Source organism: Streptomyces sp. LE64, from assembly GCF_052606915.1.
Window position 1 is genome coordinate 4,734,090 of sequence record NZ_CP199708.1, and the last position, 230,686, is coordinate 4,964,775.

General features: G+C 72.9%; 193 protein-coding genes, 5 tRNA genes, 1 pseudogene and 4 riboswitches (1 of these 203 running past the window's edge). Of the genes and pseudogenes, 123 read left to right on the forward strand and 76 right to left on the reverse strand.

All coding sequences use genetic code 11. The features are described 5' to 3' along the window. Together ACSMX9_RS21455 and pta are read right to left on the reverse strand one after the other, a co-directional pair. A protein-coding gene (locus ACSMX9_RS21455; protein WP_445396119.1) for an acetate kinase crosses the window boundary here: on the reverse strand, positions 1-39 show its start. The gene continues 1,218 nt to the left of window position 1, outside the view; 39 of the gene's 1,257 nt are visible here — the first part of the coding sequence; it begins with the start codon at positions 37-39; its stop codon lies off the left edge, out of view. Between the two features lie 11 nt (positions 40-50). Further along, positions 51-2,165 (reverse strand): phosphate acetyltransferase, encoded by a 2,115-nt coding sequence (gene pta, locus ACSMX9_RS21460; protein ID WP_445396121.1) that lies wholly within the window; start codon positions 2,163-2,165, stop codon positions 51-53. Between the two features lie 376 nt (positions 2,166-2,541). Here pta and ACSMX9_RS21465 point away from each other — a divergent pair, with 376 nt between their 5' ends. The 3 genes from ACSMX9_RS21465 (at position 2,542) to ACSMX9_RS21475 (ending at position 5,157) form a co-directional block, all read left to right on the forward strand. Then, the gene (locus tag ACSMX9_RS21465; protein WP_351241248.1) at positions 2,542-3,567 is read left to right on the forward strand and encodes a 6-phosphofructokinase; all 1,026 of its coding nucleotides are present in this window, start codon (positions 2,542-2,544) and stop codon (positions 3,565-3,567) included. A gap of 149 nt (positions 3,568-3,716) precedes the next feature. Beyond that, positions 3,717-4,283: a carboxymuconolactone decarboxylase family protein gene (locus ACSMX9_RS21470; protein WP_445396123.1), complete on the forward strand. Its 567-nt coding sequence runs from the start codon at positions 3,717-3,719 to the stop codon at positions 4,281-4,283. A gap of 7 nt (positions 4,284-4,290) precedes the next feature. Beyond that, positions 4,291-5,157: an RNA polymerase sigma-70 factor gene (locus ACSMX9_RS21475; RefSeq protein WP_445396124.1), complete on the forward strand. Its 867-nt coding sequence runs from the start codon at positions 4,291-4,293 to the stop codon at positions 5,155-5,157. Between the two features lie 63 nt (positions 5,158-5,220). Here ACSMX9_RS21475 and ACSMX9_RS21480 read toward each other — a convergent pair whose 3' ends face one another. Beyond that, positions 5,221-6,651, reverse strand: coding sequence for a cation:dicarboxylate symporter family transporter (locus ACSMX9_RS21480; RefSeq protein ID WP_445396126.1), 1,431 nt, complete (start codon positions 6,649-6,651; stop codon positions 5,221-5,223). A gap of 243 nt (positions 6,652-6,894) precedes the next feature. Here ACSMX9_RS21480 and ACSMX9_RS21485 point away from each other — a divergent pair, with 243 nt between their 5' ends. From ACSMX9_RS21485 to ACSMX9_RS21500, 4 genes are all read left to right on the forward strand, one after another. Beyond that, positions 6,895-8,586: a sensor histidine kinase gene (locus ACSMX9_RS21485; RefSeq protein ID WP_445396128.1), complete on the forward strand. Its 1,692-nt coding sequence runs from the start codon at positions 6,895-6,897 to the stop codon at positions 8,584-8,586. A 56-nt stretch (positions 8,587-8,642) separates the two neighbouring features. Next, positions 8,643-9,260, forward strand: coding sequence for a response regulator (locus ACSMX9_RS21490; protein WP_445403055.1), 618 nt, complete (start codon positions 8,643-8,645; stop codon positions 9,258-9,260). A 69-nt stretch (positions 9,261-9,329) separates the two neighbouring features. Further along, a complete protein-coding gene (locus ACSMX9_RS21495; RefSeq protein WP_445396130.1) occupies positions 9,330-9,791 on the forward strand; it encodes a MerR family transcriptional regulator in 462 nt (153 codons plus the stop codon). Continuing rightward, positions 9,788-10,120, forward strand: a complete 333-nt coding sequence (locus tag ACSMX9_RS21500; protein ID WP_445396132.1) for a thioredoxin family protein — start codon at positions 9,788-9,790, stop codon at positions 10,118-10,120. The genes ACSMX9_RS21495 and ACSMX9_RS21500 overlap by 4 nt, the downstream gene beginning before the upstream one ends. Before the next feature lie 175 nt (positions 10,121-10,295). Here the strand turns inward: ACSMX9_RS21500 and ACSMX9_RS21505 are convergent, their stop codons facing one another. Beyond that, entirely contained in the window at positions 10,296-10,637 is a 342-nt protein-coding gene (locus tag ACSMX9_RS21505; RefSeq protein WP_445396134.1) for a hypothetical protein, read from the reverse strand. 631 nt (positions 10,638-11,268) lie between these two features. Between ACSMX9_RS21505 and ACSMX9_RS21510 the strand changes: the two genes are divergently transcribed. The 3 genes from ACSMX9_RS21510 to ACSMX9_RS21520 all read left to right on the forward strand — a co-directional run bounded on the left by ACSMX9_RS21510 (position 11,269) and on the right by ACSMX9_RS21520 (position 15,970). Beyond that, complete coding sequence (locus tag ACSMX9_RS21510; RefSeq protein WP_445396136.1) at positions 11,269-12,060, forward strand: VOC family protein; 792 nt, start codon at positions 11,269-11,271, stop codon at positions 12,058-12,060. A gap of 125 nt (positions 12,061-12,185) precedes the next feature. After that, positions 12,186-13,433, forward strand: coding sequence for a serine hydrolase domain-containing protein (locus tag ACSMX9_RS21515; RefSeq protein ID WP_445396138.1), 1,248 nt, complete (start codon positions 12,186-12,188; stop codon positions 13,431-13,433). A gap of 269 nt (positions 13,434-13,702) precedes the next feature. Beyond that, positions 13,703-15,970 (forward strand): HelD family protein, encoded by a 2,268-nt coding sequence (locus tag ACSMX9_RS21520; protein ID WP_445396140.1) that lies wholly within the window; start codon positions 13,703-13,705, stop codon positions 15,968-15,970. 160 nt (positions 15,971-16,130) lie between these two features. Here the strand turns inward: ACSMX9_RS21520 and ACSMX9_RS21525 are convergent, their stop codons facing one another. Both ACSMX9_RS21525 and ACSMX9_RS21530 read right to left on the reverse strand, forming a co-directional pair. After that, entirely contained in the window at positions 16,131-17,003 is an 873-nt protein-coding gene (locus ACSMX9_RS21525) for a phosphotransferase enzyme family protein (RefSeq protein WP_445396142.1), read from the reverse strand. Between the two features lie 115 nt (positions 17,004-17,118). Then, positions 17,119-18,258: a hypothetical protein gene (locus ACSMX9_RS21530; RefSeq protein ID WP_445396144.1), complete on the reverse strand. Its 1,140-nt coding sequence runs from the start codon at positions 18,256-18,258 to the stop codon at positions 17,119-17,121. 157 nt (positions 18,259-18,415) lie between these two features. Between ACSMX9_RS21530 and ACSMX9_RS21535 the strand changes: the two genes are divergently transcribed. Further along, complete coding sequence (locus ACSMX9_RS21535; protein ID WP_445396146.1) at positions 18,416-19,153, forward strand: hypothetical protein; 738 nt, start codon at positions 18,416-18,418, stop codon at positions 19,151-19,153. A gap of 50 nt (positions 19,154-19,203) precedes the next feature. Here ACSMX9_RS21535 and glgB read toward each other — a convergent pair whose 3' ends face one another. The 6 genes from glgB to ACSMX9_RS21565 form a co-directional block, all read right to left on the reverse strand. Further along, entirely contained in the window at positions 19,204-21,711 is a 2,508-nt protein-coding gene (gene glgB, locus ACSMX9_RS21540) for a 1,4-alpha-glucan branching enzyme (protein ID WP_445396148.1), read from the reverse strand. Positions 21,712-21,788: 77 nt separating this feature from the next. Continuing rightward, entirely contained in the window at positions 21,789-23,234 is a 1,446-nt protein-coding gene (locus ACSMX9_RS21545; RefSeq protein WP_445396150.1) for a maltokinase N-terminal cap-like domain-containing protein, read from the reverse strand. A gap of 115 nt (positions 23,235-23,349) precedes the next feature. Then, entirely contained in the window at positions 23,350-25,104 is a 1,755-nt protein-coding gene (gene treS, locus ACSMX9_RS21550; RefSeq protein ID WP_445396152.1) for a maltose alpha-D-glucosyltransferase, read from the reverse strand. Continuing rightward, positions 25,101-27,113, reverse strand: coding sequence for an alpha-1,4-glucan--maltose-1-phosphate maltosyltransferase (locus tag ACSMX9_RS21555; protein ID WP_445396154.1), 2,013 nt, complete (start codon positions 27,111-27,113; stop codon positions 25,101-25,103). The genes treS and ACSMX9_RS21555 overlap by 4 nt, the downstream gene beginning before the upstream one ends. A gap of 304 nt (positions 27,114-27,417) precedes the next feature. Continuing rightward, the gene (locus tag ACSMX9_RS21560; protein WP_445396155.1) at positions 27,418-28,383 is read right to left on the reverse strand and encodes an electron transfer flavoprotein subunit alpha/FixB family protein; all 966 of its coding nucleotides are present in this window, start codon (positions 28,381-28,383) and stop codon (positions 27,418-27,420) included. A 158-nt stretch (positions 28,384-28,541) separates the two neighbouring features. Beyond that, positions 28,542-29,330 carry an electron transfer flavoprotein subunit beta/FixA family protein gene (locus tag ACSMX9_RS21565; protein ID WP_445403056.1) on the reverse strand — a complete coding sequence of 263 codons (789 nt, stop codon included), beginning with the start codon at positions 29,328-29,330 and terminating at the stop codon, positions 28,542-28,544. A 173-nt stretch (positions 29,331-29,503) separates the two neighbouring features. On the opposite strand from ACSMX9_RS21565, the gene ACSMX9_RS21570 reads away from it, so the two are divergent. The 3 genes from ACSMX9_RS21570 to glgP all read left to right on the forward strand — a co-directional run bounded on the left by ACSMX9_RS21570 (position 29,504) and on the right by glgP (position 33,630). Next, positions 29,504-30,229: a TetR family transcriptional regulator gene (locus ACSMX9_RS21570; protein WP_445403057.1), complete on the forward strand. Its 726-nt coding sequence runs from the start codon at positions 29,504-29,506 to the stop codon at positions 30,227-30,229. Between the two features lie 193 nt (positions 30,230-30,422). Further along, positions 30,423-30,812 (forward strand): Zn-ribbon domain-containing OB-fold protein, encoded by a 390-nt coding sequence (locus ACSMX9_RS21575; RefSeq protein WP_445396157.1) that lies wholly within the window; start codon positions 30,423-30,425, stop codon positions 30,810-30,812. A gap of 196 nt (positions 30,813-31,008) precedes the next feature. Next, positions 31,009-33,630, forward strand: coding sequence for an alpha-glucan family phosphorylase (gene glgP, locus ACSMX9_RS21580; RefSeq protein WP_445396159.1), 2,622 nt, complete (start codon positions 31,009-31,011; stop codon positions 33,628-33,630). Between the two features lie 125 nt (positions 33,631-33,755). On the opposite strand, the gene ACSMX9_RS21585 is transcribed toward glgP, so the two are convergent. From ACSMX9_RS21585 to ACSMX9_RS21595, 3 genes are all read right to left on the reverse strand, one after another. Then, complete coding sequence (locus tag ACSMX9_RS21585; RefSeq protein ID WP_445396161.1) at positions 33,756-35,819, reverse strand: M4 family metallopeptidase; 2,064 nt, start codon at positions 35,817-35,819, stop codon at positions 33,756-33,758. A gap of 494 nt (positions 35,820-36,313) precedes the next feature. Beyond that, positions 36,314-38,185 (reverse strand): ABC transporter ATP-binding protein, encoded by a 1,872-nt coding sequence (locus ACSMX9_RS21590; protein ID WP_445396163.1) that lies wholly within the window; start codon positions 38,183-38,185, stop codon positions 36,314-36,316. After that, positions 38,182-40,041 (reverse strand): ABC transporter ATP-binding protein, encoded by a 1,860-nt coding sequence (locus ACSMX9_RS21595; protein WP_445396165.1) that lies wholly within the window; start codon positions 40,039-40,041, stop codon positions 38,182-38,184. The genes ACSMX9_RS21590 and ACSMX9_RS21595 overlap by 4 nt, the downstream gene beginning before the upstream one ends. Before the next feature lie 832 nt (positions 40,042-40,873). Between ACSMX9_RS21595 and ACSMX9_RS21600 the strand changes: the two genes are divergently transcribed. From ACSMX9_RS21600 to ACSMX9_RS21620, 5 genes are all read left to right on the forward strand, one after another. Next, complete coding sequence (locus ACSMX9_RS21600; protein WP_445396167.1) at positions 40,874-42,100, forward strand: Ig-like domain-containing protein; 1,227 nt, start codon at positions 40,874-40,876, stop codon at positions 42,098-42,100. 206 nt (positions 42,101-42,306) lie between these two features. Continuing rightward, complete coding sequence (locus tag ACSMX9_RS21605) at positions 42,307-43,077, forward strand: enoyl-CoA hydratase/isomerase family protein (protein WP_445396169.1); 771 nt, start codon at positions 42,307-42,309, stop codon at positions 43,075-43,077. 330 nt (positions 43,078-43,407) lie between these two features. After that, positions 43,408-43,911: an ATP-binding protein gene (locus tag ACSMX9_RS21610; RefSeq protein ID WP_445396171.1), complete on the forward strand. Its 504-nt coding sequence runs from the start codon at positions 43,408-43,410 to the stop codon at positions 43,909-43,911. Positions 43,912-44,380: 469 nt separating this feature from the next. Continuing rightward, positions 44,381-44,593 (forward strand): EF-hand domain-containing protein, encoded by a 213-nt coding sequence (locus ACSMX9_RS21615; protein WP_351239961.1) that lies wholly within the window; start codon positions 44,381-44,383, stop codon positions 44,591-44,593. A gap of 114 nt (positions 44,594-44,707) precedes the next feature. Then, positions 44,708-45,448: an NADPH-dependent F420 reductase gene (locus tag ACSMX9_RS21620; RefSeq protein WP_445396172.1), complete on the forward strand. Its 741-nt coding sequence runs from the start codon at positions 44,708-44,710 to the stop codon at positions 45,446-45,448. A 67-nt stretch (positions 45,449-45,515) separates the two neighbouring features. Here the strand turns inward: ACSMX9_RS21620 and ACSMX9_RS21625 are convergent, their stop codons facing one another. From ACSMX9_RS21625 to ACSMX9_RS21645, 5 genes are all read right to left on the reverse strand, one after another. Continuing rightward, a complete protein-coding gene (locus ACSMX9_RS21625) occupies positions 45,516-46,070 on the reverse strand; it encodes a GH25 family lysozyme (RefSeq protein ID WP_445396174.1) in 555 nt (184 codons plus the stop codon). A 201-nt stretch (positions 46,071-46,271) separates the two neighbouring features. Beyond that, the gene (locus ACSMX9_RS21630) at positions 46,272-47,414 is read right to left on the reverse strand and encodes an Acg family FMN-binding oxidoreductase (RefSeq protein ID WP_445396176.1); all 1,143 of its coding nucleotides are present in this window, start codon (positions 47,412-47,414) and stop codon (positions 46,272-46,274) included. A gap of 239 nt (positions 47,415-47,653) precedes the next feature. Continuing rightward, positions 47,654-48,844, reverse strand: a complete 1,191-nt coding sequence (locus tag ACSMX9_RS21635; RefSeq protein WP_445396178.1) for a TerD family protein — start codon at positions 48,842-48,844, stop codon at positions 47,654-47,656. Positions 48,845-48,901: 57 nt separating this feature from the next. Further along, complete coding sequence (locus ACSMX9_RS21640; protein WP_445396180.1) at positions 48,902-52,621, reverse strand: CHAT domain-containing protein; 3,720 nt, start codon at positions 52,619-52,621, stop codon at positions 48,902-48,904. Between the two features lie 54 nt (positions 52,622-52,675). After that, complete coding sequence (locus ACSMX9_RS21645; protein ID WP_445396182.1) at positions 52,676-53,662, reverse strand: hypothetical protein; 987 nt, start codon at positions 53,660-53,662, stop codon at positions 52,676-52,678. Positions 53,663-53,940: 278 nt separating this feature from the next. Between ACSMX9_RS21645 and ACSMX9_RS21650 the strand changes: the two genes are divergently transcribed. Next, complete coding sequence (locus ACSMX9_RS21650) at positions 53,941-55,767, forward strand: caspase family protein (RefSeq protein WP_445396184.1); 1,827 nt, start codon at positions 53,941-53,943, stop codon at positions 55,765-55,767. Between the two features lie 18 nt (positions 55,768-55,785). Here ACSMX9_RS21650 and ACSMX9_RS21655 read toward each other — a convergent pair whose 3' ends face one another. The 12 genes from ACSMX9_RS21655 to ACSMX9_RS21710 form a co-directional block, all read right to left on the reverse strand. Next, complete coding sequence (locus ACSMX9_RS21655) at positions 55,786-56,448, reverse strand: RES family NAD+ phosphorylase (protein ID WP_445396186.1); 663 nt, start codon at positions 56,446-56,448, stop codon at positions 55,786-55,788. A 1-nt stretch (position 56,449) separates the two neighbouring features. Continuing rightward, the gene (locus tag ACSMX9_RS21660) at positions 56,450-57,109 is read right to left on the reverse strand and encodes a hypothetical protein (protein WP_445396188.1); all 660 of its coding nucleotides are present in this window, start codon (positions 57,107-57,109) and stop codon (positions 56,450-56,452) included. Beyond that, entirely contained in the window at positions 57,106-58,263 is a 1,158-nt protein-coding gene (locus ACSMX9_RS21665; RefSeq protein WP_445396190.1) for a hypothetical protein, read from the reverse strand. Before ACSMX9_RS21665 ends, ACSMX9_RS21660 begins: the two co-directional genes overlap by 4 nt. Positions 58,264-58,554: 291 nt before the next feature. Next, a complete protein-coding gene (locus ACSMX9_RS21670; protein ID WP_445396192.1) occupies positions 58,555-59,439 on the reverse strand; it encodes a 2-hydroxy-3-oxopropionate reductase in 885 nt (294 codons plus the stop codon). 178 nt (positions 59,440-59,617) lie between these two features. Beyond that, positions 59,618-60,439: a PAS domain-containing protein gene (locus ACSMX9_RS21675; RefSeq protein WP_445396194.1), complete on the reverse strand. Its 822-nt coding sequence runs from the start codon at positions 60,437-60,439 to the stop codon at positions 59,618-59,620. A gap of 22 nt (positions 60,440-60,461) precedes the next feature. After that, positions 60,462-61,202 carry an SDR family NAD(P)-dependent oxidoreductase gene (locus tag ACSMX9_RS21680; RefSeq protein ID WP_445396196.1) on the reverse strand — a complete coding sequence of 247 codons (741 nt, stop codon included), beginning with the start codon at positions 61,200-61,202 and terminating at the stop codon, positions 60,462-60,464. Next, entirely contained in the window at positions 61,202-61,438 is a 237-nt protein-coding gene (locus tag ACSMX9_RS21685) for an acyl carrier protein (protein ID WP_445396198.1), read from the reverse strand. The genes ACSMX9_RS21680 and ACSMX9_RS21685 overlap by 1 nt, the downstream gene beginning before the upstream one ends. A gap of 15 nt (positions 61,439-61,453) precedes the next feature. Next, positions 61,454-62,611, reverse strand: coding sequence for a cytochrome P450 (locus ACSMX9_RS21690; RefSeq protein ID WP_445396200.1), 1,158 nt, complete (start codon positions 62,609-62,611; stop codon positions 61,454-61,456). Continuing rightward, positions 62,599-63,036, reverse strand: a complete 438-nt coding sequence (locus ACSMX9_RS21695) for a hypothetical protein (RefSeq protein ID WP_445396202.1) — start codon at positions 63,034-63,036, stop codon at positions 62,599-62,601. Before ACSMX9_RS21695 ends, ACSMX9_RS21690 begins: the two co-directional genes overlap by 13 nt. 59 nt (positions 63,037-63,095) lie before the next feature. Continuing rightward, a complete protein-coding gene (locus ACSMX9_RS21700; RefSeq protein WP_445396204.1) occupies positions 63,096-64,637 on the reverse strand; it encodes an amino acid adenylation domain-containing protein in 1,542 nt (513 codons plus the stop codon). Between the two features lie 35 nt (positions 64,638-64,672). Next, positions 64,673-65,056 carry a cupin domain-containing protein gene (locus ACSMX9_RS21705; RefSeq protein WP_351239930.1) on the reverse strand — a complete coding sequence of 128 codons (384 nt, stop codon included), beginning with the start codon at positions 65,054-65,056 and terminating at the stop codon, positions 64,673-64,675. 196 nt (positions 65,057-65,252) lie between these two features. Further along, positions 65,253-66,479, reverse strand: a complete 1,227-nt coding sequence (locus ACSMX9_RS21710; RefSeq protein WP_445396206.1) for an MFS transporter — start codon at positions 66,477-66,479, stop codon at positions 65,253-65,255. Between the two features lie 259 nt (positions 66,480-66,738). Here ACSMX9_RS21710 and ACSMX9_RS21715 point away from each other — a divergent pair, with 259 nt between their 5' ends. After that, positions 66,739-67,590 (forward strand): hypothetical protein, encoded by an 852-nt coding sequence (locus ACSMX9_RS21715; protein WP_445396208.1) that lies wholly within the window; start codon positions 66,739-66,741, stop codon positions 67,588-67,590. A gap of 56 nt (positions 67,591-67,646) precedes the next feature. Here the strand turns inward: ACSMX9_RS21715 and ACSMX9_RS21720 are convergent, their stop codons facing one another. Together ACSMX9_RS21720 and leuA are read right to left on the reverse strand one after the other, a co-directional pair. After that, a complete protein-coding gene (locus ACSMX9_RS21720; RefSeq protein WP_445396210.1) occupies positions 67,647-68,456 on the reverse strand; it encodes an ABC transporter ATP-binding protein in 810 nt (269 codons plus the stop codon). Then, positions 68,453-70,252 (reverse strand): 2-isopropylmalate synthase, encoded by a 1,800-nt coding sequence (leuA, locus tag ACSMX9_RS21725; RefSeq protein WP_445396212.1) that lies wholly within the window; start codon positions 70,250-70,252, stop codon positions 68,453-68,455. Before leuA ends, ACSMX9_RS21720 begins: the two co-directional genes overlap by 4 nt. A 184-nt stretch (positions 70,253-70,436) precedes the next feature. On the opposite strand from leuA, the gene ACSMX9_RS21730 reads away from it, so the two are divergent. Both ACSMX9_RS21730 and metE read left to right on the forward strand, forming a co-directional pair. Next, positions 70,437-71,126 carry a FadR/GntR family transcriptional regulator gene (locus ACSMX9_RS21730; protein WP_445396214.1) on the forward strand — a complete coding sequence of 230 codons (690 nt, stop codon included), beginning with the start codon at positions 70,437-70,439 and terminating at the stop codon, positions 71,124-71,126. 107 nt (positions 71,127-71,233) lie between these two features. Beyond that, a riboswitch (cobalamin riboswitch) is annotated at positions 71,234-71,431 on the forward strand. A 181-nt stretch (positions 71,432-71,612) separates the two neighbouring features. Then, the gene (gene metE, locus ACSMX9_RS21735) at positions 71,613-73,931 is read left to right on the forward strand and encodes a 5-methyltetrahydropteroyltriglutamate--homocysteine S-methyltransferase (protein ID WP_445396216.1); all 2,319 of its coding nucleotides are present in this window, start codon (positions 71,613-71,615) and stop codon (positions 73,929-73,931) included. Positions 73,932-74,012: 81 nt separating this feature from the next. Here metE and ACSMX9_RS21740 read toward each other — a convergent pair whose 3' ends face one another. From ACSMX9_RS21740 to ACSMX9_RS21755, 4 genes are all read right to left on the reverse strand, one after another. Beyond that, on the reverse strand, positions 74,013-75,080 hold the full coding sequence (locus ACSMX9_RS21740) for an enoyl-CoA hydratase/isomerase family protein (protein WP_445396218.1): 1,068 nt from the start codon (positions 75,078-75,080) through the stop codon (positions 74,013-74,015). Beyond that, on the reverse strand, positions 75,077-76,225 hold the full coding sequence (locus ACSMX9_RS21745; protein ID WP_445396219.1) for an acyl-CoA dehydrogenase family protein: 1,149 nt from the start codon (positions 76,223-76,225) through the stop codon (positions 75,077-75,079). The genes ACSMX9_RS21740 and ACSMX9_RS21745 overlap by 4 nt, the downstream gene beginning before the upstream one ends. 6 nt (positions 76,226-76,231) lie before the next feature. Beyond that, positions 76,232-76,495, reverse strand: coding sequence for a hypothetical protein (locus ACSMX9_RS21750; protein WP_445396221.1), 264 nt, complete (start codon positions 76,493-76,495; stop codon positions 76,232-76,234). A 177-nt stretch (positions 76,496-76,672) separates the two neighbouring features. Next, positions 76,673-76,846: riboswitch (cobalamin riboswitch) on the reverse strand. A gap of 146 nt (positions 76,847-76,992) precedes the next feature. Next, entirely contained in the window at positions 76,993-77,214 is a 222-nt protein-coding gene (locus ACSMX9_RS21755; protein WP_445396223.1) for a hypothetical protein, read from the reverse strand. 483 nt (positions 77,215-77,697) lie between these two features. On the opposite strand from ACSMX9_RS21755, the gene ACSMX9_RS21760 reads away from it, so the two are divergent. The 5 genes from ACSMX9_RS21760 to ACSMX9_RS21780 are packed head-to-tail and all read left to right on the forward strand — an operon-like array spanning position 77,698 to position 84,486. After that, complete coding sequence (locus tag ACSMX9_RS21760) at positions 77,698-78,330, forward strand: hypothetical protein (RefSeq protein WP_445396225.1); 633 nt, start codon at positions 77,698-77,700, stop codon at positions 78,328-78,330. Beyond that, entirely contained in the window at positions 78,327-78,986 is a 660-nt protein-coding gene (locus ACSMX9_RS21765) for a hypothetical protein (RefSeq protein WP_445396227.1), read from the forward strand. Before ACSMX9_RS21760 ends, ACSMX9_RS21765 begins: the two co-directional genes overlap by 4 nt. Further along, a complete protein-coding gene (locus tag ACSMX9_RS21770; RefSeq protein ID WP_445396229.1) occupies positions 78,986-83,635 on the forward strand; it encodes a putative T7SS-secreted protein in 4,650 nt (1,549 codons plus the stop codon). Before ACSMX9_RS21765 ends, ACSMX9_RS21770 begins: the two co-directional genes overlap by 1 nt. Beyond that, on the forward strand, positions 83,625-84,137 hold the full coding sequence (locus tag ACSMX9_RS21775; RefSeq protein ID WP_445396231.1) for an Imm50 family immunity protein: 513 nt from the start codon (positions 83,625-83,627) through the stop codon (positions 84,135-84,137). The genes ACSMX9_RS21770 and ACSMX9_RS21775 overlap by 11 nt, the downstream gene beginning before the upstream one ends. Then, positions 84,124-84,486 (forward strand): Imm50 family immunity protein, encoded by a 363-nt coding sequence (locus ACSMX9_RS21780; RefSeq protein ID WP_445396233.1) that lies wholly within the window; start codon positions 84,124-84,126, stop codon positions 84,484-84,486. Before ACSMX9_RS21775 ends, ACSMX9_RS21780 begins: the two co-directional genes overlap by 14 nt. Positions 84,487-84,907: 421 nt before the next feature. Here the strand turns inward: ACSMX9_RS21780 and ACSMX9_RS21785 are convergent. The 5 genes and pseudogenes from ACSMX9_RS21785 to gcvT form a co-directional block, all read right to left on the reverse strand. Then, positions 84,908-85,045, reverse strand: a pseudogene (locus ACSMX9_RS21785) (transposase); the annotation flags it as partial. A 5-nt stretch (positions 85,046-85,050) separates the two neighbouring features. Continuing rightward, positions 85,051-86,418, reverse strand: a complete 1,368-nt coding sequence (locus ACSMX9_RS21790; RefSeq protein ID WP_445396235.1) for an L-serine ammonia-lyase — start codon at positions 86,416-86,418, stop codon at positions 85,051-85,053. A gap of 251 nt (positions 86,419-86,669) precedes the next feature. Next, complete coding sequence (gene glyA, locus ACSMX9_RS21795; protein ID WP_445396237.1) at positions 86,670-87,938, reverse strand: serine hydroxymethyltransferase; 1,269 nt, start codon at positions 87,936-87,938, stop codon at positions 86,670-86,672. 21 nt (positions 87,939-87,959) lie between these two features. Further along, positions 87,960-88,340 (reverse strand): glycine cleavage system protein GcvH, encoded by a 381-nt coding sequence (gene gcvH, locus ACSMX9_RS21800; protein WP_445396239.1) that lies wholly within the window; start codon positions 88,338-88,340, stop codon positions 87,960-87,962. 173 nt (positions 88,341-88,513) lie between these two features. Continuing rightward, positions 88,514-89,629, reverse strand: a complete 1,116-nt coding sequence (gcvT, locus tag ACSMX9_RS21805) for a glycine cleavage system aminomethyltransferase GcvT (protein WP_445396241.1) — start codon at positions 89,627-89,629, stop codon at positions 88,514-88,516. Positions 89,630-89,661: 32 nt separating this feature from the next. Then, positions 89,662-89,782, reverse strand: a riboswitch (glycine riboswitch). Continuing rightward, positions 89,783-89,876: riboswitch (glycine riboswitch) on the reverse strand. 209 nt (positions 89,877-90,085) lie between these two features. On the opposite strand from gcvT, the gene ACSMX9_RS21810 reads away from it, so the two are divergent. The 11 genes from ACSMX9_RS21810 (at position 90,086) to ACSMX9_RS21860 (ending at position 101,865) form a co-directional block, all read left to right on the forward strand. Next, entirely contained in the window at positions 90,086-90,805 is a 720-nt protein-coding gene (locus ACSMX9_RS21810; protein ID WP_445396243.1) for an AAA family ATPase, read from the forward strand. Between the two features lie 104 nt (positions 90,806-90,909). Next, on the forward strand, positions 90,910-91,692 hold the full coding sequence (locus tag ACSMX9_RS21815) for an enhanced serine sensitivity protein SseB (protein ID WP_445396245.1): 783 nt from the start codon (positions 90,910-90,912) through the stop codon (positions 91,690-91,692). Between the two features lie 180 nt (positions 91,693-91,872). After that, positions 91,873-92,652 (forward strand): enhanced serine sensitivity protein SseB C-terminal domain-containing protein, encoded by a 780-nt coding sequence (locus ACSMX9_RS21820; protein WP_445396247.1) that lies wholly within the window; start codon positions 91,873-91,875, stop codon positions 92,650-92,652. Positions 92,653-93,030: 378 nt separating this feature from the next. Then, on the forward strand, positions 93,031-94,032 hold the full coding sequence (locus tag ACSMX9_RS21825) for an ABC transporter permease (protein WP_445396249.1): 1,002 nt from the start codon (positions 93,031-93,033) through the stop codon (positions 94,030-94,032). Positions 94,033-94,091: 59 nt separating this feature from the next. Continuing rightward, a complete protein-coding gene (locus ACSMX9_RS21830; RefSeq protein WP_445396251.1) occupies positions 94,092-95,879 on the forward strand; it encodes an ABC transporter substrate-binding protein in 1,788 nt (595 codons plus the stop codon). A gap of 116 nt (positions 95,880-95,995) precedes the next feature. Continuing rightward, the gene (locus tag ACSMX9_RS21835; RefSeq protein ID WP_445396253.1) at positions 95,996-96,994 is read left to right on the forward strand and encodes an ABC transporter permease; all 999 of its coding nucleotides are present in this window, start codon (positions 95,996-95,998) and stop codon (positions 96,992-96,994) included. Then, positions 96,991-98,067 (forward strand): ABC transporter ATP-binding protein, encoded by a 1,077-nt coding sequence (locus ACSMX9_RS21840; protein WP_351239779.1) that lies wholly within the window; start codon positions 96,991-96,993, stop codon positions 98,065-98,067. The genes ACSMX9_RS21835 and ACSMX9_RS21840 overlap by 4 nt, the downstream gene beginning before the upstream one ends. A 104-nt stretch (positions 98,068-98,171) precedes the next feature. Further along, complete coding sequence (locus ACSMX9_RS21845) at positions 98,172-99,254, forward strand: ABC transporter ATP-binding protein (protein WP_445403058.1); 1,083 nt, start codon at positions 98,172-98,174, stop codon at positions 99,252-99,254. A gap of 123 nt (positions 99,255-99,377) precedes the next feature. Next, entirely contained in the window at positions 99,378-100,040 is a 663-nt protein-coding gene (locus ACSMX9_RS21850) for a trimeric intracellular cation channel family protein (RefSeq protein WP_445396255.1), read from the forward strand. Positions 100,041-100,149: 109 nt separating this feature from the next. After that, the gene (locus ACSMX9_RS21855) at positions 100,150-101,313 is read left to right on the forward strand and encodes a cysteine desulfurase family protein (RefSeq protein WP_351239773.1); all 1,164 of its coding nucleotides are present in this window, start codon (positions 100,150-100,152) and stop codon (positions 101,311-101,313) included. Positions 101,314-101,391: 78 nt separating this feature from the next. Then, complete coding sequence (locus tag ACSMX9_RS21860; protein WP_445396257.1) at positions 101,392-101,865, forward strand: hypothetical protein; 474 nt, start codon at positions 101,392-101,394, stop codon at positions 101,863-101,865. A gap of 15 nt (positions 101,866-101,880) precedes the next feature. Here ACSMX9_RS21860 and ACSMX9_RS21865 read toward each other — a convergent pair whose 3' ends face one another. Together ACSMX9_RS21865 and ACSMX9_RS21870 are read right to left on the reverse strand one after the other, a co-directional pair. After that, positions 101,881-102,681: a GNAT family N-acetyltransferase gene (locus ACSMX9_RS21865; protein ID WP_445396259.1), complete on the reverse strand. Its 801-nt coding sequence runs from the start codon at positions 102,679-102,681 to the stop codon at positions 101,881-101,883. Between the two features lie 99 nt (positions 102,682-102,780). Further along, positions 102,781-103,500 (reverse strand): N-acetylmuramoyl-L-alanine amidase, encoded by a 720-nt coding sequence (locus ACSMX9_RS21870; RefSeq protein WP_445396261.1) that lies wholly within the window; start codon positions 103,498-103,500, stop codon positions 102,781-102,783. 60 nt (positions 103,501-103,560) lie between these two features. Here ACSMX9_RS21870 and mnmA point away from each other — a divergent pair, with 60 nt between their 5' ends. The 10 genes from mnmA (at position 103,561) to ACSMX9_RS21920 (ending at position 115,335) form a co-directional block, all read left to right on the forward strand. Beyond that, entirely contained in the window at positions 103,561-104,682 is a 1,122-nt protein-coding gene (gene mnmA / locus ACSMX9_RS21875; RefSeq protein WP_351239765.1) for a tRNA 2-thiouridine(34) synthase MnmA, read from the forward strand. Positions 104,683-104,727: 45 nt separating this feature from the next. After that, positions 104,728-105,267, forward strand: a complete 540-nt coding sequence (locus ACSMX9_RS21880; RefSeq protein WP_351239763.1) for an LOG family protein — start codon at positions 104,728-104,730, stop codon at positions 105,265-105,267. Between the two features lie 67 nt (positions 105,268-105,334). After that, a complete protein-coding gene (locus tag ACSMX9_RS21885; protein WP_351239761.1) occupies positions 105,335-106,036 on the forward strand; it encodes an SDR family oxidoreductase in 702 nt (233 codons plus the stop codon). A 121-nt stretch (positions 106,037-106,157) separates the two neighbouring features. Continuing rightward, on the forward strand, positions 106,158-107,153 hold the full coding sequence (locus ACSMX9_RS21890; protein WP_445403059.1) for a methionine synthase: 996 nt from the start codon (positions 106,158-106,160) through the stop codon (positions 107,151-107,153). A gap of 17 nt (positions 107,154-107,170) precedes the next feature. Next, positions 107,171-109,363, forward strand: coding sequence for an NAD-dependent DNA ligase LigA (gene ligA, locus ACSMX9_RS21895; RefSeq protein ID WP_445403060.1), 2,193 nt, complete (start codon positions 107,171-107,173; stop codon positions 109,361-109,363). 259 nt (positions 109,364-109,622) lie between these two features. Then, positions 109,623-111,845 (forward strand): putative bifunctional diguanylate cyclase/phosphodiesterase, encoded by a 2,223-nt coding sequence (locus ACSMX9_RS21900; RefSeq protein ID WP_445396263.1) that lies wholly within the window; start codon positions 109,623-109,625, stop codon positions 111,843-111,845. Between the two features lie 355 nt (positions 111,846-112,200). Next, the gene (locus tag ACSMX9_RS21905; RefSeq protein ID WP_366113812.1) at positions 112,201-112,608 is read left to right on the forward strand and encodes a hypothetical protein; all 408 of its coding nucleotides are present in this window, start codon (positions 112,201-112,203) and stop codon (positions 112,606-112,608) included. Between the two features lie 32 nt (positions 112,609-112,640). Then, positions 112,641-113,435, forward strand: coding sequence for an ATP-binding cassette domain-containing protein (locus ACSMX9_RS21910; protein WP_445396265.1), 795 nt, complete (start codon positions 112,641-112,643; stop codon positions 113,433-113,435). Further along, entirely contained in the window at positions 113,432-114,727 is a 1,296-nt protein-coding gene (locus ACSMX9_RS21915) for a hypothetical protein (protein WP_445396267.1), read from the forward strand. Before ACSMX9_RS21910 ends, ACSMX9_RS21915 begins: the two co-directional genes overlap by 4 nt. Continuing rightward, entirely contained in the window at positions 114,724-115,335 is a 612-nt protein-coding gene (locus tag ACSMX9_RS21920; protein ID WP_445396269.1) for a hypothetical protein, read from the forward strand. The genes ACSMX9_RS21915 and ACSMX9_RS21920 overlap by 4 nt, the downstream gene beginning before the upstream one ends. A 16-nt stretch (positions 115,336-115,351) precedes the next feature. On the opposite strand, the gene ACSMX9_RS21925 is transcribed toward ACSMX9_RS21920, so the two are convergent. Next, entirely contained in the window at positions 115,352-115,957 is a 606-nt protein-coding gene (locus tag ACSMX9_RS21925) for a GNAT family N-acetyltransferase (RefSeq protein WP_445396271.1), read from the reverse strand. 276 nt (positions 115,958-116,233) lie between these two features. On the opposite strand from ACSMX9_RS21925, the gene gatC reads away from it, so the two are divergent. From gatC to ACSMX9_RS21965, 8 genes are all read left to right on the forward strand, one after another. Then, on the forward strand, positions 116,234-116,530 hold the full coding sequence (gene gatC, locus ACSMX9_RS21930; protein WP_023538474.1) for an Asp-tRNA(Asn)/Glu-tRNA(Gln) amidotransferase subunit GatC: 297 nt from the start codon (positions 116,234-116,236) through the stop codon (positions 116,528-116,530). 5 nt (positions 116,531-116,535) lie between these two features. Continuing rightward, entirely contained in the window at positions 116,536-118,038 is a 1,503-nt protein-coding gene (gene gatA / locus ACSMX9_RS21935; RefSeq protein ID WP_445396273.1) for an Asp-tRNA(Asn)/Glu-tRNA(Gln) amidotransferase subunit GatA, read from the forward strand. Between the two features lie 56 nt (positions 118,039-118,094). Then, a complete protein-coding gene (locus ACSMX9_RS21940; RefSeq protein ID WP_445403061.1) occupies positions 118,095-118,274 on the forward strand; it encodes a hypothetical protein in 180 nt (59 codons plus the stop codon). 14 nt (positions 118,275-118,288) lie between these two features. Continuing rightward, entirely contained in the window at positions 118,289-119,800 is a 1,512-nt protein-coding gene (gene gatB / locus ACSMX9_RS21945) for an Asp-tRNA(Asn)/Glu-tRNA(Gln) amidotransferase subunit GatB (protein ID WP_445396274.1), read from the forward strand. 363 nt (positions 119,801-120,163) lie between these two features. Continuing rightward, positions 120,164-122,407, forward strand: a complete 2,244-nt coding sequence (locus ACSMX9_RS21950) for an MMPL family transporter (protein WP_445396276.1) — start codon at positions 120,164-120,166, stop codon at positions 122,405-122,407. Between the two features lie 43 nt (positions 122,408-122,450). Beyond that, positions 122,451-123,011, forward strand: a complete 561-nt coding sequence (locus tag ACSMX9_RS21955; protein WP_366113801.1) for a GNAT family N-acetyltransferase — start codon at positions 122,451-122,453, stop codon at positions 123,009-123,011. A gap of 169 nt (positions 123,012-123,180) precedes the next feature. Continuing rightward, positions 123,181-123,369 (forward strand): hypothetical protein, encoded by a 189-nt coding sequence (locus ACSMX9_RS21960; RefSeq protein WP_445396278.1) that lies wholly within the window; start codon positions 123,181-123,183, stop codon positions 123,367-123,369. 185 nt (positions 123,370-123,554) lie between these two features. Continuing rightward, positions 123,555-126,680 (forward strand): helix-turn-helix transcriptional regulator, encoded by a 3,126-nt coding sequence (locus ACSMX9_RS21965; protein WP_445396280.1) that lies wholly within the window; start codon positions 123,555-123,557, stop codon positions 126,678-126,680. 34 nt (positions 126,681-126,714) lie between these two features. On the opposite strand, the gene ACSMX9_RS21970 is transcribed toward ACSMX9_RS21965, so the two are convergent. Together ACSMX9_RS21970 and ACSMX9_RS21975 are read right to left on the reverse strand one after the other, a co-directional pair. Further along, complete coding sequence (locus tag ACSMX9_RS21970) at positions 126,715-127,854, reverse strand: PQQ-dependent sugar dehydrogenase (RefSeq protein WP_445403062.1); 1,140 nt, start codon at positions 127,852-127,854, stop codon at positions 126,715-126,717. A gap of 122 nt (positions 127,855-127,976) precedes the next feature. Further along, positions 127,977-128,987 carry an aldo/keto reductase gene (locus ACSMX9_RS21975; RefSeq protein WP_445396282.1) on the reverse strand — a complete coding sequence of 337 codons (1,011 nt, stop codon included), beginning with the start codon at positions 128,985-128,987 and terminating at the stop codon, positions 127,977-127,979. 166 nt (positions 128,988-129,153) lie between these two features. Here ACSMX9_RS21975 and ACSMX9_RS21980 point away from each other — a divergent pair, with 166 nt between their 5' ends. The 6 genes from ACSMX9_RS21980 (at position 129,154) to serA (ending at position 139,758) form a co-directional block, all read left to right on the forward strand. Further along, entirely contained in the window at positions 129,154-130,146 is a 993-nt protein-coding gene (locus ACSMX9_RS21980) for a 2-hydroxyacid dehydrogenase (protein ID WP_445396284.1), read from the forward strand. Between the two features lie 448 nt (positions 130,147-130,594). Further along, complete coding sequence (locus tag ACSMX9_RS21985) at positions 130,595-133,753, forward strand: putative bifunctional diguanylate cyclase/phosphodiesterase (RefSeq protein ID WP_445396286.1); 3,159 nt, start codon at positions 130,595-130,597, stop codon at positions 133,751-133,753. A gap of 243 nt (positions 133,754-133,996) precedes the next feature. Then, entirely contained in the window at positions 133,997-135,868 is a 1,872-nt protein-coding gene (locus ACSMX9_RS21990) for an acetolactate synthase large subunit (protein WP_445396288.1), read from the forward strand. 39 nt (positions 135,869-135,907) lie between these two features. Continuing rightward, the gene (gene ilvN, locus ACSMX9_RS21995) at positions 135,908-136,432 is read left to right on the forward strand and encodes an acetolactate synthase small subunit (protein WP_351239728.1); all 525 of its coding nucleotides are present in this window, start codon (positions 135,908-135,910) and stop codon (positions 136,430-136,432) included. Positions 136,433-136,669: 237 nt separating this feature from the next. Beyond that, entirely contained in the window at positions 136,670-137,668 is a 999-nt protein-coding gene (ilvC, locus tag ACSMX9_RS22000; RefSeq protein ID WP_445396290.1) for a ketol-acid reductoisomerase, read from the forward strand. Between the two features lie 485 nt (positions 137,669-138,153). Further along, positions 138,154-139,758: a phosphoglycerate dehydrogenase gene (gene serA / locus ACSMX9_RS22005; RefSeq protein ID WP_445396292.1), complete on the forward strand. Its 1,605-nt coding sequence runs from the start codon at positions 138,154-138,156 to the stop codon at positions 139,756-139,758. A 75-nt stretch (positions 139,759-139,833) separates the two neighbouring features. Here serA and ACSMX9_RS22010 read toward each other — a convergent pair whose 3' ends face one another. Beyond that, complete coding sequence (locus ACSMX9_RS22010) at positions 139,834-141,384, reverse strand: MFS transporter (protein ID WP_445396294.1); 1,551 nt, start codon at positions 141,382-141,384, stop codon at positions 139,834-139,836. A 94-nt stretch (positions 141,385-141,478) separates the two neighbouring features. Between ACSMX9_RS22010 and ACSMX9_RS22015 the strand changes: the two genes are divergently transcribed. Continuing rightward, positions 141,479-142,063, forward strand: a complete 585-nt coding sequence (locus ACSMX9_RS22015) for a TetR/AcrR family transcriptional regulator (protein WP_445396296.1) — start codon at positions 141,479-141,481, stop codon at positions 142,061-142,063. 85 nt (positions 142,064-142,148) lie between these two features. On the opposite strand, the gene ACSMX9_RS22020 is transcribed toward ACSMX9_RS22015, so the two are convergent. Then, positions 142,149-143,345: a PucR family transcriptional regulator gene (locus ACSMX9_RS22020; protein ID WP_445396298.1), complete on the reverse strand. Its 1,197-nt coding sequence runs from the start codon at positions 143,343-143,345 to the stop codon at positions 142,149-142,151. Between the two features lie 193 nt (positions 143,346-143,538). Between ACSMX9_RS22020 and ACSMX9_RS22025 the strand changes: the two genes are divergently transcribed. Both ACSMX9_RS22025 and pruA read left to right on the forward strand, forming a co-directional pair. After that, complete coding sequence (locus tag ACSMX9_RS22025) at positions 143,539-144,465, forward strand: proline dehydrogenase family protein (protein ID WP_445396299.1); 927 nt, start codon at positions 143,539-143,541, stop codon at positions 144,463-144,465. A 44-nt stretch (positions 144,466-144,509) separates the two neighbouring features. Next, the gene (gene pruA, locus ACSMX9_RS22030) at positions 144,510-146,141 is read left to right on the forward strand and encodes an L-glutamate gamma-semialdehyde dehydrogenase (RefSeq protein WP_445396301.1); all 1,632 of its coding nucleotides are present in this window, start codon (positions 144,510-144,512) and stop codon (positions 146,139-146,141) included. A 184-nt stretch (positions 146,142-146,325) separates the two neighbouring features. Here the strand turns inward: pruA and ACSMX9_RS22035 are convergent, their stop codons facing one another. Next, positions 146,326-147,027: a nitroreductase family protein gene (locus ACSMX9_RS22035; RefSeq protein WP_445396303.1), complete on the reverse strand. Its 702-nt coding sequence runs from the start codon at positions 147,025-147,027 to the stop codon at positions 146,326-146,328. Positions 147,028-147,160: 133 nt separating this feature from the next. Here ACSMX9_RS22035 and ACSMX9_RS22040 point away from each other — a divergent pair, with 133 nt between their 5' ends. Continuing rightward, entirely contained in the window at positions 147,161-147,730 is a 570-nt protein-coding gene (locus ACSMX9_RS22040; RefSeq protein ID WP_445396305.1) for a GNAT family N-acetyltransferase, read from the forward strand. A gap of 45 nt (positions 147,731-147,775) precedes the next feature. Here the strand turns inward: ACSMX9_RS22040 and ACSMX9_RS22045 are convergent, their stop codons facing one another. From ACSMX9_RS22045 to ACSMX9_RS22060, 4 genes are read right to left on the reverse strand one after another with little or no spacing between them, the layout of a single operon-like run. Continuing rightward, entirely contained in the window at positions 147,776-148,975 is a 1,200-nt protein-coding gene (locus ACSMX9_RS22045; protein WP_445396307.1) for an ABC transporter permease, read from the reverse strand. Continuing rightward, positions 148,972-149,670: an ABC transporter ATP-binding protein gene (locus ACSMX9_RS22050; protein ID WP_445396309.1), complete on the reverse strand. Its 699-nt coding sequence runs from the start codon at positions 149,668-149,670 to the stop codon at positions 148,972-148,974. Before ACSMX9_RS22050 ends, ACSMX9_RS22045 begins: the two co-directional genes overlap by 4 nt. Then, the gene (locus ACSMX9_RS22055) at positions 149,667-150,746 is read right to left on the reverse strand and encodes a peptidoglycan-binding protein (protein ID WP_445396311.1); all 1,080 of its coding nucleotides are present in this window, start codon (positions 150,744-150,746) and stop codon (positions 149,667-149,669) included. The genes ACSMX9_RS22050 and ACSMX9_RS22055 overlap by 4 nt, the downstream gene beginning before the upstream one ends. Beyond that, a complete protein-coding gene (locus tag ACSMX9_RS22060) occupies positions 150,743-151,375 on the reverse strand; it encodes a hypothetical protein (RefSeq protein ID WP_445403063.1) in 633 nt (210 codons plus the stop codon). Before ACSMX9_RS22060 ends, ACSMX9_RS22055 begins: the two co-directional genes overlap by 4 nt. A gap of 143 nt (positions 151,376-151,518) precedes the next feature. Between ACSMX9_RS22060 and ACSMX9_RS22065 the strand changes: the two genes are divergently transcribed. The 9 genes from ACSMX9_RS22065 (at position 151,519) to ACSMX9_RS22105 (ending at position 161,520) form a co-directional block, all read left to right on the forward strand. Beyond that, positions 151,519-152,214 carry a response regulator transcription factor gene (locus tag ACSMX9_RS22065; RefSeq protein ID WP_351239698.1) on the forward strand — a complete coding sequence of 232 codons (696 nt, stop codon included), beginning with the start codon at positions 151,519-151,521 and terminating at the stop codon, positions 152,212-152,214. Further along, positions 152,211-153,689, forward strand: coding sequence for an ATP-binding protein (locus ACSMX9_RS22070; RefSeq protein ID WP_445396313.1), 1,479 nt, complete (start codon positions 152,211-152,213; stop codon positions 153,687-153,689). Before ACSMX9_RS22065 ends, ACSMX9_RS22070 begins: the two co-directional genes overlap by 4 nt. Continuing rightward, positions 153,686-154,195, forward strand: coding sequence for a GerMN domain-containing protein (locus ACSMX9_RS22075; protein WP_445396315.1), 510 nt, complete (start codon positions 153,686-153,688; stop codon positions 154,193-154,195). Before ACSMX9_RS22070 ends, ACSMX9_RS22075 begins: the two co-directional genes overlap by 4 nt. Positions 154,196-154,498: 303 nt before the next feature. Further along, positions 154,499-154,624 (forward strand): hypothetical protein, encoded by a 126-nt coding sequence (locus tag ACSMX9_RS22080; protein WP_351239692.1) that lies wholly within the window; start codon positions 154,499-154,501, stop codon positions 154,622-154,624. Positions 154,625-154,699: 75 nt separating this feature from the next. Then, positions 154,700-155,740 carry a 3-isopropylmalate dehydrogenase gene (locus ACSMX9_RS22085; RefSeq protein WP_445396317.1) on the forward strand — a complete coding sequence of 347 codons (1,041 nt, stop codon included), beginning with the start codon at positions 154,700-154,702 and terminating at the stop codon, positions 155,738-155,740. A gap of 308 nt (positions 155,741-156,048) precedes the next feature. Next, the gene (locus ACSMX9_RS22090) at positions 156,049-157,134 is read left to right on the forward strand and encodes a branched-chain amino acid aminotransferase (RefSeq protein ID WP_445396319.1); all 1,086 of its coding nucleotides are present in this window, start codon (positions 156,049-156,051) and stop codon (positions 157,132-157,134) included. Positions 157,135-157,307: 173 nt separating this feature from the next. Continuing rightward, positions 157,308-158,135: a hypothetical protein gene (locus tag ACSMX9_RS22095; protein ID WP_445396321.1), complete on the forward strand. Its 828-nt coding sequence runs from the start codon at positions 157,308-157,310 to the stop codon at positions 158,133-158,135. A 341-nt stretch (positions 158,136-158,476) separates the two neighbouring features. Beyond that, positions 158,477-160,078, forward strand: a complete 1,602-nt coding sequence (gene cimA, locus ACSMX9_RS22100) for a citramalate synthase (RefSeq protein WP_445396323.1) — start codon at positions 158,477-158,479, stop codon at positions 160,076-160,078. 47 nt (positions 160,079-160,125) lie between these two features. After that, positions 160,126-161,520 carry a hypothetical protein gene (locus ACSMX9_RS22105; RefSeq protein WP_445396325.1) on the forward strand — a complete coding sequence of 465 codons (1,395 nt, stop codon included), beginning with the start codon at positions 160,126-160,128 and terminating at the stop codon, positions 161,518-161,520. Between the two features lie 124 nt (positions 161,521-161,644). On the opposite strand, the gene ACSMX9_RS22110 is transcribed toward ACSMX9_RS22105, so the two are convergent. Next, the gene (locus ACSMX9_RS22110) at positions 161,645-162,247 is read right to left on the reverse strand and encodes a YceI family protein (protein WP_445396327.1); all 603 of its coding nucleotides are present in this window, start codon (positions 162,245-162,247) and stop codon (positions 161,645-161,647) included. Between the two features lie 198 nt (positions 162,248-162,445). On the opposite strand from ACSMX9_RS22110, the gene ACSMX9_RS22115 reads away from it, so the two are divergent. From ACSMX9_RS22115 to ACSMX9_RS22125, 3 genes are all read left to right on the forward strand, one after another. Next, positions 162,446-164,806: a polysaccharide lyase 8 family protein gene (locus ACSMX9_RS22115; protein WP_445396329.1), complete on the forward strand. Its 2,361-nt coding sequence runs from the start codon at positions 162,446-162,448 to the stop codon at positions 164,804-164,806. A gap of 141 nt (positions 164,807-164,947) precedes the next feature. Continuing rightward, on the forward strand, positions 164,948-166,567 hold the full coding sequence (locus tag ACSMX9_RS22120) for an acyl-CoA carboxylase subunit beta (protein WP_366113772.1): 1,620 nt from the start codon (positions 164,948-164,950) through the stop codon (positions 166,565-166,567). A 46-nt stretch (positions 166,568-166,613) separates the two neighbouring features. Next, positions 166,614-166,826: an acyl-CoA carboxylase epsilon subunit gene (locus ACSMX9_RS22125; protein WP_351239674.1), complete on the forward strand. Its 213-nt coding sequence runs from the start codon at positions 166,614-166,616 to the stop codon at positions 166,824-166,826. Between the two features lie 74 nt (positions 166,827-166,900). Here the strand turns inward: ACSMX9_RS22125 and ACSMX9_RS22130 are convergent, their stop codons facing one another. The 9 genes from ACSMX9_RS22130 to ACSMX9_RS22170 form a co-directional block, all read right to left on the reverse strand. Continuing rightward, positions 166,901-167,428: a DinB family protein gene (locus tag ACSMX9_RS22130; protein WP_445396331.1), complete on the reverse strand. Its 528-nt coding sequence runs from the start codon at positions 167,426-167,428 to the stop codon at positions 166,901-166,903. A gap of 109 nt (positions 167,429-167,537) precedes the next feature. Then, the gene (locus ACSMX9_RS22135) at positions 167,538-168,119 is read right to left on the reverse strand and encodes a GTP-binding protein (protein WP_282693957.1); all 582 of its coding nucleotides are present in this window, start codon (positions 168,117-168,119) and stop codon (positions 167,538-167,540) included. Next, positions 168,100-168,705 carry a DUF742 domain-containing protein gene (locus ACSMX9_RS22140; protein WP_445396333.1) on the reverse strand — a complete coding sequence of 202 codons (606 nt, stop codon included), beginning with the start codon at positions 168,703-168,705 and terminating at the stop codon, positions 168,100-168,102. Before ACSMX9_RS22140 ends, ACSMX9_RS22135 begins: the two co-directional genes overlap by 20 nt. A 154-nt stretch (positions 168,706-168,859) precedes the next feature. Continuing rightward, positions 168,860-169,273, reverse strand: a complete 414-nt coding sequence (locus tag ACSMX9_RS22145; RefSeq protein WP_351249765.1) for a roadblock/LC7 domain-containing protein — start codon at positions 169,271-169,273, stop codon at positions 168,860-168,862. Between the two features lie 10 nt (positions 169,274-169,283). After that, positions 169,284-172,538, reverse strand: coding sequence for a nitrate- and nitrite sensing domain-containing protein (locus ACSMX9_RS22150; protein ID WP_445396335.1), 3,255 nt, complete (start codon positions 172,536-172,538; stop codon positions 169,284-169,286). Positions 172,539-172,903: 365 nt separating this feature from the next. Further along, positions 172,904-173,482: a GTP-binding protein gene (locus tag ACSMX9_RS22155; RefSeq protein WP_445396336.1), complete on the reverse strand. Its 579-nt coding sequence runs from the start codon at positions 173,480-173,482 to the stop codon at positions 172,904-172,906. Beyond that, positions 173,463-173,873, reverse strand: coding sequence for a DUF742 domain-containing protein (locus ACSMX9_RS22160; RefSeq protein WP_351247679.1), 411 nt, complete (start codon positions 173,871-173,873; stop codon positions 173,463-173,465). Before ACSMX9_RS22160 ends, ACSMX9_RS22155 begins: the two co-directional genes overlap by 20 nt. A gap of 151 nt (positions 173,874-174,024) precedes the next feature. Continuing rightward, entirely contained in the window at positions 174,025-174,438 is a 414-nt protein-coding gene (locus ACSMX9_RS22165; protein WP_399340850.1) for a roadblock/LC7 domain-containing protein, read from the reverse strand. 10 nt (positions 174,439-174,448) lie between these two features. Then, the gene (locus ACSMX9_RS22170; RefSeq protein ID WP_445396338.1) at positions 174,449-178,570 is read right to left on the reverse strand and encodes a nitrate- and nitrite sensing domain-containing protein; all 4,122 of its coding nucleotides are present in this window, start codon (positions 178,568-178,570) and stop codon (positions 174,449-174,451) included. A 606-nt stretch (positions 178,571-179,176) separates the two neighbouring features. Here ACSMX9_RS22170 and ACSMX9_RS22175 point away from each other — a divergent pair. From ACSMX9_RS22175 to ACSMX9_RS22215, 9 genes are all read left to right on the forward strand, one after another. Beyond that, positions 179,177-179,359 (forward strand): hypothetical protein, encoded by a 183-nt coding sequence (locus tag ACSMX9_RS22175; protein ID WP_351247683.1) that lies wholly within the window; start codon positions 179,177-179,179, stop codon positions 179,357-179,359. 169 nt (positions 179,360-179,528) lie between these two features. Then, positions 179,529-180,326 (forward strand): fumarylacetoacetate hydrolase family protein, encoded by a 798-nt coding sequence (locus ACSMX9_RS22180; RefSeq protein ID WP_366116529.1) that lies wholly within the window; start codon positions 179,529-179,531, stop codon positions 180,324-180,326. Continuing rightward, complete coding sequence (gene gltX, locus ACSMX9_RS22185; protein WP_445396340.1) at positions 180,319-181,794, forward strand: glutamate--tRNA ligase; 1,476 nt, start codon at positions 180,319-180,321, stop codon at positions 181,792-181,794. Before ACSMX9_RS22180 ends, gltX begins: the two co-directional genes overlap by 8 nt. Before the next feature lie 16 nt (positions 181,795-181,810). After that, positions 181,811-182,533: an HAD family hydrolase gene (locus ACSMX9_RS22190; RefSeq protein ID WP_366116531.1), complete on the forward strand. Its 723-nt coding sequence runs from the start codon at positions 181,811-181,813 to the stop codon at positions 182,531-182,533. An 88-nt stretch (positions 182,534-182,621) separates the two neighbouring features. Then, a tRNA-Gln gene (locus ACSMX9_RS22195) sits at positions 182,622-182,693 on the forward strand. 21 nt (positions 182,694-182,714) lie between these two features. Next, positions 182,715-182,787 (forward strand) — tRNA-Glu (locus ACSMX9_RS22200). Between the two features lie 86 nt (positions 182,788-182,873). Continuing rightward, positions 182,874-182,946 (forward strand) — tRNA-Glu (locus ACSMX9_RS22205). 31 nt (positions 182,947-182,977) lie between these two features. Then, a tRNA-Gln gene (locus ACSMX9_RS22210) sits at positions 182,978-183,049 on the forward strand. A 21-nt stretch (positions 183,050-183,070) separates the two neighbouring features. After that, positions 183,071-183,143: transfer RNA gene (locus ACSMX9_RS22215), tRNA-Glu, on the forward strand. Between the two features lie 103 nt (positions 183,144-183,246). On the opposite strand, the gene ACSMX9_RS22220 is transcribed toward ACSMX9_RS22215, so the two are convergent. Then, the gene (locus tag ACSMX9_RS22220) at positions 183,247-183,924 is read right to left on the reverse strand and encodes a MerR family transcriptional regulator (RefSeq protein WP_445396342.1); all 678 of its coding nucleotides are present in this window, start codon (positions 183,922-183,924) and stop codon (positions 183,247-183,249) included. A gap of 78 nt (positions 183,925-184,002) precedes the next feature. Here ACSMX9_RS22220 and ACSMX9_RS22225 point away from each other — a divergent pair, with 78 nt between their 5' ends. Continuing rightward, on the forward strand, positions 184,003-184,488 hold the full coding sequence (locus ACSMX9_RS22225; protein WP_445396344.1) for a DUF4188 domain-containing protein: 486 nt from the start codon (positions 184,003-184,005) through the stop codon (positions 184,486-184,488). Between the two features lie 44 nt (positions 184,489-184,532). Here the strand turns inward: ACSMX9_RS22225 and ndgR are convergent, their stop codons facing one another. After that, the gene (gene ndgR / locus ACSMX9_RS22230) at positions 184,533-185,249 is read right to left on the reverse strand and encodes an IclR family transcriptional regulator NdgR (RefSeq protein ID WP_010984119.1); all 717 of its coding nucleotides are present in this window, start codon (positions 185,247-185,249) and stop codon (positions 184,533-184,535) included. A gap of 185 nt (positions 185,250-185,434) precedes the next feature. Here ndgR and leuC point away from each other — a divergent pair, with 185 nt between their 5' ends. The 4 genes from leuC to ACSMX9_RS22250 all read left to right on the forward strand — a co-directional run bounded on the left by leuC (position 185,435) and on the right by ACSMX9_RS22250 (position 188,869). Beyond that, positions 185,435-186,865 carry a 3-isopropylmalate dehydratase large subunit gene (leuC, locus tag ACSMX9_RS22235; protein WP_445396346.1) on the forward strand — a complete coding sequence of 477 codons (1,431 nt, stop codon included), beginning with the start codon at positions 185,435-185,437 and terminating at the stop codon, positions 186,863-186,865. 5 nt (positions 186,866-186,870) lie between these two features. Then, positions 186,871-187,464, forward strand: coding sequence for a 3-isopropylmalate dehydratase small subunit (gene leuD / locus ACSMX9_RS22240; protein ID WP_445396348.1), 594 nt, complete (start codon positions 186,871-186,873; stop codon positions 187,462-187,464). 337 nt (positions 187,465-187,801) lie between these two features. After that, positions 187,802-188,029, forward strand: a complete 228-nt coding sequence (locus ACSMX9_RS22245) for a hypothetical protein (protein ID WP_351247697.1) — start codon at positions 187,802-187,804, stop codon at positions 188,027-188,029. A 168-nt stretch (positions 188,030-188,197) separates the two neighbouring features. Then, a complete protein-coding gene (locus ACSMX9_RS22250) occupies positions 188,198-188,869 on the forward strand; it encodes an HU family DNA-binding protein (RefSeq protein ID WP_445396350.1) in 672 nt (223 codons plus the stop codon). 84 nt (positions 188,870-188,953) lie between these two features. Here ACSMX9_RS22250 and ACSMX9_RS22255 read toward each other — a convergent pair whose 3' ends face one another. Beyond that, on the reverse strand, positions 188,954-189,157 hold the full coding sequence (locus ACSMX9_RS22255) for a hypothetical protein (protein WP_351247701.1): 204 nt from the start codon (positions 189,155-189,157) through the stop codon (positions 188,954-188,956). Between the two features lie 9 nt (positions 189,158-189,166). Continuing rightward, positions 189,167-189,832, reverse strand: a complete 666-nt coding sequence (gene cofC / locus ACSMX9_RS22260; RefSeq protein WP_445403064.1) for a 2-phospho-L-lactate guanylyltransferase — start codon at positions 189,830-189,832, stop codon at positions 189,167-189,169. Positions 189,833-190,045: 213 nt separating this feature from the next. Between cofC and ACSMX9_RS22265 the strand changes: the two genes are divergently transcribed. From ACSMX9_RS22265 to ACSMX9_RS22275, 3 genes are all read left to right on the forward strand, one after another. Continuing rightward, positions 190,046-190,822: a lysophospholipid acyltransferase family protein gene (locus ACSMX9_RS22265; protein WP_445396352.1), complete on the forward strand. Its 777-nt coding sequence runs from the start codon at positions 190,046-190,048 to the stop codon at positions 190,820-190,822. Then, positions 190,819-191,829 (forward strand): NAD(P)H-dependent glycerol-3-phosphate dehydrogenase, encoded by a 1,011-nt coding sequence (locus ACSMX9_RS22270; protein WP_351247705.1) that lies wholly within the window; start codon positions 190,819-190,821, stop codon positions 191,827-191,829. The genes ACSMX9_RS22265 and ACSMX9_RS22270 overlap by 4 nt, the downstream gene beginning before the upstream one ends. Positions 191,830-191,922: 93 nt before the next feature. Further along, entirely contained in the window at positions 191,923-193,074 is a 1,152-nt protein-coding gene (locus tag ACSMX9_RS22275) for a D-alanine--D-alanine ligase family protein (protein WP_445396354.1), read from the forward strand. 15 nt (positions 193,075-193,089) lie between these two features. Here the strand turns inward: ACSMX9_RS22275 and ACSMX9_RS22280 are convergent, their stop codons facing one another. Together ACSMX9_RS22280 and ACSMX9_RS22285 are read right to left on the reverse strand one after the other, a co-directional pair. Next, entirely contained in the window at positions 193,090-193,596 is a 507-nt protein-coding gene (locus tag ACSMX9_RS22280; protein ID WP_445396356.1) for a DUF3515 domain-containing protein, read from the reverse strand. 19 nt (positions 193,597-193,615) lie between these two features. Beyond that, positions 193,616-193,849: an Lrp/AsnC family transcriptional regulator gene (locus tag ACSMX9_RS22285; protein WP_351247709.1), complete on the reverse strand. Its 234-nt coding sequence runs from the start codon at positions 193,847-193,849 to the stop codon at positions 193,616-193,618. A gap of 254 nt (positions 193,850-194,103) precedes the next feature. Here ACSMX9_RS22285 and ACSMX9_RS22290 point away from each other — a divergent pair, with 254 nt between their 5' ends. Next, a complete protein-coding gene (locus tag ACSMX9_RS22290) occupies positions 194,104-195,069 on the forward strand; it encodes a thiamine-phosphate kinase (protein WP_351247711.1) in 966 nt (321 codons plus the stop codon). Between the two features lie 70 nt (positions 195,070-195,139). Then, a complete protein-coding gene (gene thiD / locus ACSMX9_RS22295; protein ID WP_445396358.1) occupies positions 195,140-195,985 on the forward strand; it encodes a bifunctional hydroxymethylpyrimidine kinase/phosphomethylpyrimidine kinase in 846 nt (281 codons plus the stop codon). A 117-nt stretch (positions 195,986-196,102) separates the two neighbouring features. Here the strand turns inward: thiD and rpmB are convergent, their stop codons facing one another. Further along, positions 196,103-196,288, reverse strand: coding sequence for a 50S ribosomal protein L28 (gene rpmB, locus ACSMX9_RS22300; RefSeq protein WP_003957616.1), 186 nt, complete (start codon positions 196,286-196,288; stop codon positions 196,103-196,105). Positions 196,289-196,543: 255 nt separating this feature from the next. Between rpmB and ACSMX9_RS22305 the strand changes: the two genes are divergently transcribed. The 9 genes from ACSMX9_RS22305 to mutM all read left to right on the forward strand — a co-directional run bounded on the left by ACSMX9_RS22305 (position 196,544) and on the right by mutM (position 205,831). Continuing rightward, the gene (locus tag ACSMX9_RS22305; protein WP_445396360.1) at positions 196,544-198,238 is read left to right on the forward strand and encodes a DAK2 domain-containing protein; all 1,695 of its coding nucleotides are present in this window, start codon (positions 196,544-196,546) and stop codon (positions 198,236-198,238) included. Positions 198,239-198,337: 99 nt separating this feature from the next. Then, positions 198,338-200,575, forward strand: coding sequence for an ATP-dependent DNA helicase RecG (gene recG / locus ACSMX9_RS22310; RefSeq protein ID WP_445396362.1), 2,238 nt, complete (start codon positions 198,338-198,340; stop codon positions 200,573-200,575). Positions 200,576-200,685: 110 nt separating this feature from the next. Then, complete coding sequence (gene rsmD / locus ACSMX9_RS22315) at positions 200,686-201,288, forward strand: 16S rRNA (guanine(966)-N(2))-methyltransferase RsmD (RefSeq protein WP_445396364.1); 603 nt, start codon at positions 200,686-200,688, stop codon at positions 201,286-201,288. 26 nt (positions 201,289-201,314) lie between these two features. Further along, on the forward strand, positions 201,315-201,797 hold the full coding sequence (gene coaD / locus ACSMX9_RS22320) for a pantetheine-phosphate adenylyltransferase (RefSeq protein WP_366116541.1): 483 nt from the start codon (positions 201,315-201,317) through the stop codon (positions 201,795-201,797). 129 nt (positions 201,798-201,926) lie between these two features. Beyond that, a complete protein-coding gene (locus ACSMX9_RS22325) occupies positions 201,927-203,042 on the forward strand; it encodes a cell division initiation protein (RefSeq protein WP_366116542.1) in 1,116 nt (371 codons plus the stop codon). Positions 203,043-203,216: 174 nt separating this feature from the next. After that, positions 203,217-203,867: a YceD family protein gene (locus ACSMX9_RS22330; protein WP_445396366.1), complete on the forward strand. Its 651-nt coding sequence runs from the start codon at positions 203,217-203,219 to the stop codon at positions 203,865-203,867. A 2-nt stretch (positions 203,868-203,869) separates the two neighbouring features. Further along, complete coding sequence (rpmF, locus tag ACSMX9_RS22335) at positions 203,870-204,043, forward strand: 50S ribosomal protein L32 (RefSeq protein WP_006139588.1); 174 nt, start codon at positions 203,870-203,872, stop codon at positions 204,041-204,043. Between the two features lie 19 nt (positions 204,044-204,062). Continuing rightward, positions 204,063-204,872: a ribonuclease III gene (gene rnc / locus ACSMX9_RS22340; RefSeq protein WP_351247727.1), complete on the forward strand. Its 810-nt coding sequence runs from the start codon at positions 204,063-204,065 to the stop codon at positions 204,870-204,872. Positions 204,873-204,955: 83 nt separating this feature from the next. After that, the gene (mutM, locus tag ACSMX9_RS22345; RefSeq protein WP_445396368.1) at positions 204,956-205,831 is read left to right on the forward strand and encodes a bifunctional DNA-formamidopyrimidine glycosylase/DNA-(apurinic or apyrimidinic site) lyase; all 876 of its coding nucleotides are present in this window, start codon (positions 204,956-204,958) and stop codon (positions 205,829-205,831) included. Positions 205,832-205,845: 14 nt separating this feature from the next. Here mutM and ACSMX9_RS22350 read toward each other — a convergent pair whose 3' ends face one another. Then, the gene (locus ACSMX9_RS22350; protein WP_445396370.1) at positions 205,846-206,979 is read right to left on the reverse strand and encodes an IS630 family transposase; all 1,134 of its coding nucleotides are present in this window, start codon (positions 206,977-206,979) and stop codon (positions 205,846-205,848) included. A gap of 83 nt (positions 206,980-207,062) precedes the next feature. After that, a complete protein-coding gene (locus ACSMX9_RS22355) occupies positions 207,063-208,379 on the reverse strand; it encodes a CAP domain-containing protein (protein WP_445396372.1) in 1,317 nt (438 codons plus the stop codon). A 135-nt stretch (positions 208,380-208,514) separates the two neighbouring features. Between ACSMX9_RS22355 and ACSMX9_RS22360 the strand changes: the two genes are divergently transcribed. From ACSMX9_RS22360 to ACSMX9_RS22375, 4 genes are all read left to right on the forward strand, one after another. After that, entirely contained in the window at positions 208,515-208,796 is a 282-nt protein-coding gene (locus ACSMX9_RS22360; RefSeq protein WP_445396374.1) for an acylphosphatase, read from the forward strand. A 380-nt stretch (positions 208,797-209,176) separates the two neighbouring features. Continuing rightward, positions 209,177-209,386, forward strand: coding sequence for a hypothetical protein (locus ACSMX9_RS22365; RefSeq protein ID WP_389894231.1), 210 nt, complete (start codon positions 209,177-209,179; stop codon positions 209,384-209,386). Positions 209,387-209,677: 291 nt separating this feature from the next. Then, positions 209,678-213,253: a chromosome segregation protein SMC gene (smc, locus tag ACSMX9_RS22370; RefSeq protein WP_445396376.1), complete on the forward strand. Its 3,576-nt coding sequence runs from the start codon at positions 209,678-209,680 to the stop codon at positions 213,251-213,253. A gap of 192 nt (positions 213,254-213,445) precedes the next feature. Further along, positions 213,446-214,858, forward strand: a complete 1,413-nt coding sequence (locus tag ACSMX9_RS22375; protein WP_445396378.1) for a sugar porter family MFS transporter — start codon at positions 213,446-213,448, stop codon at positions 214,856-214,858. 33 nt (positions 214,859-214,891) lie between these two features. Here the strand turns inward: ACSMX9_RS22375 and ACSMX9_RS22380 are convergent, their stop codons facing one another. After that, on the reverse strand, positions 214,892-216,127 hold the full coding sequence (locus ACSMX9_RS22380) for a GNAT family N-acetyltransferase (protein ID WP_445396380.1): 1,236 nt from the start codon (positions 216,125-216,127) through the stop codon (positions 214,892-214,894). Positions 216,128-216,257: 130 nt separating this feature from the next. Here ACSMX9_RS22380 and ftsY point away from each other — a divergent pair, with 130 nt between their 5' ends. After that, positions 216,258-217,466, forward strand: a complete 1,209-nt coding sequence (gene ftsY, locus ACSMX9_RS22385) for a signal recognition particle-docking protein FtsY (RefSeq protein WP_445396382.1) — start codon at positions 216,258-216,260, stop codon at positions 217,464-217,466. 114 nt (positions 217,467-217,580) lie between these two features. Here the strand turns inward: ftsY and ACSMX9_RS22390 are convergent, their stop codons facing one another. After that, positions 217,581-218,267: a bifunctional DNA primase/polymerase gene (locus tag ACSMX9_RS22390; protein WP_445396384.1), complete on the reverse strand. Its 687-nt coding sequence runs from the start codon at positions 218,265-218,267 to the stop codon at positions 217,581-217,583. Positions 218,268-218,739: 472 nt separating this feature from the next. Here ACSMX9_RS22390 and nsdA point away from each other — a divergent pair, with 472 nt between their 5' ends. The 11 genes from nsdA (at position 218,740) to rplS (ending at position 230,662) form a co-directional block, all read left to right on the forward strand. Then, positions 218,740-220,212 (forward strand): transcriptional repressor NsdA, encoded by a 1,473-nt coding sequence (gene nsdA / locus ACSMX9_RS22395; RefSeq protein ID WP_351248890.1) that lies wholly within the window; start codon positions 218,740-218,742, stop codon positions 220,210-220,212. 243 nt (positions 220,213-220,455) lie between these two features. Then, entirely contained in the window at positions 220,456-221,811 is a 1,356-nt protein-coding gene (locus ACSMX9_RS22400; protein ID WP_445396386.1) for an ammonium transporter, read from the forward strand. Beyond that, complete coding sequence (locus ACSMX9_RS22405) at positions 221,808-222,146, forward strand: P-II family nitrogen regulator (RefSeq protein WP_445396388.1); 339 nt, start codon at positions 221,808-221,810, stop codon at positions 222,144-222,146. The genes ACSMX9_RS22400 and ACSMX9_RS22405 overlap by 4 nt, the downstream gene beginning before the upstream one ends. Before the next feature lie 64 nt (positions 222,147-222,210). Continuing rightward, entirely contained in the window at positions 222,211-224,697 is a 2,487-nt protein-coding gene (locus ACSMX9_RS22410) for a [protein-PII] uridylyltransferase (RefSeq protein ID WP_445403065.1), read from the forward strand. A 91-nt stretch (positions 224,698-224,788) separates the two neighbouring features. Continuing rightward, positions 224,789-226,330: a signal recognition particle protein gene (gene ffh, locus ACSMX9_RS22415; RefSeq protein WP_351248873.1), complete on the forward strand. Its 1,542-nt coding sequence runs from the start codon at positions 224,789-224,791 to the stop codon at positions 226,328-226,330. Between the two features lie 427 nt (positions 226,331-226,757). Then, a complete protein-coding gene (locus ACSMX9_RS22420) occupies positions 226,758-227,354 on the forward strand; it encodes a hypothetical protein (protein ID WP_445396390.1) in 597 nt (198 codons plus the stop codon). Positions 227,355-227,925: 571 nt separating this feature from the next. Continuing rightward, positions 227,926-228,354, forward strand: a complete 429-nt coding sequence (gene rpsP, locus ACSMX9_RS22425) for a 30S ribosomal protein S16 (RefSeq protein WP_445396392.1) — start codon at positions 227,926-227,928, stop codon at positions 228,352-228,354. A 4-nt stretch (positions 228,355-228,358) separates the two neighbouring features. Next, positions 228,359-228,595 (forward strand): RNA-binding protein, encoded by a 237-nt coding sequence (locus ACSMX9_RS22430; RefSeq protein WP_040247777.1) that lies wholly within the window; start codon positions 228,359-228,361, stop codon positions 228,593-228,595. A 181-nt stretch (positions 228,596-228,776) separates the two neighbouring features. Further along, positions 228,777-229,355, forward strand: coding sequence for a ribosome maturation factor RimM (gene rimM / locus ACSMX9_RS22435; protein ID WP_445396394.1), 579 nt, complete (start codon positions 228,777-228,779; stop codon positions 229,353-229,355). Continuing rightward, positions 229,355-230,176: a tRNA (guanosine(37)-N1)-methyltransferase TrmD gene (gene trmD / locus ACSMX9_RS22440; protein ID WP_445396396.1), complete on the forward strand. Its 822-nt coding sequence runs from the start codon at positions 229,355-229,357 to the stop codon at positions 230,174-230,176. The genes rimM and trmD overlap by 1 nt, the downstream gene beginning before the upstream one ends. 135 nt (positions 230,177-230,311) lie before the next feature. After that, positions 230,312-230,662: a 50S ribosomal protein L19 gene (rplS, locus tag ACSMX9_RS22445; RefSeq protein ID WP_351248863.1), complete on the forward strand. Its 351-nt coding sequence runs from the start codon at positions 230,312-230,314 to the stop codon at positions 230,660-230,662. The last annotated feature ends 24 nt before the right edge of the window (positions 230,663-230,686 follow it).

Sequence of the window (230,686 nt, forward strand, 5' to 3'; positions counted from 1 at the left end):
GGATCGGGTGCCTTCTGCTGCGGGGACGGTCGGGTGCATGCGCGGGGGCCTCACTCGGCGGCCGCGGCCGGCGCGGCGGCCTTCGGCAGTCGGGTGGCGCCGCCCTGGGCCTGGATGGCCGTGATGGCCACGGTGTTGACGATGTCCTGGACCAGGGCGCCGCGCGACAGGTCGTTCACCGGCTTGCGCAGCCCCTGGAGGACCGGGCCCACCGCGATGGCCCCGGCCGAGCGCTGCACGGCCTTGTAGGTGTTGTTGCCGGTGTTGAGGTCGGGGAAGACCAGCACGCTCGCCTGGCCCGCCACCGGCGAACCCGGCAGCTTGGTCGCCGCCACCGAGGGCTCGACGGCCGCGTCGTACTGGATCGGGCCCTCGATCCGCAGGTCGGGCCGGCGCTCGCGGACCAGTGCGGTCGCCTCGCGCACCTTGTCCACGTCGGCGCCCGAGCCGGAGGTGCCCGTCGAGTACGAGAGCATCGCGATCCGCGGGTCCACCCCGAACTGCCCGGCCGTCGCCGCCGACTGGATGGCGATGTCCGCCAGCTGTTCGGCGTCCGGGTCCGGGTTGACCGCGCAGTCCCCGTACACGAGGACCTCGTCGGCCAGGCACATGAAGAACACCGAGGACACGATCTTCGCGCCCGGACTGGTCTTGATGATCTCGAACGCGGGCCGGATGGTCGCCGCCGTCGAGTGCACCGAGCCGGACACCATCCCGTCGGCCAGCCCCTCCTGCACCATCAGGGTGCCGAAGTAGTTCACGTCGGCGACCACGTCGTAGGCCAACTCCACGCTCACCCCGCGGTGCGCCCGCAGCTCGGCGTAGCGGGCCGCGAACCGGTCCCGCAGTTCGGAGGTCTGCGGGTCGATCAGGTCGGCGTCGGCGAGGTCCACGCCCAGGTCGGCGGCCTTCTTGCGGATCGCCTCCACGTCGCCGAGCAAGGTCAGGTCGCACACCCCGCGCCGCAGCAGCACGTCCGCCGCCCGCAGCACGCGCTCCTCCAGGCCCTCCGGCAGCACCACCCGGCGCCGGTCGGAGCGCGCCTGCTCCAGCAGCTTGTGCTCGAACATCATCGGCGTGACCCGGGTGCTGCTCGGCGCGGACACCCGGGTCATCAGCTCGGTGGTGTCCACGTACCGCTCGAACAGGCCGAGCGCGGTCTCCGCCTTGCGCGGGGTGACCGCGCTGAGCTTGCCCTCCAGGCCGAACAGTTCGGCCGCGGTGGGGAAGCTGGTGCCGGGGACGGAGATCACCGGGGTGCCCGGGGCCAGCCGGGAGGCGAGGGCGAGGACCTGCTCCGGGGGGCGTTCGCCGAGGGTCAGCAGCACGCCCGCGATCGGCGGGGCGCCGGAGCTGTGCGCGGCCAGCGAGCCGACCAGCAGGTCCGCGCGGTCCCCGGGGGTGACCACCAGGCACCCCGGGGTCAGGGCGGCCAGGAAGTTCGGCAGCATGGCCCCGCCGAAGACGAAGTCCAGGGCGTCCCGGGCCAGACCCGAGTCATCCCCCAGCAGAATCGTTCCTCCTAGGGCTGCGGTCACCTGGGCCACGGTCGGCGCCGACAGCGCGGGCTCGTCGGGCAGCACCCAGCAGGGCACCGACAACCGGGACTCCAGCCGCTCCTGGACCACGTCCCGGTCCCCCGGGTCGACCCGGTTCACCACCAGCGCCAACACGTCGCAGCCCAGCGCCTCGTAGGCCCGGTGCGCATTGCGGGCCTCGGCGCGCACCGACTCCGCGCTCTGGCCCCGGCCGCCCACCACCGGCAGCACCGAGGCGCCGAACTCGTTGGCGAGCCGGGCGTTCAGCGCCAGCTCGTCGGGGAGTTGGGTGGCGGCGAAGTCGGTACCGAGCACCAGCACGACCTCGTACTCCGCGGCCACCCGGCGGAACCGCGCCACCATCCGGGACACCAGCTCGTCGGTGCCCTGTTCGGCCTGGATCGTGGACGCCTCGTGGTAGTCCATCCCGTACGCGGTCGCCGGGTCCTGGGAGAGCCGGTAGCGGGCGCGCAACAGGTCGTAGAGGCGGTCCGGGCCGTCGTGGACGAGGGGACGGAAGACGCCCACCCGGTCGACCTGCCGGGTCAGGAGTTCCATCACTCCCAGTTCGACGACCTGCCGCCCGTCACCCCGGTCGATCCCGGTCACGTACACGCTGCGCGTCACGCGCGTCCTCCGTTTCCTCGCCGTGCCGGCTCTCGCATGCGGACGACTCGTGATCGTCCGGGCACGGTCGCAGATGGTGCAGATGGTTCACGTCCCCTCTTGACAATACCCGTGCGCGTCGTTTAAGTGCCCGCCGGATGTGCGGGCCCCGCGCCCCCTCGTCCGGCGGGGGCGCCAACCCGTCGACGTACGTGGGCGCGAGCTGACGGATGTGACCACAGTGGCCCCGGATGCTCCTGGTTGCGTCCCCGATATCACGGGCGTGGTCCGGACCAATGTGGTGGGAGTGGCCACGGGAGGGGTGCCCGGTGTGCCACCGTGGAACAATCAGGGCGGGCTCACACCGGACCAAGCAGCGAGCAGGAGACAGAGCACGATGCGCATCGGAGTACTCACGGCGGGCGGCGACTGCCCCGGTCTGAACGCGGTGATCCGTTCGGTCGTGCACCGGGCCGTCACCCACCACGGGGACGAGGTCATCGGTTTCGAGGACGGGTACGCCGGCCTCCTCGACGGGCGCTACCGGCCCCTCGACCTCAACGCCGTCAGCGGCATCCTGGCGCGCGGCGGCACCATCCTCGGCTCCTCCCGGTTGGAGCGCGACCGCTTCCGCGCGGCCTGCGAGAACATCCGAGCCCTGGCCACCGAGATCGGCTTCGACGTCCTCATCCCCATCGGCGGCGAGGGCACCCTGACCGCCGCCCGGATGCTCGCCGACGCCGGTCTCCCGGTGGTCGGCGTGCCCAAGACGATCGACAACGACATCTCCTCCACCGACCGCACCTTCGGCTTCGACACCGCGGTCGGCGTCGCCACCGAGGCCATGGACCGCCTCAAGACCACCGCCGAGTCACACCAACGGGTGATGGTGGTGGAGGTCATGGGCCGGCACGCGGGCTGGATCGCCCTGGAGTCCGGCATGGCCGCCGGCGCCCACGGCATCTGCCTGCCGGAGCGCCCCTTCGACCCGGCCGACCTGGTCGCGATGGTCGAGGACCGGTTCGCCCGGGGCAAGAAGTTCGCCGTGGTCTGCGTGGCCGAGGGCGCCCACCCCGTCGAGGGCACCATGGACTACCAGAAGGGCGAGATCGACCAGTTCGGACACGAGCGGTTCCAGGGCATCGGCACCGCCCTCGCCTACGAACTCCAGCAGCGCCTGGGCAAGGAGGCCAAGCCGGTCATCCTGGGCCACGTGCAGCGCGGCGGCACCCCCACCGCCTACGACCGGGTGCTGGCCACCCGGTTCGGCTGGCACGCGGTGGAGGCCGCCCACCGGGGCGAGTCCGGCAAGATGACCGCCCTGCGCGGCACGGACGTCGTGATGGTCCCCCTCGCCGACGCCGTCACCGAACTCAAGACGGTCCCCAAGGACCGCATCGACGAGGCCGAGTCCGTCTTCTGACCGGACCGCCACCCCGCACTCCCCGGCCCCGCCGCTCCGCACCACGGAGCGGCGGGGCCCCGTCGTCGGCCCGCCGGTGACGGCGGACGTCACATCCGCGGCCCCGCCGGTGTCTCCATGGCACAGCGCTCCACACACCGGAGGACACCATGGCACCACGCATCCCCCAGACCGAACTGACCGCGGAACTCACCGATGACCTGCTCGCCCGGTTCGGGGTGGTCCCCGAGCCCCTCGGGGTGCTGTTCCACAACCCCGAGGTCGCCCGGACCTCGCTGGTGATCGGCGAGGCGATCGGCGGGTGGGACACCGCGGACGAGAGCCTCAAGGCGTTCGCGCACCTGGCCGTCGCGGCCCACGTCGGCTGCGGCTTCTGCCTCGACCTCGGCTACTTCCAGGCGGTGCACAGGAACCTGGACCCCGCCAAGGCCAGCCAGGTCCCGCGGTGGCGGGAGTCCGAGGTCTTCACCCCGCTGGAACGGGACGTGATGGAGTACGCCGAAGCCGTCACCGACACCCCGCCGACCGTCACCGACGAGCTGGCCGGGGGGCTGCTCGACCGGATCGGCCCGGCCGCGATGGTCGAACTCACCGGATACATCGCGTTCGCCAACTTCGCCGCGCGGAGCAACCTCGCGCTCGGCATCGAGGCGCAGGGCTTCTCCGCATCCTGCGAGGTCCCGCTGGCCGCGCGCCCCGACACCGCCGGGCGGTGACCGCGCCGTGACCGACGACCCGTTCGTCGTCCACCGCCGGCTGCTGTTCACGGTCGCCTACGAGATGCTCGGCTCGGCGGCCGATGCGGAGGACGTGCTCCAGGAGTCCTGGCTGCGCTGGGCCGACGTCGACCGGACCAAGGTGGCCGACCCGCGCGCGTACCTGGTGCGGACCGTGACCCGGCAGTCCCTCAACCGACTGCGGACCCTGGCCCGCAGCCGTGAGGAGTACGTGGGCGAGTGGCTCCCCGAGCCGCTGTTGACCAGCCCGGACGTGGCCGAGGACGTGGAGCTCGCGGAGAGCGTCTCGATGGCGGTGCTGACCGTCCTGGAGACCCTCGGACCGACCGAACGGGCGGTGTTCGTGCTCCGCGAGGTCTTCGACCTGCCGTACGGGGAGATCGCCGAGGCGACCGGGAAGTCCCCGGCCGCCGTCCGGCAGATCGCCCACCGGGCCCGCTCCCACGTGGCGGCCCGCCGGCCCCGGGTCCCGGTGAGCGCGGCCGAACAACGGGCCGTGGTGGAACGGTTCCTGACCGCCCTGCGCACCGGGCGGGTGCAGGAACTGATGGCGGTCATGGCGCCCGACGTGGTCCTGGTCGCCGACGGGGGCGGGGTGGTGCGCGCCGCCCGGGCCCCGCTGCACGGCGCCGACCCGGTGGCGAAGCTGCTGGCCCGTGCGCACCTGGCGGTCGCGGACCTGGTGACCAGGACGGTGTGGCTCAACGGCGCGCCGGCGGGCCTGGTCGAGGTCGACGGGGAGCCGACCGCGGTCAGCCTGGTGGTGGACGGCGGCCGGATCACCCGGATCTACGTGGTGCGCAATCCGGGGAAGCTGACCCGGCTGCACGCCCCGGTCGACCTCGCCCGGTAGGAACGGCCGGCGGCCCTTGGGGACACCGGACGGTGTCCCCAAGGGCCGCACGCGCTACCGGCGTCAGGCGTCCACGGTCGCCTTCCCGCCTCCGCGGGCCGAGGGCACCTCCGTGCCGTCCTCGCCGTCGTCGGCGCGGTCGGCGGGCGCCCCGTGACCGTCGTCCAGCAGCGTCCGCTCGTCGAACGGCAACTCCCCGGCGAGGACCCGGCCGACCCGCTCCCGGTCGACCTCCTTGGTCCACACGCCGATCAGCAGGGTGGCCACCGCATTCCCGGCGAAGTTGGTCAGCGCACGGGCCTCGCTCATGAACCGGTCGATGCCGATGATCAGGCCCACCCCGTCGACCAGCGCCGGCTTGTGCGACTGGAGGCCGCTGGCGAGCACCGCGATCCCGGAACCGGAGACGCCCGCCGCGCCCTTGGAGGCCACCATCATGAACAGCAGCAGCCCGATCTGCTGCCCGATGCCCATCGGCTCGCCCATCGCGTCGGCGATGAACAGCGAGGCCATCGTCAGGTAGATCATCGTGCCGTCGAGGTTGAACGAGTAACCGGTGGGCACCGTGATGCCCACGACGGGGCGGCTGACCCCCAGGTGCTCCATCTTGGCGATGAGCCGCGGCAGCGCCGACTCCGAGGAGGAGGTGGAGAGGATCAGCAGGAACTCGCGGCCCAGGTAGCGGAAGAGGTGGAAGACGTTGACCCCCGCGACCAGCCGGGTCAGCAGGCCCAGCACGATCGCCACGAAGAGCGCGCAGGTCACGTAGAAGCCGAGCATGATCGTGGCGAGCGCCTTCAGCGCGTCCACCCCGGTCTCGCCGATCACCGCGGCGATCGCGCCGAAGGCGCCCACCGGAGCCGCCCACATGATCATCGCGAGGACCCGGAACACCAGCCGCTGGATGTGCTCGATGCCGCGCAGCACCGGCTCGCCGGGACGGCCCATGGCCTGGAGCGCGAAGCCCACCAGCAGGGCGACCAGCAGCGTCTGGAGGACCTCGCCCTCGGTGAACGCGGACACCATGGTCGCCGGGATGATGCCGAGCACGAAGTCCACCAGGCCGGTGCTGGCCTTCTCGGCGGCGGCGTGGCCGACCTCCTTGTCGGAGTCGGTGAGGTCCATGCCGGTGCCCGGGTCCAGCAGGTTGCCCACCAGCAGGCCGATCGCCAGGGCGGCGAACGACATCACCATGAAGTAGCCGAGGGCGAGGCCGCCGACCTTGCCGATCTTGGCGGCCTTGCGGACCGACCCCACGCCGAGCACGATCGTGCAGAAGATGATCGGCGAGATCATCATCTTGATCAGCGCGACGAACCCGGTGCCGAGCGGCTTCAGTTCCTTGGCCACGTCCGGGACGGCGAAGCCCACGGCGATGCCGAGGACCACGGCCGCGATCACGGCGATGTACAGGTAGTGGGTGCGGTCCCGTCTGACGGGCGGCGCGGTGGCAGGGGCGGCAGGGGTGCCGGGGGTGCCAGGAGTGGTGGTCACGGGATGCCTTCCTCGACAACAAACGGCTTCGTCGAACGGCCCGGGCCCTGCGGGAGGCCCGGCGCCGAGGGCCGCGAGGTACGTGGGGGACACCTCGCGGAGGGGGACGCGCAGTGCGTGCGGCTCACGTTCTGGGCGGCGGAATCCCGGTGAATATCTCCCAGCATGTGAGGGGGGTCACGCTTGCGTTCATTGAGTTCACGCGGCCCGGACCCCCGGCGCCGAGGAGGCAGACTGGAAGGCATGCCCCTCGCCCGCACCGCACGCCCCCGCGAGCCCGCTGTCCGTCCGCCTCGGCTCTCCCGGGTGCCCCGCCCCCGCAGCCTGGCCGGCCAGCTCTTCGCGATGCAGGTCGTGCTGGTCGCGGCCGTCGTCGCGGGGTGCGCGCTGTTCACCTACGTCGGCGACGGACAGCAGGCCGAGGAGTCCGCCCGCCGGCAGGCGGAGGCGGCGGCGCGGGCGGTGGCCGTCTCGCCGTCCGTGCGGGAGGCGGTGCGGGCCGCCGACCCCAGCGGCACGCTCCAGCCCTACGCGGCGCGCGTGCAGCGGGACACCGGCGTCGACTTCGTGACCATCATGGATCCCGACGGCATCCGGTGGACCCACCCCGACGCCCGGCGCATCGGCGAACGCTTCCTCGGCCACACCGGCCCCGCCCTGCGCGGGGAGACCTTCGCCGAGACCTACACCGGCACCCTGGGCGCCTCCGTCCGGGTGGTCACCCCGGTCCGCGCCGGCCCGTCCGGCGGCCCGGTGGTCGCACTGGTCAGCGCGGGCATCACGGTGGACCGGATCAGCGCCCGGGTCCGGGACCAGGTGGTGGTCCTCCTCGCGGTCGCGGCCGGCGCACTGGCCCTCGGCGGCCTGGGCACCCACGTCATCAACGCCCGGCTGCGCCGCAGCACGCACGGCATGAACGCCACCGAACTGAGCCGGATGCACGACTACCACCAGGCCGCCCTGCACGCGGTGCGCGAGGGACTGCTGATGCTGGACGGGCGGCGCAGGATCGCCCTGCTCAACGACGGCGCCCGCGCCCTGCTCGACATCGACGGGGACGCCGTCGGCCGCTCGGTCGCCGACCTGGGGCTGCCGCCCCCGCTGACCGGTGCCCTGCTGTCCGCCGAGCCCCGGGTGGACGAGGTGCACCTCAGCGCCAGCCGGGTCCTGGTCGTCAACACCCAGCCGGTGTCCAGCGGGGAGCGCCGCGGCACCGTGGTGACCCTGCGCGACCACACCGAACTCCAGTCCCTGACCGGCGAACTCGACTCCGAGCGCGGCTTCACCCAGGCCCTGCGCGCCCAGGCCCACGAGGCGGCCAACCGGCTGCACACCGTCGTCTCGCTGATCGAACTCGGCCGGGTCGAGGACGCCGTCGCCTTCGCCACCGCCGAACTCGAACTCGCCCAGGCGCTGACCGACCGGATCGTCGCGGCGGTCGGCGAGCCCGTCCTCGCGGCGCTGCTGCTGGGCAAGGCCGCGCAGGCCAACGAGCGCGGCATCGAGTTGGAGGTGTCCGAAGAGAGCAGCCTCGACGACGGGGTGCTGCCGCGCTGGTTGCCCTCCCGGGACCTGGTCACCGTGCTCGGCAACCTCATCGACAACGCGATGGACGCCGCCCAACTCGCCACCGGACCCGCCCGGGTGACCGTCACCGCCCGGACCGATCGGGGCCGACTGCTGCTGCGGGTGTCCGACTCGGGCGACGGAGTGGACCCGGCGCACGGCGAGGCCATCTTCGACCGGGGCTGGACCACCAAGTCCGCCTCCGGCCGGGGGATCGGCCTGGCCTTGGTCCGGCAGACCGTGCACCGCTACGGCGGCACCCTCACGGTCGGCCGACCCCCCTCGGGCGGGGCCGAGTTCACCGTGGCCCTGCCGCTCGGCCCCCGTGGCACCGCCCCCGCCGTGGGGAGAAGGGAGACGGTCCGGTGACCGACATCAGGGTCCTCGTGGTGGAGGACGACCCGGTCGCCGCCGACGCCCACCTGATGTACGTGCGCCGGGTGCCCGGCTTCACCGCGGTCGGGGCGGTGCACACCGCCGCGGACGCCCGCCGGGCACTGGAACGGCACCCGGTCGACCTGCTGCTGCTCGACCTGTACCTGCCGGACGGCCACGGCCTCGCCCTGGCCCGTTCGCTGCGGGCGGCCGGGCAGCAGACCGACGTCATCGCGGTGACCTCGGCGCGGGACCTCGCCGTCGTCCGTGAAGGCGTCTCGCTCGGGGTGGTCCAGTACGTGCTGAAGCCCTTCACCTTCGCCACCCTGCGGGACCGGCTGGTCCGGTACGCGCAGTTCCGCACCGCCGCCGGCGAGGCCAGCGGGCAGGAGGAGGTGGACCGGGCGCTGGCCGCGCTGCGGGCGCCGGCGCCCGCGGAGCTGCCCAAGGGCCTGAGCGCCCCCACCCTGGAGCGGGTGGTGCGCGGTCTGCGCGCGGCACCGGACGGGGTCACCGCCGCGAGCGCCGCCGAAGCGGTGGGCATCTCCCGGATCACCGCCCGCCGCTACCTGGAGCACCTGGCCGCCACCGGACTGGCGGTCCGCAGCCCGGTGTACGGACAGGTCGGCCGCCCGGAGCTGAACTACCGCTGGGCGGGCGGGAGGTGAACCCCGCCGGTCGCACGGGCCGTCCGGCGGCTTGCCCTGACGCCGACGTCAGGGGCTAGCGTCGCGGACATGCGCATCGGCGAACTCGCGGCCCGGGCCGGTACGACGCCCCGGGCCCTGCGGTACTACGAGAGCCGCGGACTGCTGTCCGCGCGGCGCGGGGAGAACGGCCACCGCGTCTACGACGAGGACGACCTGCGGCTGCTGCGGCAGATCCGCACGCTCCAGGACTCGGGCTTCGACCTGGAGGAGACCCGTCCGTTCGTGGAGTGCCTGCGGGCCGGTCACCCCGAGGGCGACACCTGCCCGGACTCGTTGGCCGGGTACCGCCGCAAGCTCACCGAGATCGACGCCCTGCTGGCCGAGTTGACGGTGGTCAGGGCACGGCTGGGCGAGCAGCTCGCGCGGGCCGAACGGGCCCGCGACGCGTTGGCGGCCGCCGCGCTGGTTCCGGGTGGGCCGGAACCCCTGTGCGCCGTGTTCCCCGCCCACGGGGCGGGCACGGACCGGACGGAGGAGGAACCGCAGTGATCAGGACCGAAGGACTGACCGAGGTCACGGACGCCGACTTCGCGGAGGTGGTGCTGGGCGCCGACCGCCCGGTGCTGGTGGAGTTCACCGCCGACTGGTGCCCCCCGTGCCGCCAGATCGCCCCGGTGCTCGCCGCGGTCGCCGCCGAGGAGGCGGACCGGCTGGGCGTCGTCCAAGTCGACGTGGACGCCAACCCGCTGACCACCGCCCGGTACGGGGTGCTGTCGATGCCGACGCTGACCGTGTTCCGCGCCGGCGAGCCGGTGTGGTCGGTGGTGGGCGCCCGCTCCCAGCGACGGCTGCTGGAGGAACTGGCCGAGGTGCTCTGAGCGAGAGCCGCGCGCACGGCGCACGCGGGTCAGCCCCCAGGGGGCCATCGGTCCGGACGCGATGCCGGCCCCGGTGTGCTCGACGCGTCCCGAGCACGCGCGATCACACCGGGGCCGTCCTCGGTGCGGTACCGGTACGCGGGGCCGGGCGGCCCTCACCGTACGGCCGGGGTCGTCATCCCCGCTGGGTCCAGGCGTCGGTCGGCCCGTGCAGCCCCTGCGGGTGGCAGACCTGGTTCGAGGTCTGGCCGTTGGGGCGCCACGGGCCCGTGACGGTGAAGACGCTGCCGCTGTTCGTACGGCACTTGACGACGACGCGGTGCCGCTCGCCGCTGGGCAGGCCCGTGCACTTGGACGATCCGCCGTAGCCGTGCACCCAGGCCCGACAGTCGACGGCGGTGGTGCCGTAGCCGCCGCTCGGCGCGGCGGGAGCGGCGGTCGCGGGGGCGGCGGAGACGAGGGCGCCGAGGCCGATCAGGGCGGTGGTGATGACGGAGGCGCTCTTGAGTGCGGGCATGACTCTCCTTCAGTAGGCGTGGTGCCGGCTGGTACGGAGGCCGGGACGACGAGCGGAGCGGGCGGTGCACCTCCGGTGCGCGGCCGATCCGGTGGGCGTCCCGACGCCACGGACCGGATTCTGCACCGGCCCCACGCACGCTGTCCCGCCCCCGGGTGGTGATCGAGCCGCCCTTGACGTCCCGGGATCCGGTGGCACACCCGGATGTCGAAGGTCCGGATCCGCTTGATGTGGAAGGAATGCCGTACTCCATCCGTCCGTAGTGGATTTTCTTCGGCTCCAGCGGAGCTGTCCGGATGTTTTTGCGGCGGGGGGAGAGGATTTCCGTGGGGGCCGGAGGGAAATCCCCTTCGCCATGTTCGACCCGAAACGACTCCTCGGCCCCTCGGACACCACCGGCCCCTGACGATCCGGCAGCCCCCGTCCCCGACCGGCAGGACGCCACCCGTTCCACGGGGCCCGTCGTCAGTGGCGCCCGGCAGGCCGGGGCACGAGGACCGCGCAGGACCACACGGTGGCGTTCCTCCGCCCTCGGAAGGACAAGCACCCTGGACCGTGCCAGAGTGAGGAGCGGGGGCTGACCGCGGCACGGACCGTGCCGCGCACTTCCGTGTTCTGGAGGGCCCGGACCATGCCCGAGATCAACGAACCGTACGCCCCCGGCACCCCGTGCTGGGTCGACCTGATGGCGCAGGACCAGGCCGCCGCGATGGAGTTCTACGGTCGCCTCTTCGGCTGGGGCGGCGAGGTGGGCCCGCCGGAGTTCGGCGGCTACGCGGTGATGGAGAAGAACGGCCTGCCGGTCGCCGGGATCGGTGCGGCCATGGCCCCCGAGGGCCACCCCGAGCCCCCGCATGCCTGGACGACGTACCTGTCGAGCGACGACGCCGACGAGACCGCCGCCCGGATCACCGGAGCGGGGGGCGCACTGCTGCTCGGGCCGGACGGTGTGGGCACCCTGGGGCGGATGCTGCTGGCCTCCGACTCGACGGGCGCCGTGTTCGGGGTCTGGGGCCACAAGGACTTCTTCGGCGCGCGTCTGGTCAACGAGCCCGGATCGGTGATCTGGTGCGACTGCAACACCCGTGACCTCCCGGCCGCCGCCGCCTTCTACCGGGCCGCGCTGGGCCTGGAGAGCCGACAGGTCAAGGAGGCGCCGGGCCCCTACCTGGGGCTGTACACGGCGGCCGACCCGAACCGTCCGGTGGGCGGCGTGGGCGACATGTCCGAGCGGTTCCCGCCGGAGGTGCCCGCGCACTGGATGACGACGTTCGCGGTGGCCGACATCGCCGCGACGGTGGCCACCCACACCGCCGGCGGCGGCACGGTCGTCCAAGAGCCGGTGGACACCCCCTGGGGCGAGTCGGCCGGGTTGGTCGACCCCTGGGGCGCCCACTTCGGGGTGATGCAGCCCGCCGGCTGACCCGCCCGGCCGCTCGGGCCGGAGTCGGCCGGAAAGCGCTCAACCCCCGAGCACCGTTCAACCTCCGTCCGTCCATGGGGCGTCACTCCCTGCGCATCGAGGAAACCCATGGACGGAGCGACAGAGTGCACACACGACGACGGACGCGGAGGGCCCTGGTCGCCCTCGGGCTGGTGACCGCGACCCTGACCGGGACCGTGGGGGCCGCCCAGGCCGGCCCCGCGGACCCCGGCACCGAGCGGCGGCCGGGCGGGCACGCGGTGACCCAGCGGGCGATGGACTCGCTGGTCGCAGGCGGCGTGCCCGGCATCACCGGGCAGGCACGGGACGAGCGGGGCACCTGGACGGGCACCTCGGGCATCGGGAACCTGAAGACCGGAGCCCCGCGGGGCGCCGAGGACCGGTTCCGGATCGCCAGCGTCACCAAGACCTTCGTCGCCACCGTGCTCCTCCAGATGGAGTCCGAAGGGCGGCTCGACCTGGACGACACCGTGGACCGGCACCTGCCGGGGCTGGTGCGGGGCAACGGCCACGACGGCCGGCTGATGACGGTGCGGCAACTGCTCAACCACACCAGCGGGGTCTTCAACTACGACGAGGACCCCGCGTACGCGCAGAAGTACCACTACGTGCCCGGTTTCCTCAAGCACCGGTACGACACCCGGACGCCCGAGGAAGCGGTGCGGGTGGCCCTGCGGCACGCCCCCCACCACCAGCCCGGCCGGGGGTGGCACTACTCCAACACCAACTACGTCCTCGCCGGACTGATCATCGAGAAGGTCGGCGGGCGCACCTACGAGCGCGAGGTCCGCGACCGGATCGTCAAGCCGCTGGGGTTGAAGCAGACCACCCTGCCCGGCAACAGCAGCCGCATGCCGCAGCCGAGCAGCCGGGCGTACTCGAAGATGTCCCCGGACCCGGCGGCCACCCGGATCTACGACGTGACGCTGAACAACGCCTCCCAGTCGTGGGCGGACGGCGACATCATCTCCACGGCCGCCGACCTGAACCGCTTCTTCGGCGCGCTGCTGGGCGGGAGGCTCCTGCCGCCGGCGCAACTCGCGGCCATGAAGACCACCGTCCCGGTGGAGGGGTCCTTCCCGGGAACGGGTTACGGACTGGGTCTCATCCGCTCGACGACGAGCTGCGGCACGAAGCTGTGGGGGCACGGCGGCGGCTGGTACGGCTCCCTCACCGGCGTGTACAGCACGGAGGACGGCCGGCACGGCCTCGCCTACAACCTGAACGGGGACTGGTACCGGGGCCAGGAGAACGCGATCTCCGAGGCCGAGTTCTGCGGGGTCGAACCGACCCCGGCGGCGGGCGAGGCGGACGCCTCGGCGAAGGTGCTCAGGGCGCCGGAGAACCGCTGACGCCCCGTGCCCCCGCCCACCGCGGGCGGGGGCACGGTTCCGTCGCGACTGCGAGAATTCCCCCACGAGAAAACCCCCCGAGGAATTGACCTACGGGGGGTTTCCTGACGTATATTCGATGGTTCGCGACTTCAAGGAAAAAGGGTCGCGAAGAGGTCCACTGGTCAAAGCGTATACGGGTGGGAGCGGCATTGTCAAGCAACGGAATTCCGGACGGGGTACGTCAAACGGAATCGGGCGAAAGGAAACGCGAAACGGATAACGCGCCCATGGATCGGGAACTGCGGGCGGAACAGCAATTCGTCGACGGGCTGCACGCCCGGGTCGACGCGTTGCGCGGCCGGGCCGCCGACTCCGTGGCGGGGGCCCTCGCCCCCGTGGGCAACGGCTACCAGGCGCGGCTGGAGCGGGACGTTCTCGTCCGGGAACGCGGCAGCCGGCTGGCCGCGCTCGACGCCGTCGAGGGCTCCCTCTGCTTCGGCCGCATCGACCTCGCCTCCGGCGCCAGCCACCACATCGGCCGCATCGGCATCCGCGACGAGCACCCGGAGACCGGCGAACTCCTCCCCGTCCTCGTCGACTGGCGGGCCCCGGTCGCCCGACCGTTCTACCTCGCCACCGGCCACACCCCGCTCGGCCTGCGCCGACGCCGCCACCTCAGCTGCGAGGGCCGCACCGTCACCGCCCTGCACGACGAGGTCCTCGACCTCGACGACGCCGCCCGCACCGGCCACGAGGACCCCACCGGGGACGCCGTGCTGCTCGCCGCCCTGAACACCGCCCGCACCGGGCGCATGGGCGACATCGTCCGCACCATCCAGGCCGAACAGGACCGGGTGATCCGCGCCCCGCACCGCGGGGTCCTGGTCATCGAGGGCGGCCCCGGCACCGGGAAGACCGCCGTCGCCCTGCACCGCGCCGCCTACCTGCTGTACGAGCACCGGGAACTCCTCGCCCGGCGGGCGGTGCTGATCGTCGGCCCCAACCCGGCGTTCCTCCGCTACATCGGCGAGGTCCTGCCGTCCCTCGGGGAGACCGGCGTCCTCCTCGCGACCCTCGGCGAGCTGTACCCCGGCGTCCACGCCACCGGCACCGACACCCCGCGCGCGGCCGAGGTCAAGGGCCGCCCCGAGATGGCGCAGGCGCTCGCCGCGGTGCTCGCCGACCGGCAGGCGCTGCCCGACCCGGTCCGCCCCGTCGAACACGACCGGGACGTGCTCCCCCTCGACGCCGACCTGGTCCGCGTCGCCCGGGACCGCACCCGCGCCCTGGGCCTCCCGCACAACGTGGCGCGCGAACACTTCGCCGGCCACATCGTCAACACCCTGACCGACATGGTCGCCGAACGCATCGGCACCGACCCCTACGACGGCACCAACCTGCTCGACCCCTCCGACCTGACCCAGATCCGCGACGAGGTCGGCGCCAACCCCGAGGTGCACGCCGTGGTCGAGGAACTGTGGCCGCTGCTCACCCCCGAGCGCCTGATCGCCGACTTCCTCGCCGACCCCACCCACCTCGCCCCCGAGGACGCCGCCGCCGTCCGTCGCGCCCCCGGCGCCGCCTGGACGCCCGCCGACGTGCCGCTGCTGGACGAGGCCGCCGAACTCCTCGGCGAGGACGACCGGGCGGCCCGCGCCGCCGCCGAGCGCGAACGCCGCGAACGCGTCGCCTTCGCCCAGGGCGTCCTGGACGTGGCCTACGCCTCCCGCACCTACGAGTTCGAGGACGTCGACGACGAGGACTCCGAGGTCCTCGGCGCCCAGGACATCATCGACGCGGAGCGGATGGCCGAACGCCACGAGGAGGCCGACCACCGCACCGCTGCCGAACGCGCCGCGGCCGACCGTACCTGGGCCTTCGGGCACATCATCGTCGACGAGGCGCAGGAACTCTCGGCGATGGCCTGGCGCCTGCTGATGCGCCGCTCGCCCACCCGCTCCATGACCCTGGTCGGCGACCCGGCGCAGACCGCCGAGGAGGGCGGCGTGGGTTCCTGGGAACGCGCCCTCGCCCCGTACGTGCAGGACCGCTGGGAGCACACCGTCCTCGGCGTCAACTACCGCACCCCCGCCGAGATCATGGACGTGGCGGCGGAGGTCCTGCGCGCCGCACGCCCCGGCTTCGAGCCCCCGAAGTCGATCCGCTCCACCGGCACCCGGCCCCGGGTGCACCGGACCACCCCGGCCGGGCTGCCGGCCGCGGTGGGCGCCGCCGTGCGCGAGGCCCTGCCCGCCGAGGGCCGCCTCGCGGTCATCGCCCCCCGCGCCCTCCACGAGGCACTGGCCCCGGAACTCCCCGGGGTCACCGCCGGCGCCGAACCCGACCTGACCCGCCGGGTCGTCCTGCTGGACCCCCGCCAGTCCAAGGGCCTGGAGTTCGACACGGTGCTGGTGGTCGAACCCGGCACGTACCGCACCAGCGACCTGTACGTGGCCATGACCCGCGCCACCCAGTCCCTGGCCCTCGTCCACACCGGCGGACACGCACTGCCGTGGCTGGTGGACGACCCGGAGAAGGGTGCCGCGGTGAGGTGACCCGGGGAGGACCACCCGTGGTGGGGCGGCCGGGCACCCGGCCGCCCCCGCCGGGTCCCTCCCCCGTCCCGCAGGTGCACGCCCTCGACGGTGCCCCGGATCGCGCCGCCCCCGCCGCGGCGGAGGGGAACTCGGCGGGCGGGCCGAAGACCGACGGCCGTCACGACGGGAGACCGTCCAGCCGCCGGGTGACCGCGTCGAGCGTCGGCCAAGGAGGCCCCTCTCGGAGCAAGCGCAGGAGTTCCTCTCCGAACCGCCTCCCGTGCGGAAACTGGTCGCCGAGCTCCCAACGCCAGGCGGCGACCATCGCGATGACGAGCTGCCGGCACTCGTCCAGCAGCCCCCGGTCAAGGCTGGGATAGCGCTCGCAGACCGCCTCGGGAACATGGGCGAGGTCGAACTCGACGGGTCCGCGGCAGCAGGTTTCGAGGTCGATGAAGAGCGGGCCGTCCTCCGCGCTGAGCACATTGCCCGGGTGGGGTTCGCCGTGGAGCAACTGCTCCGCGGCGCCCCGGTCGTCCACCGCTCGTCGCAGGCTCGCGAGCCTGCCGCCGAGGAGCACGCGGTCCGCGTCGGCGAGCCCCGGCGAGCGATCCCGGTCGGCGACGACCTCCTCCGCCTCCGTGATCCTGTCCGTGAACCTCGGGCTCGGCACCTCGACCCTGCGCATGCCGGCGTGCAGCCGCTCCAGCGCCCGGGCGTAGTCGAGCGGTGCGGTGCGGGGCGTCACGGGCTCGTGGTAGGTCCACAGCGTGACGGCGAAGCCGTCGCGCGGGTACACGCGCGGGTCGGCCCGCGGCTCCAGGCGACGCACCGGACATCCTGCCTCGGCGAGCCTCCGGGCGAGATCGACTTCGAACCGTGCGGCCTCTTGTCCCGCCGGGGCGACCCGGGCGAGGACGTCGCACGGCGTCAGCCGCAGTGCCAGCTTGTTCGAGTTGTGGAGAACGATCGCACCGTCGGCCGGTAGGCCGAGGGAGGCAGCGACCGACCTCGCGGCCGGGATCGCACGGGCGACGTCGGTCATCTCCATCCACGGATCCTCACACGGATGACGTGACGTGCCACCACCGCCCGGCTCGGCGGACCGGATTCGCCCACGGCGTCGAGTCCCGCCGGGGCCGTCGTTCCCCGAACCGGCCCGGAGCTCACAGCTCCAGGCCGAGCACCCGGGCGACCTCCTCGTCGCCGGCGCCGGGCACGTCGAGGTCCCCCGTGACGTGCAGGTCCAGGTGGGCGAAGTTCGGAGCCAGCGCGGCCAGCGCGTCGAGCGGGGCGCCCTCGCACTCCTCCTCCTCGACGACCAGGTGCCGGATCGCCAGCTCCGTCAACTGGGGCAGGACGGGGGAGTCCGCGAGGGCGCACAGCACGTCGAACGGGGAGGCGTCGAAGTCGGCCCTGGACAGGTCGAGTTCCCTGAGGCCGGGAAGCGACTCCACGGTCAACTCGTCCAGTTGCTCCACGGGACAGCAGACGCCGAAGACGTCACCCTCCATGCTGACCTCCAGCGACACCAACCCGGGGAGGTCGCCGAGACCGAAGGTGGAGCCGTCGGAGATCACGGGACCCCGGGCCCGCAGCCGGGTCAGTCGCTCGTGGTCCACGGAGTGGAACAGGAAGGGGCCTTCGAGGTCCAGCGTCCGCAGCCCGGGCAGCGCGCCCCACATGTCGGTCTGGACGAACCCCTTGTCGTGGTGGTCCAGGGGTTCGATCCGGCCGCCGGTCGAGGTCCGGCTCGGCTCGTACAGGTGCGTGTACCCGTAGCCGAAGGCCAGCCGCTCCAGCCGCGGCCGGCTGCGGCTCGCCAGTGAGGCCGCGGCCTGCTCGGCCGCGTGGTGGTAGTCGGTGAGGCGGATTTCGAGGGTGCGCAGCCGCCCGGCGGCGGGGTGGGAGAGGACGGCGTCGATCAGCGCGCCCTCCCACTGCTCGGGGTCGGCCGGGTCGACGGCCACGGTGTGCGGCAGCTCCGCGCGGAGCCGTTGGACGAGGGCCCCGCGCTGCGGCCGGGTCTCCGCGGCGAGGCGGAAGCGCGCCGTGTCGAGGAATCCGCGGGACCAGGTGAAGCGCCAGGAGCCGTCCTCCCGCAGCCCGTCGAGGCCGAGGTGGTGCTCGACCTCCGCGTAGGCCGCGGCCAGCCGGGCCGGGTCGCCGCCCTCGACCTCGACGCGGTGTTCCTGTCGGAGGGCCTCGCCGCGGAGGTCACCCGCGGCCGTCAGCAGGTCCGCGTGGCCGAGCCACGCCTGCCAGGCATCGTCTTCCGGAGCGTTGGCCGCGGTGAAGGAGTGCATCTCGTCGTCCCCCAGGTCGTGCAGGTCCGCGCACGGTCGGTACCCGAACGCGCGGTCGTGAGAGGCACTCTAGGCGTGGGCTCCGACAACGGGCCCCGGCGCCGGGGGCACCGAAAACCCGAGCACCTGGTGTCCGGGCGACGTAGGCTCCGGCGTTGTGGATCTGCGAGCCTTCGCCTTCGACGACCGGCCCGATCTGCACGCCCAGGCGGAAGCGGTCTTCACCGCGGGCTGGCCCGAGTTCGTCTTCCACGATCCGGTCGCCGACCGGCACATGGACCGGGTCCGGCAGTGGTTCGGGGAGTGGAACCTCCTGTTGGTCGACGGTGCGGACCGGATCGTGGCCGGCGGGTGGGGTGTGCCGGTGCGGTGGGACGGGACGCCCGATGACCTGCCCGGCGGCTATGACGACGCGTTGGTGCGGGCGGTCGGGCTCCACGAGGCCGGCGGCCGGGCCGACACCCTGGTCATCGCCGCCGCCCAGGTCCGGGAGGAGTGCCAGAGGCGCGGCCTGGCCACCGAGGTGCTCGGGCGGCTCGTCTCGGTCGGACAACGAGCCGGCCTGGTAAGGGTGATCGCCCCCGTGCGGCCGACCCTCAAGGCGCGCTACCCGCTGACCCCCATGGCCGACTTCGTGCGCTGGACGCGGGCGGACGGTGCTCCGCTGGACCCGTGGCTGCGGACGCACCACCGGATGGGGGCGCGGGTGCTGTGCGCGGCCGAGCGGTCCATGGTCCTGGAGGGCTCGGTCGCCGAGTGGGAGGGGTGGGTCGGCCTCGACCTGCCGGCCTCCGGCAGATACGTGGTGCCGGGGGCCCTCGCGCCCCTCACGGTCGACCGCGCGGCGGACCGGGGGGAGTTGGTGGAGCCGAACGTCTGGGTCCGGCACCGCTGAACGGCCGCCCTGCCCGACCGGGCAACGGGGCGGGGCGGCGGCCCGGGTGTTCAGACCGTCGGTCGGAGCCAGACGGTGGCCAGCGGCGGCAGGGTCAGCACGACGCTGGTGGCCCGGCCGTGTGCGGGTACGGGCTCGGGGCGGACGGGGGAGGGGTTGCCGACGCCGCTGCCGCCGTAGCGCTCGGCGTCGGTGTTGAGGGCCTCCTGCCAGGCGGGCACCGAGTCCGGCACGCCGAGGCGGTAGTCCCGGCGGACGACGGGGGAGAAGTGGGAGACCGCGAGCAGCGGGGCGCCGTCCGCGTCGAAGCGGAGGAAGGCGAAGACGTTGTCCTCGGCGGCGTCCCCCGCCACCCAGGCGAAGCCCGCGGGGTCGGTGTCCCGCTGCCACAGGGCGGGGGCGTCGCGGTACGCCCGGTTCAGCTCCCGCACCAGGTCGCGCACGCCCCGGTGGTCGGGTTCGGCGGCGTAGGAGGGGTCGAGCAGCCACCAGTCCGGGCCGTGCGCCTCCGACCACTCGGCGCCCTGGGCGAACTCCTGGCCCATGAAGAGGAGCTGTTTGCCGGGGTGGGCCCACATGAAGCCCAGGTAGGCGCGGTGCCCGGCGCGCTGCTGCCACCAGTCGCCGGGCATCTTGGACACCAACGCCCGCTTGCCGTGCACGACTTCGTCGTGGGAGATCGGCAGCACGTAGTTCTCGCTGTACGCGTACACCATGGAGAACGTCATCTCGTGGTGGTGGTACTTGCGGTGCACCGGCTCGTGGGCGACGTAGCCGAGCGAGTCGTGCATCCACCCCATGTTCCACTTCAGCCCGAAGCCGAGGCCGCCGAAGCCGCCCGCGCCCACCCGGTCGGTGGGCCGGGTGACCCCGTCCCAGGCGGTGGACTCCTCGGCGATGGTGACGACCCCGGGCACCCGCCGGTACACGGTCGCGTTGAGTTCCTGGAGGAAGGCCACCGCGTCCAGGTTCTCCCGGCCGCCGTACTGGTTGGGCGTCCACCGGCCGTACTCGCGGGAGTAGTCGAGGTAGAGCATGGAGGCGACGGCGTCCACCCGCAGTCCGTCGATGTGGAACTCCTCGCACCAGTAGACGGCGTTGGCGACGAGGAAGTTGCGCACCTCGCGGCGGCCGTAGTCGAACTCCAGGGTGCCCCAGTCGGGGTGGGCGGCCCGGTCCGGGTCGGGGTGCTCGTACAGGGGGCGCCCGTCGAACTCGGCGAGCGCCCAGGCGTCCCGCGGGAAGTGGGCGGGCACCCAGTCCATGAGCACCCCGATGCCCGCCCGGTGCAGTGCGTCGACGAGGTGCTTGAAGTCGTCGGGGGAGCCCATCCGGGAGGTCGGGGCGTAGAATCCGGTCACCTGGTAGCCCCAGGAACCGCCGAAGGGGTGCTCGGCCATCGGCATCAGTTCCACGTGGGTGAAGCCGAGTTCGCCGACGTACGCGGGGAGCTGGTCCGCGAGTTGACGGTACGTCAGGCCGGGTCGCCAGGACGGCAGGTGCACCTCGTACACCGAGAACGGCGCCTCGTGGACGGGGCGCTCGCCGCGACGGGCCAGCCAGTCGGCGTCCTGCCACCGGTACCGGGAGACGTGCACCACCGAGGCGGTCGCCGGGGGCACCTCGGCGTGCCGGGCCATCGGGTCGGCCCGCTGGGTCAGCGAACCGTCCGGCCGGGCGATCTCGTACTTGTACAGCTCGCCTTCGCCGACGCCAGGCACGAAGAGTTCCCACACTCCGCTGGAGCCCAGCGAACGCATCGGGTGCGCGGTGCCGCTCCAGCCGTTGAACGAGGCGGTGATCCGCACCCCGCGCGCGTGCGGCGCCCACACGGCGAACCGGGTGCCGGTCACCCCCCGGTGGGTCAGCACCCGGGACCCCAGCGCCGTCCACAGCTCCTCGTGGCGGCCCTCGGCGATCAGGTGCAGGTCGAACTCGCCGAGCGAGGGCAACAGGGAGTACGGGTCGACCGTTGCCACCTCGGCGTCCTGGTAGACGATCCGCAACCGGTACTCCGGAACCCCGGGCAGCGGGAGCAGCGCGCTGTGGAACCCGTCGCCGTCGTCGTGGAGCGGGAAGGACTGGCCGTCCGCCGTCTCCACGCTCACCCCGAGGGCGTACGGCCGCAGCACCCGTACCGCGAGGCCGTCGGCCCGCGGGTGGGCGCCGAGCACCGCGTGCGGATCGTGGTGGGTGCCGGCCAGCAACCGCTCCCGGTCCGCCGCCGGTACGGGTGCGGCCGTGGCCGGGGGTGGAGCGGCGGGGCGTTCGGGGGCGGTCGGCGGCAGCGGATCGACGGCGGGTGCGGGCGGGGGGACCGCGGGAGCCTTCCGGTTCCGCCCCCGGGCCCGTCCGGGCGCCCCCGCCGCCGTAACGGCCGGGCCCTCGGCGGTCGGGGAAGCCTTGGCCGCCTTGGGGCCCTTGACCGCCTTGGGCGCCCGGACGGCGCTCCGGGCGGCCCGCGCCGGGGCGCTGCGCGCCGTGGGACGCGCGGCCGGTGCCGCCGCCCGTGGGGTGGGCGGGGCGTCGGGCGGCTCGCTGGCGGGACGACGGGTCACGGGGTGCCTCCTCGGCGGTGCCGGGTCGTGGGGGGTGGGGGAGGGGCGGGGCCTCACGCGTCGAAGTGCGGTGGGGCTCAGGGCTCGGGGGCGCGGATCTCGTGGAGGAGGGCACCGGCGGGGCGGGCGAGCCGCTGCACCGCGGCCAGCGGGACGGGCAGCCAGTCGGGCCGGTGCCGCGCCTCGTACAGCACCTCGTACACGGCCTTGTCCGTCTCGTACGCCCGCAGCAGCACCGGTTCCTGCCGTGGGTCCCGGCCGGAGACCCGGGCGTACCCGGCGCAGTAGGCGGCCCGGCAGGCGTCGGACCAGTCGGGGGACCAGGGGCGGTGCTGCCGGGCGGCGTAGTCGAAGGAGCGCAGCATCCCCGCGACGTCGCGGACCGCGGGCTGGGGCAGTCGTCGTTCGGTGAGCGGGCGGGCCGGTTCGCCCTCGAAGTCGATGAGCGACCACTCGCCGTCCGGGCCGCGCAGGCACTGGCCGAGGTGCAGGTCCCCGTGGACCCGCTGTGCGGTCCAGGTGCGCTCGCTGTCCGCGCCGAGGCGGGCGAGGGCGTCGAAGGAGGTGCGCAGCCCCCGGGCGTAGGGGCGCAGGGCCGGTACGGCCCGGGCGGTGTCGTCGAGCCGGTCGGCCATGCCGCGGGCCAGCGCCTCGATCTGCGGACGGCCCAGGGTGACCGGGGGCAGGGCACGGGCGAGCGCCCCGTGAACCTCTGCGGTGGCCCGGCCCAGCGCGCTGGCCTCAGCGGTGAAGTCCTCGCCCCGGGCGAGGGAGCCGAGCGCCGTTCCCCAGCCGTCGCGGGCCTCGGGGAGGAAGGGTTGCAGGACGCCCAGGACCAGGGCCCCGTCCTGCTGGGGAGCCGCGCCGCCCTCGTCGGGGTCGGCCAGGAACCAGGCGACGGGCGGGGGCACCCGGCCGCAGCCCTCGGCGGCGAGGGCCAGCGGCAGTTCCAGGTCGGGGTGGGTGCCGGGCAGGACGCGGCGGAACAGCTTGAGGATGAGCGCGTCCCCGTACACCAGCGAGGAGTTCGACTGTTCGACCCCGAGCACCCGGGGCACCAGGGCGGACGGGATCTCGGCCCGGGGGGTCCGCTCGAAGCGCAGCGCGCCGACCCGGGCCCGCATCCGCAGCGCCTCCAGCAGGAGTTCGGCCAGCCGCGGGTCGTACAGCGCCTCGTACACCGCGGCGCCGCGCAGCGGGCCGGTTTCGGGGCGGCCGATCAGGGCGGGGGCGAGCCGGGGCGGCAGCGCCGGCCGGACGCCGACCAGGAGTTGGTAGCAGTCGGCGGTGGGCCCGGTGGGGGAGGTCTGCTCGGCGCGGACCAGCAGGTGCAGCAGCCGGGGGGCGCTGCCCGGCGGGAGCAGCTCGGTCGCCGAGACCAGGGTGAAGCCGTGCACGGGATGTCCCTTGCCCGCGAACCACCGCTGCCGGGGCAGCCAGGTCCGCAGCAGCGGGGCCAGTGATTCGATCAGCTCGGGGCGGGCGAGGGGCGTCCGGTCCGCCCGGGTGGCGGCCTCCGACATGGCGTCGCTCCTTTCTGGCAGGTGCGGGCGGGGCGCTGACGACGTCGCCGGTCGGACGACCGGCGACGTCGTCGGGTTCGGGGGCGGACGTCCGGGGTCGGGCCGCTCGATCCGGTCAGCCGGTCGGGGGCCCTGGTTCGGCGGTGGCGCCGGGGCGCCCCTGGGCGAGCCGGAACCAGTAGAAGCCGTGGCCCGCGAGGGTCAGCAGGTAGGGCAGTTCGCCGATCGCGGGGAACCGCACCCCGCCGATCAGTTCCACCGGGTGGCGTCCGCGGTGGCGCCGCAGGTCCAGTTCGGTCGGCTGGGCGAACCGGGAGAAGTTGTGCACGCACAGCACCAGGTCGTCCCCGCTGCCGTCCGGGCCGGGCGGCGCCTCGCGCAGGAAGGCGAGGACCGCCGGGTTGGAGGAGGGCAGCTCGGTGTACGAGCCGAGGCCGAAGGCCGGGTTCTGCTTGCGGATCTCGATCATCCGCCGGGTCCAGTGCAGCAGCGAGGACGGCGAGGACATCGAGGCCTCGACGTTGGCGACCTGGTACCCGTAGACCGGGTCCATGATCGTCGGCAGGTAGAGCCGTCCCGGGTCGCAGGAGGAGAAGCCCGCGTTGCGGTCCGGGGTCCACTGCATGGGGGTGCGCACCGCGTCCCGGTCGCCCAACCAGATGTTGTCGCCCATGCCGATCTCGTCCCCGTAGTACAGGATCGGCGAGCCGGGCAGGGACAGCAGCAGGGCGGTGAAGAGTTCGATCTGGTTGCGGTCGTTGTCCAGCAGCGGGGCCAGCCGGCGGCGGATGCCGATGTTGGCCCGCATCCGCGGGTCCTTGGCGTACTCCGCGTACATGTAGTCGCGCTCTTCGTCGGTGACCATCTCCAGGGTCAACTCGTCGTGGTTGCGCAGGAAGATGCCCCACTGGCAGCCGGACGGGATCTGCGGGGTCTTCGCCAGGATTTCGGAGACCGGGTGGCGGGACTCGCGGCGCACCGCCATGAAGATGCGCGGCATCACCGGGAAGTGGAAGGCCATGTGGCACTCGTCGCCGCCGCGGGCGTAGTCGCCGAAGTAGTCGACGACGTCCTCCGGCCACTGGTTGGCCTCCGCGAGCAGTACGGTGTCCGGGTAGTGGGCGTCGATCTCGGCGCGGACCCGCTTGAGCATCGCGTGCGTCGCGGGCAGGTTCTCGCAGTTGGTGCCCTCTTCGGCGTAGAGGTACGGCACGGCGTCGAGCCGGAAGCCGTCGATGCCGAGGTCCAGCCAGAACTTCAGCGCCGCGATGACCTCCTCCTGCACGGCCGGGTTCTCGTAGTTCAGGTCCGGCTGGTGCGAGAAGAAGCGGTGCCAGTAGTACTGCCCCCGCACCGGGTCGAAGGTCCAGTTGGACGCCTCGGTGTCGACGAAGATGATCCGGGCGTCCCGGTACTGCTTGTCGTCGTCTGCCCAGACGTAGTAATCGCCGTACGGGCCTTCGGGGTTGGCCCGGGACTCCTGGAACCACGGGTGCTGGTCGCTGGTGTGGTTCATCACGAAGTCGATGATCACGCGCATGCCGCGCTGGTGGGCGGCGTCCACGAACTCCACGAAGTCGGCGAGGTCGCCGAACTCGGGGAGCACGGCGGTGTAGTCCGACACGTCGTAACCGCCGTCGCGCAGCGGTGAGGTGAAGAACGGCGGCAGCCACAGGCAGTCCACCCCCAGCCACTGGAGGTAGTCCAGCCTGGCGGTCAGCCCCTTCAGGTCGCCGACGCCGTCCCCGTTGCTGTCCTGGAACGAGCGGACGAGGACCTCGTAGAAGACGGCCCGTTTGAACCACTCGGGGTCACGGTCCTTGGCCGGGGTGTCTTCGAACGTGTCGGGAACGGGTTCATTGACGATCATCGTGTGGGTGACCCTCCGGTCGGTGAGGACGATCGCAGGAGCGTGAGGACGTGTGCGGGCGCCCGGCTCGGGTCGAGGCGCACGTAGTTGGCCCTGCCCCAGCGGTAGGTCTCTCCGGTGAGTTCGTCGCGCACCGGTACGGACTCATGCCAACCGAGTCCGAGTTGCGGCATGTCCAACGACACCGTGGTCTCCTGGGTGTGGTGCGGGTCCAGGTTCACGATCACCAGGACCGTGTTCGTTCCGCCCTCGCTCTCGGCGGTCTTCGAGTACGCGATGATCGTGTCCCGATCCGTGTGGTGGAAGCACAGATCGCGCAACTGCTGGAGGGCGGGGCTGCGTCTGCGGATGCGGTTCAGAGCGGTGATCAAGGGCGCGATGCTGAGCCCGGCGCGCTCCGCCGCCTCCCAGTCGCGGGGGCGCAACTCGTACTTCTCGGAGTGCAGGTACTCTTCGCTGCCCGGGCGCAACGGGGTGTTCTCGCACAGTTCGTAACCGCTGTACACCCCCCAGGAGGGGGAGAGCGTGGCCGCGAGCACGGCCCGCACCTCGAACGCGGCACGACCGCCGTGCTGGAGGTACTCGGGCAGGATGTCCGGCGTGTTGACGAAGAGGTTCGGCCGCATCACCGCAGCCGACTCACCGGCCAACTCCGTCAGGTATTCGGTCAGTTCGCGCTTGGAATTACGCCAGGTGAAGTACGTGTACGACTGCTGGAACCCGACGGCCGCGAGGGTCCGCATCATCGCGGGACGGGTGAACGCCTCGGCCAGGAAGATGACGTCCGGATCGGACGAGTTGACCTCCGCGATGACGCGTTCCCAGAAGACCACCGGCTTGGTGTGCGGATTGTCCACCCGGAAGATCCGCACCCCGTGGGCCATCCAGAACCGCAACAGCCGCACGGTCTCCCGGACCAACCCGTCCATGTCCCGGTCGAACGCGATCGGGTAGATGTCCTGGTACTTCTTCGGCGGGTTCTCCGCGTACGCGATCGTCCCGTCCGCCCGGCCGTGGAACCACTCGGGGTGCTCCGTCACCCAGGGGTGGTCGGGAGAGCACTGGAGGGCGAAGTCGAGCGCCACCTCCAGCCGCAGCGACCGCGCCCGGTCCACGAACGCGTCGAAGTCGTCGAGGGTGCCGAGGTCGGGGTGGACGGCGTCGTGCCCGCCCGCCGGGGAGCCGATCGCCCAGGGCACCCCCACGTCGTGGGGGCCGGCCGAGAGGCCGTTGTCGGGCCCCTTGCGGTGGGTGCTGCCGATCGGGTGGACCGGCGGCAGGTACACCACGTCGAAGCCCATCGCGGCGACGGCCGGCAGGCGTTCGGCGGCGGTCCGGAAGGTCCCGCTCACCGGGGGCCCGCCGGGGACGACCACGGCCCCCTCGGAGCGCGGGAAGAGTTCGTACCAGGACCCGAAGAGCGCACGCCGCCGCTCCACCAGCAGCGGGGCGGCCTCCGACACCGTCAACAGGTCGCGCAGCGGGTGGCGGTCCAGCACCGCGGTGACCTCCGGGGCCAGCGCGGCGGCGAGGCGCCGGGCCGCCGGTCGGCCCCGGTCCCGCAGCGCGTCCACGGCGCCGAGCACCGCCTCCCGCCGACCCTTCGACTTGGGCACCCCCTTCGCCGCCCGCTCGTACAGCCGGGCCCCCTCCGCCAGGACGAGTTCGGTGTCCAGGCCCGCCGGGACCTTGATCCGGGCGTGCCGGCGCCAGGTCTCCAGGGGGTCGCTCCACGCCTCGACCGCGAACGTCCACCGGCCCTCCGCGGTCGGGGTGACGGCGGCGCCCCAGCGGTCGGTGCCCGGTGCGAGTTCGCGCATCGGTGTCCATGCGCCCGTCCTGCCGTCCGGGTCGGTGAGGACCACCCCTGCGGCGACGGCCTCGTGTCCCTCGCGGAACACGGTCGCGCTGACCTGGAAGGACTCGTTCACCACCGCCTTCGCCGGTCGACGCCCGTGGTCGACCAGGGGGCGGAGATCAAGGACGGGAATGCGGCCGATCGGCGACATCACGGCATCACCTTGGGGACTCTGTGCGGCGGATGACTAAAATTTATGTGGCTTTTGTTCTCTTTCTACCGGTGGTGGGGGTGGTGGACCGTGCGCGGGACAGGTCGTCCCTGCCCGGCGGTCGTGCAGTTCACTCGATCGGACGTGCGAAGGGGTGCGGTGCCCGGTCGGTGGTGGGGCGGGCGCGGCACGGCAAAGGGGCGGGGTCCGCGTGACCGTGGTGGTCGCGCGGACCCCGCCCCTGGGGGTGTCTGCTTCCCGGCGCCGTGCCGTGCCTGCCGCCCCGGTGCGGGAGCGGGGGTGGTTAGCCCTTGCGTCGGGTGATCTCTTCGGTGAGTTGGGGCAGGACGGTGAAGAGGTCACCGACGACTCCGTAGTCAACGAGGTCGAAGATGGGCGCTTCGGGGTCCTTGTTGACGGCCACGATGGTCTTCGAGGTCTGCATGCCGGCCCGGTGCTGGATCGCTCCGGAGATACCACAGGCCACGTACAACTGCGGCGAGACGCTCTTGCCCGTCTGCCCGACCTGGCTCGCATGCGGATACCACCCCGCATCCACCGCCGCCCGCGACGCCCCCACCGCACCACCCAACGCGTCCGCCAACGCCTCCACCACCGCGAACCCCTCCGCACCATTCACCCCACGACCACCCGACACCACCACCGACGCCTCCCCCAACTCCGGACGCCCCGACACCTCCCGCACCTCCCGCGACACCACCCGACCCACCACACCCGGATCCGACCACACCACCTCCAACTCCTCCACCACCCCCGCAGCCGGCGCCACCTCCACCACCCCCGCACCCGACTTCACCGTCAACACCGACACCCCACCCACCACCCGCGACCGCACCACAAACGCCCCACCCAACACCGACTGCACCGCCACCGGCACCCCACCCTCACCCACCACCACATCCACCGCATCCGTCACCACACCCGACCCACACCGCAACGCCACCCGCGCCGCCACCTCACCATTCTCCCCCGACGACGCCAACAACACCCCCACCGGACCCACCACCCCCACCGCCGCCACCAACACATCCACCTTCGGCACCACCAACAACCCCTCACCCACCGACCCCTCCACCACCAACACCCTCACCGCACCATGCTCACCCAACAACCCCGCCACCCCACGCGCCCCCTCACCCACCACCACCGCCACCGGATCACCCAACCCCCGCGCCACCCCCAACAACTCCAACGACGAACGCCGCACCACACCATCCACCAACTCCACCCACACCAAAACAGAACCCATCACACACTCCCTTACCGACATGAAACGAAACGACAGAGACAGAACACAGAAAGACGCCAGAAATCAGAACGCCAGAAGCCCGCAAGCCCAGAAGCCCAGAAGCCCAGAAGCCCAGAAGCCCAGAAGCCCGGAAGCCGGGAAGCCCGGAACGAATGCCCCTACAACAACTTCCGCTCCGCCAAGAACTCCGCGATCCGCCCCCCACCCTCACCCGCGTCCTCCACCACCGTCCCCGCCACCCGCGCCGGACGCTCCACCACCTCATCCACCACCGTCAACGCACCCACCGAACCCACCAACGACCCATCCACCCCCAACTCCCCAAGCCCCCACACCTCCACCGGCTTCTTCTTCGCCGCCATGATCCCCTTGAACGACGGATACCTCACCTCACCCGACTGATCCGTCACCGACACCACCGCCGGCAACCCCGCCTCCACCACCAACGACGCCACCCCATCATCCCGACGACCCCGCACCACACCACCCACCACCGACACCTCCGACAACAACGACACCTGAGCCACCCCCAACCGCTCCGCCAACAACGCCGGCAACACCCCCATCCCCCCATCCGTCGACGCCATCCCACACACCACCACATCAAAACCCACCCGACGCACCGCCTCCGCCACCACCAACGACGTCCCCATCACATCCGACCCCACCACCCCCTCGTCCACCACATGCACCCCACGATCCACCCCCATCGACAACGCCTTCCGCACCGCATCCCGCGCACCCTCAGGACCCACCGACACCACCACCACCTCACCCCCACCCTCAAACCCCTCCACCAACCGCAACCCCTGCTCCACCGCATACTCATCCAACTCCGACAACACCCCATCCACCCCCTCACGATCCACCCGACCATCCCCCAAAAACCCCCGCTCACCCGCAACATCCGGCACCCACTTCACACACACCACAACCCTCAAACCCATGACAACTCTCCTCACTCTGTGATGATCCGTATCCTCGACAGTATGGTACTGGGTACCCTCTGTAAAGGTACCCAGTGCCAAAAGAGGGTCCTCGGTGTTACGTTCCCGGTATGACCGCAGTGAGAGACACCGCCGTGGAGACGTCCGGCGCCGGGCGCGAGGGGAAGATCCCGATGCGCGAGGCGCTCGCCGAGGCGGCTTTCCAACTCTTCCTGGAGCGGGGCTTCGAGCAGACCACGGTGGACGACATCGTGGCCCGCGCCGGGGTGGGGCGCCGATCGTTCTTCCGCTACTTCCCCTCCAAGGAGGACGCGGTCTTCCCCGACCACGAGCGGTGCCTGGCGGACATGCGGGCCTTCCTGGCCTCCCACCCCGACGGGGACCCGGTGGGCAGGGTCTGCGACGCGGCGCGCCTGGTGCTGGGCCTGTACGCGGCCAATCCCGAGTTCTCCGTGCAGCGCTACCGCCTCACCCGTGAGGTGCCCGGGTTGCGGACGTACGAACTGTCCGTCGTCCGCCGCTACGAGGCGATGCTCGCCGAGTACCTGCGGGGGCGCTTCGGGGCCTCCCGGGACGGGGCGCTGCGGGCGGAGATGATCGCCGCGGCGGTGGTCGCCGCGCACAACAACGGCCTGCGGACCTGGCTGCGCGCGGGTGGCGCGGGCGACCCGAACGTCGAGGTCGACCACGCCCTGGAGCTGGTGCTGAGGGTGTGGAACGGCTCGGGCGAACTGGCGGGATACGCCGCGCCCGCCCCGGCGGCCCCGGCCGACGCCGCCGCTGCGGCCGCCCGGCCCGAGGCCGCCGAGGGCGAGGACGTGGTGGTGGTCATCGCCAAGCGCGGCGCTCCCCTGTGGCGGGTGGTGCAGCAGGTGGAGACGGCCCTCGACGAGGACTGAGACGGCGCAAGGGGCTGCGGGAGGGGTCGGGAGGACCGGCCGGGCGGGACGGTGGCCGGACGCCCGGGGTGGTGTGTCGGTAAATGCCGACACTCAGTGCCTAGCCGATTCGGCACTCAGTGTCATATGGTCCGATTCATCACCGTGAGTCGATGCGTCCTCGCGAGTCGAGCGCAAGGGGGAGCGATCCACCATGTCCCGATCCGGAACCGAGACCACCTCCGTCACCACCGAGGAGACCCGCCTCGTCTACCAGCGCTGCCGCTGGTGCGGCACCCCGTCCTTCCGGCGGTTGCTCTGCCCGATCTGCTCCTCCAGCGACCTGAGACCCGAGCACAGCACCGGCGAAGGCGTGGTGGTCCGCTCCGCCGTCGTCCACCGGTACACCCGGCTGGCCCGCAACGAGTCGCTGGTCCGCTTCCCCGAGGGGTTCATGTTCCGCTGCCGGGTCGTCGGGGTGGAGCCGCACCTGGTGTGGGTGGGCGCACGGGTCAGGTACGCCGCCGACGCGGCCGTCGACCAGGCCTCGGGCGAGGTCGTCGTCGAGCTGTGCGACCCGGCGCTCCGCCTCGACCGGCACTGACGCCTCCCGGAGACCGGACGGGGCCGGACGTGTGACCTCCGGACGGGCCCCTGTGCGCCGTGGCCGGTGCGGCGCGTGCGTCGATACGGTCGAAGCCGTCGATACCCGACGTACGACGACGTACCGCAGACGTACGACGAGCCGGCGGCAGGCAGCGCGGCGGCTCCCCTCCCGCGCCCCCTGCGAAGGTGGAAACGTGAAGGCCATCCGTCGCCTCACCGTCCGACCCGTGCTCCCCGGCCCGCTGGCACCGCTCAACGACCTGGCCCGCAACCTGCGGTGGTCCTGGCACGAGGACACCCGCGAGCTGTTCCGCGCCCTGGACCCCGACCGCTGGGAGGAGGTCGGCGGCGATCCGGTGCGGCTGCTCGGCACCGTCACCGCGGAACGGCTCACCGCCCTCGCCGCCGACCCCGCCTTCCTGGACCGGCTGGCCGCCTGCGCCGCCGACCTGCGCGAGTACACCGAAGGGGACCGCTGGTACCAGCACCGACGCGGGGGCCCGCGACCCGCGGCCGTCGCGTACTTCTCGCCCGAGTTCGGCATCACCGCCGCCCTGCCCCAGTACTCCGGCGGCCTCGGCATCCTCGCCGGCGACCACCTGAAGGCCGCCAGCGACCTCGGGGTCCCCCTCGTCGGCGTGGGCCTGCTCTACCGGCACGGCTACTTCCGGCAGAGCCTCTCCGCCGAGGGCTGGCAGCAGGAGCACTACCCGGTGCTCGACCCGGACGAACTGCCCCTGGTGCCGCTCGCCGAGCCGGACGGCACCCCCGTCCGGATCGCGCTCGCCCTGCCCGGCGGCGGCACCCTGGCGGCGCGGGTCCGGGTGGCCCGGGTCGGGCGGGTGCCGCTGCTGCTGCTCGACTCCGACGTGGAGGAGAACGACGCCGCCGGGCGGGACGTGACCGACCGGCTCTACGGCGGCGGCAGCGAACACCGGCTGCTCCAGGAGATGCTGCTCGGCATCGGCGGGGTCCGTGCGGTGCGCGCGTACTGCCGGCTCACCGGACACCCGGAACCCGAGGTGTTCCACACCAACGAGGGGCACGCGGGCTTCCTCGGCGTGGAGCGCATCCGCGAGCACGTGGCCCGCGGACTCGACTTCGGGGCGGCGGTGGAGGCGGTGCGGGCCGGCACCGTCTTCACCACCCACACCCCCGTGCCGGCCGGGATCGACCGCTTCGACCGGGACCTGGTCGCCCGGTACTTCGGGCCCGACGCCGAACTCCCCGGCATCGACGCCGAGGAGGTGCTCCGCCTGGGCCGGGAGCCCGGGGCCGCGGGAGCGCCGGGGGTGTTCAACATGGCCGTCATGGGACTGCGGCTCGCCCAGCGGGCCAACGGCGTCTCGGCGCTGCACGGGCGGGTCAGCCGGGAGATGTTCGCCTCCCTGTGGCCCGGCTTCGACGCCGGGGAAGTGCCCCTGACCTCCGTCACCAACGGGGTGCACGCACCGACCTGGGTGGCGCCGGAGGTGGTGCGGCTGGGCGCCCGGCGGCTCGGTACGCACCGGGTGGAGGACGCGCTCCCCACCGCGGACGGCACCCGCTGGGACGCCCTCGCCCAGGTCCCCGACCCGGAGCTGTGGCGGCTGCGGCGCACCCTGCGGGAACGGCTCGTGGGCGAGGTGCGGGCCCGGCTGCGCCGCTCGTGGCGGCAGCGCGGGGCCGCCGAGGCCGAACTGGGCTGGATCGACTCCGTGTTCGACCCGGAGGTGCTGACCATCGGCTTCGCCCGGCGGGTGCCCTCGTACAAGCGGCTCACCCTGATGCTGCGCGACCCCGAGCGGCTGACCGCGCTGCTGCTGCACCCTGAGCGGCCCGTGCAACTCGTGGTCGCGGGGAAGGCGCACCCCGCCGACGACGGGGGCAAGCGGCTCGTCCAGGAGCTGGTCCGGTTCACCGACGCGGCCCGGGTCCGGCACCGGATCGTGTTCCTGCCCGACTACGACATGAGCATGGCGCAGCAGCTCTACCCGGGCTGTGACGTGTGGTTGAACAATCCGCTGCGCCCGCTGGAGGCGTGCGGTACCTCGGGGATGAAGGCGGCCCTGAACGGGGGGCTGAACCTGTCGGTGCGCGACGGCTGGTGGGACGAGTGGTACGACCCCGACTTCGGTTGGGCCCTCCCCACCGCGGACGGCGACGCCACCGACCCGGAGCGGCGGGACGACCTGGAGTCGCAGGCCCTGTACGACCTGTTGGAACGGCGGATCACCCGCTGCTTCTACGAGCGGGGCGCCGACGGGCTGCCCGAGCGGTGGATCGCGATGGTCCGACAGACGCTCACCCGGCTGGGGCCGAAGGTGCTGGCCGGACGGATGGTCCGCGAGTACGTGGAGCGGCTGTACGGGCCGGCCGCCGCGGCGCACCGGGCGTTGACCGACCCGGCGGCCCGGGAGCTGGCCGGCTGGAAGGCGCGGGTGCGCGACGGCTGGGAGCGGGTGTCCGTCGACCACGTGGAGGCGGTGGGCCCGGCGGTGGAACCGGAGTTGGGGGCGGTGGTGCCGCTGCGGGTACGGGTCGGGCTCGGCGAGCTGACCCCCGGGGACGTCGAGGTGCAGGCGGTGGCCGGGCGGGTGGATCCGCAGGACCTGATCGAGGGCGGGGAACGGGTCGTGCTGAAGCCGGTGGGCGGCGCGGACCTGGACGGTTGCTGGGCGTACGAGGGGCACCTGGTCCTCGACCGCACGGGCCCCTTCGGCTACACCGTGCGGGTCCTGCCGGCGCATCCGCTGCTGGGCACGGCGGCGGAGCTGGGGCTGGTCGCGGTGCCGACGGGTTCCACCGGCCCGGAGGCGGGCGTGGTGCTGCGCTGAGCGCGCGAAGCGGCTCCCCCGCCCCGGTACGGGCGGGGGAGCCGCGGGGCCGTCGCGGTCCGGTCGCGACGGCCGGGGCCGTACGGTCCCGATCGGGCGCGGCGGCCGGATCGGGACCGAGGACCCTAGGGGAAGGTCAGTTTCCAGCTGTTGATGTAGCCGGTGTCCTGGGCGGCGACGTCCTGGACCCGCAGCTTCCAGACGCCGTTGGCCACCTCCGAGGAGGCGTCGACGGTGTACGTGGTGTTCACGTTGTCCGCCGAGTCGCCGCTGCTGGAGTTCTTCAGCCGGTAGGCCGTGCCGTCCGGGGCCAGCAGGTCGACCACCAGGTCACCGCGCCAGGTGTGCACGATGTCCACGCCCACGGCCAGGTTGTTCGGGGCGTTGCCGGTGCGGCCGGTGACGGTGACCGAGGAGGTCACGGCCGCGCCGCGGTCCGGCACGGGCACGTCGGTGGTGTTCTCGAAGACCGTGCCCGTCGGGGGCTCCCCGCCCGGGCGGCTGCCGACCGCGACGCCGGCCCAGGCGTCCTGGACGGCCTTGTACTCCGGGCTGGTGGTGCCGTACAACTCGCCGGCCACGGCGAGGGTCCCGGTGCGGGCGCCCGCGTAGTTGGTGGAGGAGGTGAACTTGGTGGTCAGCGCGCGGAACCAGATCAGCGCGGCCTTCTCCCGGCCGATCCCGGTCACCGGCAGTCCGTCCGCGGTCGGGGAGTCGTAGGGGACCCCGTTCACGGTCTTGGCGCCGCTGCCCTCGGAGAGCAGGTAGAACCAGTGGTTCGCGGGGCCGGAGGAGTAGTGCACGTCGACCGAGCCGATGCCCGCGTACCAGGAGTCCTTGGAGGAGCCGTCGCGGCTCGGGCGGTCCATGTACCGCAGCGGGGCGCCGGTGCCCCGGATGTCTATCTTCTCGCCGATCAGGTAGTCGCCCGGGTCGGCGGGGTTGTTGGCGTAGAACTCGACGGCCGCCGCCAGGATGTCGGAGGTGGCCTCGTTGAGCCCGCCGGACTCGCCGCTGTAGACCAGGCCGGCCGTGTTCGAGGTGAGGCCGTGGGTCATCTCGTGCGCGGCCACGTCGAGCGAGGTCAGCGGCTTCTGGTTGTTGGCCCCGTCGCCGTAGGTCATGCAGAAGCAGGAGTCCGACCAGAAGGCGTTGACGTAGTTGTTGCCGTAGTGGACGCGCGAGTAGGCGCCGACCCCGTCGCCGCGGATGCCGTTGCGCCCGTAGACCTCCTTGAAGTAGTCCCAGGTCTCGGCGGCGCCGTAGGCGGCGTCGGCGCCCGCGGTCCCCTGGTTGGCGGGCGTGCCGTCGCCCCAGACGTCGGTGGTCTGGGAGAACAGGGTGCCGGTGCCGGTGGTGCCCCGGTTGAGGTTGTACGTGCGGTGGTTGCCGCGGGTCGCGTCGGTCAGCGTGTAGTTCCCGCCGGACTGGGTGCTGCCGAGGGCGACCTGACCGCTGTACTGGGTGTGACCGGTGCCGTTCTGGACGGCCTGCCACTCGTACAGCTTCTCGCCGGTGGTCGCGTCGGTGACGACGTGCAGTTCGTTGGGGGTGCCGTCGTGCTGGAAGCCGCCGACCACGGTCTCGAAGGCGAGGACCGGCGTGCCGGACCCCATCCACACCACCGTGCGGGGGGCCCGCTCGGGCGCGGTTTTCTTCGAGCCCTCGGCCGCCGCCTCCCGCAGCGCCTGCCGCTCCGCGACGGCGGGCTTCACCCGGGGGGCGGTGGAGACGTCCTTCAGTTCGGCGCGCGACGCCCTGGAGACGCCCTGGGTGGCGCCGGAGGCGGCACTGTCCACGACCAGGTCGCCGCCGAGCACGGGCAGTCCGTCGTAGGTGCGCTCGTAGCGGGTGTGCGTGGAGCCGTCGCGGTCCTTGAGCACATCGCGGACGAGGAGCTTCTCCTTGGCGCCGAGGCCCAGCTCCCTGGCCGTGCCGGCCGCCCCGGCCTGGGCCGTGCGGATCAGCGCGGCCCGCGCGGCGGGGGACAGGTCGGCCGGCAGGGAACCGGGGTCCGCCTTGGTCGGGGCGGCGGGTGCGCGCCCTTCGGGGGCGGCGGTGGCGGCGCCCGGTTGGACGGCGACGGCCAGCAGCGCGGCGACGGCGGCGAGGGCCCCGCCGGCGGCAGCCCGGCGGCGGCGCGTGGGGGGTGTGACGGAGGAGCGTCTCAACACGGACTCCTTCTGCATGGCCGCCGGGGTGCGCGGCCGCGGAACCGGACGGCGGACGACCGTCCGGGCAGGTCGGGGCGGAACCAGGTGCGGTCCCCGGACGGGGACGGGGGTGCGCGTGCGGCGGGTGGGGGGACACGAGCGGTGGCGCGGGGTGCGGTCGGGGCGTCGGGGCGGGGAGGTCCGCGGGCGGCTGCCGGGACCGTGTGGCCCGTCGGGGTGGGAACCGAGGGAAGACTGGCACTCCGGCGGGTCACTTGTCAGGAGCGCGTCATAACCTTGGCGGGAATCGTTCCGTTGCGCGGAGCGGTGTGTCCGGTGAGCGGAGAGGGAGGCCATCGTTCCCGGTAACGGCCGTGCCGGGTGGGGGCCCCGGGGCGCCGGTCGGGTGGTGGTGGACCCCGCTCCCGAGTCGGGGGCGGCCCGCCGGGCCTGGCCGAAATCCGTTGGCCGGCGGGCATGGGAAAGGGGCGGGCCCCCGTTGGTCCGCCCCTCCCGTGCAGTGCGCCGACTCAGCCCACCAGGCTCTCCCGCCAGGCCCGGTGCAGTCCCGCGAACGAGCCGCTGCCACCGATCAGCTCGGCGGGCGAACCGTCCTCGATCACCGTGCCCCGTTCCATCACCAGGACCCGGTCGGCCACCTCCACCGTCGACAGCCGGTGGGCGATCACCACGGCGGTGCGGCCGCGCAGCACGGTGTCCATCGCCCGCTGCACCGCCCGCTCGCCGGGGACGTCCAGGGAACTCGTGGCCTCGTCCAGGATCAGCACCCCGGGGTCGGCGAGCAGGGCCCGGGCGAAGGCCACCAACTGGCGCTGGCCCGCGGAGATCCGGCTGCCGCGCTTGCGCACGTCCGTGTCGTAGCCGTCCGGCAGTGCGGTGATGAAGTCGTGCGCGCCGATCTCCTTCGCGGCCCGCTCGATCTCCTCCCGGGTGGCGTCGGGACGCCCGATGGCGATGTTCTCGGCCACCGTCCCGGAGAACAGGAACGCCTCCTGGGTGACCATCACCACTCCCCGCCGCAGCTCCGGGAAGGAGAGGTGCCGCAGGTCCACGCCGTCCAGCAGGACCCGGCCCTCGGTCGGGTCGTAGAACCGGGCCAACAGCTTGGCCAGGGTGGACTTGCCGGCACCGGTCGTGCCGACCACGGCCACCGTCTGACCCGCCGGCACGCGCAGGTCGAAGCGGGGCAGCACCTCCCCGCCGGTGCGGTACGCGAAGCGCACCCCCTCGAAGACGACCTCGCGGCCGGGCAGGTCGCTCCCGCGGGCGGGCAGCTCGCGGGGCTCGGTCGGCTCCGGCACCGTGGGCCGCTGGTGGAGCAGTCCCGCGATCTTGCGCAGCGAGGCGGCGGCCGACTCGTAGGAGTTGAGGAACATCCCCAGTCGGTCGATCGGGTCGTACAGCCGCCGGATGTAGAGCACCGCGGCGGCCAGGACGCCCAGTTCCAGGGTGTCGCCGGCGACCCGGTAGGCACCCCACAGCACCATGCCGGCCACCGCGGTGTTCGCGATCAGCCGGGAGGCCACCACGTACCGGGCCATCTCCAGCAGCGAGTCGCCGTTGGCCCGCTCGTGACGTCCGTTGAGCTCCGCGAACCGCTCGTCGTTGGCCTTCTCGCGCCGGAAGGCCCGCACCGGGCGGATGCCGTTGAGCGTCTCGCCGAACTTCACGATCACCCCGGCGATCGCCGTGGACCGCTCGTCGAACACCAGGGCCGCCCGCCGCCGGTACACCCGCACCGCGAGGTACAGCGGCAGGAAGGACAGCACGGCCACCGAACCCATCGCCAGGTCCAGCCAGAGCAGCATCACCGTGATGTAGGTCGAGGCGACCACCACCCCGACGAGCTCCATCAACCCCTCTTCCAGGAGCTCCCGCAGGGACTCCACGTCCGAGGTCGACCGGGAGATCAGCCGGCCCGAGGTGTAGCGGTCGTGGAAGTCGACGCTCAGGTCCTGGCCCTGGCGGAAGATCCGGCCGCGCAGGTCCACCAGCACGGCCTGGTTGACCTTGGCGGAGAACTGGATGAACCCGTACTCCATGACCGCGCCGAGCGCCGCCGCCAACAGGTAGGCGACCGCGACGGCGAGCAGCGGCCCGTGGTCGCTGTCCCGGAAGGCGGGCACCGCACGGTCGATCGCGTACGCCACCAGCAGCGGTCCGGCCTGCACCGCCGCCTGTTGGAGCAGCAGGCACAGCAGCGCCAGGGCCGCGGGGCGGCCGTGCGGGGAGAGCAGGGAGCGCAGCAGGGACCCGGTGGCGCCCCGGGGGGCCGGCAGGTCGTCCCGGTCGAACGGGTCGCCCGGGGCGTCCGGCCCGCCGGGGAGGTCCTCGGCCCGCGCACCGTCCGCGGGCCGGAGCTGTTCGCTGATCGTGGTCATCGGGTGGCGTCTCCCTCGGGCCCCTGCGGGCGGTCGTCGCCGGACATCAGGTGGCGGTACTCAGCGCTCTCGCGCAACAGTTCGTGGTGGGTGCCCACGGCGGCGATGCGTCCCCCGGACAGCAGCGCCACCCGGTCCGCGAGCAGCACGGTGGACGGGCGGTGGGCGACGACCAGGGCCGTGGTCTGGGCGAGGACCTCGCGCAGCGCCGCTTCCACGGCGGCCTCGGTGTGCACGTCCAGGGCGGACAGCGGGTCGTCGAGCACCAGGAACCGGGGGTCGCCGACCACCGCGCGGGCCAGGGCCAGCCGCTGGCGCTGACCGCCGGAGAGGCTGAGACCCTGCTCGCCGACCTCGGTGTCCGCACCGTCGGGCAGGTGGTGCACGAAGCCGGCCTGGGCGATGTCGAGGGCGCGGTCCAGGGCCGGATCGGGGCGGTCCGCCCCTCCGGCCGCCCCGCCCGCGCCCATGCGGACGTTCTCCGCGACGGAGGTGGAGAACAGCGTCGGCTCCTCGAAGGCCACCGACACCAGGCCGCGCAGTTCCGAACGGTCCATGGCGGTGACGTCCCGGCCGTCCAGGGTGATCCGCCCGCCGCTGACCTCGTGGAGCCGCGGCACCAGCGCGGTCAGTGCGGTCTTGCCGCTGCCGGTGGCGCCGACCAGGGCCATCGTCTCGCCGCGGCGGACGTGCAGGTCCACCCCGTCCAGGACGGGACGGGAACCGGGGGGCGCGTCGGGGAAGCGGAAGGTGACGTCCTCGAACCGCAGTCCGTCCTCGCCGTCCGCGGGCCGTGCGGCCTCGGCCGTGTCGGTGGCGCCGGGCTCCTCCTCGGGGGCGTCCATCGCCTCGAAGAACCGCCGGGTGGCCGAGGCGGCCTCCTGGCTCATGGCGATCAGGTAGCCCAGGGACTCCACGGGCCAGCGCAGTGCGAGCGCCGTCGACAGGAAGGCGACCAGGGTGCCCGCGGACAGCGCCCCGTCCGCGACCTGGACGGTGCCGATCACCAGGGCCGAGCCCAGCGCCAGTTCGGGGAAGAAGGTCAGGGCGGTCAGCAGGGTGGCCAGCAGCCGGGCCTTCAGCAGTTCCGTGCCGCGCAGCTTCTCGCTCAGTTCGCGGAAGATCCGCGCCTGGCTCCGGTGCCGACCGAAGCCCTTGATGACCCGGATGCCGAGGACGCTCTCCTCGACCACCGTCGCCAGGTCCCCCACCTGGTCCTGGGCGCGTCGGGTCGCCGCCGAGTAGCGGCCCTCGAAGCGGTAGCAGATGTAGATCATGGGGAGGACGGGCAGCAGCAGCACCAGGCCGAGGGTCCACTCCTGGGCGAGCAGCACCGCGAAGCCGGCGACGATGGTGACGCCGTTGACCACCAGGAACGTCAGCGGGAAGGCGAGGAACATCCGGATGACGGCCAGGTCGGTGGTGCCCCGGGACAGCAGCTGACCGGTGGCCCAGTGGTCGTGGAAGGCCACCGGCACCCGCTGGAGGTGGCGGTACAGGTCGGCCCGCATCGCGGCCTCGACCCGGGCCAGCGGCCGGGCCACCAGCCAGCGGCGGAAGCCGAAGAGCACCGCCTCCACCACGCCGAGGGCCAGCAGGAGGGCGGCGCCGATCCAGACGCCGCGCTGGTCCCGCTCCGTGATGGGCCCGTCCACCAGCCACTTGAGGACGAAAGGGAAGACCAGGGACAGACAGGACGCGACGATCGCCACGACCGCGGCGGAGAACCAGCGTCCGCGCACTGGGCGGACGTAGGGCCACAGCCGCATGAGGGTGGGTACGGCACGGGGGGCGCCGACCGGTGTCGGCGCAGGCGTTTCCACCGGCGCCAAGGCCGGTGCTTCTATGGTGGGCATCGAAACCGACCCTACGTGTCGGATTCCTCCCGGCCCAGTGAGTTGTGGCTCACCCCGCCTCCCCGCCGGACCCCGGTCCGCCCTGGGCGTTTCCGCGCCGTGACGCGGCCGGGGCCGTCGAGTACGGGTCCCCTCGCGGTGGTACGACCCGGTTCGAACGGTTGCCCGGGGCGGTGGCCCGGGCGTCCGCTTGTCCGTGAGGGGAGGGCGGGAAACCGGCGGCGAGCGCTGTTTCGGGGGTTCCGGCGGCCCCGGGCGCGGCTTCCGGATGACCGGTTCCGCGGGGGCCGGTCATCCGACTCCGCACCGACTTCCGGGGGTGCCGGGCGTCCGTTCCGATGGGCGGGGGTGATCCTTCGAACGGCCCGGTCCGTTCCCGACCGTCACCGCATGGCGAGGGGCCGTTCGACGGCGTCGGGATGCCGGGGGATTCCGTCAGTTGCAGTAGGGCGGAGTACTGCCCGGGCATCAGCCGGACATGCGCATGCGTCCGGCGTTCCTGGAGAGCCGTGACCAGCTCCGGTGCTCCGCTTCGGGAGCAACCCCGCTCCGGCCTGCGGAAGTGTCCGTCAGATCCGCCTCATCACCGCCGCCGAGCCTCTGCTGGGCCTCTGGTTCATGCCCCGGTAGTACGACGTTCACACTTTCCGGGGATTCGCTGTCGCCCGTGACCGCAGGGCGTCCAGAGCCCGTGGAGCCCGTGCGCAGGGCCCGCTGGACGTGTCCGGACGGGGTGCCGGGCCGCGGCCCGGACCGTCCGGGTACCGCCGTCCGGCCCACCGCGCGGTTCGCACGCACGTTTCCCTCGGCCGGCCCGGTCGTTGGGCGGGACGTGATCCGACGACACGCCCTCCCCGGCCGGCGACGCGGCTCAACCCCCCGCGCACGGACGACGCCCGCCGTCCTTGCCGCCCTCTCCCTGCTCACCGGCGCGGTCGCCTGCGGGCCCGAAGGGCTCGCCGGCAGGCCCCGCGCACCCCGGGACGCGGTCCGGGTGGAGCCCGCCGACGCCCGCCGGGAGGTGGCGGTCGACGCCCCGCTGTCGGTGCGGGTGCCCGGCGGCCGGCTGGAGTCGGTGCGGGTGGTCAGGACCCGGGGCGCCGCCGAGGCGCCGGTGGCGGGACGGATCTCCGCGGACGGAATGAGCTGGCGCCCCGTCGAACGCGGCCTCGCCCCGGCCGCGGAGTACCGGGTCGACGCGGTCGCCCTCGACGGCCACGGGCGCCGGATCGCCCGCCGCACCACCTTCCGCACCCGGGTGCCCGACGAACGGTTCCTCGCCTACTCCGCCCCCGAGCACCGGGCCACCGTGGGCACCGGGATGATCGTCTCCCTGGAGTTCAACCGGAAGGTCACCGACCGGGCGGCGGTGGAACGCGCGGTCGAGGTCACCACCGTCCCCCGGGTGGAGGTGGTCGGCCACTGGTTCGGCGGCGAGCGGCTGGACCTGAGGCCCGAGCGGTACTGGAAGCCCGGCACCGAGGTCACCGTGCGGCTGCGGCTGCGGGACGTCCGGGCCGCGCCCGGGGTGCACGGACTCCAGGACCGCACGTTCGCCTTCACCGTGGGCAGGGAGCAGACCAGCGTCGTCGACGCCGTCGCCCACACCATGGAGGTCCGGCGCGACGGGGAGCGGCTCGCCACCCTCCCGATCACCGCGGGCACCGACGAGTCCCCCACCTACAACGGGAAGATGGTGGTCACCGAGATGTTCGAGACCACCCGGATGGACGGCCGCTCGGTCGGCTTCGACGGCGAGTACGACATCCCGGACGTGCCGCACGCCATCCGGTTGACCTCCTCCGGCACCTTCCTGCACGGCAACTACTGGGCGGGCGACGCCTTCGGCGAGCGCAACGTGAGCCACGGGTGCGTGGGCCTGCGGGACGTGAAGGGCGGCAGCTCCCTCGCCCCGGCGGGTTGGTTCTTCGACCGCACCCTCATCGGCGACGTGGTGGAGGTGCGCCGCAGCGACGACCGGACGGTGGCCGCGGACAACGGCCTCGGCGGCTGGAACCTCGACTGGAAGGACTGGCGCGCCGGCTCCGCGCTGGGCTGATTCCGGAAGCTGTGCGCCCCCGTGTGACTGCGGCCACGGGCCTTCGGCACCCCGGTCGGCGAACCGGAACCCGGGACGAGCGGACCCGGCCCGACCGGCCTCGACGGCTGCAACCCGCCCTGGTCCCGGTGGTGATCCAGGGCCTTCGCGGACGGCGGACGACCGCACCCGGGACCCCGGGGTGAACGGTCGCTAACCTGCTGCCCATGACTACTGTGCATCTCGAAGTCGCCGACGGCGTCGGCACCCTCCGCCTCGACCGGCCCCCGATGAACGCCCTCGACATCGCGACCCAGGACCGGCTCAAGGAGTTGGCCGAGGAGGCCGCCCGCCGGGACGACGTGCGGGCGGTCGTCCTCTACGGCGGCGAGAAGGCGTTCGCCGCCGGCGCCGACATCAAGGAAATGCGGGCCATGGACCACACGGCGATGATCCACCGGTCCGGTGCGCTCCAGGAGTCGTTCACCGCCGTCGCACGGATCCCCAAGCCGGTGGTGGCCGCCGTCACCGGCTACGCCCTCGGCGGCGGGTGCGAACTCGCCCTCTGCGCGGACTTCCGGATCGCGGGGGAGAACGCGAAGCTCGGCCAACCGGAGATCCTGCTCGGACTGATCCCGGGGGCGGGCGGCACCCAGCGACTCGCCCGGTTGGTGGGTCCGTCGAAGGCGAAGGACCTCATCTTCACCGGTCGACAGGTGCGCGCCGACGAGGCGTTGGCGCTCGGGCTGGTGGACCGGGTGGTGCCCGCGGAGGAGGTGTACGCGCAGGCGCACGCCTGGGCCGCCCGGCTGGCCCGCGGCCCGGCGCTCGCGCTGCGCGCGGCCAAGGAGTGCGTGGACGCCGGTCTGGAGACGGACCTCACGACCGGACTCGCCCTCGAACGCACCTGGTTCGCGGGGCTGTTCGCCACGGAGGACCGGACGCGGGGCATGGAGAGCTTCGTCGCGGACGGGCCCGGCAAGGCGGTGTTCCGCTGAGCGTTCGGCAACCGTTCCCCTGACTTTCCGGTCGTGTTCCGCTCGCGTTCGCCCGCGCATCCCCTCGTACGGGCGAAAACCGGATACCGGGTGCCGTCGCCGTACTCCGATGGTGCGCTGGGTGACGCGGGAAGGGTGCCCCGGGCGGTTGGAGCTGACCGTCCGGGGCGCACGCCGGGGCGTTCGGGGTCGCCGCAGGTCAGACGATCGGCCGGAACGGGGAACCGGGATTGGCCCATACCAAAGAGTCCTTCCGGAAGCGACGGTTCCGACCGGTCGATTCCCGGGGAACGGCCCCGGACCCGCCGTCGGGCGGCCATGATGGGGCACATGGCGGGGCTGGAGGGCATCGAACAGCCGGGACGGCACGGGGGGGCGACCACGGCACGGTGGTCACCCGCGGTTCCCGACGAAGAGGCTTTGCGCGCACTGGAGTTGTGGGGAAACCCGGCCGAGTGCGAAGTCTGGTTCACCTCCCGCCCGCGGTCCGCCGCGCGCGCCCGACGGGTGGCCCAGATGGTGGTGCTCCACCAGTGGGGGCTCTCGGAGAACTTAACCGAGGACACCGTGCTGTTGGTGTCCGAACTGGTCGGCAACGCGGTGCGTCACACGGGTGCCCGGAACTTCGGTCTGCGCATGGCGCGGCGGCGCGGCTGGCTCCGGGTGGAAGTGCGGGACCCCTCGCGGGCGTTGCCCTGTCGGATGCCGGTGGGGGAGTGGGACGTGTCCGGGCGCGGGCTCTTCCTGGTGGACAAGTTGGCCGACCGCTGGGGCGTGGACCTGCTGGCCCGGGGGAAGACGACCTGGTTCGAGATGCGGGTGGCGGATCGCTGACGCCCCGTCCGTCGGGATGCACGAAGGCCCCCGACGTGGCCGTGGTGCGGCGCTGCGGGGGCCGTGCGGTGCGTCGGAGGTCCTGGGGGGTGTGGTCCCCGACGGGTGGAGCGACCGCGGCCCGGGTCAAGGGGGGTCGTGGCTCCGACTATGGCAGACCGGATCGAGGAACCCAAAACGGCAATTCATGTCAAGCGCATGCATTTCCTGACAAAACGGATATGAATCATTGGTGAGATGGGCCACGTGCCTGGTAAATGCTGGATTGCCGGGAGTTGAACGAGGTAATCGCGAGGGCTGGCAGGGGGTGGCGAATGATCGTCCGTGGCGTCGGGAAGGGGGCGCGGGACCTCGTGGTCGAGGGGTGCGGCCGGTGCGGGGCCGGGGGCGAGGGGCGTGGTGGTCGGGGGATCGGGGCGGGCCGTTAATCTGGCCTGGTCAAGCAGGACGAAACGAATGGGGTGGACCGGTGGCGGACATCGAGGCAGCGCGCAAGGCGTTCGAGCGGTTCGACGCGGACGGCGACGGCTTCATCACGGCGGCCGAGTACAAGACCGCGATGGCCCAGCTGGGCGACTGGAACGTCACGGAGTCCGTGGCCGAGGCGGTCATCGGCGCACGGGACACCAACAGGGACAAGCTGCTCTCCTTCGACGAGTTCTGGGCCCACCTCAGCAAGTAGGCCCCCTCGCCGATCCCGGGGTCGCCGCGCGGCGACCCCGGGATCGGTCGTCCTGCGGGGCGTGCGGAGCGGCCCGGTGCACGGAAGGGCGCGGAAGGGTTCCGTCGGACGGGAATGCCGCGACGGGAAGCGGAGGTTGCCTCCGGTGCACTGCTCATTCCGTACGAGGGGGCTTCCATGAGGATCGGCATCATCGGCACCGGGAACATCGGCGGCAATCTCGCCCGCCGGCTGACCGCGGCGGGACACACCGTCAGCATCGCCAACTCCCGTGGCCCGCACACCCTGGAGGAGTTGGCCGAGGAGACCGGGGCGGTGCCGACCACGGTGTCGGAGGCCGCCCGCGGCGCGGAGGTGGTCGTGGTGACCGTCCCGCTGAAGGCCGTACCGGAGCTGCCGGCCGACCTGTTCGCGCAGACGGCCGCGGGCGCGGTCGTCATCGAGACCCACAACTACTATCCGCGCGAACGGGACGGCCTGATCGCCGAGATCGAGGACGGGCTGCCGGAGAGCCGTTGGGTGGAGCGTCACTTGGGCCGTCCCGTCGTCAAGGCGTTCAACGGCACCTACGCCGAGGACATCACCGCCCGCGCGCGGCCCGCGGGGGACCCCGACCGGATGGCGGTCCCGGTGGCCGGTGACGACGAGGCCGCCAAGCGCGTGGTGCGGTACCTGATCGACGAGATCGGCTTCGACACGGTGGACGCCGGCGGGCTGGACGAGTCCTGGCGTCAGCAGCCCGACACCCCGGTCTACGGGCTCCGCGCCGGGGTCGAGGCGGTGACCCGGGCGCTGGCGGAGGCGTCCCCGGAGCGCTCCGAGGCGTTCCGGGCGCCGCGCGGGCAGGAGGAGTAGCCCCGTGGCCCCGCCGGTTCCCCGACGTACGGGGAGCCGGCGGGGCGGTGGTCGTCCGGCGGTGCCCTCAGGCGGTGTTGGCCCAACAGCGCAGTTCGGCTTCGGAGGTGAAGTCTCCGAGGTTCTTGTCCAGGGGGTCGTCCGTGTACTGGTGGAACGTCCACTTCGCCTTGATGCGCGGCTTGCCGGCGGTGGTGTAGTCGGCGATCCAGAGCCCGTCCCCGGCGTACGACGTGGTGTCGTAGTTGAGCCAGAAGTCCCGGTTGCAGTAGAGCAGCACCCGGTGGGTGGGCCGCAGCCGCTTGACCTCCTTGATGAAGGCGTCCTTCTCGGCGTTGCTGGCCCGGGTGTTGTCGCTGGTCCACTCCCAGTCGGCGGCCAGCAGGTCCGTCTCCCGGGAGGCGCACTCCTCCACGAAGTACGCGGCCTGCGCCTTGATGTTCCCCGGCCACAGGAAGTGGTAGAAGCCCACCACGCACCCCGCGTCCCTGGCCTGCCTGGCCTGCACGGCCTGGCGGGGGTTCACGTACGACCGGCCCTCGGTCGCCTTCACGATGACGAAGGACAGCCCGCCGGTGTCGAACGACGACTGATAGGAACTCACATCGATGCCACGGATCATGTTCGTCCTCCCCGGACCGGGGTCGTTCGGACCGGTCCGGTCTTCAGCGTGCCCGTCCCGTGCGCCGGGCGCGGACGGTCCCGTGGCAGGCCACCCGAAACGGTGAATTCGCCCGAACGAGCCACATTTTCCCCGGATGTGGTAACCCACTCCCGAGCCGGGCGGTCGGGCCGGAACGCCCGCTGCCCGGCCCGATCGGGCTCAGGCCGGATCCGCCGCCGGGCGTCCGGGGGCGCCGCTGAACGTCAACACATCGCCCACCGGGCGTCGGGGCGCGGCCGGACCCGGCTCGCCGTAGCCGAACCGGATGACCATCTGGACGTGGCTCATCGCGGACAGGGGGTCCCGGACCGCCCAGCGCAGTTCGTCCCACTCCAGGGCCTCGGAGGCGAGCGAGGTGACCAGACCGTCCAGGGTGGCCTCCAGGAGCACCCGCTCCAGTGCCTGGCCGGCGTGCAGCCAGTCGATGGGGGAGTCGCCGTGGGTGCCGAGCAGCGCCAGCCGCGGGGTCCGCTCGAACTCGGCGGCCTCCCCGGGGTGCTGGGCCTCCTGCGGCGTCCCGCGGCCGGCCGCGAAGTCCCGGACCGGGGCGTAGCCGGTGCGCGCCCGGGGACCGAAGGCGGCGGTCGGGATGCCGTCGACCGCCCGGTCGTCCCCGGTCCAGGAGGCCAACTCGGCGCGCAACGCCGCATCGGACAAGGTGCGTTGCTCGGCCTCCCGGCCGAGTTCCAGCACCGTGTCGCGGTGGAAGTCGTCGGGGAACGCCAACCGGGCCCCCTCGACCAGCGCGGCCCGGCGCAGGGTTCCGAGCAACTGCTCGTCGATGGGTTCGTCGCTGAAGGGCGTCCGGGTGGTGCGCCGGCGCCGGAGCGCGGGATGCAGATCGGCCAACTCGTCGTAGGCGTCGGCGGTGCCGTCGTAGGGCTGGCCGGAGCGGCGGTAGGTCGCCGTGGTCTTGTGGTAGGGCTGCCGGGTGGCCTCGTACAGGGCCCGTCCGCCGTCCAGCGTGACCTCGGCGAGGGCGTAGGGGTCGCGGCGGTCCGGGAGGAGCCGGGTGACCGGCTTCCAGCCCGCGTGCGCCGCCGCCACCCGCAGGTTGAACAGGGCGGCACCGCAGCCCAGGTAGGTGGCCCGGCCCTCGGGGTCGGAGAGGGCGAGGCGGCGATCGGGGTCGGCCCGGAGCTGGAAGACCCCGCGGGACCGGTCGAAGCGGAACAGCCAGGGTTGGGCGTTGTGCATCGAGGGTGCGGTGATCGCGTCCGCGACCAGGGCCTCCACCGCTTCTCGGGTGGCGGTGGGGGGTGCCGTGAGCGTGTCCGTGTGTGGGGCGGCAGGAGTGTTCACCGTGACCGCGGCCTCCTCGGGGATTACCCGGTTCTGCGGGTTGTGGGGCGTGGGGAACTACGTCGGGCCCCGGGACGTCGAGCGACCGGACCCGCTCCTTCCAGGTTCCTCCCGACCGGCTCGGAGCGCGAGAGGCGAAGGTCCCGGCTCTTTTTCAACCCCCATGAAGGGTAAAAAACGGTAAAGATTCCCTGAGGGTACGAAAACGATCGAACGTGAGCGGTACAGGCTGCTCGGGGTCACCCTTCGACGGGAAGGGTCTTGAACTCGACCGGACCGGTCCCCATCCGGAACGTGCGGTGGGAGTACAGGGTCGGCCGCGCCTCGACGTGCCGCCCGCTGTACTGCTCCACGTGCTCGATCCGCACCCCCTCCGGCACGGTGAAGTCGATCAGGGCGACGGCCACCCAGTAGGCGTGCGCCCGGGTGCTGAACAGCGGAGCCGTGACCGTGGAGCCGGTCGGGTCGGTGACGGTCACGCGTGCCCCGTAGGAGCGGAACGAGCCCACTCCGTTCTCGACCGCGCTGTAGGCGCAGAGCAGGACGTAGCCCTGGAGGTCCGGCCGGGTGATGGTGACGGTCTCCCGGCCCGGTTCCCGTGCGTCGCCGTCCAGGGCGATGAACGGGGGCTCGGTGAGCGAACCGGGCATCCGGTAGTACACGGCCAGATCGGACGCCCGCGCCCGCTGGCCCCGCCCGGTGACCTGGTGCCGCGGCACGGAGAGGGCGTACAGGTCGAGGTCCGCGCCGGCGCTGCGCCGCCGCGCGCTCCCGCCGTCCCACTCCAGGGCGGCGGTGACCGTCCCCCCGGGGTCGTCCCCGCGCAACGGGAGGGTGCCCGAGCCGGACTTGGCGAGGACCACGTGGCGGGGCGGCTCCCCCGCCGGCCCGGCGGGGGAGGCCACCGGGCGCGCCGGGGGGCCGGCGGGACCCGGGTCGTCGACGACCACGCCGAAGTCGGTGGCCAGCCCGGCCAGCCCGGTGGCCCACCCCTGCCCCACCGCACGCACCTTCCACGCCCCCGCCCGCCGGTAGACCTCCACCAACAGGGCCGCCGTCTCCCCGCCGGTCAGCGGCGGCGGCTCGAAGACGAGGCGCGCCCCACCGCACTCGACCTCCGCCCGCGGCATCGCCCCGGCGCAGAAGGAGGCCGCACCGCCCGCCTCCCGGTCGAGCGCGGCGACCAGGGCGATGCGTTCGACGTCCGCCGGGACCTCGGAGAGGTCCGCGGTGATCGTCCGGCCCGTCAACTCCACCCCGCTCTGCGCCGGATGGTGGAAGAAGACGAGGTCCTCGTCGCTGCGCACCCGGCCGTCGAACCCGAGCAGCACGGCGCACACGTCGATCGGCACCCCTTCCGCGACGAGGTGGACCCGGCACAGGGGGGACGGCAGGGGGGCGTTGGCGCCCTTGGTGAGCGTGGTGTTCAAGGTGACCTCTCGTGTCGTGACGAGGACGGCACCGGTTCGACGGCCCGCCCCCGTTGGTCAGCGGCCGGTGGCGAGGAAGCCCGCCCAGGCGCTCAGGTCGTCGGGGACGATGCGCGGTACCAGTCGGGCCAACTCCGGTGGCGCGTGCGGGGGCAGCACCCGGGTCGGGGCGAGCATCCACCGCTGCGCCGACCGCAGCGCCTCGGCCGGTTCCCGCCCCTCCGCACGCAGGTAGTGGTGGGTCATGAACATCAGCAGGGAGGTGGCCGCGTCCGGCACCCGCCACAGGGAGCCGACCACCGACCGGGCGCCGGTCGTGAGGAACGCCGTGGCCAGGGTGTACGCCTCGTTGCTGCCGCGCCCCGACACATGGCTGCGGCAGGCGGCCAGCAGTACCAGGGCGGGGCCGGCGTCCAGGGCGCCGTCCGCCGCCTCCGTCAGGTCCTCGGCCGACAGGGTGCCCCCGTCGAGCAGCAGGGCGGCGCTGTGCCGCACGCCCTCGACCACCGTCGCATGGCAGGCCAGGTGCAGGGTGCCGCCCCGACCGGCGCCTGACCGGAGCCAGTCGAGCACCTCCGCGGGGGTTCCCCGGCCGGTGCCGGGGCCCCCGGCCCGCCCGAGGAAGACGGCCCGCGGGTAGTAGGCCGCGCGCACCAGGGCCGCCTCCCGGCCCGCGTACGGCAGGTCCCCGGTCGGATCGCCGACCACCAGGGCCGCATCGGCGGGCGGGCCCGCCGGGCGCCCCGCGACCTCGCACAGCAGACGGGCCGAGGCGCTGTAGGTGAACTGGGCCCCTTCCAGGGCGTACCGGCGCCCGCCTCCGGAGCCCGGGCGCCAGGCGGCGTGCCACGGCACGTGCGACAGGTCGCCCATCGGCGTCAGCACCAGCCGGGGCTCCCGCCCCGCCGGCACCTCCCGCCCCAGTGCCGCGAGCACCGGGGCGACGGCCGCGTCCCAGGCCCAGGCGCACACCCGGTCCAACCGCTGGGCCAGCGGGCGGCGCCGGCCCCCGGGCCCGGCGCCCAGGTCGCGCGGCGCGGCCGAGCCGGGCCGTCCGCCGGCGTCGAGCCCGTCGAGTGCCGCCACCGGGTCGAAGCCGCCGAGTCCCCGCCCCGCCGACCCCGGTGCGGCACGGGCGGGGGCCCCGCCCCGGCCCGTCAGGTACTGGCGCAGGGGCTCCGCCGCCTCGTGCAGGCCGGGCAGCGGCGCCACGACGATCCGGCCGTCCGGCAGCACCGCGACCGCGGCCCCGGTCGCCGAAGCGGCGGACGGCCCCCTGGGCGCGGCGAGGAGGTACACCAGGGCATCGCGCCCGAGGTCCCCGAGCGCCGCGGCGATCCGCGGCACCCCGGGCGGGGAGAGCAGCCGGTCCGCTCCGTCGCCGTCCAGGGCGGACAGCGCCTCCAGCACCTCCCGGCGCAGGGCGCTGGGCGGCGTGCCGGCGGCCAGCGCCCGCGACCAGCGGGCGGCCAGGGCCCCGTGCCCGGCCGCGGAGAGCCGTCCCGGCACGGTCCGGGCGGTCGTCGCCGCGTGCAGCACCAGGCCGCGGCAGGCGTCCAGGGCGGCCACCGCCTCGGCCGGAACCCCGTCGGCCAGGCACCAGCGCGCCACGGTCAGCGCGCTGCCGGTCGCCTCGGCGGCCTCGACCGCCGCCTCGGCGGTGCCGGACTGCAACAGCACCGCGTACGCCGTGGACCGCAGCGCCCCGGCGGCGATCCGCCGGCTCTCCGCGCGGTCGGCGGCGTCCCCGCGCAGGCGCAGGGCCGCGGCGAGCAGGAACCCGACCTTCGCCCGCAGGGGGTGCTCCGGCCCGTGGGTCTCCCGGTGGGTCCCGGTCAACAGCTCGATCGCTCCGTCGAGCCGTCCGCGCCGGTGCCGGGGACGGCCCAGCACCGCCTCCGCGCAGCCCAGGAAGCCCAACAGGGCACCCGTCAGCAGCCAGTTCTGGTCACCGGGTGCCGACGCCCGCCGGGCGGCGCGCAGCAGCACCCCGGCCCCGCGCAGTGCCGTGCGGTCACCCGGCGGACGCCCGGCGCTGGTCAGCCAGGAGGTGCCGACCGCGGCGAGCAGCGGGGCGCGGAGCAGGGGCGGCGTCCCCTCGGTCGTGCGGACCAACTCGGCGGCGGTAGCGGGGTCCATCGGGGCGGACGCGGCCGACGGGCTTGCGGTGAGCAGCGCCACCGAGGCGTCCAGGGCGGTCCGTACCGGGTGGTCGGCAGCGAGGCCGAGGTCCTCCCAGCGCACCGCGGCGATCGCCGCGGTGCGCGCCTCGGGGGACGCGCCCGGGGCCAGCGGGCGCAACAGCGACAGGGCGCTGCGCAGCAGTGCGGGGTCCGGCAGTCCCTCGCGGTCGGCGGGGGGCGCCGCCTCCGCGTGGTCCGCCCACTCGGCCAGGGCGCGCAGCCCGGCGGCGACCTCGTCCTGTCCGCCGTTGAGGCAGCCGTTCAACAGGGTGAGGACCGTCTGTAGACCGGCCAGGGCCCGGGCGCCCGCCGGCTGTGTGCCCTCCGGGTACAGGCCCCGGCGCGCGGCGTCCGCGGCCCGGGCCGCCGCGTCCTGGAGCGGGCCGGTGCGCATCGCCCCGTAGTGGGCCAGGGCGACGCTCCTCGCCAGCTCCGCGGTCGGGCGGTCCGCGCCGTCCGTCCGGTCGCACGCCGCCAGCAGGGCGTCCAACCGTTCCCCGGCCAACGCCGTCCGGTCGGGGTCGAGGTCGGGCGAGTACCGCAGCAGGAACATCGCGTGCGCCAGGTGGTGCGGGTCCCGGTCGGCGCCCTCCTGCCAGCGCCGGTAGGACGCGGTCACCTCCGGGACGGGTCCCAGCAGCAGGTCCACGCTGCGGGGCCAGTGCCGCGGTTCGGCCGAGACGGTGGTGCCCCGGGTGGCCGTCGCGCGGAAGCCGGCCGCCGCGGCATCGGTGGTGTCCCCGCCGCCGGCGAGCAGCCGGGCCCGTGCGACGGACCGCAGCAGGTGCGCGGAGAGCACCGGGTCCGGGGCCGTGGTGAGGTCGAGCACGCCGGCCGCGCACCGGGCGGCGGCCAGGAGTTCGGTCGGCTGGTGGGGCGCGCGGTCCAGCAACCCCGCCGCCAGCTTCAGCCGGGCGAGGTGGACGGGGGAGGGGTCGACGCCCCGGTCGCGGAGCGCCCCCTCCAACCGGCGGACGGTCCGCTCCTGTTCCCCGGCGTCGCCGCCGGGCGCCGGGTGGTCCACGAGGAAGCAGACCAGCGTCACCAGGTCCCGGGGGTCCGCCGCCGCGAGGTTCTCCGGGGCGGCGACGAACGCCCGGAGCCGTCCGAGCTCCGCCTCGTCGGCCGGTCGGGCCCCCTCGCGGCACCGGCGCAGGACGGTCGCCCGCGTCCGCAGCCGTACGGAGTGACGGGCCCACTCCTCGTCCCCGGGCGGCGCCGATGCCTCCTCGACCTCGGCCAGCAGCACGTCGACGCGGTCCGGGACGGCCTCCGGGCCCGGCTCCTCGCTCAGCAGCAGCTCCGCCAGGGTGAGGAGCCCGTCCGGCCGCAGGGGGAGGGCGGGGCCGCCCGGGGCGAGAGCGCGCTCCAGCGCGGCACGCGCCAACGCCCGGTCGTAGTCCGCTTGTTCGGGGTCCTCCTCGGCGGCCAGCCGCTCCCGGCAGAGCAGCCCCAACTCCAGCCAGTGCGCCCGGGCCGTCGCCTCCTCTACGGACCGCTGCGCCCGGGTCAGCAGCAGGTCGCGCTCCCACCGCGAGGCGTCGTGGGCGGCCCGCGGGGGCGGCGGCAGCGGGGGCGGGCCGTGCTCGGTCACGAGGGTGTCCCTGGGAGAGTGCCGGTCGGGGTGGATCGCGGACGCCGCGGGCCGTCAGGCCCGGAGCACCACGCCGTGCCGGTCGGTCAGCCGGTGCACCTCCCACCAGGCCACGGCGGTGACCGAGAGGGGCCCGCCGAGCAGGAACAGCAGGGCGAGCGGCAGCGGGCCGGGCGGGAGTCCGGACAGCGCGGCGCCGATCGGGACGAACTCCCACACCAGCAGGGTGGTCAACAGGGCGGGCAGCGCCTGGTGGACGCCACCGGTGCCGAACCCGCTGCGCACGACCACCACGGAGGCGAAGAACGCGAAGGCCAGGGACCACAGCAGCGCGGCCACGCCGGTCAGCCCGACCAGGAAGCCCAGCAGGGCGTTGTCCCCGGTCGCCTCAGCGAGGGCGGAGAACCCGAACACGAGCAGCGGCACCGCGGAGAGGGCGCCGACGTACTGGGCGAAGGTGACCAGCGGGGTGCGCAGTTGGCTCCGCATGCGGGCGTACTCGCCCTCCGAGGCCCATCTCATCAACAGGTACACCAGGAGCGGCGCGGTGACCACCAGCAGCCAGGGCGCGACCAGCAGCCGCGCGGCACCGCCCGCCACCACCTCCTCGTAGTCCTGCTGGGAGCCGTAGGAGAACAGGAAGAGGGAGGAGGCGAGCACGGCGAGCACCGCCCGAAGCCGCTTCACCCGCGCCAGCGGGACGTCGTCGACCGGCCGGTGGGCGTGGGTGAACACGGCGTGCGCCCGGTTCCGCGCCGAGCTGACCAGGGCGTACGAGGTGAGCATCGGGATGCCCAGCGGGACCAGCAGCACGAACGCACTGACACAGCCGGGGACGCGCTGGAACAACTCCCGCACCGAACGCCACTCGCGGTACGGGGGCGCGGGCTCCGGCACGGCGCCGGGCCCCCACCCCTCGCCGGGGACCGGGGCCGGCCCGCCCCAGCCGGGGGGCGGCGGACCCGCCGTCCCGCCGCCCTGGAACGGGCCGGCACCGGGCGGGCCGTAGGGGTTGCCGGACGGTGGGTTCGTACTGGTCATCGTGGCCTCCCAGCGCACCGCCCCGCGACGGGGCGGGCGATGCGGTCGGTACGGGCCGCCCCGGGCGTCCGGGCAGGGGCGCACGGTGGTGCAGGGGGCGGGGCGGTGCGCGACGGAGCACGGCACGGTCTATGGCGCGTTCCGTGCGGTGCGGTGCGACTGCCGCCCCCCAGTGAACCCCAACACGGCGACGGAATAAGCCATTTCTTCGTACCTAACCGGAGGGTGACCCGGATTCGCCCTGCATGTGCCCAAGGCCCGCTGTCAGGCTCGTTCCCATGCAGAAGGTCAACTGCCTCTTCGTGGGGATCGACGCCTACGCCATCCAGCCACTGCGCGGCTGCCGCAACGACATCGCCGCGGCGGAGCGCTGGGTGCGCTCCCTCCCCGACACCCGGGTCGACGTCCGGGTGTTGGCCGATTCCGAGGCCCGGTTGGACGCGGTCGTCGAGGCGATCGACACGCACCTCGGGGCCAGCGGCCCCGGGGACACCGCCCTCCTGTGGTTCAGCGGCCACGGCTCGCGCCGGGCGTGCACGGACGGGCGGGAGGCCACCGGCATGGCCCAGGCCCTGGTCTGCCACGACAGCCAGGGCACGGACGCGGCGGCGCTGACCGACGACGTCCTCGGTGACCTCCTCGACGGGATCGCCGCGACCGGGGCGCACGTGGTCGCCGTCCTCGACTGCTGCTACTCGGGGGGCGCCACCCGGGAGGAGGACCAGGGGGTCCGCAGCGTCCCCTGGCAGCCCTCCTGGGACCGCCGGGCCGAGCGCGGTGCCGGCGCGTCCACGGCGGGGCCCGCCGCCGGTCCCCGCCGCCACGTGCTGCTGGCGGCCAGCCGGCTCGACGAACCCGCCTACGAGACCGGGACCGACCCCGTGCACGGCGTCTTCAGCAGGGCGCTGCTGGACGCCCTCGCCGACCTGGGGCCGGGAGCCTCCTGCCGGGAGGTGCTCGACCTCGCCGCGGTCCGGGCGGACGACGGCACCGGACGGCAGCACCCCACCCTGCACGGGGTGGGCGACCAGGGGTTCCTGAACGGCCGCAGCACGCCCGTCTCCCGGTTCCGCCTGCGCCGCGAACACGGCTGCTGGACGGTCAACTGCGGTGCGGTGCACGGACTGCGCGCCGCCGGCGGCGAGTTCACCGCACGGCTGGCGTCCGGCCGGACGGGCACCGCCGTGGTGCGGGAGGTGTTCGCCGAACGGTCGACGGTCGAGCCCCTGGGCGACCTCGCCGAAGCCCTGGACCCCCGCGGCACCACCCCGGTGGTGCCCTCCGCGCTGGCCTTCCCGCCGGCCGCGGTCACCGTCACCGGCGACCGCGCGTGGGCCGACCCGCTCGCCGCCGCCGTGGCGGCCCACCCCCTGCTCGCCACCAGCGGCGGCGGCACCCCGCTCGGGGTCGAGCTCCACCGGGGCACCGCACGCATCCACGACGAGGTCCGCACGCTGCCCCCGCAGCCGCTCCGGGACGCCGACGACCTGGCCGAGGTCATCGCCTCGCTGGCCCACCTGGCCCAGTGGCACCGGGTGCGCGACCTCACCAACCCCGACCCCTCGCTGTCGGGACTGGTCCACCTCACCGTCGAACCGCTCCGGGGCGGCCGGCGCGAGAGCGTGCTGGGCGAGTCGATCCACGAGTACACGGCCGACGGGCGTCCCCCGCAGGTCCGCATCACCCTGCACAACCGGTCCGACCGCACGCTGTGGTGCACCCTGCTCGACCTGACCGACAGCCACGGCATCGCGCACGAACTGTACGAGGGCGACTTCATCCGCCCCCAGGGCACGGCGCAGGCACTGCGGGGCGACCCGGTCTGGCTCTACCTGCCCGAGAACCGTCCGGTGCGACCCGGCGCCCAGGTCCGGGACTGGCTCAAACTCATCGTGGCGGAGAACGAGTTCGCCCTGGAGCCCCTGCTGCTGCCCCCGCTCGCGCCCGGTGGCGCCCGCGGCAACCGCCCGGCCCCCGAGCCCCTGCTGCGCGTCGCCGCCCGCGACGCCGGGCGCGACGCCGGTCGGCCCGTCACCGATCCGGGCGACTGGGGCACCGCCGACCTCGCCCTGCGCACCGTGGTGCCCGAGCCGCTCGGGTGGTGAGCCGGCCCCAGCGCCGGGTCAGGCCGGGGCGGGGGCCACCCGGGCCCCGTAGCCCAGGAGGACCTGGTTCAGCCACCGCTCGCCCCGCGGCGACGCGAAATCGATCGGCGGCGTCGGGGCCGGCTCCAACACCCCCTTCGGACAGCGGTCCTCGAACAGCACGGCCACCCGGTCGGCGGGCTCCCGCTTCGAGGGCCACACGAAGCCCTGCGCCCAGGGCGCGGCCCGCTCGCGTATCCAACGCGCCCAGTCCCGGGTCTGCGGGTACTCCGGGTGCTCCGCGTGGATCAGCCACGAGTCCTGCCCCACCGCGGCGAGGTCGCCGCCCGACATCAGCGACACCACCTCGACGTCCGTGGACAACCGCAGGACGGAGAGGCTGCGCCGGGCCACCGCGACCCGCGGCACCAGACGGAGCCCGCCGTCGGGCGCGAAGGGCAGCGACCTCAGCAGCACCTCGCTCACCGCGGAGCCCACGCCGAAACCGGCGTACAGGAACCCGAAGGGCGCGCGGGGCGTGCCGTCGAACCGGCCGCCCCCGTACAGCTCCTGCGCCGGGACCGGGTTGAACGCCGAGGCGGACCGGTGGGAGGCGTGCACCCGGTACACCAGGGTGCCGGCGGGCAGGGTCGCCCGGTGCGGAACGCCCGGCGGGGCGGCGGGCGGCGGCTGGTTGGGCACCTCAGTCCTCCTCCGCCCCGCCCGCGGCGGCGGCCGCCGCCCACAGCGCGGCCTCCCGACCGGTTCCCAACAGCGCCGCGGGCGGTTCCCCCCACCACGGGTGCTCCGAGAGCCACCAGTCGGCGGAGCCCCACGGGTCCTCGGCCGCCCCCAGGAGCCCGTTCACCCGGACCACGAGCTCCCGGGGCACGCCCCCGGCGGTGAACTGGAACGCCGGGTAGCGACGCCGTCCGCGGGCGTCCGACAGGGCGATCAGCAGCCCGTGGGCCGGGTCCGCTCCGCCCGCGGCCACCTGCTGGGCGGACAGCGAGGGGGCGCTCAACAGCCGTTCGCGGACCGGCCCGAGGAGCGGTCCCACCATCGGGTTGCCGTCGACGACCAGCATGCACAGGTCCAGGGCGTCGAAGCCGGCGGCCACCGCGTCCGGCGGCCCGGAGAGCCGGGAGGGGTCCGGGTCCGGACGCAGCCGGGCCGCCTCCTCCTCGGGCAGGGCGGCCAGCACCAACCGGACGGCCCGCTCGGCCAACTCCTCCCGTGCGGCGCCCTCGGTCCGCAAGCCGGCCAGGAGCACGCCGAGTTCCCGCCGCACCGACGGGGGGAGCCGGTGCGCCAGCAGCTGCCAGCGGGCGGCGAACGAGCCCAGCAGTTCCCAGGAGCTCACGGTGCCGCCTCCCGCACCACCCGGTCGCAGCCGGAGACGCCCCGCCCCTCGGCGTCCGCCACCAGCCGACCGCCCAGCACCTGCAACACCGTCGCCGCGACCGCCGGCCGACGCATCACGAGGTGCACCTCGCGGCCCGTCGCGGCGGCGCGGGCCAGGGTCGGCCACAGGGCGCTCGCGCTCTCCCGCGCCGGCAGCCCGCCCCGCCCGGCCCCCAGCAGGCTGAAGCAGAGCGAGCGCAGCGACGGTTCGAACGAAGGGGCTTCGCGGTCCATCAGGTCGAGGGCAGCGGCGGCGGCGGCGACCACGTCCCGCGGCAGGACGTCGTAGTCGTTGGAACCGGTGCGGGGGATGGCCACCGCCGCGTGGTAGATCCGACGCACGCCCTGTCGGCCCAGGGCACCCGGCTCGGTGGGGACGACCGTCCCCGGATCGACCGGGTGGGTCAGGCCGTGCCGCCGCCGCCAGGCGGTCAGGCCCTCCTGGACCGCGTCCCGCAGCACGGTGCCCGCCGGGTCCCGCACGGCGGCGGCGCGCCGCAGGGCGGCCGACACCGAGCCCTTGTACACGGCGGGCAGCTCCAGATGGGTGTTGGTCGGGGCCACCAACACGTCCACCCCGCGGACCAGTTCCACCGGATGGACGTGCAGCAGCACCCGCGCCCGGTGCCCGCCTCCGCGCAGCTCGACCCACTGGTGCTGGAGGTCCGGCGCCGGCAGCGCGGCGGCCCGCTCGTCGCCGCGGCTCCGGCCGTCCGCCCCGTGTCCGGCGAGCCAACACACCCGCTCCGCCACCTGGCCGAGGACCACCAACTCCTGGAACTTGCGGAACCGTTCGGTGCTCACCCCGTAGACCCGGGCGGCCAGCCGCCGCCGATCGGCGGCCGGCCGGCCCCGCAGGGCCGGCCGGATGCCCAGCGAACACTCGGCGGCCTCCCGCAGATCGCCCTCGCCGAGCAGTTCCACGGCGGTCCGCAGCACTCCCTCGACGGCCAACGGCCAGGCCACCGGGTCGCGTTCCGAGGCGCCGACCGCGGCGCGGCGCAGCATCGGGACCTCCAGTTCGCGCAACCGGGTCAGCCCCTCGCGGCGCACCGTTCTGATTTCGGCCAGCATTGACGCCGGGTCGAGGGACTCCTCGATCGCCCATCGCATGTCCCCATCGTGGCACGGCGGTTGGGGGAACGCGACGGGCTTGCGGTTCCCGACCGAGCCGCCCCGCCCCCGCGGCGCCGGCCGGAGGGCGGTGCCGCGGGCGGCACGGATGCCCGGGAGCGGCGGGGGCGACACCCGGGGCGGACACCGGTTCACCGGTGGCCCTGAGGTCGCTTTCACGCCAGGACGATCCTCGTGCGTCCGTGCGTGCGTTAGGGAAGGGAGCTCTGCACCTAGGGCGGTGAGTGCCCTCGGGGCGGCCGCGCGCTGCCGTCCTCCCGGGCGGCGCCCTCAGGGACGGTGGTGACCGCTGAGGAGTTCGACCCCGCGCAGCAGCGCGGAGTGGTCGAGGGCCGCGTCTCCGCGCGCCACGGCGGACGCCAGGAGCTGCGCGGTGACCCCTCCGAGGGGGAGGGCCGCGCCGAGGGCGCGGGCCGTGTCGAGGACGATGCCCATGTCCTTGTGGTGCAGCCCCAGGGCGAAGCTGGGCGTGTAGTCGCGGTGCAGGAAGTTGTCCTTCTTGCGGGTGAGGACGTTGGACCCGGCGAGACCGCCGCTCAACACGTCGAGCGCGGCTTCGAGGTCCACCCCCGACTTCTCCAGGAACACCACGGCCTCCGCGCACGCCTGCATGGTGACCGCGAGGACGAGTTGGTTGGCGGCCTTCACCGTCTGGCCGAGACCGTGGGCGCCACAGTGCGTGACGGTCCTGCCGAGGGCTTCGAAGACCGGCTTGGCCTCCTCGAAGTCGTCGGCCTCCCCGCCGACCATGATCGACAGGGTGCCTGCGACGGCCCCGGCCTCGCCACCCGCGACCGGAGCGTCCAGAACGCGGACCCGCCGTTCGGCCGCGGTGCCGGCCAGCCTGATCGAACTCCGCGGAGCGATGGTGGACATGTCGATCAGCAGGGCCCCGGGCCGGGCGTTGGCCAGTATCCCCTCGGGGCCGTAGGCGACCTCCTCGACCTCGGGGGCGTCCGGGAGCATGGTGATCACCACATCGGCCCCGCGGACCGCCTCGCCCACCGTCGCGGCGGTCCGGCCGCCCGCCGCGAGCAGGGGCCCAGCCTTGCCGGCGCTGCGGTTCCAGCCGCGCACGGTGTGGCCGGACGCGCAGAGGTTGACGGCCATGGGGCTGCCCATGGTGCCGAGGCCGAGGAAGCCGATCGTCTTCACGGCGGAGCTCCTTCGCGGGTGGTGACGGAGGGGGAGCACGGACGGGCCCGGCGAGGCGTGCTCGCCGGGCCCGGCGTGGTGGTCGCCCCGCCCCGCCCCGGGGGAGCGGGGCGGGGCGGGCAGGACCGACGGCACCGGTGGCCGCCGGTCCGGAACGCGACCCGTGGCGCTTCGCGCCTCAGAAGTTGAGGTCCAGCGCCTTGACCTTGTCCCGCTTGCGGTCCGGGTGGCTGTCGGGGAACACGAAGCAGCGGGTGTTCCGGAGCTTGTTGTCCTCGACCTTGGCCGTGGAGAAGATCACCACCGGCACGCGGGCCCCCTTGTTGAGGAAGTCGGCGCGGAAGTCGATGATCGGCGCGTCCTCGCCCCAGCGGCCCAGGAAGTCCTCGACCACGTCCTGGTCGGCGTAGATGCGGCGGATGTGGTGCCCGACGTAGGAGTCCGGCTGCTCGCTCGCCCCGACGATGGCGATGTCCTTCCAGTTCGCGTGGGCGACCGTGCCGTCCTCCTCGATCAGGTGGATGGCGACCGGGCAGTGGTCGTAGTACGCCCGGATCAGCTCGACCGCCTCCTCACCGACCGGCAGGTAGGACTCCTTGGGCTGGTCCACCTGCCGGATCCACGCCTGCGCGGTCGAGGAACCCTCCCCCGCCGTGGGCGAGGGCGTCGGGTGCGTGGTGATCGGCCGCAGGGCCCAGAAGCCGTGGGTGGCGCCGTTGACCTCGCCGAAACCGAGGTTGGCGTACCCGGCAGCGAAGTCGGGGTGCGCGAAGGCGACCTCGCGGTTCTCCACCGGCGCCCCGGCCGTCAGGAGCGCGTCGTGGTCGTCGACGCCCAGGACGCCGGCGAGCGGGGTGCCGACCGCGGCACCGTTCCCCAGGAGTTCCGTGGCGGCCTTGTTGGCCAGCACCACGGCGCCCGAGGCGTCAGTGACCAGCATGCCGGGAGAGGCCCAGTTGAAGAGGTCGAGGAGCTGTACGGAAGAAGGGTAGCTGGACATGGTCTGCCTGCCTTTCTCGCGGTTACAGAACCTTGCGGCTGTAGTTGAAGATCTGACCGGTGGGTCCGTTCGACGGGAACTCGGCGATGGTGACGATCCACTCCGCCACGGTGCGCGGAGACTTGAGCCAGTCCGTCTTGAACCCCGCGTTGACGGCGCGGATGAGCTGCTCGTTGACCTCGCCGTCCAGCCCGGCCATGGTCATGGCGGTCGCCACGGGGCCGGGACGCACTTCGTTCGCCACGACGCCCCGGTCGGCGAACTCGACCGAGCACGCCCGCATCAGGGTGGTCATCGCGGCCTTGCTGGCGGCGTACGCCCAGCGTTCCGGCCGGTAGCCGTTGGCCAGGCTGGCCCCGACGAACGTCAGCGAGCCGCCACCGCCCGCCCCGAGCGACGGCGCTGTCGCCTGGACCAGGTTGAGGGCCGTGTGGACGTTGGACTCGTAGGCGTCGGCCGCCACCCGCCACTCGACCTTGACGAGGTCGGCCGGATCGGGCGAGGCGCCCGCGTTGAGCACCACGGCGTCGATCCCGTTCCCGGTGGTGCCGGCCACGGACCCGAGCGCGGCCCGCACGGCATCGGCGTCGCGCAGGTCGGCGACGAGGTCGAGGTACCGGTCCTGCTCCGCGAGGGCCGGATTGCCCCGGCGGGACAGACCGACGACGGTGTACTCACGGCGGAGGAACTCCGCGGCCACCGCCGCCCCGATCCCGGACGAGGTGCCGGAGACCACGGCCACCCGGGTGGCTCCCGCGCCCATCAGCCGGCCTGGAAGACGGCCGTGTCGATGGCCGTGAGCGTGCGCATCGACTCGATGTTGATCACGTCCGGTTCCAGCTTCTGCCCGTGGAGGCGTTCTATCTCGATCACCATCTGGACGAACTGGAGACTGGTCACCGTGCCGGACTGGATCAGATCGGTGTCGTCCTGGATGTCGAGCGGCTCCTCGTGCAGGTCGCCGAGCCACTTGCGCAGCATGACAATCTTGCTTTCCACAGTGCCCTCTTCCCGTTACCTGGTCAGGAACTCGACGGAGAAATCGGTGGGGTGGGAGAACGACTGGCTCTCCATGCCGAGCCGGTCACGAGTGATCACCACGTCCGAGCAACGCCGGACGACCTCTTCGACGAGCAGGGAGAACTCCGCCTTCGCGAGCATCGCCCCCGGGCAGGCGTGCGCCCCCACGGCGAAGGGGACGGACCCCTTCCTGCTCCGGTCGACCTGGAAGCGGTCGGGGTGCTCGAAGACCCTCGGGTCGCGGTTGGCGCCCGCCACCGAGGCCAGCACCGCCGAATGCCGCGGCACCGGCACGCCCTGCACCGTCAGGTCCTCGCTCGCGAACCGGACGACCGTCTGCACGGGCGGGTAGAGCCGGAGGGTCTCCTCGATGTAGTCGTCCCGGGCCGCCTCGTCGTGCAGTTCGTCCAGACCGAAGACGCCGCGCCCCATGCAGTACACGAGGGAGGTGATGAACGCGCTGCTCGTCTCGGTGCCGGCCAGGAAGAACAGCAGGGCCGTCGAGCGCACCTCGCCGTCGGTCAGCGAGATGCCCTTGCGGTCCCGGGTCCGCTCGATCGTCGCCAACAGGGACCGGGGGCCCGCGGACCCCGCCACCCGCTGCTCCTCGACCAGTTGCAGCAACTCGGCGACGTTGGCGTGCGTCTGGGCGGTCTCCTGAGTGGGGTAGTCGAGGAGCCGGGCCAGCGGGCGGGTCAGCTGGTGGAACCGCTCCTCCAGGGAGGTGTCGATGCCGAGGATCGTGCACACGATGCCGTATGGCACCCGGTGGGCGAAGGTGCGGTGGAAGTCGGCGGTCTCGACGCCCGCGATGCCGTCGACCAGTTCGCGGATCAGGCCGGGCATCAGGGCGCGCTTGTACTCCTCGATGCGTCCCGCGGAGAGGATCGGTGCCAGGAGCGCACGGAACGCCCGGTGGCTCGGTCCGTCGGCGTCGAGGACGTTGGGACCGAAGGCGCGTGCGCTGGCCTTGAGCGGGTGCTCGGCCACGATCGCGGGGTGGGCGAGGGCCTCCTGCACGGCCGCGTTGCCCGTGACGGCGAACAGCCCGTCGTCCAACCGGTGCACGTCGGTGCCGCTCGGCAACAGCCGGTACCAGTACGGCTGTGACAGCAGGCGCGCCGGGGCGGCCGCCGCCGCTACCGCGGACATGTCGCCCGCCCCCCGACGCCCAGCCCGGCGATGCCCGTCACCAACCGCATCGCGGTGTGCCATTCGGCGGGGGAGAGCCCCAGGGGGCCCGGTGGAACGTAGCGGGCGGTCAGTGCCCCGACCTGACCGTCGCGCCCGTGGACCGGGCAGTGAAAAAACGTTTCCCCTTCGGTCTCGTCGGGCGGTGCGGAGGAGGTGGTGGCCGCGCCGAGTGTCAGGTCCCCGAGGCGGACGGCCACGTCCGGGGCGAAGTTCCGCCGGATGAGTTCGAAGGCGAGCCGCAGGCGCTCGTCCGGGTCGTCCTCGGTCGCGTACCGGTCGAGGAGGGCGTTCGCCGCCTCCAGGACCCGCTCGATCCGCCGCTTGCTCTGGATGGCTTCGAGCGCAACGGAGAATCTCTCTTCCGTGACGTTCTGTGTGCTCAATGTGATTCCTTTGCTGTGCGCAGTTTCTGGCACGTGCGATGAGGGAATCCGAGCGGGTCTCAGGAACTGTAGCCGAAACGAGCAGAGAGCTCCCGCTTGTTTATCTTGGTGTTTTCCAGGAGCGGCATCGAGGAAACGAAATGAACCTTGGCAGGCACCATGTAGGCGGGCAGCGTTTCCCTCAGCCGCTCCCGCGCTTCCCGTTCGGTGATGACCTCTGCCGGCTTTTCGGCGAACAGAATGATGCGCGGCGTTCCGCTGCGATCGGGAATGGGGAGGGCGACCGATCGCGCACTGCCCAGGGCGTGGATCGCCGACTCGATCTCGGCCGGCTCGATCCGGTGCCCGGAGATCTTTATCTGGGTGTCCTTGCGTCCCGCGAAGTGCAGGACGCCGGAGTCGTCGAGTCGGCCCAGGTCGCCGGTCAGGTAGACCGGGACCTCTTCCGGGTCCGCCCCGGTGGTCGAGACGTTCCGGAAGGCGGCGGAGGTCTGCGCCGGTGCGTTCAGGTATCCGAGGGCGAGCCCCGAACCGCCGATCGCGATCTCGCCCGTCTCGCCCCGCGGGACCGTGGTGCCGTCCCGCACGACGTGCAGTTCGGTGCCGGGCACGGGCAGCCCGGCCGGGATGCCGGACGCCCGCTGCGTGTCGTCCTCGGTGATGCGGTGGACCGTGGCGAACACGCAGGACTCGACGGGGCCGTAGCCGTTGTACAACTCGATGTCCGGGTGGGCGTCGAGGAACTTGCGGCAACTCGCCGGAGACGGCCGGTCCCCGCCCAGGAGCACCGCACGCAGACCGCGCAGGCAGTCGATGTCCCCGCCCGCGATCACGTCGAAGAGCGAGGGCGTGAGGAAGAGGTGGGTGGCGCCCGCGTCGCGGACGTACGTGCGGATCGCGGGCGGGAGCAGGAGGTCGTCCTGGTGCGTGACGGCGGTTCCGCCGTTCAGCAACATGCTCCACAGCTCCAGGGTGAAGGCGTCCCAGGCGACCGCCGCCGCGTGGATCATCACCGGACGTTCGCCGAAGTCCATGAAGCCGTGCGGGGTGAACAGCCTGGTGGTGGCCCGGTGCGGGGACATGACGGCCTTGGGGCTGCCGGTGCTGCCCGAGGTCCAGAAGAGCGTGGCGCAGGAGTCCGGCGACACCTCGGGCAGGTCCACCGGCCTGGTGCCCGAGGCCGTCCCGCGCAGCGCGTCGAAGGTGGTGTGGTCGATGCCGGCCCCGTCGAGGAGGGCGGCGCCCGAGGCGTCCGTGAGCACGACCGGGGACCGCATGTCGTGCAGGAGCCGGGCGGTGCGGGACGCCGGCCACCGCGCGTCCAGGACGCCGTACGCGCCGCCGGCCATGAGGATGCCGAGGAGCGCTGCGGCCAGCTCCGGCGACCTGCGGGCCACGACGGGAACGATGCTGCCGGGCCGTACGCCGAGTCCGACCAGGTGGCCGGCGATCCTCCGGGACTCGGCGGCGAGCTCCGCGTAGGTCACCGTCCGGTCGGAGGAGACGACGGCGGCGCGGTCCGGGAACTCCCGTGCGACGTTTCCGAACGCGTCGTGGACGGTGGTCTCCGGAGTTCCCCTTCCGTACACACTGCTCTGCACGATCCGTCCCCCAGTGGTCGCTGACGATCGACGGGTCATTCCGACGGGTTCTCGTCGAACACCATGGACGACGGGACGAGGGAACCGGGTGCGAGGTCGAGCCGCGGGGGAGCGGAGAACTCCAGGAGGACGGCCCCCTCCGCTCCGACGAAGGTGGCCGTGTGGCGCTTCCGGGCCGGGATGTAGGCCACGTCGCCGGCGTTGAGCTCGTACTCCGTCCCCTCGCAGACGAAGCGGATGGATCCCTCGGTGACCACGACCCACTGTTCGTTCTCGTGCCAGTGCGGCGGGAGGTTCAGGTCTCCGGACTGGTCGGCGACGACCTTCAGGCAGGACATCTCCTGGCCGAAGGTGAATCGTCTCGACAGTGCGATCCCTTCTGCCTTCAGCTCTTCGTGCTCATCCCAGTCGATCTTCATTCGGACTCCCGTTTTCTTCGACGCGCGGATTACATGCATCGGACCTTATGGGTCTGTGTGCAATTGCTTTGGTCGAGCTTTTTCGGGTCCGTGATGAACGGTACGTAGTGGTGGTGCCGACTTCAATAGCCATCTCATATTCTGGGCAAGAGTTGACGGCTCAATCATTATTTCTCTTGAGAGATGGCCGAGATTCTCATTGCCTGCCGATATTTTCTTTCTCGGTCAACTCCGACGACAGCGGGGGAGGCGAGTCCAGTACGCGGTCGGGGAGCCTGAGCGACAGGAGGACGGGCACGGCGAAGATGAGGAGCAGGGCGGAGAAGGCGGACCTCAGGCCGCTGGAATCGGCCAACCAGCCGAATGCGGGGGAACACAGGCCGCCCGCCGCCATCGCCAACCCCAGGGTCAGGCCGCTGGCCGTGCCGGGGCGGTGCGGGAGGTAGTCCTGCGCGAGGGTGACCTGGGCGGCGAAGGGGAGGAACATCGCTGCGCCGAAGAGCGTGGCGCTCAGCACCAGGACCGGGTACGTCGGCGCCCAGGCGATGCCGAACAGGGCCGGGAGCGCCGTCAGGTAGCCGAGCCGCACCGAGGTCATCCGTCCGTACCGGTCGCCCACCCAACCGCCCAGCAGGGTGCCCACGGCCCCGGCCGCGGTGTAGGCGGTCAGCACGGCGGCGCCCGCTGCCGCGGACCCGCCCAGGTCGCGTTGGGCGTACAGGGACACCAGTGTGGTGACGGTCACGAAGGGGACGGACCAGCCGATGATGACGACCACCAGGCGGCCGAAGGCGGACCAGTCGTCGGTCCGCGGTGCGCCGTCGGCCGCGGACTTCGCCGACGCGACGGCGGTCAGTGCGGGCGCCTCGGTGTGGCCGTGCCGCCGCATCCACGGCCCCTTGAGGGCCCACAGCACCGCCATGACCAGTGCGGGGGCCGCCAGGAGGTAGCTGCCGTCGAAGCCTGCCGAGCCGATCACCAGCGTGACCAACGGGGGTGCGAGGGCCCCGCCGACCGTCCCGCCGACGGAGAAGACGCTCATCGCCTTCTGGGAGGAGCCCCCGGCGGCGCGCGCCTGGCTCGTGGCGGGCGGGTGGTAGGCCGCGATGCCGATGCCGGCCAGCGCCACGCAGATCCAGGTGATCAGGTAGCTCTGCGCCAGACCGGCCGCGGCCACCCCCAGGCCGGCGGTGGTGAACCCGGCCGGCACCAGCCAACTCCGCGGTTTCCGGTCGGAGAGGACGCCGAACAGGGGCTGGAACAGGCTGGAGAGCCCGCTCGACGCGAAGGCCAGACCGGACACCGCGGCATAGCTGTAGTGGCGCTCGGACATCAGGAACGGCAGCAGCGCGGGGATCGCGCCCTGGTACAGGTCGTTGACCGCATGGGTGCCGGTCAGGAAGCCGAGTTGTCCCTTTTTCATGAAAAGTCTGTTCCGTTCGGAGGTGGCGAGATCGAAAACCACTCAGGTGCTCAGGTCCTCAGAGGTGTTACTTTAGCGAGTGCCGCGGAGCACGGAAAGTCCGCACCGACAAGGGGTGTTGGGTTCCACGCACGCATGACGCGCCCCTGTCCGTCGCCACCCGAACGAGTGATCGCGGCCTGACCCGTCAGGCGATCCGCCCCACTGCCGCCGACGGGTCTTCCCCACCCGAAGAGGCATCACCCCCGAGGAGTTGCTGATGAGCATCACGACCGGCGTCCGGGTGTCAGAAGGGCTTGTCGCACTGGAGGAGGAGCCGACACGACTCGCCGAGACGCTGGACCGCATCCACGTCCGATGGGCCCGAGGAGCGGGCGCGGTCCCCCTGACCGTTCCGCCGCTGTTGCCGGTCACCGACCTGTCCGTGCTCGACGTCTACCGGAACTTCCCCCACCTCGCCCTCGTCTCCTCCGCCCTGGATACCGCCGGGAACGACCGGATCGAACGGGAGGCCGCATCGGGCGCCTTCCCTCCGGCCTCGCTCGGTCCGGCGGACCTGGCCCTCCCGTCCAGCGCCTGTTACGGGGTGTACCTCCACTACCGGAACCGGCAGCTGTCCCGGGAGGTCGAGTTGGTGACCCTGCAAGGACAGTGCTTCCGCAACGAGAGCCACTACGACGGGATACGACGTCTGAAGGCGTTCCGGATGCGCGAGGTGGTGGCGTTGGGGACCCCGGAACGCGCCGCGGCCCACCTCGACCACTCGGCGTGGTTCCTGGACGCGCTGGCCGGTGAGATCGGTCTGCCGCTGGAACGCCGCGTGGCCTCGGACCCCTTCCACGACCGGGCCGGCGCGCGCGCCGCCTTCCAGCAGATCGTTCCGGTCAAGCACGAGTACGTCTACAAGGACCTGGCGATCGCCTCCGTGAACACCCACCACACCTTCTTCGGCGAACGCTGCGCCATCTCGTTGGCCGGCGGGGGCCCGGTCTCCACCAGTTGCGTCGGCTTCGGCGTCGAGCGGTGGTTGCACGCCCTCGCGGACCACTTCGAGGGGGACTGGGAACGGGCCCGCGGGGCCGTCGAACGGGCCGCGGAACAGCTGACCTGAGCGGACCGGTCGCGGTCGGTGCACCCCGGAGTGCGGGCGCCGACCGCGACCCGGCATCAGTCGGCGGGCGGTCCGACCGAACGCCTCGCCCGCACGTTCCACCGGCCGTCGACGCGGGTGAGCCGGACGGGGTGGTCGAAGCACGCGCTCACCCGGTCGCTGGTCAGGACCTCGTCGGCGGTGCCGGAGGCGAGGCAGCGCCCGTCGCGCAGCAGCATCACATGGGTCGTGCCCGGGGGGAGCTCCTCCAGGTGGTGGGTGACCAGGACGGAGGCGAGTTCCGGGTGGGCGCGTTGCAGCGTGTCGAGCCGGTCGATGAGTTGCTCCCGGCCGGCGACGTCCAGACCGGTGGCGGGCTCGTCGAGCAGCAGCAGCCGGGGACTGGGCATCAGCGCCCGGGCGATCAGCGTGCGCCCGCGCTCCCCCTGCGACAGGGTCGGCCAGCGTGCGCCGACCCGGTCGGCGAGCCCGAGCAGGTCGATCAGCCGGTCGGCCGTCGTCCTCTGCGCGGGCGTCGGCTCCCAACGCGGCACCCGCTCGGTGGTGTTGGTCAGCCCGGTCAGCACCACGTCGCGGACCCGCAGGGGCGAGCGCAGGTCGTGGCGCGGGTTGACGTGGCCGACCAGGGAACGGAGCTGGCGCAGGTCCACCCGCCCCAACCGGTGGCCGAGCACCTCGACGGTGCCGCGGGTCGGATGGGTGAGCGCACCGAGGAGGCTGAGCAGGGTGGTCTTGCCGGCGCCGTTGGACCCGAGCAGTGCCCAGTGCTCGCCGGCCCGCACCGTCAGCGACATCTCGCGCAGGATGGGGTTGCCGTCGCGGACGACCTCCGCGTCCTGCACCCGGAGTACGGGGAGCGCGTTCACGAGTCGGGGTGTCCCACCCGGTTGACGGCGGCCATCACGGCGTGGACCGAGGCGGTCAGGACCGAGGTGTCCCAGCCGGCGCCCCAGCGGGTGACGCCGTTGACGCGGCACTCGACGTAGGCGACGGCAGGGCTGTCCGGGCCGCTGGTGGTGGAGTGCTCGCTGTAGCCGAGCACGTCGATGTCGATGCCCAGGGTGCGCAGGGCGTCCGCGAGGGCGGCCAGCGGCCCGTTGCCGGTGCCCCGGCAGGTCCGCTCCGCACCGTCCACGTGCAGGACGCCGGTGAGGTGGTGCTCGCCCGGGCGGGGTTCCGTGGCGCTCCAGGAGTCCAGGCGGACCGGCCCGTCGAGGGCCGGGGAGAGGTAGGTGGTGCGGAAGAGCTCGAACAGTTCCTTGGGGGAGAGCTCCTGACCGGTGGTGTCGGTGGTGCGCTGCACGGCGCGGGAGAAGTCGGGGCGCATCGCCTGGGGCAGGTCCAGGCCGTGGTGGGTGCGCAGCAGGTGGGCGATGCCCCCCTTGCCGGACTGGGAGTTGATGCGGATGACGGCCTCGTAGGTGCGGCCGATGTCCGCCGGGTCGATGGGCAGGTAGGGCACTGACCACGGGGCCAGTTCCACGGGCAGGCCCGCCTCGGCAGCCTGCTTGGCGTGGTGGGTCAGGCCCTTGGAGATCGCGTCCTGATGGGTGCCGGAGAAGGCCGTGTGCACCAGGTCGCCGCCGTAGGGGTGGCGGGGGTGCACCGGCAGCCGGTTGCAGTGCTCCACCACCTCGCGCACGGCGTCGATGTCGGAGAGGTCGACCATCGGGTTGACGCCCTGAGCGTGCAGGTTCAGGGCGAGGGTGACCAGGTCGACGTTGCCGGTGCGTTCCCCGTTGCCGAACAGGCAGCCCTCCACGCGCTGGGCGCCCGCCAGGACGGCGAGTTCGGCGCAGGCCACGCCGGTGCCGCGGTCGTTGTGCGGGTGGACGGAGAGGATCACGGACTCGCGGCGCGCCAGGTGGCGGTGCATGTACTCGATCTGGTCCGCGTACACGTTGGGGGTGGCGATCTCCACCGTCGCCGGCAGGTTGTGGACCACCGGCCGGTCGGGGCTGGCCTCCCACAGTTCGGTGAGGCCGTTGCACACCTCCAGGACGAAGTCCGGTTCGGTGAGGTTGAAGACCTCGGGGGAGAACTCGAAGCGGATGTCGGCGCCGGGGCGGGCCTCGGCACCGCGCAGGACGTGGGTGGCGGCGTCCCGGATCAGTCGGTGCACCTCGTCCCGGGAGCGGCCCAGGACGACGTTGCGCCAGGTGGGTGCGGTGGCGGTGTAGAGGTGCACGAGGGTGCGGGGCAGACCGACGACGGAGGCCAGGGTCCGGTCGATCAGATCGGCGCGGGCCGCGGTGAACACGGAGACCGTCACGTCGTCGGGGACCGCACCGCTCTCGGCCAGGTGCCGTACGAAGTCGAAGTCGGTCTGACTGGCGGACGGGTAGCCGACCTCGATCTCCTTGAAGCCCATGGTGACCAGGAGGTCGAAGAACCGGCGCTTGCGCGCGGTGTCCATGGGCTCGGCGAGCGCCTGGTTGCCGTCGCGCAGGTCGACCGGCACCCACAGGGGGGCCCGTTCGAGGTTCCGGGACGGCCAGGTGCGGTCCGTCAGGGGGAGGGCGACCCGTTCCTGCACGGGCAGGTAGCGCTGGTGGGGCATGGCGCTCGGGCGCTGGGGGTTCCAGCGCGGAGCGTCCGCCGGAAGGTCGCCGGAGGGGGTGCGCAGGGTGGGGAACGTCGTGCCGGAGAAGGGGAATTCCATGATGCGGGAGCTTCTTTCGGTCGGTCACCACACGACCGGCGCAGCCCGGCACCCGCTGCGGGGTGCCGGTCGCTTCAGACCCCGCAGCGGCAACCGAGGAGGAGCCCGTGCTGCAGCATGCGGGTACAGTAACGACAACTCAGCTCCTCAGACAACTCAAGGGGTGCGGGAAGGTGAATTTCACATGTCACTAGGTGCTTTGCGGCCGTCACCCTTGGTCGAGCAGGCCACGGACCATCTGCGCGAGCAGATCACCGACGGCGAATGGGGCGTGGGGACGAAGCTGCCCGGTGAGAGCACCCTGGCCAAGTCGCTGGGGGTGGGGCGCTCGACCGTCCGGGAGGCGCTGCGGGCCCTGGCCGGTGCCGGGCTGGTGCAGGCGCGTCAGGGGGCGGGCGTCTTCGTGATCGCCACCGAGCCCAGGGAGAACTGGTCCGCCCAGCTCCGGCAGGCGGCCATCACCGACGTCTACGAGGTCCGGATGCTCATCGAGGTCGAAGCGGCGCAGTTGGCCGCGCGACGCCGGACCGACCACGACGTGGTGGCCCTGCTCGACGTCCTGGCCAAGCGTCGCGAGGCGGCGCAGCAGGGCAACGCCGAGTTCGTCGTGGCGGACATCGCCCTGCACCGAGCGGTGGTCGCCGCGGCGCACAACCCGGTGCTCACCGGCCTGTTCACCGAGTTCATACCCGTACTGCAACAGCGGTTGCTGGACCTGGTGGAGCTGTTCAACCTGCGCTTCGACGACCCGAACCACGGCGAGGAGGGGCACGCCGCACTGGTGGAGGCCGTCGTGCAGGGGGACCCCGAGGCGGCCGGGCAGGCACTGCGCGACGAACTCGAACGGACCTTGGAGCTGTTGCGCTCGCTCTGATCCGCCGCCGTGCGCCCCGCTCCCGCGGCGTGTGGTCCGCATCACCACGCGGGATGCCGGCCGGTCGGTTCGCCCCATGGTCGCGCCCCGTAGGCTGACCCGCAGCAGTCGGTTCGCCCCGCCCGCCAGGCGGGGTGTCGCAAGAGGGAACCCGGTGGGAATCCGGGACTGCCCCGCAGCGGTGAGTGGGAACGACCGCCGTCATACGCACTGGGTCCGAGGTACCGGACCTGGGAAGCGACGGCCAGTAGGTGTCCGCCGGAAGGTTCCGGCGGGCGCGCCCGCGAGTCCGAAGACCTGCCGACCGCCCGCGCGCGGACCGTTCCGCGCGTGGACATCCCGGTGACCTCGAGGGCGGGTCGGCGCACACACCAGACGGAACGGCCGTGCTCCTGCGCACGGGTCGTCGCCGTCCGGTTCGTCGTTCCTTCGCGTTCTCGTCCCGTCCCCGGGACCCCAGGGATCCATCTCGCGAAGGAGATCTCCGTGACAGCGAACTCCGCAGCCGCGGCAGCACGGGCCACCGTGTACGGCTACCCCCGCCAGGGCCAGCACCGGGAACTGAAGAAGGCGATCGAGGGGCACTGGAAGGGTCGGGTCACCGCCGACTCGCTCCGTGCCACCGCCGCCGAACTGCGCGCCGCACACTGGCGCGCCCTGGCCGCCGCCGGCATCGACGAGGTCCCCACCGGGGACTTCTCGTACTACGACCACGTCCTCGACACCACCGTCATGGTGGGTGCGATCCCCGAGCGGCACCGCGCCGCCGTCGACGCCGATCCGCTCGGCGGCTACTTCGCGATGGCCCGCGGCACCCAGGACGTGGCGCCGCTGGAGATGACCAAGTGGTTCGACACCAACTACCACTACCTGGTCCCCGAACTCGGACCCGACACGGTCTTCACGGCGAACCCGGCCCAGCAGGTCGCCGAGTTGAAGGAGGCCCTCGCCCTGGGCCTGACGGCCCGGCCGGTCCTGGTCGGCCCGATCACCTACCTGCTCCTGGCCAAGCCGGCCCCCGACGTGGCCGGCGACTTCGACCCGTTGACCCTGCTGGACCGTCTCCTGCCGGTGTACGCCGAGGTCCTCGCCGACCTGCGGGCGGCCGGCGCGCAGTGGGTGCAGGTGGACGAGCCCGCCCTGGTCCAGGACCGCACCCCGGCCCAACTCGACGCCGCCGCCCGCGCCTACCGCGACCTCGGCGCCCTCACCGACCGCCCGAAGCTGCTGGTGGCCTCGTACTTCGACCGGCTCGGCGAAGCGCTGCCCGTGCTGGCCAAGGCACCCGTGGACGGCCTGGCCCTGGACTTCACCGAGGCCGCGTCCGCCAACCTGGACGCCCTGGCAGCGGTCGGCGGACTCCCCGGCAAGCGCTTGGTGGCCGGAGTCGTCAACGGCCGCAACATCTGGATCAACGACCTGGAGAAGTCCCTCGCCACCCTCGGCACCCTGCTGGGTCTCGCCGACCGGGTCGACGTCGCGGCCTCCTGCTCCCTGATGCACGTGCCGCTCGACACCTCCGTCGAACGCGACATCGACCCGCAGATCCTGCGCTGGCTGGCCTTCGCCCGGCAGAAGACCGCCGAGATCGTCACCCTCGCCCGGGGGCTCAGCCGGGGCACCGCCGCCATCGAGGGCGAACTCTCGACCAACCGGGCCGCCCTCGCCTCCCGGGCCGCCTCGCCCATCACCCGCGACCCCGCGGTGCGCGCCCGCGCCGAGGCCGTCACCGACGCCGACGCCCGCCGCTCCCAGCCGTACGCCGAACGCGCCGCGGCCCAGCGCGCCCGCCTCGGGCTGCCGCTGCTGCCCACCACCACCATCGGCTCCTTCCCCCAGACCACCGAACTGCGCACCGCCCGCGCCGACCTGCGCGCCGGTCGCATCGACACGGCCGGCTACGAGGAGCGGATCAAGGCGGAGATCCAGGAGGTCGTCTCCTTCCAGGAGAAGACCGGGATCGACGTCCTGGTGCACGGCGAGCCCGAGCGCAACGACATGGTGCAGTACTTCGCCGAGCAGCTCACCGGCTACCTCGCCACCCAGCACGGATGGGTCCAGTCCTACGGCACCCGCTACGTCCGCCCGCCGATCCTCGCCGGGGACATCTCCCGCCCCGAGCCGATGACGGTCCGCTGGACGTCCTACGCCCAGTCGCTGAGCGACCGCCCGGTCAAGGGCATGCTCACCGGTCCCGTCACCATGCTCGCCTGGTCCTTCGTCCGCGACGACCAGCCCCTCGGCGGCACCGCCCGCCAGGTCGCCCTCGCCCTGCGCGACGAGGTGAACGACCTGGAAGCCGCCGGCACCGCCGTCATCCAGGTCGACGAACCCGCGCTGCGCGAGACGCTGCCGCTGCGGGCCGCCGACCACGGGGCGTACCTGGCGTGGGCCACCGAGGCGTTCCGGCTCAGCACCGCCGGCGTGGCCCCCGGCACCCAGATCCACACCCACATGTGCTACGCCGAGTTCGGCGACATCGTCCAGGCCATCGACGACCTCGACGCCGACGTCATCAGCCTCGAAGCCGCCCGCTCCCACATGCAGGTCGCCCGCGAACTCGCGGCCCACGGCTATCCGCGCGAAGCCGGCCCGGGCGTCTACGACATCCACTCCCCCCGGGTGCCGAGCGCGGAGGAAGCAGCCGAGCTGCTGCGCACCGGCCTGGAGGCGATCCCCGCGGAGCGGCTCTGGGTCAACCCCGACTGCGGTCTGAAGACCCGCGGCTGGCCCGAGACGCGTGCCTCGCTGGAGAACCTGGTCACCGCGGCCCGCACCGTCCGGGGCGAACTGCCCTCCGTCTGACCTCCGGTCCTGCGGGGCCGGGACGCTTCGGCGCCCCGGCCCCGCCCGTGCGTCGGCCTCCGGGGGCCAGGACGGTCCGGCTCACCAGGGCGCCTCCTCGGTGGTGCGGGGCCGGTCGGCGAGACCGAGTTCCCGCTCGCCGAGCGGGGCGAAGAAACCCTCCACATCCGCTTCGGCGACTTCCGCGAGGGTCGCCGGCGACCAGCGGGGCTCGCGGTCCTTGTCGACGATTTGGGCACGGATGCCCTCCACCAGGTCGGGGTGGCGCAGGCAGGCGCAGGAGACGCGGTACTCCTGGTCGAGGACCCGCTCCAGCGGTCCGAGCCGGCGGACGCGGCGCAGCGCGGCGAGGGTGACCTTGAGGGCGGTCGGGGACTTGGCGAGCAGGGTCCCGGCTGTCTCCTCGGCGACGGGGCGGCCCCGGGCGAGGAGGCGTCGGAGGATCTCCTCGACGGTGTCCGCGCGGTAGCAGTCGTCGATCCACTCCCGTTGCTCGGCCAGTTCTCCCGGCAAAGGGGCCTGGACGTGACGCGCGAGGGCCTCGTGCACCGGCAGCCGGGCGAGGTCGTCGATGAGGGGGCGGAGCGAGGCTGAGGGCACGTAGTGGTCGGCGAGACCGCACAGCAGGGCGTCCGCGGCGCCGATCCGCGCGCCGGTCAGGGCGAGGTGGGTGCCGAGTTCTCCGGGGGCGAGGGCGAGCAGGCGGGTGCCGCCGACATCGGGGACGAACCCGATGCCGGTCTCGGGCATGGCGATGTCGGAACGCTCGGTGACGACCCGGACGCTGCCGTGCGCGGAGACGCCAACGCCGCCGCCCATGACGAGGCCGTCCATGACGGCGACGTACGGCTTCGGGTAGCGGGCGATCCGGGCGTTGAGGCGGTACTCGTCGCGCCAGAAGGCGGCCGAGGCGGTTCCGTCGCCGTCGCGGGCGTCGTCGTGGATGGCGCGGATGTCGCCACCCGCGCAGAGACCGCGCTCCCCGGCGCCGGTGATGACGACCGTCTCCACGGCGGGGTCGCGCTCCCATTCCGTGAGCGCCCCGTCGATGCGGAGCACCATCCCGTGGGTGAGGGAGTTCAACGCCCGGGGGCGGTTGAGGGTGATGTGGGCGGCACGGCCCCGCGTGTGGAACAGGACGTCGCTCATCCGAACGCCTCCGTCATCCCCCGGGCCACGATGACGCGCATGATCTCGTTGGTTCCTTCCAGGATCTGGTGGACCCGCAGGTCACGGACGATCTTCTCGATGCCGTACTCGTTGAGGTAGCCGTACCCACCGTGGAGCTGGAGCGCACGGTCGGCGACCGAGTAGCCGGTGTCGGTGGCGAACCGCTTCGCCATCGCGCACAGGTAGGGCGCCTGCGGATCGCCCCGGTCGAGTGCCTGTGCGGCCTGTTGGACCAGGGCCCAGGCCGCGGTGAGTTCGGTCGCCATGTCGGCGAGCCGGAAGCGCAGGGCCTGGGCGTCGAGGAGGCGCTGGCCGAACGCCTCGCGGTCGGCGAGGTGGGCGAGGCTGCGGTCGAGGGCGCTGCGGGCCCCGCCCAGGGAACAGGCGGCGATGCCGAGACGGCCGCTGTCGAGCCCGTGCAGGGCGATCCGGAAGCCCTGTCCCTCACGGCCGAGGAGTCGGTCGGCCGGCAGACGGACCCCGTTCAGGACCACCTGACGGGTCGGCTGGGCGTTCCAGCCCATCTTCCGTTCGGGCCGCCCGAAGGAGAGGTTCGGGTCGTCCCGGTCGACGACGAACGCGGACACCCCGTCGGCGCCCGCGCCGCCGGTGCGGGCCAGCACGACGTACAACCGGGAGGCCCCCGCACCGGAGACGAACTGCTTGACGCCGGTGAGGACCCAGCCGTCACCGTCCCGTACGGCGCGGGTCGTCAGGGCCGCCGCGTCGGAACCCGCGCCCGGTTCGGCGAGACAGTAGCTGGCGAGGTCGTCCATGGTGCACAGGCGCGGCAACCACCGCTCGCGTTGGGAGTCGTCGGCGTAGTGGTCGATCATCCAGGCGGCCATGTTGTGGATGGAGAGGTAGCCAGCGATGGACGGGCAGCCGGAGGCGAGCGTCTCGAACACGAGGACCCCGTCGGACCGGTTGAGACCGGAGCCGCCGGACTCCTCGCGGACGTAGATGCCGCCCAGGCCCAGTGCGGCCGCCTTGCGCAGCACGTCCACCGGGAAGTGCTCGTCGCGGTCCCACTCCAGGGCGCGGGGCGCGAGGTGCTCCCGGGTGAAGTCGAGGGTGGCCTCGACGAGGGCTTGCTGGTCCTCGTTGAGCAGGGCGCTGGTCACGGCCGCTCAACCCGCCGTGGGAATCGTGGAGCCCGCGCCTTCGCACAGCCCGGCCGGCCGGCGGGAACGGACGGCGTCCGGACCGTACCGGTCGCGATGGCCGGAGTCGGACCCCTTCCCGGCACCGGAGGGGTGGTGGGCGAACGGCACCGGGACGGGCACGTCGAGGCCGTGGACCTCGCCGTGGGCCTCCGCGGCACCCGGGGTGCGCTCGTCGCCGACGAAGGGCGTCCACGCGCGCAGGGCGGTGCGTTCGTGCTCTCGGACCATGACTACCTGCTCTCGTCAGGAGGGATCCGGGGATGGCGCGCACCAGGCCCGCACCCGGGCGGGCGCGACGAGGGCCGGGGCGCGGGATCGCGGATGGCCGGAATCCGTCAGAGCGCGGGTTCAGCGGAGTCGGGGGTGCGCAACGGTGCCATGCGTGTCAGCTCCATCCTCGTGGACAACACGGAACGTCCCGCGGCCGGTATCCTGACTCCCGGATCAGCGCACGCCGTCCGCCTTCCCGACGTCCAACTCGTCAGTGGCGTCCTGCTCGACGACGCGCTCCCCGGTCACAGTGGCGGGACCGTGCCGGAATCGCACCGGCTTCCCTGCACCGCGGGCCTTGCCTCCCGATTTTATCGTCGTCCGCCCCGGCGAATCCACTGGACGTGACCCCGGATCGGGTCACACGGGGCTCCGGGCCGACTTGTGCGCCGTGCGGGCGGGTGAGGCCCTGACCGCGCCGAGGGACGCGGAAGGGCCGGTCCGGGTCCGGGCCGTCAGCACTCGATGATGTTCACCGCGAGCCCGCCCCGGGCGGTCTCCTTGTACTTGACGTTCGTCGCGGCCACCATGGTGATCATGCTCCTGAGGTGCGGTTTCAGGGCGAGACCGGTGGCCCAATCGGCAGCCAGGGACTTTTCAGGGACTTTGTGCCCGGCGTCGGCGAGCCCCGCCTCCAACTGCACGCTGGCGTACGCGTGCCGCAGGACGTGGAACATGTCCGCGCGCGAAGACGCGTGACGTGGTGACTCTTTAGGCTTTGTTGCCTGACGTGAGAACGGCCTTCGCCTGATCCTGTGCCCCGTCTCGGCGAAACCCGACCAGCACCAAGGCCGGAGTGAATCAGTCTGCGTTTGCCGAGCTGTCAAACTTCCGAGCCCGCCACGAGGGCCCGGAGTTCGGCAAGAAGCTCTCGCTGGACGAGCTCCGCGACAGCCTGGTCGAGCAGCCATTGCTGTCCTCGCCGCATTGGCCTGCGCGACCCGGAAGCCGTGGAGGCCGCCCCTCGCATCCTCGCTCCGGAGCCCCCGGACGAATCTGGTCGGCGGCTGGCGCGGCGTGTGCTGTTCCTGGTGGGTGACGTCGCATCGGTGCCGGGTGTGGTGGTGACTTTTCGGGTGGGTGTCGGGCTCGGGTTCCGTGACATGGGTGTGTCGTAGGCGTGTTGTGGTTCGGGAGGTGGGGTGCGCCATGATGTCTGGATGACTGAGCACGGGGGTGCGGTGGATCAGCCGCGGGAAACGCCGAGGTCTCGTCTCGCCGACTACGTGGAGATGAGTGGTCCGGTTCGATCGGTGTCGTCGCCCGACGTTGGGCGGGACGTCGAGGGCGGAGTGGGTGAACCGGCGTCGCCCGTGCGGGAAGAGCCCGGTGCGCAGGCGGATGATCCTGGCATGGTGGTTGATGATGCCGGTGCCTTGCTCGTTGCCTCCGAAGTGGTGGCCCGTAAGCGGGAGTTTGCCCGGCTCCTGGGTGGGTTCCGGCGGACGGCGGTCCTGGTCCCGTTGGGCGGGGAACCGGGTCCGGGTGAGGAACGAGGGCTGCTGACGGCGGACTTCAACGGCATCAGGTTCATCCTGGCCTTCTCCGACGAACAGGCCCTGGCCCGGTACGCCCGGGCCCGCGGCGAGTTCGCCCGCGAGTGGACGTACCGCACGATTCTGGGTGCGCGGCTGCTGGATGTCGCGGTGCCCGCGATGGGTGTGCCGTGCGGGGTGGTCCTGGATTGTGCGGACGGGACGGACGGGATGGTGTTCCCGCCGGTCAGGGGCATCGTGCCGGACCCGGTAGCGGTCGACCGTGAGGTGACCGTCGAGGAGGGGGCCGGGCGATGAGCGGCGGTGGCAAGGATCTGAAGGCCGACGGTCTCGCGCTGATCGCGAAGGGGCTGACCGAGGCGCTGGCCGAGTTGAAGGAGCTCGGCATGGTCGGCGAGGCCAGCGCAGGGCGCGGCTTCGGAGACATCGCGCTGTCCGGCCTTGAACTCGGCCACGAGGGCCTGACCGGTGACTTCACGTCGTTCTGTGAACGCTGGGAGTGGGGGGTTCGCTCGTTGGTGAACGAGGGCAACGCCTTCGCGTTCAAGACGGGCATGTCTGCGGGCACGTACTACGAGACCGAGCAGTACGTCGAGGGCAGCCTCAAGGTCGTGACGAACTCGCTGATCGGCAATCCGTACGCCTCCGAGGAAGAAGTCACCCGGCAGGGCTGGGGCGACATCGCCACCTCCGGCGCCTTCGGCGGTGTGGACTACAGCAAGGAGTCCTTCGACCAGGCGCTGGCCAACAGCGAGCAGGGCTGGAAGGACGCGGGCCGGGACGTGATGACCTCCCGCACAGTCGGCCCGATGGGCCTCAACCCGGAGAACCTCCACGGCGCCGCGGGCATGTCGGACGCGGAGTACGACAGGTGGCTCGACTCCACCTTCGGCCCCTCCGCCGAGGAACGCGCGCAGGCCCCCGAACAACAGCACGGCGGGAGTGCGGGCTGATGGGTATCGGCGATCTGGTCAACGCGGGCCTCGGCAAGCTTGAGGACGGCGTCGACGCGGGCAAGAAGCTGGTCGGCGAGGGCGTCGACTGGACCACCAACAAGGTCGGCGACGGCCTCGACTACGTCGGCGCGCACGGCGCCGCGGACACGGTCGAGGACTGGGGCGACGAGGTCGCCTCCGACCTCGGTGCCACGCCCGGCGAGCAGCAGCTCGGCCAGACCGAGGAGGCGAACGAGCTCGTCCACGGCAAGCCGGACAAGATCCGCGCGTCCGCGAAGCACCTCAAGGACTTCCACACGGCGTTCGACCAGGTCGCTTCCGGTATGCGCAAGGTCGACTCCTCCGGCTGGGCCGGTGAGGGCGGCGACGCGTTCCGCAAGAAGTTCGGCGTCCACCCCGCCAAGTGGGCCCAGGCCGCCAACGCCTGCGAGAAGGCGAGCGGCGCCCTGGAAGCGTACGCCGACACGGTCACGTGGGCGCAGGGCAAGGCGAAGGAGGCCGTCGAACTCTACAAGAAGGGCAAGAAGGCCTCGGACGACGCGGTCGACGCGTACAACAAGAGGGTCGACGCCTACAACGCGAAGATCAAGGCGAACGAGGACCCCGGCCCCCGGCCCGAGCCGTTCCACGACCCCGGCAAGGCCGACATCAACAAGGCCCACGAGACGCTCGCCGAAGCCCGCAAACAGCGCAACACCGCCGCCAGCGAAGCCCAGGGCAAGGTGAAGGCGGCCCTCGCCCACGCCCCAGCCGAACCGCCGCCACTCGACCGCCTCGGCAACAACATCATCGACGGCTACCAGGCATACAACACCGAACTCACCCATGTGGTCGGCGGCGCACTCAAGGGCACGGCCGGCCTGGTCAACTTCGCCCGCGGCCTCAACCCCACCGACCCCTACAACCTCACCCACCCCGCCGCCTACCTGCAGAACGTCTCCATGACGCTCTCCGGCCTCGTCTCCACCGCCGCCCACCCCGAACGCATCCTCACCACCGTCGTCGACGGCTTCAAGAAGGACCCCTCCGAGTTCACCGGCCGCCTCATCCCCGAACTCATCGGCACGAAAGGCGCCGGGCTCACACGCAGCGGAATACGGGCAGCAACCCCAAAAGACGCGAACACCGCACGCGAGACGACAACGAAGGAACCACGCCACGAGAACCCACGCGAGAAGGTCGAGAAAGACCCCAGCGACCCGGTCGACCTCGTCACCGGCACGATGTACCTGCCACAAACCGACATCACCCTGCCCGGCACGCTCCCCCTGGCCTTCACCCGCCGCCTCGAATCAGGCTCACGACTCGGCCACTGGTTCGGCCCCTCCTGGACCTCAACCCTCGACCAACGCCTGGAGATCGACACCGAAGGCGTCATCCTCGTCACCGAGGACGGCCTCCTCCTCACCTACCCCCACCCCGCCCCCGGCGTCCCCACCCTCCCCACACACGGCCCCCGCCGCTGGCCCCTGAACCGCGTCGACGAGGGCTACACGATCACCGACCCCCACACCAGCCGCACCTGGCACTTCACCGACCGCAGCGAACAACTGGCCGCCCTGGAACAGATCGACGACCGCAACGGCAACTGGATCACCTTCGAGCACACCCCCGAAGGAACCCCCCTCGCCATCACCTCCTCCGGCGGCTACCGCCTCACCCTCACCATCGAAGACGACCGCGTCACCACCCTGTCCCTGGCCGGCGCAGCCCCCGACGGCACCGACCAAGAGATCAAACGCTACGCCTACTCCGAGACCGGCCACCTGACCCAGGTCTTCAACTCCTCCGGCCTACCACTGACGTTCACCTACGACGACCACAGCCGCGTCACGTCCTGGACCGACAGCAACGACCACTCGTACACCTACGAGTACGACGACCAAGACCGCTGCACCGCCGAGGGCGGCGAAGCCGGCCACATGACGCTCCGCCTCACATACGACGACGTGGACCCGGAGACCGGCCACCGCATCACGACCACGACCACCAACGAGGGCCACACCCGCCGCTACTACATCGACGAGCACCGGCATGTCGTAGCTGAGACCGACCAGATGGGCCATACCGTCCGCTTCACGAGGGACCGGTTCGGACGGGTGCTGACCCGTACCGATCCGCTGGGGCACATCACCACCTGCCGGTACGACGACATGGGCAACGTCGTCTCGGTGACGCGTGCCGACGGCCGCGAGGTCACGGCCGAGCACGGCGACTTCAATCGCCTCACCCGTATCCGTGGCACGGACGGCAACACCACCCGCCACACCTACGAAGAGCGTGGCAACCGCCTCACCAGCACCACCCCGGCAGGCCATACCACCCACTTCACGCACGACGAAGCGGGCCGCCTCACCTCCGTCACGGACCCCCTTGGCCATGTCACGACCGTCCGCTGCGACCGCGCAGGCCTGCCGGTCGAGATCACCGACCCGCTCGGCGCCATCACCCGCTACGAGCGCGACGCCTTCGGCCGCCCGACGACGATGACCGATCCCACCGGCCTGACCACTAACCTGGAGTGGACCGTCGAAGGCCAACTCGCCCGCCGCACCGCACCCGACGGCACCAGCGAGACCTGGACCTACGACGGCGAAGGCAACTGCACCACCCACACCGACCCCCTCGGCGGCACCACCCACTTCGAGTACACCCACTTCGACCTCCTCACCGCACGCACCACTCCCGACGGCGCCCGCCACGAGTTCACCCACGACGCCGAACTCCGCCTCACCCGCGTCACCAACCCCCAGGGCCTCACCTGGGACTACACCTACGACCCGGCCGGACGCCTCACATCCGAGAGCGACTTCGACGACCGCACCCTCACCTACGCCCACGATGCAGCAGACCGTCTTGTCTCCCGCACGAACGCACTCGACGAGACGACGACCTTCGAGCGCGACCCGTTGGGACGTCCCACCCGCAAGGACGCCGCCGGTCATATCACGACGTTCGCCTACGACCTCACCGATCAGCTGGCCGAGGCGATGGGTCCTGACGGCATCCGACTGACGATCCTGCGGGATCAGTACGGCCGCGTCCGCAGCGAGACCGTCGACGGCCGCGTCCTCACCTACACCCTGGACGAATTGGGCCGCCGCACCGGCCGAACCACCCCTACCGGTGCCCGCACCACCTGGTCGTACGACGCCGCAGGCCGCCGCACGAACCTGGTCGTCTCCGGCCGTCCCATCGACATCACTTACGACCACGCCGGCCGCGAACTCACCCGAGGAATCGGCAACTTCCTCACCCTCACCAACACCTACGACCCGATGGGCCGCCTGACCACCCAGACAGCGACCACAGACGGCGAGACCCTCCAACGCCGGGCCTACACCTACCGAGCCGACGGCAACCTCACCGCCCTCGACGACCACCTCGACGGCCCCCGCACCTTCACCCTCGACCCCGCAGGCCGCGTCACCGCCGTCCACGCGGGCAACTGGTCGGAGACCTACGCTTACGACGCGGCAGGCAATCAGGCAGCAGCCTCCTGGCCGGCCACCCACCCGGGCTACGAAGCCACCGGCGACCGCACCTACACCGGCACCCGCCTCACCCGCGCCGGCGGAGTCCGCTACGAACACGACGCCCTCGGCCGCGTCACCCTCCGCCAGAAAACCCGCCTCTCCCGCAAACCCGACACCTGGCACTACCAGTGGGACCCGGAGGACCGCCTCACCCAGGTCACTACCCCCGACGGCACCGTATGGCGCTACACCTACGACCCACTCGGCCGCCGCACAGCCAAACTCCGCATGGCCTCAGACGGCACGTCGGTCAGTGAGTGCACCACCTTCACCTGGGACGGCCGAACTCTGTGCGAGCAGACACAGGCCCCGACGGGCGTACCGAACTCGATCACCCTCACCTGGGAACACCGCGGCCTGCAACCGATCACCCAGACCGAACGCATCACCGCCGCCGCCCCCCAGACGGAGATCGACTCCCGCTTCTTCGCCATCGTCACCGACCTCGTCGGCACCCCACGCGAACTCATCGACGAACAAGGTGAAATCGCCTGGCGCACGCGCATGACACTCTGGGGCACAACAAGCTGGAACACCAGCGCCATCACCTACACGCCGCTGCGCTTCCCCGGCCAGTACTTCGACCCCGAGACGGGTCTTCACTACAACTACTTCCGGCACTACGACCCGGAGACGGCCCGCTATCTCAGCACGGACCCGCTCGGCCTTGCTCCCGCGCCCAACGCCGCGACGTACGTCGCCACCCCGAGCACCTCATGCGACCCGCTGGGCCTGGCCCCGGACGACTACCTTCGGGACAAACCGGTCGGCCGGGATCTGGAGGGCGCGAAACGGGATGCCCTTCGAGACGCTGGCATCCCAGAGGGAACTCCACCTCTCGATGTCAGAACGCATGTCCCCGCCACCACTCCGGAATGGCAGGGTGGAAAGCAGTTGCTGGACGAGAACCACCAGCCGATCTACTATCGCGAGGAGGTATACGAACATCCCAATGGAAATGACCTCATCGTTTATCAGGACCACTGGTTCGGCCACCAGAAGCCGGGGGAGCCCGGATATCAGCCCGCGCATGTCCATGTGCGCCCATTCGAGAACACCCGGAACGGCCAGGTCCCCGGGTGCGAGGAACACTATTACTATGACCGCTAGGCTCTCGCCCCGAAACAGCGAGGTTCTCGCCCCGCTCTACGGCCCGGCCCACCTGGACTTGAGTTCCGTCAGACTCCGGTCCGTCCATCTCGACTGGCACGGCCCCACCGTGACGCTGCGGTTGGACCTGCCCGCTCCACCCTTGCCGCCGCCGGAGGAATGGGCAACCGCAAGCGTCGACACGGTGCAGGGGCAGCTCCAGTTCCTCGCTGTGGAGGGTCTGGAACTGGACGCCTGGGTGCCCGGACTGCTCGTGTCTTTCGAACTGGCAGTCCTCAGTGAGAACAGGCACAGGATCAGCGTCGTGGTGTCGCACGGAAGGAAGTCCGACTTCCTCCGCTTCACCTGCAGTACCGATGTGCTCGTCGGCCACATCAGCGGATTCCGGGTCGGCTCGGAAGGCACGGACAGCGGGCCTCACCACTTCCTCAACAGACTTGACGCCAAGCTCCACACCACTGTTCCCGACCCGAGCGAGAAGACCTTCTATGAACGCCTCTGAGGGTGCTGCCGAGAGCAGCCCAGAGCTGTCGGTGCTGTGCGCGCATGACGTCCTGAGCAACAGCGACCTCTTCTACGTGCACTTCGACGAGCGAGGCTGCTCCGTCACCCTCGGGTTCTCTCGTGTGCACGGCAACGAGGGCGTCGAATTCTTTCTGCGCTTCCATGAGGTACGGGATGTGCGCGTGCGGGGTTGGGGTGCCCCAGGGCAGAAGGACGTCCACGTCGAAAGAGCGACCGATGGCACAGTCCAGGTGTCCGCTTCCTCCGAGGGATCGTCGTTGCGGTTCCGCGCCGCCGGCGCCACTCTGTCAAGGACACGTAATTTCCTCGCGGCACGCAGCAGTTGAGCGGTACCCTCACCGACGGACCACCAACGACTATCGCGAGACGTCCTGACAGAGGGCGGGCACGCCGAGTACCGGCTGGCCTCCGCTCGTGCGCCGATGCCGACGTGCTGTGCATCGTGGTGATCTACCTGTTCGAACGCTACGGGGGCTCGCCCCGGAACGGTGTCGCTCAGACCCTCGACACCCCCGCAACGACGGCCTGCCGCCCCTGATCAGCGCCCTCGCTGCCGGGCAGTGCGCGACGCCGACGGCACCGCGACCGCGCACCCCCCGTTTGCTTCGCCCATCGAGACTCCCTCGGCCGGCTTGAACGCCGACAGAATCGGGAACGACGACGCCTCCGAGAACGGGCACAACGACCAGGAGGCCTGATGGCCGCCCTACTGAGGTTGAACTCGTGATGTTGCTGGATTGTTCGGGCGGGTCTGATGGTCGGGCCGGTCTCGGCGAGACAGCCGTCTATGAGGTCGCTGTGGGACTGGATGTGTCGTGGACCGTGTCTGATGTGCTGGACGAGGTGTTCGGGAGTGCTGAAGGCGACGTTGGAGAGCCAGCCGCGCACCCTCAGCACTCGATGATGTTCACCGCGAGCCCGCCCCGGGCCGTCTCCTTGTACTTGACGGACATGTCCGCCCCGGTCTCCTTCATGGTCTTGATGACCTTGTCCAGGGACACCAGGTGGCTGCCGTCGCCGCGCATGGCCATCCGGGCGGCGGTCACCGCCTTCACCCCGGCCATGCCGTTGCGTTCGATGCACGGGATCTGGACCAGCCCGCCGACCGGGTCGCAGGTGAGGCCCAGGTTGTGCTCCATGCCGATCTCGGCGGCGTTCTCGACCTGTTCGGGGGAGCCGCCCAGCACCTCGGCCAGGGCACCGGCCGCCATGGAGCAGGCCGAACCGACCTCGCCCTGGCAGCCGACCTCGGCGCCGGAGATGGAGGCGTTCTCCTTGAACAGCAGCCCGATGGCCCCGGCGGCCAACAGGAAGCGGACCACGCCCTCGTCGTCCGCGCCGGGGACGAAGTTCATGTAGTAGTGCAGCACCGCGGGAATGATCCCGGCGGCCCCGTTGGTGGGGGCGGTGACGACCCGGCCGCCGGCCGCGTTCTCCTCGTTCACCGCCATCGCGTACAGGGTCACCCACTCCATGGCGTGGGCCGCGGGGTCGCCCTCGGCGCGCAGCTGGCGCGCCGAGGCGGGGGCGCGGCGACGCACCTTCAGCCCGCCGGGGAGGATGCCCTCCTGGTTCATGCCCCGGGACACGCAGCTCTGCATGACGCGCCAGATGTCCAGCAGTCCGGCGCGGATCTCCTCCTCGGTGCGCCGCGCCTTCTCGTTCTCCAGCATCATCGAGGAGATCGACAGTCCCGACTCGCGGGCCATCCGCAGCAGCTCGTCGCCGGTGCGGAAGGGGTAGGCCAGGGGAGTGTCGTCGAGTTTGATGCGGTCCGCGCCGACGGCGTCCTCGTCCACCACGAAGCCGCCGCCGACCGAGTAGTAGGTCTTCTCCAGGACGGGCGCGCCCTCGGCGTCGTACGCGGCCAGGGTCATCCCGTTGGCGTGGTAGGGCAGGGCCTGGCGGCGGTGCAGGACGAGGTCCTCGTCGAAGGAGAACGGGATCTCGTGGGCGCCCAGCAGGCTGATCCGGCCGTCGGTCCTGATCCGTGCCACCCGCTGGTCGGCGTGCTCGACGTCCACCGTGCGCGGGGACTCGCCCTCCAGCCCGAGCAGCACCGCCTTGGGGGTGCCGTGCCCGTGGCCGGTGGCGCCGAGGGAGCCGTACAGTTCCGCGCGCACCGCGGCGGTGTGGGCGAGGAGGCCGTCGTTCTTGAGCCGGCGGGCGAACATCCGGGCCGCGCGCATCGGGCCCACGGTGTGGGAGCTGGACGGGCCGATGCCGATCGAGAACAGGTCGAAGACCGAGATGGCCACGGAAGACTCCTCGCTGACGGTCGGCGGACGTCGTTGTCCGCCGGGTGGTGCGGGCCGACCGGCACGGGGTGGGGCCGGGCGGGTTGGTGCGGGGGACCGGGTGGGTCCCCGGGACGGGGTGCGCCGGGACGGGGTGGGCCCCGGGGCCGAGCAGGCTTGATGGATCGTTTCTTCAAGTGTCGCCCGGGCGGGCGTCGGGGTGGGGACGGTGCGGCCCCGGTCGAGCCGGACCGGGGCCGCACCGCGGGGGACTACAGCCCCGGGTACAGCGGGTGCTTGTCGGCCAGGGCGGTGACCCGGGCCTTCAGCGCCGCGGCGACCGTCTCGTCGTACGAGGGCTTCAGCGTCTCGGCGATCACGTCGGCGACCTCGCGGAAGTCCTCGGCGGTGAAGCCGCGGGTGGCGAGCGCCGGGGTGCCGATCCGTAGGCCGGAGGTGACCATCGGGGGCCGCGGGTCGTTCGGGACGGCGTTGCGGTTGACGGTGATGCCGACCTCGTGGAGGCGGTCCTCGGCCTGCTGGCCGTCCAGCTCGGACTCGCGCAGGTCGACCAGGACGAGGTGCACGTCCGTGCCGCCGGACAGCACGTTCACGCCGGCCGCGCGGGCGTCCTCGCCCACCAGGCGCTCGGCCAGGATGCGGGCGCCCTCCAGGGTGCGCTGCTGGCGCTCCTTGAACTCCTCCGAGGCGGCGACCTTGAAGGCGACGGCCTTGGCGGCGACCACGTGCTCCAGCGGACCGCCCTGCTGGCCCGGGAAGACCGCGGAGTTGATCTTCTTGGCCAGCTCCTGGGTGGAGAGGATCACCCCGCCGCGCGGACCGCCGAGGGTCTTGTGCGTGGTGGTGGTGACGACATGGGCGTGCGGCACCGGGTTGGGGTGCAGTCCGGCCGCGACCAGGCCCGCGAAGTGCGCCATGTCGACCATCAGGTAGGCGCCGACCTCCTCCGCGATGCGGCGGAAGGCGGCGAAGTCGAGCTGGCGCGGGTAGGCGGACCAGCCCGCGACGATCAGCTTCGGCTTGGACTCCTTGGCGAGCCGCTCGACCTCGGCCATGTCGACCTGGCCGGTGGCGTCGTCCACGTGGTAGGCGACCACGTTGTAGAGCTTGCCGGAGAAGTTGATCTTCATGCCGTGGGTCAGGTGCCCGCCGTGGGCGAGGTTCAGACCCATGATCGTGTCGCCCGGCTTGAGCAGCGCGAACATCGCCGCCGCGTTGGCCTGGGCACCGGAGTGCGGCTGCACGTTGGCGTGCTCGGCGCCGAACAGCTCCTTGATCCGGTCGATCGCGATCTGCTCGACCACGTCGACGTGCTCACAGCCGCCGTAGTAGCGGCGGCCCGGGTAGCCCTCCGCGTACTTGTTGGTGAGCACCGAGCCCTGGGCCTCCATGACGGCGACCGGGGCGAAGTTCTCCGACGCGATCATTTCCAGGGTCGACTGCTGGCGGCGCAGTTCGGCGTCGACGGCGGCGGCGACGTCCGGGTCCAGCTCGTGCAGAGGCGTGTTCAGAAGCGACATCAGATGATCCCTAGTTGTGGGTCAGCCCGCGGAAAAGGCGGTGTAGTCGTCGGCGGTGAGCAGGTCCTCCGGCTCGGCCGCGACCCGCACCTTGAACAACCAGCCGCCCTCGAAGGGCGCGGAGTTCACCAGGGACGGGTCGTCCACCACGTCCTGGTTGGACTCCGTGACCTCGCCGGTCACCGGGGAGTACAGGTCGCTGACCGACTTCGTCGACTCCAGCTCGCCGCAGGTCTCGCCCGCGGTCACCTGCTGGCCCACCTCGGGGAGCTGGGCGTAGACGACGTCACCGAGCGCACCGGCGGCGAACTCGGTGATGCCGACCGTGGCCACGCCTTCGCCGTCGGGGGCCGACAGCCACTCGTGCTCCTTGCTGTAGCGAAGCTGCTGGGGGTTGCTCATGGTGGGAATTCTCCTGTACGCGGGGGAGTGCTGAGGAACGGGATGTCTGGCATGTGAGACGAGCGCCGGGATGCGCGTCCCGGCGCACGGGCGGCGAACGTCATGTACCGCGCGGGGACCCGGTGGAACCGGAGCGCGGTGCATCCGGGCGGGCCCGGTGGTGCGCGCGGAAACTACTTCCGGCGGCGGTAGAAGGGCAGTGCCACCACCCGGTACGGCTCGTGCGTACCGCGGATGTCCACCCCGACCCCGGCGGTGCCCGGCTCGGCGTGCGCGGCGTCGACGTACGCCATGGCGATCGGCTGGCCGAGGGTGGGGGAGGGCGCGCCCGAGGTGACCTCGCCGATCACCGTGCCGTCCGCGACCACCGCGAACCCGGCGCGCGGTACCCGCCGGCCCTCGGCGACCAGGCCGACCAGCTTGCGCGGGGGGTTCGCCGCGGCCTTCTCGGCGGCGGCCTCCAGCGCCGCCCGGCCGACGAAGTCGCCCTCCTTCTCGAACTTCACCACCCGGCCGAGACCCGCGTCGAAGGGGGTCAGCCCGGTGGTCAGCTCGTGCCCGTACAGCGGCATGCCCGCCTCCAGGCGCAGGGTGTCCCGGCAGGACAGTCCGCAGGGCACCAGCCCGACCGGGGCGCCCGCCTTGGTGAGCGCCCGCCACACGCCCTCCGCGTGCTCGGGAGCGACGAAGAGTTCGAAGCCGTCCTCCCCGGTGTAGCCGGTGCGGGCGATCAGCGCGGGGACCCCGGCGACCGTGCCGGGCAGCCCGGCGTAGTACTTCAACCCGTCCAGGTCGGCGTCCGTGACGGCGGCCAGGACGCCCGGCGCCTCGGGGCCCTGCACCGCGATCAGCGCGTAGGCGTCCCGGTCGTCGCGGACCTCCGCGTCGAAGCCCGCGGCCCGCTCGCGCAGCGCGTCCAGCACCGTCTGGGCGTTGCCGGCGTTGGCGACCACCAGGTACTCCGTCTCCCCGGTGCGGTAGACGATCAGGTCGTCCAGGATGCCGCCGTCCTCGCGGCAGATCATCGTGTACCGGGCGCGCCCCGTGGCGACGGTGCCGAGGTTGCCGACCAGCGCGTGGTCCAGCAGGTCCACCGCCTGCGTGCCGGTGACGGTGATCTCCCCCATGTGGGAGAGGTCGAACAGCCCGGCGCGGGTGCGCACGGCGTGGTGCTCGTCCCGTTCGCTGCCGTAGCGCAGGGGCATGTCCCAGCCCGCGAAGTCGGTCATGGTGGCACCGAGCGATCGGTGCAGCGCGTCCAGCGCGGTACGGCGGGGGGCGGTGCTCATGAAGGTGCTCCCAGGGCATGACGGCGAGATGGTCCTCCCCATCTGTCATCGGACCTGAGAGGTTCGCCGGGAGCCACGCCGCTGGGCGGCGGTCCGGTTTGCACCTTGGGTGGGACCGCGCGTACGACGTCGCGGTCCGCTTTTCAGATGTGCCTCGCCCGCGCGGTATCTGGGCCTGAGAGATTCAAGGGAGGGACTTGCTCCTTCGGCGCCCCGGTACGGCCGGGGGCTCTCCCGCGCGGGTTCAAGCGGCCGGTATGCAGTTGGCGGGCACATCATTGCACGCCCGCGCCGCCTTGGGCAGGGCGGCGTCCCCCCGACCCCGCGGCATCGGCCCGGGGCAGTTCCCGTCACGGGCCCGTGGCCGTATCCGTACGCGATCCGGACCCGCGAAATTACCCGCTCTTTACACTCTACGGGGAAGGCTCACGTGACGGACTGGAGGGGACGATCACGGTGAACACGACGAGGGGGTACGCGAGCGCCGCTGGCGTGGCGCTGCCCGAGCAGGCGGGTGCCGCCGCCGCGCGGGCGCGCGCGGAGCGGGCCGCCGCGGTGGTCCGGGACCTACGGGACCGGGCCGGCCGCGGGCCGCACGCGCTCCGGTTCGCCCCCGGTGACCTGGTGGTGGTGTCCGGGCTGCCGGGCAGCGGCAAGTCCACGCTGATGTCGCGCACGGTCCGCGACACCTCGGTCAGCCTCGTCCGCGCCGCCCTCGCGACCCCCGTCGCCCCGGCCCGGCGCATCGACTCCCAGGACACCCGCGACCGCTGGGCCCGCCGGATGCCCGCCGCCCTGCCGTACGCCCTGTACCGGCCGCTGGTGCGGGTCGCGCACTTCGCCGGCTTGCGGCGGGCGCTGCGCTCCGGGGAGAGCGTGGTGGTCCACGACTGCGGCACCCAGGCGTGGGTGCGCCGCTGGCTGGCCCGCGAGGCCCGGGCCCGCGGCACCCGACTGCACCTGCTGCTGCTCGACGTGGCGCCGGACACCGCCCTCGACGGGCAGCGCCAGCGGGGCCGGGGTGTGTCCCGGTACGCCTTCGCCCGCCACCGGCGGGCGATCGGCCGGCTGGTGGGGGACGCGCAGCGCGGGGTGCTGCCGGCCGGCTGCTCCTCCGCGGTGCTGCTCGACCGGGCGGCGGGCGGGGCGCTGCGGTCCATCCGCTTCGACGCGTAGGCCCGGACGGCAGCGCCGCCCGGCCCGAACGGGCGCCGGACGCCCGGAGCTTCGCGTTAGGGTGCCTGGCGCAGACGCAGCGCGGCACGAGCAGGTGGTTGACGATGGAGATTCCGGCCCAGACGCCCCAGCCCCCCACGGTCCCGGGTCCGCCCGGGGCCTGGCCGGTGAACGAGTTGGAGGAGGTGCTCGCCGCCTCCGTGGGGGTGCCCGGGGCCGCCCCGCGGATCGTCGAGGTGCTCGGCCGCAGCCGGATCTGGGTGCCGCTGCCGGCCGGCGGGGACGCCACCAGCACCACCCTGGACCTGCCCACCGTGGAGGTCGACGGCCAGGCATACGTGCCGGTCTTCACCTCCGCCGAGCAGTTCCGCCAGGTGGTGGGCGACCGGATGGGCGGCACCGTGGCGCCCGCCGTCGAGTTCGCCCGCGGACTGCCGCCCCAACTCGGCCTGGTCCTCAACCCGGACGGCACGGTGGGCGTTCCGCTGCCGCCGCCGGCCGTCGCGGAGCTGTGCCGCGCCGGTCGCACCGCCCTGGACGGCCCCACCAGCGGCGGTCGGGTCCGGCTCTTCCCGCCCGACTGGAAGGAGGACCCGATGGACTTCCTCGCCGCCGCCGGGGAGGAGTTCGCCGCGGTGGGCACGGTCACCACCGCCCGCCGCTGCCTGGCCAGCGTGGAGGGCGGCGCCCCGAGCCTGTTCATCGGGGTGGAACTCGACCAGTGCGAGGGCTCGGCCCGGGAACTGCCGTTGGACGCGCTGGGACGTGCGCTCGGACGGGTGCCCGTCGCCTGGGGGGTCAACCTGATCCTGCTGGACGTGGCGCGGGACCCGGTGGCCGACTGGATGCGCGAGCAGCTCCGCCCCTTCTACGTGCGGGAGCCCTGAGTGCGCCCGATACCACCAGCTGTGACGGACCTGGGACCGAGGCGTCGGCCGCGCCGGGGCGGCGCCGCTTAAGCTGGGTGGCACGGCCGGGCGGGGCCGTACGACCTGCCGGGCCGCGGTGGGCGTGTCGGGTTCGGAACCGCGCCGTGCTGTTCCGACGGGTCGAAGGGGCGGTCAAGGGTGAGTGCGTCGGGCACGGCTGCGGCCGGGCGGATCGAGCACATGCTGCGCCAGGTGACGCCCGGGCGCTACGACGCGTACGAGGCACTGCTGCACGCCCTCGCCGACCCCGCCGGCCGGGTCCGGATGCTGCTGTGGCACGGCCGGCCCGGAGCGCCGGACGCCCAGTACGGCAACATGGAACTCGACGGCCTGGGCTACGCGCCCTGCGTGACCTCGGCCCAGGAACTCTCCGCGAGCGGATGGAACCGCTCCTACGAGGTGGCTCCCGTCGCCGAGGTGGCCCGGGCGCTCTACCCCGACCGGTACGGCCTGTGGCTCAACCCGCACGCCAGCGGCGGCGGGGTCGGCGTCCCGTGGGCGGACCTGCGGCGGATCGCCCTGGGCCTGGACCGGCATCCGGCCGGGCCGCTGCGGATCGGCGAACCCGCCATCGAGATCCCGCAGTTCTACGCGGTGCTGGGGCAGAACGCGCACCGCACCCCCGCCGTCCGCTCGCTGCGCCGCGCCTGGGTGCAGCCGGCGCTCGGCGCCCCGTACCTGGCGATCGGGCTGGACGTGTACGACACGGGGCCGCAGTCCGTCGACGCGGTGCGGTTGATGATGCAGCAGTCGATCGGCGCGGTGCCCGAGGGGCTGGCCGTGTCCACCGTGGCGCTCGGCGACGCCTACGACCCCGTCGCGCTGTGGTTGGGTGCGAACGCCCGCCCGTTCTACGACCGCGAATCCCATGTCGCTCCCGTCTCGCCTACCGCCGGGTACGGTTACCCGCCGCGATAGTGGGCGCCTCGACCCGTTCTGTCAACCAGCGACCGGGGTGGGCGAGTTGTCCTTTTCCTGCCCTCTCTGTCGGTCTCGCCGAGAAGATGCCCGGAATCTACGCGCGTTTGGCCGAAAACCTCAAGGTGCCCCCGTCCGGGCTGCGTTACGCGCCGTTCGGATAACGGATCCCCCCTGGCTGCATCACGGTTGCGCATCCATTCAGGATCAGGTCTGGCTACGGATCGCAGCCGGGATGAAGACTCCCGCACCAGAGGTCGCGCGGTCCCGCCCCCGGTGGGAGCGTCGAGGACCTCGGGCACGACGGATCGGCCCGGTCGCCCTCGGCGACAACTGCGGGACGGTCACCGCCGGTTGAGAAGAGGGGTCCTTGTCACGATGACGGCACCATTGCACGAGCCGACCGCGGACGCGGCCCCGCCGGCTGCGGAGGAGGCAGCCGCGGTCGCCGGGAAGGCGGTGCAGGGGCGCTCGCTGGGGCGCATCGCCTGGGAGCGCTTGAAACGCGACAAACTCGCCCTGCTCGGGGGCGCCGTGGTGCTGCTCCTGGTGCTGGTGGCGATTCTCGCGCCGCTGATCACCAAGGTGTACGGCGAGGATCCGAACACCTACCACGAGGACCTGATCGACCCGTTGATGTCCACGCCGATCGGTTCGCTCGGCGGGATCAGCGGGGACCACTGGTTCGGGGTGGAGCCGGTCAAGGGGCGCGACATCTTCGCCCGGATCGTGCACGGCGCCCGGGTGTCGCTGCTGGTCGGTTTCGCCTCGGCGCTGGTCGCCGTGGTGATCGGCACCGTGCTCGGGGTGCTGGCCGGCTACTTCGGGGGCTGGCTCGACGCGCTGATCAGCCGTGTCATGGACCTGTTGCTTTCGTTCCCGCAGCTGCTGTTCATCATCGCCCTGGTCTCCGTGATGCCCAACCAGTTGCTGGGACTCACCGGCACCGGGGTCCGCATCCTGGTGATGATCCTGGTGATCGGCTTCTTCGGTTGGCCCTACGTGGGCAGGGTGGTGCGCGGGCAGACCCTCTCCTTGCGCGAACGCGAGTACGTGGAGGCGGCCCGCAGCCTCGGCGCCGGCAGGTTCTACATCCTGTTCAAGGAACTGCTGCCCAACCTGGTCGCCCCGATCATCGTGTACATGACGATGATGATCCCCACCAACATCCTCACCGAGGCGGCGCTCAGCTTCCTGGGGGTGGGCGTCAAACCGCCCACCTCCTCGTGGGGGGACATGCTCTCGTCCGCGGTGGCCTACTACCAGGCCGATCCGATGTACATGGTCATCCCCGGTCTGGCGATCTTCATCACCGTCCTTTCGTTCAACCTCTTCGGCGACGGCGTGCGGGACGCGCTCGACCCGAAGGGGACCCGCTGAACTGCCGTACCCCAAGGGCCCGTCGACGGCGGGCGACACTCACACGGAGGAACGACATCGTGACCACTCACAGCACCAGAGGACGGCGCAAGCGGATCGCGGCGGCGACGGCGGTGGTGGCGGCGCTGCTGGCCACGGCTGCCTGCGGCGGCGGAGGCGACGACGACGGCGGCGGCAAGGACAAGGGCAAGGCCGCGGGCTTCGACGCGGCCAACAACAAGGTCGCCAACGCCTCCACCAAGAAGGGCGGCACGCTCAAGTTCGCGGGGGCCCAGGACGCCGACTCGTGGGACACCACCCGTGCCTACTACGGCTTCGCGTGGAACTTCCAGCGGTACTACTCCCGCCAGCTGGTCACCGGGAAGACCGAGCCCGGCAAGAGCGGGACCGAGTTGACCCCGGACCTCGCGACCGCGCGGGCCCAGATCAGCGACGACGGCAAGACCTACACGTACACCCTGCGGGACGGCATCACCTGGGAGGACGGCAAGCCGATCACCTCCAAGGACGTCAAGTACGGCATCCAGCGGGTGTGGGCCCAGGAGGTGCTGGCCGGCGGGCCGATCTACCTGAAGGACGTCCTCGACCCCAAGGGCGAGTACCCGGGCCCGTACAAGGACAAGGCGAAGGACAAGCTGGGCCTGAAGGCGATCGAGACGCCGGACGACAAGACCATCGTCTTCAAGCTCCCCGAGGCGAACAGCGACTTCGAGGAGATGCTCGCGCTGACCTCCGCCTCCCCGGTCCGCCAGGACAAGGACACCAAGTCCAAGTACCAGCTGCGGCCGTTCTCCTCGGGTCCGTACAAGTTCGAGTCGTACACGCCGAAGAAGGAACTGGTCCTCGTCCGCAACACCGAGTGGAAGCAGTCCTCGGACCCGGTGCGCAAGGCGCTGCCGGACAAGATCACGGTGAACTTCTTCTCCAACGCCGACGAGATGGACAACCGCATCCTCGCCGGTGACTACCACCTGGACATCAACCAGACCGGTCTCTCCCCGCAGGGCCGCATCAAGGCCCTCAACGAGCACAAGAGCAACCTGGACAACCCGGTCTCCGGCTTCATCCGCTACGCGGTCTTCCCGCAGACGGTCGCGCCGTTCGACAACATCGAGTGCCGCAAGGCCGTCATCTACGGCGCCGACCACAAGTCCCTCCAGACCGCCCGCGGCGGCCCGATGGCCGGCGGCGACATCGGCACCAACATGCTGCCGCCCGCCGTCCCCGGCTCCGAGGGCCAGAAGTACGACCCGTACGGCCTCGCCAAGAACGACGGCAAGCCGGACGTGGCCAAGGCCAAGGAAGCCCTGGAGAAGTGCGGCAAGCCGAACGGGTTCACCACCACCGTCGCGGTCCGCAACAACAAGCCGGCCGAGGTGGCCACCGCCGAGTCGCTCCAGGCATCGCTGAAGAAGATCGGCATCACCGTCGAGATCGACAAGTACGACGGCTCGCAGACCTCCGGCATCATCGGCAACCCGAAGATCGTCAAGGACAAGAACTACGGCATCATCATCATGGGTTGGGGCCCCGACTTCCCCTCCGTGCAGGGCTACGGCCAGCCGCTGTGGGACAGCAAGTACATCCTCGACAGCGGCAACAACAACTTCGCCATGATCAAGGACAAGGCGATCGACGCCAACTTCGACAAGTTCGTCACCGAACTGGACAGCGCGAAGAAGGAGCAGATCGCCACCGAGATCAACCACCAGGTGATGGAGGGCGCCTACTACCTGCCCTTCGTCTTCGAGAAGTTCATCAACTTCCGCTCGTCCGAGCTGACCAACGTCTACACCACGGACGCCTACAGCGGTCAGTACGACTTCGTCAGCCTGGGCCTGAAGTAACCACCACCCCGGCACACCCGCCGTACGGCACGAAAGGCAGGTGAAGGCCGGAGCGGTCGGGCCGTGGACCGTCGGAGCGATCCGGCGGCCCACGGCCCCCGCCGGGCCGAAGCGCTGTGCTCGCATACCTCATCAGGCGGCTGCTGGCCGCCGCAGTGATGCTGGTGGTCATCATCGTGGTGGTCTTCGGCATCTTCTTCCTCATCCCCAAGTGGGCGGGCATCGACCCGGCCACGATGTACGTGGGCAAGCAGTCCGACGCCGCGGCCGTGGAGGCCGTGCGGGAGAAGCTCAAGCTGGGCGATCCGATCCACGCGCAGGTCCTGGAGTTCTTCAAGGGGCTGTTCGTCGGACGCACCTACGCCGCGGGCGGCGAGGTCACCAACTGCTCGGCCCCCTGCTTCGGCTACTCCTTCCGCAGCGAGCAGGCCATCTGGCCGGTGCTCACCGACCGGCTCCCGGTGACCCTGACGCTGGCCCTCGGCGCGGCGCTGCTCTGGTTGCTCTTCGGGGTCGCCGCCGGCGTGCTGTCGGCGCTCAAGCGGGGCACCCTGTGGGACCGCTCGGCGATGGTCGTGGCCCTCTCCGGGGTCTCCCTGCCGATCTACTTCACCGCGCTGCTCTCGCTGGCCGTCTTCGACTACGGACTCGGCTGGATCGACGGCCAGTACCAGGAGATCGGCGACGGCCTCGGCGGCTGGTTCCAGGGCATGCTGCTGCCCTGGGTGACCCTGTCCTTCCTGTACGCGGCGATGTACGCGCGGATCACCCGGGCCACCATGCTGGAGGTGCTCGGCGAGGACTACATCCGCACCGCACGGGCCAAGGGCCTCACCGAACCCGTGGTCATCGGCAAGCACGCCATGCGCTCCACGATGACCCCGATCCTCACCATGCTCGGCATGGACCTCGGCGCCCTGATCGGCGGCGCCATCCTCACCGAGACCGCCTTCAACCTGCCGGGCCTCGGCCAGGCGGTGCTCTCCGCGATCAACGAACGCGACCTGCCGATCATCCTCGGCGTCACGCTGATCACCTCGCTCGCGGTGATCGTCGCCAACCTCGCCGTGGACTTCCTGTACGCCGCGATCGACCCCCGAGTGAGGCTCGCATGACCGCACCCCGCACCACCGGGTCGGCCCCCGCCACGCCCACCGCCTTCCTCGACGTGCGCGACCTCAAGGTGCACTTCCCCACCGACGACGGCCTGGTCAAGTCGGTCGACGGGCTCAGCTTCACCCTGGAGAAGGGCAAGACCCTCGGCATCGTGGGGGAGTCGGGCTCCGGCAAGTCCGTGACCTCGCTCGGCATCATGGGCCTGCACACCACCGGCCAGTACGGCAAGCGCCGGCCCCGGCTCTCCGGGGAGATCTGGCTCGACGGACAAGAGCTGCTGTCCGCCGCCCCGGACCGGGTGCGCCGACTGCGCGGGCGCGAGATGGCGATGATCTTCCAGGACCCGCTGTCCGCGCTGCACCCCTACTACACCATCGGCCGGCAGATCGTGGAGGCGTACCGCGTCCACCACGACGTCGACAAGAAGACCGCCCGCAAGCGCGCGGTCGAGATGCTCGACCGGGTCGGCATCCCCCAGCCCGACAAGCGGGTCGACAACTACCCGCACGAGTTCTCCGGCGGCATGCGCCAACGCGCGATGATCGCCATGGCCCTGGTCAACAACCCCGAACTGCTCATCGCGGACGAGCCGACGACCGCCCTCGACGTGACCGTCCAGGCGCAGATCCTCGACCTGATCCGCGACCTCCAGAAGGAGTTCGGGTCCGCGGTCATCGTCATCACCCACGACCTGGGCGTGGTGGCCGAACTCGCGGACGACCTGCTGGTCATGTACGGCGGCCGGTGCGTGGAACGCGGCCCCGCCGAGAAGGTGTTCACCGCCCCCCGCCACCCCTACACCTGGGGCCTGCTGGGCTCCATGCCCCGCCTGGACCGGGAGGAGAGCGAGCGCCTCATCCCGGTCAAGGGCTCCCCGCCGTCGCTGATCAACCTCCCCGACGGGTGCGCCTTCCACCCGCGCTGCCCCTACGCGGACCTGCCGAAGGACAACGTGACCCGCACCGTGCGCCCCGAGCTCACCGAGGTCGGCGGCGCGCACTGGGCGGCCTGCCACCTGCCGCAGGCGCAGCGGGAACGGATCTGGACCGAAGAGATTGCGCCGAAGCTGTGAGCGAGGACACCACCGTGACGAGCGACGAAGAGGGCCCCGCACCGGTACCCACCCCGCGCTCCGGGGGCGCCACCGTCCCCGCGCAGCAGGCCGCGCCCGGCGAGGTGCTGCTGAAGGTGAGCGGCCTCCAGAAGCACTTCCCGATCCGCAAGGGGCTGCTCCAGCGCCATACCGGGGCCGTGAAGGCGGTCGACGGGCTGGACTTCGAGGTGCGCGCGGGGGAGACCCTGGGGGTCGTCGGCGAGTCCGGCTGCGGCAAGTCGACCATGGGCCGGCTGATCACCCGGCTCCTCGAACCCACCGCGGGGACCGTGGAGTTCGCCGGACACGACATCACCCACCTCGGGGTCGCGGGGATGCGTCCGCTGCGCCGGGACATCCAGATGATCTTCCAGGACCCGTACTCCTCGCTGAACCCGCGGCACACCATCGGCACCATCGTGAGCGCCCCCTTCCGGCTCCAGGGCGTCACCCCCGAGGGCGGCACCAAGAAGGAGGTGCAACGCCTCCTCGAAGTGGTCGGACTCAACCCCGAGCACTACAACCGCTACCCCCACGAGTTCTCCGGCGGCCAGCGCCAGCGCATCGGCATCGCCCGCGCCCTGGCGCTCAAACCGAAGCTGGTCGTCGCCGACGAGCCGGTGTCGGCCCTGGACGTCTCCATCCAGGCGCAGGTGGTCAACCTGCTGGACGACCTCCAGACCGAACTGGGCCTCACCTACGTGATCATCGCGCACGACCTGTCGGTGGTGCGTCACGTGTCGGACCGCATCGCGGTGATGTACCTGGGCAAGATCGTCGAACTGGCCGACCGGAGGTCCCTGTACTCCTCGCCCCTGCACCCCTACACCAAGGCCCTGATGTCGGCGGTGCCCATCCCCGACCCGCGGCGGCGCACCGCCAAGAGCGAACGCATCCTGCTCAAGGGGGACGTCCCCTCCCCGATCTCCCCGCCCAGCGGGTGCCGCTTCCACACCCGGTGCTGGAAGGCGACCGAGGTCTGCGCCACCCGGGAGCCGGCGTTCACCGAGCTGAAGCCGCAGCAGTTCGTCGCCTGTCACCACCCGGAGAACGCCCCGGACCAGGAGCCCCGGGACACCGTGCGGCTCGCGGCGGCGGCCGACGCGGTGCAGGTGGTCACCCTCGGCGAGGACGCCCCCGCCGAGGGGAGCGGGACCGGGGACTGACCCGGTGCGGGCGGGCCGTCCGGCGGCCCGCCCGCACCCGCCGGACGGCCCCGCCCCGGACGCACCGGGCGGTACCCGGACGTCCTGGACGGATCGGCGTCCGGTACGGGGGAAAATGGGGCGGTGCTCCATGATCTGTTCAGTCCCTCCGTCCAGCACGCGCTGGACCTCGCCGGCATCTTCGTCTTCGCGATCTCCGGCGCCCTGCTGGCCGTCCGGAAGAACTTCGACGTCTTCGGCATCGTCGTGCTCGCCGAGGTCACCGCGCTCGGCGGCGGCCTCTTCCGGGACCTGGTCATCGGCGCGGTCCCGCCGGCCGCCTTCACCGACCTCGGCTACTTCCTGACCCCCCTGGTGGCCGCGGCCCTGGTGTTCTTCCTGCACCCGGAGGTCGAGCGCATCCAGACCGGGGTGAACGTCTTCGACGCGGCGGGTCTCGGCCTCTTCTGCGTCACCGGCACCACCAAGGCGTACGAGTACGGGCTCGGCCTCACCGCGTCCGCCGTGCTGGGCGTGGCGACTGCGGTCGGCGGCGGCGTGCTGCGGGACGTCGTCGCCAACGAGGTGCCCTCCCTGGTCCGCTGGGACCGCGACCTGTACGCCGTCCCCGCGATCGTCGGCGCCGCGATCGTGGCGTTCTGCCTCAAGTACGAGGCCCTGACCGGGCTGACCAGTGCGCTCGCCGTCGTCACCGCCTTCGCGCTACGGCTGCTGGCGATGCGCTACCACTGGCGGGCGCCGCGTGCCTGGAACCGCCGCTCCACGGCGGTGGAGGCCACCGAGTAGCACCCGGTGCGGGGGCGCCCGGGACGGACCCCGGGCGCGCGCCGGGGGTGCGGAACGGGCCAGGGTCGGGGCGGCACCCCCGAACCGGGCTCGTAGAATCGTCCCCACCATGGCCTACCTCGACCACGCCGCGACCACTCCGATGCTGCCGGAGGCGATCGAGGCGATGACCGCCCAGCTGACCGTCACCGGAAACGCCTCCTCGCTGCACGCCGCCGGCCGCCGGGCCCGGCGCACCGTCGAGGAAGCCCGCGAGACCCTCGCCGCCCAGCTCGGCGCCCGACCCAGCGAGGTGGTCTTCACCTCCGGCGGCACCGAGGCCGACAACCTCGCCGTCAAGGGGCTGTACTGGTCCCGCCGCGACGCCGACCCGGCCCGGGTCCGCGTCCTGGCCAGCCCCGTCGAGCACCACGCCGTCCTGGACGCCGTGCACTGGCTCGGCGAGCACGAGGGCGCCACCGTCGAGTACCTGCCCGTCGACGGGTACGGCCGGGTCGATCCGGAGGACCTGCGCGCCGCGCTCGTCCGCAACCCGGCCGACGTGGCGCTGGTGACCGTGATGTGGGCCAACAACGAGATCGGCACCGTCCAGCCGGTGCGGGAACTGGCCGCGGTGGCGGCCGAGTTCGGGGTGCCGATGCACGCCGACGCGGTCCAGGCCGTCGGACAGCTCCCCGTCGACTTCGCGGCGAGCGGGCTCGCCGCGCTGACCGTCTCCGGCCACAAGATCGGCGGCCCGTACGGGATCGGCGCCCTGCTGCTCGGCCGGACCTGGACGCCGGTGCCCGTGCTGCACGGCGGCGGCCAGGAACGGCACGTGCGCTCCGGCACCCTGGACGCCCCCGCGATCGTGTCCTTCTCGGTCGCCGCCCGCATCGCCGCCGAACGACAGCCCCGGTTCGCCCGGGAGGTCGGCGCCCTGCGCGACGCACTGGTCCGCGCGGTGCGGGAGGCGGTGCCCGACGCCGTCCTCGGCGGCGACCCGGTGGACCGGCTGCCCGCCAACGCCCACTTCGCCTTCCCCGGCTGCGAGGGCGACTCGCTGCTGCTGCTGCTCGACGCCCAGGGCATCGAGTGCTCCACCGGCTCCGCCTGCACCGCGGGCATCGCCCAGCCCAGCCACGTCCTGCTCGCCACCGGTACCGATCCGGACCTGGCCCGCGGCACCCTGCGCTTCTCCCTCGGGCACACCTCCACCCCCGAGGACGTGGCGGCCGTGGCCCGGGCCATCGGCCCGGCCGTGACCCGGGCCCGCAGCGCCGGCCTGACCTGACGGCCCCTCCGCGTCCCCGCCGCACGGGCGCCGGCCCCGGCCCGGTCCGGCGCCGGCGCCCGTGCTTGGATACGGCGCATGGACGACTCCCCCCGGCTGTGGATCACCCCGTTCGCCCCGCTCGACGCCGAACGCCCGGAGGTGCTCCTCGCCCTGGACCGCACCTCCACCGACCCGGGCGAGCAGACGGCCTGCGCCCTCCTCGACCGGGGGCACGAGGGCGAGGAGGGCGTCTTCTACCTGCTGGCCGAAGACCTCTCGGCCCGCTACGCACGCACCCGCGGACGGCTCGACGTCACCCTGCTGACCGGCCGGGACCGCCCGGTCCGCGACCTCTCCGCCCTGGAGCCCGACCCCCTGGACCCGACCCGGGCCGTCCTGTTGCGCCGGTCGGTCGCCACCGACTTCCAGCCGGCCGAGGACGAGGGCGAACCGCAGCCCGTGCTGCTGGTCGACCACGTCGACCCGGTGGGTTCCCCGGCGGACCTGGCCGCCCTGTTCACCCGGGGCGAGGCGGGCGTCGCCGTGGTGCGCGCCGTGCACCACCCGTAGCGCCGACCGGGCCGCTCAGTCCCCGAGGGCGTAGAAGCGGATCGGCGAGTTCGGGGCCAGCCCGATCCGCCGGTACACCGGGGCGCCCGCCTCCGTCGCGTGCAGCACCGCCCTGGTCAGACCGGTCGCCCGGGACGCCTCGTACAGCGCCTTGCGGGTGACCGCCTCGCCGTAGCCCCGGCGCTGCCACCGCGGGTCCGTGGCCACCAGCGCCACGAACAGCCGACCCGCCTCCTCCACCGCGCCGGCGCAGGCCACCGGCTCCCCCTCGCGCAGCGCCAGGTAGGCGTACGCCCCCTCCGTCCACAGGGCGGACCCGTGGAGGCCGTCGCGCACCTCCTGCGACGGGAACCCGTAGGCCCGGGCGTTGAGGTCCGCGTACGCCGCCAACTGCTCCTCGGTGCGCACCCGGGCGAAGGTCAGGTCGGGGTGGGCAGGCTCGGGCAGCGGCAGCACGTCACCGGCCATGCCCGCCCCGGAGAAGGCGTGCCGCAGCCCCGCCCGCTCCGCCGCCGGCTCCAGCGCGGCGCGGGCCGGCCCGTCGAGCAGGTGCTCGAACAGCCAGAGGAAGCCCGGGCGCCGCTTCGTCCGCATGACCGCGGCGGCCCCTTCCAGGCGCCGGGCGAGGAGTTCGGCGTCCGCGCCCCGCTCGGTGAGGGCGACGCAGTTCCAGAAGGGGAACCCGGATTCGGCCCAGCGGACGGCGAGACCCGGCAGGTCGCGCACGTCAGCCGCCGCGTCCCGGTCGAGCACCGCCCGCCGCCAGACCGCGGCGAGTTGCTCCGACGATTCGACGGACTGGGCGTGAAGGTCCAAGGCGACTCCCGTGGTGGTCGGTGGAACGTGTCGTCGACCGGTCAACGACGCGGCCCGGCCCGGGGGACCGGCCCGGGGCGGGCCCGGTTCCCGGTCGGCTCACTCCGCGGCGCGGGCGGCCGGCGAGGACGGAGGGGCCGTGGGCGCGGACTCCAGCCGCTCCACCTCGGCCCGCACCAGCGGCACGTACCGCTCCCAGTCCCAGTGCGGCCCGGGATCGGTGTGGGTGGCACCGGGCACCTCCACGTGCCCGATCACGTGCTCGCGGTCCGGCGGTATGTCGTACCGGACGCAGATCCGCGCCGCCAACCGGGCCGAGGCGGCGTACATGGGGCCCGTGAACGACGAGGGGCGGTCCACCCAGCCCTCGTGCTCGATGCCCACGCTGCGCTGGTTGTAGTCGCGGTTGCCCGCGTGGTACGCCACGTCCAACTCCCGGATCATCTGCGTGACGTGCCCGTCCTTGCGCACGACGTAGTGCGCCGCGGCCCCGTGCCCCGGGTCCTGGAACGCCCGCACCGCACTGTCGAAGCCGCCCTGCGTGACGTGGACGACCACCCGGTCGATCCGGAAGTCGTCGGGGCGGTCGGCCCGCCGCCAGTTCGCCGCGGACGCCGCCACCCAGCGGGCGCCCGTGAAGTCCACCTCGCCCGCCACCCGGGGCCGGGACACCCCCGGGGCGCGCCACCACAGCCGCGACCACTCGTCCCGGAAGCCGACGCCCGCCCCGACCACGGCGAGCCCGCCGCCGACCAGCAGCCCGCGCCGCCCGATCCGCGGCCCCTGCCCCGGTGCCCGCCGCTCTCTCTTTTCCGCCACGGGAACCACAACGCACACCCGCGGGCTTCGGTTCCCCGGGCCCCGTACCCTGGAGGGGTTATGACTGAGACCCCGCAGCGCCCCCTCCGTGTCCTGGCCGCCATGTCCGGCGGCGTGGACTCCGCCGTCGCCGCCGCCCGCGCGGTGGAAGCCGGGCACGAGGTGACCGGCGTGCACCTCGCGCTCTCCGCGAACCCGCAGTCGTTCCGCACCGGTGCGCGGGGCTGCTGCACCATCGAGGACTCCCGCGACGCCCGGCGCGCCGCCGACGTGATCGGCATCCCCTTCTACGTCTGGGACCTCGCCGACCGCTTCCGCGAGGACGTGGTGGAGGACTTCGTCGCGGAGTACGAGGCCGGCCGCACCCCCAACCCCTGTCTGCGCTGCAACGAGAAGATCAAGTTCGCCGCGCTGCTGGACAAGGCGCTCGCGCTCGGCTTCGACGCGGTGTGCACGGGCCACTACGCCCGGGTGGTCACCCTGGCGGACGGCGCCCGGGAGCTGCACCGGGCCACCGACGAGGCCAAGGACCAGTCGTACGTCCTCGGGGTGCTCGACGCGCGGCAGCTCGCGCACGCGCTGTTCCCGCTCGGGGACACCGAGACCACCAAGGACGAGATCCGGGCCGAGGCCGAGCGCCGCGGCCTCGCCGTGGCGAAGAAGCCCGACAGCCACGACATCTGCTTCATCGCGGACGGGGACACCCAGGGCTTCCTCGCCGCCCGCCTCGGCACGGCGGAGGGCGACATCGTCGACGAGTCCGGGACGAAGATCGGCACCCACGACGGCGCCTACGGCTACACCATCGGCCAGCGCAAGGGCCTGCGCATCGGCCGCCCCGCCGCGGACGGCAAGCCCCGCTACGTCCTGGACATCTCCCCGGTCACCAACACCGTCACGGTCGGCCCGGCCGCCGCCCTCGACGTCACCGCCCTGACCGCGGTGCGGCCCCGCTGGTGCGGCACCGCGCCCAGCGGTCCCGCCGGCTACACCGCGCAGCTGCGGGCCCACGGCGGCGAGTGCGCGGTGACGGCCGAGGCCGTCGACGGGGAGCTGCGGGTCCGCTTCGCCGAGCCGGTGCGCGGGGTCGCGCCGGGCCAGGCGATCGTCCTCTACGACGGCACCCGGGTGGTCGGCTCCGCGACCATCGCCACCACCGAGCGGGCCGCCGTCCACGCCTGACCGGCACCCTGTCGAAGGCGTGGCGACGGCCCGTACGGTGGGCCCATGAACATCTGCGTCTTCCTCTCCGCGGCCGACCTCGACGAGAAGTACACCGGTCCCGCCCGGCAGTTCGCCGAACTCCTCGGGCGGGGCGGGCACACCCTGGTGTGGGGCGGCTCGGACAAGGGCCTGATGAAGGTCGTCGCCGACGGGGTGCAGCGGGCGGGCGGCCGACTGCTGGGGGTCTCGGTGGAGTTCCTCGCCGAGTTCACCCGCCCCGGTGCCGACGAGATGGTCATCGCGCCCGACCTCGCCGCCCGCAAGGCCACCCTGCTGGAGAAGGCGGACGGCATCGTGGTCCTGGTCGGCGGGGTGGGCACCCTGGACGAGGCCACCGACATCCTGGAACTGCGCAAGCACGGGCACCACGCCAAGCCCGTCGTGGTCCTCAACACGGCCGGCTTCTACGACGGTCTGCGGGAGCAGTTCCGGCGCATGGACGAAGAGGGCTTCCTCCCGCTGCCGCTGACCGAGCTGGTGTTCTTCGCGGAGGAGCCGGTGGGCGCGCTGGCCCACCTGGAGGAGTCCTTCGGCACCCGCTGACCGCACCGGGCGACCGGCGGCGGTCCGTCCCGGCGGGCGGCCCGAGCGGTACGGGCCGGGTGCGACGATGGGGCCCATGGCAATTCACGTGATCACCGGGGCCGGCTCCGGCATCGGCGAGGCCGTGGCGCGGCGGCTGCACGCCCGCGGCGACGACCTCGTCCTCCTCGCCCGCGACGCGGGCCGGGCCAAGGAGCTCGCCGCCCGGTTCCCCGGCTCCCGCACCCTCGTCGGCGACCTCGCCGACCCGGAGAAGCTGTCCTGGGCCTTCTCGCACCAGACGCTGCCCGACCGGGTCGACTCGCTCATCCACAGCGCCGGGGTCATCGACCTCGGCCCGGTGGGCGAACTGACCCCCAAGACCTGGCGCCACCAGCTCAACGTCAACCTGATCGCGCCCGCCGAGCTGACCCGGCACTTCCTGCCCCAGCTCCGGGTCACCCAGGGGCACGTGCTCTTCGTCAACTCCGGCTCGGGGCTGCGGGCCCGCGCCGACTGGTCGGCGTACGCCGCCTCCAAGCACGGGCTGCGCGCCCTCGCCGACGCCCTGCGCGAGGAGGAGCAGGCGGGCGGGGTCCGGGTGACCTCCGTCTACCCGGGCCGCACCGCCAGCGCCATGCAGGCCAAGGTGCACCAGCAGGAAGGCCGGGAGTACGACCCGGCCCGCTGGAGCGACCCGGAGACCGTCGCCACCACCGTGCTCACCGCCCTGGACCTGCCCCGGGACTCGGAGATCAACGACCTCTCGGTGCGTCCCGCCGTCCGCTGAGGCCGCCGGCCGCCCGGGTCCGGCCGCCCGGGTCCGGGCGGTCTCGTAGGCTTCCGGGGTGAGCAACCACGACAACCCGGCGACCACGGCGGCCCCGTCCCACGCGGCGGACCCGAAGGCCCTGCTGCCCAGCCCGGCCAGCGGCGTCGGCTCGATGCCCGGCGAGGACGCCCTGGAGGCCGTCAAGACCGTCGTCGGCACCTTCGGCGACGGCCAGGGCACCCCCCACCTCCCGGAACTGCCGGCCCGCGGGCCCGGCGCTGACATGATCGGCCGCACCGCAGGGCTCCTCGTCGACCTGTACGCCCGGGTGGAGCCCAGCGGTTGGCGCATCGGCGACCGGCCCGGCCGGGACACCCGCCGCGCCCACGCCTGGCTCCGCCAGGACCTCGACGCCCTGGAGGAGCACACCCAGGGGTACGAGGGGCCGCTGAAGCTCCAGGTGGTGGGCCCGTGGACGCTCGCCGCGGCGCTGGAGCTGCGCGGCGGCGAGGTGGCCCTGTCCGACCCGGGGGCCTGCCGCGACCTCGCCGGATCGCTCGCCGAGGGCGTGCGCACCCACCTCGCCGAGGTCGCCCGCCGGGTGCCCGGCGCCCGGCTGGTCCTCCAGTACGACGAGCCCTCGCTCACCGCGGTGCTCCGCGGGCGGATCCGGACCGCGAGCGGCTACCGCACCCACCGGGCGGTGGACCGGCAGGCCGTGGAGGGGGTGCTCCGCGAGCTGTTCGCCGTCCACGACGGGCCCGTCGTGGTGCACTCCTGCGCCCCTGACGTGCCCTTCGCGCTGCTGCGCCGGGCCGGCGCCGACGCCGTCTCCTTCGACCTCTCCCTGCTCACCGAACGTGACGACGAGGTGATCGGCGAGGCCGTCGAGTCCGGTACCAAGCTCTTCGTCGGTGTCGTGCCCGGCACCGACGCCCCGTTGTCAGACCCGGCCGGTAGCGTCGGGGGCGTCAGGACGTTGTGGCGCAGGTTGGGGCTGAGTCCGGGGCTGTTGAGTGACGTGGTCACGCTCACCCCGGCCTGTGGTCTCGCCGGCGCCTCGCCGGAGTACTCCCGGCGGGCGCTGGCCCACTGCGTCCGGGCGGCGACGTCCCTCGCGGACGACCCAGAGTGACCAACGGGAGGACCGACGTGGTCGGCGAAGAGCACGAAGAGAACGGACCGCTGACCGCCGGGGTGCGGGAGCGGCACGCGCGGCTGGCCGAGGAGGTGGAGGAGCACCGCTTCCGGTACTACGTGAAGGACCAGCCGGTCGTCAGCGACGCCGAGTTCGACCGGCTGATGCGGGAGCTGGAGCTGCTGGAGGAGGAGCACCCCGAGCTGCGCACCCCCGACTCGCCCACCCAGCGGGTCGCCGTCGCCTACCAGACGGACCTGGCCGAGGTGGAGCACCTGGAGCGGATGCTCTCCCTGGACAACGCCTTCGACGACGAGCAGTTGTCCGCCTGGGCGGAGCGCATCGCCCGGGACGTGGGCACCACCGACTACCACTACCTGTGCGAGCTGAAGGTCGACGGCCTGGCCGTCAACCTCACCTACGAGAACGGCGTCCTCACCCGCGCCGCCACCCGCGGCGACGGCCGCACCGGCGAGGACATCACCCCCAACGTGCGCACCATCGCCGAGATCCCGCACCGCCTGCACGGCGAGGACGTACCGGCCCTGGTGGAGGTCCGCGGCGAGGTGTACTTCCCGATGGCCGCCTTCGAGGAGTTGAACGAGCGCCGGGTGGCGGCGGGCGAGAAGCCCTACGCCAACCCCCGCAACTCCGCCTCGGGGTCGCTGCGCCAGAAGGACCCCAGGATCACCGCGACCCTTCCGCTGCACATGGTGGTGCACGGCATCGGGGCCCGCGAGGGGCTGGAGATCGGCCGGCTCTCCGAGGCGTACGAACGGCTCCGCGCCTGGGGGCTGCCCACCGCCCGGCACACCAGGGTCGTCGACTCGATCGAGGGCGTGCGGGAGTTCATCGCCCACTACGGGGTCAACCGGCACTCCATGGAGCACGAGATCGACGGCGTGGTCGTCAAGCTCGACGAGATCCCCCTCCAGGGCCGGCTCGGCTCCACCTCCCGCGCACCCCGTTGGGCCATCGCCTGGAAGTACCCGCCGGAGGAGGTCAACACCAAGCTGATCAACATCCGGGTCGGCATCGGCCGCACCGGCCGGGCCACCCCCTACGCCCAGGTGGAGCCGGTGGTGGTGGCGGGTTCGGAGGTCGAGTTCGCGACCCTCCACAACCAGGAGGTCGTCAAGGCGAAGGACGTCCGGGTCGGCGACACGGTGGTGCTGCGCAAGGCCGGGGACGTGATCCCGGAGATCCTCAGCCACGTCCCCGAGCTGCGCGACCCCGAGGCGCCGCCCTTCGAGATGCCCACCGAGTGCCCCGAGTGCGGCACCCCGTTGAAGGCGATGAAGGAGGGCGACATCGACCTCCGCTGCCCGAACGCGGCGGGCTGCCCGGCCCAGCTGCGGGAGCGGCTGTTCTACCTCGCGGGCCGCAAGTCGCTGGACATCGACCACTTCGGCTACGTGACGGCCGCCGCCCTCACCCAGCCCCTGGAGCCGGCCGAGCCCCCGCTCGGGGACGAGGGCGACCTCTTCGACCTGACGATCGAGCAGTTGCTGCCCATCAAGGCGTACGTCCTCGACCCGGACAGCGGGCTGCCCAAGCGCGATCCGGAGACGGGCGAGGAGAAGGTCGTCACCGTCTTCGCCAACCAGGAGGGCGAGCCCAAGAAGAACGCCCTGGCGATGCTGGAGAGCATCAAGGCGGCCAAGGAGCGCCCGCTCGCCCGCTTCCTGACCGGCCTGTCGATCCGGCACGTCGGCCCGGTGGCGGCGGCCGAGCTGGCCCGTGAGTTCCGGTCCGTGGACCGGCTCGCCGAGGCCACCGAGGAGCAGCTGAAGGCCACCGACGGGGTCGCGGGCACCACGGCCGCCGCCGTCCGGGAGTGGTTCGCCGAGGAGTGGCACCAGGAGATCGTGCGCAAGTGGAAGGCCGCCGGCGCCCGAATGGAGGACAGCTCGGCGGGAGAGGACGAGGGACCCCGTCCACTGGCGGGCCTGACCGTCGTGGTGACCGGCACCCTGGCCCGCCACACGCGTGACGGCGCCAAGGAGGCCCTTCAGCGGCTCGGCGCCAAAGTGACCGGATCAGTCTCTAAAAAGACCGCGTTTGTCGTCGTGGGCGATAACCCGGGATCGAAGTTCGATAAGGCAATGCAACTAAAAGTGCCGGTCCTGAACGAGGAAGGCTTTGCCGTCCTTCTGGAGCAGGGCCCGGACGCGGCCCGGGAAGCAGCTCTCCCCGTCGAGGAGTAGACCAAGAACAGCCAATGCCGTGTCCCTCGCACGGCCCCGTGTGGACACCCGTTCGGCGCATATCAGATGGTTAGGGTTGGCCCGGTCGCATTCGGGCAACCGCCGCCGACGGCTGCCCCTCGACGGGGTCGGCAGCCTACTGTTGGCAGAAGCGCCTGCCGTGCCCCGCTGCGTGGCGGGTCATCAGACGCGGATGCCGACGGTCGTGCACGGCGGGCCGAGGCGACGCGCGAGCACCGCCGGCTGTGAGAGGGACGGAATGGAATCGAGCGAGAGGGCCGCCCCGGACGCGGGCGTGCGCGCCCGCCGCATCCCGCGCGCCTGGCTCACCGGCCGCCGGACGCCGCACCGGGCCGACGACCGCACCGGCCGGCCGGGCGAACTCCCCCCGCACGACCTCCGCCCCCACCCCCAGGCCACCGACCAGGGGGCGGCGCGCGGCGCCTGGCCGGTCCTCGCCCGCACCGTGGTCGCGGTCGCCGCCGTCGTCCTGGGCCTCGGCGCCTGGAGCGCGATCAGCGGCAACCGCGCCCTGTTCCCCTCCGGCACCGCCGGCTGGTCGCTGGCCCTGCTCACCGGTCTCACCGTGGGCCACCTGGTCGCCCTCGGCCGCGGTCGCTGGTGGGGCGCCACCGGCTCCGGCTCCGCCCTCACCCTCGCCGTGCTGCTGCTGTACGGGTGGATCCCCGCCGGCATGGTCAGCCTCACCGTCGTGGTGCTCGTCGGCGTGGCCCGTTGGGGACGCTGGCGCCAGGGATTACTGCACGGTGCCGTAGACGTCCTGGGCATCGGCGCGGGCGCCCTGTTGCTCGCCGCCTGCGGGGTGGTCCCCACCGTGGAGCAGCCCTGGCACCCCGACTCCTGGGACTTCTCCACGATCCCCGAGGTCGTCCTCGCCGCCGCGGCCTACCTCACCGTCACCCGGCTGTTGCTCTGGTACCTCCACACCCCCAATCCGGCGGGCCTGCCGACCGTCGCCCGCACCGCCCTGGCGCGGCAGTCCCTGGTCGGCGCGGCACTGCTCGGCATAGCCCCGCTGATCTGCGTGGTGGCGGTGGCGATGCCGGTGTTGCTGCCGCTGTTCGTGGTGCCCCTGGTCGCCCTGGACTCCACCCTGTGGATCGCCCGGGCCCGCGCCGAGGAACAGCTCCGCGACCCCCTCACCAAGCTGCCCAACCGTCAGTGGCTGCTGGAACGCACCTGGGCCGCCATCGACGAGGCCGACCGCATCGACGCGCGGTCCGCACTGATGCTGATCGACCTGGACCGGTTCCGTTCGGTCAATGACACGCTCGGTCATCTGGCGGGTGACCGCTTGCTCCTCCAGATCGCCGACCGCCTCCGGCTCGCCCTGCCCCGCGGAGCCGAGGCGGCCCGCCTCGGCGGCGACGAGTTCGCCGTCCTGCTGCCGGCCGTCGAGTCCGTCACCTCCGCCACCCGCGTCGCCCGCTCCGTGGTCACCGCCCTCGGATCGCCCCTCGACCTCGACGGCCTCACCCTCGTCCTGGAGGCCAGCGCCGGGCTCGCCATCTTCCCCGAGCACGCCGACGACGCGGAGGGACTGCTGCGCCGCGCCGACGTCGCCATGTACCAGGCCAAGCGGGACCGCACCGGCGTGGAGGTCTACGAACCCAAGCGGGACTCCAACACCCCCGACCGGCTCGGCCTCCTCGGAGACCTGCGCCGCGCCCTCGACACCGGAGACGTCCAGCTCCACTACCAGCCCAAGGTCCGCTTCGACGGCCAGGTCGCCGGCCTGGAGGCGCTGGTCCGCTGGGTGCACCCGGAGCGCGGCCGGGTCCCCCCGGACGAGTTCATCGCCATCGCCGAGTCCTCCGGCCTGATGCCCCACCTCACCGAGTACGTCCTGGAGACCGCCCTGGCCCAGGTCGCCCGCTGGCGCGCCCAGGGCCTCACGGTCCCCGTCGCGGTCAACGTCTCGCCCCGTGACGTCCACACCCCCGGCTTCGCCGGCGCCGTCGCCGGCCGCCTCGCCCGCCACGGGGTGCCCGCCGGCGCCCTCCAACTGGAGATCACCGAGCACGTCCTCCTCGAAGACCCGCAGCGCGCCGCCGACACCCTCGCCGGACTCGCCGGGCACGGGGTGAAGATGTCCCTGGACGACTTCGGCACCGGCTACTCCTCCCTGGTCCACCTCCGTCGGCTCCCCGTCAGCGAGTTGAAGATCGACCGTTCCTTCGTGGCTCGCCTCGCGGTCGACACCGAGGACGCCGAGATCGTGCGCTGCACCGTCGACCTCGCCCACTCCCTGGGCCTGCTGGTCGTCGCCGAGGGCGTGGAGGACGACGAGACCTGGGAGCGCCTGCGGGACCTCGGTTGCGACGCGGTGCAGGGCTGGCTGGTCGCGGCCGCGATGCCGCCGGAGGAGGCCACCGCCTGGCTGCTGGCCCGTGGCGCCCGCGGCTGGCAGCGCCCCCGTGCCGCCGCCCCCGCCCCCCTTCCGGCCGTCGAGACGGACTGAACCGCCCGGGTCGGGTGCCGGCGTTCCCCCCGGCCCCGTACGCGCTTCAGCGTCCCTCCCGGCGGGACCCGCCCCTTGGCAAGTGGGTTTACGGCGCTCGCACCCGTGAGACTCGGCCACATCGTGCCGGGGCGGCCCGTCCCGGAACGGAACGTTCCCACAGTGAGGGCAAGGGCAGCGGGCCCCTGGCGCCCCAGATGTAGTTGGGTGTCACAACCACCTCTTCAAGCCATTCAGTGACACGTGTGACTTCCGTCTCTCCGGGGCGGGTTGGGCCCGACCTACGATGAGCGCGACTCGTGTGAATCTCGAATACGAGGTCAATTCACGGAAAAGCAATGATGGGGGAAACATCATGTTGCTCACGCCCCGCCGCATAGCGGCGACCACTCTCGCCGCCGTGCTGGCACTTCCCGTCGGAATCGCCGCCGCCGGTGAAATCAGCGGCAGCCGGCTCCCGTTCTCGATCGCGACCTCCGGAAGCCAGGAGGACGGCAACCGTTGGAGCGGACCCGGATCCAACCGCGTCCGTGCCTGCGGCGACGTTCCGACGTCGGACCTGAAGACGTTCAGCGCCTACGTCTACCAGGACCGGTCGCTCCTGCCCGACCCGCAGATCGCATCGACCTCGCGGAACTACTCCAGTGGGTACGGTTGTGGTGCCTACAAGAGCACCAGCACCGGCAACAAGTACTACACCAAGGCCACCTGGGCGGGCGTGCCCGGCAGCCGTGCCTACGGTTTCGTGGCCGCCGAGAACTAAAAAACCAGGAAAAAGTGACCGTCGACAGTGACATGACCACGACCGGTGTGACGCCGGTCGCGTCCGTCGAGGGCGCCACGGTCCGCTACCGGACCGTGGTCGCCCTCGACGGCGTCCACGCCGAGTTCCGCTCCGGCACCACCGCCCTGCTCGGGCCGAACGGAGCGGGCAAGACCACCCTGCTCTCCCTGCTGAGCACGGCACGCCGCCCCGACGAGGGCACCGTGACCCTGCTCGGCGAGCCGGTGCGGGGCCGGGCCGGCGTCCGCGCCGTGCGGGAACGGGTCGGCGTGCTGCCCCAATCCTTCGGCTACTACCCGCGCTTCACGCTCCGGGAGTTCGTGGAGTACGCGGCATGGCTGCGCAAGGTGCCCGCCGGGCAACGGCGCGACCGGGTCCGCGAAGCCCTGCACCTGGTGGAGTTGGAGAAGTACGCGGACCGGCGCATGTCCGCGCTCTCCGGCGGCATGCTCCGCCGGGCGGGCATCGCCCAGGCCGTCGTCAACCGTCCGGACCTCGTCCTGCTGGACGAACCCACGGTGGGTCTGGACCCCGCCCAGCGGGTCGGGTTCCGCACCCTCATCAAGGACTTGGGGGAACGGTCCGCCGTGGTGCTGAGCACCCACCTCGCCGAGGACGTCGCCCACGTCTGCGAACGGATCCACGTCCTCCTGGAGGGCCGGGCCCGCTTCAGCGGGACCGCCGCCGAACTCTGCGGACGGGCCCCGGGGCACGACGGGACGGCACTGGACGGCCCGGCGGTGGAGGCGGGTTACCTGGCCGTGGTCGGTCAGGGCACCGGCGAACAGGGGAGCGAACGACCGTGACGCGTGTGCTGTGGCACGAGATGCGACGGGGCGAGGCGGGCAAGGCGGCCGCCCTGTGCGCGGCCGCCGGTCTCTGGTACCTGCTCTCCGGCGACCCGCAGACCAACGACTGGGCGGGCTGGTGGAACCAGACGAGCCTGGTCGTCCACGTCTTCGGCGTGATCGTCATGGGCTCCCTGATGGCCGCCGCCGCTGCCTGGAGCGCCAGCCGCGCCCAGCGCACCCGGGCGCACCTCTGGGCGGACACCACCCCCCGCGGCGGCTGGTCGCAGGCGCTGCTGGTGGGCGCCGCCGCATGGCTGTGGGCGCTGCTGGTCACCGCCCTGCTGGCGGCCGTCGCCTTCCACCGCACGGCCCAGATCAGCGAGGTCACCCGGCCGGCATGGACGCCCCTGCTGCTGACCCTGGCGGTGATCGCGGTGCAGATCGCGGTCGGCGTCGCCGCCGGCGCCCTGCTGCCGTCCCGGATCATCGCCCCGGCCGTCGGTGCCTTCTGGTACCTGGTGTTCCTGCTGACCGCCTTCGCACCCGAACTGCCGCTGGTCCGGCTGCTGCCGGCGATCGACAGCCACTGGGACGTCGCCCACCAACCGAACACCGTGCGCCTGCTCCTCGCGACCGCCTGGTGCGCCGCGGCGGCGCTCGCCGTACTGGCCCTGCCCGCCCTGGCGCGCCGCACGGCCCCGTCCCCCGGCCCGCTGGTCGCGGTACCGGTCGCGGTGGCGGTGCTGGCCGCCGGCACCCTGCTGTTCCTGCGACCCGCCCCCCACTCCTTCTGGGCGGTCCCCGCGCCGCAGCCGGCGGAACCCGTCTGCGTCACCGAGGGCCGCACCGAGACGTGCCTGTGGCCCGACAACCGGCACCTGCTGCCCCAGGCCCGCACCGCGACCCGCACCGTCGACGAGGCCCTCGGCGACCTCCCCGGGTTCCGCCGCGCCTTCCACGAGGTCGGCTTGGCCCCGCGGGGCGCCGGCAGCGCGGAACTCCCCGTCGCCCGGCCGGCGGTGGACGCGCGGACCCTCACCGAGTCGCTGCTCGTCGCCGCGCTGCCGCAGCCGCCGCAGGGCTGCGGGCCGCACCTGCTGGACGAGGCCGGCGGCATGCCCGACGCCTACCTCCTGGAGGCGGCCGTCCAGAGCCGGGCGAAGATGCCCCCGGCGTACTACGGGGAGGACTTCGGCGCCGCCCTGGGCCGGGTGCTGGAGGCGCCGGCCGCCGACCGGGACCGCTGGCTCGGTGCCGCCGCGCACGCCGTCGGCTCCTGCCGTCCCGTCCCCCCGCTGCCCCGGTGAACCCCGCCGTCGCCTTCGCGCGCAATCGCGAACTGCCGCGCGCCGCGCTCGTCGCGCTGGTCCTCGCGGTGGCCGCCTCGGCGCTCACCGAGTCCCGGGTGGGCTTCCCCGACGTCCGCTACCTGGTCGACTACAGCGTTCCGGTGGCCGCGCTGGTGCCCGTCGCCCACGCCGTGGTGCTGGCCACCACCCTCCACTCGCCGATGGCCGACCTGGAGCGGCACGCGGCCCAGCCGATGACCCTGTACCGCCGGCTGCACGTGGTGGCCCTGACCCTGTTCGCCCTCCTCCTGGCCGCGCTGCCGCTGGCCTTCGGCCTGCCCACGGAGGTCTTCACCACCTCGGCCCGCAACGCCGTGGGCCACCTCGGCCTCGCGGTGATCAGCGCCCGGTTCTTCGGCAACGGCATGGCCTGGCTGCTCCCGCTGGGCACCTTCGGTCCGACGCTGCTGCTGGGCGTCCGTGCGGACAACACCCCCGAGTGGTGGGCCTGGGCCATCCACGGCCCGTCCGCCGGCGGGGCCGCCGCGGTCGCGGCCGTGCTCTGGCTGGTGGCCCTCCTGCTGCCCGCCGGGCCGCCCCGGGCCGAGGAGCGGGGCGCGGTCTGAGGGCGGGCGGGGCCCGTCAGCGGTCGGCCGGCGGTCGCGGCGCGCGCCACATCGACCACAGCACCGGCCCGCCACCGGGGAGCGGCACCTCCTCCCTGACGGCGAAGCCGAAGTGCTCGTAGACCGGGATGTTGGACTCCTTGGAGGACTCCAGGTACACGGGGTGCCCGGTCGCGTCCGCCTTCGCCAACCCGGAGCGCAGCAGCGCGCCCCCCTGGCCCAGACCGCGGACCGCGGGGTCGGCGCCGATCACGGCGAGGGACCAGTGCGGCTCCCGGGGCGTGTGCGCGGCGGCCGTCTCCACGGCTTCGCGGAACGCTCCGGCCCGGTCGCCGAGAATTCCCAACAGGGTTCCGACGGTCTCCGGGTCGGGAACGGCCCGCGCCCGCTCCGGCGGCATCCAGAAGGCGGCCGCCCCGCCGGTGCGTTCACACACGCCGTCGGGGAGGTACTGACGGGTGAAGAGCACCGTGAAGTACTCCACGAGGGACGCTTCCCGCGAGGACGCCTCGGGGAAGAACCAGCCCATCATGGGGTCGTCGTGGAAGGCCCGCGCCAGGGCCCGGCTGATCGGCCCCGCGTCCTGGCCGGTGGCGGCGTCGGGGGCGTGCGTCGTCGACATGGGTGCATTCTGCATCCACGGGTCTCGGTCAGGCTCCCGGGGGCCCGGCAGGAGCCGCCGGCCGTCCGTCCGGCGCTCGTCGTGCTCCTGCCCGGTGAACGGGCGCGCCTGCACACCGTGCGGAAGGAGGACGGCGAGCCCGTCCGGCTCGGCGACCCGCGGGAGCTCCGCCACCCCGGGCGGTGAGCTCCCGTGCGGGCGGGGGTTTCGCGGGGACGGGGTCGGGCCCCATAGGATTGGGCCAAAACCCATTACTCACCCCTAGAGGATCGCCGCATGCCTGGCATCACGCGCGAGGAGGTCGCCCACCTCGCCCGGCTGGCACGCCTGGAGCTGAAGAGCGAAGAACTCGACCACTTCGCCGGTCAGCTCGACGACATCATCGGCGCGGTCGCCCGCGTCGCCGAGGTCGCCGACCAGGACGTCCCGCCGACCTCCCACCCGCTGCCGCTGACGAACGTCATGCGCGCGGACGAGGTCCGACCGTCGCTCACCCCCGAGCAGGCGCTGTCCGGCGCCCCCGCCCAGGAGCAGCAGCGTTTCAAGGTCCCGCAGATCCTGGGGGAGGACTGACCGCCATGGCCGACCCGAACAGCATCATCAGGCTGACCGCCGCCGAGACGGCGGCGCGCATCGCCTCTGGCGAGCTGACCGCCGTCGAGGTGACCGAGGCCCACCTGGCCCGGATCGAGGCCGTCGACGAGAAGGTCCACGCGTTCCTGTACGTGGACCGCGAGGGCGCCCTCGCCCAGGCCCGCGCGGTGGACGCCAAGCGCGCCGCCGGCGAGGAACTGGGGCCGCTCGCGGGCGTGCCGCTGGCGCTGAAGGACATCTTCACCACCCGGGGCGTGCCGACCACGGTCGGCTCCAAGATCCTCGAAGGGTGGATCCCGCCCTACGACGCGACCCTCACCAAGAAGCTGAAGGACGCGGACGTCGTCATCCTCGGCAAGACCAACATGGACGAGTTCGCCATGGGGTCCTCCACCGAGAACAGCGCCTACGGGCCGACCGGCAACCCGTGGGACCTGACCCGCATCCCGGGCGGCTCCGGCGGCGGCTCCTCCGCGGCCCTCGCCTCCTACCAGGCGCCGCTGGCGATCGGCACCGACACCGGCGGCTCCATCCGCCAGCCCGCGGCCGTCACCGGCACCGTCGGCGTCAAGCCGACGTACGGCGGGGTGTCCCGCTACGGCATGGTCGCGTTCTCCAGCTCCCTGGACCAGGGCGGCCCCTGCGCCCGCACGGTCCTCGACGCGGCCCTGCTGCACGAGGTCATCGGCGGCCACGACCCGCTGGACTCCACCTCCATCGACGCCCCGGTCCCGCCGGTGGTCGAGGCCGCCCGCAACGGTTCGGTGGCGGGCATGCGGGTCGGCGTGGTGAAGCAGTTCCGCGGCGAGGGCTACCAGGCCGGCGTCGTGCAGCGCTTCGACGAGTCGGTGGAACTGCTCAAGGAACTGGGCGCCGAGATCGTCGAGTTGGACTGCCCGTCCTTCGACCTGGCGCTGTCGGCGTACTACCTGATCGCGCCCTCCGAGTGCTCCAGCAACCTGGCCCGCTTCGACGCCATGCGCTACGGCCTGCGGGTCGGCGACGACGGCAACCACTCCGCCGAGGAGGTCACCGCGCTCACCCGCGAGGCGGGCTTCGGCGACGAGGTGAAGCGGCGCATCATGCTCGGCACCTACGCGCTCAGCTCCGGCTACTACGACGCGTACTACGGCAGCGCCCAGAAGGTCCGCACGCTGATCACCCGGGACTTCGAGAAGGCGTTCGAGCAGGTGGACGTGATCGTGTCGCCGACGACGCCGACGACCGCCTTCCCGATCGGGGAGCGCGCCGACGACCCGATGGCGATGTACCTCGCCGACCTGTGCACCATCCCGACCAACCTGGCCGGCAACGCGGCCATGTCGCTGCCCTGCGGCCTCGCCCCGGAGGACGGCCTCCCGGTCGGCCTCCAGATCATCGCCCCGGCGATGCAGGACGACCGCCTCTACAAGGTCGGTGCCGCCGTCGAGGCCGCCTTCGTGCAACGCTGGGGTCACCCGCTGCTTGAGGAGGCACCGTCACTGTGAGCGCACTGTCCAAGGCCAAGGGCTTCAAGAAGTCCAAGTCCGGCACCTACCTGTCCATGGCCACCACGGCGTTCGGCGCGGTGAGCATCGTCAAGCAGGCCCGCAAGGCCCGCACCGAGCACGACACGCTGCGGCTGGTCGACGCCGCCGTGTCCGCCGCCGCCATCGTCACCGGACTGGCGATCCTCTACCGGGAGCTGAAGCGCCTCGGTGACGACGACGTCCTGCTGGGCTGAGAGGGAAGTTCCACGTGACTGTCACGACCGACCTGGTGTCGTACGAGGACGCGCTCGCGTCGTACGACCCCGTCATGGGCCTGGAGGTCCATGTCGAGCTGGGCACCAGGACCAAGATGTTCTGCGGCTGCTCCACGGAGCTGGGCGCGGAGCCCAACACGCAGACCTGCCCCACCTGCCTCGGCCTGCCGGGCTCCCTCCCGGTCGTCAACGCGACCGGCGTCGAGTCCGCGATCAAGATCGGTCTCGCGCTGCACTGCGAGATCGCCGAGTGGTGCCGCTTCGCCCGGAAGAACTACTTCTATCCGGACATGCCGAAGAACTTCCAGACCTCCCAGTACGACGAGCCCATCGCCTTCGACGGCTACCTGGACGTCCAGCTGGAGGACGGCGAGGTCTTCCGCGTGGAGATCGAACGCGCCCACATGGAGGAGGACACCGGCAAGTCGACGCACGTCGGCGGTGCCACCGGCCGTATCCACGGCGCCTCGCACTCGCTGCTCGACTACAACCGCGCGGGCATCCCCCTCATCGAGATCGTCACCAAGCCGATCGTCGGCGCGGGCGAGCGGGCCCCCGAGGTCGCCAAGGCGTACGTCGCCGAGCTGCGCGAGCTGATCCGGGCCCTCGGCGTCTCCGAGGCCCGGATGGAGATGGGCCAGATGCGCTGCGACGTGAACCTGTCGCTGCGCCCGCACGGCCGGGAGAAGTTCGGCACCCGCAGCGAGACCAAGAACGTGAACTCGCTGCGGTCCGTGGAGCGGGCCGCCCGCTTCGAGATCCAGCGGCACGCGGCGGTCCTGAACGAGGGCGGCGCCATCGTCCAGGAGACCCGCCACTTCCACGAGGACACCGGCTCCACGACCTCCGGCCGGGTCAAGGAGGAGGCCGAGGACTACCGGTACTTCCCGGAGCCCGACCTGGTGCCCGTGGCCCCCGCCCGGGCGTGGGTCGAAGAGCTGCGCGGCACCCTGCCCGAGCTGCCCCGGGTGCGCCGCAACCGACTGCGCGAGGAGTGGGGCGTCTCCGAGCACGACATGCAGTCCATCCTCAACGCGGGCGCCGTCGACCCGATCGCCGCCACCATCGAGGCCGGGGCCGACTCGGCCGCCGCCCGCAAGTGGTGGATGGGCGAGCTGGCCCGCAGCGCCAACGAGTCCGGGCAGGCCCTGGACGAGCTGCCGATCACTCCGGCGCAGGTCGCCCGGGTGGCGGAGCTGGTCGCGGGCGGTGACCTCAACGACAAGCTGGCCCGGCAGGTCATCGAGGGCGTCCTCGCCGGCGAGGGCACCCCGGACGAGGTCGTGGAGAAGCGGGGCCTGAAGGTCGTCTCCGACGACGGCGCGCTCACCGCGGCCGTGTCGGACGCCATCGCCCAGAACCCCGGCATCGCGGAGAAGATCCGCGGCGGCAAGGTCCAGGCGGCGGGAGCCCTGGTGGGGGCCGTCATGAAGGCGACCCGCGGCCAGGCGGACGCCGCCCGGGTCAAGGAGCTGATCCTCGCCCAGCTGGGCGTGGAGGGCTGACGCAGGCGACGAGGGCGGTCCCGGGGTTCCCGGGGCCGCCCTCCGGCGCGTCCGCAAGCGTCCCGAGCCCGGCCCCACCGGTTCTGTGAGGAGAACCACGAACCGGTCCAACGATCACCCGATCCTGCGAGAGTGGCAGCGGTTCATCCGTGTCGTCCGGGGCGTGCGCGGTCATCCGTGCAGGCGCGTCCCGGGCGCGGGTCACCCGCGTGCGCCCGCGCCGACACGCCGTTCTCGCGCTCTTCCCGGCGGCTCCGGAGCGCCCGCGGACCCCCGTGGGCGCTCCGGGCCCTGCCGCGCGCCCCCACCGGGGCACCGGCTCCGCCCGCGGAAGACCCGCCCCAGCACCCCGGGAGCCCCACGGTGGCAGCACTCGCACGATGGTGCGTCCGGCACCGCCTCCTGGCGGTCCTGCTCTGGCTGCTCACCCTCGGCGCCACCGCGACCGCGGCGGCCCTGGCCGGCTCCGCGTACTCCACCGACTACGAGGTGCCCGGCACCGAATCGGGTCGGGCCACCGAACTGCTCGCCCGGGGCTTCCCCGGCGTCGTCGGCGACGGCGGCACCATCGTCTGGCACACCGAGAACGGCACCGTGCGCGCCGCCGACGTGGAACGGACCATGACGCGGACCCTGGACGAGGTCGCCGAGCTGCCGGCCGTCGCCGTCGTCGCCGGCCCCTACGGCGAGGGGCCCGCGCAGGCCGACCGGATCAGCGCGGACGGCCGCACCGCCTACGCCACCGTCACCTTCGACCGCCCCGTGGGCGACCTCACCGCGGCCGACGCCCGCTCCGTCGTCGACACCGCCGCGCGGGCTGCCGGTGACGGCCTGCGCGTCGAGCTCGGCGGCAGCGCCGTCGCCCTCACCGAACCCCGCGGCGGCCTCCTCGCCGAGACCGTGGGCGTCGCCGTCGCGGCCGTGGTGCTGTTCCTGGTCTTCGGCTCCCTCGCCGCCTCCCTGCTGCCGATAGCGACCGCCCTGGTCAGCGTCGGCACCGCCTACGCGGGGACCGTGCTGCTCGGGCACGCCATGACCGTCGCCGACTTCGCCCCGATGCTCGGCATGCTCATCGGCCTCGGCGTCGGCATCGACTACGCGCTGTTCGTCGTCACCCGGCACCGGCAGGGACTGCGCCGCGGCCTCCCGGTCGGGAAGGCCGTCGAGGAGGCCGTCGCCACCACCGGGCGCGCCGTCGTCTTCGCCGGCGCCACCGTCTGCATCGCCCTGCTCGGCATGCTCGTCCTGCGACTCGGGTTCCTCGACGGGGTCGCCATCGCCGCCTCCCTGACCGTCGTCCTCACCGTCGCTGCCTCCGTCACCCTGCTGCCCGCCCTGCTGTCCTGGATCGGCCCGCGCGCCCTCGGCCGGCGGGAGCGCCGCCGACTCGCCGAGCAAGGACCCGAACCGGAGACGGGCACGCCCCCGCAGGGGCTCGCCGCCCGCTGGGCCGCCTTCGTGGAACGGCACCCCAAGAAGCTGGGCGTCCTCGCCCTCGCCGCCGTCACGGTGCTCGCCCTGCCCACCCTCTCGCTCCACCTCGGCACCTCCGACCAGGGCAACAACCCGGAGTCCGCCACCACCCGCCAGGCGTACGACCTGCTCGCGGAGGGCTTCGGTGCCGGCGTCAACGGCTCGCTCACCCTGGTCGGCGAGGTGCACGGGGCGGCGGACCGGGCCGCCCTGGCGGAACTCGCCGAGGCCGTGCGGGGCACCGAGGACGTGGCTTCGGTCAGCCCCGTCACCTACGCCCCCGACGGGGACACCGCCCTGCTCACCGTCGTCCCCGAGTCCGCCCCCCAGTCCGAGCGGACCAGCGACCTGGTGGACCGGCTGCGCACCGAGGTGCTGCCGCGCGCGGAGCAGGGCACCGCCCTCGACCTGCACGTCGGCGGGGTCACCGCCGGCTACGACGACTTCGCCGCGCTCATCGTCGGCAAGCTGCCCCTGTTCGTCGGGGTCGTCGTCGCCCTGGGCTGCGTGCTGCTCCTGCTGGCCTTCCGCTCGATCGGCATCCCGCTCAAGGCCGCCGCCATGAACGTGCTCGCCGTCGCCGGGGCCTTCGGGGTCGTCGTCGCGGTGTTCCAGTGGGGGTGGGGGAGCGACCTCCTCGGTCTCGGCCGGGCCGGCCCCATCGAACCCTTCCTGCCCGTGATCATGGTGTCGGTGCTCTTCGGGCTCTCCATGGACTACCAGGTCTTCCTGGTCAGCCGGATGTACGAGGAGTGGTTGGCCACCCGGGACAACCGACGGGCCGTCCGGGTCGGCCTCGCCGAGACCAGCCGGGTGATCAACTCTGCCGCGGTCATCATGATCGCCGTCTTCCTGGCGTTCGTCCTCACCGGCGACCGGGTCATCGCCATGTTCGGCATCGCCCTGGCCGCCGCCGTCGCCCTCGACGCGTTCGTGCTGCGCACCCTCCTGGTACCGGCCCTGATGCACCTGCTCGGCAGCGCCAACTGGTGGCTGCCCCGCTCCCTGGACCGGCTCCTCCCCCGGATCAGCATCGAGCGGCCCCGGCAACCCGTCGCCCCGGGCGACGGACGTGCGAGGATTCCGGGGCGGCGCGGGGAGTGCCGGTCCGCCCGGGCCGGGGCGGACGCCTGACCAGCGGCGCCGCACCACCCGCACCACGACGAGGGGAAGCACCGTGTACGCGAGGGAACTGGACGGGAACGGGGCACGACTGCGTCCCCTGGAGCCCTGGCACGCCGAGGAGTTCCTGACCCACCTCGACCGGGGGCGCGACTTCATCGGGCAGTACATCGCCTTCGGTGCCGGGGTCCACGACACCGACGCCGCCCGGGCCCTGCTCCGCTCGTACGCGGACAAGCGCGCGGCCGACAGCGGCAGCCTGCACGGCATCTGGATCGACGACGCCCTCGTCGGAGGGCTGCTCTTCCGGACCTTCGACGCGACCACCGGCAACTGCGAGATCGGCTGCTGGCTGGAGCCCGCCGCCACCGGACGCGGCCTGGTCACCCGGGGCGCCCGCGCCCTGCTCGACTGGGCCTTCGAGGAGCGCGGCATGCACCGCGCGGAATGGGTCACGGCCGCCGCCAACGAGCCGAGCCGCCGGGTCGCCCAGCGGCTCGGCATGCACCGCGACGGAGTCCTCCGCGAGAGCTACCCCTACCGGGGGGTGCGCCACGACATGGAGGTGTGGTCCGTGCTGGCTCCGGAGTGGCGCGCGGCCCGGGGGAACGGCTAGCGACCGCCGCCCCGTACCCGCCACCTCATCCGCCACGGGCAGGCTCCCGCGGGGGCCTAAGGCACCCGGGGCGCCCAGGATGCGGCATCTTCCCGATGCGCGGGCCCCTCGCTTACGGCGACGGTGGAAGTGCGCCAAGAGGTGTCACCACCGACCGAGGGGGAACCCGATGTTCGCTTACGAACTGCACCAGTTGAGGGCCGCCGAACTCCACCAGGAGGCCGCCCGCCGGCGCCTCCTCCACCAGGTGCGCCGCCCGGAACGGGAGGGCGAGGCCCTGGACGGCGCCGATCCGGGCACGCCGGAACGGCCCCGGCCCCCGGAGTCGCGGACCGAGAACTACGCCCGCGCCGCATGACCGTCGGCGTCCCCGCGCCGGACCCCCGTGGGCAGCGCGGGGACGCCGGCCCGGTGCCCTCCGGGGCGCCGCGCACCCCAGTGCCCCCGCCGGGCCCCGCCGACCGGCCCACCGGTCCCCCCGGCCCCCGCCCGCCCCGTGGACCTGCGGAGATATCCACTGGGGGAGTTCCTGGCCGCTGTGCGATGCTCGGCGGCGTGGAGTCCCGATCCGTCAGCCCCGTGTTCATCGGCCGCACCGCCGAACTGGCGGTGCTGCACCAAGCGCTCGGCCGCGCGGCTCGGGGGGAGCCGCAAGCGCTCCTGCTCGGTGGCGAGGCCGGCGTCGGAAAGACGCGTCTCATCGAGGAGTTCGCCCGCTCGGCCCTCACCCGGGAGGCCGTCGTCGCCATCGGCGGTTGCGTGGAGATCGGGGCGGACGGCCTGCCCTTCGCGCCCTTCTCCACCGCCCTCCGGGCCCTGCGCCTGCTGCTCCCCGGGGAACTCGCGGCTGCCGCCGCCGGCCAGGAGGAGGAACTCGCCCGACTGCTGCCGGAGTTGGGCGGCCCGGTCGGCGGCAGCAGCCACAACGAGGAGGCCATGGCCCGCCTCTTCGAACTGACCGTTCGCCTCCTGGAACGGCTCGCCCACGACCGGACCCTCCTGCTGGTCCTGGAGGACCTGCACTGGGCCGACGCCTCCACCCGGCACCTGCTCACCTATCTGTTCCGCGCCCTGCGCCGCGGCCGGATCGTCGTCCTCGCCAGCTACCGCGCCGACGACATCCACCGACGCCACCCGCTGCGCCCCCTGCTGGCCGAACTCGACCGGCTGCGCAGCGTCCGCCGCGTGGAACTCCACCGATTCAACCGGATCGAGGTGGGCGCGCAGATGGCCGGAATCCTCGCCACGCAGCCCGACCCCGCCCTCGTCGACGAGGTCTTCGCCCGCTCGGACGGCAACGCCTTCTTCGTCGAGGAACTCGCCGCCGCTGCGGGGGAGGACCGCTGCCCGCCGCTGTCCGACTCGCTGCGCGACCTCCTCCTGGTCCGCGTCGAACGCCTCCCCGACCCCGCCCAACACGTGGTCAGGGCGGTCGCCGAGGGCGGTTCCACGGTGGGGCACGCCCTGCTCGCCGCGGTCGCCGGGCTCGCCGAGGACGGGCTCATCGAGGCACTGCGCGCCGCGGTCGGAGCCAGCGTCCTCCAGCCCACCGCGGAGGGCGACGGCTACCGGTTCCGGCACTCCCTGGTCCGCGAAGCGGTCAGCGACGACCTGCTGCCCGGGGAACGCTCCCGCCTCAACCGCCGTTACGCCGAGGCCCTGGAAGCCGAGCCGACCCTGGTGCCCGCCGACGAGCGCGCCACCCGACTGGCCAGCTACTGGTACCACGCGCACGACCCCGCCAAGGCGCTCCCCGCCGTGCTGGGCGCCTCCGCTGAGGCCCGCGACCGGTACGCCTACGCCGAGCAACTGAGCCTGCTGGAACGGGCGATGCAGCTGTGGGACGCCGCCCCCGAAACGGTGCGGGCCCGGCTCTGCGCGGGCGACTACATCGGCCAGTTCCTGCCCTACGAGGGAATGCCCGCAGCCACTCCCCTCACCTTCCACGACGTCCTGGCCGAAGCCGCCGTCGCCGGGCGCCTCTGCGGGGAACGCGTCCGGGCCCTGAAGATCACCAAGCGGGCCCTGCGGTCCTTGGAGGAGGCCCCCGACCCGCTGCGCGCCGCCTGGTTCTGGGTGCAGCGGTCGATGCTGGTCCAGGCACTCGCCCGCGGTGACGGCTGGCAGGAACTCGCCACCGCCCAGGACCTGGTGCGGGGGCTGCCGCCGTCCCCGGTGCATGCCGAGGTCCTCGCCCGGGTGGCCAACTGGTCGATGATCCACCGGCCCGGCCCGGACAGCTTCACCGCCGCGGAGCGCGCCGTCGAGTACGCGCGCATGGTGGGCGCCGCGGAGATCGAGCAGAACGCCCGGCTCACGCTCAGCAGTCTCATGGTCGACGCCGGCGACGCGGAGGCGGGCCTCGCCCAGATGTACCGGATCAAGGAGAACGCGCTGGGGCTCGGCCTGAGCGGCTCCGGCCGCGTGTACGTGAACCTCCCCCACTCGCTCGAAGCGCTGGGGCGCTCCCGCGAGGCCGTCGCCCTGTTGCACGAGGGCGTCGACCACGCCCGCCACTACGGCCTGCGCGAGACGCAGGCGTGGATCTGGGGCAACCTCGCCGACTCGCTCTACAGCCTCGGACGCTGGGACGAGGCAGTCCGGGCCGTCGCCCACGCCGAGCACCCCGGCCACGGCTCCAAGCCCCGCGGCGCCGCCGCCGTGATCGCCGGCCACCTCGCCCTGGCCCGCGGGGACACCGGGGGGACCGCCCGGCACCTGGCCGAGGCCCGCCGCCACTACGGCAGCCACGACCCCGTGCCCCAGCAGGCCATCCCCCTAGCCCGGCTCGCCCTCGGCGTCGCCGCCGGCGAGGGCCGGATCCTGGACGCCCGGGCGGAGTTCGCCGCCGCCCTCGCCGCGGGCTTCCCGCCCGGCACCCAGCGCTACGTCTGGCCGCTGCTGGTCGCCGCCGCCACCCTGGAGACCGAGGCGCGCGGGCTGCCGATCGCCGCCCCCGGCCGGGCCGTCGCCCTCGCCACCCTCCGCACCGCCGTGAAGTCCGTGGCCACGGGCGCCCCCGTGTGGCACGCGCACGCGTTGTGGGTCCGTGCCGAGATGCGCCGCGCCGAGCACCTCTCGACCTGCGCTGACTGGTACGCGGTCGTCGACGCCTTCACCCCCCTGGAACGCCCCTACGACCTCGCCCGGGTCCGCTACCGGCTGGCCGAGGCACTGCTCGCGGAGCCCACTGCGGGCGCCGCCGCGCGTCGCGGCCCGTCCGCCGGAGGGGGGAGCCCGCCGACGCCCCCGGCCACCGCGGTGGGCGAGGACGCACCCGACGGCCGGGCCCGGGCGGCGGAACTGCTCCGGCAGACCGCAGCCCTGGCCCGACACCTGGGCGCCGCCCCCCTCGGCGAGGCCGTGACCGCGCTCGCCGGGCGCGCTCGGCTCGCCCTCGCCCGCCCCGGCGCGCCCGCCCCCACCGACGACCCGTTGGCCCCCTACGGGCTCACTCCGCGCGAGCGGGAGGTCCTGGGCCTGGTCGCCGCGGGGCGCAGCAACCGCCAGATCGCGGAGGAACTGTTCATCTCGCCCAAGACGGCGAGCGTCCACGTCTCCCACATCCTCCCCAAGCTCGGGGTGTCCGGTCGGGGCGAGGCCGCAGCCCTGGTGCACCGGCTGCGACTGCTCGCCCCGGATCCGCCGTCCGCGCGGGCGCAGCCGTAGCGTCCCGCCCCGGCGGCCCCCCGGCCACCCCGCGTCACTCCACCTCCAGCTCCACCATGCGGTCGTCGCCCCGGCCGGGTGTTCCCCGGCCGTCGGTCTCGCTGCTGGTGAGCAGCAGGGTGTTGCCGCCCACCGCCACCACCGTGCGCAGCCGTCCGTACTCGCCGCGCAGGAACTCCTCCGGCTCCGGGGCGCCCTCCACGCCCCGGACGGGCACCCGCCACAGGCGCTCGCCGCGCAGCCCCGCCAGCCAGATCGAGCCCGCCGCGTAGGCGATCCCGCTGGGGGAGGCGTCCGAGGTGCGCCACTGGGCGACCGGGTCGTGGAAGTCGCCGCCGGAGCCCTTGCCCTCAGCCTCGGGCCAGCCGTAGTTGTCACCGGCCACGATGTGGTTCAGCTCGTCCCAGGTGTCCTGCCCGAACTCCGAGGCCCACAGCCGTCCCTCCTCGTCCCAGGCCAGTCCCTGGACGTTGCGGTGGCCGTAGGAGTAGACGTACGAATCCTCCCCGAAGGGGTTCCCGGGCGCCGGTTCACCGGTCGGGGTCATCCGCAGGACCTTCCCGGCGAGGGACTCCTTGTCCTGGGCCAGCCCGGTGTCACCGATCTCGCCCGTTCCGGCGTACAACATCCCGTCCGGGCCGAAGGCGATGCGCCCGCCGTTGTGGATCGTGCCCTTGGGGATGCCCCGCAGCACCGTGCTCGGCGCGCCGAGCTGCGCGCCGGTGGGCTTGTCCTCCTCGTACCGCATCCGGGCGATGCGGTTGTCCGAGGCGGTGGTGAAGTACGCGTAGACCATCCGGTCGGAGTCGAAGGCGGGGGAGAGGGCGATGCCGAGGAGCCCGCCCTCCCCGGCCGCCGCCACCCCGGGAACCGCGCCCAGCTCCACCCGCTGGCCGGTCCGGCCGTCGATCCGGCTGACGGTGCCCTCGTTACGGGAGGAGACCAGCAGGTCGCCGTCGGGCAGCGACACCAGCCCCCAGGGCGAGTCGAGCCCCTCGGCCACGGTGCGGACCGCCTCCACCGAGCCCTTCGCGGGGGCGGCCGCGGCGGTGCGGCCGGGGGAGGGGGCGGCGGGGGAGGCCGATCCGCTCCCCCGGTCGGCGGGCGGGGCCTCCTCCCCGGAGGAGCATCCGGAGAGGAGCACGAGCACGGCCGCGGTGAGGGCGGCCGTCATGGTTGGACGTGACACGATCGCGGTCCCTTCGACGGGGCGGGTTCACCTTGAGTACCCCGCCGGGCGCCGGAAGGTTCCCGCCGGCGCGGAACGCGCCCCGCGCGCCGACGCGGACGGGCGTCCTACTCCCGGGGCTCCCAGGACTCCCGGACCGGCGGCAGGGCGGCGATCTCCGCCCGGTCGGAGTCCGTGAGCCGCAACGCGGCGGCCCGGGAGTTCTCCACCACCCAGCGGGCCCGTTTGGCCCCGGGCACCGCGATCACGTGCCGGCCCCGCTCCAGCACCCAGGCCAGCGCCACCTGGGCGGGGGTGGCGTCCGGCCCGTGCCGCCGGGCGACCCGGCGCAATCCCGCCACGATCGACTGGTTGGCGGCCATCACCTCGGCGGTGAACCGGGGGTGCCGGGCCCGGGCGTCGTCGGGTTCGAAGCCCTGCCCCGGGGTGAGGGTGCCCGTCAGGTACCCGCTGCCGAGGGGCATCGCCGCGAGGAGGCCCACCCCGCGCGCCTCGCACCAAGGCAGGAGCACCTCCAGGGCCTCCGGGGACCACACCGACAGCTCCGCCTCGACCGCGGCCACCGGGAAGACCTGCTGCATCCGTTCCAGCCGGCGGACCGTCACCTCGTGGGGGCGGCGCCCGCCCGAGCGGCGGGATGCCCGGCCGCCCAGGGCGCAGACCCCGAGGGCCCGCACCTTGCCCGCACCCACCAACTCGGCCATCGCGCCCCAGGTCTCCTCGACCGGAACCTCCGGATCCGCCCGGTGCAACTGGTACAGGTCGATCACATCGGTCTGGAGCCGGCGCAGGGAGGCGTCGCAGGCCCGCTTCACGTAGCTCGGCCGGCCGTTGGCGACGATGTGCTGATCCCCCACCAACAGCCCGCACTTGGTGGTGACGAGGGCCTCGCCCCGGCGCTCCCTGAGGACCCGTCCGAGCAACAGCTCGTTGGTGAACGGCCCGTACATGTCGGCGGTGTCGAGCAGCGTGCACCCCCGGTCCAGGGCCGCGTGCACGGTGCGCAGGGATTCGTCGCCACGCCGTCGGGAGGCGGAGTACGCCCAACTCATCGGCATGCAGCCGAGTCCCACCGCGCCTGCTTCGAGTGCCGTCGCGCCGATCGTCCTGCGCTCCACCTCGCCGTACCCTCCCCGTGCCGTTCGAGCGGCCCCCAAACTAACCGCTGGTGAACGTCCTCCGTGCCCGGGTCGCCGACCCGTGCGGCGGCGGGCGCACGGCGGGGGCGCAGCCGCCGGCGCAGGCGGGCCGACGGGGAGTGCCGGCAGCGCATAGCCTCGGGGCATGACCGGTGACGTATGGCTCGCGCTGCCGCCCGAGGAGATCGCGGGTCTCCCCACAGGGCTGGACTACCACTTCTACGACGGCGGGGAGGACGGCACGCAGCCGTACCCCGCCGACCCGGCCCGGTGCGCCTTCTTCACCGTGCCCTACCTGAAGCAGTCGTCCGTGAAGGTGGGCGCCCTGCCCCTGATGCCCCGGCTGGAGGTGGTCCAGACGCTCACCGCCGGGGTGGACGACGTGCTGCCCGCGGTGGACGCGCTGCCCGCCGGGGTCCGGCTGTGCAACGCGCGCGGGGTGCACGACGCCAGTACCGCCGAACTGGCCCTCGCCCTGGTCCTCGCCGCCCTGCGCGGCATCCCCGACCACGTGCGCGACCAGGACCGCGGCCACTGGCGCCCGGGCTTCCGCCCCGCCCTCGCCGACCGGTCGGTCCTCATCGTGGGGTACGGGTCGATCGGCGCGGCGATCGAGGACCGACTGCAACCGTTCGAGGTCGGGGAGGTCACCCGGGTCGCCCGCCGGGCGAGGCCCGCCCCGCACGGCCCCGTGCACGCCCTGGCTGACCTGCCCGCGCTGCTGCCGGCCGCCGACGTGGTGGTGCTCGCCACCCCGCTCACCGACGCCACCCGGCACCTCGTCGACGCCGGGTTCCTGGCCCGGATGAAGGACGGGGCGCTGTTGGTGAACATCGCGCGCGGGGCGGTCGTGGACACCGGGGCGCTCCTCGCGGAGCTGACCGGGAACCCGGGGCGGTTGACCGCCGCCCTCGACGTCACCGACCCCGAACCGCTCCCCGCAGGGCATCCGTTGTGGCACGCCCCGGGGGTGCTGATCAGCCCGCACGCGGGGGGTCCCTCCAGCGCGTTCCGCCCCCGCGCGGAGCGCCTGCTGGTCGAGCAACTCACCCGGTACGCCGCGGGGGAGCCGTTGGCGAACGTGGTCCGGGTGACGGGCCGACAGCCCGGCGCGCAGGGAGCGTCAGCAGCGCACTGAAGTGCACCGGGCACCCTCGTGGCGGTCGTGCGCCGTCGTCCCACGCCGTGCGCGACCCTTGGTACTTCGCGCCCGGGGCGGGCCGGCTGTCGGAAGCGCCCGACTTCCCCGGGCTGGTCGGGCACCCGAAAGGTCACTCGTAGTCACGGAGAGTAGAGAGGCTATGTCCCTGAGTGACCAGTTTGGTGTATCGTCGCCGCTAGGGGCTGCGCCACGCAGTGTGTGGCGCGGGGGACGGGACAGCGGAACGCGAGGGGGGCTGATCGTTGGTGCACGGCCTGTGGAACGACCATCCGACACTCAGGGGTACCAGACGCCGACCCGGGCGCGCACCCGCTCGGTGCCGTCGCCCGGATCATGAGGGCGGACGCGGCGCAGCCGCCCCCGCGCGCCACCGGTCGCGGCACGGCCACCGGAACCGAGCGCGCTCCCGGCCGGGGAGCACCCGGTGAGTGCCCCGGGCACCACCGCATCCGCCGGGACCGGGCAGGGCGGCCGCACCGGACGGGTGGTCCACCTGCTGCTCGCCGTCGTCTGCGGCGGCTACGCGATGGGGGCGGCCCTCGACTGGGGCTCCCCCGAAGTGGCGTTGATCATGGGTGACTTCGGGCTGAGCGCCGCCGCGGCGACCGCCGCCGTCTCCTGCCTGCTGTACGCCCGCACCCGGCACAGCCGCCCGCGCGCGGCCTGGTACCTGTTCGCCCTCTCCTCCGCCATGGCCGCCCTGGGAAACGGCGTCTGGGGCTGGTACGAGGTCGTCCTCCGGGTGCCCGTGCCCAGCCCCAGCTTCGCCGACCTGTTCTTCCTCTGCTTCGCCCCGCCCGCCATCGTCGGACTGCTGCTGCTCGCCAAACGTCCCGTGACCCGGGCCGGATGGATCTGCCTGGGCCTCGACACCTGGCTCATCTGCGGCTCCCTGCTCACCCTCTCCTGGAGCCTCGCGCTCGCCCATACGGCGCGCTTCCAGGGGCGGAGCGTCTCCCACACGGCGCTCTCCCTCGCCTACCCCCTGCTGGACATCGCCCTGGTGAGCATCGTCCTCGCCCTGCACTACCGGCGCACCTGCGTCAACCGCTCCACGGTGAACACCGCCATCGGCGCCCTCGCCCTGACCGTCATGTGCGACGCGCTGTTCAGCTCGCCGCTGCTGCACGCGAGCTACCGCTCCGGGCAGTTGCTCGACGCCGGCTGGTTCGCCGGCTCCCTGCTGCTCGCCTACGCGCCGTGGGCGTCCGTCCCGGAACCCTCCGTCCGCCCCCCGACCGACTGCGAGCCCGGCGCGCATCCGCAGCAGCCGGCGCACGCCCACCCGCTGTCCCGCCCGGGCTGCCCGGCCGACCCCGGCGCGACCCGGGGCCTGCCGGCCCCGCAGGCCCCGGGCCCCCCGCCGGACGAGGGACGGCGTCCCGAGCGCCCCCGGCCGACCTCCGGCTCGCTCGCGGCGCTCGCGCCCTACCTGGCGGCCACCGTCTGCACCCTGGGCATCCTCTACAACGTCCTGAACGACCGCAGCGTCGACCGGGTGGTGCTGGTCACCGCCTGCACGGTCGTCCTGGCCCTGGTCGTCAGGCAGGGCATCATGCTGATGGACAACGTCGCCCTCACCCGAGAACTCGCCGAGCAGGAGAACCACTTCCGCTCCCTGGTGCAGGGCTCCAGCGACGTCATCATGATCGCCGCGCCCAACGGCGTGCTCCAGTACGTCAGCCCGGCCGCCGCCGGGGTCTACGGGCGGGACGCGGACGACCTCGTGGGCAGCGAGCTGGCCTCGCTGATCCACCCCGACGACCGCGGCGCCTTCCTCCACGAGGTGCGACGGTTCCTCGCCGCGGACCCGCCCGTCGACCCGACCACCCGCATCGAGTGCCGCTTCCACTCCGGCAACGACCAGTGGCTGCACGTGGAGTCCACGGTCAACCGGCACCACGGCGGACTGCTGTTCAACAGCCGGGACGTCACGGAACGCGTCCGCCTCCAGGCCCAGTTGCAGCACAGCGCCGAACACGACCCGCTGACCGGACTGCCCAACCGGGCGCTGTTCACCCGCCGGGTCGCCGGCGCCCTCGGCGGTCGCCGCTCCGCTGACCGGGACCCGGGCACCGCGGTGCTCTTCATCGACCTCGACGGCTTCAAGGCCGTCAACGACACCCATGGGCACCAGGCCGGCGACGCCCTCTTGGTGGAAGCCGCCCGGCGGCTCCAGGAGGCGGTGCGCCAGGGCGACACGGCCGCCCGGCTCGGCGGCGACGAGTTCGCCGCCCTCGTCGTCGGCGGCGGCGACGCCGACCGGTCCGCCCGCGAGCGCCACCTCGTGGAACTCGCCGACCGGTTGCGCATCCGCCTCTCCCAGCCCTACGCGATCGGCGGCCACGACCTCAAGGTCGCCGCGTCCATCGGCATCGCCTTCGCCGAACCCGGTCTCGGCGAGAGCGAACTGCTGCGCAACGCCGACCTCGCGATGTACCGGGCGAAGGCGGCGGGGAAGGGCCGGGTCGAGCTGTACGCGCCGCACCTCCAGGCCGAGGCCGTCCGTCGGACCGAACTGGCCGGGCGGCTGCGGACGGCCCTCGACGGCGGCGAGTTCGCCCTGCTCCACCAGCCCGTCGTGCACCTCGCCACCGGATCGATCAGCGCCGTCGCGGCGCAGGCCCGGTGGCGGTCCGGACAGGGCGTGCTGTTCACCCCCGCCGAGTTCCGCACCCTGTCCGAGCTGCCGGGCCATCCCGGGGGCGAGGACCCCGGTGTCGACCGCGCCGCGGCACTGGACCGCTGGACGCTGGAGGAGGCCGTCGCCCGGGCCGCCGAGCGGGCCCGCGCCGGCCACCGCACGGCCCTCGTCGTCCGGCTCGGTGCACACGGCCTGCTGGAGCGCGGCGGCACCGCGGTGGCGGTCGAGGGCCTGCTGACCCGGCACGGTCTCGCCGCCGGCCAGTTGACGATCGAGCTGGCCGACGTCGGCCCCGCCCTCTCGCTGGACGCGCTGGAACGCCGCCTCACCGCGCTGCGGAGGGCCGGGGCCCGGATCGCGCTGGACGGCTTCGGCGCCGGCCCCACCGCGATCGAGGCGCTGCGCCGGCTCCCCCTCGACGTCCTCAAGCTCGACCGGGGCCTGGTCGAGGGCGTCGTGGAGTCCATCCGGCTCCACAAGATCACCAGCGGACTGGTGCGGATCGCGACCGCGCTCGGCCTGGAAGCCGTCGCCGACGGAGTGGACCTGCCGGAGCAGGTGACCGCGCTGAGGGCGATGGGCTGCACCCACGGTCAAGGCATGGCGTTCTCCGGAGCGCTGGACGAGCACCGACTCCGCAGGGCCCTGACGACGGGGCGGTACCCCGTCCCCCGCGAACAGGGCGGCGAGCCCCGGGAGCCGGTGTACGAGGAGGGACCCAAGGCCCTCGGTGCGGCCGTGCTGGCCGGCCCCCGGGGCCTGTCCCGGGGCGCTCGTGAGCCACGCGCCGCCCTGGGGCCCGCGACCCCTCGCGACCCCCGTGGCCAGGGCGGATACACCCCCCTGAGTCCGGTCACCCACCCCGCGCCGCCCGCCGGCGGATACCGCTTCGGAGCATCGCCCCGCCCACATAATGAGACCCGCGTCCCACCCGCTTGACAGGGGTTGAGTGCGAGAGGGAGGGTCTGATCCATGCGCACCCGAATTCTCGTACTTGGACAGCGCGTCGGCTGAAGCAGGGTCGTCCACCACACCCCGCTACCCGCACCGGCGCGCTCCCCTCGCTTGCCTCACGGCACGAGGGGTTTTTTGTTGCACCGGCACCGCGCCGGTCGCCCGAGCAGACCGCAACACTCCGTACAACCGTCGCACATCCCCCTCAGCATCGAGAAGAGAATGACGATGACCGAGCAGGCCACCGGGGCCCACCATCCGCAGCCGCGGCCCCGTTCCGGAGGACAGTCCGCCACCGTCGAGCACGTCACCGGTGCGCAGTCCCTCATCCGCTCCCTCGAAGAGGTCGGGGCCGAGACGGTGTTCGGCATCCCCGGCGGTGCGATCCTGCCCGCGTACGACCCGATGATGGACTCCACCCGGGTGCGCCACATCCTCGTCCGCCACGAGCAGGGCGCGGGCCACGCGGCCACCGGGTACGCCCAGGCCACCGGCAAGGTCGGCGTCTGCATGGCCACCTCCGGACCGGGCGCCACCAACCTGGTCACCCCCATCGCCGACGCGCACATGGACTCCGTCCCGCTGGTCGCCATCACCGGACAGGTGGCCTCCGCCGCGATCGGCACCGACGCCTTCCAGGAGGCGGACATCGTCGGCATCACCATGCCGATCACCAAGCACAACTTCCTGGTCACCAAGGCCGAGGACATCCCCCGGACCATCGCCGAGGCGTTCCACATCGCCGCCACCGGCCGCCCCGGGCCGGTCCTGGTCGACATCGCCAAGGACGCCCTCCAGGCCAAGACCACCTTCAGCTGGCCGCCCGCCCAGGACCTGCCCGGCTACCGCCCGGTGACCAAGCCGCACGCCAAGCAGATCCGTGAGGCAGCCAAGCTGATCACCCAGGCCAAGCGGCCCGTGCTGTACGTCGGCGGCGGAGTCATCAAGGCCGGCGCCACCGCCGAACTGAAGGTCCTCGCGGAACTCACCGGCGCGCCCGTCACCACCACCCTGATGGCGCTCGGCGCCTTCCCCGACAGCCACCCGCAGCACCTGGGCATGCCCGGGATGCACGGTTCCGTCGCCGCGGTGACCGCGCTCCAGAAGGCGGACCTGATCGTCGCCCTCGGCGCCCGCTTCGACGACCGGGTCACCGGCAAGCTGGACAGCTTCGCCCCGTACGCCAAGATCGTCCACGCGGACATCGACCCGGCCGAGATCGGCAAGAACCGGGCCGCCGACGTGCCGATCGTCGGCGACGCCCGCGAGGTCATCGCCGACCTCGTCCAGGCCGTCCAGAAGGAGCACGCCGAGGGCCACCCCGGCGACTACACCGCCTGGTGGACCGACATCGACCGTTGGCGGGACACCTACCCGCTGGGCTACGACCAGCCCGCGGACGGTTCGCTCTCCCCGCAGCAGGTCATCGAGCGGATCGGGCAGCTCGCCCCCGCGGACACGATCTTCACCGCGGGCGTCGGCCAGCACCAGATGTGGGCCGCCCACTTCATCCGCTACGAGCAGCCCGCCACCTGGCTGAACTCCGGCGGCGCCGGCACCATGGGGTACTCGGTGCCCGCGGCGATGGGGGCCAAGGCCGGCCAGCCGGAGCGCACGGTCTGGGCGATCGACGGCGACGGCTGCTTCCAGATGACCAACCAGGAACTGACCACCTGCGCGCTGAACAACATCCCGATCAAGGTCGCCATCATCAACAACGGCGCCCTCGGGATGGTCCGCCAGTGGCAGACCCTCTTCTACAACCAGCGCTACTCCAACACCGTCCTGCACAGCGGTCCCGACGACCCGCAGGCGGACGGCCAGCCGGTGCCCGGCAAGCCCGCCGGAGGCACCCGCGTCCCCGACTTCGTGAAGCTCTCGGAGGCGATGGGCTGCGTGGCGCTGCGCTGCGAGTCCCCCGAGGACCTCGACAAGGTCATCGCCGAGGCCAACGCCATCAACGACCGCCCCGTCGTGGTCGACTTCATCGTCCACGAGGACGCCATGGTGTGGCCGATGGTCGCCGCCGGCACCTCCAACGACACCATCATGGCCGCCCGTGACGTCCGCCCCGACTTCGGCGACAACGAGGACGACTGAGGCCCGGAAGACGATCGAGGCAGGAAGAGAATGACCGTCATGTCCAAGCACACGCTCTCGGTCCTGGTCGAGAACACCCCCGGCATCCTCGCCCGGATCGCCGCACTGTTCTCCCGCCGCGGATTCAACATCGACTCGCTCGCGGTCGGTGTCACCGAGCACCCCGACATCTCCCGCATCACCATCGTGGTCAACGTCGAGGACCTCCCCCTCGAACAGGTCACCAAGCAGCTCAACAAGCTCGTCAACGTGCTGAAGATCGTCGAGTTGGAACCCGGCTCCGCGGTGCAGCGCGAACTCGTCCTCGCCAAGGTCCGCGCCGACAACGAGACGCGCTCCCAGATCGTGGAGATCGTCCAGCTGTTCCGCGCCAAGACCGTGGACGTCTCGCCGGAGGCCGTCACCATCGAGGCCACCGGTTCCAGCGACAAGCTGGAGGCGATGCTCAGGATGCTGGAGCCGTTCGGCATCAAGGAACTCGTCCAGTCCGGCACCATCGCCATCGGACGGGGCTCCCGGTCCATCACGGACCGCTCGCTGCGGTCCCTGGACCGCTCCGCCTGACACTGGGGCGGGGCCACGTCCCCGCCCCGTCGAGCCCTCGTGTGCGCGGGACCCTCCGCGCGCGTGGGGCGGTGCACCCGGCGCGGACCTCGCTCCCCTCGCGGAGGAGGCTCCGCGCGCGTACCACCCCACGCGCGCGCCCGCATCGCGAGACCCTGTCACCTCCCCCTCCCCGCCCGCCGTACGGTGGGACGCACACCCAGCGACACCGGCAGAAACACACCAAGGAGAAACCCAGTGGCCGAGCTGTTCTACGACGCCGACGCCGACCTGTCCACCATCCAGGGCCGCAAGGTCGCCGTCATCGGTTACGGCAGCCAGGGCCACGCCCACGCGCTGTCCCTGCGGGACTCCGGTGTCGACGTCCGCGTGGGTCTGCACGAGGGCTCGAAGTCCAAGGCCAAGGCCGAGGAGCAGGGCCTGCGCGTGGTCACCCCCGCCGAGGCGGCGGCCGAGGCCGACGTCATCATGATCCTCGTGCCGGACCCGATCCAGGCCAAGGTCTACGAGGAGTCCATCAAGGAGCACCTGAAGGACGGCGACGCCCTGTTCTTCGGGCACGGCTTCAACATCCGCTTCGGCTTCATCAAGCCCCCGGCCGGCGTCGACGTGTGCATGGTCGCCCCCAAGGGCCCGGGCCACCTGGTGCGCCGCCAGTACGAGGAGGGCCGCGGCGTCCCCTGCATCGTCGCGGTCGAGCAGGACGCCTCCGGCAGCGCCTTCGCGCTGGCCCTGTCCTACGCCAAGGCCATCGGCGGCACCCGCGCCGGCGTCATCAAGACCACCTTCACCGAGGAGACCGAGACCGACCTGTTCGGTGAGCAGGCCGTGCTGTGCGGCGGTGCCTCGGCGCTGGTCAAGGCCGGCTTCGAGACCCTGGTGGAGGCCGGTTACCAGCCGGAGATCGCCTACTTCGAGTGCCTGCACGAGCTGAAGCTGATCGTCGACCTCATGTACGAGGGCGGCCTGGAGAAGATGCGCTGGTCGATCTCCGAGACCGCCGAGTGGGGCGACTACGTCACCGGCCCGCGGATCGTCACCGACGCCACCAAGGCCGAGATGAAGAAGGTCCTCGGCGAGATCCAGGACGGCACCTTCGCCAACAACTGGATGAAGGAGTACCAGGACGGTCTGCCGCAGTACAACGAGTACAAGAAGGCCGACGAGAAGCACCTGCTGGAGACCACCGGCAAGGAGCTGCGCAAGCTGATGAGCTGGGTGGACGAGGAGGCGTAAGCCCCGTCCGTGCCACCGCCCGTGCGCTGGTGCACCACGGTCCGCGCCCCGCGCGCCGGACCGGGTGCCCCGCGCGCGGGCGTGCCCCCGTGCGCCCGCTTCGCTACGGCGACGCCGGCGCGGGCCCGACCGCGCGGTGCGCCGCTGCCGCACGGGAGCGCGTTTCTCCGGGTCAGGGGCTTCCCCGAGGGCCGGAAGGGGCCGGAGCGACGCTTCCGAGGTGCTCCGGTCCCCTGCGCACGAGGGAGCGGGGCGGCGTCGACTTCCGGTCACCGACCCGACGGCCGTGGGACGTTTGTCCAGTTCGGCCAGCCACGGAAGGGTGATCCTTCCGGAGCGGCGGAAAATGTCTCCCGTTCCGCCACTACACTGCACAGCACATACGCGTCAGGCCCACAGCGTCGTGCGTCTTCCACGCGGCAAGCCAACCTCCACCGCCTGCGGCCGTCGGGACGGCCGTCCGCAATGGACTTGTGAGGACTCACGTGAGCACTGCTGCCAACGGCAAACCGGTCGTACTCATCGCTGAAGAGCTGTCGCCCGCGACTGTGGACGCGCTCGGGCCCGACTTCGAGATCAGGCACTGCAACGGCGCCGACCGTTCCGAGCTGCTGCCCGCGATCGCCGACGTCGACGCCATCCTCATCCGCTCGGCGACCAAGGTCGACGCCGAGGCCATCGCGGCCGCCCGCAAGCTGAAGGTCGTCGCCCGCGCCGGCGTGGGGCTCGACAACGTGGACGTCTCCGCCGCCACCAAGGCCGGCGTGATGGTCGTCAACGCCCCCACCTCCAACATCGTCACCGCCGCCGAACTGGCCTGCGGTCTGCTGGTCGCCACCGCGCGCAACATCCCGCAGGCCAACGCCGCGCTGAAGAACGGCGAGTGGAAGCGCTCGAAGTACACCGGCGTCGAACTCGCCGAGAAGACCCTGGGCGTGGTGGGCCTCGGCCGCATCGGCGCGCTCGTCGCCCAGCGGATGTCCGCCTTCGGCATGAAGGTCGTCGCCTACGACCCCTACGTGCAGCCCGCCCGCGCCGCCCAGATGGGCGTCAAGGTGCTCTCGCTGGACGAGCTGCTGGAGGTCTCCGACTTCATCACCGTCCACCTCCCGAAGACCCCCGAGACCCTCGGTCTCATCGGCGACGAGGCGCTGCACAAGGTCAAGCCGACCGTCCGCATCGTCAACGCCGCCCGCGGCGGCATCGTGGACGAGGAGGCGCTGTACTCGGCGCTGAAGGAGGGCCGGGTCGCCGGCGCCGGGCTCGACGTGTACGCCAAGGAGCCGTGCACCGACTCGCCGCTGTTCCAGTTCGACCAGGTGGTGGCCACCCCGCACCTGGGCGCCTCCACCGACGAGGCCCAGGAGAAGGCGGGCATCGCGGTGGCGCGCTCGGTGCGGCTGGCGCTCGCCGGCGAGCTGGTGCCGGACGCGGTGAACGTGCAGGGCGGCGTCATCGCCCAGGACGTCAAGCCGGGGCTGCCGCTGGCCGAGCGGCTGGGCCGCATCTTCACCGCGCTGGCCGGTGAGGTCGCGGTGCGGCTGGACGTCGAGGTGTACGGCGAGATCACCCAGCACGATGTGAAGGTCCTCGAACTCAGCGCGCTCAAGGGCGTGTTCGAGGACGTCGTGGACGAGACGGTGTCCTACGTCAACGCCCCGTTGTTCGCGCAGGAGCGCGGTGTCGAGGTGCGGCTGACCACGTCCAGCGAGTCCCCCGACCACCGCAACGTGGTCACGGTGCGCGGCACCCTGGGCGACGGCCAGGAGGTCTCGGTCTCCGGCACCCTGGCCGGCCCCAAGCACCACCAGAAGATCGTGGCGATCGGCGAGCACGACATCGACCTCGCCCTCGCCGACCACATGGTCGTGCTGAAGTACGCGGACCGTCCCGGCGTCGTCGGCACGGTCGGCCGGGTCCTCGGCGAGGCGGGCGTCAACATCGCGGGCATGCAGGTCTCCCGCGCGGTGGCCGGTGGCGAGGCCCTCGCCGTCCTCACCGTCGACGACACCGTGCCCGCCGCGGTGCTCGCGGAGCTGGGCGAGGAGATCGGCGCCGTCTCGGCCCGCTCGGTGGACCTCACGGACTGACGTCACCGCCTCCGGCATCCCCTACGGGGCCGGTCGATCCCCCCGGATCGACCGGCCCCGTACGCGTGCGGAGCCTCAGCCCCGTTCCCGACCGCCGGGAGGCGGTTCGCGCACCACCAGCAGGGCGGTCACGGCGGCCAGCAGCAACACCAGCGTCCCGCCGAGGGCCGCCGCTCCCAAGCCGTCCGTGAACGCCTCCCGGGCCAGGGCGGCGAGGGCTCCCGCGGTGTGTTCCGGCAGCTCCCCGGCCACCGCCAGGGCGCCGCCGAGGGTCTCCCGCGCGGCCTCGGGCAGGGCGCCGTCCACGGTCGCCCCGTCCATCCGGTGCCGGTAGACGGCCGTGCCGAGCGAGCCCAGGACGGCCATCCCCAGGGCCCCGCCGAACTCCTGGCCCGTCTCCAGCAGGGACGACGCCGAGCCGGCCCGCTCGGGCGGGGCCGCGGCCAGGGCCACGTCCGTCATCTGCGCCATCACGGTGACGACCCCGCAGGCCAGCACCCCCGAGCCGGCCAGGACCCATCCCAGCGAGTCGGTGCCGACCGTTGCCAGCAGCCCGAACCCGGCGGCGGCCAGCCCGAAGCCGCCGGTGACGACGTGCCCGCGGCGGGCGCCGCGCTGGACCAGGGCGGTGGTGGCGGGGGCGGCGACCCCGATCAACGCCGAGGGCAGCAGCGACCACAGGGCGGCCTCCATCGCGCTCTTGTCGAGCACCGACTGGAGGTACTGGGTGGTGAAGTAGGCCGAGCCCATCATCGCGAACATGGCGAGGGAGTTCAGGCAGACCGCGGGCCCGAAGCCGCGGCCCCGGAACAGCGCGGGGGGCAGCAGGGGAGCGGTGGCGGTGCGCTGCCGCCGTACGAACAGCGCGGCGAAGACCAGCCCCACCAGCAGGGGCAGCAGCGCGGGGGCGACGAGGCCCTCGGCGGGGATCTCCTTGAGCCCGTAGACCAGGGGGAGCACCGAGGCCGTCGACAACACCACGCCCGGCAGGTCGAAGCGGCCGGGCGCGGGGTCCTTGGACTCGGGGAGCAGCAGCGGGGCGAGCACCAGCAGCAGCACCATGGCGGGCAGGTTGACCAGGAAGACGGAGCCCCACCAGAAGTGCTCCACGAGCACCCCGCTCAGGACGGAGCCGAGGGCCACCCCGCCCGTCATCACGGCCGACCAGACGCCGATGGCGCGGGCGCGCTGTCCGGGGTCCCGGAACAGGCTCCGCACCAGGGCCATCGTCGAGGGCATCAGGGCCGCGCCGCCGACGCCCAGCAGGGCGCGGGCGGCGATCAGCGATTCGGCGCTGGGGGCGTAGGCGGCGCAGAGGGAGGCCGCGCCGAAGGCGACGGCACCGAGCAGCAGCAGCCTGCGGCGGCCGACGCGGTCGCCCACCGATCCCATCGTCATCAGCAGTCCGGCGAGGACGAAGGCGTAGACGTCGAAGATCCACAGCTGTTGGGTGCCGCTCGGGGCGAGGTCCGCGCTGATCGCCGGGACGGCGAAGTAGAGCACGGACACGTCCATGGAGACGAGCAGCAGGGGGAGCATCAGGACCGCGAGCGCGGTCCACTCGCGGCGTCCGGCGCGCGGCGGAGCGCCGACGGGCCCGGGGGCCGCCGGTGGGTGGGTGGTCATGGCAGGGACTATACGGCCGTCTTATACGAGTGTCTATGACGCCCGTACGGACGGGCGGGGAGGGAGGGGCGGGAACGTCGGTACGCTGCCCGGCATGGGACACCGCGAGGACTTGCTGGAAGGCGCGAAGCGCTGCTTGCTGGAGAAGGGCTTCCTGGGAACGACGGCGCGCGACGTGGTCCGCGAGTCCGGGACGAACCTGGCGTCCATCGGGTACCACTACGGCTCCAAGGACGCGCTCCTGGCGCAGGCGTACGTGGAACTCGTGGAGGGCGTCAGCACGGCCTTCGACGCCCCGGCGGGCGAGCAGGACCCCACGGCGGACGGCTCCCTGGCCCGCTTCGAGCGGTCCTGGGAGAACGTCATCCGCACCTTCGCCGAGAACGCGCCGACCTGGCGGCTGGGCCTGGAGGTGATGGTGCACGCCGACCGGCTCCCCGGGGTCCGCGAGCACCTGGCCCGCGCCAGCGGACAGGCCCGCAGCGGGCTCGTCGCGATGTTCCTCGGCGGCCCCGAACCTCAGCCCGCCGACCCGCTGGCGACCACCGCCGGGGGCTTCTACTCGACCCTGCTCCAGGGGCTGATGGTGCAGTGGTTCTTCGACCCGGACACCACCCCGACCGCCGCCGAACTCACCGAAGGGCTCCGCCGGGTGATGACCGCGGCCCGGGACGCCTGACCGCCCGGTCCGCACCGGCGCTCCGGCGGCCTGAACCGGAGGCCGCCGGAGCGGACCGCTCGGGGCCGCTCGGCGGGGGTGCGGATCAGCTCGGGTCGGAGCGGGGCTCCAACCGCGCCGCCTTCAGCGCCATGTGCAGCAACAGCCGGTCCTCGCCGTCGTCGAGGTCCAGGCCGGTGAGCTGCTCCACCCGGGAGAGGCGGTAGTAGAGGGTCTGCCGGTGGATGCCCAACTCGGCGGCGGCACGCCCCGCCTGCCCCGCCCGGTCCAGGTACACCTCCGCGGTGCGGGCCAGCTCGTGGTGGGCGGGGGCGAGCAGTTCGCGGGCCACCGGATCGCCGTCCGGGGCGGTGGCCGGCAGCGCGGTCAGCAGCCGGTACGGGCCGATCGCCGACCACTGGGCGACCGGGCCGAACCGGGGCTCGGCCCGGGCCGCGCGGGCCGCCGCCGCGGCCTGGCGCCAGGCGTCCGGCACCTCGGCCAGGTCCCGTCGCACCGCCCCGAGCCCGGCGGTGGGCGACTGCCGGGCCCCGGCGGCCGTGGCGCGCAGCCGCGCCGCGACCGACAGCGCCGGATCGAGCGCGTCGGACGTCCGCAGCCGTACCAACACGGCGAGGGCTTCGGCGTCGGAGCCCCAGGCCAGGGTGCACAGCGCCGTCGCGGCGGGCAGCGCACGGACCGAGGGCGGTGTCGGGGCGGCCGTCCCGGGCAGCGACCAGGGCGCCACGCACACCACCGTGTGCAGGCCCTCGGCCCGCGGCCCCAAGGCGGTGCGCAGTGCGGCCACCGCCATGTCCCGCTGCCAGCCGCGCTCCGCCGTGAGCAGCGCCCGCAGCTCCCGGGCGAGGTCGGCGTCGGCCTGTTCCTCGTCGGCGAGGAGCACCCCGATCCGTGCGGTGACCTCCATGGCGGCGGCGAGTCGGGCGTCGGTGGGGCCGGGGTCGTCGTCCAGCAGCCAGACGTAGCCGAGGGCAACGTTGCGGTGGCGCACCGGCAGACAGATCCGGCCCCGGAACACCCCCGCCTCGGGGGCCGCCGGGATGCGCACCGGGCCGGTGGCCCGGGTGATGCCGAAGCCCTCGAACCAGGCGCGCACCGCCGCCGTGGAGCCGCGGGTGAGGATCGACCGGGTCCGGACCGGGTCCATGGCCCGGTCGTCGTCGCTGTCGTGGGCGCCGAACGCGATCAGCCGGAAGTCCCGGTCCTCCAGGGTGGCGGGGGCCCCGAGCAGTGCCGAGACCTCGTCGACGAGTTCCTGATAGTCGCCCTTCACGGATCCCATTCTCCGGCACCGGCGGAGCTTCTTCATACAGATGTCTGAGATACCGGCCACGGATGCGTGACAGCTGTAGATGGCAGAGGATCGGAGCGATCCTTAGGTTTCACGGTGGTTCCCCTCGCCGTACCCCGGACCGTCGCACCGCGCTGGACCTCCCGGGCCGACGGCCCGTTCGTTCTCTCCGTGGAGGTGGCCCGTGCTGGGTCCCGTGATTCTCGCCGCGTCGCGCAGCGACAGGATGCGCCGGTTCGTGTCGGCGGCTCCGGGCACCAAGCAGGTGGTCGCCCGGTTCATCGCCGGGGAGACCGTCGACCAGGTGATCCCGATCGTGAGCGGGGCCGCCGAGCAGGGCCTGGAGGTCACCCTCGACGTCGTCGGCGAGGACATCACCACCCGCGAGCAGTCCTTCGCCGCCCGGGACGCCTACCTGGAGCTGATCGAACGGCTCCGGGAGCTGGGGCTGGGCGAGCGCGCCGAGATGTCGGTGAAGCTGTCCATGTTCGGGCAGGCCCTGGAGGGCGGCCACGAGCTGGCGCTGGCCAACGTGCGGCCCGTGGTGGAGGCCGCCGCCGCGATCGGCACCACCGTCACCCTGGACGCCGAGGACCACACCACCCTCGACTCGATGTTCGCCATCCACAGCGAGCTGCGGAAGGACTTCCCGCAGACCGGCTGCGTCATCCAGGCGTACCTGTTCCGCACCGAGGAGGACGCCCGCCGGCTCGCCGCCGAAGGGTGCCGGGTGCGGATCGTCAAGGGCGCCTACAAGGAGCCCGCCTCCGTCGCCCACCAGGACAAGCCCGAGATCGACAAGGCGTTCGTGCGGGTCCTGCGCATCCTCATGGAGGGCGAGGGGTACCCGATGATCGGGTCCCACGACCCGCGCCTGATCGCCATCGCCCAGGACCTCGCCCACCGCGCCGGCCGCAAGCTGGACGAGTACGAGTTCCAGATGCTGTACGGCATCCGCAGCGAGGAGCACCTGCGACTGGCCGCCGAGGGCCACCGCATGCGCGTGTACACCGCGTACGGCACCGACTGGTACGGCTACTTCATGCGCCGTCTCGCGGAGAAGCCCGCGAACCTGCTCTTCTTCGCCCGCTCCATCCTCACCAAGGGCTGAGCGCTCCCCGACCCCTCCCGACCCACTTAGGAGACACGGAAACCATGGACGCTGTGACCCAGGTCCCCGCACCGGTCAACGAGCCGGTCCACGGCTACGCCCCCGGCTCCCCGGAGCGCGCCCGGCTGGAGGCCAAGCTCAAGGAGCTGGCCGAGAACCCGATCGACCTGCCGATGACCATCGGCGGCGAGAAGCGGCTGGGCGGCGGCGACGCCTTCCAGGTCGTGCAGCCCCACAACCACCGCGCCGTGCTCGGCACCTACCGCAACGCGACCCAGCAGGACGCCCGGGACGCCGTCGACGCGGCCCTGGCCGCCGCCCCCGCCTGGCGCGCGACGTCCTTCGACGACCGGGCGGCGATCATCCTGCGCGCCGCCGAGCTGCTCGCCGGCCCCTGGCGCGAGACGCTGGCCGCCTCCACCATGCTCGGCCAGTCCAAGACCGCCCAGCAGGCCGAGATCGACACCCCCTGCGAACTGGTCGACTTCTGGCGCTTCAACGTCGCCTACGCCCGTGACCTGCTCGCCGAGCAGCCGCCGGCGAACTCCCCGGGCGTGTGGAACCGGCTGGACCACCGTCCGCTGGAGGGCTTCGTCTACGCGATCACGCCCTTCAACTTCACCGCCATCGCGGGCAACCTGCCCACCGCCCCCGCGCTCATGGGCAACGTCGTGGTGTGGAAGCCGTCCCCGACGCAGACCCACGCCGCGGTGCTGCTGATGCAGCTGCTGGAGGAGGCCGGGCTGCCCAAGGGCGTCATCAACCTCGTCACCGGCGACGGCATCGCCGTGTCCGAGGTGGCCCTGAACCACCGCGACCTCGCGGGCATCCACTTCACCGGCTCCACCCCGACCTTCCAGCACCTGTGGAAGACGGTCGGCGAGAACATCGGCACGTACCGCACCTACCCGCGGCTGGTCGGCGAGACCGGCGGCAAGGACTTCGTCGTGGCGCACCCCAGCGCCGACCGGGCCGTCCTGAAGACCGCCCTGACCCGCGGCGCCTTCGAGTACCAGGGCCAGAAGTGCTCGGCGACCTCCCGTGCGTACGTCCCGGCCTCGCTCTGGAACTCCGGCTTCAGGGAGGAGTTCGCGGCCGAGGTCGACGGGCTCGCCATGGGCGACGTCACCGACCTGTCGAACTTCATCGGCGCCGTCATCGACGAGCGGGCATTCGCCAAGAACAAGGCCGCCATCGACCGGGCCCAGGCCGATCCGACCTGCACCGTGGTCGCCGGCGGCTCCTACGACGACTCGGTGGGCTACTTCGTCCGCCCGACGGTCGTCGAGTGCACCGACCCGACCAACGAGGTGTTCACCACCGAGTACTTCGGCCCGTTCCTGGCCGTCCACGTATACGAGGACGACCAGTACGACGCCATGCTCGACCAGATGGAGTCGGTGTCCGACTACGCGCTCACCGGGTCCGTGATCGCCGGCGACCGTGCCGCCGTCGCGCACACCATGGAGAAGCTGCGCTACGCCGCCGGCAACTTCTACATCAACGACAAGTCGACCGGTGCCGTCGTCGGCCAGCAGCCCTTCGGCGGCGGCCGGGCCTCGGGCACCAACGACAAGGCGGGCGCCCCGCAGAACCTGATGCGCTGGACGCTGACCCGGGCCATCAAGGAGACCCTGGTCGCGCCGACCGACTACACCTACCCGCACATGGGCTGACCCCGACCCGGGCGGCCCCGCACCGGCCGCCCCACGGCGGTGGCTCACTTCCCAGCCCGGCCACCGCCCCGCCCGCGCGCGGACCGCCCCCCGGTCCGCGCGCGGGCCCCTCGACACCGCCCCGTTCCCCGGTCCCCCAAGCCGGGGTCCGGGGCGGTCTCCACGCCGGCCCCGTCCCGCGGCGTCAGACCTCCACCAGCACCTGGTCCAGCGACTTGCGCACCAGGGCCGGGACCACGCAGTCCTCGGCGGGATAGCCGACCGGCAGCACCGCGAACGCCTTCTCGTTCGCCGGCCGCCCGAGCACCTCCCGCAGGAACCCCATCGGGCTCGGCGTGTGCACCAGGGCGGCCAGCCCCGACAGGTGCAGCGCGGTCAGCAGCACCCCCACCGCGATGCCCACCGACTCGTTGACGTAGTAGTGCTTGCGCCGGGTGCCGTCCGGCCCCACCCAGTACCGCTGCTGGAAGACGACGATCAACGCGGGCGCGTCCGTGAGGTGGGGCTTCACCTCGTCGGTGCCGAGCGGACGCAGCGCCGCCAACCACTCCTCGCCCAGCCGCCCGTCGTAGGAGACGCGCTCCTCGCGCTCCGCCGCCTCCCTGATCGCCCGCCGCACCCCGGGGTCCCGCACCAGCACGAACGTCCACGGCTGCTGGTGCGCCCCGGACGGCGCGGTCCGGGCGCACGCCACGGCGTCCCGCACCACCTCCGGCGGCACCGGGTCGGCGGAGAACATCCGGACCGTCCGCCGTTCCTCCATGCGGCCCCGCAACTCCGCCGCCCGCGCCACGCAGACGTCGGGACGGGGGCGCTCGGGCCGGTACGGCTCGGGACGGTAGGGCTCGCCGTGGATCGGGGTCCAGCGCTGCGGGGTCCGTGTCATGCCCGGGAGTGTGCGCCGGGGACCGGCGGCCCGGAAGACAGCCCCGGACGATAGCTCCGGGCTGTCACCGGACTCCCGGGCGCACGGCGGGTATTCGGGTGCGGGGCACCGCCCGCCCGTCGATACTGGCGCGGTGACGAACACCCCGACCTCAGCCCCCGCGCCGCGCCTCGCCCACACCGCCCAGCTCACCGCGGCGGAACTGCGGGAGGCGCGGACCTTCCTCGACACCGTCTTCGACGGCGACTTCAGCGACGACGACTGGGACCACACCGTGGGCGGCATGCACGCCCTGCTGACCGACGCCCACGGCATCGCCGCCCACGGCTCCGTGGTCCAGCGCCGGGTGGTGCACGCCGGCCGCTCCCTGCGCATCGGCTACGTGGAGGGCGTCGCGGTCCGCGCCGACCTGCGCCGCAGGGGGCTCGGCGGAGCCGTGATGGCGGCCCTGGAGGAGGTCGTCGAACGCTCCTACGCCTACGGGGCGCTGTCGGCCAGCGAGGAGGGCGCGGCCCTGTACGCGGGACGCGGTTGGCAGGTGTGGCCCGGCCGGCTGGGCGTCCTCGGGCCCGCGGGCGAGGAACGGCTCGCCGAGGAGGAGGGCACCACCTACGTGTGGGCCGCCCACCCGCGGGGCGGCCTCGGCGCCCTGGACCCGGAGCGGCCCCTGCTGTTCGACTGGCGCGACGGCGACGTGCTCTGACGCGGCGGGTCGCGGGCGCCCCCTGTGGCGCCCGCCCCCACCGCCTCAGACCGCGTTCAGCGCCAGCGCGGGATGGAGCCGGGCGGCGCGGACGGCCGGGTACAGGCCCGCGACCACCCCGATCAGCAGCGTGGCGACCAGCCCACCGGCCAGCGACCAGGGCGGAACCACCGCCGACCACCCCTGCGCCCGGGCGAAGCCGTACGTGGTCACCGCCCCGAGCAGGGCGCCCGCCACCCCACCGCACGCCGACAACAGCAGCGCCTCGGTGACGAACTGGAGCCGGATCGCGCCGCGGGTGGCGCCCAACGCACGGCGCAGCCCGATCTCCTGACGGCGCTCCAGCACGGAGATGACCATGGTGTTGGCCACGCCCACCCCGCCGACCAGCAGCGCCACCGCCCCCAGGGCGAGCATCAGGGCCGTCAGCCCCTCGTCGGCGGCGGCCTTGGCGGCCAGCGCGTCCGAGGGACGGGACACCTTGACGGCCGCCGGGTCCCCGGGGTTGACGGTGCGGGCCAGGACCGCCCGCACCTCCGCCACCGAGGCGTCGGTGGAGCGCTCGAAGACGGTGGTGGGATGACCGTCGAAGCCGAAGTGGCGTTCGGCGGCGGGGAACCCGACCAGGGCCACCCGGTCCACGGTGGGCACCAGCTCGACCGGCCGCAGGATGCCGACGACGACCACCCGCACCTCGTTCATCATGATCGTCTCGCCCGGGCGGACCACCCCCAGGCGCTTGGCCGCCACGGACCCGAGGACCGTGGTGGGCAGCCGTTCACGGGCCCGGTCCAACCACACGCCCCGCTCGACCTCGGCCCCCAGCGCCGCCAACAGATCGGTGCGGGCCGCCTGGGCGGTGACACCGGCGGTGCGCTCCACCGGCACCAGATCGCTGCGCCGGATGCGGGCGTCGACCTCGGCGGTGGCCGTGGCGTGCAGCACCGGCCCGATCCGTTCGACCATGGCGACCGCGTTCCTGGACAGGACGGCGCGGTTGCCGTGCACGTCCTCGCCGGCCTCGGCGGTCAGTAGATTGGTCCCGAGCCGGTCCAGCCTGGCCATCAGGTCCGCACGGCTCGACTCGGACAGTCCGACCACGGTGACCATGGTCGCGATGCCGAGGGCGATGCCCAGGGCCGAGAGCACCACCCGGGCCCGGCGCGCCCGCAGCCCGACCGCGCCCGTGCGCAGCACGTCCCCCGGGGTGAGCCGGGCGGGCCTGAGGGGATCGGCGGTCCTCACGGGCGGCCCTTCCCCGGTCGGGCGGCGTCCGCGACGACCAGGCCGTCCCGCATCCGCACCCGGCGCGGCAGCGCGTCCGCGATCCCGTGGTCGTGGGTGATCACGCAGACGGTGGTGCCGGCCGCGTTCAGCTCGTGCAGCAGCTCCATGACGACCGCACCGGACGCGGTGTCCAGGGCGCCGGTGGGCTCGTCCGCAAGCAGCAGCCGGGGCGCGCCCACCAGGGCGCGGGCGACGGCCACCCGCTGCTTCTCGCCGCCGGACAGCTCCTGCGGGGTGTGTCCGCGGCGGTGGTCCAGTCCCACCCGGGCCAGCGCCTCCCGGGCCAGAGCGCGCCGCCGGCGGGGCGGTACGCCCGCGTACAGCAGGCCGTCCGCGACGTTGTCGACCGCGTCCCGGCCGGCCGCCAGGTGGAAGTGCTGGAACACGAAGCCGACGTGCCGGGCGCGCAGGGCGCACAGTCCGGCGTCGGACAGGGCGGCCACCTCGTGCCCGGCGATCCGCACGCTGCCCGAGGTGGGCCGGTCGAGGGTGCCCATCAGCTGGAGCATCGTGGACTTGCCGGAGCCGGACGGGCCGACCACGGCGACCAGTTCGCCCTCCGCGAGGGTGAGGTCCACTCCGCGCAGGGCGTGCACACCGCCCGGGTACGCCTTGGTGGCGCCGCGCAGTTCGACCACCGGGGGAGCCGTCACGAGGCGGCCACCCCCACCCGTAGGCCCTCGCGCAACCCGGGGCCGCTGACCTCGATCCGGCCGTCCGCGGTCATCCCGGTCTCCACCCGCACCAGTTCGGCGGTGGCGCCCCGGACGATCTGGAGGCCGTAGCCGCCGTCCTCGCCGCGCAGGGCGACGACCGCCTCCACGGGCACTGCGAGGACCCCCTTCCTCGCCTCGCTGACGAACCGCACGCTGGCCGTCGCACCGGTGTCCTGCGCGGCCACCGCCCGCCCCCCGTCGGCCAGGGCGATCTCGACGGTGATGCCGTCCCCGGACCCCGCTCCGTCCCCGGCGTCCGCCTCGTCCTGCGGGCGCACCGTCCGGACCACCTCGCCGGAGGCGGTCCTGCCGTCGGGCAGGACGACCTCGACCCGGGTGCCACTCGCGGCCAGCGCCCCCTCGTCCTGCTCCAGTTCGGCCCGGACGACCGGTTCGGTGGAGGCGACGGCGAGCACGGTGGTGTCCGGGCCCACCCGGTCGGCGAGGGCCGCCTCGGCGGAGACCACCCGGACCCGGTCCGGCTGGAACACGACGTGGCCCAGGCCCACCCGGCCGGTGGGCTCGCGGTTCAGGGACTTCTGCCAACGCTTCACGGCCGCCTCGGTGGCCCCGTCGTACCAGACGTCGACGTGCACTCCCGCACCGAGCCCCAGGTCGCGCAGGTTGCGCTCCAACTGGAGCACGTCGCTGCCGCGGTCGCCGACCTTCATCTCCCGGTACATCGGGACCGGCCCGTACAGCAGGGTGACCGGCTTGTCGTCCAGTTCGTACAAGGCCTCCCCCCGGCCCGGGGTGCTCCCCTCGCGGGCGGCCACCGTGACGGTGCCCTCGACGGCGGCGCGGACGGGGCGCCGTCGGGCGAAGTCGAGCGTCCCGTCCACCGTGGTGGACCTGACCAGGTCGGTGCGGACCACGGTCGCGGTGGCCGGCGGCAGGTCGGCGCCCCGTTCGGGGCCCCGCCCCCCGTCCTCCGCGCCGAGCAGCAGGACCCCCGCGGTGGCGGCCGCCGCGACGCAGGCGGCGAGGAGGGCGAGGTGGGTGCGGCGCCTCACTGCATGCCGTCCAGACCTTCGAGCAGCTTCGACGCGCACGCCTCGTCGGCCTGCCGGTACGCCGGCGAGTCCGGGTCGAGCGCGGGGGAGGCCGGGTTGGGGTCGCCGCCGGGGACCGCGTTGCCGTTGCTCATGACCGGGTTGGTGAACCGGGAGACGCCGTTGTCGCGCATGCACTGGGCGTGCGCGAGCATCGATTCGTACGCCTTCTGCTGGTCGATCTCCGGTTGGGCGTTCAGGGCCGCCCGGAGCTCGTCCACGCACGCTCCGTTCTTGCCGCCCTTGATGCCCTCGTTGCGCCCGGGCTGGGAACCGATCTCGTCGATCCGGTCCCAGTCGAGGTGGCCGCTGAGCCTGGGGTCGGGGAAGTCGGGGTAGCCGCCCTCGGCGCGCATGCACCGCACGTACGTCACCTGCGCGTCGTAGAAGGCGCTCTTGCCCTCGGGGCGGGGGCTGCCGCCCGCCCGGTCCGGGCCGGACTTCGAGGCCGAGGGGGCGGCCGGGAGCGAGGGGACGTCGGCGGTGGCGCTCTCGCGGGTCCCGGCGCCGCAGGCCACCGGGAGGGCGAGCAGCGGAACCGCGACCAGCGCGGCCAGACGCAGTCGGACGCGACGGGGAGGGAAGGCCATGGAGATCATGCGCCCCACCCTCGGCACCGCACGTCATGACCGGTCCATGGCCACATGATGAGAACGTAACAATGCCTCCGACCTGCACTTCCCCTGTCGGGAGGGGTCGTGGACCGGCGGCTGCGGTGCCCATAATCGACCGCATGCCGCAGGTGCTGCTCATCGAGGACGACGCGTCCGTACGGGACGGAATGGAGCTCGTGCTGCGCCGGCACGGGTACGCCATCGACACGGCGGCGACGGGGGAGGAGGCCCTCGCCCTGCTCGACGGCCCCGGCGGGCACGAGGTCGACCTCGCGGTCCTGGACCTGATGCTGCCGGGGATGGACGGCTTCGAGGTGTGCCGCCGCATCCGTGCCCGCAGCGCCGTGCTCCCGATCATCATGCTGACCGCCCGCGGCGACGACCAGGACGTGGTGGCCGGGCTGGAGGCGGGCGCCGACGACTACGTGACCAAACCGGTCACCGCGCCCGTGCTGGAGGCCCGCATCCGGGCGGTGCTGCGGCGCGCCGAGCCGTCCGGGACGGACCGGGCGGCCGGGCCGGACTTCGCCGGGCTGGTCATCGACCGGGTGGGGCTGACCGTCACCAAGCGCGGCACGGCCATCGCGCTGCCGCCCACCGAACTGCGGCTGCTGCTGGAGCTGTCGGCCTCGCCCGGCCGGGTCTTCAGCCGGGAGCAACTCCTCGCCTCCGTCTGGGACCACACCTTCCTGGGGGACTCCCGGCTGGTGGACGCGGCGGTGGGGCGACTGCGGGCCAAGGTGGAGGACGTGGCCGCCCGGCCCCGGTACGTGCAGACGGTGCGCGGCTTCGGCTACCGCTTCGGGCCGCTGTGAGACGGGGCGCCCGCGGGCTGCTCGGCGGGCTGCGGACCCGGCTCGTCGTCACCTTCGTCGCGGTCGCCCTGGTCAGCGCGGTCACCGCGACCGCCCTTGCTTACCGGGACGCCCGCACCGCCGTCCTCGAACGCACCCAGGACACCGCGGTGGACGACCTCCGAGCCCAGGTCGCCCGGGTCGCCGCCGACTTCGACCTGCCGGCCGACCAGCGGGCGCTGACCGGGTTCGCGGATCGGGTCTCGGAGGGCCTCGGCAGGCGGATCGTGGTCGCCCGCTACCGGGACCTGAGCGGGATCTCCGACCGCTACGCCGAGCCGGAGCCCCGGATCACCCCCGCACTGCGGGCCGCGGTCGGCGCCGGCGGCGGGGCCCGGTTCCAACGGGTGGCGGTGGGGGACCTGCCGTACCTGGTGGTGGGCATGCCCGTCACCTACGCGGAGGACGGCCGGTCCTCGGGGCTGGAGGTCTTCGCGATCACCGATCTGCGGGCCGAGGAGGAGGACACCGCCGCCCTGCTGGACTCCGTCCGGTCGGGGATCGTGCCGGTGGTGGGCCTGGCCGTGGTGCTGGCCCTGCTGGCGGCCGGGACGGTGCTGCGCCCGGTGCGCACCCTGGGCCGGGCCACCCGCCGGCTGGCCGCCGGCGACCTGGGCAGCCGGGCGGCCGTCACCGGCCACGACGAACTGGCCCGGCTGGCCCGGACGTTCAACGAGACGGCGGACGCGCTCCAGGCGTCCGACGCGGAGTTGCGCGAGCAGGAGGCCAAGGCGCGTCGCTTCGTCGCGGACGTGTCGCACGAACTGCGCACGCCGCTGGCCGCGATGACGATGGTGGCGACCGTCTTGGAGGAGGACGCCGACCAGTTGCCGCCGGACGCGGCCCGGGCGGCCCGTACCGTCGGCGCGGAGACGGCCCGGTTGGCCCGGCTGGTCGAGGACCTGATGGAGATCTCCCGCTTCGACGCCGGGGCGGTGCGGCTGCACGCGGTGGAGACGGACCTCGCCGACACGGTGCGGGCGTCACTGGCGGCGCGGGGGTGGACGGAGCGGGTGGACACCCGGCTGCCGGAGGGGGTGCGGGCGGTGGTCGACCGGCGCCGCGTGGACGTGATCGTGGCGAACCTGGTGGGCAACGCCCTGCACCACGGCGCGCCGCCGGTCACCGTGACGCTCCGGACGGAGCGGGCGGACGGAGGGGAGTGGGTGGTGGTGGAGGTCGCCGACCACGGTCCCGGGCTGCCGCCGCAGGCGCGGGAGCGGGTCTTCGACCGCTTCTACAAGGCGGACGCGGCACGCACCCGCGGGGCGGTCGCCGACCACGGACCGGGCAGCGGGCTGGGGACCGCGATCGCGTGGGAGAACGCCCGGCTGCACGGCGGCACCATCGAGGTGGCCGAGGCCGGCCCGGCGGCCCGGGGCGCGGTGTTCGTCCTGCGGCTGCCGTGGCGGCGCACCGAGGAGGCGGGGGAGTGAGCGGGGCGCGGACGGGCCAAAGGACGCCGGTCGCGGCGGTCGCCGTGGCGGCGCTGTTCGGCGCTGCCCTGACGGGGTGCGGGGTGCAGCCGACCGGGGTGGTCGAGGCGGGGGAGCCGGCCACCGGACTGACCCGGGGGATGCGGCTGTACTTCGCCTCCGAGACCGGGTTGCGGGCGGTGCCCCTGCTCGGGCGGAAGGTCGAGGACCTCGCGGAGGTGGTGAAGCTGCTCGCCCAGGGGCCGCCGCCCGGGTACGACGAGGCACTCACCACGCTGGTGCACGTCTCGGGCACCTACGAGATGACCGGGCGGGGCACGCGCGTCACCATGCGGCTGGACGGCCCCCACGTGGACGCCGGCACCGGGCAGCTGGTGTGCACCCTGGCGCGTGCCCAGGCCGTGCTCGAACCGGGGGTGAGGGCCGACGAGGTGGAGGTCACCATCGAGCCGGACGACCGGGGTCCGTCGGGTCCCCACCGGTGTGCGGACTTCCTCGACCGCTGAGCCCGCCCCGGGGTCGGCCCGGGGCGTGTGTCGCGGGGCACACCCGTGGTGACCTGCGACGACGCGCGCCCCGTCTCAGATAGTAGGAAGTCCGACTACTTGTGGAGACAGATGCCTCCGACTCCCTTAGCTTGGTAGGGAGCCGAGGATCCGCCCGATCGGGCGGTGCGGCGGCGGACCGGTGCCCCGGTGCAGGTGACCCCTGCGGCCCGCGTTCCCGCGCCCTTCGGCGTTCCGTCGCCCCCGGCGACCGCGCACCTCCCCCTCCCTTCCGTACTTCCGGACGTCAAGGAGCACCCCGCCATGGCCGAGACGACCATCCGCCGAGTCCGTCACCGCCGTTCGAACGACGCCGAGCGCAAGAACGCCGCCGCCGCCCTCCAGCGCGCCCTCGACCGCCGTGACAACGGCGGCGCCACCGGGCACTGACGCCCCCCCGTCACCCGCGCGTCCGCATGGTGGACGCCTGGTGTCACACCCTGGGACGGACGATAAGGTGCCGCCATGTCTGCCAGCATCAATCTCGCAGTGATCCCCGGTGACGGCATCGGCCAGGAGGTCGTGGCCCAGGGGCTCAAGGTCCTCAGCGCGGTCCTCCCCGAGGACGTGAAGCTGGAGACGGAGGAGTACGACCTCGGCGCCCAGCGCTGGCACCGCACCGGGGAGACCCTCCCCGACGCGGAGTTGGCCGCCCTCAAGGGGCACGACGCGATCCTCCTCGGAGCGATCGGCGACCCCTCGGTGCCGTCCGGCGTGCTGGAGCGCGGCCTCCTCCTCAAGCTCCGCTTCGCCTTCGACCACTACATCAACCTGCGGCCGTCCAAGCTGTTCCCGAACACGGCGACCCCGCTCGCCGGCCGCCCCGAGATCGACTTCGTGGTGGTCCGCGAGGGCACCGAGGGCCCCTACACCGGCAACGGCGGCTCGCTGCGCACCGGCACCCCGGCCGAGGTCGCCACCGAGGTCAGCGTGAACACCGCCTACGGCGTGGAGCGGGTCGTGCGGGACGCCTTCGAGCGCGCCAACGCCCGCCCCCGCAAGAAGCTGACCCTGGTCCACAAGAACAACGTCCTGGTGTACGCCGGGCACCTGTGGAAGAACACCTTCGACGCGGTCGCCGCCGAGTACCCGGACGTCACCACCGACTACCTGCACGTGGACGCGGCGACGATCTTCTTCGTCACCCAGCCCGAGCGCTTCGACGTGATCGTCACCGACAACCTCTTCGGCGACATCCTCACCGACCTGGCCGCCGCCGTGACCGGGGGCATCGGCCTGGCCGCCTCCGGCAACATCAACCCGACCGGTGCCTTCCCCTCGATGTTCGAGCCGGTGCACGGCTCCGCGCCCGACATCGCCGGCACCGGCAAGGCCGACCCGACCGCGACGATCCTGTCCGTCGCCCTGCTGCTGCGCCACCTCGGCTACGAGGCGCAGGCCGCCCGCATCGAGGAGGCCGTCTCCGCCGACCTGGCCGAGCGCGACGGCACCCCCCGCACCACCGACCAGATCGGCGACGCGCTCGCCGCACGCGTAGCCGGCTGACCCGGCGCGCCACACGTACCGGGGCCCGACCCCGGACCGGGGTCGCCCCGGACGAGAAGCCGCCGGAGCCCGAGGCGTCCGGCGGCTTCTCGCATGCCGCCCGCGGTGCCACCATCGAATCCCCGGCCGCCCGCACGCCGGCGCCGCGCGATACTCGAAGCGAGGGCCGCACATTCGTCGCGGACCCGCCCTTACCCGGCGAAGCTTGGACGTCCTAGTATCGTCACGCGGCGGTCGTGCGGCGTACGCGCACCCCACGGGCGGACCGGAACACGGCCCCGAGAACCTACGGTGAAGGACAACCAGTCATGACGACGCCCAGAATCGAGCTGAAGCCCTCCGCGCACCCGCTGCCCGCGGACCAGCGGGAGGCGATCCTGCGCAACCCCGGCTTCGGCCGTCACTTCACCGACCACATGGTCACCGTCAAGTGGACCGAGGGCCGCGGTTGGCACGACGCCGAGCTGGTGCCGTACGCCCCGCTCTCCCTCGACCCGGCGAACATGACCCTTCACTACGCGCAGACCATCTTCGAGGGGCTCAAGGCGTACCGCCGCCCGGACGGCTCGGTGGCCACCTTCCGACCGTCGGCCAACGCCGAACGGTTCCAGGCGTCCGCCCGGCGCCTCGCCATGCCGGAACTGCCCGCCGACCTCTTCGTCGCCGCCTGCGACGCGCTCGTCACCCAGGACGAGGGGTGGGTGCCCGCGCACGGCGAGGAATCCCTCTACCTGCGGCCCTTCATGTTCGCGACCGAGGTCGGACTCGGGGTGCGACCCGCCAACGAGTACCTGTTCCTCGTCATCGCCTCCCCGGCCGGCGCCTACTTCCCCGGTGGCGTCAAGCCCGTCTCCGTGTGGCTCTCCGAGGACTACGTCCGCGCGGTCAAGGGCGGCACCGGCGCCGCCAAGACCGGCGGCAACTACGCGGCCTCGCTGGTGGCGCAGAAGGAGGCCGCCGCCGAGGGCTGCGACCAGGTGGTGTGGCTCGACGCGGTCGAGCACCGCTGGGTCGAGGAGATGGGCGGGATGAACCTGTACTTCGTGTACGGGGACCGGATCGTCACGCCCGAACTGACCGGCTCGCTGCTGCCCGGGATCACCCGCGACTCCCTGCTCACCCTCGCCCGCGACCTCGGGTACACCGCGGAGGAGGGCCGGATCTCGACCGAGGACTGGCGCCGCGACGCCGCCAGCGGCGCCCTGACCGAGGTGTTCGCCTGCGGCACCGCCGCGGTGATCACCCCGGTGGGCACCGTCAAGTCCCGCTCCGGCCAGTGGACCCAGGCGGACGGGGAGCCCGGTCCGGTCACCATGCGACTGCGCGAGGCGCTGCTCGCCGTCCAGTCCGGGGCGGCCGAGGACCCCCACGGCTGGATGCACCGACTCGCCTGAGGCACCCGTCCGGGGAGCGCCGCGAACGGGCTCCCCGGCTCCGCCCCTCCCACGAGGGGCGGACGTGGGAGCGTCCGGCCGGGACCGGGCGCACCCGAACGTCGTCCGCGCCCCACCCGGACCGACGGCGAGCGGGGCGACGGTCGCCCCGGGAGCGCCGGGGGGTGTGAGCGGTGACGACGACGGAACCCGACGCGGGCGGCCCCGGCGGATCGACGGACCGGCCCCCCCACGACCGGTCCGTGCCGCGCTCCGTGCGCGCCACGCGGTGGGAGGGCGCCGGGTTGGTCCTGGCGGCCCTCTTCGCCGCCGCGGTCAGCGCGGCGGTGTTCACCGTCTGGCTCCCGCACGGCATCGAGCGGTACCGGGAGTTCGCGGCCGCCGAGCCGTGCCCGGTCCGCGCCGCGGAGGACGGTCCGCTGGACTGCGTGCGCACGCTGACCTTCACGGTCCGGAGCACCGAGGTCGACAAGGTCGGCAGGAACGACGACCACCGGGTGACCCTGCACCGTCCGCCCTCCTGGACCGAGGTCGTCTCGCTCGGCCTCCCCCGACCCCCGATGGAGCGGCTCCGGCCCGGGCACCGGGTGGCCGCCACCGTCTGGCGCGGCGACATCACCTCCATCAGCTGGGCCGGCGAGCGGCAGCGCACCTCCGAGGAGCCGTTCGACGAGCCCCAGGCGCTCGCCGCGATCGGGACCTTCGCGGGTCTCCTCGCGGCGCTCTGGCTCGGCTTCGGCGCGGTACGCCTGCTCACCCCGCACCGAGTCGAACCGTTCGTGTGGCGCGGGTACGGCATGCCGCTCTTCTACACGATGCTGATCGTCTCCGTCCTCGCCGGAGCGCTGGCCCTCGTGCTGGAGTGGCCCTGGTGGCTGGTGCCCGCGCTCGTCGTCCCCTTCGTGGCCTACACGGCCCGGGAGTTCTACCGGTACCGACGGAAGGCCCCCCTGCTGCCGGGAGCCCCGCCCGGAGCTCCCCCCGCGCCTCCGCGGGGCTGACGGCGCCGCCCGCGCCCGCGGCGCCGGGAGCGCAGGGCGACCACCGTCGTCCAGTGGGTGAGACCGTGCCGCGTGCGCAACGGAACTGTGGCAAACTCCGTCTGTGCTCTCGTTCGCCATGATTATCGGCAACAGGCGCGCCGGTCCGCAGGACCGCTGACTCGACACCACCCGGGGATCAGCGGCCCAGTGCCCCAGACCCGCGCGCAGACCTCTCGCACCCGCGAGGGGTTTTTTCGTTTCCCGGACCCCACCACCATCCGGAGGCGAGGGCGCGCGAGGATGGGGGCAAGTGGAGCCAGTCATTCCGGAGCCACGCACCCGACAGGAGTCACCCCGCCATGAGCAGTCAGGCCACCGACGACAGTTTCCACGTCTTCGACACCACGTTGCGCGACGGGGCGCAGCGCGAGGGGATCAACCTCACGATTTCCGACAAGTTGGCCATCGCCCGCCACTTGGACGACTTCGGCGTGGGATTCATCGAGGGCGGCTGGCCGGGGGCCAACCCCCGGGACACCGAGTTCTTCGACCGTGCCGCCAAGGAGATCGACTTCCGGCACGCCCAGCTGGTCGCCTTCGGCTCCACCCGTCGCGCGAACGGCAAGGCGTCCGAGGACCCGCAGGTCCGGGCCCTGTTGGAATCGGGCGCTCCGGTGATCACCCTGGTCGCCAAGTCCCACGACCGCCACGTCGAACTGGCGCTGCGCACCACGCTGGAGGAGAACCTGGAGATGATCCGGGACACCATCTCCTTCCTGCGGGGAGAAGGGCGCCGGGTGTTCCTCGACGCCGAGCACTTCTTCGACGGCTACCGGGCCAACCCCCAGTACGCCAAGGAGGTCGTGCGCACCGCGAGCGCGGCCGGCGCCGACGTGGTGGTGCTCTGCGACACCAACGGCGGGATGCTCCCGGCCCAGGTCCAGGCCGTGGTCGCCACCGTCCTCGCCGACACCGGGGCCCGCCTCGGCGTCCACGCCCAGGACGACACCGGTTGCGCTGTCGCCAACACCCTGGCCGCGGTCGACGCGGGCGCCACCCACGTGCAGTGCACCGCCAACGGCTACGGCGAACGGGTCGGCAACGCCAACCTCTTCCCGGTGGTCGCGGCCCTGGAGCTGAAGTACGGCCGCCGGGTGCTGCCCGAGGGCCGGCTGCGGGAGATGACCCGGGTGTCCCACGCCATCGCCGAGGTCGTCAACCTGACGCCGTCCACGCACCAGCCGTACGTGGGGGTCTCCGCGTTCGCGCACAAGGCCGGGCTCCACGCCTCCGCGATCAAGGTGGATCCGGACCTGTACCAGCACATCGACCCCGAACTGGTCGGCAACCGCATCCGGATGCTGGTCTCCGACATGGCGGGTCGGGCCTCCATCGAGCTCAAGGGCAAGGAGCTGGGGGTCGACCTGGGCGGCGACCGCGAGTTGATCGGCCGGGTCGTTGACCGGGTCAAGGAACGCGAGTTGCGGGGCTACACCTACGAGGCGGCCGACGCCTCCTTCGAGCTGCTGCTGCGCGAGGAGGCCGAGGGCCGAGCCCGCCGCTACTTCCGCACCGAGTCCTGGCGGGCGATCACCGAGGACCGACCGGACGGCAGCCACGCCAACGAGGCCACCGTGAAGCTGTGGGCCAAGGGGGAGCGCATCGTCTCCACCGCCGAGGGCAACGGTCCGGTGAACGCCCTGGACCGGGCGCTGCGCCTGGCGCTGGAGCGGATCCACCCCGAGCTGGGCTCCTTCGAACTGGTCGACTACAAGGTGCGCATCCTGGAGGGCCGCCACGGCACCCACTCGACGACCCGGGTGCTCATCTCCACCAGCGACGGCGCGGAGGAGTGGTCCACGGTCGGGGTCGCCGACAACGTGATCGCCGCCTCCTGGCAGGCCCTGGAGGACGCGTACACCTTCGGGCTGCGGCGCGCCGGGGTGGAGCCCACGGAGTAGCCGGCGCGGCCGGGCCGGCCGCGCCGGATGGGGGTAGCGTCGAAGGCATGAACGCCGTAAGGCCCTCCGGGCCCCGGGCGCTCCTGGGCCCGGTGCTCGCTCTGGCCGCAGCGGTCCTGCTGGTGGGGGCCCCGGCGGCGCCGGCCGTCCCCGCCGCCGCCCCTCCGGCCGCGGTCGCCGCGGTCACCGAGGTGACGACGATCGCCGCCGCCCTGCGGGAGCACCCCGTCTACGTCGACCCGGCGGCGTCCGGCCAGCTCTCCCGTGCGGACGCGGACGCCCTCGCCCGGAAGGTCGAGTCGGCGGACAAGCCGCTGTTCGTCGTGGTGCTCCCGGCGGACCACCCGACCCGGAACCTCTTCACCGACCTGCGGACGGCGACCGGGATCGCCGGGGTGTACGCGGTCCGGTTGGGGGACCGGTTCGACGCCCGGGCCGACAGCACGGTGCTGCCGCCGGCGACGGTGGGCAACCTGGTCCGCAGTGTGGAGGGCGACGCCGGGGCCGCGGTCCAGCTGAACGACTTCGCCGACCGGGCGCTGCCCGCCGCCCGCGGCTCCGCCCCCGCCGGCTGGGGCGGAGCCGCGCAGGACGGCGGGGACCTGGTGGCCCCGCTCGTGCTGGCCGGGGCGCTGGTGGTGGTGGGCGGCGCGGGCGCGTACGCGCTGTCCCGGCGGCGCCGACACCGCGCCGCCGCGCGGGTGGAGCGGCAGCGGGCCGCCCTGGACGAGCTGCGGGTGGTGGTGGACGAGGACATCACCGCCTTCGGCGAAGAACTCGACCGGCTGGACTTCCACCCCGGCGAGGCGGGGGCGACCGAGGCGATGCGCACCGACTACGCGCACGCCCTGGACGCCTACGAACGGGCGAAGTCGCTTATGGCGGCGGCCCGGCGGCCCGAGGAGGTCCGTCCGGTGACCGAGGCGCTCGCGGACGGGCGCTTCTCGCTGGCCGTGCTGGACGCCCGCCGCACGGGTGCGCCGCTGCCCGAGCGGCGGCCCCCCTGCTTCTTCGATCCGCGGCACGGTCCGTCCGTCGAGGACGTGCCCTGGGCGCCCCCGGGGAGCGCCGAGCGGACGGTACCGGTGTGCGCGGCGGACGCCGCCCGGCTGCGGGACGGCGCCGAGCCCCTGGTGCGCGAGGTGGGGACCGAAGGGGGGCGGCGCCCCTACTACGCGGCCGGTCCCGCGTACGGGCCGTGGGCGGGCGGGTACTTCGGCGGGGCGCTGCTGCCCGGTCTGCTGGTGGGCACGCTGCTCGGCGGGATGATGGCCGCTCCCGCCTACGCCGCCGACTACGGCTCGGGGTACGGCGACTTCGGCGGGGACGCCGGCCACGACGGCGGTGACGTCTCCGGTGTCGACCCGGGCGACTACGGGGGCGGTTTCGGTGACGGCGGTGGCTTCGGCGACGGCGGCGGGGACTTCGGCGGCGGGTTCTGAACCGCCGGGCGCCCGGGAACGAACGAGCGCCCGCCCTCTCGCTCGGGGGCAAGCGGAAGGCGGGCGCGCTCGAAGGGCCCGGGTGCGGGCCGGGGCACCGTGCGGGGTGCCCGGGGGTGGCGAATCAGCCGGCGCTGCGGATGGCGGAGACGTCGAAGTTCAGCTTGATCTTGTCGGAGACCAGCACGCCTCCGGTCTCCAGCGCGGCGTTCCAGGTCAGACCCCACTCGGAGCGCAGCAGCTCGGCCTTGCCCTCGAAACCGACGCGCTGGTTGCCGAACGGGTCGGTGGCGGCGCCGTTGAACTCCAGGGCGAGGGTGATGGGCCGGGTGGTGCCCAGGATGCTGAGGTCGCCGATCATCTGGAACTCCTCGCCGCCGAGGTGCTCGGTGCGGGTGGAGCGGAAGGTCATGGTGGGGAACTCGTCGATGCGGAAGAAGTCGGCGCTGCGCAGGTGGCCGTCGCGGTCGGCGTTGCCGGTGTTGATGCTGGCCATCTGGATGTCGAGGACGGCGCGGGAGCGGGTGGGGTCGGCACCGTCCAGGTCCAGGGTGCCGGACACCTCGTCGAAGGCGCCCTTGACGTTGGTGACCATGGCGTGGCGGGCCACGAAGCCGATGGCGGTGTGGGCGGGGTCGAGGGCGTAGCTGCCGGTCAGCGAGGTGAAGTCGGGCGCGGCGGTGGCGAGGGCGGTGGCGGACTCGTTCTTGCGGCCGAAGAGGGCCATGGGGTGCTCCTGGGGGGTGTGGGTGGGACGGGGCCACCGGGGCGGCCTTTGGTTGAACCTTCAACGAAGAGGACTCTAGGGGTATTCCGTTCAAATTTCAACTGCAAGCACGGGGTGCGCGCACCCTCGCTCTCCGTCGACCACCCGGAACGGGTGAGGACCTGCGCCCCGGGGTGCCGCCGCGGGTACCAGGGCTCCATGACCCCCACCCGGAGGACCCTGCTGCTCGCCGCCGGCGCCGGCGCCGTCCCGCACCACCCGCGCACCCCCGCCGCCCCCGCCGCCGAGGACCCGTACCCCGCACTGCGCCGCCGCTGGCTGGACCTCGCCCTGGGCACCGGCTACGACCCGACCGCCGAGCCCTACGCCGCGCGGCTGCGCGCCACCGCCGAACGCGCGGCCACCTGGCACGCCACCATGGCCCCCGGCCCCACCGCACTCTGGCCCGACCAGCCCCTCACCCGCCCCGCCGGCATCACCCGCAGCGGCACCCGGCTGTGGACCATGGCCCGCGCCCACCTCCAACCCGGCACCGACCGCACCGGCGACCCCGCGCTGCGCGCCGCGGTGCTGCACGGCCTGGAGCACCTCACCGCCACCGCCTACCGCCCCGGCGCCGAGCCCCACGGCAACTGGTGGGAGTGGCAGATCGGCACCCCCCGCCCGCTGCTGGACACCGCCCTCGCCCTGGACGCCCACCTCACCCCTGCCCTGCGCGCCACCCTCTGCGCCGCCGTCGACCACTTCCTGCCCGACCGCGCCCTGCACGCCTACACCGGCACCTCCACCGGAGCCAACCGCGTCGACCACTGCCGCGTGGTCGCCCTGCGCGGCGTCCTCGGCCGCGCCGCCGACCGGCTGGCCCTCGCCCGCGACGCCCTCGCCCCCGTGTTCCGGTACGTCACCGAGGGGGACGGGCTGCACGCCGACGGATCCTTCCTCCAGCACACCTCCGTCCCGTACACCGGCACCTACGGACAGGTCCTGCTGGACGGAGCGGCCCGGCTGCTCCTGCTGCTCGACGGCTCGCCCTGGCAGGTGACCGACCCGGCCCGCCGGAACCTCGCCGACGGCGTGGAACGGGCCTTCGCCCCGCTGCTCCTGGACGGCCTGATGATGGACGTGGTCAACGGCCGGGCCATCAGCCGCGGACTGCTCCGCTCCGACGACGGCGTCCCGCGCGGCGACCACTACCACGGCCACGCCGTCATCGCCGCGATCGCCCTGCTCGCCGAGACCGCCGGAGCGCCCGCCGGCGGGGTCACCCCCGCCCGGCGCGACCGGTGGCACGCCCGGATCAAGGGCTGGGCCGCCCGCGACACGGTCACCCCGCTGCTCGCCTCCCCCCAGTTCGACACCGCCGACCTGGCCCGGCTGCACGCGGTGGCCGCCCGCCCGCTGCCCGCGGCCCCCGAACCGAGGGGCCACACCCTCTTCCCCGCCATGGACCGCGCGGTGCACCGCACCGACGCCTTCACCGCCGCCCTCGCCACCGCCTCGCACCGCACCTCCCACTACGAGTGCGGAGCCGGCGAGAACCCCCGCGGCTGGCACACCGCCGCCGGGATGCTCCAGTGGTGGCCGCGCGGCCACCGCGCCGACCAGTACACCGACTGGTACTGGCCCACCGTCGACTGGTACCGGCTGCCCGGGACCACCGTGTCCACCCGACGGCTGCCCGACCGCGCCGGCGGCGAGTGGGGCGCCCCCCGCCCGCCGGGGCGCTGGGTCGGCGGCACCACCGACGGCACCCACGCGGTCGTGGGCCAGGACCTCCACGGACTCTGCTCCTCGCTCCGCGCCCGCACGGCCTGGTTCTTCCTCGACGACGCCGTGGTCTGCCTGGGCGCAGGGATCACCGCCCGCGACGGCGTCCCGGTGGAGACGGTCGTCGACAACCGCAACCTCGGCCCGCGGGGCACCGCCCGGCTGCGCACCGGCCCCGGACCCCGTCCCCGCTGGGCCCACCTCGACGGGCACGGCGGCTGGGTGCTGCTCGACGGCCCGCCCCTGCGCACCCGGCGGACGGAGCGCACCGGGGCCTGGGCGGACATCAACGACGGCGGCTCACCCGAGCGCCGCACCCGCCACTGGCAGACCCTCTGGCTCGACCACGGCATCGACCCCACCGACGGGCGCTACGCCTACCTGCTGCTGCCCGGCGCCCCGCTCGCCGCCGTCGCGGCCCGGGCGGCCGACCCCGGCTGGCTGTCCGTCCTCGCCAACCGCCCCGACCGGCAGGCGGTCGCGGTGCCCCCACTCGGGGTCCTGGCCGCCGCCTTCCACCGGGCGGGCGCGGTCGGCCCGCTCGCGCTGACCGCGCCCGCCGCCGTCCTGGTGCGCCGGCGCGGGCGCACCCTCACCTTCTGCGTGGCGGAGCCCTTGCGCACGGGGCGCCCCCTGGACCTCCGCTGGGACCGGCCGGTGCACCGGGTGCTGGCCCGGGATGCTGGGGTGGAGGTCCACGAGACCGGGCACGGACTACGGTTGCGGGTGGCGCCCGGGACCGCCTGCGCCACCCTGCGCTGCACGGTGCAGTCCGAGGACCTCTTTGTGTGAACCCCACAACCCCCCACCCCGCTCGACAGGAGGGTCATGACGGGATTCCGCTGCTTCTGTTCGGGGGTACCAGGAAAACGGGCCGGAGACTGTACGGAGTCGACGGCCCGATTTCGGGGGTGGACTTCGTAAGGTCGCTACATGACCGTTTTGGACGAGACTGGTTCCCCCGGCTCTTCGGACGCCTCGGGACTCACGGGGGACGAGCCCACTGACGCGCGCGGCCGGGTGGCCGAGCTCCACGCCATCCGGGAACAGGCCCTGCGGGGGCCCAGCGACCGGGCGACCGAGGCGCAGCACGCCAAGGGGAAGCTGACGTCCCGCGAGCGCATCGAGCTCCTGCTCGACGCCGGCTCCTTCCAAGAGGTCGAGCAACTGCGCCGGCACCGCGCCTCCGGCTTCGGCCTGGAGGAGAAGCGGCCCTACACCGACGGCGTGGTCACCGGCTGGGGCACCGTCGAGGGGCGGACCGTCTTCGTCTACGCACACGACTTCCGGATCTTCGGCGGCGCGCTGGGCGAGGCCCACGCCACGAAGATCCACAAGATCATGGACATGGCCATCGCGGCCGGGGCGCCCCTGGTGTCCCTGAACGACGGCGCCGGCGCCCGCATCCAGGAGGGCGTCTCGGCGCTGGCCGGATACGGCGGGATCTTCCAGCGCAACACCCGGGCGTCCGGCGTCATCCCGCAGATCAGCGTGATGCTCGGCCCGTGCGCGGGCGGCGCCGCCTACTCCCCGGCGCTCACCGACTTCGTGTTCATGGTCCGCGAGACCTCGCAGATGTTCATCACCGGCCCGGACGTCGTCAAGGCGGTCACCGGCGAGGAGATCACCCAGAACGGGCTCGGCGGCGCCGACGTCCACGCGGAGACCTCCGGCGTCGCCCACTTCGCGTACGACGACGAGGAGACCTGCATCGCGGAGGTGCGGTACCTGCTCTCCCTGCTGCCGCAGAACAACCGCGAGAACCCGCCGCGGACCGTGGCCGAGGACCCGGTCGAACGCCGCTCCGAGGTGCTGCTCGACCTGGTGCCCGCCGACGGCAACCGCCCCTACGACATGGCCAAGGTCATCGAGGAGCTGGTGGACGACGGCGACTACCTGGAGGTCCACGAGCGCTGGGCGCGCAACATCATCTGCGCGCTGGGCCGACTGGACGGCCAGGTCGTCGGGATAGTGGCCAACCAGCCGCAGACCCTCGCCGGCGTCCTGGACATCGAGGCATCGGAAAAAGCTGCGCGTTTCGTGCAGATGTGTGACGCTTTCAATATCCCGATCGTGACCCTGCTGGATGTTCCGGGCTTCCTCCCCGGGGTCGACCAGGAACACGGCGGAATCATCCGGCACGGCGCCAAGCTGCTGTACGCGTACTGCAACGCCACCGTGCCGAGGATCTCGCTGATCCTGCGCAAGGCGTACGGAGGTGCGTACATCGTCATGGACTCGCAGTCCATCGGTGCGGACCTCACCTTCGCCTGGCCCACGAACGAGATCGCGGTCATGGGCGCCGAAGGGGCCGCCAACGTCATCTTCCGCCGTCAGATCGCCGGTGCCGCCGACCCGGACGCCATGCGCACCCGCATGGTCAAGGAGTACAAGTCCGAGCTGATGCACCCGTACTACGCGGCCGAACGAGGGCTGGTCGACGACGTGATCGACCCCGTGGAGACCCGCGAGGTGCTGATCCGCTCGCTCGCGATGCTCCAGTCCAAGCACGCGGACCTGCCGTCCCGCAAGCACGGCAACCCCCCGCAGTAGCCCGCCGCGCCCCCTGCCCCCACCCTCAACTCCACGGAGTAGCACCATGACGACATCCGCCACCGCGACCGACCACGGTCTGCTGCGCGTCGAGAAGGGCCACGCCGAACCCGAGGAGGTGGCCGCCCTCACCGCGCTCCTGCTGGCGCGCGCCGCCGCCGGCGGCACCGAGCCCGCGCCCCGCGCGGTCGCCAAGCCCGGCTGGCGCCGACTGGAGCGCCAGTACGGCTTCCGGGCACCTCACAGCTGGCAGGTCTGACCCGCCGCGACACCGTCGGACGCGTCGGCCCGCACCGGTCCCCCCGGTGCGGGCCGACGCGCGTTCCCCGGCCGTCAGACGCCGGTGCGCCCGTCGATGCGCTCCCGCAGCAGGTCCGCGTGCCCGTTGTGGCGGGCGTACTCCTCGATGAGGTGGATCAGGATCCAGCGCAGCGAGACCTGGTCCGCGCCGAGGAGCGCAGCGGCCTCGGGGGCCAGCCGGCCCCGCTCGTCCAAGGAGGCCCGCGCGATCGTCATCCGGGAGGCGTCGACCTCGGCCCGCCAATCTGCCAGCACCTGATCGATGCCCCGCTCCGGCGCCAGGCCGAAGCCGTCCGTGCCGGAGTCCGGGTACACCGGCTCCACCGTGCGCCCCGCGAACACCCGCTGGAACCAGGTGCGTTCGACCTCGGCCAGATGCTGCACCAGTCCGAGCAGGGTCATGGCGGACGGCTCCACCGAGGCGCTACGGGCCTGTGCGTCCTCCAGGTCCGCGCACTTGAGCGCCAGGGTCTCGCGGTGCATCTCCAACCAGCTCTCCAGCATGGTCCGTTCGTCGGCCTGCGGCGGAGGGACGGTTCGTCCGTCGGGAAGGGTCGTCATGTCCCCACCCTGGCACGAGGCCGCTGCCGACACCCCGTCAGCACACGGAACGAGCCGCACCCGTACGGACCGGTGCGGCTCGTTCCACGCTGTCGAAGGGGCGGGCCCGCTAGCGGAGTCGTGCCATGAGGGCGTGTTCGACGAGGGTGATGAGGGCGCTCTTGGCGTCGGCGCGGTGGCGTGCGTCGGTGGTGATGATGGGTGTGTCGGGGCCGATTTGGAGGGCTTCGCGGACTTCGTCGGGGGTGTAGGGCTGGTTGCCGTCGAAGCCGTTGAGGGCGATGACGAAGGGGAGGCCGCTGTTTTCGAAGTAGTCGACGGCGGGGAAGCAGTCGGCGAGGCGGCGGGTGTCGACGAGGACGACGGCGCCGATGGCGCCGCGGACGAGGTCGTCCCACATGAACCAGAAGCGGTCCTGTCCGGGGGTGCCGAAGAGGTAGAGGATGAGGTCCTGGTCGAGGGTGATGCGGCCGAAGTCCATGGCCACGGTGGTGGTGGTCTTGTCTCCGGTGTGTGTGAGGTCGTCGATTCCCGCGCTGGCGGATGTCATGACGGCTTCGGTACGCAGCGGGTTGATCTCCGAGACCGCGCCGACGAACGTGGTCTTGCCCACGCCGAAGCCGCCCGCCACCACGATCTTCGCGCTGGTGGTCGACCGGGCGGCCCCGCCGCTAGAGCTTGCGAAGTCCACTGAGCACCCTTTCGAGCAATGTCACATCTGGCTGGCCGCCGGCGCTGTCGTCGCCGCCGGGCTGATGAATGGCGACCAGTCCCGCCTCCGCCAAGTCGGCGACGAGGATCCTGGCCACGCCGAGAGGGATCGTCAGCAACGCCGAGACCTCGGCGATCGACTTGACCTCACGGCAGAGCTGGCAAATCCGCTGGTGCTCAGGCAACTGTCCCTGGAGCTGGTGCGGTTGTGCGGTGGTGTGGACCAGCGCCTCAAGGGCGAGCTGGTAACGCGGCCTGGTCCGACCGCCGGTCATGGCGTACGGACGCACGAGGGGGTTGCTCGCGGAGCCCGCAGGGGCCGGTTCCGGCGTCCTGCGCTGGGGGTACACGGGGGTCGCACGGGGGACGTGCGGTGCGTGCGGGTCACGGGGCGAGGGACCCTGTGGCCGCTGCGAGGGGTGGTACGAGGGAGACGGCGCGGAGGAGTACGGCTGCTGCGGACGGTTGCTCGGTGCGGAGGGGAAGTCGTACGGGTTCCACGGACCGTCGTGTTGCTGCTGGCCGAGGGGCCAGCGGCCCGGGGAACCCTCCGGGGGTGTTGCCACTTCTTCCTCCTCCTGCTGTGCCGGGCGTCCGACCGTGTGGAGCCGCGTCCCGAAACCTTACGGCCCCGGGACGTGCCGGCGCACCGCCCGGCCGTCGGCGGGGGCAGACCGTCCGGGAAGTATCCCCCGTCCCGGAACCGCCCGCGGACACCGCTCAGTTGAGCAGGCTGCCCTGGAGTTCGGCGCGCAGGTCCGGGGTGAGCACCGAGCCCGCGCGGTCCACGAGCAGGGCCATCTCGTAGCCGACGAGGCCGATGTCGGCATCGGGGTGCGCCAGGACGGCCAGCGAGGAACCGTCCGAGATGGACATGATGAAGAGGAAGCCGCGCTCCATCTCCACCACGGTCTGGTTCACGCTGCCGCCCTCGAAGATCCGCGAGGCGCCCGCGGTCAGCGAGGTGAGGCCGGAGGCGACCGCCGCGAGTTGGTCGGCCCGGTCCCGGGGGAAGCCTTCGGACATCGCCAGAAGGAGTCCGTCGGCGGAGACCACCACGGTGTGGGACACCCCGGGGGTGTTGTCCACGAAGTTGGTGATCAACCAGTTCAGGTTCTGTGCCGCCTGGCTCATCGGGCTCACACTAACGCTCCTGGTGGTAGGTGCTCCCAGAACCACCGGGCTCGTCGCCCGTGGTCTGGCCGTTCTTCTCACTTCCCGCCCGGCGCCCCCGCTGGACCCCCCGGCGCAGGTTGCTGAGCCTGCCCCGGACGTCCTCGGGAGCGCGGGAGACCTGCGGGCCGCCCTGCGGGGTCTGTTCCGCAGTGCCCTCGACCAGATTGGCCTTGGGCACGCGCCGCGGCAGTCCCGAAGCGGTGACCCCGCCGGCCTTGGGCCTGCGGAGCTGCTCGGCACGCTGCCACCGGTCGTCGTTGGCCGAACGCCAGTCACCGCCGCCCCCGCTCCCGTCCTCCCCGACATGCCCGTCCGGCTCCGGCCACCGCCGTTCGCCGGCCGGTTCGCCGTCGGCGCCCGGCACGGAGCTGCGACGGGGCAGACCGGCGTCGGTCACCCCGTGACCAGCGGTAGCGGTCGGTTCCGGACGATCGAAGCCTACGCGTTCGGCGGCGTCCGCGTCAGCGGGCCGGACCGATTCCGGATACCCCACAGGGGTTTCCACGGGAGGCACGGGCGGCCCCGGCTGGTGCTGCCAGCCTGCCTGGTGGGTCGGGCCGGCGTAACCCTCGAACGGTTCCGCTGCGATTCCGTCTGGAATCCGTCGGTCGTCTTCCGGATACGACCGTTCCTGAGGGGCGTTGAGATGCCCGTTGACCGGTGGGGTCGGGAAGAAGGGATCCGCGGGCGCCTGGTGCGTCCCGTACGTCGAGTGCGCCGGACGCTCCGGGTACGTGGGGTCGGCCGGAGCCCCGGGTCGACCGTAGCCGTCCAGGGGTTGACCCGGATGAGCGTTCGACTGCGGCGCCGGGTAGCCGCCGGTCGCGTCCTGCGGGTGCGGGAACGGCGCGGGGTGCCCGTGCGGCTGCGGGTGGGTGCCCGTCTCCTCGGCGCCGACCGCGGGGTGCGGTGCGCCGCCGGCCTCCGAGGCCTGCGGGTAGCGGCTGTCGTCGAAGCCCAGGTCCGCGGCGGTCCGCAGCGGGGCGGCGGGCACGCCCTGCTGTTCCGGGATCATCGGCGGGACGGTGAACTCGCCGTCGCCCGGGGCGTCCGCGAATCCGGTGGACCCGTGCGGACCGGGGTCCGCCGGGGCCGCGCCGGAGGTCAGCGCCGCCGGCAGCATGACCAGCGAGGTGGTGCCGGCCTGCTCGCCGGAGGGCCGGAGCTGGACGCGGACGCCGTGCCGCTCGGCCAGCCGGCCGACCACGAACAGCCCCATCCGCTGGGATATCGCCGCGTCCACGGTCGGCGGATCGGCCAACCGGTGGTTGATGTCCGCGAAGTCCTCGGCGGCCAGGCCGATGCCCTTGTCATGGATCTCGATCATGATCCGGGCGTCCGGCAGCCGGGTCGCGGTGACCCTGACCCTGGTCTGGGGGGAGGAGAACGAGGTGGCGTTCTCCAGCAGTTCGGCCAGCAGGTGCACCAGGTCGGTGACCGCCCGGCCGTGGACCTCGGCCTCCGGCACCCCGGACAGCTCGATGCGGTCGTACTGCTCCACCTCCGAGCAGGCCGCGCGCAACACGTCCACCAGCGAGATCGCCTGGTCCCAGCGGCTGCCGGGCTCCTCACCGGCGAGGATGAGGAGGTTCTCGCCGTTGCGCCGCATCCGGGTGGCGAGGTGGTCCAGCCGGAACAGGCTCGCCAACTGGTCGGGGTCCGCCTCGTTGTTCTCCAGCTCCGTGATCAGGGTCAGTTGGCCCTCGACCAGGGACTGGTTGCGGCGGGAGAGGTTGGTGAAGATCGCGTTGATGTTGCCGCGCAGCAGGGCCTGTTCGGCGGCGAGCCGGACCGCTTCCCGGTGCACCTGGTCGAAGGCCCGGGCGACCTCGCCGATCTCGTCCGTGGAGTGGATCGGGATCGGCTGAACCCGGGTGTCCACCCGGCCGGGCTCGGCCCGCGACAACTGGTCCACCAGCAGCGGCAGGCGCTCTTCGGCGACCTGGAAGGCGGCGGTGCGCAGTCGGTTCATGGAGTGGCTCATCTGCCGGGCCACGAGTCCGGCCAGCAGGAACGCGGTCAACAGGGCGATCACCACGGCCGAGCCGGTGAGGATCGCGTCGCGCTGGGCGCCGTCCGCGATCCCGGCCGCCTCGTCCACCGCCTTGTCCGCGAGGTCGGCCTCGATGGTGCGGTACCCGTCGAACTTGAGGGTGCTCACCGCCCACCAGTTGTCCGGGGTGACGCCCTCCTCGGCGAGCTCCGCCCGGGCTTCGCGCCCGGTGTCCGGCAGCGCTGCCATCTGGGCGACCATGTCGGTGGCGGAGGGCGGGGCCGTGTACGTCCGGTCCCGGGCGTCCGCGGCCTCCTTCGCCTCCGCGGCCATCTTCTCGACGTCGGCCAGGACCTTGTCGGTCACCCGCTTCAGCTCGGCCACGTCCTCGGGGGTGCCACCACCCGCGTACTCGTCCATGGCGATGCGTTCGAGGTACGCGTAGCTGCTGAGCGCCAGCTTCTGCTGGTTCAGGTGTGCGGCGCTCGGGCCGGGTGCGACGAGCAGGTGCATGCCGACCGAACGTTGCAGCGAGACGGACGCCTTGCCGAGCGAGATCGCGTAGACGGTCCGCCCGTAGGCGGTGACGTTGCTGGTGCCGAGGCCGAGCTCGTTGGCGAACTCCATCAGCGGGTGCTGAACCGCGACGTAGCCCTCCTCGGTGCGGACGCCGGGCAGTCGACCGGTGTACGCGGAGGTCCGCAACTCGACGAGGTCGCCCTCGACCTTGCGGAAGGTCTCCAGCCGTCGCTTGAGGCTGGGGCTGTCCGGCATGTGCCGGGTGGCGACGTCGAACTCGGCGGCGGCCTCGTCGGTCGCCTTGCGGGCCTCGGCGATGGCCGGGTCGTCGGGCCGGCCCCGGAGCAGGGGCGCCGCGGAGACGTCCCGTTCGTCCAGCAGTCGGTTGGCGTAGGTGAGGGCGGAGCGCACCAGCCGGGCGGTGCCCGCGGCGTCCTCGGCCTCCTGCCAGGTGTCGATGGACCCCTTGACCTGGAAGCCGCCCATCACCAGCCCCACCAGCACGGGGATCAGCAGAATCGCGTTCAGCCGGGCGGGTACGCGCCAGTTGCGCGGGGACAGCCGTCCCGCCGTCCGGTGCGTCGGAGCGGAGCCGGCTCCGGGGTCGGTCGCGGGCCCGTCCGGGCCCGCCGGGGGTGCCGCCGCGGTGGACGGCGGGGTGAAGTTGCCCCGTGCCGACGGCTCGGGGCCACTGTTCTTGCCTCGCCTCACTCGACCAACAACCTCTCGGCGCCGGCACCGTTCCTCGTGCCGCATCGTCTCCGGGCTGCCCGTGGCTACCGGGCAGTTCAGCGCATTCCAGCACGTCAGGGTGGGCGAATCCAAACAGTCGGAAGCGAGGATTCCGGAGCCCGCCCGGTCCAGATAAAACGGTCATAAAGAGCGAGCCCCGCCAAAAGGCGGGGCTCTGGTGGCGCAGCGGCACCGGGTGGTCGCCACCCGTGGTGACGTCGGGGCAATTCTCTTTCGAAACGTTATGAATGCCCCCGCCGGCCGTGGCGCACGGCACATGTGATGCCGTTTGCCCCGGGTAACTCGCTCTCGTCGGGGATGACTTGGCCCCCGCCCGGGCCCCGCTAGCGGAGTCGTGCCATGAGGGCGTGTTCGACGAGGGTGATGAGGGCGCTCTTGGCGTCGGCGCGGTGGCGTGCGTCGGTGGTGATGATGGGTGTGTCGGGGCCGATTTGGAGGGCTTCGCGGACTTCGTCGGGGGTGTAGGGCTGGTTGCCGTCGAAGCCGTTGAGGGCGATGACGAAGGGGAGGCCACTGTTTTCGAAGTAGTCGACGGCGGGGAAGCAGTCGGCGAGGCGGCGGGTGTCGACGAGGACGACGGCGCCGATGGCGCCGCGGACGAGGTCGTCCCACATGAACCAGAAGCGGTCCTGTCCGGGGGTGCCGAAGAGGTAGAGGATGAGGTCCTGGTCGAGGGTGATGCGGCCGAAGTCCATGGCCACGGTGGTGGTGGTCTTGTCTCCGGTGTGTGTGAGGTCGTCGATTCCCGCGCTGGCGGATGTCATGACGGCTTCGGTACGCAGCGGGTTGATCTCCGAGACCGCGCCGACGAACGTGGTCTTGCCCACGCCGAAGCCGCCCGCCACCACGATCTTCGCGCTGGTGGTCGAACGTGCGGTCGTATCAGAGCTTGCGAAGTCCACTGAGCACCCTTTCGAGCAGTGTCACATCCGGCTGACCACCGGCGTTCTCGTCGCCACCGGGCTGGTGGATCGCGACGAGTCCCGCCTCGGCCAGGTCGGCGACGAGGATTCTGGCCACACCGAGCGGCATCGACAGCAGGGCCGACACCTCCGCGACCGACTTGACCTCACGGCACAGGTGGCAGATCCGCTGGTGCTCGGGGAGCAGCCCCATCAGGGCTGCGGGATCGGCGGTGGTGCTCACCAGGGCTTCGATGGCGAGCTGGTACCGCGGCCTGGTCCGACCGCCGGTCATCGCGTACGGACGCACCAGCGGCTGGTCACCCTCGTGCCCGTACGACGCGTGGTGTGAAGCTCCGTACGGATCGTGCGAGGCGGTTGGCGGGGTCATGAATCCTCCGGGCGGGACAGCAGGGAGTCTGCGTGCCGTCTGACAGAGCCGGTGGGGGGATCGAGTGGCGGCCGGACGGTGGGTGGGTCGGTTCGATCGGCTGGGCGACGGGTCGGACGGTGCGGACGGGTCGGGGGACGAGAGGGCGGGGTCAGTGGAGCAGACTTCCCTGGAGCTCGGCGCGCAGGTCCGGGGTGAGCACCGCACCCGCGCGGTCGACCAGGAGGGCCATCTCGTAGCCGACGAGGCCGATGTCGCACTCCGGGTGCGCCAGGACGGCCAGCGAGGAACCGTCCGAGATGGACATGATGAAGAGGAAGCCGCGCTCCATCTCCACCACGGTCTGCGTCACGGTACCGCCCTCGAAGATCCGCGAGGCGCCCGCGGTCAGCGAGGTGAGGCCGGAGGCGACCGCCGCGAGTTGGTCGGCCCGGTCCCGGGGGAAGCCTTCGGACATCGCCAGAAGGAGTCCGTCGGCGGAGACCACCACGGTGTGGGACACCCCGGGGGTGTTGTCCACGAAGTTGGTGATCAACCAGTTCAGGTTCTGTGCCGCCTGGCTCATCGCGCTCAACTTAGTGCTCCTGCTGGTGAGTGGGGCGGGGGTAGCTACCGGTCGACGGACCGTTGCCGGCCTGCCGACCTTGCTGGATGCCCCTACGGAGGTTGGTCAGCCGGCCGCGCACGTCGTCGGGCGCGCGCGAGACCTGCGGACCGGTCTGGTGCTGTTGCTGCTGAGCCGTGCCCGCGACGAGGTTCGCGCGGGGGACCCGCCGCGGCAACCCGGAGGTGGTGACTCCGCCGGCGGTGGGCTGGCGCACCCGCTCGGCCTGCCGGACGAGTTCGTCGTTGGGGGAGGTCCGCCACGAGCCGGAGCCCTGCGGCCCGCGGCCCGCGGGAGCCTCGGCGTCGGAACGTCCCGCCGGGGAGACCGACAGCGTCGGGCGCTCCGGCAGCCCGGGGGCCGCGGTCTCCTCGGCCGGCTGCTGTTCGGCGACCCGTTGGCCGCTGAACCAGTCCGTCTCCAGCGTGTCGAAGAGCGGGGTGCGACCGTCACCCGGGCCCGCCGGGGGCAGCGGGGCGGCCGGACGCGCCGCCGACGGTCCGTCGACGACATCCGGTGCCTGCCCGTAGGGCGGGACCGGGCGCTCGTACGAACCCGTCTGGTGGCTCGGCAGCGCGTACTGCCCGGTGTCGTGGGCGGGCTGCTCGTACTGGCCGGTGTCCTGGTCCGGCAGCGCGTACTGCCCGGTGTCCAGGGCGGGCCGCTCGAACTGGCCGGTCCGGTGGGCGGGCAGCTCGTACGCGCCGGTGTCGCCCGGCTGCTCGAACCGACCGCTCTCCTGGGCGGGCCGCTCGAACTGGCCGGTCCGGTGCGCCGGGCGCTCGTAGGAGCCGGTGTCCTGGAGGGGACGCTCGTACGGCGCGGGCTCCGGCGCCGGCCGCTCGTAGGAGCCGGTGTCCTGGGCCCCGGGCGGGAACGCGCCGGCGCCGGGCGCGGGGAGCGCGTACTGCCCGGTGTCCTGGGCGGGCTGCTCGAACTGGCCGGTGTGCGCGGCATCCTGGCCGTAGCCGGGAGCGTGCTGCTCGCGGTCGTCGTACGAGGGCGGCTGGGCCACCGGGAACTGGCCGGTGGCGGCGGGGTTCCGGGTGTCCGGGCCGGCGGGGACGATCGGGCCGGCGGGCTCGGCCGGCGGCTTCGGGGCGCCGAAGACGTCCGAGCGGACGAACCGGCCGTCCTGGGCACCGTCGCCGGGCCGGCCGAAGCCGGGGTCCGGACGGGGGGCGCCGAAGTCCGGCGCCGGGGCGTCGAGGACTGGCCGGCCGAACTCCGCTGTGGCACCGGCCCCTTGACGGTCGGCCGGGGGGAACGCGGGGGGGTTGCCCGGGCGCTCGTCGAACCGCGGAGTCCCGGGCGCGCCCGGCGTGCTCGGAGGTTCTTCGTGGCCGCGCGGGGCGTCGCCGGATGCCCGGGGGACCGGGGCGACCGTGCTCGGGGCGCTCCAGTCGGGGGTGGACTGCGGGCCGTCGGCGCCGGGGAGTTCGGCCCGCGGACCGCCGCGGGCGGGCAGCTGCGGGCGCGGGGCGTCCTGGCCCGGGCGGACCCGCTCGGGGCGGGCGTCGGGCCGGTCGGCGGGGGACTTGCCGGGGCGGGCACCGAATCCGTCGAAGGAGTCGCCGCCCTGGCGGGGGCCGCCGAAGCCGGGCGCACCCGCTGTGGGCGCGCCGCCCGGCGGGCGTCCGCCCCGCTGTCCGGCGCCGGTGGACTGGAGGCCCTGGGCACCCGGGGCGAAGGCGCCGGTGCCCGCGGGGGCCGGCCGGCCCGGTTGCCGGACCGGCGGCGTGGCGCCCGGTCCGCCGGGGCCCTGGGGGCCGGGTGCGGGGCGACCGCCGGGTCGGTTCTGCCGGGCCGCTGCCGCGCCGGCCGCGGCCTGGGCCGCGGAGGGGACGCCACCGGGCGGGCCGACGGTCGGAGCACCGGGCGCCCCGGGCTTGCCGACCGGCGGGCGCTTGCCGCTCTGGGCGACGTCGACGGGGAGCATGACCAGCGCGGTGGTGCCGCCGGAGTCGGAGGGCCGCAGCTGGATGCGGATGCCGTGCCGCTGGGACAGCCGACCGACCACGAACAGGCCCATGCGGCGGGAGACGGAGACGTCCACGGTGGGCGGCGAGGCGAGCCGCTCGTTGATCGCCGCCAGGTCCTCGGGGGAGAGGCCGATGCCGGTGTCGTGGATCTCGATCAGGACCCGGCCGTCCGGCAGCGCGTGTCCGGTGACCTTGACCTTGGTCTGGGGGGAGGAGAACGAGGTGGCGTTCTCCAACAGCTCGGCGAGCAGGTGCACGAGGTCGTTGACGACCCGGCCGGCGACCTCGCTGCCGGGCACCGAGGAGAGTTCGATCCGCTCGTACTGCTCCACCTCGGAGGCCGCGGCGCGCAGCACGTCGACGAGCGGCACCGGGCGGGTCCACCGACGGCCGGGCTCCTCGCCCGCGAGGACGAGGAGGTTCTCGCCGTTGCGGCGCATGCGGGTCGCGAGGTGGTCGAGCTTGAAGAGCGAGGAGAGCTGGTCGGGGTCGGCCTCGCGGGACTCCAGTTCGGAGATGAGCGAGAGCTGACGCTGGATCAGGCCCTGGGAGCGACGCGAGAGGTTGGTGAACATCGCGTTGACGTTGCCCCGCAGCAGGGCCTGCTCGGCGGCGAGTCGGACCGCTTCCCGGTGCACGTCGTCGAAGGCCGCGGCCACCTGGCCGATCTCGTCCCGGGAGTGCACGCCGACCGACTCCACGGAGGTGTCGACGTCCTGCGGGTCGGACTCGGAGAGCTGCTTGACCAGCTCGGGCAGCCGGTCCTGGGCGACCTTGGTCGCAGTGTCCTGGAGGCGCCGCAGCGAGCGGATCATGGACCGGGCGACGATGAACGCGCCGATGAGCGAGACGCCGAGGACGACCAGGATCAGCGCACCGCTGATGATCGCGCCGCGCTCCGACTCCTTGCGCAGCTCGCGGGCCTTCTGCTCCATCTCGTCGAGCAGGGTCCGCTCGATCTTGTTCATCGCATCGATCTTGGTGGTGCTGGCCTCCAGCCAGTCCTTGTAGGACCGCTTGGTGGCCCGCTCGGGCCCGACCCTGAGGAGTCGGGTGGCGTACTCCTCCGACTCCTTGATCGTGGCCTGGCCCTTGTCGATGGGCTTGAGCAGTTCGATGTCGTTGCCCTGGTAGACCTGTCCGAAGACGCTGAGTTCGGACATCTCCTTGTCGGAGAGGGTCTGCGCGTAGTGGCGGTCCAGCTCCGAGAGCTCGCTGCGCTCCTTGTTGTTCGGCGGCAGCGAAGCGGCGATGACCGCGCGGTGGGCCGACGCGTACTCCTTGGCGGAGGCGAACGCCGCCAGCGAACGGGTCCGCTGGATCATCTCCGGATTGCTGGTGGCCTGCGCCATGTCCTGGGTCAGGGCGAGCAGGTCCTCGATGAGCTCGCTGTACAGGTCGACGGTCTGCGAGTACGCGATCGGGTCCTTGAACGCCTTCTCGCGGGCGCTCGTCAGACCGGTGAGCCGGCTGGAGATGGACTGGATCGTGGAGTCGATGCCCTCCAGACCGTCGCGTCCGCGGGCTTCGTCGATGGCGTGGGTGCCCTGGAAGAAGGTCTCCCGGGCCCGGTTGGTGCGCTCCCGGGGCCCCTTGACCTCGAAGTCGGTGGCCTTGCCGCCGTTCGCGAGCGGGCCGGCGGACTTGTCGCGCTCGTTCTGGAGCGCGGTGGCCAGCTGGATCGCGTGGTCCGTCATGTCCGTCAGCAGCTTCATGTTGTCGAGCTGCTGGATGTCGTCCATGGACTCGTTGATGCGCAGCGCGCCCAACGAGGTCGCGGCGACCACGGGGAGGGCGAGCAGCGAAACCAGACGGGTCGAGATCCGCCAGTTGCGCAGGGCTATTCGGGAGCCGGGGCCGGTCGGGACCTTGGGCTTGGCGGACGGGGCGGGGGGCGGCGGGGTGCCGCCGGCGCCGGCGGGCGCCGCCTCCGACGTGCCGCCGGGGCCCTGCGGGCCGCCGGGCCCCGCGGGCCGGGCGCCGTCGTTGTTGCTCACCACGGACACGGGTCCCGGGTTCTGGGCGTGCTGGGGCGAGGAGCCACGGTCGGTCCCGCCGCGCGGTTCCGGCTCTGCCGGACCGCTGCCATCCCTCTTGAAACGTCCCTGCACTAGCGTCGCAACCTCTGGACCAGGCGTCCCCCCGCACGGCGGGACGGTGTCGGCGTCAATCAGGGGCGCCGCGCGGTGCCGCACCCCTGTGGTGGTCGTGAGTGACCGGCGCTGTCCTCATCCCGCCGCTCACTCGGCGCTCCGTTGCGCCCCCTGTGCGCCGGTCTGGTTCTCGCGGCGGTCCGTGGAATTCCAGCACAGTGCCGGAACTCCAACAAGACCGGAGGGGCAGGCGATGGCGGCGGTGACACGGCGTGAGCCGCGAGTCACCAGAAGTAGACCCTTATCTAGGGCAAAGCGGTCATATCGCTATGTCGTGCTGGGGTTACTCGGGTGTCCCAGTCGACATGATCGGGAGCGGAATGGGTGCTTCGGGCAGTTGATGTCCGTTTCGATCCCGCCCGCCCCGTCTGTGGAATGCCGGAAATGTCTTATGAGTCGTGAGCAAACTCACACACTCATCCCCGCGTCAGTGCACCCGCATCGGGGAATTGCGCGCTTAGCCTGACGCTTTACAACGATTCCACAAATGACAACCCGCGCGCCGGGAGCGCCCCGTGGCGGGTGAATTCGGCGCCCCGAGTCCAGGACAGGGCCCGCATCCAGATGACGACGCCGCAGAGCACCACGGCCAACCCCCGCCGCACCACCCTGGCCCACCTCGAGGACGCCTCCGCCTTCGCCCCGGCGGAGCTGCCGACCCACTCCCTCGACCTCCCCGCCCAGACGGCCAACCCCCGTCGCACCGTCCTGATGGAGGTCCCCCGGCCCGCCGAGCCGACCTCCTGACCCTCCCGGACGGCCACCCCCGCCCGGCGGGGCGCGCACCCCCGCCCACCGGGTCCGGAACACCGTCGCGGGCGGGCCGTCCGCCACGGGTCGCCCGGGTCACCCGGGCGACCCGCGTTAGCCTGGACGCCCAACCTCCACCGGCAACAACAAAGGGGCGCGAGCCACCGTGCGCATCGCCAGGTTCTCCATCGACGGCAACGTGGCCTTCGGCGCCATCGAGGGCGACGGTCCGCCCGGCTCCACCGAGGGCCTCCTGGTGAACGTCATCAAGGGCATCCCGTTCGCCGACTTCGAGCTCTCCGGCACCCGGATCCCCCTGGACCGGGTCCGCCTGCTGCCCCCGGTCCTCCCGAGCAAGGTCATCGGCATCGGCCGCAACTACGCCGAACACGCCGCCGAACTCGGCAACGAGGTCCCGGCCACCCCCGTCAGCTTCCTCAAGCCGAGCACCTCCGTCGTCGGTCACGGGGATCCCGTGGCCTACCCGGGCTTCTCGCAGGAGGTCCACCACGAGGCCGAGCTGGCCGTGGTCATCGGCCGGCTGTGCCGCGACGTCCCCCGCGACCGGGTCAAGGACGTGGTCTTCGGCTTCACCTGCGCCAACGACCTCACCGCCCGGGACGTCCAGCGCAGCGACGGACAGTGGACCCGGGCCAAGGGCTTCGACGGCGCCTGCCCGCTCGGGCCCTGGGTGGAGACCGGCATCGACCTGGCGACCGCGGCCGACCTGACCGTCCAGTGCACGGTCAACGGCCAGCAACGCCAACTCGGCTCCACCAAGGACATGGTCAGGTCCGTCGAGGACCTGGTCGTCCACCTCACCGAGGCCATGACGCTGCTGCCCGGCGACGTCATCCTCACGGGCACCCCCGCCGGGGTCGGCCCCCTCAACGTCGGCGACGAGGTCGCCGTCACCATCGAAGGCATCGGCACTCTCACCAACAAGGTGATCCAGCGTGGTTAACGGCCCCGTCCGTGTACGTTTCTGTCCCTCGCCGACCGGCAACCCCCACGTGGGCCTGGTCCGCACCGCCCTGTTCAACTGGGCCTTCGCCCGGCACCACCAGGGCACCCTGGTCCTGCGCATCGAGGACACGGACGCCGCCCGCGACTCGGAGGAGTCGTACGAGCAACTCCTCGACTCGCTGCGCTGGCTCGGCCTCGACTGGGACGAGGGCCCCGAGGTCGGCGGCCCGCACGCCCCGTACCGGCAGTCGCAGCGCATGGACCTCTACGCGGACGTGGCGGCCAAGCTGCGCGAGGCGGGCCACGCCTACCCCTGCTACTGCACCACCGAGGAGCTCGACGCCCGCCGCGAGGCCGCCCGCGCCGCCGGCAAGCCCTCCGGGTACGACGGCCACTGCCGCGAGCTCACCGAGGCCCAGCGCGCCGCGTACGAGGCCGAGGGCCGCACGCCGATCATCCGCTTCCGGATGCCCGACGAGCCCGTCACCTTCACCGACCTGGTCCGGGGCGAGCTGACCTTCACCCCGGAGAACGTCCCCGACTACGGCATCGTCCGGGCCAACGGCGCCCCGCTGTACACCCTGGTCAACCCGGTCGACGACGCCCTGATGGGCATCACCCACGTCCTGCGCGGCGAGGACCTGCTCTCCTCCACCCCGCGCCAGATCGCCCTGTACCGGGCGCTGATCGAACTCGGCACGGCCGAGGCGGTCCCGGCCTTCGGGCACCTGCCGTACGTCATGGGCGAGGGCAACAAGAAGCTCTCCAAGCGCGACCCGCAGTCCTCGCTGAACCTGTACCGCGAGCGCGGCTTCCTCCCCGAGGGGCTGCTGAACTACCTCTCGCTGCTCGGCTGGTCCCTCGCCGCCGACCGGGACGTGTTCTCGCTGGACGAGATGGTCGCCGCCTTCGACATCGCGGACGTCAACGCCAACCCGGCCCGCTTCGACCTGAAGAAGGCCGAGTCCATCAACGCCGACCACATCCGGCTGCTCGACGAGAAGGCGTTCGCCGAGGCGTGCGAGCCGTGGCTGCGCGCCCCGCACGCCCCCTGGGCCCCGGATGACTTCGACCCCGTCGCGTGGCAGGCCATCGCCCCCTACGCGCAGACCCGGCTGACCGTCCTGTCGGACATCACCGCCAACGTGGACTTCCTCTTCCTCAAGGAGCCCGTCGAGGACGAGGCGTCCTGGCAGAAGGCGATGAAGGAGGGGGCGGCCGACCTGCTGCGCACCGCGCGGGCCAAGCTCGCCGAGGCCGACTGGAACAGCCCCGAGGCGCTCAAGGCGGCCGTGCTCGCGGCCGGCGAGGAGCACGGACTCAAGCTGGGCAAGGCGCAGGCCCCGGTCCGGGTGGCCGTCACCGGCCGCACCGTGGGCCTGCCGCTGTTCGAGTCCCTGGCGGTGCTCGGCCAGGACCGCGCCCTGGCCCGGATCGACGCCGCCCTGTCGAAGCTCGGGGGCTGACGGGTAGCGTGTCCGCATGAACGTGCGCGCCGTGGTGTGGGACGTCGACGACACCCTCTTCGCCTACACCGCGGCGGACCGCGCCGGACTCTGGCACCACCTGCGGACCGAGGGCCTGCTGGAGCGGTACGGAACCGCCGAGCGGGCCCTCGCGCTCTGGCGGGAGCTGACCGACGTCCACTGGGCGCGCTTCGCGGCGCGGGAGACCACCTTCGAGGGGCAGCGCCGCGACCGGGTCCGGGCCTTCCTGGCCGCCCCGCTCACCGACGAGCAGGCCGACGTCTGGTTCGGCCGCTACCTGACCCACTACGAGGCCGCCTGGGCCCTCTTCCCGGACGTCCTGCCCGCCCTCGACGCCCTCGCCGACCTCCGGCACGCCGTGCTGTCGAACTCCAGCGCGCACCACCAGGAGCGCAAGCTGCGCGCCCTCGGGGTCCGCGACCGCTTCGAGTCGCTGCTGTGCGCCGCGGAGCTGGGGGTCGCCAAGCCCGCGGCCGAAGCCTTCCACGCCTCCTGTGACGCTCTGCGACTGCCCGCCCACGAGGTGGTGTACGTGGGCGACCACCCCGAGATCGACGGGGCGGGGGCGGCGTCGGCCGGGCTCTTCTCGGTGTGGCTCGACCGCGGCACCTGGACCGGCGGGGTGCCCGCCGGACCGCATCGGATCGCTTCGCTCGCCGAACTCCCCGCGCTCCTGCGCGGGGATACCCGTTTTGGAGCGCCGTCCACCTTCGGGTAATGTTCTTCCTGCGCCGCCCGAGAGGGCCGAAAGGTCCGGCGGGAAGCGCAGTACCGAACAAGGTCCCCGACAGGGGATTGCGTCACGGTGGCCTATGGTGTAATTGGCAGCACGACTGATTCTGGTTCAGTTAGTCTAGGTTCGAGTCCTGGTAGGCCAGCTCGCAGAGCTCATCTGCAAAGCCCCCGTTGTGTAGCGGCCTAGCACGCCGCCCTCTCAAGGCGGTAGCGCCGGTTCGAATCCGGTCGGGGGTACAGATCCATCCCGCGTGATCATCGGGTCGCTCCCGTCGGTCGAGCGGTGAAAACACCCGGCCGTCGGCCGGGTGGGATCGCCCAAAGCCCCCGTTGTGTAGCGGCCTAGCACGCCGCCCTCTCAAGGCGGTAGCGCCGGTTCGAATCCGGTCGGGGGTACGCTTCGGTTCCGCGAAACCGGTTCCGACAGTGGCCTATGGTGTAATTGGCAGCACGACTGATTCTGGTTCAGTTAGTTTAGGTTCGAGTCCTGGTAGGCCAGCTCGCAGAGCTCATCTGCAAGGCCCCCGTTGTGTAGCGGCCTAGCACGCCGCCCTCTCAAGGCGGTAGCGCCGGTTCGAATCCGGTCGGGGGTACATCGAGAACGGAGAGGGCGCCACCCAGCGGTGGCGCCCTCTCCGTGCGTGCGTCGGAGGCGGGGGCCGATCGACCCCGCCCGTCCCGCCGCCCGACCGGGCTTCAGGCCCCCGCCTCCCCGGTCCGCGGAGCGGCGAAGCGCCGGTAGGACTCCGCGGTGTCCGCGAGCCGCCGCAGGCTCAGCAGTACGGGCTCGTACAGCACGGTCAGCGCCACCGCCGCCTCCACCTGCTCCTCCGGCGACCCGTAGCGCTCCACGAAGTCCAGGTCCGTCACCGCCAACTCCTGCGCCAAGCGCCCGTACGGCGCCAAGTGGTCGGCGTCCCAGGGGTATCCGAAGCGGGCCACCTCCGCCAGCGCCGCCACCAGCATCCGGTAGGCCGGCATGGCCCGTGCGGACCCGCGCACCTCGGGCGGCCACCCCATGAGCTCCAGCAGTCGGTCCGCGACCCGTTCCGCCTCCGCGACCGGCTCGGGATCGGCTGCGGATCCGTTCCGCCCCGCGTCGTGGGGGAGTGCGCCCACCGCCGCGCCGAGCCGGTCGTGGTGGTCCAGGGAGTCGTCGTCCACGGCCTTCAGCACCTCGCGCACGGTCGCCACCGGCATCCGTCCCACCTGCACCATCGCCCGGAGCAGCCGCAGTCGACGCAGGTGGCCCTCGTCGTAGGCGGCCTGGGTGGCGGTGATCCGCTCGCCGGGCGGGAGGAGCCCCTCGCGCAGGTAGTACTTGATCGTCGCGGTGGACACCCCGCTGCGCGCGCTGAGCTCGGCGAGCCTCATTCCCTTGCGTCCTCTCTTGGAGAGTGGCACTATCCAATATGAGATAGCGCAACTATCCAACGGTAGCGGGAGCGAGCCATGGGTGCACAACTGCTCAAGGGGCGAACGACGGCCGACGCCTCGGGCGAGGTGGTCGTCTTCCTGATCGGGATGCGGGTCAACAGGTGGCGAGCGCTGCGCAGTTGGCTGCCCGCGGCCCGGGCGATGCCCAGGATGCTCAAGGAACTGTCCGCGGATCCCGGCTCCGGGCTGCTCGGCTTCCACTTCCTGCGCGGCGACCCGCGGACCTTCTACACCGTCCAGTACTGGGAGTCCCGGGAGAAGCTGCTGGCCTACGCCGCGCAGCCGGACGCCGAGCACCGGCCGGCCTGGGCGGCCTTCAACCGGCGGGCCCGCGACGGCCGCGGCGACGTGGGCGTCTGGCACGAGACCTACGTCGTGCCGGCGGGGGGCTACGAGAACATCTACGTGGACATGCCCGCCTTCGGGCTGGGGGCGGCCCACGGCACCGCCCCGGTGGCCCGCCGCGGCGACCGGGCGGCCCAGCGGTTCGCCGCCGGCTGACCGGGCGGGGCGGGAGGGGGCGCCGCGGCGCCCCCTCCGTGCGTTCAGCCGGTGCGGCGCAGCGCCTCGGAGAGGCGGCCCGCCGCGTCGATGACCGCCTGGGCGTGCATCCGCCCGGGGTGGCGGGTCAGCCGCTCGATCGGGCCGGAGACCGACACGGCGGCCACCACGCGGTTGGACGGGCCCCGCACCGGGGCGGAGACCGAGGCCACGCCCGGCTCCCGCTCCCCGATGGACTGGGCCCAGCCGCGGCGGCGGACGCCCGAGAGGGCGGTGGCCGTGAAGCGGGCGCCCTGGAGGCCGCGGTGCAGCCGCTCGGGCTCCTCCCAGGCCATGAGGATCTGCGCGGAGGAGCCGGCCTTCATGGTGAGCGTGGAGCCCACGGGGACGGTGTCCCGCAGCCCGGACAGCCGCTCGGCGGCGGCCACGCAGATCCGCATGTCGCCCTGGCGTCGGTAGAGCTGTGCGCTCTCGCCCGTGACGTCCCGCAGGTGGGTGAGCACCGGTCCGGCCGTGGCGAGCAGCCGGTCCTCCCCGGCCGCCGCGGCCAGCTCCGCGAGCCGTGGGCCCAGGATGAACCTGCCCTGCATGTCCCGGGCCACCATCCGGTGGTGCTCCAGGGCGACCGCGAGACGATGGGCGGTGGGCCGAGCGAGTCCGGTCGCCGCGACCAGCCCGGCGAGGGTGGCCGGACCGGACTCCAGGGCGCTCAGCACGAGAGCAGCCTTGTCGAGAACGCCGACCCCACTAGAGTTGTCCATGCAACGATACTCGCGTCTCACTCTGTGAAACGCAAGTTCAATTCTCCGAGGAACTTGTCACCCTGTACCCACACGCCGACCCGTGGACCGACGGGCGTCGGCGGTCGCCCCGGCACGAGGGGACGGGCGACGACTCTCACACACCTAGTTGGGTCGACCAACGACGGCCGACCGGAGGGAAAGCGATGGGTAGGACACTCGCGGAAAAGGTCTGGGACGACCACGTCGTCCGGCGCGCAGAGGGCGAGCCCGACCTCCTCTTCATCGATCTGCACCTGCTGCACGAGGTGACCAGCCCGCAGGCGTTCGACGGCCTGCGGCAGAACGGTCGCCGGGTGCGCAGGCTGGACCTCACCATCGCCACCGAGGACCACAACACCCCGACCCTCGACATCGACAAGCCGATCGCCGACCCGGTGTCCCGCGCCCAGCTGGAGACACTGCGCCGCAACTGCGCCGAGTTCGGGGTGCGGCTGCACCCGCTGGGCGACGTCGAGCAGGGCGTGGTCCACGTCGTCGGTCCCCAGCTGGGCCTGACCCAGCCCGGCATGACCGTGGTCTGCGGCGACTCGCACACCTCCACGCACGGGGCGTTCGGCGGTCTGGCCTTCGGCATCGGCACCTCCCAGGTGGAGCACGTGCTGGCCACCCAGACCCTGCCCCTGGCCCGGCCCAAGACCATGGCCATCACCGTGGACGGCGACCTGCCCGACGGCGTCACCGCCAAGGACCTGATCCTGGCGATCATCGCCAAGATCGGCACCGGCGGCGGCCAGGGGTACGTCCTGGAGTACCGCGGCTCCGCCATCGAGAAGCTCTCGATGGAAGCCCGGATGACCATCTGCAACATGTCCATCGAGGCGGGCGCCCGCGCGGGCATGATCGCCCCCGACGAGACCACCTTCGCCTACCTGAAGGGCCGTCCGCACGCCCCGGCGGGCGAGGACTGGGACGCCGCCGTCGCCTACTGGAAGACCCTGAGGACCGACGAGGACGCCGTCTTCGACGCCGAGGTCGTCATCGACGCCGCCAGCCTCTCGCCGTTCGTCACCTGGGGCACCAACCCCGGTCAGGGCGCCCCGCTGTCCGCGCGGGTCCCCGATCCCGCTTCGTACGAAGACGCTTCGGAGCGCCTGGCCGCCGAAAAGGCCCTGGAGTACATGGGGTTGACCGCCGGCCAGCCGCTGCGGGACATCACGGTGGACACCGTCTTCGTAGGTTCCTGCACCAACGGCCGCATCGAGGACCTGCGGGCCGCCGCCGCGATCGTGGAGGGCCGCAAAGTCGCGGACGGCGTACGGATGCTGGTCGTCCCCGGCTCCGCCCGGGTCGGCCTCCAGGCCGTGGACGAGGGCCTGGACAAGGTCTTCAAGGAGGCCGGCGCCGAATGGCGGCACGCGGGCTGTTCGATGTGTCTGGGCATGAACCCCGACCAGCTCGCACCCGGCGAGCGGTCCGCCTCCACCTCCAACCGCAACTTCGAGGGCCGGCAGGGCAAGGGCGGACGCACCCACCTGGTGTCCCCGCAGGTCGCCGCCGCCACCGCGGTCCTGGGCCATCTGGCCTCCCCCGCCGACCTGGCCGACGCCGGCGTCGCCACCCCCGCAGGAGTCTGAGAGCCATGGAAGCCTTCACCGCCCACACCGGCCGAGCCGTCCCGCTGCGCCGCTCCAACGTCGACACCGACCAGATCATCCCCGCCCACTGGTTGAAGAAGGTCACCCGCGACGGCTTCGAGGACGGGCTCTTCGAGGCGTGGCGCAAGGACCCCGAGTTCGTCCTCAACCGCCCCGAGCGCGCCGGGGCCACCGTGCTGGTCGCCGGCCCCGACTTCGGCACCGGCTCCTCCCGCGAGCACGCCGTCTGGGCGCTCCAGAACTACGGCTTCAGGACGGTCATCTCGTCCCGCTTCGCCGACATCTTCCGGGGCAACTCGCTGAAGAACGGCCTGCTCACCGTCGTCCTGGACCAGAAGGTCGTGGACGCGCTGTGGGAACTGGTCGAGAGCGACCCGCAGGCCGAGATCACCGTGGACCTCCAGGCCCGCGAGGTCCGCGCCGCCGGCATCACCGCCCCGTTCGAGCTCGACGAGAACTCCCGCTGGCGCCTGCTGAACGGTCTCGACGACATCAGCATCACCCTGGCCAACGAGGCCGACATCGCCACCTACGAGGCTCGACGCCCCTCGTTCAAGCCGCGCACCCTCACGGTCTGACCGGAGCGCGACCCGCCCGGCGGGTCCGACCGGGGCTCGTCCGGTCGGAGCCGCGCGCTCCGCGATCGTCCCCGAGCGCCCCTCCCGGCGCCCTCCGACGCCGTCGATGTACCCCCAGCCGTCCCACGGTTGGGGGTACATCCGTGTGTGCCCCCGTGTCCCCGTCCCACCCGTTCGTGGGACACCGACACGTGCGCCAACTCACCACCGTTGAGGGCCACAAGAGGCCGAAAGTACCCTTGCGCATGAGACCCTGACAGCTCCGAGAAATGCCCTCCGAGGGGGGTAGTTGCCCCCTGGGCGGGCGACAACTCGCCCTAGATGGCACAATCGGTGCATGGGACGTGACGACCAACTCCAGCTCTACGGGGTCGTCGCGGACCGTTTGAAGGAGGCGCACGCCACTGTGCGCACACTGCAAGTCCCGGAGGGCGTACGGATGGCGCTGACCCGGAAGCTGCTGGTCATTACGGCCGTGGCCAAGCACGATCTCGCCGATGCGGCAAGGCGTCTGGAGCGATTGAGTGTGGATCTCGACGAAGGTCGTTTCCCTGAAGGCGACTGAGCGGCACCGGCATCGGGCCGCAGTGGGTCGACCGAGCGGGCAGCGGTCGAGTTCATTGCGGCACAAGGGTGATTAGCCCGTTTCGTGTTTGATTTGCGGTATATATCTGCCTAACGTGCGAAAAAGCTTGAGCGGATGCGTTCGAGCAATGTTTCCGAAGGGGAAGACGTGAACAAGGCGCAGCTCGTAGAAGCCATTGCCGACAAGCTCGGTGGGCGTCAGCAAGCCGCTGACGCCGTGGACGCCGTACTCGACGCCATCGTCCGCGCGGTCGTCGCGGGGGACCGGGTTTCGGTCACCGGTTTCGGTTCGTTCGAGAAGGTCGAGCGACCGGCCCGGTACGCCCGCAACCCGCAGACCGGCGAGCGGGTCCGGGTCAAGAAGACCTCGGTGCCCCGGTTCCGTGCCGGTCAGGGCTTCAAGGACCTGGTGAGCGGCTCGAAGAAGCTCCCCAAGGGCGGCGAGGTCTCCGTCAAGAAGGCTCCCAAGGGCAGCCTGACCGGCGGCACCAAGACGACGGCCAAGGCCGCCGCCAAGAAGGCCACCGCCAAGAAGACGACGGCCCGCAAGACCACGGCCGCCGCCGCGAAGAAGACCACGGCCGCGGCGAAGAAGACGACCGCCGCCAAGAAGGCCACCACCGCGAAGCGGGCCACCGCGGCGAAGAAGACGACCGCCGCCAAGAGCACGGCCGCCAAGAAGACCACGGCCGCGGCGAAGAAGACGACCGCGGCGAAGAAGACCGCCCCGGCCAAGAAGGTCACCGCCAAGAAGGCGCCGGCGAAGAAGACCACCGCGCGCAAGACGACCGCCAAGAAGACCACCGCGCGCAAGCGGTAGGCCGAAGGGCCTCGTGGTCATCCGTGCGCCGGGCCGGACTCCCCTCGGGGAGCCCGGCCCGCGGGCCGTTCGGGATCCGCGGACTCAGAAGGTCTGGAGCGTCACCAGGGTGATCCGAGGCGCCGGACCGCCGCCGTCGACCTCGATCCGCACCCGCTGGCCCGGGCGGAGCAGCAACAGGCCCCCCGCGTCGAACGCCGCCGCGTCGAACGGGACCGGGGTCCCGTCGTCCAACAGCACGCTGCCGCTGCGGGTATCCGGTTCGTAGGTGTACGCGGTGGCTTGCATGGGACAACCCTACGGCGCGCGGTCGCCGGGACGCGGCCCCCGGGGCCCGAGGGCGTGCGGCGCCGCCCGCCGGGTGTGCGGTCCCACCCCCAGGGCCAGGGCGGCCCGCAGGTCCCGGCCGGTGTCCACGTCCTGACGCACCGAGACGGCGCCCGGTAGGACGAGCTCCGCCGCCCCGGAGGAGCGGTGCCGCAGCCGCGAAGCCCCGCCGAACAGCGGGCGCAATTCCGTTCCGGGCAATGCGGTCAGCAACGTCGTCCCGATTCCCGAGACGTCCGGGAGAAAAGCGCGCGGGAATTGCGCGGCACGGAGGAGGACACGGGTCAATTCCTTCGGTCGCAATGCGGGCAAATCGGCGTTCAAGGTGGCGAGCGGGGCCGCCCGCCGTTCCTCCCGGACGACGCCCGCCCCGTGCTCCAGTGCGGCGTTCAGCCCCCGGCCCCGCGCCCCGTCCGGCACGACGCGGGCTCCGAGCCCCGCCAGTTCGCGGCCGGCCAGCGTGTCGTCCGTGACGACCACCACATCCCGTACCGCCCGGCTGGCCAGCGCCGCGGCCACGGTGTCCTGGGCGAAGGCGAGGACCAGGCCCGGGCGGAACGCGTCCGGAACGGAGCCCGCGAGCCTGCTCTTGGCCCGTGCCAAGGGCTTCAACGGGACGATCAAGGTCCACTGCACCGCCGCTCCGTCCCCACGCATCGCGCCCATTGTCCCCACGGCCCGCTCCGCGGGCGCCGCGGGGACCCCCTTCCGCCCGTGTCGCGAGGCGCGGACGCGTCGGACCCCGGGCGTACCGTGTGCTCGACACAGGGGGCGGCCCGCGGCCACACTTGGGCCCCTGACCAGGCCCGAACCGGGGGTCGGGTGGAGTGATCAGAGGAAGGTGTTCGCGTGTCCCGCCGAAAATTCGGCTTCTGGTACCGCCTCGCGGCGGCCCTCTGCAAACCACCCCTGGTGGTGCTGTTCAAGCGGGACTGGCGAGGAACGGAGAACATTCCGGCTTCGGGCGGATTCATCACGGTGGTGAACCACAATTCCCATGTGGACCCGATCGCCTACGCGCACTTCCAATACAACACCGGGCGCCCGCCGCGTTTCCTCGCCAAGCACGGACTGTTCCGCAAGGGGTTCGTCGGCGCCGCGATGCGCGGCACCGGTCAGATCCCCGTCTACCGGGAGAGCACCGACGCGCTGAGCGCCTTCCGCGCCGCGATCGACGCCGTGCGGCGCGGCGAGTGCGTGGCGTTCTATCCCGAGGGCACCCTCACCCGCGACCCGGACCAGTGGCCCATGGCCGGCAAGACCGGAGCTGCCCGGGTCGCCCTCACCACCCGCTGCCCGGTGATCCCGGTCGCCCAGTGGGGCGCCAACCTGCTGCTCCCCCCGTACGCGACGCGACCGCGCCCGTGGCCCCGCAAGACCCACCGGGTGCTGGCCGGGCCGCCCGTGGACCTGTCCCGGTTCTACGGCGAGGAACAGACCCCGGAGCTCCTGAAGGAGGTGACCGAGGTCATCATGGCCGCCGTCACCGCCCAACTGGAGGTGCTGCGCGGGGAGAAGGCCCCGGCCACCCCCTACGATCCGCGTCAGGTGCGCGACCAGCAGCGTCGGCGCACCGCGGGCGAGGGCACCGCACTCCACCACCACGACTCGAAGGACGACACGTGACCAGCACCGTCAAGGCAGCCGTCTTCGGCACCGGCTCCTGGGGCACGGCCTTCGGCATGGTGCTCGCCGACGCCGGCTGCGAGGTCACCCTGTGGGGACGCCGCGCCGACCTCGCCGAGGCCGTCAACTCCACCCGCACCAACCCGGACTACCTCCCCGGCGTCGAACTGCCCGCGGGCCTGCGCGCCACCACCGACGCCGCCGAGGCCGCCGCGGGCGCGGACTTCACGGTCCTCGCGGTCCCCTCCCAGACGGTGCGCGGCAACCTCGCCTCCTGGGCGCCGCTGCTCGCCCCGGACACGGTCCTGGTGTCCCTGATGAAGGGCGTCGAACTCGGGTCCGCGATGCGGATGAGCGAGGTCATCGAGGACGTGGCGAAGGTCGACGCCGGGCGGGTCGCCGTCGTCACCGGGCCCAACCTCGCCCGGGAGATCGCCGCCCGGATGCCCGCCGCCTCCGTCGTGGCCTGTGCCGACGAGGCCGTGGCCACGAGGCTCCAAGCCGCCTGCCACACCCCGTACTTCCGCCCCTACACCAACACCGACGTGGTCGGCTGCGAACTGGGCGGTGCGGTCAAGAACGTCATCGGACTGGCCGTGGGCATCGCGGACGGCATGGGCCTGGGCGACAACGCCAAGGGCTCCCTCATCACCCGGGGGCTCGCCGAGACCACCCGCCTCGGCCTCGCGATGGGCGCCGACCCGCTGACGTTCTCCGGGCTCGCCGGCCTCGGGGACCTCGTCGCCACCTGTTCCTCGCCGCTGTCGCGCAACCACACCTTCGGCACCAACCTGGGCCGGGGCATGACCCTCCAGGAGACCATCGCGGTCACCAAGCAGACCGCGGAGGGCGTCAAGTCCTGCGAGTCCGTGCTGGACCTGGCCCGCCGGCACGGCGTCGACATGCCCATCACGGAGACCGTCGTCGGCATCGTCCACGAGGGCAAGCCGCCGGTGGTCGCGCTGAAGGAACTCATGTCCCGCAGCGCCAAGCCCGAACGCCGTTGACCGGGCCCGGCGCCCGGTCTCACCCGGGTGCCGGACGTCCGGGCCGCCGCGGACGCTGACCCCGGGCGGGGCAGCGGGTACGCTCGACCCGTTATGAGCAGCGAGACCTCACCCCAGAGCCCCAGGCTCCGCAAGCCGCGCGTGGCCGTCGTGTTCGGCGGCCGCAGTTCCGAGCACGGCATCTCCGTCGTCACGGCCGGCGCCGTGATGCGCGCCATGGACCGCAACACGTACGACGTGCTGCCCATCGGCATCACCCGGGACGGGCGCTGGGCGCTCACCGTCGACGACCCCGAACGGATGGCCATCGCCGACCGGGCGGTCCCGGACGTCGACCAGTTGGCCGAATCGCCCGAGGGCACCGTGGCGCTGTCGGTCGACCCGTCCAACCGCGAGGTCGTCTACCAGGAGCCCGGCTCCGTGCCCAAGGCCCTCGGCGACGTCGACGTGGTCTTCCCGGTGCTGCACGGCCCCTACGGCGAGGACGGCACCCTCCAGGGGCTGCTGGAGCTCTCCGGCATCCCGTACGTGGGCTCCGGGGTGCTCGCCTCCGCGGTGGGCCAGGACAAGGAGTACATGAAGCGCGTCTTCATCTCCTTCGGCCTGCCGGTCGGGCCCTACCTGGTGGTCCGGCCGCGGGAGTGGGAGCGGGACGAGCAGGGCGCCCGCCAGCGGATCGCCGACTTCGCCGGCGAGCACGGCTGGCCGCTGTTCATCAAGCCGGCGCGGGCCGGCTCCTCGATGGGCATCACCAAGGTCGACTCCTTCGCCGGTCTCGACGAGGCGATCGCCGAAGCCCGGTGCCACGACCCCAAGTTCCTCGTGGAGTCGCTGCTGAGGGGTCGGGAGATCGAGTGCGGGGTGCTGGAGTTCGAGGACGGGCCGCGGGCGAGCCTGCCCGCCGAGATCCCGCCCGTGCAGTCCCACGACTTCTACGACTTCGAGGCGAAGTACATCGACTCGGCCGACGGGATCGTGCCCGCCCCGCTGGACGGGGAACAGACCGCCGAGATCCAGCGGTTGGCGGTGGCCGCGTTCGAGGCCGTGGGGTGCGAGGGCCTGGTCCGCGCGGACTTCTTCCTCACCGAGGACGGCCGCTTCGTGATCAACGAGATCAACACGATGCCCGGTTTCACTCCCATCTCCATGTACCCGCGGATGTGGGAGGCGAGCGGGGTCCCGTACCCGGAGCTGGTGGACCGGCTGGTCCGGGCGGCGCTGGACCGGTCGACCGGACTGCGGTAGCGGGAGCCGCCGGGCTCAGTCGGCGATGCCCTCGGGCACCGTGGCGGTGATGGGCCCGGCGAAATCGGTCAACGGGCCCATGCCGCGGTCCTTGAGCGACTTCGGCAGGGTCACCTCGACGTAGGCGAGGCGCAGTGCGGTGGTGAAGCGGAACGAGCCGTCGTCCTGCTCCTCCAACAGCCACCCCACCCCGTTCACGTCGACGCCGTCCGCCTCCGGGTCGTTCATCCGTACGGGCCGGGGGACCCCGCAGCGCAGTATGATCGCCGGATCGCCCCAGGCCGAGGTCAGCTCGGAGGCGGGCGCCGGGTCCACCCGGTCCAAGCCGTCCACCCGCTCCGGCAGCGCCGCGTGCAGGTCCCGACAGAGCCCGGCCGCCTTGGCCCCGGGGGAGGGGACCGCCACCGTCACCGGTCCGTCGACCGACGTGCAGCCGGCGAGCGCGCCGAGCACGCCGACGACACCGAGCAGGGCGGGGGCGGAGGGTCCGAACGGACGGGGCCGGCGGCGCGAAGAGTTCACCGGCCAAGCGTAGACGGGGCTAGATATGGACGACCGGGCAGGTCAGGGTGCGGGTGATGCCGTCCACTTGCTGGACCTTGGCCACCACCATGCGTCCCAGCTCGTCGACGGTGTCGGCCTGGGCGCGCACGATCACGTCGTAGGGTCCGGTCACGTCCTCGGCCCGGGTCACCCCGGGGATCCCGGCGATGGTCTCCGCGACGGCCGACGCCTTGCCGACCTCCGTCTGGATCAGGATGTACGCCTGTACCACGGGACCTCCAGGGCGGCCATGACGAGGAATATGCGGGGGAAAGGGACGCCACGTTATCGCGTCGCCGTCCGTCACGGGGAGACCCGCGGCGGTCGCGGCGCGCACGGGGTGCCCGGGCGGCACGGGTTGACGACCGCGCCCGTGCCGCACGGCACCCCGGCAACCAGGACCGGGCCGGCCCGGTCGACGACGCCCCCGGTCGTCCCGGGGGCGCGCGGCCGTCACGGCACCCGCGCGGAAGGGGCAGGACGAGGATGAAGGGCACCGTGGGCGAACTGGGGGAGTTCGGGCTCATCAGGGAACTGACGGCCCGGCTCACCACCACCCCGGCGGTACGGCTGGGTCCCGGGGACGACGCCGCGGTGGTCAGCGCCCCGGACCGCCGGGTCGTCGCCAGCACGGACGTCCTGCTGGAGGGCCGCCACTTCCGCCGCGACTGGTCCACCGCCTACGACGTGGGCCGCAAGGCCGCCGCCCAGAACCTCGCGGACATCGCGGCGATGGGCGCCGTGCCCACCGCCCTGCTGCTGGGGCTGGTGGTGCCCGCCGAACTGCCGGTGACCTGGCCGACCGAGCTGATGGACGGGCTGCGGGACGAGTGCCAGGTGGCGGGCGCCGCCGTGGTCGGCGGCGACGTCGTCCGCGGGGACACCATCACCCTGTCCATCACCGCACTCGGCGACCTGCGTGGCCACGAAGCGGTGACCCGGGCCGGGGCCCAGCCCGGCGACGTGGTGGCGGTGACCGGCTGGCTGGGATGGTCCGCGGCCGGGCACGCCGTGCTCTCCCGCGGCTTCCGCTCCCCGCGCGCCTTCGTGGAGGCCCACCGCAGACCCGAGCCTCCTTACCACGCGGGCCCGGCCGCGGCCGGCCTCGGCGCCACCGCCATGACCGACGTCAGCGACGGGTTGATCGCCGACCTCGGGCACATCGCCGAAGCCAGCAAGGTCCGCATCGACGTCCGCTCCGCCGCGGTCGACGTGCCCTCGCAGATGAACGACATCGCCGCCGCGGTGGGCATCGACCCGCTGCTGTGGGTACTCACCGGCGGGGAGGACCACGCGATCGTGGCCACCTTCCCCCCGGACGTGAAGCTCCCGGCCCGCTGGCGGGTCATCGGCGAGGTGCTGAACCCCTCGGCACTTCCCCAGGTCACCGTGGACGGGGCGGCCTGGACCCGGGCGAGCGGCTGGGACCACTTCGGCGACATCGAGGGCTGACGGCGGCCCTCCGACGCACCCCCCACCACCGGCCCGGACCGGGCCCCGAACGGACTGAGGAACGACGACCATGACTCCGCAGCCGCCCTCCGCCACCCCGATAGCCCGCTCGGCACCGCCCCGTGTGCTCACCGTCGCCGGCTCCGACTCCGGCGGCGGGGCCGGCATCCAGGCCGACCTCAAGACGATGCTGGCGCTCGGCACCCACGGCATGAGCGTGCTGACCGCCGTCACCGCACAGAACAGCCGGGGCGTCCAGGGCACCTGGGAGCTGCCGGTGGCCGCGGTCCGCGCCCAGTACCGCAGCGTGGCGGACGACATCGGCGTCCAGGCGGTGAAGACCGGAATGCTGGCCTCGGCCGAACTCGTGGAGACGGTGGCCGGCCTGCTGGCCGCGACCGACGCGCCCGTGGTCGTGGACCCGGTCGGGGTGTCCAAGCACGGCGACGCCCTGCTGGCGCCCACCGCGCTGGACGCGGTGCGGCTGGAGCTGCTCCCCACGGCGACCGTGGCCACCCCCAACCTGGACGAGGTGACCCAACTCACCGGGGTCAAGGTGATCTCGGAGGACGGGATGCGCCGGGCCGCCGACGCGGTGCTGCGGATGGGGCCGCGCTGGGTGCTGATCAAGGGCGGACACCTCGCCGGGGACGCCGTCGACCTCCTCACGGACGGCGCCGAGGAGCACTGGCTGCGCACCCCGCGCATCGACAGCCGGCACACCCACGGCACCGGCTGCACCCTGGCCAGCGCCATCGCCGCCCGGCTCGCCCACGGGGACCGGGTGCCGCGGGCGGTGGCCGCGGCCAAGGAGTACGTGACCGGGGCGATCGGCGCCGGGTACCCGCTGGGCGCGGGCATCGGCCCGGTGGACCACGGCTGGGCCCTGCGGAACACCGCCGGGGACACCGCGTAGGGGCCCCGCGCCGCCCGCCGCGACCGCGGGGGGCGGCGCGCACACGAAAAAGCCGGTCCTCCCACCAGGGGGGACCGGCTTCTCAGCAACCAGCAAGTGGCCGCGCTAAGCCTTACGTCAGCGCGAGACCTTGCCGGCCTTGATGCACGAGGTGCAGACGTTGAGCCGCTTCGGCGTCCGACCGACCACGGCACGCACGCGCTGGATGTTGGGGTTCCAGCGACGGGACGTACGGCGGTGCGAGTGGGAGATGTTGTTGCCGAAGCCCGGCCCCTTGCCGCAGACGTCGCAGTTGGCAGCCACGGGTCACTCCAAAGACTTCAGATGCACTTACGGTTGAACCCGGCATGCCGGGATCAGTGATCGGGTGGCGGTGCCAGGGGGAAGGCCCGATGCGTATCGGGCAACCGGAGCAGCATACTACGGCTGCCTCGGTAGAACGAAACTACCACGGTCGCCCAGGGCCGGCGCCCCGCCCCAGGTCACCGGCCGCTTCCCGGCACCCCGGCCCCGGGGGTCTACGCTGCGTCGCAGTCCGGATGCCAAGGAGGCGAAGCAGTGCCCCAGATCCTCGACGCCGTCACGGTCCGTGCCTGGTGCGCACGGTCCCTGGAGGCACTGGGCCGGGCCCGCGAGGAGATCGACGCCATCAACGTCTACCCGGTCGCCGACGGGGACACCGGCACCAACCTCTACCTGACCGCGGAGTCCGCGGCCCGGGCGGTGGAAGCGGTCTTCGCCGGACACGAGCCCCGGCTCCCCGAGGACGCCGAAGCGGTGCGCGCCATGGCGCACGGCGCGCTGATCGGGGCGCGCGGCAATTCCGGCACCATCCTCGCCCAACTGCTGCGGGGCATGGCCCAGGTGCTCGCCGAGGAACCGCCCGCGGGCCACCGCGGAGAGGCCCGGCGGCTCGCCCGGGCGCTGCGCCGCGCCGCCGAGTCGGCCTACGAGGCGGTGGCCCACCCCGTGGAGGGCACCGTCCTGACGGTGGCGACGGCGGCGGCGGACGCGGCGGGCGGGGCCGCCGAGGCCGGGGGGACGGCCGACGCCGCGACCGTGGTGCGGGCCGCCCACCGGGGCGCGCTCGCCGCGCTGGAGGCCACCCCCGGGCAGCTGCCGGCGCTGGAGCGCGCCGGCGTCGTGGACGCCGGCGGGCGGGGACTGGTCGCCGTGCTCGGGGCGCTGGTGGAGGCCGTGACGGGGGAGCGTCCGGCGGCCGTCGTGGTCGGCCCGGCCCGGCCCCTCGTTCCGGTCGCCGCGGACGCGGGCTGCGGGGAACCCGAACCGGTCGACGGGCCCGCCTACGAGGTGATCTACCTGCTGGAGGCCACCGACGCGGCGGTGGACCGGCTGCGGGCCCGCCTCGACGCGCTCGGCGACTGCCTGGTGGTGGTCGGCGGCGACGGGCTGTGGAACGTGCACGTCCACGTGGACGACGCCGGGGCGGCGGTCGAGGCCGGAGTGGAGGCGGGCCGCCCGCACCGCATCAGGATCACCCACTTCGGCGCCGGAGACGCCCACGCGGTGCGCCCCGGACCGGAGCGCCCCGCCGCCGAACCGGTGCCCCGGGCGGTGGTGGCCGTGGTGCCCGGCGAGGGCCTGGCCGAGCTGTACGCCGGGGCCGGTGCCGTGCCCGTGCTGGCCCGCCCCGGTGAGCCGCCGGCGAGCGGGGAGCTGGCGCAGGTCATCCGGCGCGCCGGCGCCCGCGAGGTGGTGGTGCTGCCCAACGACGCCGGACTGCGGCACACCGCCGCCGCCGCGGCCGAGCAGGTCCGCGCGGACGGGGTGCGGGTCGCGTTGATCCCCACCCGGTCGGCGGTCCAGGGCATCGCGGCCCTCGCCGTCCACGAGCCCGGCCGCCGCTTCGACGAGGACGTGGTGGCGATGACCTCCGCGGCCGGCGCCACCCGGTACGGCGAACTCGCCGTCGCGGAACGCCAGTCCTGGACCATGGCGGGCATCTGCCAGGCCGGCGACCTGCTCGGACTCATCGACGGGGACGTGGCCGTGATCGAGGCCGCCCCCGGCCCGGGCACCGGCACCGACCCGCTCGCCCGGACCGCGGTGGCGGTGCTGGACCGGATGCTCGCCGCCGGCGGCGAACTGGTCACCCTGGTGCTCGGGGAGGACGCCCCCGAAGGGGTCGCGGAGCGACTGGAGCGCCATGTGCGCGAGTCCCACCTCGCGGTCGACACCGTCGTCTACCGGGGCGGACGCCACTCGGCGCTGCTGCTCATCGGCGTCGAGTGAGCCCGAACCGACCGGCCGACCAGCGGATCCTCCGGACGGAGGAGGGTCGGCGCACGGCGGCTCCCCGGTGATGTCGGCGGCGTGGTGTGCAATGGGGGGGTGTCCGCGCTCGAAGAACCGCTGAAGAAGGTCCTCGGTCCCGCCACCGCGAAGGTGATGGCCGAGGCCCTCGACCTGCACACCGTCGGCGACCTCCTGCACCACTACCCCCGCCGGTACGCGGAGCGCGGTGAGCTTACCCGGCTCGCCGACCTCCCGCTGGACGAACACGTCACGGTGGTCGCCCGGGTGGAGACCGCACGCGTGATCAGGTTCAACGGCGGCAGCGGCCAACGGCTGGAGGTGGTCATCACCGACGGCAGCGGGCGGCTGCAACTGGTCTTCTTCGGCCGGGGCGTCCACAAGCCGCACAAGGACCTGCTGCCCGGCACCCGGGCGATGTTCGCCGGGAAGGCATCCCTGTTCAACCGCAAACTCCAACTCGCCCACCCCGCGTACCAGCTGCTCGGCGGCGAGGACGGGGCGAGCGGCGGGGGCGACGCCGTGGAGTCCTGGGCCGGGGCGCTCATCCCGATCTACCCGGCCACCGCCAAGATGGAGTCCTGGAAGATCGCCAAGGCGGTCGACGCGGTGCTCCCCAGCGCCCCCGGTGCCGTCGACCCGCTACCGCCCGCCCTGCGCGAGGGCCGCGGCCTGGTCCCGCTCCCCGAGGCCCTGGAGAAGATCCACCGCCCGCGCACCAAGGCCGAGGTCCACGACGCCCGGGCCCGACTGAAGTGGGACGAGGCGTTCGTCCTCCAGGTCGCCCTGGCCCGCCGTCGCCACAGCGACGCCCAACTGCCCGCGACGCCCCGCCGGCCGGGCCCGGACGGCATCCTCGCCGCCTTCGACGCCCGCCTGCCCTTCACCCTCACCGAGGGGCAGCGCAAGGTCAGCGCGGAGGTCTTCGAGGACCTCGCCACCGAGCACCCCATGCACCGGCTGCTCCAGGGCGAGGTGGGTTCCGGGAAGACCCTGGTGGCGCTGCGGGCGATGCTGGCCGTGGTGGACGCCGGGGGACAGACCGCGATGCTCGCCCCCACCGAGGTCCTCGCCCAGCAGCACCACCGGTCCATCACCGAGATGATGGGCGAGTTGGCCGAGGGCGGCATGCTCGGCGGCGCCGAGCACGGCACCAAGGTCGTCCTGCTCACCGGCTCGATGGGCGCGGCGGCCCGCCGCCAGGCGCTGTTGGACCTGGTCAGCGGGGACGCCGGCATCGTCATCGGCACCCATGCGCTGATCGAGGACAAGGTCCGGTTCCACGACCTCGGCCTGGTCGTGGTGGACGAGCAGCACCGCTTCGGCGTCGAGCAGCGCGACGCCCTGCGCGGCAAGGGCCCCGCCCGCGGGGACGGCGGGGAACGACGTACCCCGCACCTGCTGGTGATGACCGCGACCCCGATCCCGCGGACCGTGGCGATGACCGTCTTCGGCGATCTGGAGACCTCCGTCCTGGACCAACTGCCCGCCGGCCGCTCACCGATCGCCAGCCACGTCGTGCCCGCCGCCGACAAGCCCCACTTCCTCGCCCGCACCTGGGAACGGGTGCGCGAGGAGGTCGCCAAGGGCCACCAGGCGTACGTGGTGTGTCCCCGCATCGGCGAGCTCCCGGAGGAGTCCGCGACGGCTGGGGGCCGGACCGCGGCCAAGGAGGACGCCGGGGCGGAGGCCGCCGAGAAGCGCCCGCCGCTCGCGGTGCTGGACGTCGCCGAGGAACTCGCCCGCGGCCCGCTGCACGGGCTCGCCGTCGAGGTGCTGCACGGCAGGATGGCGCCCGAGGACAAGGACGCGGTGATGCAGGGCTTCGCCGCCGGCCGGACGGACGTCCTGGTCGCCACCACGGTCATCGAGGTCGGCGTCAACGTCCCCAACGCCACCGTCATGGTGATCATGGACGCGGACCGGTTCGGGGTCTCCCAGCTGCACCAGCTCCGCGGCCGGGTCGGCCGGGGCACGGCCCCCGGGCTCTGCCTCCTGGTCACCGAGATGCCCGGGGCGAGCGCCGCCCGCGCCCGGCTGGACGCGGTCGCGGCCACCCTGGACGGCTTCGCCCTCTCCCGCATCGACCTGGAACAACGCCGGGAGGGCGACGTCCTCGGCCAGGCCCAGTCCGGGGTGCGCTCCTCGCTGAGGGTGCTCGCCGTCCTGGAGGACGAGGAGATCATCGCCGAGGCCCGGCAGGAGGCCGCCGCGGTGGTCGCGGCCGATCCGGAACTCCGCGCGGAGCCGGGGCTGCGGACCGCGCTGGACGCCTTGGTGGACGAGGAGCGCGAACGCTACCTGGAGAAGGGCTGACCGCCCGGTCCGGCCCACCACCGGCGTTCCCCCCGCCCCGGCTGCGCCTATCGTGGTGACGTGCGCCCGCGCACCGTGACCGACCCGCACCGCGAAGGACCCGACCGCACATGACCCGCGTGATCGCCGGTCTCGCCGGGGGACGGCGGCTCGCCGTCCCGCCCGGCCGAGGCACCCGTCCCACCTCCGACCGGGCGAGGGAAGCGCTCTTCTCCACCTGGGAGTCCCTGTTGGGCACCCTGCACGGCATCCGGGTGGCCGACCTGTACGCGGGCTCCGGTGCGGTCGGCCTGGAGGCGCTGTCCCGGGGCGCCGCCCACGCCCTGCTGGTCGAGGCCGACGCGCGGGCGGCCCGGGTGGTCCGGGAGAACGTCCGCAGCCTCGGCCTTCCCGGCGCCGAGGTGCGCGCGGCCCGGGCGGAACAGGTGGTCGCCGGCCCGCCGCCGGGGGGGCCGTACGACGCGGTCTTCCTGGACCCGCCCTACGCGGTCACCGACGTCGATCTTGGCGAGATCCTGCTCACACTCCTGGCCGGAGGCTGGTTCGCGGAGGACGCGCTCGTCACCGTGGAACGCAGCACCAGGGGCGGCACGTTCTCCTGGCCCGACGGCTTCGAACCCGTTCGGTCCCGTCGCTACGGCGAGGGAACGTTTTGGTACGGTCGCGCCGCCGCCACCAGCGACACCGCCCCCACGTGCGAGCACGCACGATGACCGGACCGGAGAGGCAGGAACCACCGTTGCGCCGCGCCGTCTGTCCGGGGTCCTTCGACCCCATCACCAATGGCCACATCGACATCATCGGCAGGGCCTCCAAGCTCTACGACGAGGTCTACGTCGCCGTGATGATCAACAAGTCGAAGAAGGGGCTCTTCGAGATCGACGAGCGGATCGCCCTGATCCAGGAGGTCACCGCCCCGTACCCCAACGTGCGGGTGGAGGCGTTCCACGGACTGCTCGTGGACTTCTGCAAGCAGCGCCAGATCCCCGCCATCGTCAAGGGCCTGCGGGCCGTCAGCGACTTCGACTACGAACTCCAGATGGCCCAGATGAACATCGGCCTGTCGGGGATCGAGACCCTGTTCGTGCCCACCAACCCCACGTACAGCTTCCTCTCCTCCTCCCTGGTCAAGGAGGTCGCGGCCTGGGGCGGCGACGTCTCCCACCTGGTGCCCGAGCCGGTGCTGACGGCCCTCACCCAGCGCCTGCGCGAACGCGGCTGAGCCGACTCCGCCGGGGCGGCGCCCCCGCGACCCCGCCGTCCGGTGCCCGCGGGGCGTTCCGTACCCGTACAGTCGGCTTGTCCGTCTGGAACCAGGCACCAACGAGGCACGGAGAGTGGCGAGCACACGGTGGACGTGCAGAAGAAGCTGGACGAGATCGTCGCGGCCGTGGGCAACGCCCGCTCCATGCCCATGTCGGCCTCGTGCGTGGTCAACCGGGCCGAGCTGCTCGCCCTCCTCGACGAGGTGCGCGCCGCCCTGCCCGGCTCCCTCGCCCAGGCGCGGGAGCTGCTCGGCGACCGGGAGGGCATGGTCGCCGAGGCCCGCGCCGAGGCGGAGCGCATCATCGGTGCCGCCCACCAGGAGCGCGGCACCCTGATCGCCGACACCGAGGTCGCCCGTCGCTCCCGCGCGGAGGCGGACGGCATCCTCGACGAGGCCCGGCGGGAGGCCGAGGAAGTCCGGGCGGAGGCCGACGACTACGTCGACTCCAAGCTCGCCAACTTCGAGGTCGTCCTCACCAAGACGCTCGGCTCGGTCGGTCGCGGCCGGGACAAGCTGCTGGGCGCCGGCCCCGGCCTCGACGGCCACGAGGACCCCGACTACGCGGAGGCCCCCGAGCGCAGCCACGACCCGGAGGTCCTGCGCCAGCGGGCCGACGCGTACGTGGACGCCAAGCTCCGGGCCTTCGAGGCGGTGCTCGCCAAGACCCTGGAGGCGGTGGGGCGGGGGCGCCAGAAGCTGCACGGCCGGGTCGCCGCCGACGAACTGGGCCTGCTCGCCGACGGGGCCGCCGGCCCCCGCCCGACCAGCGACGCCGACTACCTCGCCGACCTCGCTGCCCTCGCCGACCCGGCTCCGGGTCGGCGAGGGGTGCCCGCTCCGCCGCAACCCCCGCCGCCCCCGTCGCCCGCGGCCGTCGCCGCCGCGTCCGCCCAGCCGCCCGTCGCGGAGCCCTACGGACAGCAGCAGGACCCCTACGGCTACGCCCAGGACGCCTACGGGTACCCGCAGGGCTACGAGCAGCAGCAGGGCTACGGCTACCCGGAGCCGTACGACTACGGACCGCAGGGCTACCCGGCCGCCGCCCCGGAGGGGTACCCCGCACCGGCGGACGGCCACGAGGCGTACGGGACCCCGCAACAGCCCCCGGCCCCCCGGCCGACCGCGCTCGACGAGACCAGCCTGTTCGACACCGCCATGATCACGCCCGAGCAGCTCCGCCGGTACGAACAGGGCCGCTGACCGCCCGGGCTTCCCCGACCCGAGGCCCTCCGGGGCGGGGGCGGGGGAGGCGCGGTTGGGACCAGGGGGAAAGGTCCAGTATCCTGGCTCTTCGGTCGCGTGCGTCGAGTGCGCGGTCACCCCCTTCACAGCTCGCCGGGCCCTTCCGCGTGGGCGCCGACGACGAAAGCAGGGATGGCCCTGAACGCCCGCTTGGACCACCGCGACCCCCTCGTGTTCGACACGCACGAGCTGGGTCGGCGTCCGGGTGCGTTGCTGCGGCTGACCCGCACGGTCGACGCGCCCGCCAAGGACGCCGCACTCGGGCTGCCCGGAGTCATCGGAGTGCCCGCCGGCGCCCCGGTGGAACTGGAGCTCCGCCTCGAATCGGTCATGGAAGGGGTGCTCGTCACAGGCACCGCCCGTGCCACGGCCGAGGGGGAGTGCGTAAGGTGTCTGGAGCCGCTGGAGCTGGAGCTCGAAGCGGACTTCCAGGAGATGTTCTCGTACCCCGAGACCGACGAGCGGGGCCGTGTCACGGCCCCGGACGCCGGCGACGAGGACGACGAGGACAGGCTCTCCATCGAGGACGGCCTGATCGGCCTCGAACCCGTGCTGCGGGATGCGGTGGTGCTCGCACTGCCCATGCAGCCGGTGTGCCAGGACGACTGCCCGGGCCTGTGCTCCGAATGCGGAGTGCGGCTCGCGGACGACCCGGACCACCACCACGCCGCCGTCGACATCCGTTGGGCGGCATTGCAAGGACTCGCTGAATCCGTCCAGGACGGCGAGAAGGACGACATGAGCGGCGCCGATGCGGGCGTCGACGAGAAGCAGGAGAAGTAGCCGTGGCTGTTCCGAAGCGGAAGATGTCGCGCAGCAACACGCGCCACCGCCGGTCGCAGTGGAAGGCTGCGGTCCCCACCCTGGTTGCGTGCGAGCGCTGCCACGAGCCCAAGCTGCAGCACATCGCGTGCCCGGCTTGCGGCACCTACAACAAGCGCCAGGTCCTCGAGGTCTGAGCGGCTGGTGAGGGGCACGATGCCAGACGCCAAGAAGAGCGACCCCCGTCACACCGGGGGTGGCCCGGCGGCCTCGTCCCACACGCTTCTGGAAGGGCGGCTCGGCTATCAGCTGGAGTCCGCCCTTCTCGTGCGTGCGCTGACCCACCGCTCGTACGCGTACGAGAACGGTGGTCTGCCGACCAACGAGCGGCTGGAGTTCCTCGGGGACTCCGTGCTCGGACTGGTCGTCACCGACACCCTGTACCGCAGCCACCCCGACCTGCCCGAAGGGCAGCTCGCGAAGCTACGGGCCGCGGTGGTCAACTCGCGCGCGCTCGCGGAGGTGGGACGCGGGCTGGACCTCGGAGCGTTCATCCGACTGGGCCGGGGCGAGGAGGGCACCGGAGGCCGGGACAAGGCGTCGATCCTCGCGGACACCCTCGAAGCGGTGATCGGCGCGGTCTACCTTGACCAGGGCCTGGACGCGGCGGCCGAGCTGGTGCACCGGCTCTTCGACCCGCTGATCGAGAAGTCCTCCAACCTCGGTGCGGGACTGGACTGGAAGACCAGCCTCCAGGAACTCACCGCGACCGAGGGCCTCGGGGTCCCGGAGTACCTGGTCACCGAGACCGGACCGGACCACGAGAAGACCTTCACCGCAGCGGCCCGCGTCGGAGGCGTCTCGTACGGCACCGGCACCGGCCGCAGCAAGAAGGAAGCGGAGCAACAGGCCGCCGAGTCGGCCTGGCGGTCGATCCGCGCCGACGCGGACCGCCGCGCGGCCGAGGCCGCCGAAGCCGAAGCCGTGGTCGAGGAGAACGCCGACACCCCCTCGACCACCGGCTGAACCACCGCTTCTCGTGAGCGCCCGCCCCCGAGGGGGCGGGCGCTCACGCCGTCCGCACCCCACCGTCGACCGAGGACGCGCCCATGCCCGAACTGCCGGAAGTCGAAGTGGTGCGGCGGGGACTGGCCCGCTGGGTCGCCGAACGGACCGTCGCCGAGGTCGAGGTGCGCCATCCGCGCGCCGTGCGCCGGCACCTCGCTGGGGCCGAGGACTTCGCGCGCCGCCTGGTCGGCGAACGCATCGGCGTCCCGCAGCGCCGGGGCAAGTACCTGTGGCTCCCGCTGCACGGTCCGGAGCCCACCGGCTCCGACACCGCCGTCCTGGCCCACCTGGGCATGAGCGGCCAACTGCTGGTCCAACCGCACGCCGCCCCCGACGAGAAGCACCTTCGGCTGCGGGTCCGCTTCGCCGACCCCACCGACACCGAGCTGCGCTTCGTCGACCAGCGCACCTTCGGCGGGCTCAGCCTGCACGACACCACCGCGGACGGCCTGCCGGACGTGATCGCGCACATCGCCCGCGACCCGCTCGACCCGCTCTTCGACGACGCCGCCTTCCGGACGGCACTGCGCCGCCGGCGCACCACCGTCAAGCGGGCCCTGCTGGACCAGTCCCTGATCAGCGGCGTCGGCAACATCTACGCCGACGAGGCGCTGTGGCGGACCAAGCTGCACTACGACCGTCCCACCGCCACCCTCACCGCGCCCCGCACCACCGAACTGCTCGGTCACGTCCGGGACGTCATGAACGCGGCCCTCGCCGTCGGCGGCACCAGCTTCGACAGCCTCTACGTCAACGTGAACGGGGAGTCCGGCTACTTCGACCGCTCCCTGGACGCCTACGGGCGGGAGGGGCTGCCCTGCCGCCGCTGCGGCACCCCCGTCGCCCGCCGGGCCTGGATGAACCGCTCCAGCTACTACTGCCCCCGCTGCCAGCGGCCGCCCCGCACCACGGGGTGAGGCCTAGTGCCGTATCAGGCAACGTTCGCCCTGGTGACGAGTTCGCGTAGCCGCTGATCGGCGGTGTGCTTGTTCCGCCAGATGATGTAGCGGCGGATCATGCTGCCTTGGGCTTTGTGGCTGGGGTGGTCGGTGCCGTCGAGGGCGAAGTAGCGCAGGGCGGTGAACTGGGCTTCGATCCGGTTGAGCCAGGAGCTGTTGGTCGGGGTGTAAACGATCTCGACGTTGTTCGCCGCGGCCCAGGCTCCGAGACGCTGGCACCGCTTGGTCGTCAGGTGCGGTGAGTAGTTGTCGCAGACGATCGCGATGCGCACGTCGATCGGGTGGAGCGAGCGCAGGTAGCGGCAGAACTCCAGGAACTTGGAGCGGTTCTTGGTCTTCTTGATGTGGCCGTAGAGCCGGTTCTTGCCGAGGTCGTAGGCGGCGAACAGGTGCCGCACCCCGTGCGGGCGGGTGTAGGTCGCCCGTAGCCGGGGCCGGGGTTCGCGGTTGGGGTCCTTGTGCCGGCCGCCGCGTTCGGCCCACTGGCGGCCGGGGCGGGGCCGGAGGTTGAGCGGCCCGAACTCGTCCAGGCAGTAGACGACGTCGGGCTCGCCCTCCTCGGGTATGACCTCGCCGTCGGCGATTGCGTAGAGGTGCTCGACCCTTGCCTTCTTGGCGGCGTAGTCGGGGTCGCGGGAGGTCTTCCAGGTCTTCACGCGTTGAAACGAGACGCCCTCCTCACGGAGCAGGACCCGAAGGCCCTCGTGGCTGATGTCGTCGACCACCCCCTCGGCGACCAGGAAGTCGGCCAGCTTGGCCAGACTCCAAGTCGAGAACGGCAAGCCGTGTTCGGCCGGCCTGGACTTGGCGGTCTTCTTGATCTCCCGGCGCTCGGGCAAGGTGAACGTCCTCGGCCTGCCGCCCCGGTACTTCGGGTAGAGAGAGTCGAAACCGTCCACGTTGAAGTTGTGGATCACATCCCGGACCCGGTCCGGGCTGGTGAACGACCCCTCCGCGATCTTCGCCACGGACATGCGCTGGGCGGACAGCAGCACCGTCTGGGCCCGCCGCCAGGTCACCACGGAACCGGTACACCTGCGGACGATCCGCAGCAGCCGACTGCCCTCGTCGTCATCGATCTCACGGACCTGCACGCGTTCAGCCACGTGATCATTCTGACCGCCCAGCGCCACCCGCCGCAGTAACCGCGCCATACGTCACGACAGGGCGAACGTTGCCTGATACGGCACTAGTAACCGAAGTTCTGCGTCCACCAGGGGCCGCCGGAGGCGAAGTGGGCGCCGACGCCGAGGGTCTTGAAGTCGCAGTTCAGGATGTTGGCCCGGTGGCCCGGGCTGTTCATCCAGGCATCCATCACCGCTGCCGCGTCCGCCTGGCCGCGGGCGATGTTCTCCCCGCCGAGACCGTCGATGCCGGCCGCCGCCGCCCGGTCCCAGGGACTGTCCCCGTCCGGGTCGGTGTGGTCGAAGAAGCCCCGCGCGGCCATGTCCCGGCTGAAGCCCTCCGCGAGCCGCGCCAACTCGTCATCGGCGCCGAGCGGTTGGCACCCGACCTTCGCCCGTTCCTGGTTGACCAGGGCCAGCACCTGGGCCTCCGCGGTGCCGCCGGTCGGCACCTCCGCGGCCGGCGGGGGCGCCACCGGGGTCGACGGGGCGGGCTTCGGCGCCGGAGTGGAGGGCTTGGGGGGCGTCGCCGGGGCGGTCGTCGGACGCTCGGCGGGGGTGGTCCGCTGCGGCGCGGGTTCCTTCGCGGTGGGGGCGGCGGGCTCCGGCGGCGCCTGCGAGGGCTTCGCGGCCTCCCGGTGCTCCCGGTCGGCCCCGCCCTGCTTGCCCGGGTCCGTGGTCGGCTTCATCGGGGCCGAGGGCGGGGCGGGCACCGCCTCGGACGGCGTCGGGGTGGCGCTGGTGCCGCCGTTGCTGGCGACCCCGTTCGGCGTCTCGCCGGTGCGCACCCGGTCGGCCGCGTCGTTGACCTTGGTGGCGTCGCCGTTCGGCAGCACCCCGGCGGCCACGGCCACCGCGCCCAGCGCCACCGCCGCGGACACCCCGAGCAGTCCGGTGCGCACCGGGGCGGAGACCCGGCCCCGGGGCTTGCGGCGTGCGGCGGAGCGACCCTCGGGGCCCGGCACCAGCGGCAGGGCCGCGGTCACCGGTTCCACCGGCTCGGGCTCCGGACGGGCGGCTTCGGCCCAGAAGACGTCGGGGGCGCTCAGATCGGGGAAGCCGTCCGCCGCGCTGCCGCTCCCGCTGCCCGCGTAGCCGGCCAGGCCCCGTCCGTAGGCGGAGGAACCGCCGTAGACGGCGTCGTACCGGTGGTGGTCGGTGCCGCCGTAGCCGGCCGGGTCGGGGTGGTCCCCCCGTGCGGTCGCGGGTCCGCCGTCGTCCGGCTGCGGCACGTAAGGGCGGGCCACGCCGGCGGGGTCGTCGGGGGAGGGGTGCGCGGCGGGATCGGGCGTGCCCCGGCCGAACCACGGGTCGGGCGCGCCCTGCGGGGAGCCGTCACCGCCGGGGGTGGGTCCGGCGGTGGATCGTCGGTGGCGTCCCATGTCCTGTCCCGGCCTTTCGTTCCGTGCGGTCAATGCGACTCCCCCATTCGGGTGAGGCTCATTGCGTCGGGACGGTACCCCATGGCAGATGTGGACGAAGTGTCCATAGGGCATTTCGAGGGCTACCGTGCAGCCATGACGGAAGACGTGCGGCTCACCGCATGGGTACGCGGCCGGGTACAGGGAGTGGGTTTCCGCTGGTACACGAGGGCCAGGGCATTGGAGATCGGGGGGCTGAGTGGTTTTGCTCTCAATTTGGAGGACGGCCGGGTGCAGGTCGTCGCCGAGGGCTCCCGGGGCGACTGCACGGCACTCCTGGAATGGCTCAGGACGGGCGACACGCCGGGCCGGGTGGACGGGGTGACGGAGATATGGGGCACACCGCGGGCCGGGTACGACGGCTTCGCGATCCGCTGAGGGGTTGCTCCGCCCGGGAAACGGGACGCCCCCGCAACGGGGGCTCGGAGGGCGGGGCGGCGGGGAGAAGTGCCAGGTGGTTGCCGAGGAGGGCCGGCCGTGACAGGCTCGCGGCGACGATGATCGACACGCCCCCGGGGCCCCGCAGGTCGGTGCTCGGCCGCTTCTGCTGCGGCCGTCGGCCCCCGGGCCGCCCACCGGCACGGGGCGTGATCGTGTTGACCGTCAAACTTTTTGGTGAGACTCTGGAAGCCCCGCGCACCTTAGCTGTTTGGCATGGAAGAACGGCAGCGAAAACTCAAGAGTGCCAAGCACCGCGGGTGCGAATCCTTCGACCCACACCGCTTCGGTCGGTCACTCATTGTGGAGGACCATCCATCATGGCAAAGGCGCTTCTCGGTTACGTCGGCGGCTCCGACCCGCGACTCCTCGCCGAGATGCGACGGCTCCAGCAGCGCGTCCAGGACCTTGAGTCCGAGCTCGTACGGATTCAGGCCGAGAACGACGCGTTGGCGGCTGCCGCTTCTCACGACAGCGACTCGCTCCTCAAGAGCATCGACGTACCCCAGGCGGAGCCTGCGCTCACCTGACCACCCTGCTGAGCCCCGCTGACACGTGGTCGGGCTGCCCCACTCGTCAAGACCGTGATCGCTCGCCCGATCTGCAAGGGACGCTTCGGCGTCCCTTCTGTCATGTGGCCCCGGCCGGCCCCCCTCCTTCACCGTTACCGTCTGATGTGCCCTGCGGGTTCCCCGGTGAAACCGCGCCATCGGATCGCGTCCCGGACGCGCACGCCCTCCGTCCGTGCGGTGGCGACGCCCCCGCGCCTCGACGTTCCACCTCACGGGGCGTCCTAAGGGGGAGGGGTAGAGTCCGGGGGCGTGCACCTCAAGGCCCTCACCCTGCGCGGTTTCAAGTCCTTCGCCTCCGCCACCACCCTGCGCTTCGAACCGGGCATCACCTGCGTCGTCGGACCGAACGGTTCCGGCAAGTCCAACGTCGTGGACGCCTTGAGCTGGGTCATGGGCGAGCAGGGCGCCAAGTCCCTGCGCGGCGGCAAGATGGAGGACGTCATCTTCGCCGGGACCACCGGCCGCCCTCCGCTGGGGCGTGCCGAAGTCTCCCTCACGATCGACAACTCCGACGGCGCCCTGCCGATCGAATACGCCGAAGTGACGATTACCCGGACCATGTTCCGCAACGGCGGTAGCGAATACCAGATCAACGGGGACACCTGTCGACTCCTCGACATCCAGGAATTGCTCTCCGACTCCGGAATCGGCCGCGAAATGCACGTGATCGTCGGCCAGGGACAACTCGACTCCGTGCTGCACGCCGACCCCTCCGGTCGGCGGGCCTTCATCGAGGAGGCCGCCGGTGTCCTCAAGCACCGCAAGCGCAAGGAGAAGGCGCTGCGGAAGCTCGACGCCATGCAGGCCAATCTGGCCCGGGTCCAGGACCTCACCGACGAACTGCGCCGCCAACTCAAGCCCCTGGGCCGGCAGGCCGCCGTCGCCCGCCGGGCCGCCGTCATCCAGGCGGACCTGCGGGACGCCCGCCTCCGGTTGCTCGCCGACGACCTGGTGACCCTGCGCCGGGCGCTCGCCACCGAGATCGCGGACGAGGCCGAGCTGAAGCGCCGCAAGGAGGCCGCCGAGGAACAGCTCGGGGCCGCGTCGAAGCGGGAGGGGGAGTGGGAGGACCGGGTCCGACGACTGACCCCCCGCCTGCAACGCGCCGCGCAGACCCACGTGGACCTCTCCCGACTCGTCGAACGGGTCCGCGGCACGGTCTCCCTCGCCGACGCCCGGGTCACCAGCGCCCGGGCGGCACCGCCCGAGGAGCGCCGTGGTCGGGACCCCGAGGACCTGGAGCGCGAGGCCGCCCGCGTCCGCGAGCAGGAGGCGGAACTGACCGCCGCCCTCGAAGCCGCCGCCCGAGCGCTGGAGGACACCGTCGCCCACCGTGCGGAACTCGAAGGCTCCCTGCTGGCCGAGGAACGCCGCCTCAAGGACGTGGCCCGCGCCATCGCCGACCGCAGGGACGGGCTTGCCCGGTTGAACGCCCGGGTCGGCGCCGCCCGCAGCCGCGCCGCCGCCACCGCGGCCGAGATCGACCGGCTCGCCGCGGCCCACGAAGCCGCGCAGGAACGTGCCGCCAGTGCCCGGGACGAACACCAGCGGCTGCACGCCGAGGTCGAGGGCCACCACGCCGGGGAGGAGGAACTCGCCGCCCGCCACGCCGCGGCCCGCGCGGACCTCGCCGCGGCCGAGACCGCGCTCGCCGGGGCCCGGGAGGCGGCCACCGACGCCGACCGTCGGCGCGCCGCGCTCGCCGCCCGCCACGACGCCCTCGCCCTAGGACTGCGCCGCAAGGACGGCACCGCCGCCCTGCTCGCCGCGCAGGACGCCCCGCCCGGGCTGCTCGGTCCCGCCGCGGAACTCCTCACGGTCGCCCCCGGGCACGAGGTCGCGGTGGCAGCGGCGTTCGGCGCGGCCGCCGACGCCCTTGCCGTGACCTCCCCGGCCCGGGCCGTCGAGGCCCTGCGCCACCTGCGCAAACAGGAGGCCGGCCGGGCCGCCCTGCTGCTGGCCGACGCTCCCGAACCGGCGGCCCGGGCCCCCCGTCCCGCACTGCCCGGCAACCCCCCGCACGCGGCCGACCTGGTGCACGGCCCGGCCGAACTGCTGCCTGCGGTGCGGCGCCTGCTCACCGGTTACGTCGTCGTGCCGACCCTGGACGACGCCGAGGACCTGGTCCGCGCCCACCCCGAACTCGTGGCCGTCACCGCCGAGGGCGACCTCCTGGGAGCCCATCTCGCGCACGGCGGCTCCGCCGGGGCGCCCAGCCTGATCGAGGTGCAGGCGTCCGTGGCCGAGGCCGCGGCCGAACTCACCGCGCTCGACGCCCGGTGCGCGGCGCTCGCCGAGGCCCACGACGCCGCCCGAGACCACCGCGCGGCCTGCGCCGCCCGGGTCGAGGACCTCGCCGAGCAGCGGCGCGCCGCCGACCGTGCCGCCTCCTCCGTCGCCCAGCAACTCGGTCGGCTCGCCGGCCGGGCGCGCGGGGCCGCCGAGGAGGCCGACCGCGCCCGGGCCGCCGCCGACCGGGCCCGGGAGGCGTCCGAGGAAGCCCGGGCCGAGGCCGAGGAGGTGGCCGAACGCCTCGCCGTCGCCGAGGAGGACGCTGCCGTCGCCGAGGAGGGCGAGGAGCCCGACACCCAGACCCGCGACCGGCTCGCCGCCGACGGGGCGAACGCCCGTCAGACGGAGATGGAGGCCCGCCTCGCGGTCCGTACCCACGAAGAGCGGGTCAAGGGCCTGGCCGGGCGGGCCGAGGGCCTCGACCGGGCGGCCCGCGCCGAACGCGAGGCCCGGGCCCGGGCCGAGCGCCGTGCCGCCCGGCTGCGCCACGAGGCGACCGTGGCCGCCGCGGTCGCCGCGGGCGCCCGGCAACTCCTCGCCCACGTCGAGGTGTCCCTGGCCCGGGCGGAGGAGGAGCGGGGCGCCGCCGAGCGGGCCCGGGCCGCCGGGGAACGGGAACTGGCCGCCGCCCGCGACACCGGACGCACCCTGAAGGACGAGCTGGACCGGCTGACCGACTCGGTGCACCGGGGCGAGGTGCTGGGCGCCGAGAAGCGACTGCGCATCGAACAGGTGGAGACCCGGGCGCTGGAGGAACTGGGCGTGGAGCCCGCCGTGCTGGTCGACGAGTACGGCCCCGACCGGCCGGTGCCGCCGTCCCCGTCCGCCGAGGGCGAGGAACCGCCCGAGGACCCCGACCACCCGCGCAACCGCCCGCGCCCGTTCGTCCGGGCCGAGCAGGAGAAGCGGCTCGCCGCCGCCGAGCGCGCCCATCAGCAGCTCGGGAAGGTGAATCCGCTGGCCCTGGAGGAGTTCGCGGCGCTGGAGGAGCGCCACCAGTTCCTCAGCGAGCAGCTCGCCGACCTGAAGAAGACCCGCACCGACCTGCTCCAGGTGGTCAAGGACGTCGACGCCCGCGTGGAGCGGGTCTTCACGGAGGCGTACCGGGACACCGCGCGGGAGTTCGAAGGGGTGTTCGCGCGGCTGTTCCCCGGCGGCGAGGGCCGCTTGGTCCTCACCGACCCGGACTCCATGCTGACCACCGGAGTGGACGTGGAGGCCCGCCCGCCGGGCAAGAAGGTCAAGCGGCTCTCCCTGCTCTCCGGCGGCGAACGGTCGCTGACCGCCGTCGCCCTGCTGGTGTCGATCTTCAAGGCCCGGCCCAGCCCGTTCTACGTGATGGACGAGGTCGAGGCCGCCCTCGACGACACCAACCTCCAGCGCCTCATCGGCATCATGCGCGAACTCCAGGAGGCGTCCCAGCTCATCGTCATCACCCATCAGAAGCGGACGATGGAGGTGGCAGACGCGCTCTACGGGGTGTCCATGCAGGGCGACGGCATCTCGAAGGTCATCAGCCAGCGGCTGCGCTGAACCGGAGCGCCGACCGCCGGGCGGGCGGTGTGCACCGGCGACGACCGGGTACGCGCCGGACCACGTTCACCCGTTGAGGGGAGGCGGCGGACCCGTCCCGCGGCAGGTGGGCCGTCCCGGTGGTGGGCGGCCGTGACCTGTGCCCCACTGGAAGGGCCCCGCCCGCCCCGCCTGCCCGAGGAGCAGTGAGACGTGACCCGTGCAGCGAACCCGTCCGACCCCCGCGCGGCCCACCCCGAACACCTCGGGCACGTGGTGTTCATCGCGGCGTCGGCGGCCATGGGCGGCTTCCTGTTCGGCTACGACAGTTCCGTCATCAACGGGGCCGTGGAAGCCATCCGCGACCGCTACGACATCGGCTCGGCGGCGCTCGCCCAGGTCATCGCCATCGCCCTGATCGGCTGTGCGATCGGGGCGGCGACCGCTGGCCGGATCGCGGACCGGATCGGCCGCATCCGCTGCATGCAGATCGCCGCGGTGCTCTTCATGATCAGCGCGATCGGATCGGCGCTGCCGTTCGCCCTCTACGACCTGGCGTTCTGGCGGATCATCGGCGGCTTCGCCATCGGCATGGCCTCGGTCATCGGCCCCGCGTACATCGCCGAGGTCTCCCCGCCCGCCTACCGGGGCCGGCTCGGTTCGTTCCAGCAGGCCGCCATCGTGATCGGCATCGCGACCTCCCAACTCGTCAACTGGGGCATCCTCCAGGCCGCCGACGGCGACCAGCGCGGCGAGCTGCTCGGCGTGGAGGCGTGGCAGGTGATGCTGGGGGTCATGGTGGTCCCGGCCGCGCTGTACGGGCTGCTCTCCTTCGTCATCCCGGAGTCCCCGCGCTACCTGATCTCGGTCGGCAAACGGGACCGGGCCCGCGCCGTGCTCCAGGAGGTCGAGGGGGACGAGGGGAACCTCGACGCCCGCATCGTCGAGATCGAGGAGAAGCTGCGCCGCGAGCACAAGCCCACCTTCAAGGACCTGCTCGGCGGGCGGTTCTGGTTCCTGCCGATCGTGTGGGTCGGCATCGGACTCTCCGCGTTCCAGCAGTTGGTGGGCATCAACGTGGCCTTCTACTACTCGTCCACGCTGTGGCAGTCGGTCGGCGTCGACCCCACGGACTCCTTCTTCTACTCCTTCACCACGTCGATCATCAACATCGTGGGCACCGTCGTCGCCATGATCTTCGTGGACCGGATCGGCCGCCGTCCGCTGGCGCTCATCGGCTCGGTCGGCATGGTGATCGGGCTGGCGACGGAGGCGTGGGCCTTCAGCTACGACCTGGTGGACGGAAAGCTGCCGGAGACCCAGGGCTGGGTGGCGCTGATCGCCGCCCACTGGTTCGTCTTCTTCTTCGCGATGTCCTGGGGCGTGGTCGTCTGGGTCTTCCTCGGCGAGATGTTCCCCAACCGCATCCGCGCCGCCGCCCTGGGCGTCGCCGCCTCCGCCCAGTGGATCGCCAACTGGGCCATCACCGCGACCTTCCCCTCGTTGGCCGACTGGAACCTCTCCGCCACCTACGTCATCTACGCCTGCTTCGCCACCCTCTCGATCCTGTTCGTGCTGCGGTTCGTCAAGGAGACCAAGGGCAAGACGCTGGAGGAGATGGGCTGAGGTCCCGCGGCCCGGGCGGCCACGGGACCCCGCTCAGAACTCGTCCGAGGTGTGCGGCAGCAGAGCCGTGCGGGACGCCGCCCCGAACAGGGCCGCCGCGCCCGGCCGGTGCTCCGTGACCAGGCCCGCGCGCAGCAACTCGGCCGGGTCGGCGTCGCCGAGGTAGCAGGCGGCCAGCTCCCGGACGTCCAGCGTCAGGTCCGCCGCGTCCCCGGTGGCGGTCACCCGGGCCCGGTGCGCCTCCCCGTCCGGCTTCGCCGTCACCCGGTAGCGGCCGGCGTTGTCGGGCACCCCCGCGTCGGTCACCTCCAGCACCAGGTCCAGCGGCGCCGACCAGGTGCGGCCCTCCAACGCGGCCGGCACGTCGACCAGCCGCAGCCACAGCGCCGGGAACTCGCGGGTGACGTCGACCTGGTCGCGGTCGGCGCTGAAACGCAGCAGCGGGTCGTCCAGCGGACGCCCCCAGGCCCGTACCCTGTCCACCAGGTCGATCGACACCAGATAGCGCCACAGGGCCGCCGCTACCTGCGGGGACTCCGCCTCCAGCTCGGCCACGTGGGCGGTGCCGCGCCCCTCGTCGTCGGACTTGGTCCGGTACACCACGTACCCCGCCGGCGCCCGGCCCGGATCGCCCAGGGTCACCACCCGGGGCTCCGACATGTCCTCGTCCTCCTCGAAGGTCTCCGGCAGGACGTGGGTGCGCCACCACCACTCGTCCCGGGAGACCCGGCCCGCCCGCTCCCGGCGGGCCGCCCCGTGCAGGGCGCCGATCGTCTCGGACGCGGTGGCGAACGGCACCAGGCGCAGCGGGCGGTCGTCGGGCTCGATCCGCAGGTCCAGCGGATGGGTGGCGTCGATGGTGACCGTGTACGCACGGGTCGCCGGGTCGCAGCCGAAGCGACCGTAGATGGTGGCCTCCGACACCCACAGCGCCGCCAGCGGGCGTCGCTGGGCCGCACAGCGGCGCCACAGCTCGTCGATCATGCCGGTGAGGACGCCCCGGCGGCGGTGGGTGGGGGCGACGGAGACGAAGGTCACGCCCGCCGCGGGCAGCTCGCCGCCGGGGACGGACAGGTCGAAGTGGTGGGCGGCCAGCAGCCCGACCAGGTCCTCGCCCTCGTAGGCGCCGATGCGCTCGCAGCGGGCGAGGATCTCGCGGTGGCCGGCGCGGGCCTCGTCCTCCGGGGACTTCTCCAGGAAGACCAGGTAGTGAAGGTCCAGGGCGCGGTCGAGGTCGGTCTCGGGAATCGTGCGGTACTCCACGGTCATGGCCGCGACGCTAACCCGGGCCGCGGCGGCGGGTCTTCCGGTTTTCTGCCGCGGCAACGCGCCGGCCGGCCCGCCGGGATCGCTTCCTACGCCCGCCACCGGGCCCGGGTGGTCGATACTGGAGGGCGTTATGGACATCGTCATTCTTGCTGTAGTCATCGCCGTGGTGGCGCTCGGGACGATCGGCGCCCTGGTGGTCGGCAGCCGCCGCAAGCGGCCGTTGCCCCCGCCGCCGAGCACACCCGACCTCACCGCCCCGCCGGCCGAACCCCGGGTCGGCGAAGAGGCCGAGCCTCCCCGAGAGGAGCCCCGCCGCACCGTCGACGAGGTCCCGTTGCCCGGGCCCTCGACCGCGGTCGAGCCCGCCGCGGAACCCGTGGTCGAGGAGCCCGCGGCACCGTCGATCGAGGTGCCGGAGCCGACCGCGGGCCGGTTGGTGCGGCTGCGCGCCCGGCTCTCCCGATCCCAGAACGCCCTCGGCAAGGGCCTGCTGACCCTGCTCTCCCGGGAGCACCTCGACGAGGACACCTGGGAGGAGATCGAGGACACCCTCCTCACCGCCGACGTGGGCGTCCAGCCCACCCAGGAACTGGTCGAGCGGTTGCGCGAACGGGTCAAGGTGCTGGGCACCCGCACCCCCGAGGAGCTGCGCGCCCTGCTGCGCGAGGAACTGCTGACCCTGCTGGTGCCGGACTTCGACCGGGCCGTCAACACCGAGTCGGGGCTCGACACGCCCGGCATCGTGATGGTCGTGGGCGTGAACGGCACCGGCAAGACCACCACCACCGGCAAGCTCGCCCGGGTGCTCGTCGCGGACGGCAAGGACGTGGTCCTGGGCGCGGCCGACACCTTCCGGGCCGCCGCCGCCGACCAGCTCCAGACCTGGGGCGAGCGGGTGGGCGCCCGGACCGTGCGCGGCCCCGAGGGCGGGGACCCCGCCTCCATCGCGTTCGACGCGGTCAAGGAGGGCATCCGGGACGGCGCCGACGTCGTCCTGATCGACACCGCCGGACGGTTGCACACCAAGACCGGCCTCATGGACGAACTGGGCAAGGTCAAGCGGGTCGTCGAGAAGCACGCCCCGCTGGACGAGGTGCTGCTGGTCCTGGACGCGACCACCGGACAGAACGGCCTGGTGCAGGCCCGGGTCTTCGCCGAGGTGGTGGACATCACCGGGATCGTGCTGACCAAGCTGGACGGCACCGCCAAGGGCGGCATCGTGATCGCCGTCCAGCGGGAACTGGGCGTACCGGTGAAGCTGGTGGGCCTCGGCGAGGGCGCGGACGACCTCGCACCCTTCGAGCCCGAGGCGTTCGTGGATGCGCTTATCGGGGAGTAACGGCGGCCGCGGTGCGGCTGGCCGGCCGGCCCAGCGGGCCCGGCGGCGTCGGGGACGGACCGTCCGTCCCCGACGCCGCCGGGCCCTCGTCGTGCGCGGGGTCGCCGCCGTCCGTCAGCGCCGGCTGCGGTGCGCCGCGTGCCCGAGGGCCCCGAGCACCAGGCGCGCCTCCGGCGGGCCGGCCGTGCGCCAGCAGGGGGTCCGGAGCCAGCGGACCGGGCCGCGGCCGCCCCGGTCGGAGGGCGGTGCGGTGATGTGGTCACCGGGCCCGAGCGCGCGCAGGTCGAGCGCCGCGCCGTCCCAGCCCATGCGGTACAGCAGCCGGGGCAGGCCCACCGCCGCCCCGGGGGCCACCAGGAACTGGGCGCGGCCCTGGGGCGTGGCGACGACCGGGCCGAGCGGCAACCCCATCCGCTCCAACCGGACCAGGGCGCGCCGGCCCGCGGTCTCGCCCACCTCCAGCACGTCGAAGGTCCGCCCCACCGGCAGCATGAGCGTGGCGTGCGGGAAGCCGGCCCAGACGCGGGTCACCTCGTCGAGCGTGGCACCGGCGGGGACCACCGGCGCGGTGGCCAGGGGGTGGGCGCCCGGTGCGCGGCAGACCCCCGGCGGGCCGGGGGCGCTCCCCCGGGCCACCGGCGGGCGCCCGCAGGAGCAGCCGTTCGCGGTGGCCCGGGCACCGGGCACCACGTCCCAACCCCACAGTCCGGTGAACTCCGCCGCCGCCGTGCACTCGCCGGTGCGTCCGCGGCGCCACGAACCCGACCGGATGTCACGGATGCCGCCGATCGTGAAGTTCATGCCTCCTCCAACAGGTGCTGCCCGCCGCTGGTTACGACGTCACGGGTCAAGCGACGATCACGATATGGGTTCGTGTCGTCACCATCCGTCTTCGTCATGCCCCGTCAAACGAGGTTTCTGACGGCGCTCAAGCGCACGTCCGGTGGTGCGCGCTGAATTCCGCGCCCCTGTGCGCATCACTCCGCCGTTCCCGGCGCGCATGCGTCAAGTCAAGCGTGTGGAAAGGTAGTCGGGTTCATGCGAAGGGGTGGCGAATGGTGGCGTTTCCTCGGCCCGCCTCCCGGTAGGGTGACCATCGGATTACTTTCGGTAGAGGTTCCCGGGGGCATTCCCGTCCGGTGGCGGGACGGTCGCGGTCGGCTCCCCGTTCGAAGGGTGACGGACGTCCGACGGTGCGCGAGGGCGCGCGACATCCTGATAGGGCTTGGGCTGGAAGTGGCGGACACATGGTGTGACGGATGGGGGCGTTCCGGTGGGCGGCAACGGTGACGGCGGTTCGAGCGGGGAGAAGCGCCCGAACGAGATGCTGGGCTCGTGGTTTACCCGAAGTGGCTGGTCCAAAGGCGAGTTGGCGCGCCAAGTGAACCGCAGGGCAAGGGAATTGGGCGCCAACCACATTTCCACCGACACCTCCCGGGTGCGCCGGTGGCTGGACGGGGAGAACCCGCGCGAGCCGATTCCGCGCATCCTGTCCGAGTTGTTCTCCGAACGGTTCGGCTGCGTGGTGACGGTCGAGGACCTCGGGCTGCGCACCCCGCACCAGGCGCCGTCCGTCGCCGGTGTCGACCTCCCCTGGACCGGACCCCAAACGGTGGCGCTCATCGGGGAGTTCTCCCGCAGCGACCTGATGCTCGCCCGTCGGGGCTTCCTCGGCGCCTCGCTCGGACTGGCCGCCGGGCCCGCCCTGATCGAGCCCATGCAACGCTGGCTGGTGCCCACCCCCAGCGCCCCCCAGCCGGAGCCCGACCCCGCCACCCTGCGCCGTGGACAGCGGCTCTCCGCGGTGGAGTTGGACCTGCTGGAGTCCACCACCAGGATGTTCCGGCAGTGGGACGCCCAGTGCGGCGGCGGGCTGCGCCGCAAGGCGGTCGTCGGGCAACTCCACGAGGTCACCGACCTCCTCCAGGAGCCCCAACCCGCGGCCACCGGCAAGCGCCTGTTCAAGGTCGCGGCCGAACTCGCCGAACTCGCCGGCTGGATGAGCTACGACGTGGGCCTGCAACCCACCGCCCAGAAGTACTTCGTGCTCGCCCTGCACGCCGCCAAGGAGGCCGGTGACAAGCCGCTCGGCTCCTACATCCTGTCCAGCATGAGCCGGCAGATGATCCACCTCGGCCGACCCGACGACGCCCTGGAACTCGTCCACCTCGCCCAGTACGGCAGCCGTGACTGCGCCGGGTTCCGCACCCAGTCGATGCTGTATGCGATGGAGGCCCGCGCCTACGCCAACATGGGCCAGCCGAGCAAGGTGAAGCGGGCCGTGCGGATGGCCGAGGACGCCTTCGCCGACGCCCGGGACTCCACCGAGCCCGAGCCGGACTGGATCGGTTTCTTCAGCGAGGCCGAGCTGAACGGCGAGAACTCCCACTCCTACCGCGACCTCGCCTACGTCGCCGGGCGCAGCCCCACCTACGCGGCGCTCGCCGAGCCGGTGATGCAGCGGGCCGTCGACCTCTTCGCCCGCGACGCCGACCACCAGCGGTCCTACGCGCTCAACCTCATCGGCATGGCGACCGTCCACCTCCTCCAGAAGGAGCCCGAGCGGAGCGTCCACCTCGCCGACCAGGCCCTCGCGGTCGCCAAGCGGGTGCGGTCGGAGCGGGTCAACACCCGCATCCGCAAGACGGTCGACAACGCCGTACGGGAGTACGGCCACCTCAGCGAGGTCGTCGAGCTCACCGAGCGGCTCGCCGTGCAGCTCCCGGAGCACGCCGAAGCGGTGTGACCGGCCGCGCGGGACCCGGCCCCCGGCCCGGGTCCCGCCGTCCGGGGGCGTTCACCCACGCGTAACACCCCCGGTCCCTTCGTCACCGGCGTGAAACAGCCCGCGGCATCCACCGAAACGGCGCCGCGCGAGCCTTCGGCGTACGAGAGGGCGACCAACGCCACCCCGGCGCCCCCGCGGCCACCCCTCACGCCACCCTCGACCCCGCTCCCGCGGGGTCCGCTCCACGACGAGGAGACGCCGATGCCCCCAGGCATCCCGCTCGCCGCAGACGTCCCGACGCTGTCTGCCGCCAACACCGGGTTCATGCTCATCTGCTCCGCGCTGGTCATGCTGATGACCCCCGCGCTCGCCTTCTTCTACGGAGGCATGGTCCGCGTCAAGTCCACCCTGAACATGCTGATGATGAGCTTCGTCAGCCTGGGCATCGTCACCGTGCTGTGGGTGCTGTACGGCTTCTCGATCGCCTTCGGCACCGACAGCGCCGGCCTGATCGGCTGGTCCCCGGAGTACCTCGGCCTCAGCGGGATCGGACTCACCGAACTGTGGGACGGCTACACCGTCCCCGTGTACGTCTTCGCCGTCTTCCAGCTCATGTTCGCCGTGCTCACCCCGGCCCTGATCAGCGGTGCCCTCGCCGACCGGGTCAAGTTCGGCGCCTGGGCGCTGTTCGTCGCGCTGTGGGCCACCGTCGTCTACTTCCCCGTCGCCCACTGGGTGTGGGGCACCGGCGGCTGGGCCTTCGAGATGGGCGTCATCGACTTCGCCGGCGGCACCGCCGTGCACATCAACGCGGGCGCCGCCGCCTTCGCCGTGATCCTGGTCATCGGCAAGCGCGTCGGCTTCAAGAAGGACCCGATGCGCCCGCACTCGCTGCCCCTCGTGATGCTCGGCGCCGGACTGCTGTGGTTCGGCTGGTTCGGCTTCAACGCCGGGTCCTGGCTCGGCAACGACGACGGCGTCGGCGCACTGATGTTCGTCAACACCCAGGTGGCCACCGCCGCCGCCATGCTGGCCTGGCTCGGCTACGAGAAGCTGCGGCACGGCGCCTGCACCACCCTCGGCGCGGCCTCCGGCGCGGTCGCCGGACTCGTCGCCATCACCCCCGCCGGCGGCTCCAGCTCCCCGCTCGGCTCGCTCGCCATCGGCGCCGTCGCCGGCGTGCTGTGCGCCATGGCCGTCGGCCTCAAGTACCGGTTCGGCTACGACGACTCCCTCGACGTCGTCGGCGTCCACCTCGTCGGCGGCATCGCCGGCTCCGTCCTGGTCGGCTTCTTCGCCACCGGCGGCGGCCAGTCCGAGGCCAAGGGCCTCTTCTACGGCGGCGGGTTCGACCAGCTCGGGAAGCAACTCGCTGGCGTCGGGGGCGTCCTCCTGTACTCCTTCGTCGCCTCCGCGCTCCTCGCCCTGCTCCTCGACCGGACCATCGGCATGCGGGTCGACGAGGAGGACGAGGTCGCCGGGATCGACCGCACCGAGCACGCCGAGACCGCCTACGACTTCAGCGGCGCCGGCGGCGGCAGCGCCACCCCGAAGGCCACCCCCGCCCGCAGCACCGCAACCGCTCCCGCCGGGTCCCACGAGAAGGTCGACGCATGAAGCTCATCACCGCGGTCGTCAAGCCGCACCGACTCGACGAGATCAAGGAAGCCCTCCACGCGTTCGGCGTGCACGGGCTGACCGTCACCGAAGCCAGCGGCTACGGACGCCAGCGCGGCCACACCGAGGTCTACCGGGGCGCCGAGTACACCGTCGACCTCGTCCCCAAGATCCGCATCGAGGTGCTGGCCGAGGACGACGACGCCGACCAACTCGTCGACGTCATCGTCCGGGCCGCCCGGACTGGCAAGATCGGCGACGGCAAGGTCTGGTCCGTCCCCGTCGACACCGCCGTGCGCGTCCGGACCGGCGAACGGGGCCCGGACGCCCTGTGACCCGGCCCCGGCCGGAGGGACGACCGTGGGGGGAACGAGAGAACGGAGCCGCTGGGTGACCACCGTGGACCAGCACCGCACGACCCCGGAGCCCCACGAGGGCCCCGGGGGCCCCGCACCCAGCGGCTACGCGGCGGCCCGCGTGCGCCTGCTGCACGGCAGGTCCCGCACCGGACCCGAACGCCGCGCCGCCCTCTCCTCCCTCACCGACGACTGGCTCGCCGCCCTCTTCGGCGCCGCCGCCGGCGAGCGACGGGGCGTCAGCCTCGTCGCCGTCGGCGGCTACGGACGCGGGGAGCTCTCCCCGCGCAGCGACCTCGACCTGCTCCTGCTGCACGAGGGCGGCGACCCGCGCCGCACCGCCGCCCTCGCCGACCGCCTCTGGTACCCCGTCTGGGACCTCGGGCTCGCCCTCGACCACGCCGTGCGCACCCCCGCCGAGACCCGCCGCGCCGCCACCGACGACCTCAAGGTCCACCTCGGCCTCCTCGACGCCCGCCACCTCGCCGGCGACCCGGACCTCAGCGCCCGCGTCCGCACCACCGCCCTCGCCGACTGGCGCAACCGGGCCGCCACCCGACTGCCCCGGCTGCGGGAGCTGTGCGCCGCGCGCGCCGCCCGCCACGGCGAACTCGCCCACCTCCTCGAACCCGACCTCAAGGAAGCCCGCGGCGGCCTGCGCGACGCCACCGTGCTGGCCGCGGTCGCCGCCTCCTGGCTCGCCGACGCCCCCCGCCACGGGCTCGACGAAGCCCGCCGTCGCCTCCTCGACGCCCGGGACGCGCTCCACCTGGTCACCGGCCGCGCCACCGACCGCCTCGCCCTCCAGGAACAGGACCAGGTCGCCACCGCCCTCGGCCTGCTGGACGCCGACGCCCTGCTGCGCCAGGTCTACGAGGCCGCCCGCGTCCTCTCCTACGCCACCGAGACCACCTGGCGCGAGGTCGGCCGGGTGGTCCGAGCCCGCAGCGCCCGCCCCCGGCCGCGCACCCTCCTCGGCGCCCGCCGCACGGCCCCCGACCCGGCCCGCACCCCGCTCGCCGAAGGCGTCGTGGAACACGACGGCGAAGCCGCCCTCGCCCGCAGCGCCCGCCCCGAACGCGACCCCGTGCTGCCGCTGCGCGCCGCCGCCGCGGCGGCCCAGGCCGGACTGCCGCTCTCCCCGCACGCGGTGCGCCACCTCGCCCGCTGCGCCCCCGCCCTCCCGGTGCCCTGGCCCGCCGAAGCCCGCGAACAGTTCGTCACCCTCCTCGGCGCCGGCCGCCCCGCGGTCGCGGTCTGGGAGGCCCTGGAGGCGGGCAACCTGGTCACCCGCCTCCTCCCCGACTGGGATCGGGTGCGCTGCCGGCCCCAACGCAATGCCGTCCACACCTGGACCGTGGACCGCCACCTCGTCGAGACCGCGGTCCACGCCGCCGCCCTCACCCGCCGGGTGGCCCGCCCCGACCTGCTGCTCACCGCCGCGCTGCTGCACGACATCGGCAAGGGCTGGCCCGGAGACCACGCGGTCACCGGCGCCACCATCGCCCGCGACACCGCCCTCCGCCTCGGCTTCGCCCCCGCCGACACCGAGGTCCTCGCCACCCTCGTCCGCCACCACCTGCTGCTCGTCGACACCGCCACCCGCCGCGACCTCGACGACCCGGCCACCGTCGGCACCGTCGCCCGGGCCGTCCGCAGCACCGGCACGCTGGAACTGCTGCACGCCCTCACCGAAGCCGACGCCCTCGCCACCGGCCCCGCCGCCTGGTCCGCCTGGCGCGCCACCCTCGTCGCCGACCTGGTGCGCCGGGTCGCCGCGCGGCTGGACGGGTCCGCCCCCGCCCCGCCCGCCGGCCCGGCCGAGCCCACCGCGGAACAGGAACGGCTCGCCGTCGAAGCGCACCGCACCGGCGGTCCGGTGCTCGCCCTGCGCGCCCCGCAGCCGCCCGCCGCGCGGCCCGAGGAACCGGCCGGGGGCTCCGAGCCGCTGGGCGCCGAACTGCTGGTCGCGGTCGTCGACCGGCCCGGCGTCCTGCCCGCCGTCGCCGGGGTCCTCGCCACCCACCGGCTCACCGTGCGCACCGCGGAACTGCGCACCCTGACCCCGCCCACCGCCCCGCCCCCCGCGGACGGGGCCGGCGATCCGGTGCTGCTCCTGGAGTGGCGGGTCGCCGCCCAGTACGGGTCCCTCCCGCAGGCCGAGCGGCTCCGCGCCGACCTGGTGCGCGCCCTGGACGGTTCGCTCGACGTGGGCGCCCGCCTCGCCGAACGGGACGCCGCCCGCCCCCGGCGGGGCGTCGTCACCCCGCCGCCCCGGGTGACGGTCGTGGCCGACGCCTCCCGCCGGGCGACCGTGATCGAGGTCCGGGCCCAGGACGCCCCCGGGCTGCTGCACCGGATCGGCCGGGAGCTGGAGCGGGCCGGGGTGCGGGTGCGCAGTGCCCATGTGAGCACCCTGGGCGCCAGCGCCGTGGACGCCTTCTACGTCAGCGATCCGGACGGGGCGCCGCTGGCCGCGGAGCGGGCGGCCGACCTGGCGCGGTTGCTGGAGCGGGCGTTGCGGGGGTGACCCCGTCCCGGGAGGGGCCCGTCGCGGGTCGGACCGATTACCCTGGGGGACGACCTGTCCGCCACCTTCGACCCGAGGATTCGCGACCGCCGTGTTCGACACTCTCCAGGATCGCCTCGCAGCGACATTCAAGAACCTCCGCGGCAAGGGTCGCCTCAGCGAGGCGGACATCGACGCCACCGCGCGGGAGATCCGCATCGCCCTCCTTGAGGCGGACGTGGCGCTGCCCGTCGTGCGGGCCTTCATCAAGCAGGTCAAGGAGCGGGCGTCCGGCGTCGAGGTGTCGCAGGCGCTCAACCCGGCCCAGCAGGTCATCAAGATCGTCAACGAGGAACTCGTCGGCATCCTCGGCGGCGAGACCCGGCGACTGCGGTTCGCGAAGACCGCACCGACCGTGATCATGCTCGCCGGCCTCCAGGGCGCGGGCAAGACCACCCTCGCCGGCAAGCTCGGCCACTGGCTCAAGGGCCAGGGCCACAGCCCGCTGCTGGTCGCCTGCGACCTCCAGCGCCCCAACGCCGTCAACCAGCTCAGCGTGGTCGCCGAGCGCGCCGGGGTCGGCGTGTACGCCCCGCAGCCCGGCAACGGCGTGGGCGACCCGGTGCAGGTCGCCAAGGACTCCATCGAGTACGCGCGCGCCAAGCAGTACGACGTCGTCGTCGTCGACACCGCCGGACGCCTCGGCATCGACCAGGAGTTGATGCAGCAGGCGGCTGACATCCGGGACGCCGTCTCCCCGGACGAGGTGCTGTTCGTCGTCGACGCGATGATCGGTCAGGACGCCGTCAACACCGCGGAGGCGTTCCGCGACGGCGTGGGCTTCGACGGCGTCGTGCTGTCCAAGCTCGACGGCGACGCCCGCGGCGGTGCCGCACTGTCGATCGCGCACGTCACCGGCCGTCAGATCATGTTCGCCTCCAACGGCGAGAAGCTGGACGACTTCGACGCCTTCCACCCGGACCGGATGGCCTCGCGCATCCTGGGCATGGGCGACGTGCTCACCCTGATCGAGAAGGCCGAGCAGACCTTCTCGCAGCAGGAGGCCGAGAAGATGGCCTCCAAGCTCGCCTCCAGCAAGGGCAAGGACTTCACGCTCGACGACTTCCTGGCCCAGATGGAGCAGGTCCGCAAGATGGGCTCCATCAGCAAGTTGCTCGGGATGCTGCCCGGCATGGGGCAGATCAAGGACCAGATCAACAACCTCGACGAGCGGGACGTGGACCGCACTGCCGCGATCATCAAGTCGATGACGCCCGCGGAGCGTCAGGACCCCACGATCATCAACGGCTCCCGCCGGGCCCGGATCGCCCGTGGTTCCGGGGTCGAGGTCAGCGCGGTGAAGAACCTGGTGGAGCGGTTCTTCGAGGCGCGCAAGATGATGTCGCGGATGGCCCAGGGCGGCGGCATGCCCGGGATGCCCGGCATCCCCGGCATGGGCGGCGGCCCGGGGCGCCAGCGGAAGAAGCCGAAGGCGGCCAAGGGCAAGCAGCGCTCCGGCAACCCGATGAAGCGCAAGCAGGAGGAGGCGGAGGCGGCCGCCCGGCGCGAGCAGGCCGGTGCCGCCTTCGGGGCGCCCGGGCAGGTGCCGCAGGACTTCGAGTTGCCGGACGAGTTCAAGAAGTTCATGAAGTGACCCGGGGGCGGTGATCCGCCGGGACGACGCGGGGCGGTGGGCGCGAGGGCGCCCGCCGCCCCTGGCGTTTCCCCGCCGCCCCAAGCGCGCGTGGTCGGCGGCGAGTTGGCCGCCCGATAGGCTGGAGCTAGCAGCCCCTCCCGATGCCACCGCATGCCGACCGCGCGGTCCGCACCTGCCCGGGGCACGTGCGGCACGGCCGAAAGGGATCGGTGCCCGACACCGGGGGAGCCGGTGGGCCGCCCTGGGCGCGGGCTGCTGCCGGTGCCCGCTTCTTCCTACATATCCGCAGATCAGCGCACCCGGTGGGGTCCCTGTGGATCAGCTATGGAAGAACCACAGAACAGTGCAAACTGACGGGTACGTGCAAAATATTTGCGATGGCCCGGAATAGGAACACAGAGGCACTCCGGCTCGTTGTCACGACGTGAGCACGACACCACCAGTTCTCGCCGCAGAGCTGGCAGCCGCGTGGGCCGACATTCAGCGGTACCACCCCGAGCTGCCGAATCTGGCCGCGCCCGAATCCCTGATCGGAGAGTCGTCGTCCGCCTGCGGGCACGCCCTCTCCTTCGAGCGACTCCTCCACGAGGCAGTCCACGGCATCGCCGCCGCACGAGGTGTCCGCGACACCTCGCGCGCCGGCCGCTACCACAACCGCAGGTTCCTCGCGATCGCCGAGGAGCTGGGTCTCGACCATCCGGACGAACCGCATCCGAGCAGCGGCTTCTCCCTGGTCACCCTGAACGCCGAGGCCAAGAAGCGGTACCGCTCGACCATCGAACGCCTCCAGCGCGCCCTCAAGGCGCACACGGCGGCGACCGAGTCCAACAACGTGGCCCGCACCTTCCGCGGTCCGGCAGCCCGGCACGGCTCCTCCGGGGGCGGGGTCCGGGTCAAGGCGGTGTGCGACTGCGGACGCAACGTCCGGGTGGTCCCGTCGGTCCTCGCGCAGGCGCCGATCGTCTGCGGGGGGTGCGGGAAGCCGTTCCGCATCCCCGAACCCGTGGCAGTGGCCGGCTGACGGTCACGGCGACGGAATGAGGGCGGACCGCGCAGCCGGCGAGCGCCGGGCGGGACCGTTCGGAGTGCGGGACGGACGACGCGTGACGTGGGGGCGTCACCCGGGACGTCACCGGACTCCGACTCGACGCAGGGGGCGTCGGGGCTCAGCGAGGGGGACCACCACAGATTTCGGCGTGCGACGCACGGGTCGGCGATCGGCCAGGACGGCCGACCCGACCGCCGCGCGACCGCGGCGGGGACGGGCGATCAGGCGCCCGCCCGCCGGGCCGCCCGCGAGGGCCGCGGGCGGCCGGCAACACCGAGCAGTCAGCACGCGGCGCCGAGGGCGCCGGGGCGCCGGGCGGGAGCCGCACCGGCCCCGGCGGCAGGCGCCGACAGCACCCGTGCGGGGGCGTCCGGACACGTTTCGGGCGCCCCCGTCCCATGTGGCACAATGACTAGCTGTACTCGACGGCCGCACAGGACCCCTCTCTCCTCCGGCTGACGCGTCCATCGGGCATCTCGGGTACCGCAACCCCACGTGGCATCCCGCCCGTGCCCACCCGTCAAGACCAGGAGACACCACTCCCGTGGCAGTCAAGATCAAGCTGAAGCGTCTGGGCAAGATCCGTTCGCCTCACTACCGCATCGTCGTCGCCGACTCCCGCACCCGCCGTGACGGCCGGGCCATCGAGGAGATCGGCCTGTACCACCCGGTGCAGAACCCGTCGCGCATCGAGGTCGACGCCGAGCGCGTCGCCTACTGGCTGGGCGTCGGCGCGCAGCCGACCGAGCCCGTCCTCGCGATCCTGAAGAAGACCGGCGACTGGCAGAAGTTCAAGGGCGAGCCCGCCCCGGCGCCGCTGCTCGTGGCCGAGCCGAAGGCCGCCCGTCCCTCCTTCGACTCCCTCGGTGGCGAGTCGGACGGCAAGGGCGAGGCCATCACGCAGAAGAAGAAGGCTGACAAGGCTGAGAAGAAGGACGAGGCCGCGGCCGAGTCTGAGTCGACCGAGGGCTGACGAGATGCTTGAGGAGGCTCTTGAGCACCTCGTGAAGGGCATCGTCGACAATCCGGACGACGTGCAGGTCGCCTCGCGCAACCTGCGCCGCGGACGCGTCCTCGAGGTGCGGGTGCACCCCGACGACCTCGGCAAGGTGATCGGCCGCAACGGCCGCACCGCGCGCGCCCTGCGGACCGTCGTGGGCGCCATCGGCGGCCGTGGCATCCGCGTCGACCTCGTCGACGTCGACCAGGTCTGATCCGTCCGAGGAGCGCATCCGCCCCCGCACCGCCGGGGCGCGGATGCGCCCGGACGGCTCTCCCAGTGACGGCTGAAGTGTTGGGGCCGGGGGTGGACAACCCCCGGCCCCAGTGCGTTCCCGCACGCCACCGCTTCCGTCCCGCTGTTCCCGCTCGTTCCCCCGTCAGGAGACCAGACACGTGCAGCTCGTAGTCGCGCGGATCGGCCGCGCCCACGGCATCAAGGGCGAGGTCACCGTGGAGGTGCGCACCGACGAACCGGAACTGCGGCTCGCTCCCGGTGCCGTCCTCGCCACCGACCCGGCCGCCACGGGCCCCCTCACCATCGAGACCGGCCGGGTGCACAGCGGCCGACTGCTGCTGCGCTTCGCCGGCGTGCGCGACCGCAGCGCCGCGGAGGCGCTGCGCAACACCCTGCTCATCGCCGAGGTCGACCCCGAAGAGCGCCCCGACGAGCCGGACGAGTACTACGACCACCAGCTGATGGACCTCGACGTCGTCACCACCGACGGCACCCCCATCGGTCGGATCACCGAGATCTCGCACCTGCCCTCGCAGGACCTGTTCATCGTGGAGCGACCCGACGGCGACGAGGTGTTGATCCCCTTCGTCGAGGAGATCGTCGTGGAGATCGACCTCGACGCCCAGCGCGCCGTCGTCGATCCGCCCCCGGGTCTCGTCGACGAACGGGCGGAGGTCGCCTCCAGTCGTGAGGCCCGGTCGGGGGAAGCCCCCGGCGGACCGGACGGCGGCGCCTGATGCGGCTCGACGTCGTCACGATCTTCCCCGAGTACCTCGACCCGCTGAACGTCTCCCTGGTGGGCAAGGCGCGCGCCCACGGCCGGCTGGGTGTGCACGTCCACGACCTGCGGCAGTGGACCCGCGACCGACACCACACCGTCGACGACACCCCCTACGGCGGCGGTCCCGGCATGGTCATGAAGACCGAGCCCTGGGGCGAGGCCCTGGACCAGGTCATCGCGGACGGCTACGAGTCCGGGGCCCACCGTCCCGCCCTCGTCGTGCCCACCCCCAGCGGACGGCCCTTCACCCAGGAACTCGCCGTCGAACTCTCCGCCCGGCCCTGGCTGCTCTTCGCCCCCGCCCGCTACGAGGGCATCGACCGACGGGTCACCGAGGAGTACGCCACCCGGATGCCCGTGTACGAGGTGTCCATCGGCGACTACGTCCTCGCCGGAGGGGAGGCGGCCGTCCTGGTCGTCACCGAGGCCGTCGCCCGACTGCTGCCCGGCGTGCTCGGCAACGCCGAGTCCCACCGCGACGACTCCTTCGCCCCCGGTGCCATGGCCGACCTGCTCGAAGGGCCCGTCTACACCAAGCCCCCGAACTGGCGCGGGCGCGACATCCCCGAGGTGCTGCTCAGCGGCCACCACGGCAGGATCGCCCGCTGGCGCCGTGACCAGGCACTGGACCGCACCACCCGCAACCGGCCGGACCTGATCGAGCGTGCGGACCCCGCCGCCTTCGACAAGAAGGACCGCGAAACCCTCTCGATCCTCGGCTGGGCCCCGGGCCCCGACGGTCGATTTGGGCGGACCGCGCCGGACGTGGAAGAATAGGCCGCTGTCGTCCGCCGCTCGGCGTGCGCCCCTGCCACAGGGGGACACGACGCCCGCCCCCGCGGGTACGACACCACCATCACCTCCCGAGAGTTCCGCCGATGACCTGTGGCATGGGCGAGGAAGCAGACGATCATGTCCCACCTGCTCGACACCGTCGACAGCGCGTCGCTGCGCAGCGACATCCCGGCCTTCCGCCCGGGTGACACCGTCAACGTCCACGTGCGCGTCATCGAGGGCAACCGCTCCCGTGTGCAGCAGTTCAAGGGCGTCGTCATCCGCCGTCAGGGCTCCGGTGTCCGCGAGACCTTCACGGTCCGCAAGGTCTCCTTCTCGGTCGGCGTCGAGCGCACCTTCCCGGTGCACACCCCGATCGTCGAGAAGATCGAGCTCGTCACCCGCGGTGACGTGCGCCGTGCCAAGCTGTACTACCTCCGTGACCTGCGCGGCAAGGCTGCGAAGATCAAGGAGAAGCGCGACAACTGAGCCGCTCGGCTCCCGCTCGCACGG

Coding starts and splice junctions, on each gene's coding strand:
- ACSMX9_RS21465 (WP_351241248.1), top strand. CDS start 2,542: ATGCGCATCGGAGTACTCACGGCGGGCGGCGACTGCCCCGGTCTGAAC.
- ACSMX9_RS21470 (WP_445396123.1), top strand. CDS start 3,717: ATGGCACCACGCATCCCCCAGACCGAACTGACCGCGGAACTCACCGAT.
- ACSMX9_RS21485 (WP_445396128.1), top strand. CDS start 6,895: ATGCCCCTCGCCCGCACCGCACGCCCCCGCGAGCCCGCTGTCCGTCCG.
- ACSMX9_RS21490 (WP_445403055.1), top strand. CDS start 8,643: ATGTACGTGCGCCGGGTGCCCGGCTTCACCGCGGTCGGGGCGGTGCAC.
- ACSMX9_RS21495 (WP_445396130.1), top strand. CDS start 9,330: ATGCGCATCGGCGAACTCGCGGCCCGGGCCGGTACGACGCCCCGGGCC.
- ACSMX9_RS21505 (WP_445396134.1), bottom strand. CDS start 10,637: ATGCCCGCACTCAAGAGCGCCTCCGTCATCACCACCGCCCTGATCGGC.
- ACSMX9_RS21510 (WP_445396136.1), top strand. CDS start 11,269: ATGCCCGAGATCAACGAACCGTACGCCCCCGGCACCCCGTGCTGGGTC.
- ACSMX9_RS21520 (WP_445396140.1), top strand. CDS start 13,703: ATGGATCGGGAACTGCGGGCGGAACAGCAATTCGTCGACGGGCTGCAC.
- ACSMX9_RS21525 (WP_445396142.1), bottom strand. CDS start 17,003: ATGGAGATGACCGACGTCGCCCGTGCGATCCCGGCCGCGAGGTCGGTC.
- ACSMX9_RS21530 (WP_445396144.1), bottom strand. CDS start 18,258: ATGCACTCCTTCACCGCGGCCAACGCTCCGGAAGACGATGCCTGGCAG.
- ACSMX9_RS21545 (WP_445396150.1), bottom strand. CDS start 23,234: ATGTCGGAGGCCGCCACCCGGGCGGACCGGACGCCCCTCGCCCGCCCC.
- treS (WP_445396152.1), bottom strand. CDS start 25,104: ATGATCGTCAATGAACCCGTTCCCGACACGTTCGAAGACACCCCGGCC.
- ACSMX9_RS21555 (WP_445396154.1), bottom strand. CDS start 27,113: ATGTCGCCGATCGGCCGCATTCCCGTCCTTGATCTCCGCCCCCTGGTC.
- ACSMX9_RS21560 (WP_445396155.1), bottom strand. CDS start 28,383: ATGGGTTCTGTTTTGGTGTGGGTGGAGTTGGTGGATGGTGTGGTGCGG.
- ACSMX9_RS21565 (WP_445403056.1), bottom strand. CDS start 29,330: ATGGGTTTGAGGGTTGTGGTGTGTGTGAAGTGGGTGCCGGATGTTGCG.
- ACSMX9_RS21570 (WP_445403057.1), top strand. CDS start 29,504: ATGCGCGAGGCGCTCGCCGAGGCGGCTTTCCAACTCTTCCTGGAGCGG.
- ACSMX9_RS21575 (WP_445396157.1), top strand. CDS start 30,423: ATGTCCCGATCCGGAACCGAGACCACCTCCGTCACCACCGAGGAGACC.
- ACSMX9_RS21585 (WP_445396161.1), bottom strand. CDS start 35,819: ATGCAGAAGGAGTCCGTGTTGAGACGCTCCTCCGTCACACCCCCCACG.
- ACSMX9_RS21590 (WP_445396163.1), bottom strand. CDS start 38,185: ATGACCACGATCAGCGAACAGCTCCGGCCCGCGGACGGTGCGCGGGCC.
- ACSMX9_RS21595 (WP_445396165.1), bottom strand. CDS start 40,041: ATGCCCACCATAGAAGCACCGGCCTTGGCGCCGGTGGAAACGCCTGCG.
- ACSMX9_RS21605 (WP_445396169.1), top strand. CDS start 42,307: ATGACTACTGTGCATCTCGAAGTCGCCGACGGCGTCGGCACCCTCCGC.
- ACSMX9_RS21610 (WP_445396171.1), top strand. CDS start 43,408: ATGGCGGGGCTGGAGGGCATCGAACAGCCGGGACGGCACGGGGGGGCG.
- ACSMX9_RS21620 (WP_445396172.1), top strand. CDS start 44,708: ATGCCGCGACGGGAAGCGGAGGTTGCCTCCGGTGCACTGCTCATTCCG.
- ACSMX9_RS21625 (WP_445396174.1), bottom strand. CDS start 46,070: ATGATCCGTGGCATCGATGTGAGTTCCTATCAGTCGTCGTTCGACACC.
- ACSMX9_RS21645 (WP_445396182.1), bottom strand. CDS start 53,662: ATGACCAGTACGAACCCACCGTCCGGCAACCCCTACGGCCCGCCCGGT.
- ACSMX9_RS21650 (WP_445396184.1), top strand. CDS start 53,941: ATGCAGAAGGTCAACTGCCTCTTCGTGGGGATCGACGCCTACGCCATC.
- ACSMX9_RS21665 (WP_445396190.1), bottom strand. CDS start 58,263: ATGCGATGGGCGATCGAGGAGTCCCTCGACCCGGCGTCAATGCTGGCC.
- ACSMX9_RS21675 (WP_445396194.1), bottom strand. CDS start 60,439: ATGTCCAGCTACCCTTCTTCCGTACAGCTCCTCGACCTCTTCAACTGG.
- ACSMX9_RS21680 (WP_445396196.1), bottom strand. CDS start 61,202: ATGGGCGCGGGAGCCACCCGGGTGGCCGTGGTCTCCGGCACCTCGTCC.
- ACSMX9_RS21690 (WP_445396200.1), bottom strand. CDS start 62,611: ATGTCCGCGGTAGCGGCGGCGGCCGCCCCGGCGCGCCTGCTGTCACAG.
- ACSMX9_RS21705 (WP_351239930.1), bottom strand. CDS start 65,056: ATGAAGATCGACTGGGATGAGCACGAAGAGCTGAAGGCAGAAGGGATC.
- ACSMX9_RS21710 (WP_445396206.1), bottom strand. CDS start 66,479: ATGAAAAAGGGACAACTCGGCTTCCTGACCGGCACCCATGCGGTCAAC.
- ACSMX9_RS21715 (WP_445396208.1), top strand. CDS start 66,739: ATGAGCATCACGACCGGCGTCCGGGTGTCAGAAGGGCTTGTCGCACTG.
- leuA (WP_445396212.1), bottom strand. CDS start 70,252: ATGGAATTCCCCTTCTCCGGCACGACGTTCCCCACCCTGCGCACCCCC.
- ACSMX9_RS21730 (WP_445396214.1), top strand. CDS start 70,437: ATGTCACTAGGTGCTTTGCGGCCGTCACCCTTGGTCGAGCAGGCCACG.
- ACSMX9_RS21740 (WP_445396218.1), bottom strand. CDS start 75,080: ATGAGCGACGTCCTGTTCCACACGCGGGGCCGTGCCGCCCACATCACC.
- ACSMX9_RS21750 (WP_445396221.1), bottom strand. CDS start 76,495: ATGGTCCGAGAGCACGAACGCACCGCCCTGCGCGCGTGGACGCCCTTC.
- ACSMX9_RS21755 (WP_445396223.1), bottom strand. CDS start 77,214: ATGTTCCACGTCCTGCGGCACGCGTACGCCAGCGTGCAGTTGGAGGCG.
- ACSMX9_RS21760 (WP_445396225.1), top strand. CDS start 77,698: ATGACTGAGCACGGGGGTGCGGTGGATCAGCCGCGGGAAACGCCGAGG.
- ACSMX9_RS21765 (WP_445396227.1), top strand. CDS start 78,327: ATGAGCGGCGGTGGCAAGGATCTGAAGGCCGACGGTCTCGCGCTGATC.
- ACSMX9_RS21770 (WP_445396229.1), top strand. CDS start 78,986: ATGGGTATCGGCGATCTGGTCAACGCGGGCCTCGGCAAGCTTGAGGAC.
- ACSMX9_RS21775 (WP_445396231.1), top strand. CDS start 83,625: ATGACCGCTAGGCTCTCGCCCCGAAACAGCGAGGTTCTCGCCCCGCTC.
- ACSMX9_RS21780 (WP_445396233.1), top strand. CDS start 84,124: ATGAACGCCTCTGAGGGTGCTGCCGAGAGCAGCCCAGAGCTGTCGGTG.
- glyA (WP_445396237.1), bottom strand. CDS start 87,938: ATGTCGCTTCTGAACACGCCTCTGCACGAGCTGGACCCGGACGTCGCC.
- gcvH (WP_445396239.1), bottom strand. CDS start 88,340: ATGAGCAACCCCCAGCAGCTTCGCTACAGCAAGGAGCACGAGTGGCTG.
- gcvT (WP_445396241.1), bottom strand. CDS start 89,629: ATGAGCACCGCCCCCCGCCGTACCGCGCTGGACGCGCTGCACCGATCG.
- ACSMX9_RS21815 (WP_445396245.1), top strand. CDS start 90,910: ATGGAGATTCCGGCCCAGACGCCCCAGCCCCCCACGGTCCCGGGTCCG.
- ACSMX9_RS21825 (WP_445396249.1), top strand. CDS start 93,031: ATGACGGCACCATTGCACGAGCCGACCGCGGACGCGGCCCCGCCGGCT.
- ACSMX9_RS21840 (WP_351239779.1), top strand. CDS start 96,991: ATGACCGCACCCCGCACCACCGGGTCGGCCCCCGCCACGCCCACCGCC.
- ACSMX9_RS21855 (WP_351239773.1), top strand. CDS start 100,150: ATGGCCTACCTCGACCACGCCGCGACCACTCCGATGCTGCCGGAGGCG.
- ACSMX9_RS21860 (WP_445396257.1), top strand. CDS start 101,392: ATGGACGACTCCCCCCGGCTGTGGATCACCCCGTTCGCCCCGCTCGAC.
- mnmA (WP_351239765.1), top strand. CDS start 103,561: ATGACTGAGACCCCGCAGCGCCCCCTCCGTGTCCTGGCCGCCATGTCC.
- ACSMX9_RS21880 (WP_351239763.1), top strand. CDS start 104,728: ATGAACATCTGCGTCTTCCTCTCCGCGGCCGACCTCGACGAGAAGTAC.
- ACSMX9_RS21885 (WP_351239761.1), top strand. CDS start 105,335: ATGGGGCCCATGGCAATTCACGTGATCACCGGGGCCGGCTCCGGCATC.
- ACSMX9_RS21900 (WP_445396263.1), top strand. CDS start 109,623: ATGGAATCGAGCGAGAGGGCCGCCCCGGACGCGGGCGTGCGCGCCCGC.
- ACSMX9_RS21905 (WP_366113812.1), top strand. CDS start 112,201: ATGTTGCTCACGCCCCGCCGCATAGCGGCGACCACTCTCGCCGCCGTG.
- ACSMX9_RS21910 (WP_445396265.1), top strand. CDS start 112,641: ATGACCACGACCGGTGTGACGCCGGTCGCGTCCGTCGAGGGCGCCACG.
- ACSMX9_RS21925 (WP_445396271.1), bottom strand. CDS start 115,957: ATGTCGACGACGCACGCCCCCGACGCCGCCACCGGCCAGGACGCGGGG.
- gatC (WP_023538474.1), top strand. CDS start 116,234: ATGCCTGGCATCACGCGCGAGGAGGTCGCCCACCTCGCCCGGCTGGCA.
- gatA (WP_445396273.1), top strand. CDS start 116,536: ATGGCCGACCCGAACAGCATCATCAGGCTGACCGCCGCCGAGACGGCG.
- ACSMX9_RS21940 (WP_445403061.1), top strand. CDS start 118,095: ATGGCCACCACGGCGTTCGGCGCGGTGAGCATCGTCAAGCAGGCCCGC.
- ACSMX9_RS21960 (WP_445396278.1), top strand. CDS start 123,181: ATGTTCGCTTACGAACTGCACCAGTTGAGGGCCGCCGAACTCCACCAG.
- ACSMX9_RS21965 (WP_445396280.1), top strand. CDS start 123,555: ATGCTCGGCGGCGTGGAGTCCCGATCCGTCAGCCCCGTGTTCATCGGC.
- ACSMX9_RS21970 (WP_445403062.1), bottom strand. CDS start 127,854: ATGACGGCCGCCCTCACCGCGGCCGTGCTCGTGCTCCTCTCCGGATGC.
- ACSMX9_RS21980 (WP_445396284.1), top strand. CDS start 129,154: ATGACCGGTGACGTATGGCTCGCGCTGCCGCCCGAGGAGATCGCGGGT.
- ACSMX9_RS21990 (WP_445396288.1), top strand. CDS start 133,997: ATGACCGAGCAGGCCACCGGGGCCCACCATCCGCAGCCGCGGCCCCGT.
- ilvN (WP_351239728.1), top strand. CDS start 135,908: ATGTCCAAGCACACGCTCTCGGTCCTGGTCGAGAACACCCCCGGCATC.
- ACSMX9_RS22010 (WP_445396294.1), bottom strand. CDS start 141,384: ATGACCACCCACCCACCGGCGGCCCCCGGGCCCGTCGGCGCTCCGCCG.
- ACSMX9_RS22015 (WP_445396296.1), top strand. CDS start 141,479: ATGGGACACCGCGAGGACTTGCTGGAAGGCGCGAAGCGCTGCTTGCTG.
- ACSMX9_RS22020 (WP_445396298.1), bottom strand. CDS start 143,345: ATGGGATCCGTGAAGGGCGACTATCAGGAACTCGTCGACGAGGTCTCG.
- pruA (WP_445396301.1), top strand. CDS start 144,510: ATGGACGCTGTGACCCAGGTCCCCGCACCGGTCAACGAGCCGGTCCAC.
- ACSMX9_RS22035 (WP_445396303.1), bottom strand. CDS start 147,027: ATGACACGGACCCCGCAGCGCTGGACCCCGATCCACGGCGAGCCCTAC.
- ACSMX9_RS22060 (WP_445403063.1), bottom strand. CDS start 151,375: ATGGCCTTCCCTCCCCGTCGCGTCCGACTGCGTCTGGCCGCGCTGGTC.
- ACSMX9_RS22065 (WP_351239698.1), top strand. CDS start 151,519: ATGCCGCAGGTGCTGCTCATCGAGGACGACGCGTCCGTACGGGACGGA.
- ACSMX9_RS22080 (WP_351239692.1), top strand. CDS start 154,499: ATGGCCGAGACGACCATCCGCCGAGTCCGTCACCGCCGTTCGAACGAC.
- ACSMX9_RS22085 (WP_445396317.1), top strand. CDS start 154,700: ATGTCTGCCAGCATCAATCTCGCAGTGATCCCCGGTGACGGCATCGGC.
- ACSMX9_RS22090 (WP_445396319.1), top strand. CDS start 156,049: ATGACGACGCCCAGAATCGAGCTGAAGCCCTCCGCGCACCCGCTGCCC.
- cimA (WP_445396323.1), top strand. CDS start 158,477: ATGAGCAGTCAGGCCACCGACGACAGTTTCCACGTCTTCGACACCACG.
- ACSMX9_RS22105 (WP_445396325.1), top strand. CDS start 160,126: ATGAACGCCGTAAGGCCCTCCGGGCCCCGGGCGCTCCTGGGCCCGGTG.
- ACSMX9_RS22110 (WP_445396327.1), bottom strand. CDS start 162,247: ATGGCCCTCTTCGGCCGCAAGAACGAGTCCGCCACCGCCCTCGCCACC.
- ACSMX9_RS22115 (WP_445396329.1), top strand. CDS start 162,446: ATGACCCCCACCCGGAGGACCCTGCTGCTCGCCGCCGGCGCCGGCGCC.
- ACSMX9_RS22120 (WP_366113772.1), top strand. CDS start 164,948: ATGACCGTTTTGGACGAGACTGGTTCCCCCGGCTCTTCGGACGCCTCG.
- ACSMX9_RS22125 (WP_351239674.1), top strand. CDS start 166,614: ATGACGACATCCGCCACCGCGACCGACCACGGTCTGCTGCGCGTCGAG.
- ACSMX9_RS22130 (WP_445396331.1), bottom strand. CDS start 167,428: ATGACGACCCTTCCCGACGGACGAACCGTCCCTCCGCCGCAGGCCGAC.
- ACSMX9_RS22145 (WP_351249765.1), bottom strand. CDS start 169,273: ATGAGCCAGGCGGCACAGAACCTGAACTGGTTGATCACCAACTTCGTG.
- ACSMX9_RS22160 (WP_351247679.1), bottom strand. CDS start 173,873: ATGACCCCGCCAACCGCCTCGCACGATCCGTACGGAGCTTCACACCAC.
- ACSMX9_RS22165 (WP_399340850.1), bottom strand. CDS start 174,438: ATGAGCCAGGCGGCACAGAACCTGAACTGGTTGATCACCAACTTCGTG.
- ACSMX9_RS22175 (WP_351247683.1), top strand. CDS start 179,177: ATGACGACGCCGCAGAGCACCACGGCCAACCCCCGCCGCACCACCCTG.
- ACSMX9_RS22190 (WP_366116531.1), top strand. CDS start 181,811: ATGAACGTGCGCGCCGTGGTGTGGGACGTCGACGACACCCTCTTCGCC.
- ACSMX9_RS22220 (WP_445396342.1), bottom strand. CDS start 183,924: ATGAGGCTCGCCGAGCTCAGCGCGCGCAGCGGGGTGTCCACCGCGACG.
- ACSMX9_RS22225 (WP_445396344.1), top strand. CDS start 184,003: ATGGGTGCACAACTGCTCAAGGGGCGAACGACGGCCGACGCCTCGGGC.
- ndgR (WP_010984119.1), bottom strand. CDS start 185,249: ATGGACAACTCTAGTGGGGTCGGCGTTCTCGACAAGGCTGCTCTCGTG.
- leuC (WP_445396346.1), top strand. CDS start 185,435: ATGGGTAGGACACTCGCGGAAAAGGTCTGGGACGACCACGTCGTCCGG.
- leuD (WP_445396348.1), top strand. CDS start 186,871: ATGGAAGCCTTCACCGCCCACACCGGCCGAGCCGTCCCGCTGCGCCGC.
- ACSMX9_RS22245 (WP_351247697.1), top strand. CDS start 187,802: ATGGGACGTGACGACCAACTCCAGCTCTACGGGGTCGTCGCGGACCGT.
- ACSMX9_RS22255 (WP_351247701.1), bottom strand. CDS start 189,157: ATGCAAGCCACCGCGTACACCTACGAACCGGATACCCGCAGCGGCAGC.
- ACSMX9_RS22275 (WP_445396354.1), top strand. CDS start 191,923: ATGAGCAGCGAGACCTCACCCCAGAGCCCCAGGCTCCGCAAGCCGCGC.
- ACSMX9_RS22290 (WP_351247711.1), top strand. CDS start 194,104: ATGAAGGGCACCGTGGGCGAACTGGGGGAGTTCGGGCTCATCAGGGAA.
- thiD (WP_445396358.1), top strand. CDS start 195,140: ATGACTCCGCAGCCGCCCTCCGCCACCCCGATAGCCCGCTCGGCACCG.
- rsmD (WP_445396364.1), top strand. CDS start 200,686: ATGACCCGCGTGATCGCCGGTCTCGCCGGGGGACGGCGGCTCGCCGTC.
- ACSMX9_RS22330 (WP_445396366.1), top strand. CDS start 203,217: ATGGCCCTGAACGCCCGCTTGGACCACCGCGACCCCCTCGTGTTCGAC.
- rnc (WP_351247727.1), top strand. CDS start 204,063: ATGCCAGACGCCAAGAAGAGCGACCCCCGTCACACCGGGGGTGGCCCG.
- mutM (WP_445396368.1), top strand. CDS start 204,956: ATGCCCGAACTGCCGGAAGTCGAAGTGGTGCGGCGGGGACTGGCCCGC.
- ACSMX9_RS22355 (WP_445396372.1), bottom strand. CDS start 208,379: ATGGGACGCCACCGACGATCCACCGCCGGACCCACCCCCGGCGGTGAC.
- ACSMX9_RS22360 (WP_445396374.1), top strand. CDS start 208,515: ATGACGGAAGACGTGCGGCTCACCGCATGGGTACGCGGCCGGGTACAG.
- ACSMX9_RS22365 (WP_389894231.1), top strand. CDS start 209,177: ATGGCAAAGGCGCTTCTCGGTTACGTCGGCGGCTCCGACCCGCGACTC.
- ACSMX9_RS22380 (WP_445396380.1), bottom strand. CDS start 216,127: ATGACCGTGGAGTACCGCACGATTCCCGAGACCGACCTCGACCGCGCC.
- ftsY (WP_445396382.1), top strand. CDS start 216,258: ATGGACATCGTCATTCTTGCTGTAGTCATCGCCGTGGTGGCGCTCGGG.
- ACSMX9_RS22390 (WP_445396384.1), bottom strand. CDS start 218,267: ATGAACTTCACGATCGGCGGCATCCGTGACATCCGGTCGGGTTCGTGG.
- ACSMX9_RS22400 (WP_445396386.1), top strand. CDS start 220,456: ATGCCCCCAGGCATCCCGCTCGCCGCAGACGTCCCGACGCTGTCTGCC.
- ACSMX9_RS22405 (WP_445396388.1), top strand. CDS start 221,808: ATGAAGCTCATCACCGCGGTCGTCAAGCCGCACCGACTCGACGAGATC.
- ACSMX9_RS22430 (WP_040247777.1), top strand. CDS start 228,359: ATGCTTGAGGAGGCTCTTGAGCACCTCGTGAAGGGCATCGTCGACAAT.
- trmD (WP_445396396.1), top strand. CDS start 229,355: ATGCGGCTCGACGTCGTCACGATCTTCCCCGAGTACCTCGACCCGCTG.
- rplS (WP_351248863.1), top strand. CDS start 230,312: ATGTCCCACCTGCTCGACACCGTCGACAGCGCGTCGCTGCGCAGCGAC.